The organism is Mycobacterium sp. (assembly GCF_044223235.1).
Lineage (GTDB): Bacteria > Actinomycetota > Actinomycetes > Mycobacteriales > Mycobacteriaceae > Mycobacterium.
This window is the reverse complement of the sequence record NZ_JBGAME010000004.1, coordinates 57,477-288,162: the sequence shown is the minus strand read 5'-3', so window position 1 is coordinate 288,162 and position 230,686 is coordinate 57,477. Positions and strand designations below refer to the sequence as shown.

193 protein-coding genes, 1 tRNA gene, 1 other RNA gene and 10 pseudogenes (2 of these 205 only partly in view) are annotated in these 230,686 nt (G+C 67.7%); 107 read left to right on the top strand and 98 right to left on the bottom strand.

All coding sequences use genetic code 11. The features are described from left to right. From ADBZ6K_RS08980 to ADBZ6K_RS08895, 18 genes are all read left to right on the top strand, one after another. Nucleotides 1-9 carry the 3' end of an MSMEG_0572/Sll0783 family nitrogen starvation response protein gene (locus tag ADBZ6K_RS08980; protein WP_526345634.1) on the top strand. The gene continues 513 nt to the left of window position 1, outside the view, so 9 of the gene's 522 nt are visible here — the last part of the coding sequence; the start codon falls outside the window, past its left edge; its stop codon occupies nucleotides 7-9. 46 nt (nucleotides 10-55) lie between these two features. Continuing rightward, nucleotides 56-955 (top strand): carbon-nitrogen hydrolase family protein, encoded by a 900-nt coding sequence (locus tag ADBZ6K_RS08975; RefSeq protein WP_526345632.1) that lies wholly within the window; start codon nucleotides 56-58, stop codon nucleotides 953-955. Then, nucleotides 948-1,244 carry an MSMEG_0570 family nitrogen starvation response protein gene (locus ADBZ6K_RS08970; RefSeq protein ID WP_526345630.1) on the top strand — a complete coding sequence of 99 codons (297 nt, stop codon included), beginning with the start codon at nucleotides 948-950 and terminating at the stop codon, nucleotides 1,242-1,244. The genes ADBZ6K_RS08975 and ADBZ6K_RS08970 overlap by 8 nt, the downstream gene beginning before the upstream one ends. After that, the gene (locus ADBZ6K_RS08965) at nucleotides 1,241-2,512 is read left to right on the top strand and encodes an MSMEG_0569 family flavin-dependent oxidoreductase (protein WP_526345628.1); all 1,272 of its coding nucleotides are present in this window, start codon (nucleotides 1,241-1,243) and stop codon (nucleotides 2,510-2,512) included. Before ADBZ6K_RS08970 ends, ADBZ6K_RS08965 begins: the two co-directional genes overlap by 4 nt. 8 nt (nucleotides 2,513-2,520) lie before the next feature. Beyond that, nucleotides 2,521-3,972 carry an AMP-binding protein gene (locus tag ADBZ6K_RS08960; protein ID WP_526345626.1) on the top strand — a complete coding sequence of 484 codons (1,452 nt, stop codon included), beginning with the start codon at nucleotides 2,521-2,523 and terminating at the stop codon, nucleotides 3,970-3,972. Continuing rightward, the gene (locus tag ADBZ6K_RS08955; RefSeq protein ID WP_526345624.1) at nucleotides 3,969-5,036 is read left to right on the top strand and encodes an MSMEG_0568 family radical SAM protein; all 1,068 of its coding nucleotides are present in this window, start codon (nucleotides 3,969-3,971) and stop codon (nucleotides 5,034-5,036) included. Before ADBZ6K_RS08960 ends, ADBZ6K_RS08955 begins: the two co-directional genes overlap by 4 nt. A gap of 5 nt (nucleotides 5,037-5,041) precedes the next feature. Continuing rightward, a complete protein-coding gene (locus ADBZ6K_RS08950) occupies nucleotides 5,042-6,478 on the top strand; it encodes an MSMEG_0567/sll0787 family protein (RefSeq protein ID WP_526345622.1) in 1,437 nt (478 codons plus the stop codon). A gap of 16 nt (nucleotides 6,479-6,494) precedes the next feature. Continuing rightward, nucleotides 6,495-7,325, top strand: a complete 831-nt coding sequence (locus tag ADBZ6K_RS08945) for a carbon-nitrogen hydrolase family protein (protein ID WP_526345867.1) — start codon at nucleotides 6,495-6,497, stop codon at nucleotides 7,323-7,325. Nucleotide 7,326: 1 nt separating this feature from the next. Next, nucleotides 7,327-8,502 (top strand): MSMEG_0565 family glycosyltransferase, encoded by a 1,176-nt coding sequence (locus ADBZ6K_RS08940; RefSeq protein ID WP_526345620.1) that lies wholly within the window; start codon nucleotides 7,327-7,329, stop codon nucleotides 8,500-8,502. 57 nt (nucleotides 8,503-8,559) lie between these two features. Then, nucleotides 8,560-9,300 carry a hypothetical protein gene (locus ADBZ6K_RS08935; RefSeq protein WP_526345618.1) on the top strand — a complete coding sequence of 247 codons (741 nt, stop codon included), beginning with the start codon at nucleotides 8,560-8,562 and terminating at the stop codon, nucleotides 9,298-9,300. Between the two features lie 31 nt (nucleotides 9,301-9,331). Further along, nucleotides 9,332-10,897 carry an HD domain-containing phosphohydrolase gene (locus tag ADBZ6K_RS08930; protein ID WP_526345616.1) on the top strand — a complete coding sequence of 522 codons (1,566 nt, stop codon included), beginning with the start codon at nucleotides 9,332-9,334 and terminating at the stop codon, nucleotides 10,895-10,897. A gap of 34 nt (nucleotides 10,898-10,931) precedes the next feature. After that, complete coding sequence (locus ADBZ6K_RS08925) at nucleotides 10,932-11,924, top strand: magnesium transporter CorA family protein (protein ID WP_526345614.1); 993 nt, start codon at nucleotides 10,932-10,934, stop codon at nucleotides 11,922-11,924. A 331-nt stretch (nucleotides 11,925-12,255) separates the two neighbouring features. Continuing rightward, nucleotides 12,256-13,713, top strand: a complete 1,458-nt coding sequence (locus tag ADBZ6K_RS08920; RefSeq protein ID WP_526345612.1) for an HNH endonuclease signature motif containing protein — start codon at nucleotides 12,256-12,258, stop codon at nucleotides 13,711-13,713. 409 nt (nucleotides 13,714-14,122) lie between these two features. Continuing rightward, nucleotides 14,123-15,076, top strand: coding sequence for a UDP-glucose 4-epimerase GalE (gene galE / locus ADBZ6K_RS08915; RefSeq protein WP_526345610.1), 954 nt, complete (start codon nucleotides 14,123-14,125; stop codon nucleotides 15,074-15,076). Between the two features lie 51 nt (nucleotides 15,077-15,127). Continuing rightward, nucleotides 15,128-18,427 (top strand): exodeoxyribonuclease V subunit gamma, encoded by a 3,300-nt coding sequence (gene recC / locus ADBZ6K_RS08910; protein WP_526345608.1) that lies wholly within the window; start codon nucleotides 15,128-15,130, stop codon nucleotides 18,425-18,427. Further along, entirely contained in the window at nucleotides 18,424-21,726 is a 3,303-nt protein-coding gene (gene recB, locus ADBZ6K_RS08905; RefSeq protein WP_526345606.1) for an exodeoxyribonuclease V subunit beta, read from the top strand. Before recC ends, recB begins: the two co-directional genes overlap by 4 nt. 83 nt (nucleotides 21,727-21,809) lie before the next feature. Beyond that, nucleotides 21,810-23,486 (top strand): exodeoxyribonuclease V subunit alpha, encoded by a 1,677-nt coding sequence (gene recD, locus ADBZ6K_RS08900; protein WP_526345865.1) that lies wholly within the window; start codon nucleotides 21,810-21,812, stop codon nucleotides 23,484-23,486. 142 nt (nucleotides 23,487-23,628) lie between these two features. Further along, nucleotides 23,629-24,138, top strand: coding sequence for a hypothetical protein (locus tag ADBZ6K_RS08895; protein WP_526345604.1), 510 nt, complete (start codon nucleotides 23,629-23,631; stop codon nucleotides 24,136-24,138). A 159-nt stretch (nucleotides 24,139-24,297) separates the two neighbouring features. Here the strand turns inward: ADBZ6K_RS08895 and ADBZ6K_RS08890 are convergent, their stop codons facing one another. From ADBZ6K_RS08890 to ADBZ6K_RS08875, 4 genes are all read right to left on the bottom strand, one after another. Further along, on the bottom strand, nucleotides 24,298-24,468 hold the full coding sequence (locus ADBZ6K_RS08890; RefSeq protein WP_526345602.1) for a hypothetical protein: 171 nt from the start codon (nucleotides 24,466-24,468) through the stop codon (nucleotides 24,298-24,300). Nucleotides 24,469-24,616: 148 nt separating this feature from the next. Then, nucleotides 24,617-25,270: a GNAT family N-acetyltransferase gene (locus tag ADBZ6K_RS08885; RefSeq protein WP_526345600.1), complete on the bottom strand. Its 654-nt coding sequence runs from the start codon at nucleotides 25,268-25,270 to the stop codon at nucleotides 24,617-24,619. Between the two features lie 23 nt (nucleotides 25,271-25,293). After that, on the bottom strand, nucleotides 25,294-26,562 hold the full coding sequence (gene glp / locus ADBZ6K_RS08880; RefSeq protein ID WP_526345598.1) for a molybdotransferase-like divisome protein Glp: 1,269 nt from the start codon (nucleotides 26,560-26,562) through the stop codon (nucleotides 25,294-25,296). 67 nt (nucleotides 26,563-26,629) lie between these two features. Then, nucleotides 26,630-27,541, bottom strand: a complete 912-nt coding sequence (locus ADBZ6K_RS08875; protein ID WP_526345596.1) for a UTP--glucose-1-phosphate uridylyltransferase — start codon at nucleotides 27,539-27,541, stop codon at nucleotides 26,630-26,632. 104 nt (nucleotides 27,542-27,645) lie between these two features. Here ADBZ6K_RS08875 and ADBZ6K_RS08870 point away from each other — a divergent pair, with 104 nt between their 5' ends. The 4 genes from ADBZ6K_RS08870 to mscL all read left to right on the top strand — a co-directional run bounded on the left by ADBZ6K_RS08870 (nucleotide 27,646) and on the right by mscL (nucleotide 30,076). Beyond that, the gene (locus ADBZ6K_RS08870) at nucleotides 27,646-28,239 is read left to right on the top strand and encodes a 5-formyltetrahydrofolate cyclo-ligase (protein WP_526345594.1); all 594 of its coding nucleotides are present in this window, start codon (nucleotides 27,646-27,648) and stop codon (nucleotides 28,237-28,239) included. A 70-nt stretch (nucleotides 28,240-28,309) separates the two neighbouring features. Continuing rightward, nucleotides 28,310-28,642 carry an FmdB family zinc ribbon protein gene (locus ADBZ6K_RS08865; RefSeq protein ID WP_526345592.1) on the top strand — a complete coding sequence of 111 codons (333 nt, stop codon included), beginning with the start codon at nucleotides 28,310-28,312 and terminating at the stop codon, nucleotides 28,640-28,642. Nucleotides 28,643-28,710: 68 nt separating this feature from the next. Next, nucleotides 28,711-29,370 carry an SAF domain-containing protein gene (locus ADBZ6K_RS08860; protein WP_526345590.1) on the top strand — a complete coding sequence of 220 codons (660 nt, stop codon included), beginning with the start codon at nucleotides 28,711-28,713 and terminating at the stop codon, nucleotides 29,368-29,370. Nucleotides 29,371-29,620: 250 nt separating this feature from the next. After that, on the top strand, nucleotides 29,621-30,076 hold the full coding sequence (mscL, locus tag ADBZ6K_RS08855) for a large-conductance mechanosensitive channel protein MscL (RefSeq protein ID WP_526345588.1): 456 nt from the start codon (nucleotides 29,621-29,623) through the stop codon (nucleotides 30,074-30,076). 70 nt (nucleotides 30,077-30,146) lie between these two features. Here the strand turns inward: mscL and mspA are convergent, their stop codons facing one another. The 6 genes from mspA to rpmF form a co-directional block, all read right to left on the bottom strand. Continuing rightward, a complete protein-coding gene (gene mspA, locus ADBZ6K_RS08850) occupies nucleotides 30,147-30,782 on the bottom strand; it encodes a porin MspA (RefSeq protein WP_526345586.1) in 636 nt (211 codons plus the stop codon). Between the two features lie 708 nt (nucleotides 30,783-31,490). Then, nucleotides 31,491-31,985 carry a MogA/MoaB family molybdenum cofactor biosynthesis protein gene (locus ADBZ6K_RS08845; RefSeq protein WP_526345584.1) on the bottom strand — a complete coding sequence of 165 codons (495 nt, stop codon included), beginning with the start codon at nucleotides 31,983-31,985 and terminating at the stop codon, nucleotides 31,491-31,493. A 71-nt stretch (nucleotides 31,986-32,056) separates the two neighbouring features. Beyond that, nucleotides 32,057-33,400, bottom strand: a complete 1,344-nt coding sequence (locus tag ADBZ6K_RS08840) for a S1C family serine protease (protein WP_526345582.1) — start codon at nucleotides 33,398-33,400, stop codon at nucleotides 32,057-32,059. Nucleotides 33,401-33,550: 150 nt separating this feature from the next. After that, a complete protein-coding gene (locus ADBZ6K_RS08835; RefSeq protein WP_526345580.1) occupies nucleotides 33,551-35,050 on the bottom strand; it encodes a HAMP domain-containing sensor histidine kinase in 1,500 nt (499 codons plus the stop codon). Continuing rightward, the gene (locus ADBZ6K_RS08830) at nucleotides 35,050-35,736 is read right to left on the bottom strand and encodes a response regulator transcription factor (protein WP_526345863.1); all 687 of its coding nucleotides are present in this window, start codon (nucleotides 35,734-35,736) and stop codon (nucleotides 35,050-35,052) included. The genes ADBZ6K_RS08835 and ADBZ6K_RS08830 overlap by 1 nt, the downstream gene beginning before the upstream one ends. A gap of 79 nt (nucleotides 35,737-35,815) precedes the next feature. After that, complete coding sequence (gene rpmF, locus ADBZ6K_RS08825) at nucleotides 35,816-35,989, bottom strand: 50S ribosomal protein L32 (RefSeq protein WP_526345578.1); 174 nt, start codon at nucleotides 35,987-35,989, stop codon at nucleotides 35,816-35,818. Nucleotides 35,990-36,091: 102 nt separating this feature from the next. Between rpmF and ADBZ6K_RS08820 the strand changes: the two genes are divergently transcribed. The 8 genes from ADBZ6K_RS08820 to ADBZ6K_RS08785 all read left to right on the top strand — a co-directional run bounded on the left by ADBZ6K_RS08820 (nucleotide 36,092) and on the right by ADBZ6K_RS08785 (nucleotide 45,788). After that, a complete protein-coding gene (locus ADBZ6K_RS08820) occupies nucleotides 36,092-36,553 on the top strand; it encodes a hypothetical protein (protein WP_526345576.1) in 462 nt (153 codons plus the stop codon). Nucleotides 36,554-36,634: 81 nt separating this feature from the next. Beyond that, the gene (locus tag ADBZ6K_RS08815) at nucleotides 36,635-38,341 is read left to right on the top strand and encodes an acyclic terpene utilization AtuA family protein (protein WP_526345861.1); all 1,707 of its coding nucleotides are present in this window, start codon (nucleotides 36,635-36,637) and stop codon (nucleotides 38,339-38,341) included. Beyond that, on the top strand, nucleotides 38,338-39,513 hold the full coding sequence (locus ADBZ6K_RS08810) for an acyl-CoA dehydrogenase family protein (RefSeq protein WP_526345574.1): 1,176 nt from the start codon (nucleotides 38,338-38,340) through the stop codon (nucleotides 39,511-39,513). Before ADBZ6K_RS08815 ends, ADBZ6K_RS08810 begins: the two co-directional genes overlap by 4 nt. A 26-nt stretch (nucleotides 39,514-39,539) precedes the next feature. Continuing rightward, the gene (locus ADBZ6K_RS08805; protein ID WP_526345859.1) at nucleotides 39,540-41,129 is read left to right on the top strand and encodes an acyl-CoA carboxylase subunit beta; all 1,590 of its coding nucleotides are present in this window, start codon (nucleotides 39,540-39,542) and stop codon (nucleotides 41,127-41,129) included. 38 nt (nucleotides 41,130-41,167) lie between these two features. Next, nucleotides 41,168-43,150 carry an acetyl/propionyl/methylcrotonyl-CoA carboxylase subunit alpha gene (locus ADBZ6K_RS08800; RefSeq protein WP_526345572.1) on the top strand — a complete coding sequence of 661 codons (1,983 nt, stop codon included), beginning with the start codon at nucleotides 41,168-41,170 and terminating at the stop codon, nucleotides 43,148-43,150. A 2-nt stretch (nucleotides 43,151-43,152) separates the two neighbouring features. Next, entirely contained in the window at nucleotides 43,153-44,343 is a 1,191-nt protein-coding gene (locus ADBZ6K_RS08795; RefSeq protein ID WP_526345570.1) for an acyl-CoA dehydrogenase family protein, read from the top strand. Between the two features lie 11 nt (nucleotides 44,344-44,354). Continuing rightward, nucleotides 44,355-45,122, top strand: a complete 768-nt coding sequence (locus ADBZ6K_RS08790; RefSeq protein ID WP_526345568.1) for an enoyl-CoA hydratase family protein — start codon at nucleotides 44,355-44,357, stop codon at nucleotides 45,120-45,122. 72 nt (nucleotides 45,123-45,194) lie between these two features. Further along, a complete protein-coding gene (locus ADBZ6K_RS08785; protein ID WP_526345566.1) occupies nucleotides 45,195-45,788 on the top strand; it encodes a DUF1707 domain-containing protein in 594 nt (197 codons plus the stop codon). Between the two features lie 466 nt (nucleotides 45,789-46,254). Here the strand turns inward: ADBZ6K_RS08785 and ADBZ6K_RS08780 are convergent, their stop codons facing one another. The 3 genes from ADBZ6K_RS08780 to ADBZ6K_RS08770 all read right to left on the bottom strand — a co-directional run bounded on the left by ADBZ6K_RS08780 (nucleotide 46,255) and on the right by ADBZ6K_RS08770 (nucleotide 47,989). After that, nucleotides 46,255-46,734 (bottom strand): proteasome activator, encoded by a 480-nt coding sequence (locus ADBZ6K_RS08780; RefSeq protein WP_526345564.1) that lies wholly within the window; start codon nucleotides 46,732-46,734, stop codon nucleotides 46,255-46,257. A 102-nt stretch (nucleotides 46,735-46,836) separates the two neighbouring features. Further along, nucleotides 46,837-47,205, bottom strand: coding sequence for a J domain-containing protein (locus ADBZ6K_RS08775; RefSeq protein WP_526345562.1), 369 nt, complete (start codon nucleotides 47,203-47,205; stop codon nucleotides 46,837-46,839). Nucleotides 47,206-47,569: 364 nt separating this feature from the next. Beyond that, complete coding sequence (locus ADBZ6K_RS08770) at nucleotides 47,570-47,989, bottom strand: Hsp20/alpha crystallin family protein (protein WP_526345857.1); 420 nt, start codon at nucleotides 47,987-47,989, stop codon at nucleotides 47,570-47,572. A gap of 677 nt (nucleotides 47,990-48,666) precedes the next feature. Between ADBZ6K_RS08770 and ADBZ6K_RS08765 the strand changes: the two genes are divergently transcribed. Continuing rightward, on the top strand, nucleotides 48,667-49,035 hold the full coding sequence (locus ADBZ6K_RS08765; RefSeq protein ID WP_526345560.1) for a heat shock protein transcriptional repressor HspR: 369 nt from the start codon (nucleotides 48,667-48,669) through the stop codon (nucleotides 49,033-49,035). Nucleotides 49,036-49,146: 111 nt separating this feature from the next. Here ADBZ6K_RS08765 and ADBZ6K_RS08760 read toward each other — a convergent pair whose 3' ends face one another. The 3 genes from ADBZ6K_RS08760 to ADBZ6K_RS08750 form a co-directional block, all read right to left on the bottom strand. Then, nucleotides 49,147-50,334, bottom strand: coding sequence for a hypothetical protein (locus tag ADBZ6K_RS08760; RefSeq protein WP_526345558.1), 1,188 nt, complete (start codon nucleotides 50,332-50,334; stop codon nucleotides 49,147-49,149). A 633-nt stretch (nucleotides 50,335-50,967) separates the two neighbouring features. Next, entirely contained in the window at nucleotides 50,968-52,971 is a 2,004-nt protein-coding gene (locus ADBZ6K_RS08755) for a vWA domain-containing protein (RefSeq protein WP_526345556.1), read from the bottom strand. Continuing rightward, nucleotides 52,964-54,361, bottom strand: coding sequence for a sigma 54-interacting transcriptional regulator (locus tag ADBZ6K_RS08750; protein ID WP_526345855.1), 1,398 nt, complete (start codon nucleotides 54,359-54,361; stop codon nucleotides 52,964-52,966). Before ADBZ6K_RS08750 ends, ADBZ6K_RS08755 begins: the two co-directional genes overlap by 8 nt. 291 nt (nucleotides 54,362-54,652) lie before the next feature. On the opposite strand from ADBZ6K_RS08750, the gene ADBZ6K_RS08745 reads away from it, so the two are divergent. After that, complete coding sequence (locus tag ADBZ6K_RS08745) at nucleotides 54,653-55,771, top strand: GGDEF domain-containing protein (RefSeq protein WP_526345554.1); 1,119 nt, start codon at nucleotides 54,653-54,655, stop codon at nucleotides 55,769-55,771. A 38-nt stretch (nucleotides 55,772-55,809) separates the two neighbouring features. Here the strand turns inward: ADBZ6K_RS08745 and ADBZ6K_RS08740 are convergent, their stop codons facing one another. The 8 genes and pseudogenes from ADBZ6K_RS08740 to ADBZ6K_RS08705 all read right to left on the bottom strand — a co-directional run bounded on the left by ADBZ6K_RS08740 (nucleotide 55,810) and on the right by ADBZ6K_RS08705 (nucleotide 65,346). After that, nucleotides 55,810-58,563 carry an AAA family ATPase gene (locus ADBZ6K_RS08740; RefSeq protein WP_526345552.1) on the bottom strand — a complete coding sequence of 918 codons (2,754 nt, stop codon included), beginning with the start codon at nucleotides 58,561-58,563 and terminating at the stop codon, nucleotides 55,810-55,812. A 47-nt stretch (nucleotides 58,564-58,610) separates the two neighbouring features. Beyond that, on the bottom strand, nucleotides 58,611-60,170 hold the full coding sequence (purH, locus tag ADBZ6K_RS08735; RefSeq protein WP_526345550.1) for a bifunctional phosphoribosylaminoimidazolecarboxamide formyltransferase/IMP cyclohydrolase: 1,560 nt from the start codon (nucleotides 60,168-60,170) through the stop codon (nucleotides 58,611-58,613). Between the two features lie 22 nt (nucleotides 60,171-60,192). Beyond that, nucleotides 60,193-60,825, bottom strand: coding sequence for a phosphoribosylglycinamide formyltransferase (gene purN / locus ADBZ6K_RS08730; RefSeq protein WP_526345548.1), 633 nt, complete (start codon nucleotides 60,823-60,825; stop codon nucleotides 60,193-60,195). A gap of 10 nt (nucleotides 60,826-60,835) precedes the next feature. Next, the gene (locus ADBZ6K_RS08725) at nucleotides 60,836-62,251 is read right to left on the bottom strand and encodes a cell division protein PerM (protein ID WP_526345546.1); all 1,416 of its coding nucleotides are present in this window, start codon (nucleotides 62,249-62,251) and stop codon (nucleotides 60,836-60,838) included. 57 nt (nucleotides 62,252-62,308) lie between these two features. Continuing rightward, the gene (locus ADBZ6K_RS08720) at nucleotides 62,309-63,226 is read right to left on the bottom strand and encodes a DUF5336 domain-containing protein (RefSeq protein ID WP_526345544.1); all 918 of its coding nucleotides are present in this window, start codon (nucleotides 63,224-63,226) and stop codon (nucleotides 62,309-62,311) included. A gap of 146 nt (nucleotides 63,227-63,372) precedes the next feature. Further along, nucleotides 63,373-63,667, bottom strand: a pseudogene (locus ADBZ6K_RS08715) (dimethylsulfone monooxygenase SfnG); the annotation flags it as partial. Between the two features lie 7 nt (nucleotides 63,668-63,674). Next, nucleotides 63,675-64,850 carry a type III PLP-dependent enzyme gene (locus ADBZ6K_RS08710; RefSeq protein WP_526345542.1) on the bottom strand — a complete coding sequence of 392 codons (1,176 nt, stop codon included), beginning with the start codon at nucleotides 64,848-64,850 and terminating at the stop codon, nucleotides 63,675-63,677. Then, the gene (locus ADBZ6K_RS08705) at nucleotides 64,819-65,346 is read right to left on the bottom strand and encodes a hypothetical protein (RefSeq protein ID WP_526345540.1); all 528 of its coding nucleotides are present in this window, start codon (nucleotides 65,344-65,346) and stop codon (nucleotides 64,819-64,821) included. The genes ADBZ6K_RS08710 and ADBZ6K_RS08705 overlap by 32 nt, the downstream gene beginning before the upstream one ends. A gap of 44 nt (nucleotides 65,347-65,390) precedes the next feature. Here ADBZ6K_RS08705 and ADBZ6K_RS08700 point away from each other — a divergent pair. Both ADBZ6K_RS08700 and ADBZ6K_RS08695 read left to right on the top strand, forming a co-directional pair. After that, nucleotides 65,391-65,495 (top strand): annotated as a pseudogene (locus tag ADBZ6K_RS08700) (LLM class F420-dependent oxidoreductase); the annotation flags it as partial. Between the two features lie 16 nt (nucleotides 65,496-65,511). Then, nucleotides 65,512-65,733: pseudogene (locus ADBZ6K_RS08695) on the top strand (alpha/beta hydrolase family protein); the annotation flags it as partial. A gap of 85 nt (nucleotides 65,734-65,818) precedes the next feature. Here ADBZ6K_RS08695 and sucD (ADBZ6K_RS08690) read toward each other — a convergent pair. After that, nucleotides 65,819-66,721: a succinate--CoA ligase subunit alpha gene (sucD, locus tag ADBZ6K_RS08690; protein ID WP_526345538.1), complete on the bottom strand. Its 903-nt coding sequence runs from the start codon at nucleotides 66,719-66,721 to the stop codon at nucleotides 65,819-65,821. A 20-nt stretch (nucleotides 66,722-66,741) separates the two neighbouring features. Beyond that, complete coding sequence (sucC, locus tag ADBZ6K_RS08685) at nucleotides 66,742-67,905, bottom strand: ADP-forming succinate--CoA ligase subunit beta (RefSeq protein ID WP_526345536.1); 1,164 nt, start codon at nucleotides 67,903-67,905, stop codon at nucleotides 66,742-66,744. Between the two features lie 271 nt (nucleotides 67,906-68,176). Here sucC (ADBZ6K_RS08685) and ADBZ6K_RS08680 point away from each other — a divergent pair, with 271 nt between their 5' ends. Together ADBZ6K_RS08680 and ADBZ6K_RS08675 are read left to right on the top strand one after the other, a co-directional pair. Further along, the gene (locus ADBZ6K_RS08680) at nucleotides 68,177-69,232 is read left to right on the top strand and encodes a M23 family metallopeptidase (protein WP_526345534.1); all 1,056 of its coding nucleotides are present in this window, start codon (nucleotides 68,177-68,179) and stop codon (nucleotides 69,230-69,232) included. Nucleotides 69,233-69,364: 132 nt separating this feature from the next. Further along, a complete protein-coding gene (locus ADBZ6K_RS08675) occupies nucleotides 69,365-69,997 on the top strand; it encodes a hypothetical protein (protein WP_526345853.1) in 633 nt (210 codons plus the stop codon). A 19-nt stretch (nucleotides 69,998-70,016) separates the two neighbouring features. Here the strand turns inward: ADBZ6K_RS08675 and pcrA are convergent, their stop codons facing one another. Continuing rightward, nucleotides 70,017-72,353 (bottom strand): DNA helicase PcrA, encoded by a 2,337-nt coding sequence (pcrA, locus tag ADBZ6K_RS08670; RefSeq protein ID WP_526345532.1) that lies wholly within the window; start codon nucleotides 72,351-72,353, stop codon nucleotides 70,017-70,019. Between the two features lie 307 nt (nucleotides 72,354-72,660). Between pcrA and ADBZ6K_RS08665 the strand changes: the two genes are divergently transcribed. Continuing rightward, nucleotides 72,661-72,975 (top strand): chorismate mutase, encoded by a 315-nt coding sequence (locus ADBZ6K_RS08665; protein ID WP_526345530.1) that lies wholly within the window; start codon nucleotides 72,661-72,663, stop codon nucleotides 72,973-72,975. A 61-nt stretch (nucleotides 72,976-73,036) separates the two neighbouring features. Here ADBZ6K_RS08665 and ADBZ6K_RS08660 read toward each other — a convergent pair whose 3' ends face one another. Next, entirely contained in the window at nucleotides 73,037-75,085 is a 2,049-nt protein-coding gene (locus ADBZ6K_RS08660; RefSeq protein WP_526345528.1) for an SGNH/GDSL hydrolase family protein, read from the bottom strand. A gap of 132 nt (nucleotides 75,086-75,217) precedes the next feature. Further along, nucleotides 75,218-76,666 (bottom strand): NAD-dependent succinate-semialdehyde dehydrogenase, encoded by a 1,449-nt coding sequence (locus ADBZ6K_RS08655; RefSeq protein WP_526345526.1) that lies wholly within the window; start codon nucleotides 76,664-76,666, stop codon nucleotides 75,218-75,220. A 49-nt stretch (nucleotides 76,667-76,715) separates the two neighbouring features. On the opposite strand from ADBZ6K_RS08655, the gene pgi reads away from it, so the two are divergent. Beyond that, the gene (gene pgi, locus ADBZ6K_RS08650; RefSeq protein WP_526345524.1) at nucleotides 76,716-78,386 is read left to right on the top strand and encodes a glucose-6-phosphate isomerase; all 1,671 of its coding nucleotides are present in this window, start codon (nucleotides 76,716-76,718) and stop codon (nucleotides 78,384-78,386) included. A gap of 61 nt (nucleotides 78,387-78,447) precedes the next feature. Here the strand turns inward: pgi and ADBZ6K_RS08645 are convergent, their stop codons facing one another. The 9 genes and pseudogenes from ADBZ6K_RS08645 to ADBZ6K_RS08605 form a co-directional block, all read right to left on the bottom strand. Next, nucleotides 78,448-78,771 carry a hypothetical protein gene (locus ADBZ6K_RS08645; RefSeq protein ID WP_526345522.1) on the bottom strand — a complete coding sequence of 108 codons (324 nt, stop codon included), beginning with the start codon at nucleotides 78,769-78,771 and terminating at the stop codon, nucleotides 78,448-78,450. A 40-nt stretch (nucleotides 78,772-78,811) separates the two neighbouring features. Further along, a complete protein-coding gene (locus ADBZ6K_RS08640) occupies nucleotides 78,812-79,561 on the bottom strand; it encodes an SDR family oxidoreductase (protein ID WP_526345520.1) in 750 nt (249 codons plus the stop codon). A gap of 186 nt (nucleotides 79,562-79,747) precedes the next feature. After that, nucleotides 79,748-80,215 (bottom strand): zinc finger domain-containing protein, encoded by a 468-nt coding sequence (locus ADBZ6K_RS08635; protein WP_526345851.1) that lies wholly within the window; start codon nucleotides 80,213-80,215, stop codon nucleotides 79,748-79,750. Between the two features lie 141 nt (nucleotides 80,216-80,356). Then, nucleotides 80,357-80,602, bottom strand: a pseudogene (locus ADBZ6K_RS08630) (DNA-formamidopyrimidine glycosylase family protein); the annotation flags it as partial. Nucleotides 80,603-80,635: 33 nt separating this feature from the next. Further along, on the bottom strand, nucleotides 80,636-81,868 hold the full coding sequence (locus ADBZ6K_RS08625) for an MFS transporter (RefSeq protein WP_526345518.1): 1,233 nt from the start codon (nucleotides 81,866-81,868) through the stop codon (nucleotides 80,636-80,638). A gap of 91 nt (nucleotides 81,869-81,959) precedes the next feature. Next, complete coding sequence (locus ADBZ6K_RS08620) at nucleotides 81,960-82,826, bottom strand: LysR substrate-binding domain-containing protein (protein ID WP_526345516.1); 867 nt, start codon at nucleotides 82,824-82,826, stop codon at nucleotides 81,960-81,962. Between the two features lie 63 nt (nucleotides 82,827-82,889). Beyond that, nucleotides 82,890-83,291 carry a phage holin family protein gene (locus tag ADBZ6K_RS08615; protein WP_526345514.1) on the bottom strand — a complete coding sequence of 134 codons (402 nt, stop codon included), beginning with the start codon at nucleotides 83,289-83,291 and terminating at the stop codon, nucleotides 82,890-82,892. A 39-nt stretch (nucleotides 83,292-83,330) separates the two neighbouring features. Then, nucleotides 83,331-84,065, bottom strand: coding sequence for a precorrin-6A synthase (deacetylating) (gene cobF / locus ADBZ6K_RS08610; RefSeq protein ID WP_526345512.1), 735 nt, complete (start codon nucleotides 84,063-84,065; stop codon nucleotides 83,331-83,333). Between the two features lie 25 nt (nucleotides 84,066-84,090). Then, nucleotides 84,091-85,383, bottom strand: coding sequence for an alpha-hydroxy acid oxidase (locus ADBZ6K_RS08605; protein ID WP_526345510.1), 1,293 nt, complete (start codon nucleotides 85,381-85,383; stop codon nucleotides 84,091-84,093). A gap of 173 nt (nucleotides 85,384-85,556) precedes the next feature. Here ADBZ6K_RS08605 and ADBZ6K_RS08600 point away from each other — a divergent pair, with 173 nt between their 5' ends. From ADBZ6K_RS08600 to ADBZ6K_RS08590, 3 genes are read left to right on the top strand one after another with little or no spacing between them, the layout of a single operon-like run. Beyond that, nucleotides 85,557-86,330 (top strand): SDR family oxidoreductase, encoded by a 774-nt coding sequence (locus tag ADBZ6K_RS08600; protein WP_526345508.1) that lies wholly within the window; start codon nucleotides 85,557-85,559, stop codon nucleotides 86,328-86,330. Between the two features lie 47 nt (nucleotides 86,331-86,377). Continuing rightward, the gene (locus ADBZ6K_RS08595) at nucleotides 86,378-87,727 is read left to right on the top strand and encodes an MFS transporter (RefSeq protein ID WP_526345506.1); all 1,350 of its coding nucleotides are present in this window, start codon (nucleotides 86,378-86,380) and stop codon (nucleotides 87,725-87,727) included. A gap of 34 nt (nucleotides 87,728-87,761) precedes the next feature. Continuing rightward, on the top strand, nucleotides 87,762-88,778 hold the full coding sequence (locus ADBZ6K_RS08590; protein WP_526345504.1) for an acyl-CoA thioesterase: 1,017 nt from the start codon (nucleotides 87,762-87,764) through the stop codon (nucleotides 88,776-88,778). 174 nt (nucleotides 88,779-88,952) lie between these two features. Here ADBZ6K_RS08590 and ADBZ6K_RS08585 read toward each other — a convergent pair whose 3' ends face one another. After that, nucleotides 88,953-90,425 carry an aldehyde dehydrogenase (NADP(+)) gene (locus ADBZ6K_RS08585; protein ID WP_526345502.1) on the bottom strand — a complete coding sequence of 491 codons (1,473 nt, stop codon included), beginning with the start codon at nucleotides 90,423-90,425 and terminating at the stop codon, nucleotides 88,953-88,955. A 172-nt stretch (nucleotides 90,426-90,597) separates the two neighbouring features. Between ADBZ6K_RS08585 and ADBZ6K_RS08580 the strand changes: the two genes are divergently transcribed. After that, nucleotides 90,598-91,779, top strand: coding sequence for an alcohol dehydrogenase catalytic domain-containing protein (locus tag ADBZ6K_RS08580; protein ID WP_526345500.1), 1,182 nt, complete (start codon nucleotides 90,598-90,600; stop codon nucleotides 91,777-91,779). Here the strand turns inward: ADBZ6K_RS08580 and ADBZ6K_RS08575 are convergent. Further along, on the bottom strand, nucleotides 91,710-92,537 hold the full coding sequence (locus tag ADBZ6K_RS08575; protein WP_526345498.1) for an IclR family transcriptional regulator: 828 nt from the start codon (nucleotides 92,535-92,537) through the stop codon (nucleotides 91,710-91,712). The genes ADBZ6K_RS08580 and ADBZ6K_RS08575 overlap by 70 nt on opposite strands. A 75-nt stretch (nucleotides 92,538-92,612) precedes the next feature. On the opposite strand from ADBZ6K_RS08575, the gene ADBZ6K_RS08570 reads away from it, so the two are divergent. The 5 genes from ADBZ6K_RS08570 to ADBZ6K_RS08550 all read left to right on the top strand — a co-directional run bounded on the left by ADBZ6K_RS08570 (nucleotide 92,613) and on the right by ADBZ6K_RS08550 (nucleotide 96,888). Then, nucleotides 92,613-93,380: a 2-keto-4-pentenoate hydratase gene (locus tag ADBZ6K_RS08570; RefSeq protein ID WP_526345496.1), complete on the top strand. Its 768-nt coding sequence runs from the start codon at nucleotides 92,613-92,615 to the stop codon at nucleotides 93,378-93,380. Nucleotides 93,381-93,478: 98 nt separating this feature from the next. Next, a complete protein-coding gene (locus ADBZ6K_RS08565; protein ID WP_526345494.1) occupies nucleotides 93,479-94,399 on the top strand; it encodes a diiron oxygenase in 921 nt (306 codons plus the stop codon). A 4-nt stretch (nucleotides 94,400-94,403) separates the two neighbouring features. Then, on the top strand, nucleotides 94,404-95,177 hold the full coding sequence (locus ADBZ6K_RS08560) for a DUF4873 domain-containing protein (protein WP_526345492.1): 774 nt from the start codon (nucleotides 94,404-94,406) through the stop codon (nucleotides 95,175-95,177). A 78-nt stretch (nucleotides 95,178-95,255) separates the two neighbouring features. Next, nucleotides 95,256-95,972, top strand: coding sequence for a hypothetical protein (locus tag ADBZ6K_RS08555; protein ID WP_526345490.1), 717 nt, complete (start codon nucleotides 95,256-95,258; stop codon nucleotides 95,970-95,972). Nucleotides 95,973-96,132: 160 nt separating this feature from the next. Continuing rightward, a complete protein-coding gene (locus tag ADBZ6K_RS08550; protein WP_526345488.1) occupies nucleotides 96,133-96,888 on the top strand; it encodes an STAS domain-containing protein in 756 nt (251 codons plus the stop codon). A 23-nt stretch (nucleotides 96,889-96,911) separates the two neighbouring features. Here the strand turns inward: ADBZ6K_RS08550 and ADBZ6K_RS08545 are convergent, their stop codons facing one another. Beyond that, nucleotides 96,912-98,123, bottom strand: coding sequence for an ROK family protein (locus tag ADBZ6K_RS08545; protein WP_526345849.1), 1,212 nt, complete (start codon nucleotides 98,121-98,123; stop codon nucleotides 96,912-96,914). A 186-nt stretch (nucleotides 98,124-98,309) separates the two neighbouring features. Between ADBZ6K_RS08545 and zwf the strand changes: the two genes are divergently transcribed. From zwf to ADBZ6K_RS08525, 4 genes are read left to right on the top strand one after another with little or no spacing between them, the layout of a single operon-like run. Then, nucleotides 98,310-99,785: a glucose-6-phosphate dehydrogenase gene (gene zwf, locus ADBZ6K_RS08540; protein ID WP_526345486.1), complete on the top strand. Its 1,476-nt coding sequence runs from the start codon at nucleotides 98,310-98,312 to the stop codon at nucleotides 99,783-99,785. A gap of 44 nt (nucleotides 99,786-99,829) precedes the next feature. After that, complete coding sequence (gene edd, locus ADBZ6K_RS08535) at nucleotides 99,830-101,671, top strand: phosphogluconate dehydratase (protein ID WP_526345484.1); 1,842 nt, start codon at nucleotides 99,830-99,832, stop codon at nucleotides 101,669-101,671. Beyond that, nucleotides 101,668-102,336 carry a bifunctional 4-hydroxy-2-oxoglutarate aldolase/2-dehydro-3-deoxy-phosphogluconate aldolase gene (locus ADBZ6K_RS08530; RefSeq protein WP_526345481.1) on the top strand — a complete coding sequence of 223 codons (669 nt, stop codon included), beginning with the start codon at nucleotides 101,668-101,670 and terminating at the stop codon, nucleotides 102,334-102,336. Before edd ends, ADBZ6K_RS08530 begins: the two co-directional genes overlap by 4 nt. A gap of 43 nt (nucleotides 102,337-102,379) precedes the next feature. After that, nucleotides 102,380-103,594, top strand: coding sequence for an MFS transporter (locus ADBZ6K_RS08525; RefSeq protein ID WP_526345479.1), 1,215 nt, complete (start codon nucleotides 102,380-102,382; stop codon nucleotides 103,592-103,594). A gap of 27 nt (nucleotides 103,595-103,621) precedes the next feature. Here the strand turns inward: ADBZ6K_RS08525 and ADBZ6K_RS08520 are convergent, their stop codons facing one another. The 5 genes from ADBZ6K_RS08520 to ADBZ6K_RS08500 form a co-directional block, all read right to left on the bottom strand. Then, on the bottom strand, nucleotides 103,622-104,836 hold the full coding sequence (locus tag ADBZ6K_RS08520; protein ID WP_526345477.1) for a hypothetical protein: 1,215 nt from the start codon (nucleotides 104,834-104,836) through the stop codon (nucleotides 103,622-103,624). A 128-nt stretch (nucleotides 104,837-104,964) separates the two neighbouring features. Then, entirely contained in the window at nucleotides 104,965-105,657 is a 693-nt protein-coding gene (locus ADBZ6K_RS08515; RefSeq protein ID WP_526345475.1) for a sensor domain-containing protein, read from the bottom strand. A gap of 99 nt (nucleotides 105,658-105,756) precedes the next feature. Continuing rightward, complete coding sequence (locus ADBZ6K_RS08510) at nucleotides 105,757-108,036, bottom strand: ATP-dependent DNA ligase (protein ID WP_526345473.1); 2,280 nt, start codon at nucleotides 108,034-108,036, stop codon at nucleotides 105,757-105,759. 52 nt (nucleotides 108,037-108,088) lie between these two features. Further along, nucleotides 108,089-108,847, bottom strand: a complete 759-nt coding sequence (locus tag ADBZ6K_RS08505) for a DeoR/GlpR family DNA-binding transcription regulator (protein WP_526345847.1) — start codon at nucleotides 108,845-108,847, stop codon at nucleotides 108,089-108,091. A 129-nt stretch (nucleotides 108,848-108,976) separates the two neighbouring features. Then, complete coding sequence (locus ADBZ6K_RS08500; RefSeq protein ID WP_526345471.1) at nucleotides 108,977-110,980, bottom strand: PTS mannitol transporter subunit IICBA; 2,004 nt, start codon at nucleotides 110,978-110,980, stop codon at nucleotides 108,977-108,979. 217 nt (nucleotides 110,981-111,197) lie between these two features. On the opposite strand from ADBZ6K_RS08500, the gene ADBZ6K_RS08495 reads away from it, so the two are divergent. The 10 genes from ADBZ6K_RS08495 to ADBZ6K_RS08450 all read left to right on the top strand — a co-directional run bounded on the left by ADBZ6K_RS08495 (nucleotide 111,198) and on the right by ADBZ6K_RS08450 (nucleotide 119,103). Continuing rightward, on the top strand, nucleotides 111,198-112,307 hold the full coding sequence (locus ADBZ6K_RS08495; protein ID WP_526345469.1) for a zinc-dependent dehydrogenase: 1,110 nt from the start codon (nucleotides 111,198-111,200) through the stop codon (nucleotides 112,305-112,307). Between the two features lie 112 nt (nucleotides 112,308-112,419). Beyond that, nucleotides 112,420-113,370 carry a carbohydrate kinase family protein gene (locus ADBZ6K_RS08490; RefSeq protein ID WP_526345467.1) on the top strand — a complete coding sequence of 317 codons (951 nt, stop codon included), beginning with the start codon at nucleotides 112,420-112,422 and terminating at the stop codon, nucleotides 113,368-113,370. Next, a complete protein-coding gene (gene ku / locus ADBZ6K_RS08485; RefSeq protein ID WP_526345465.1) occupies nucleotides 113,370-114,335 on the top strand; it encodes a non-homologous end joining protein Ku in 966 nt (321 codons plus the stop codon). The genes ADBZ6K_RS08490 and ku overlap by 1 nt, the downstream gene beginning before the upstream one ends. Before the next feature lie 192 nt (nucleotides 114,336-114,527). Next, nucleotides 114,528-114,800: a hypothetical protein gene (locus ADBZ6K_RS08480; RefSeq protein WP_526345463.1), complete on the top strand. Its 273-nt coding sequence runs from the start codon at nucleotides 114,528-114,530 to the stop codon at nucleotides 114,798-114,800. Between the two features lie 48 nt (nucleotides 114,801-114,848). Then, nucleotides 114,849-115,091 carry a hypothetical protein gene (locus ADBZ6K_RS08475; protein WP_526345461.1) on the top strand — a complete coding sequence of 81 codons (243 nt, stop codon included), beginning with the start codon at nucleotides 114,849-114,851 and terminating at the stop codon, nucleotides 115,089-115,091. Nucleotides 115,092-115,169: 78 nt separating this feature from the next. Beyond that, a complete protein-coding gene (locus tag ADBZ6K_RS08470; protein WP_526345459.1) occupies nucleotides 115,170-115,403 on the top strand; it encodes a hypothetical protein in 234 nt (77 codons plus the stop codon). 6 nt (nucleotides 115,404-115,409) lie between these two features. Then, nucleotides 115,410-115,655, top strand: coding sequence for a hypothetical protein (locus tag ADBZ6K_RS08465; protein WP_526345457.1), 246 nt, complete (start codon nucleotides 115,410-115,412; stop codon nucleotides 115,653-115,655). An 81-nt stretch (nucleotides 115,656-115,736) separates the two neighbouring features. Continuing rightward, nucleotides 115,737-116,966 carry an Nramp family divalent metal transporter gene (locus ADBZ6K_RS08460; protein ID WP_526345455.1) on the top strand — a complete coding sequence of 410 codons (1,230 nt, stop codon included), beginning with the start codon at nucleotides 115,737-115,739 and terminating at the stop codon, nucleotides 116,964-116,966. Nucleotides 116,967-117,017: 51 nt separating this feature from the next. Continuing rightward, nucleotides 117,018-118,184, top strand: coding sequence for a poly-gamma-glutamate hydrolase family protein (locus ADBZ6K_RS08455; RefSeq protein ID WP_526345453.1), 1,167 nt, complete (start codon nucleotides 117,018-117,020; stop codon nucleotides 118,182-118,184). Between the two features lie 82 nt (nucleotides 118,185-118,266). Beyond that, nucleotides 118,267-119,103: a type IV toxin-antitoxin system AbiEi family antitoxin gene (locus ADBZ6K_RS08450; RefSeq protein ID WP_526345451.1), complete on the top strand. Its 837-nt coding sequence runs from the start codon at nucleotides 118,267-118,269 to the stop codon at nucleotides 119,101-119,103. 97 nt (nucleotides 119,104-119,200) lie between these two features. Here the strand turns inward: ADBZ6K_RS08450 and ADBZ6K_RS08445 are convergent, their stop codons facing one another. Both ADBZ6K_RS08445 and ADBZ6K_RS08440 read right to left on the bottom strand, forming a co-directional pair. Continuing rightward, entirely contained in the window at nucleotides 119,201-120,574 is a 1,374-nt protein-coding gene (locus ADBZ6K_RS08445; protein WP_526345449.1) for an amino acid permease, read from the bottom strand. Between the two features lie 11 nt (nucleotides 120,575-120,585). Continuing rightward, nucleotides 120,586-122,238 (bottom strand): amidohydrolase, encoded by a 1,653-nt coding sequence (locus tag ADBZ6K_RS08440; RefSeq protein WP_526345447.1) that lies wholly within the window; start codon nucleotides 122,236-122,238, stop codon nucleotides 120,586-120,588. A 73-nt stretch (nucleotides 122,239-122,311) separates the two neighbouring features. On the opposite strand from ADBZ6K_RS08440, the gene ADBZ6K_RS08435 reads away from it, so the two are divergent. The 5 genes from ADBZ6K_RS08435 to ADBZ6K_RS08415 all read left to right on the top strand — a co-directional run bounded on the left by ADBZ6K_RS08435 (nucleotide 122,312) and on the right by ADBZ6K_RS08415 (nucleotide 126,935). Continuing rightward, complete coding sequence (locus ADBZ6K_RS08435) at nucleotides 122,312-123,619, top strand: NAD(P)/FAD-dependent oxidoreductase (RefSeq protein ID WP_526345445.1); 1,308 nt, start codon at nucleotides 122,312-122,314, stop codon at nucleotides 123,617-123,619. After that, entirely contained in the window at nucleotides 123,613-124,344 is a 732-nt protein-coding gene (locus ADBZ6K_RS08430; protein ID WP_526345443.1) for a DUF1365 domain-containing protein, read from the top strand. Before ADBZ6K_RS08435 ends, ADBZ6K_RS08430 begins: the two co-directional genes overlap by 7 nt. Nucleotides 124,345-124,394: 50 nt before the next feature. Further along, nucleotides 124,395-125,633, top strand: a complete 1,239-nt coding sequence (locus ADBZ6K_RS08425; protein WP_526345845.1) for an SAM-dependent methyltransferase — start codon at nucleotides 124,395-124,397, stop codon at nucleotides 125,631-125,633. A gap of 91 nt (nucleotides 125,634-125,724) precedes the next feature. Then, nucleotides 125,725-126,306, top strand: coding sequence for an RNA polymerase sigma factor (locus ADBZ6K_RS08420; protein ID WP_526345843.1), 582 nt, complete (start codon nucleotides 125,725-125,727; stop codon nucleotides 126,304-126,306). Continuing rightward, nucleotides 126,303-126,935, top strand: a complete 633-nt coding sequence (locus ADBZ6K_RS08415; protein ID WP_526345441.1) for an anti-sigma factor — start codon at nucleotides 126,303-126,305, stop codon at nucleotides 126,933-126,935. The genes ADBZ6K_RS08420 and ADBZ6K_RS08415 overlap by 4 nt, the downstream gene beginning before the upstream one ends. Nucleotides 126,936-126,938: 3 nt before the next feature. Here the strand turns inward: ADBZ6K_RS08415 and ADBZ6K_RS08410 are convergent, their stop codons facing one another. Beyond that, complete coding sequence (locus ADBZ6K_RS08410) at nucleotides 126,939-128,036, bottom strand: carboxylate-amine ligase (RefSeq protein ID WP_526345439.1); 1,098 nt, start codon at nucleotides 128,034-128,036, stop codon at nucleotides 126,939-126,941. Nucleotides 128,037-128,289: 253 nt separating this feature from the next. Here ADBZ6K_RS08410 and ADBZ6K_RS08405 point away from each other — a divergent pair, with 253 nt between their 5' ends. The 4 genes from ADBZ6K_RS08405 to ADBZ6K_RS08390 all read left to right on the top strand — a co-directional run bounded on the left by ADBZ6K_RS08405 (nucleotide 128,290) and on the right by ADBZ6K_RS08390 (nucleotide 130,483). Further along, complete coding sequence (locus ADBZ6K_RS08405) at nucleotides 128,290-128,856, top strand: hemerythrin domain-containing protein (RefSeq protein WP_526345841.1); 567 nt, start codon at nucleotides 128,290-128,292, stop codon at nucleotides 128,854-128,856. 32 nt (nucleotides 128,857-128,888) lie between these two features. After that, nucleotides 128,889-129,713 carry a manganese catalase family protein gene (locus tag ADBZ6K_RS08400; RefSeq protein ID WP_526345437.1) on the top strand — a complete coding sequence of 275 codons (825 nt, stop codon included), beginning with the start codon at nucleotides 128,889-128,891 and terminating at the stop codon, nucleotides 129,711-129,713. Nucleotides 129,714-129,933: 220 nt separating this feature from the next. After that, nucleotides 129,934-130,071 carry a hypothetical protein gene (locus ADBZ6K_RS08395; protein ID WP_526345435.1) on the top strand — a complete coding sequence of 46 codons (138 nt, stop codon included), beginning with the start codon at nucleotides 129,934-129,936 and terminating at the stop codon, nucleotides 130,069-130,071. Between the two features lie 339 nt (nucleotides 130,072-130,410). Then, nucleotides 130,411-130,483 (top strand) — tRNA-Arg (locus ADBZ6K_RS08390). A 391-nt stretch (nucleotides 130,484-130,874) separates the two neighbouring features. On the opposite strand, the gene ADBZ6K_RS08385 is transcribed toward ADBZ6K_RS08390, so the two are convergent. The 8 genes and pseudogenes from ADBZ6K_RS08385 to ADBZ6K_RS08350 all read right to left on the bottom strand — a co-directional run bounded on the left by ADBZ6K_RS08385 (nucleotide 130,875) and on the right by ADBZ6K_RS08350 (nucleotide 138,481). Further along, nucleotides 130,875-132,473 carry an IS1182 family transposase gene (locus ADBZ6K_RS08385; RefSeq protein ID WP_526345433.1) on the bottom strand — a complete coding sequence of 533 codons (1,599 nt, stop codon included), beginning with the start codon at nucleotides 132,471-132,473 and terminating at the stop codon, nucleotides 130,875-130,877. Between the two features lie 62 nt (nucleotides 132,474-132,535). Next, nucleotides 132,536-133,783, bottom strand: coding sequence for a globin domain-containing protein (locus ADBZ6K_RS08380; protein ID WP_526345431.1), 1,248 nt, complete (start codon nucleotides 133,781-133,783; stop codon nucleotides 132,536-132,538). A 164-nt stretch (nucleotides 133,784-133,947) separates the two neighbouring features. Beyond that, nucleotides 133,948-135,186: a glucose-1-phosphate adenylyltransferase gene (gene glgC, locus ADBZ6K_RS08375; protein WP_526345429.1), complete on the bottom strand. Its 1,239-nt coding sequence runs from the start codon at nucleotides 135,184-135,186 to the stop codon at nucleotides 133,948-133,950. 101 nt (nucleotides 135,187-135,287) lie between these two features. Continuing rightward, entirely contained in the window at nucleotides 135,288-137,033 is a 1,746-nt protein-coding gene (locus tag ADBZ6K_RS08370; protein WP_526345427.1) for a cytochrome c biogenesis protein DipZ, read from the bottom strand. A gap of 110 nt (nucleotides 137,034-137,143) precedes the next feature. After that, nucleotides 137,144-137,248 (bottom strand): annotated as a pseudogene (locus ADBZ6K_RS08365) (hypothetical protein); the annotation flags it as partial. 16 nt (nucleotides 137,249-137,264) lie between these two features. Then, a complete protein-coding gene (locus tag ADBZ6K_RS08360; RefSeq protein ID WP_526345425.1) occupies nucleotides 137,265-137,690 on the bottom strand; it encodes an acyl-CoA thioesterase in 426 nt (141 codons plus the stop codon). 133 nt (nucleotides 137,691-137,823) lie between these two features. Next, a complete protein-coding gene (locus ADBZ6K_RS08355) occupies nucleotides 137,824-138,210 on the bottom strand; it encodes a DUF2237 family protein (RefSeq protein WP_526345423.1) in 387 nt (128 codons plus the stop codon). A 52-nt stretch (nucleotides 138,211-138,262) separates the two neighbouring features. Beyond that, nucleotides 138,263-138,481 (bottom strand): dodecin, encoded by a 219-nt coding sequence (locus tag ADBZ6K_RS08350; RefSeq protein WP_526345421.1) that lies wholly within the window; start codon nucleotides 138,479-138,481, stop codon nucleotides 138,263-138,265. A gap of 215 nt (nucleotides 138,482-138,696) precedes the next feature. Between ADBZ6K_RS08350 and ADBZ6K_RS08345 the strand changes: the two genes are divergently transcribed. After that, a complete protein-coding gene (locus tag ADBZ6K_RS08345; RefSeq protein ID WP_526345419.1) occupies nucleotides 138,697-140,043 on the top strand; it encodes a sulfatase family protein in 1,347 nt (448 codons plus the stop codon). Nucleotides 140,044-140,090: 47 nt separating this feature from the next. On the opposite strand, the gene ADBZ6K_RS08340 is transcribed toward ADBZ6K_RS08345, so the two are convergent. The 3 genes from ADBZ6K_RS08340 to ADBZ6K_RS08330 all read right to left on the bottom strand — a co-directional run bounded on the left by ADBZ6K_RS08340 (nucleotide 140,091) and on the right by ADBZ6K_RS08330 (nucleotide 143,997). Beyond that, nucleotides 140,091-140,453, bottom strand: coding sequence for a carboxymuconolactone decarboxylase family protein (locus ADBZ6K_RS08340; RefSeq protein WP_526345417.1), 363 nt, complete (start codon nucleotides 140,451-140,453; stop codon nucleotides 140,091-140,093). A 106-nt stretch (nucleotides 140,454-140,559) separates the two neighbouring features. Continuing rightward, complete coding sequence (locus ADBZ6K_RS08335) at nucleotides 140,560-142,893, bottom strand: FdhF/YdeP family oxidoreductase (protein WP_526345415.1); 2,334 nt, start codon at nucleotides 142,891-142,893, stop codon at nucleotides 140,560-140,562. A 117-nt stretch (nucleotides 142,894-143,010) separates the two neighbouring features. Then, nucleotides 143,011-143,997, bottom strand: coding sequence for an AMP-binding protein (locus tag ADBZ6K_RS08330; RefSeq protein WP_526345413.1), 987 nt, complete (start codon nucleotides 143,995-143,997; stop codon nucleotides 143,011-143,013). A 273-nt stretch (nucleotides 143,998-144,270) separates the two neighbouring features. On the opposite strand from ADBZ6K_RS08330, the gene ADBZ6K_RS08325 reads away from it, so the two are divergent. Continuing rightward, complete coding sequence (locus ADBZ6K_RS08325; RefSeq protein WP_526345411.1) at nucleotides 144,271-145,032, top strand: SDR family oxidoreductase; 762 nt, start codon at nucleotides 144,271-144,273, stop codon at nucleotides 145,030-145,032. A gap of 95 nt (nucleotides 145,033-145,127) precedes the next feature. On the opposite strand, the gene ADBZ6K_RS08320 is transcribed toward ADBZ6K_RS08325, so the two are convergent. Beyond that, nucleotides 145,128-145,316: a hypothetical protein gene (locus ADBZ6K_RS08320; RefSeq protein WP_526345409.1), complete on the bottom strand. Its 189-nt coding sequence runs from the start codon at nucleotides 145,314-145,316 to the stop codon at nucleotides 145,128-145,130. A gap of 436 nt (nucleotides 145,317-145,752) precedes the next feature. Here ADBZ6K_RS08320 and ADBZ6K_RS08315 point away from each other — a divergent pair, with 436 nt between their 5' ends. Both ADBZ6K_RS08315 and pyk read left to right on the top strand, forming a co-directional pair. Then, complete coding sequence (locus ADBZ6K_RS08315; protein WP_526345407.1) at nucleotides 145,753-146,775, top strand: ketopantoate reductase family protein; 1,023 nt, start codon at nucleotides 145,753-145,755, stop codon at nucleotides 146,773-146,775. Between the two features lie 11 nt (nucleotides 146,776-146,786). Next, nucleotides 146,787-148,193 carry a pyruvate kinase gene (gene pyk / locus ADBZ6K_RS08310; RefSeq protein WP_526345405.1) on the top strand — a complete coding sequence of 469 codons (1,407 nt, stop codon included), beginning with the start codon at nucleotides 146,787-146,789 and terminating at the stop codon, nucleotides 148,191-148,193. Nucleotides 148,194-148,289: 96 nt separating this feature from the next. Here pyk and ADBZ6K_RS08305 read toward each other — a convergent pair whose 3' ends face one another. Next, the gene (locus ADBZ6K_RS08305; RefSeq protein WP_526345403.1) at nucleotides 148,290-148,811 is read right to left on the bottom strand and encodes a PAS domain-containing protein; all 522 of its coding nucleotides are present in this window, start codon (nucleotides 148,809-148,811) and stop codon (nucleotides 148,290-148,292) included. A 220-nt stretch (nucleotides 148,812-149,031) separates the two neighbouring features. Here ADBZ6K_RS08305 and ADBZ6K_RS08300 point away from each other — a divergent pair. The 7 genes and pseudogenes from ADBZ6K_RS08300 to ADBZ6K_RS08270 all read left to right on the top strand — a co-directional run. Continuing rightward, nucleotides 149,032-149,961: pseudogene (locus ADBZ6K_RS08300) on the top strand (LysR family transcriptional regulator); the annotation flags it as partial. Between the two features lie 301 nt (nucleotides 149,962-150,262). Then, a complete protein-coding gene (oxc, locus tag ADBZ6K_RS08295) occupies nucleotides 150,263-151,981 on the top strand; it encodes an oxalyl-CoA decarboxylase (protein ID WP_526345401.1) in 1,719 nt (572 codons plus the stop codon). 83 nt (nucleotides 151,982-152,064) lie between these two features. After that, nucleotides 152,065-153,321 (top strand): formyl-CoA transferase, encoded by a 1,257-nt coding sequence (frc, locus tag ADBZ6K_RS08290; protein ID WP_526345399.1) that lies wholly within the window; start codon nucleotides 152,065-152,067, stop codon nucleotides 153,319-153,321. Nucleotides 153,322-153,512: 191 nt separating this feature from the next. Beyond that, nucleotides 153,513-154,010, top strand: a complete 498-nt coding sequence (locus ADBZ6K_RS08285; protein WP_526345397.1) for a formate dehydrogenase subunit gamma — start codon at nucleotides 153,513-153,515, stop codon at nucleotides 154,008-154,010. Beyond that, nucleotides 154,007-155,608, top strand: a complete 1,602-nt coding sequence (locus ADBZ6K_RS08280; protein WP_526345395.1) for a formate dehydrogenase beta subunit — start codon at nucleotides 154,007-154,009, stop codon at nucleotides 155,606-155,608. Before ADBZ6K_RS08285 ends, ADBZ6K_RS08280 begins: the two co-directional genes overlap by 4 nt. Continuing rightward, nucleotides 155,605-158,418 (top strand): formate dehydrogenase subunit alpha, encoded by a 2,814-nt coding sequence (gene fdhF, locus ADBZ6K_RS08275; RefSeq protein WP_526345393.1) that lies wholly within the window; start codon nucleotides 155,605-155,607, stop codon nucleotides 158,416-158,418. The genes ADBZ6K_RS08280 and fdhF overlap by 4 nt, the downstream gene beginning before the upstream one ends. A 1-nt stretch (nucleotide 158,419) precedes the next feature. Then, nucleotides 158,420-158,632 carry a formate dehydrogenase subunit delta gene (locus ADBZ6K_RS08270; protein WP_526345392.1) on the top strand — a complete coding sequence of 71 codons (213 nt, stop codon included), beginning with the start codon at nucleotides 158,420-158,422 and terminating at the stop codon, nucleotides 158,630-158,632. 625 nt (nucleotides 158,633-159,257) lie between these two features. Here ADBZ6K_RS08270 and ADBZ6K_RS08265 read toward each other — a convergent pair. Then, the gene (locus tag ADBZ6K_RS08265) at nucleotides 159,258-160,604 is read right to left on the bottom strand and encodes an OFA family MFS transporter (RefSeq protein ID WP_526345391.1); all 1,347 of its coding nucleotides are present in this window, start codon (nucleotides 160,602-160,604) and stop codon (nucleotides 159,258-159,260) included. 198 nt (nucleotides 160,605-160,802) lie between these two features. On the opposite strand from ADBZ6K_RS08265, the gene fdhD reads away from it, so the two are divergent. From fdhD to ADBZ6K_RS08245, 4 genes are all read left to right on the top strand, one after another. Further along, nucleotides 160,803-161,651 carry a formate dehydrogenase accessory sulfurtransferase FdhD gene (gene fdhD, locus ADBZ6K_RS08260; protein WP_526345390.1) on the top strand — a complete coding sequence of 283 codons (849 nt, stop codon included), beginning with the start codon at nucleotides 160,803-160,805 and terminating at the stop codon, nucleotides 161,649-161,651. Nucleotides 161,652-162,027: 376 nt separating this feature from the next. Continuing rightward, nucleotides 162,028-163,158 carry a Re/Si-specific NAD(P)(+) transhydrogenase subunit alpha gene (locus ADBZ6K_RS08255; protein ID WP_526345389.1) on the top strand — a complete coding sequence of 377 codons (1,131 nt, stop codon included), beginning with the start codon at nucleotides 162,028-162,030 and terminating at the stop codon, nucleotides 163,156-163,158. A 3-nt stretch (nucleotides 163,159-163,161) separates the two neighbouring features. After that, nucleotides 163,162-163,485, top strand: coding sequence for a proton-translocating transhydrogenase family protein (locus tag ADBZ6K_RS08250; protein WP_526345388.1), 324 nt, complete (start codon nucleotides 163,162-163,164; stop codon nucleotides 163,483-163,485). Continuing rightward, on the top strand, nucleotides 163,482-164,921 hold the full coding sequence (locus ADBZ6K_RS08245) for an NAD(P)(+) transhydrogenase (Re/Si-specific) subunit beta (RefSeq protein WP_526345387.1): 1,440 nt from the start codon (nucleotides 163,482-163,484) through the stop codon (nucleotides 164,919-164,921). Before ADBZ6K_RS08250 ends, ADBZ6K_RS08245 begins: the two co-directional genes overlap by 4 nt. Before the next feature lie 198 nt (nucleotides 164,922-165,119). On the opposite strand, the gene sucD (ADBZ6K_RS08240) is transcribed toward ADBZ6K_RS08245, so the two are convergent. The 4 genes from sucD (ADBZ6K_RS08240) to frc (ADBZ6K_RS08225) form a co-directional block, all read right to left on the bottom strand. Then, nucleotides 165,120-166,019, bottom strand: coding sequence for a succinate--CoA ligase subunit alpha (gene sucD / locus ADBZ6K_RS08240; RefSeq protein WP_526345386.1), 900 nt, complete (start codon nucleotides 166,017-166,019; stop codon nucleotides 165,120-165,122). A gap of 3 nt (nucleotides 166,020-166,022) precedes the next feature. Beyond that, complete coding sequence (sucC, locus tag ADBZ6K_RS08235) at nucleotides 166,023-167,192, bottom strand: ADP-forming succinate--CoA ligase subunit beta (protein WP_526345385.1); 1,170 nt, start codon at nucleotides 167,190-167,192, stop codon at nucleotides 166,023-166,025. A 210-nt stretch (nucleotides 167,193-167,402) separates the two neighbouring features. After that, nucleotides 167,403-168,800: an OFA family MFS transporter gene (locus tag ADBZ6K_RS08230; RefSeq protein ID WP_526345384.1), complete on the bottom strand. Its 1,398-nt coding sequence runs from the start codon at nucleotides 168,798-168,800 to the stop codon at nucleotides 167,403-167,405. A 67-nt stretch (nucleotides 168,801-168,867) separates the two neighbouring features. Continuing rightward, a complete protein-coding gene (frc, locus tag ADBZ6K_RS08225) occupies nucleotides 168,868-170,094 on the bottom strand; it encodes a formyl-CoA transferase (RefSeq protein ID WP_526345383.1) in 1,227 nt (408 codons plus the stop codon). Between the two features lie 846 nt (nucleotides 170,095-170,940). Between frc (ADBZ6K_RS08225) and ADBZ6K_RS08220 the strand changes: the two genes are divergently transcribed. Then, the gene (locus ADBZ6K_RS08220; protein ID WP_526345382.1) at nucleotides 170,941-172,332 is read left to right on the top strand and encodes an OFA family MFS transporter; all 1,392 of its coding nucleotides are present in this window, start codon (nucleotides 170,941-170,943) and stop codon (nucleotides 172,330-172,332) included. Nucleotides 172,333-172,517: 185 nt separating this feature from the next. Here the strand turns inward: ADBZ6K_RS08220 and ADBZ6K_RS08215 are convergent, their stop codons facing one another. Further along, on the bottom strand, nucleotides 172,518-173,252 hold the full coding sequence (locus tag ADBZ6K_RS08215; RefSeq protein WP_526345381.1) for a GntR family transcriptional regulator: 735 nt from the start codon (nucleotides 173,250-173,252) through the stop codon (nucleotides 172,518-172,520). A gap of 276 nt (nucleotides 173,253-173,528) precedes the next feature. Between ADBZ6K_RS08215 and ADBZ6K_RS08210 the strand changes: the two genes are divergently transcribed. Further along, nucleotides 173,529-174,302 (top strand): IclR family transcriptional regulator, encoded by a 774-nt coding sequence (locus tag ADBZ6K_RS08210; protein WP_526345380.1) that lies wholly within the window; start codon nucleotides 173,529-173,531, stop codon nucleotides 174,300-174,302. Between the two features lie 55 nt (nucleotides 174,303-174,357). On the opposite strand, the gene gcl is transcribed toward ADBZ6K_RS08210, so the two are convergent. Genes gcl through ADBZ6K_RS08195 form a run of 3 tightly spaced genes read right to left on the bottom strand, consistent with a single transcriptional unit; the run spans nucleotide 174,358 to nucleotide 177,898 of the window. Next, nucleotides 174,358-176,154, bottom strand: a complete 1,797-nt coding sequence (gene gcl, locus ADBZ6K_RS08205; protein ID WP_526345379.1) for a glyoxylate carboligase — start codon at nucleotides 176,152-176,154, stop codon at nucleotides 174,358-174,360. Beyond that, nucleotides 176,151-177,044: a 2-hydroxy-3-oxopropionate reductase gene (locus ADBZ6K_RS08200; RefSeq protein ID WP_526345378.1), complete on the bottom strand. Its 894-nt coding sequence runs from the start codon at nucleotides 177,042-177,044 to the stop codon at nucleotides 176,151-176,153. The genes gcl and ADBZ6K_RS08200 overlap by 4 nt, the downstream gene beginning before the upstream one ends. Then, nucleotides 177,041-177,898, bottom strand: a complete 858-nt coding sequence (locus tag ADBZ6K_RS08195) for a hydroxypyruvate isomerase family protein (RefSeq protein WP_526345377.1) — start codon at nucleotides 177,896-177,898, stop codon at nucleotides 177,041-177,043. The genes ADBZ6K_RS08200 and ADBZ6K_RS08195 overlap by 4 nt, the downstream gene beginning before the upstream one ends. A 313-nt stretch (nucleotides 177,899-178,211) precedes the next feature. On the opposite strand from ADBZ6K_RS08195, the gene ADBZ6K_RS08190 reads away from it, so the two are divergent. Next, entirely contained in the window at nucleotides 178,212-179,894 is a 1,683-nt protein-coding gene (locus ADBZ6K_RS08190) for a CocE/NonD family hydrolase (RefSeq protein WP_526345376.1), read from the top strand. Here the strand turns inward: ADBZ6K_RS08190 and ADBZ6K_RS08185 are convergent. Continuing rightward, a complete protein-coding gene (locus tag ADBZ6K_RS08185; protein WP_526345375.1) occupies nucleotides 179,869-180,852 on the bottom strand; it encodes an NADPH:quinone oxidoreductase family protein in 984 nt (327 codons plus the stop codon). The two genes, ADBZ6K_RS08190 and ADBZ6K_RS08185, sit on opposite strands and share 26 nt — an antisense overlap. 254 nt (nucleotides 180,853-181,106) lie before the next feature. Here ADBZ6K_RS08185 and ADBZ6K_RS08180 point away from each other — a divergent pair, with 254 nt between their 5' ends. Beyond that, complete coding sequence (locus ADBZ6K_RS08180) at nucleotides 181,107-182,036, top strand: alpha/beta fold hydrolase (RefSeq protein ID WP_526345374.1); 930 nt, start codon at nucleotides 181,107-181,109, stop codon at nucleotides 182,034-182,036. Here the strand turns inward: ADBZ6K_RS08180 and ADBZ6K_RS08175 are convergent. Next, nucleotides 182,033-183,385: a flavin monoamine oxidase family protein gene (locus ADBZ6K_RS08175; protein ID WP_526345373.1), complete on the bottom strand. Its 1,353-nt coding sequence runs from the start codon at nucleotides 183,383-183,385 to the stop codon at nucleotides 182,033-182,035. The genes ADBZ6K_RS08180 and ADBZ6K_RS08175 overlap by 4 nt on opposite strands. A 65-nt stretch (nucleotides 183,386-183,450) precedes the next feature. Between ADBZ6K_RS08175 and ADBZ6K_RS08170 the strand changes: the two genes are divergently transcribed. Beyond that, nucleotides 183,451-184,926, top strand: coding sequence for a flavin-containing monooxygenase (locus ADBZ6K_RS08170; RefSeq protein WP_526345372.1), 1,476 nt, complete (start codon nucleotides 183,451-183,453; stop codon nucleotides 184,924-184,926). Between the two features lie 4 nt (nucleotides 184,927-184,930). Here ADBZ6K_RS08170 and ADBZ6K_RS08165 read toward each other — a convergent pair. Further along, nucleotides 184,931-185,234: pseudogene (locus ADBZ6K_RS08165) on the bottom strand (phosphotransferase family protein); the annotation flags it as partial. A gap of 44 nt (nucleotides 185,235-185,278) precedes the next feature. On the opposite strand from ADBZ6K_RS08165, the gene ADBZ6K_RS08160 reads away from it, so the two are divergent. After that, entirely contained in the window at nucleotides 185,279-185,884 is a 606-nt protein-coding gene (locus ADBZ6K_RS08160) for a TetR/AcrR family transcriptional regulator C-terminal ligand-binding domain-containing protein (RefSeq protein ID WP_526345371.1), read from the top strand. Between the two features lie 10 nt (nucleotides 185,885-185,894). Here ADBZ6K_RS08160 and nuoN read toward each other — a convergent pair whose 3' ends face one another. From nuoN to ADBZ6K_RS08085, 15 genes and pseudogenes are all read right to left on the bottom strand, one after another. Next, entirely contained in the window at nucleotides 185,895-187,481 is a 1,587-nt protein-coding gene (gene nuoN, locus ADBZ6K_RS08155; RefSeq protein ID WP_526345370.1) for an NADH-quinone oxidoreductase subunit NuoN, read from the bottom strand. Then, nucleotides 187,478-189,055: an NADH-quinone oxidoreductase subunit M gene (locus ADBZ6K_RS08150; RefSeq protein WP_526345369.1), complete on the bottom strand. Its 1,578-nt coding sequence runs from the start codon at nucleotides 189,053-189,055 to the stop codon at nucleotides 187,478-187,480. Before ADBZ6K_RS08150 ends, nuoN begins: the two co-directional genes overlap by 4 nt. After that, nucleotides 189,052-190,971 (bottom strand): NADH-quinone oxidoreductase subunit L, encoded by a 1,920-nt coding sequence (nuoL, locus tag ADBZ6K_RS08145; RefSeq protein WP_526345368.1) that lies wholly within the window; start codon nucleotides 190,969-190,971, stop codon nucleotides 189,052-189,054. The genes ADBZ6K_RS08150 and nuoL overlap by 4 nt, the downstream gene beginning before the upstream one ends. Before the next feature lie 5 nt (nucleotides 190,972-190,976). Beyond that, on the bottom strand, nucleotides 190,977-191,276 hold the full coding sequence (nuoK, locus tag ADBZ6K_RS08140) for an NADH-quinone oxidoreductase subunit NuoK (RefSeq protein ID WP_526345367.1): 300 nt from the start codon (nucleotides 191,274-191,276) through the stop codon (nucleotides 190,977-190,979). Next, nucleotides 191,266-191,988 (bottom strand): NADH-quinone oxidoreductase subunit J, encoded by a 723-nt coding sequence (locus tag ADBZ6K_RS08135; protein WP_526345366.1) that lies wholly within the window; start codon nucleotides 191,986-191,988, stop codon nucleotides 191,266-191,268. The genes nuoK and ADBZ6K_RS08135 overlap by 11 nt, the downstream gene beginning before the upstream one ends. Further along, nucleotides 191,985-192,625: pseudogene (nuoI, locus tag ADBZ6K_RS08130) on the bottom strand (NADH-quinone oxidoreductase subunit NuoI); the annotation flags it as partial. The gene ADBZ6K_RS08135 and the pseudogene nuoI, both read right to left, overlap by 4 nt. After that, nucleotides 192,601-193,746: pseudogene (gene nuoH / locus ADBZ6K_RS08125) on the bottom strand (NADH-quinone oxidoreductase subunit NuoH); the annotation flags it as partial. The pseudogenes nuoI and nuoH, both read right to left, overlap by 25 nt. Then, nucleotides 193,743-196,127 carry an NADH-quinone oxidoreductase subunit G gene (locus tag ADBZ6K_RS08120; protein WP_526345365.1) on the bottom strand — a complete coding sequence of 795 codons (2,385 nt, stop codon included), beginning with the start codon at nucleotides 196,125-196,127 and terminating at the stop codon, nucleotides 193,743-193,745. The gene ADBZ6K_RS08120 and the pseudogene nuoH, both read right to left, overlap by 4 nt. 112 nt (nucleotides 196,128-196,239) lie before the next feature. Further along, entirely contained in the window at nucleotides 196,240-197,595 is a 1,356-nt protein-coding gene (nuoF, locus tag ADBZ6K_RS08115) for an NADH-quinone oxidoreductase subunit NuoF (protein WP_526345364.1), read from the bottom strand. Beyond that, nucleotides 197,596-198,480 (bottom strand): NADH-quinone oxidoreductase subunit NuoE, encoded by an 885-nt coding sequence (gene nuoE, locus ADBZ6K_RS08110; RefSeq protein ID WP_526345363.1) that lies wholly within the window; start codon nucleotides 198,478-198,480, stop codon nucleotides 197,596-197,598. Then, the gene (gene nuoD / locus ADBZ6K_RS08105; protein ID WP_526345839.1) at nucleotides 198,477-199,802 is read right to left on the bottom strand and encodes an NADH dehydrogenase (quinone) subunit D; all 1,326 of its coding nucleotides are present in this window, start codon (nucleotides 199,800-199,802) and stop codon (nucleotides 198,477-198,479) included. Before nuoD ends, nuoE begins: the two co-directional genes overlap by 4 nt. Nucleotides 199,803-199,818: 16 nt before the next feature. After that, a pseudogene (locus ADBZ6K_RS08100) lies at nucleotides 199,819-200,484 on the bottom strand (NADH-quinone oxidoreductase subunit C); the annotation flags it as partial. A gap of 19 nt (nucleotides 200,485-200,503) precedes the next feature. Continuing rightward, complete coding sequence (locus tag ADBZ6K_RS08095; protein WP_526345362.1) at nucleotides 200,504-201,058, bottom strand: NADH-quinone oxidoreductase subunit B; 555 nt, start codon at nucleotides 201,056-201,058, stop codon at nucleotides 200,504-200,506. Then, on the bottom strand, nucleotides 201,049-201,408 hold the full coding sequence (locus ADBZ6K_RS08090) for an NADH-quinone oxidoreductase subunit A (RefSeq protein WP_526345361.1): 360 nt from the start codon (nucleotides 201,406-201,408) through the stop codon (nucleotides 201,049-201,051). Before ADBZ6K_RS08090 ends, ADBZ6K_RS08095 begins: the two co-directional genes overlap by 10 nt. 192 nt (nucleotides 201,409-201,600) lie before the next feature. Further along, the gene (locus ADBZ6K_RS08085; protein ID WP_526345360.1) at nucleotides 201,601-201,996 is read right to left on the bottom strand and encodes an Rv3143 family two-component system response regulator; all 396 of its coding nucleotides are present in this window, start codon (nucleotides 201,994-201,996) and stop codon (nucleotides 201,601-201,603) included. Between the two features lie 233 nt (nucleotides 201,997-202,229). Here ADBZ6K_RS08085 and ADBZ6K_RS08080 point away from each other — a divergent pair, with 233 nt between their 5' ends. Further along, nucleotides 202,230-202,877 (top strand): SAM-dependent methyltransferase, encoded by a 648-nt coding sequence (locus tag ADBZ6K_RS08080; RefSeq protein ID WP_526345359.1) that lies wholly within the window; start codon nucleotides 202,230-202,232, stop codon nucleotides 202,875-202,877. 7 nt (nucleotides 202,878-202,884) lie between these two features. On the opposite strand, the gene ADBZ6K_RS08075 is transcribed toward ADBZ6K_RS08080, so the two are convergent. Together ADBZ6K_RS08075 and ADBZ6K_RS08070 are read right to left on the bottom strand one after the other, a co-directional pair. After that, complete coding sequence (locus ADBZ6K_RS08075) at nucleotides 202,885-203,823, bottom strand: hydroxymethylglutaryl-CoA lyase (protein WP_526345358.1); 939 nt, start codon at nucleotides 203,821-203,823, stop codon at nucleotides 202,885-202,887. Between the two features lie 41 nt (nucleotides 203,824-203,864). Further along, entirely contained in the window at nucleotides 203,865-205,079 is a 1,215-nt protein-coding gene (locus ADBZ6K_RS08070) for a CaiB/BaiF CoA transferase family protein (RefSeq protein WP_526345357.1), read from the bottom strand. Between the two features lie 453 nt (nucleotides 205,080-205,532). Between ADBZ6K_RS08070 and ADBZ6K_RS08065 the strand changes: the two genes are divergently transcribed. Beyond that, nucleotides 205,533-206,507, top strand: coding sequence for an alpha/beta hydrolase (locus tag ADBZ6K_RS08065; RefSeq protein WP_526345356.1), 975 nt, complete (start codon nucleotides 205,533-205,535; stop codon nucleotides 206,505-206,507). 92 nt (nucleotides 206,508-206,599) lie between these two features. Here ADBZ6K_RS08065 and ADBZ6K_RS08060 read toward each other — a convergent pair whose 3' ends face one another. From ADBZ6K_RS08060 to hisN, 5 genes are all read right to left on the bottom strand, one after another. Beyond that, entirely contained in the window at nucleotides 206,600-207,601 is a 1,002-nt protein-coding gene (locus ADBZ6K_RS08060; RefSeq protein WP_526345355.1) for an oxidoreductase, read from the bottom strand. A gap of 41 nt (nucleotides 207,602-207,642) precedes the next feature. Next, on the bottom strand, nucleotides 207,643-208,509 hold the full coding sequence (locus tag ADBZ6K_RS08055; RefSeq protein WP_526345354.1) for an HpcH/HpaI aldolase/citrate lyase family protein: 867 nt from the start codon (nucleotides 208,507-208,509) through the stop codon (nucleotides 207,643-207,645). 137 nt (nucleotides 208,510-208,646) lie between these two features. After that, complete coding sequence (locus ADBZ6K_RS08050; protein WP_526345353.1) at nucleotides 208,647-209,855, bottom strand: acyl-CoA dehydrogenase family protein; 1,209 nt, start codon at nucleotides 209,853-209,855, stop codon at nucleotides 208,647-208,649. A gap of 29 nt (nucleotides 209,856-209,884) precedes the next feature. Continuing rightward, nucleotides 209,885-211,273, bottom strand: a complete 1,389-nt coding sequence (locus ADBZ6K_RS08045) for an acyl-CoA dehydrogenase family protein (RefSeq protein WP_526345352.1) — start codon at nucleotides 211,271-211,273, stop codon at nucleotides 209,885-209,887. Nucleotides 211,274-211,407: 134 nt separating this feature from the next. Further along, nucleotides 211,408-212,190, bottom strand: a complete 783-nt coding sequence (gene hisN, locus ADBZ6K_RS08040; RefSeq protein ID WP_526345351.1) for a histidinol-phosphatase — start codon at nucleotides 212,188-212,190, stop codon at nucleotides 211,408-211,410. Nucleotides 212,191-212,213: 23 nt separating this feature from the next. Between hisN and ADBZ6K_RS08035 the strand changes: the two genes are divergently transcribed. Then, the gene (locus ADBZ6K_RS08035) at nucleotides 212,214-212,570 is read left to right on the top strand and encodes a hypothetical protein (protein ID WP_526345350.1); all 357 of its coding nucleotides are present in this window, start codon (nucleotides 212,214-212,216) and stop codon (nucleotides 212,568-212,570) included. A 77-nt stretch (nucleotides 212,571-212,647) separates the two neighbouring features. On the opposite strand, the gene ADBZ6K_RS08030 is transcribed toward ADBZ6K_RS08035, so the two are convergent. Beyond that, on the bottom strand, nucleotides 212,648-214,054 hold the full coding sequence (locus ADBZ6K_RS08030) for an FAD-dependent oxidoreductase (protein WP_526345349.1): 1,407 nt from the start codon (nucleotides 214,052-214,054) through the stop codon (nucleotides 212,648-212,650). 144 nt (nucleotides 214,055-214,198) lie between these two features. On the opposite strand from ADBZ6K_RS08030, the gene prfB reads away from it, so the two are divergent. The 10 genes from prfB to ADBZ6K_RS07980 all read left to right on the top strand — a co-directional run bounded on the left by prfB (nucleotide 214,199) and on the right by ADBZ6K_RS07980 (nucleotide 226,384). After that, nucleotides 214,199-215,302 carry a peptide chain release factor 2 gene (prfB, locus tag ADBZ6K_RS08025; RefSeq protein WP_526345348.1) on the top strand — a complete coding sequence of 368 codons (1,104 nt, stop codon included), beginning with the start codon at nucleotides 214,199-214,201 and terminating at the stop codon, nucleotides 215,300-215,302. Further along, nucleotides 215,292-216,263 carry a mechanosensitive ion channel family protein gene (locus tag ADBZ6K_RS08020; protein WP_526345347.1) on the top strand — a complete coding sequence of 324 codons (972 nt, stop codon included), beginning with the start codon at nucleotides 215,292-215,294 and terminating at the stop codon, nucleotides 216,261-216,263. Before prfB ends, ADBZ6K_RS08020 begins: the two co-directional genes overlap by 11 nt. A gap of 62 nt (nucleotides 216,264-216,325) precedes the next feature. Then, complete coding sequence (locus ADBZ6K_RS08015; protein WP_526345837.1) at nucleotides 216,326-216,760, top strand: Rv3103c family proline-rich protein; 435 nt, start codon at nucleotides 216,326-216,328, stop codon at nucleotides 216,758-216,760. A 45-nt stretch (nucleotides 216,761-216,805) separates the two neighbouring features. Next, nucleotides 216,806-217,495 carry a cell division ATP-binding protein FtsE gene (gene ftsE / locus ADBZ6K_RS08010; protein ID WP_526345835.1) on the top strand — a complete coding sequence of 230 codons (690 nt, stop codon included), beginning with the start codon at nucleotides 216,806-216,808 and terminating at the stop codon, nucleotides 217,493-217,495. Continuing rightward, on the top strand, nucleotides 217,496-218,389 hold the full coding sequence (gene ftsX / locus ADBZ6K_RS08005; protein WP_526345346.1) for a permease-like cell division protein FtsX: 894 nt from the start codon (nucleotides 217,496-217,498) through the stop codon (nucleotides 218,387-218,389). Nucleotides 218,390-218,391: 2 nt separating this feature from the next. Then, nucleotides 218,392-218,886, top strand: a complete 495-nt coding sequence (smpB, locus tag ADBZ6K_RS08000) for an SsrA-binding protein SmpB (protein WP_526345345.1) — start codon at nucleotides 218,392-218,394, stop codon at nucleotides 218,884-218,886. Next, nucleotides 218,883-219,728, top strand: a complete 846-nt coding sequence (locus tag ADBZ6K_RS07995; protein ID WP_526345833.1) for an EamA family transporter — start codon at nucleotides 218,883-218,885, stop codon at nucleotides 219,726-219,728. Before smpB ends, ADBZ6K_RS07995 begins: the two co-directional genes overlap by 4 nt. A 1,045-nt stretch (nucleotides 219,729-220,773) precedes the next feature. Further along, entirely contained in the window at nucleotides 220,774-222,153 is a 1,380-nt protein-coding gene (locus ADBZ6K_RS07990; protein ID WP_526345344.1) for a glycosyltransferase, read from the top strand. After that, nucleotides 222,150-225,218 carry an ArnT family glycosyltransferase gene (locus ADBZ6K_RS07985; RefSeq protein WP_526345343.1) on the top strand — a complete coding sequence of 1,023 codons (3,069 nt, stop codon included), beginning with the start codon at nucleotides 222,150-222,152 and terminating at the stop codon, nucleotides 225,216-225,218. The genes ADBZ6K_RS07990 and ADBZ6K_RS07985 overlap by 4 nt, the downstream gene beginning before the upstream one ends. Further along, on the top strand, nucleotides 225,215-226,384 hold the full coding sequence (locus ADBZ6K_RS07980) for a glycosyl hydrolase family 8 (protein ID WP_526345342.1): 1,170 nt from the start codon (nucleotides 225,215-225,217) through the stop codon (nucleotides 226,382-226,384). The genes ADBZ6K_RS07985 and ADBZ6K_RS07980 overlap by 4 nt, the downstream gene beginning before the upstream one ends. A 99-nt stretch (nucleotides 226,385-226,483) precedes the next feature. Here the strand turns inward: ADBZ6K_RS07980 and ADBZ6K_RS07975 are convergent, their stop codons facing one another. Then, nucleotides 226,484-227,815 (bottom strand): DUF7159 family protein, encoded by a 1,332-nt coding sequence (locus tag ADBZ6K_RS07975; protein ID WP_526345341.1) that lies wholly within the window; start codon nucleotides 227,813-227,815, stop codon nucleotides 226,484-226,486. Nucleotides 227,816-228,142: 327 nt separating this feature from the next. Here ADBZ6K_RS07975 and ssrA point away from each other — a divergent pair. The 3 genes from ssrA to ADBZ6K_RS07960 all read left to right on the top strand — a co-directional run. Then, nucleotides 228,143-228,511, top strand: a transfer-messenger RNA (tmRNA) gene (ssrA, locus tag ADBZ6K_RS07970). Between the two features lie 90 nt (nucleotides 228,512-228,601). After that, nucleotides 228,602-229,261, top strand: a complete 660-nt coding sequence (locus tag ADBZ6K_RS07965) for a hypothetical protein (protein ID WP_526345340.1) — start codon at nucleotides 228,602-228,604, stop codon at nucleotides 229,259-229,261. A 551-nt stretch (nucleotides 229,262-229,812) separates the two neighbouring features. Further along, a protein-coding gene (locus ADBZ6K_RS07960) for a DUF1254 domain-containing protein (RefSeq protein WP_526345339.1) crosses the window boundary here: on the top strand, nucleotides 229,813-230,686 show its 5' portion. It continues 545 nt past the right edge of the window; 874 of the gene's 1,419 nt are visible here — the first part of the coding sequence; it begins with the start codon at nucleotides 229,813-229,815; the stop codon falls past the right edge of the window.

The window sequence follows — 230,686 nt, the reverse complement described above, 5'->3', positions numbered from 1 at the left end:
ATGGTCTAGCCGGCCTGGCTTCCGGCAGACCTGTTCTGACACTTGAGGATTGAGAATGACAACAATCGCCGCGGTCTCGGCCAACTTCACCAGGGACCTCGAACAGAACTACGCACTGATCGCCTCGCTGACCGAAGAGGCGCGCGCAAAGGGCGTTGATTTCATGGCCCTGCCGGAAGCCGCCATCGGCGGATATCTGTCCTCGTTGGGCAATCACGGCGACACCGTGAAGAATACGAAGAAATCACTGCCGCCGGCGATCAGGCTCGACGGCCCGGAGATCGCCAAGGTACAGGAGATCATCGGTGACTTGGTGATCGCCGTCGGATTCTGCGAGCTGGCCGACGACGGGGAGACGCGCTACAACACGGCGGCGGTGCTCGACGGCAGCCAGATCTACGGCACCTACCGCAAGGTGCATCAGCCGCTCGGCGAGGGGATGTCGTACTCGGCGGGGTCGTCCTACGGGGTGTTCGACACTCCCGTCGGCCGGGTGGGCCTGCAGATCTGCTATGACAAGGCGTTCCCGGAGGCGGCCCGCATCATGGCGCTGAACGGGGCGCAGATCATCGCAAGCCTGTCGGCATGGCCCGCTGCGCGCACCGCCGCCGCGGAGAATCTTCAGGACGACCGGTGGACCTACCGCTTCAATCTGTTCGACATGGCACGGGCCCTGGACAACCAGGTGTTCTGGGTCGCGTCCAACCAGAGCGGCACCTTCGGCTCGCTGCGCTACGTCGGCAACGCAAAGGTCGTCGATCCAGGCGGAAATATCTTGGCGACAACACTTCTCGGCAGCGGGATGGCCGTCGCCGAGGTCGACCTGGACGACACCTTCCGCGCCATGCGGGCCGGCATGTTCCACCTGCGCGACCGCAGGCCCGACGTCTACGGCCCGCTGACCGACGCCGACTCGGTCGAGACCGCAAAATGGCGGGATCTGGCTCATGCCTGAGATGACCTTCCACGTGCGCTGGCCCGATGGGGTCGAGCAGCGTTGCTACTCACCAAGTCTGGTGATGCACGACCACCTCAGCGCCGGGACCAGCTACACCGTCGCCGACTTCGTCGAACGATCCACCCGCGCGCTGTCCGAGGCCAGCGAGCGCGTCCGCGCCAAGTACGGGTTCGCCTGCACATCGGCCGCCGAAACCACAGAGCGGATCACCGACGCCGCCAACAGATATCCCTCGAACGCGCTGATCGAGATCACCGCGATGCACCCCGAATTGGACCGATCATGAGCACACACATCCCGGTCGCCATCATCGGCGGCGGACAGGCGGGCCATTCGGTCAGCTGGTATCTGAGCAAGGCCGGTATCGACCACGTCGTGCTGGAAGCCCGGACGCCGGTGCACGCCTGGGCCGACAGCCGGTGGGATAACTTCACGCTGGTCACCCCGAACTGGCATTGCCAATTGCCCGGGTACTCCTACGACGGTCCCGACCCGGACGGGTTCATGACCCGCGACGAGGTGGTCGAGTGGCTGTCGGGCTGGCTTGACACCTTCGACGCACCCGTTCGCACCCACACCAGGGTGACCCGGCTGCGCCCCGCCCGCGATGGCGGCTTCGAACTGACCCTGCGCACACCGGCCGGGGAGGAGAACCTGACCTGCGACCACGCCGTCGTCGCCACAGGAGGCTACCCGCTTCCCGTGCTGCCACCCTGGGCCGCGTCGCTGGATTCCTCGGTCGCCCAAGTCCATTCGGAGCAGTACCGCAACGCCGACCAGTTGCCCGAAGGTGCGGTACTGGTGGTCGGCAGCGGCCAGTCCGGCGCCCAGATCGCCGAAGATCTGCACCTCGCCGGGCGACAGGTGCACCTGGCGGTCGGTAACGCGCCGCGCGTCGCACGGTTCTACCGCGGCCGCGACTGCATGACCTGGCTGTCAGATATGGGCCTCTACGAGAAGGCGGCAGCCGAATACCCGGGCGGCAAGGCCGCCATCGAGAAGACCAACCATTACGTCACCGGGCGGGACGGCGGGCGGGACGTGGATCTGCGCCAGTTCGCGTCGGAGGGTATGCGGCTCTACGGCACGCTCGCCGACGGCAAGGACGCCACCCTGCGGTTCGAGCCGACCCTGACGGCGGCGCTGGACTTCGCCGATTCGGTCTACAACTCGATCTGCGCCGACATCGACGCGTACATCGACCGCGAGGGCGTCACCGCGCCCCCGGCGTCGCGGTATGCCCCCGTGTGGGCACCCGACGCCGACCCCACCTCGCTGGACCTGGCCGCCGAGGGCGTCACCAGCATCATCTGGGCGATCGGGTACCGGCCGGACTACCGCTGGATCGAAGCCAGCGCCTTCGACGGCGGTGGACGGCCCATGCAGAACCGGGGTATCACGGGTGTCGCCGGGCTGAGCTTCGTCGGGCTGCCGTGGATGCACACCTGGGGCTCGGGTCGGTTCCTCGGCATCGACCGCGACGCGCGCCATATCGCCGCGACGATCATCAGCAGCTACCACGATTCGGTACTGCGACTGGCAGTCGGGCACTAGGACCGGATATGACCGGGCAGCAATCGTTTTCGCGGGTGATCGGCTCGCGGGCGGCAGACACCCCCGATGAGGTCGTCGTCGTCGCCGACCACGAGGAACGGTCGATGACCGCGCGGGAACTCGATACGCGCAGCAACGCGCTCGCCCGGGAGTATCTGGCTCGAGGCGTGCACCGCGACGACCTCGTCGCGGTGTCACTGCCCAACGGCATCGAGTTCGTCGCCGCTTGTGCGGCGATCTGGAAGGCCGGCGCGACTCCGATGCCGCTGTCACCGGCAATGGCCGGCGTCGAACGGGCCGCCCTCGAACGGCTGGCCCGTCCGGCCCTGGCAATCGGCGACCGCCCGGCCGAGCCGTCCATCCCCTGGCTGCCTTCGGGATTCGAACCGCAGGCACCCGGCGCCGAGCTTCCCGACACGTGGGCCGCGAGTTGGAAGGCACCCGCGTCGTCGGGCAGCACGGGCGTACCGAAGATCGTCACCGCCATTGCCCCCGCGCTGATCGACCCGCGCCGGCCGGTGGCGCCGTTCCTGCCGCAGCGGGCGGTTCAGCTGGTGACCGCACCGCTGTGGCATTCGGCGTCGTTCACCTACGCGTTCCGCGGTCTGCTCACCGGGCACCGCCTGGTGCTCACCGATGGGTTCGACGAGCACCGGTTCGCAGGCCTGGTTGCGCACCACGAGGTGACCTGGACACTGTTGTCGCCCAGCAGTATTCGCCGGCTGCTCGGGATGCCGGAGCTGCCGCGGGTGGATTCGCTGGCGTCGGTGCTGCACCTGGGTGCGCCGTGCTCGGTGGCCGACAAACGTGCCTTGATCGACTGGCTGGGCGCAGAGCGGGTGGTCGAGGTGTACGCGGGCAGCGAATCCAACGGGCTGACGATGATCACCGGGACGGAATCGCTGGCCAAGCCCGGCAGTGTCGGGAAACCCATCGGAGACACCGAGATCCGTATCCTGCGGCCGGATGGTTTGGACGCCGACCGCAACGAGGTCGGCCAGATCTGGATGCGCCGCGGGCAGCGGCCGGCCTACCGCTACCTCGGGGCCATCAGCCGGCGCACCGACGACGGCTGGGACACCCTCGGCGACGTCGGCCTCCTGGACGAGGACGGCTACCTCACCGTCGTGGACCGCGCCGATGACGTGATCGTCACGGCTGGGCACACCGTCTATCCGTCGCGGGTCGAACACGCGCTGGAGGCGCACCCGGACGTCCGCGGCGCGGTTGTCTACGGCTGCGCCTGCGGTGAGGTCGCCGCCGTCATCGACATCGGCACGAGCTCAACAGACGCCGCCGCGGTGCGCGCGCTGGCCGCCACGTTGCTGCCGGCCACCGACCTTCCATCCCGCATCGAGACCACGCGCAGCCCGCTGCGCAACCAAGCCGGAAAGGTTCGCCGCAGCACCTTCCGATCCGCCTGTGACAACGCGAGAACGGCAGAGGAGCACTGCGCATGAACGTGACACCATCAGTTTCCACCCGCGTAGACCTTGCCCTGCTTGGCTTTCGGGGGCGTCCGCCGCTGTCCCGCACCGCGGGCGCGGGGCCGAGCGCCGACGGCCATCTGGTCATCGACGGGTTCGACGCGGCCATCCCGCGTAACCCGTTGAGCCCGTTCGAATTCGATGGCGACCGAGTGCTCTACGACGGGCACGACACCGGTCTGGACGTCGAGGTGATCAACCGGCCGAAGTTCTACGACCTGACGACGGCCGAGGGCGTGCCCTACGAGAAACTCGCCCGGCTGCACGGGCGCAGCGTGCTGGCGACAACCGTGGTGCAGACCTGTGTGCGCTACGCAGAGGATCAGCGCTGCCGGTTCTGCTCGATCGAGGAGTCGCTGCGCTCGGGTGCCACCACCGCGGTGAAACGCCCGGCAGAACTCGCCGAGGTGGCGGCGGCCGCGGTGCGCCTCGACGGGGTGACCCAGATGGTGATGACCACCGGTACCTCGGCCGGGACGGACCGCGGCGGGCGGCATCTCGCCCGGTGTGTGCGTGCCGTCAAGGCCGCCGTACCCGTGCTTCCGATTCAGGTCCAATGTGAGCCGCCCGCCGATCTGGCGGTGCTCACCGACCTGCGCGAGGCGGGTGCCGATGCGATCGGTATCCACGTCGAGTCGCTCGACGACGAGGTCCGCCGCCGGTGGATGCCCGGTAAGGCCACCGTGCCGATGGCGCATTACCGGGCGGCGTGGGCGGAGGCCGTTCGGGTGTTCGGCCGAAACCAGGTGTCGACCTATCTGTTGGTCGGACTGGGTGAGGATCCCGACGAACTGGTCACGGGCGCAGCAGAATTGATCGAGATGGGGGTATATCCGTTCGTCGTCCCGTTCCGGCCCCACCCCGGGACGCTGGCCGTCGAGGTCGACTTTGCGGCGGCACCGGATGCGGCGATCGTCGAGAAGGTGTCCCGGGAGGTGGCGATCCGGTTGCGACTTGCGGGTATGGCGGGCACCGACCAGAAGGCCGGCTGCGCGGCGTGCGGAGCGTGCGGCGTCCTGCAGAACCTGGGCGGGTGACGGCGATGCACAGAGCTGACACGATGCGCGCGGGCGAGCTGTCGATCCTGGCGGGTGGCCGGACCCACACGCGGCCCGCGGCGCCATTCCTCATCCACCCCGCGCAGACCGCAGACGAGCACCGGCAGTACCGGCGGCTGCGTCGGGAGGCCTTCGTCGTCGACCAGGGCCTGTTCCCCGACGGTGACCGGGACGACCTCGACGACGATCCGCGCACCGTCGTGCTCGTCGCCGTCGCCGCCGACGGCACCGTCCTCGGCGGGGTGCGGCTGGCGCCGTGCACCACGCCCGACATCGGCTGGTGGACCGGCAGCCGGCTGGTCGCAGACCCCGCAACGCGGATTCGCGGGATCGGGCCCGCTCTGATCCGCGCCGCCTGCGCACATGCCGAGTCCGCAGGGGTGCTGCGCTTCGAGGCGACGGTGCAGAAGCGCTACCAGGCCATGTTCACCGCGCTGGGCTGGGACGAGTTGGGTACCCGCGACGTCGCGGGCAGGCCGCACACGCTGATGGGCTGGCCGCTGGACCAGATTCAGCGGGTCGCGCAGGCCACCAAGTCCTTCCTCGGTGACACGCTGCACCCGCTGCTGGCGGTGCAAGGCGGGCTGGGACCGGCAGGCTTCGTCGGCGACGACGGCGTGCCGCTGCCCGGCAGCGACATCATCGTGGCGTGTGATGCAATCATCCCGTCCATGGTCGAACGCGATCCGGAGTGGGCGGGGTGGTGCTCGGTGCTGGTCAACATGAACGACCTGACCGCCATGGGGGCGTCCGCGATCGGAGTGCTGGACGCGGTCGGCGCGCCGTCACGCTCGCTGCTGACCCGCATCGTGCGCGGCGTCGCCCGGGCGTCGCAGGCGTGGAACGTCCCGGTGCTGGGCGGTCACACACAGCTCGGGGTGCCCGCCGCACTGTCGGTCACGGCCCTCGGACGCGCCGCCCGCCCGGTGCCCGGCGCCGCCGCCGTGGGTGACCGGGTCCGGCTCACCACCGATGTCAGCGGTGGATGGCGACCCGGCTACCACGACAGGCAGTGGGACTCCACCAGCGGCCGCAGCACCGACGAGCTGACCCGGATGGCGGGCCTGGTCGCCCGGATGCGGCCCCGCGCCGCCAAGGACGTCAGTATGGCAGGCGTGGTCGGAACGCTCGGCATGATGGCCGAAGCGAGCGGCACCGGCGCCGAACTCGACGTGGCCCGCGTTCCCCGGCCCGACGGCGCGGACATGGGTGCGTGGCTGACCTGTTTCCCGGGCTTCGGGATGCTCACCGCCGACCCCGACCCCGACGACACCGACGCTCACCCCGCGGCCCTGCCCCACGGCGTGGTCAGCGACGTCTGCGGCCGCCTGACTGCGCAACCCGGCGTGCGGCTGCGCTGGCCCGACGGTGCGGTGACGCACGCGCTCAGACCCCATGTCACCGGTCTCGGGAGGGCATGAGTTGGCGCCGATCAGCATGGCCGCGGTCGCGGCGCACTTCGGCAGGGACCTGGACCGGGGTGTCAGCAAAGTCGTCGGGATCATCGAGGCCGCCGCCCGGGAGGGTGTGCGGCTCTTGGTCTTTCCCGACGCCTGCCTCGGCGGCTACATCGGCGATCTACGGTCGCCGGACCCCGAGGATCCGCCGCCCGCGCTGGATCCCGACGGCCCCGAGATCGGTGCGGTCATCACCGCGGCCGGGCCGATGACGGTATGCGTCGGCTACGCCGAAGCCGCCGCCAGCGGCGGCCGGTACAACTCGGCGATCTGCGTATCGGGGGACGGGGTGCTCGGCACGCATCGCAAGGTGCACCAACCCGCCGGGGAGAGCCTGACCTACCTGGCGGGCAACTCGTTCACCGCATTCGACACCCCAGTCGGCCGCGTCGGAATGCTCATCGACTACGACAAGACGTTCCCCGAATCCGCCCGCGCGCTGGCGCTGGACGGCGCACAGATCATCGCGGCGTTGTCGGCGTGGCCCGCCAGCGTCACCGACCGCGCGTCGCGGCTGCCCGCCGACCGGCAGTCCCGGCTGTTCGACCTGTACGACTGCGCCCGCGCCGCGGAGAACCAGGTGGTGGTGGTGTCGTCGAACCAGACCGGCATCATGGGCTCACTCCGGTTCCTCGGCCAGGCAAAGGTGGTGGGACCCGGCGGAGAGATCCTGGCAACCACCCGATCCAAGGGCGGCCTGGCCAAGGTCGACATTGACGTCGACGCCGAGATCGCCCGAGCCAGAAGGGTTCTCAACCACCTGGCCGAACTCCGGCTGGAGGCCTATCACACCCACGCGACGGGACGTTGACGTGCGTATCGCGCTGCTCACCTACTCGACCAAACCCCGCGGCGGTGTGGTGCACACGCTGAATCTGGCTGAAGCGCTTACGGACTGCGGCGCCGACGTCACGGTCTGGTCGCTCGCGCGGCACGGCGACCGCGGCTTCTTCCGGGCGGTGGACCCGCGGGTCGCGGTGCGCCTTGTGGACTTCCCGGACCGGCCCGAGGAGTCGGTCACTGACCGCATCGTGCGGTCGATCGACATGCTGCGCCGCCATTTCACGCCGGCGGCCTACGACATCGTGCACGCCCAGGACTGCATCAGCGCCAACGCCGTCGGTACCTGCATCCGCACCATTCACCATCTCGACCAGTTCACCACCCCGATCCTGGTGGATTGTCACGAAAAGGCGGTCGTCGAACCGTACGCGCGGATCTGTGTGTCGGCGGCCGTGGCCGCCGAGGTGACCGCGGGCTGGGGCCTGCATCCCGCCGTCATCCCCAACGGGGTTCGCGCCGAACGCTTCATCGCCGCATCCTCGGATTCCGCTGCCGCCGCGCGCAAGCGCTGGCACGACCAGCTGGGCCGGTATGTACTCGCCGTAGGCGGAATCGAGCCGCGCAAGGGCACCATCGACCTCGTCGAGGCGTATCAGGTCTTCCGGCAACAGGTTCCGGACGTCAACCTGGTGATCGCCGGGGGCGAAACGCTTTTCGACTATCGCGACTACCGGGCCGAGTTCGAGCGCCGATGCGAGCGGCTCGATGTCGCGCCGGTGATCCTCGGCGCGATCGAGGACGACGAGCTGCCCAGCCTGGTGGCCGCCGCCGACGTATTCGGCTTCCCGTCGACCAAGGAGGGGTTCGGGCTGGCCGCGATGGAGGCGCTGGCCGCGGGCAGGCCCGTCGTCGCACGCGACCTTCCGGTGCTGCGGGAGGTCTTCGGCGAAACCGTGCGCTATGCGTCGGATCCGGAAGGACTCGCCGCCGCGATGGTTTCCGCTGTCGGAGACGGCAATCGGACTTCCGCTGTCGGAGACGGCAATCAGACTCCCGCTGTCGGAGACGGCAATCAGACTCCAGCTGTCGGAGACAGCAACCGCCGGGTGGACGCGGGCAGGGCACTCGCGTCGTCGATGACGTGGGAGGCCGCGGCCCGTGCGCACCTGGCGTTCTACGCGGCGCATCCGCAGCCGCCGCGCTGACTGAAATGGGGCAAATGCCCCATGCACGCCGCGTCACCGCCCACGCAGGATTACCCCATGACCACTACCACCACACCCCAAGCGGCCGCGGCCGCCACCATCCAGTCGGCACTTCCCTCAGGAGACGACGAGCGAGTCGTCGGATTCGGCGTCATGGGCCTGCCTTTCGCCAGCGGGCACTACCTCGCGTACCGCGACTTCCCGGCGAGTTCGTTCGCACCCGCCTACCGGTCGGTGTGGCACCGCGATCCCGCCGGTGTGTGGACGTTCTACGCAACCACCCCCGGCCCGCAGAGCTGCTCGCGGTACTTCAGCTCGGCCACCCCGATCGCACCGGTCCGGTGCGACATCCAGATCAGCTGGCCGACCCCCTGGTCGCTGCGGATCGGTATCGACGGGCTGCTCGACTGGCACCTCGACATCGCCTGCACCGGTGCGACACGGCTGATGACTGCCGTCGGCACGCGGCTACCCGCGGTGGCGTGGAACAGCCGCGCCACGCTGTCGATGATGAGCCGGGTCGTCGGACCCGTCCTGGGCCTGGGAAGGATGCAGCTGACCGGCCAATTGCCCAACGGGCAGGGCTACCGCGTCGCACCCAAACGGGTGTGGGCCGTGGCCCGCTCGACGGCAGTGCTGTGGGGAGAGGACCTCGGACCCGTCGGGCCGCTGGCCACCCAGGCGCAGCTTCAGGACTTCCGGCTGCCGCAGCGCGGCATCTGCGTGGTCGGGCACGGCCGCTTCGACACCTTCGTCCCCGGCAAGCACCGTGCCGATCATCTCGAGCCATCGCGCTGACTCGGCCGGTCGCACGGCGCAGAATCGGAACGTGACGTCCCAGTCGACCCCGGCGGCGCTACCGACCCGCGCGGAGATCCTCGCCGCGCTGTCGGTGGCCGTCGACCTCGGGCTGGGGCAGCCCGCCGAGCACATGCTGCGATCGGCGTTGATCGCGACACGGCTCGCCGAACGGATGGGGTTGCCCCAGGCCCAGCGCGACTGCGTCTACTACGCGACGCTGATCATGTGGATCGGCTGTCACGCGGATTCCCACGAGTACGCGCGGTGGTTCGGCGACGACATCGCGGTGCGCCGCGAGTCCTACCTCGTCGACTGGTCGGGGTTGCCGTATCAGCGCTTCCTGCTGACCAACGTGCGGCACGGCGAATCGCTGCTGCAGCGGCTGAAGGCGATGACCACCCTGTATGCCAATGCGCGAGGCCATATCTCGCAGCTCATCCATTCGCACTGCACGTCGGCCGCGCTGCTGGCCGAACGGCTCGGCCTGGCCGACGATGTGCGCACGGCGCTGCGGTTCACGTTCGAACGCTTCGACGGCGGCGGACTGCCCGCAGGCGCGAGGGGCGACGCCATCCCGATCGAGACCCGGATCGCCCAGCTGGCCGACATGGTCGAGGTCCATCAGCGGGTCTATGGCGTCGAGGGCGCGGTGGCGATGGCGCGCGGCCGGCGCGGCGGCCAGTTCGACCCCGCCGTGGTCGACGCGTTCGCCGCCGACGCCGCGACGATCCTTGCGGTGCCCTCGGCGGGTGACGTGTGGGGGGCTGCCCTGCAGCAGGCGCCCGACCGGCACACCACATTGGACGCCGCCGAACTGGACGACCTGCTCGTCGCGCTCGGCGACTTCGTCGACCTGAAATGCCCATTCACGCTCGGTCACTCACGTGCCACCGCGCAGCTGGCCGCCGACGCCGCCGCCTGCGCCGGGCTGGACGCCGACGCGGTCACGCTGACCCGCAGGGCAGCGCACATCCACGACATCGGCCGCATCGGAGTGTCCAACCAGGTGTGGTCCAAGCCGTCAGCGCTGAGCATGGCCGAGTTCGAGCGGATGCGGCTGCACCCCTACCTGACCGAACGCATCCTGCAGCAGGTCGACGTGCTCCGACCGGTCGCGGCCGTCGCCGCCAATCATCATGAGTGTCTTGACGGTTCGGGTTATCCGCGTGGGGTCTCCGCACGCGGGCTGGCCATGCCTGACCGGCTGCTGGCGGCCGCGGTCAGCTATCGGTCGGCGCTGGAACCGCGGCCCTATCGCGAGGCGATGACACCATCCGCGGCGGCACGCCGGTTGCGCGAGAGGGTCAGGGCCGACAAGGTCGATCCCGTGGCCGCGGACGCGGTGCTACAGGCGGCTGGCCAGCCGTCGGGGGCGCCCACCGCGCGGCCGGGCGGGCTGACCGCACGCGAGATCGAGGTGCTGTGCCTCGTCGCGAGGGGCGCGACCAACAAGGAGATCGCCACCAGGCTGGTGATCAGCGAGAAGACCGCGCGCAACCACGTCGAGCGGACATACGCCAAGATCGGTGTCTCCAACCGGATCGGCGCGAGCATGTACGCCCTGGAGCGGGGACTGCTGAGCCCCGGGGGCTGACGCGGCGGCGCTGCTGCGCTGACATGATGAGCCGGTGACCGCGGTGCACGGCCGGGTGTGGCGAGCCGGCAAACCCCAGGACGACTTCGAGTTCACCGCCATCTCCGAGTACCTCGCCGAACCCGACACCCTCGTCTGGGTGGATGTGTACGACCCCGACCACGCCCTGCTTACCGATCTGGCCGACGAACTCGGACTGAACTCGTGGGCGGTCGAGGACGCCATCGGGGAAGCCGAACGCACCAAGGCCGTCATCTACCACACCCATACGTTCTTCACGGTGTACGCCGTCGACATCGAGGTGCCGCCCCCCACCGACGACACCAGGCCGAACCTGTCGATCCATCGGGTCTCCGGCTTCGTGCTGCCGCGCGGCCTGATCACCGTGCGGCTGTCCCCGTGCGTCGACATCGCAACAGTCACGGAGCGTTTCGACGAGCTTGGCGGGCAGGAGTACGGCGTCGGCTCGCTGGTGCACGGCCTACTCGATGTCGTGGTGGACGGTCACTTCGAGGCGGTCCAGGCGCTCGACGACCGCATCGAGGCCATCGAGGACGACCTGTTCGGCGACGGACGCCCACGCCACGGCCTGCAGCGGCAGATGTTCACCCTGCGCAAGGACCTGGTCCAGTTGCGCCGGGTGGTGTTGCCGATGCGTGAGGTCATCAACGCCATCCAGCATCGGCGGCTGGACGCCAAGACCGCGCCGGAACTCGATCCGCTCTACGCCGACCTGTACGACCACGTGCTGCGAGCCTCAGAATGGACGGAATCGCTGCGCGACATGGTCACCACCGTGTTCGAGACCAACCTGTCGCTTCAGGACGCGCGCCTGAACAACGTGATGAAGAAGCTGAGCGGCTGGGCGGCGATCATCGCGGTGCCCACGGCGATCACCGGGTTCTACGGCCAAAACGTGCTGTACCCGGGCATCAACACGGTGGGCGGGTTCGTCGTGAGCAGCGCCGTCATCGCGGTCCTGGTGGTGCTGCTGTACCTGATGTTCCGTCGCAACGACTGGCTCTGATTTTCCTCGGGATGTGTGCACGCTGTTGCGCGCGCCGAAACCAACGTGCATGAATCGCCACCAGTCCCTGAGTCAGCGCGCCAGCGGGCTGGTCGCCCCGGACGCGGAGCGGGTGTGTCTGCTCGGGTCTACCCACCGCGGCCAGCGTCGCCCACCTACTGCACTGAGTGCGTGTCCGCGGCGGACACTCCGTCGAAATCTCAAAGTCTCCGCACGCTCGCGCGGTGACCTCTTCCGCTGGCGCGGGTGACGAATTCCGTTGGTGCGGTGTGGATCCAGTAGCTTCATCTCGTCCGGAAACTTGTCGGACCCTCACACTAGCGTTCGATGTATGGACTCGTGCAGTGTTGATACCGCGGTCGCGCACTTGCGCGCGGGTATGGACCTGCTGGCCGGACTGGACGCTGAGGCGTTGTCCGACCGCGCGGTGCTGGGAGTACTCGACGACATCGAAGTGCTGCGCCGGCGCCTACCCGCCCTGGACCACCGGCTGCTGGCCCAGCTGACCGCGCACGCCTCCCCGGTCGCGTTGGGCGCCAAGAATATGGTGCAGGTGCTGGCCGAACGGCTGCGGATCTCCACCGGTGAAGCCCGGCGCCGGTTGGCCGAGGCCGACGATCTGGGACCCCGGCGCGCGATCACCGGGGAACCCCTCACACCGCGGCTGGCGGCCACCGCCGCCGCCCAAGCCGCCGGTCAGATCAACGCCGAACACGTCACCATCATCCGACGCTTCTTCGACGACCTGCCCCACGCCGTCGACGCCCACACCCGCGAACTCGCCGAGACCAACCTGGCCAGTATCGCGACGGGACACCGCCCCGAAGGGTTACGCCAAGCCGCCACCCGCCTGGCCGCGCTGCTGAACCCCGACGGGACACTCGACGACGACCGCGACCGGGCCCGCAAACGCGGCCTCACCCTAGGCAAACAGGGCACCGACGGGATGTCACCGATCACCGGGTATCTCGACCCGCTGGCGCGGGCCACCATCGAAGCCGTGTTCGCCAAGTTGGCCGCCCCCGGGATGGCCAACCCCGACGACGACAAACCCGTGATCGACGGGCAGCCGACCGAGGAGCAGATCCGCCGCGACATCCGCACCCCGGCCCAACGCCACCACGACGCCCTGACCGCGATGGGCCGCGCCATGCTGGCCTCGGGAGCGCTCGGCCAACACCACGGGCTGCCCGCCATGATCATCATCACCACCACCCTGGCCGAGTTGGAGGCGGCCGTGCGGTTGCGGCCCGGACCCACCGGCTACGCCCTCACCGCCGCCGGCACCCTGATACCGATGCGTGACGTGGTACGCCTGGCCAGCCACTCCCACCAGTGCCTGGTGATCTTCGACAACCACCGCCAAATCCCGCTCTACCTGGGGCGCACGAAGCGGTTGGCCTCGGCCGGGCAGCGCCTCGTGTTACTGGCCCGCGACCGCGGCTGCACCAAGCCCGGCTGCACCACCGGCGGGTACTACACCCAAGCCCACCACGTCACCGGCTGGGCCAACAACGGACAAACCGACATCGACGACCTCACCCTGGCCTGCGGCCCGGACAACCGGCTCATCGAAACCACCGCATGGACCACCCACACCCGCGCCGACGGACTCATCGAATGGAACCCCCCACCCGACCTCGACACCGGCCAACACCGCATCAACCACCTCCACCACCCCGAACGCCTCCTGGCGCCCGACAACAACATCAACAACACCAACCACAACGACAACGACAACGACAACGACAACGACGGGGAGGAAGTAGACGAACACGACAGCGGATGAGGCGAAAGCCGCGGTTCCGTACCACCGTCGGCTGAAGTCGCCTCCCGGCGAGGATGTCCGCCTGCGGTCAGCTATCGGTTCGCCGACAGCTGCAGAAGGTTGCCGCGGATGTGATTGACCAACACAGCAGGCCTGCTGATCGCAGGCCGAATGCCCTACCGCGTGCGGTGGCCGTCCACCAGATTCGAACAAGTGATGACCAGGCTGAAACTGAGACACACTGCTGGTTCTGTTCATCGTCGCAGCCTGCGGCCATACGCGAACCCGGTTCGAATATGGTGCAATCTCTTCGGAACGTTGCCCTTGTAGAAATGCTGAGTCCGCCGCATTCGGCGAACCGGGGTGGCGGGGGCACTACAGGATGGCACCGTCCGCTGCCGAAGCAGGCGTATTGGGTTAGGAAGGGCACATGAAACTCCTCGTGACTGGCGGAGCGGGCTACGTCGGCAGCATCTGCGCGCAGGTCCTGCTGGAACGCGGCCATGACGTCGTGGTGGTTGATGACCTGTCCACGGGCAATGCCGACGCCGTGCCGGCGGGAGCGCGGTTCGTCGAAGCGGATATGGTCGACGCGGCGCCGTCCCTGCTCGCCGAGGGGTGCGATGGCGTCCTGCACTTCGCTGCGAAATCACTTGTCGGTGAGTCGGTTACGGCACCCGAACGATACTGGCACGGCAATGTGGTCAAGACCCTGCAGCTGCTGGAGGCGATGCGTAATGCACAGACGCCGCGACTCGTATTCTCCTCCACCGCTGCGACTTACGGCGAGCCGGAGGTCGTGCCCATCACCGAGGACGCGCCGACGCGCCCGACCAACGCCTACGGCGCAACCAAACTGGCCATCGACCTCGCGATCACGTCCTACGCGGCGGCCCACGGCCTTGCGGCGACGAGCCTGCGGTACTTCAATGTCGCCGGGGCCTATGCGGGCCTCGGGGAGCGCCACGCGACCGAAACACACCTCATCCCGCTGGTTCTGCAGGTGGCCACCGGCCAGCGCAGTGAGATCCTGGTGTTCGGCTCCGACTGGCCCACCGAGGACGGGACAGCGGTGCGCGACTACATCCACATTCGCGACCTCGCCGACGCCCACGTCCTCGCGCTCGAGACCGCGCAGCCCTCGACCCACCGCATCTACAACCTGGGCAGCGGAACGGGATTTTCGGTGCGCGAGGTCATCTCCTGCTGCGAGCGGGTGACGGGCCTCACTTTGACGTCGAAAGACGTCGACCGGCGGCCCGGCGATCCCGCGGTGCTGATCGCGTCGAGCGAGAGAGCGATGGCCGAACTCGGCTGGCGCCCGCAGCGCACCAGCCTCGACCTGATCGTCTCCGACGCGTGGGAGTTCACCCGCGCCCGCTGACGGACGACCCCGCCCCGACGATGTCGCAGTGGGCGCTTAGGGTGACTGTCGATGGCGCTTCACCTTCACCGTGCCGATCGATGCGACCTGCTCGCCGACGGGCTCGGGGCATTGCTTTCCGAGCCGCAGCCCGATCCGTTCGCCGCCGAACTGGTTCTCGTGTCCGCCCGGGGAATGGAACGCTGGCTCAGCCAACGCCTCTCCCACCGCCTCGGCGGCGGCTGCGAAGCCGACGGAGTGTGCGCAGGGGTGGACTTCCGCTCACCGACATCGCTGATCGCCGAGATCACCGGCACCTCCCACGGGGATCATTGGTCCGCGGACGCTCTGACCTGGCCGCTGCTTGAAGCGATCGACGCCAGCCTCGACGAGCCCTGGTGCAAGGTGCTCGCAAAGCACCTTGGGCACTTCGACAGCGGCGACGAGGCCGGGCAGCGGCGCGGCAGGCGGTACGCGGTGGCGCGTCGGCTGGCCGGTCTGTTCGCCTCCTACGGTCTGCAACGCCCCGCGCTGCTGGCCGACTGGCTCGACGGCGACGCCACCGACGGGGCCGGCGGGCGCCTCGATGACGACCTGACCTGGCAGCCGCACCTGTGGCGTGCTGTCGTGGGGCGAATCGATGCGCCACCACCGCACCTCCGGCACGCCGAAACCATCGCCCGGCTGCGGGAAGGCCCAAGCGACCTACCCGCCCGCCTGTCGCTGTTCGGCCACACCCGGCTGCCCGCCACCGAGCTCGAACTGCTTGCAGCGCTTGCCCTCCACCACGATCTACACCTGTGGCTGCCGCATCCCAGCGATGAGCTGTGGCGCGCATTGGGGGATAGACGCGGTCGCATCGCGCGCCGCGACGACACCGGCCACCGTATGGTCGGGCATCCGCTGCTGGCCACGCTCGGCCGCGATCTCCGCGAACTGCAGCGCACCCTCCCCCGGCCCGACTCCGACGAGTATCTCGGTGCCGCAGGCGATCCCGATACGCTGCTGGGCTGGCTGCAGTCCGATATCGCCGCGAACCGTGTTCGGCCACATGGCCGTGCACACCATCGCGGCGATCGCTCCGTACAGGTGCACAGTTGCCACGGACCCTCCCGCCAGATCGACGTGCTTCGCGAGGTCCTGCTCGGCCTGCTCGCCGACGACCCGACGCTGGAGCCGCGCGACATCCTGGTGATGTGCCCCGACATCGAGACGTACGCACCACTGGTCGTCGCTGACTTCGGCCTGGGCGACGTGCTGACCGGTGCGCACCCCGCCCACCGGCTCCGGGTCCGCCTGGCCGACCGCTCCCCGATCCAGACCAATCCGCTGCTGGGTGTGGCCGCTCAGCTGCTGGCGCTGGCCGGCGGTCGCGCCACGGCCAGCGGCGTTCTGGACTTCGCCCAGACCCCGGCCGTCCGTGCGCGGTTCGGGTTCAGCGACGACGACCTCGACGACCTCACCCGGTGGGTTCGTCAGGCCAACATCCGGTGGGGCTTCGACCAGTCGCACCGCGAGCCGTTCGGCGTCGACTTCGTCCACAACACATGGCGATTCGGCATAGACCGGGTGCTGGCAGGTGTCGCACTGTCCGACGACGCACACGCCTGGATCGGCAGCACGCTGCCGCTCGACGACGTCGGCAGCAATCGGGTCGAGCTGGCAGGTCAGCTCGCGGAGTACGTCGATCGGCTGCACCGCGCGGTCGGTTCGCTGAGCGGTGTGCGTCCGATGTGTGACTGGCTGCACGCGCTGAGCGATGGCGTGGACCTGCTGACCCGTGTCGGCGACGACGACGTCTGGCAGGCCAGTCAGCTGCGGCGGGAGTTCGCCGATGTGATCGCCGGAGCCGGCGACCGCTCGGGCACCGAGATGCGGCTCTCCGACATCAGTGCGCTACTCGACCGGCGGCTGGCCGGCCGACCGACCCGGGCGAACTTCCGCACGGGCACGCTGACCGTCTGCACTATGGTGCCGATGCGGTCCGTGCCGCACCGGGTGGTCTGCCTGGTGGGTCTGGATGACGGCGTGTTCCCACGTCTCGGTGCCGTCGACGGCGACGACGTGCTGGCGCGCAACCCGATGTCGGGTGAGCGCGACATCCGTTCCGAGGACCGGCAATTGCTGCTCGATGCGATCTGCGCGGCCACCGAGACACTCGTGATCACCTACACCGGCGCCAACGAGTTCTCCGGCCGGCCACATCCACCCGCGGTGCCACTCGTCGAACTGCTCGACACCCTCGACCGCACGACTGCTGCCGCCGTCCGTGATGCTGTCGTCACACAGCACCCGCTGCAGCCCTTCGACATTCGCAACGTCGAGCGAGGTGCCCTGGTCGCAGGCACACCGTTCACCTTCGACCCCACCGTGCTGCGGGCCGCACGCGCGGCGGGCGGGCAGCGCGCCGAACGGCCCGCGTTCGTCGGCGGGCCGCTGCCGCCCCGACCACCCGACGACGTCGGATTGGCCGACCTGGCAGGCTTTTTCAGAGATCCCGTCAAGGGATTCTTCCGCGCGCTCGACTACACGCTGCCATGGGAGGTGGACGGCGTCAGCGACAGCATGCCGGTCGAGATCGACGCACTCGAGGAGTGGACGGTCGGCGACCGGATGCTCAACGACATGCTGCGGGGGATGACAGCCGACGAGGCCAGGCAGGCCGAGTGGCGCCGCGGCACGCTGCCGCCGGGTCAGCTCGGCTGGCGAAGGGCCGCCGAGATCCGGAACCAGGCTGAACTATTGGCCGCCGCGGCCGCCCGGCTGCGGAGCACCGCGACACACGCCCACGATGTGGACATCGACCTCGGCGCGGGACGGCGTCTCACCGGAACGGTTGCCCCGGTCTTCGGTGACCGGCTGATGTCGGTCACCTACTCGAAGCTGGGCGGCAGGCATCTTCTCGAAGCGTGGATTCCGTTGCTGGCCTTGGCCGCCACCCACCCCGGCGGGCACTGGTCGGCCATCTGCATCGGCCGCCAGAAGCGTGGCACCACACCCCGCACCGTCGTGCTCGGCGCTCCTGCGGCCGATGCCGTCGCACTCCTGCGCGACCTGGTGGCGATGTACGACGCCGGACGCCGCGAACCGCTTCCCCTGCCCGTCAAGACGTCGTTCGCGTGGGCGGAGGCCAGGCACGGCGGCGGTGATCCCGAGCAGTCCGCACGATATCGATGGGAATCCAACGATCGGTACCCCGGCGAAGACCGCGAACCCGCCCACATTCGGGCATGGGGTGCCAACGCGAGATTGGCCGACCTCATGGCGCCGCTGCGGCCAGGCGAGGATCACCACGGTGAGAGGCACCGGCTGGGCGCCTACGCCGCGCGCCTGTGGCTGCCCCTGCTGCGCGCCGAACGGGGTGAGTCGTGACGGAGCGCTTCGACCTCCTGGGGCCGTTACCCGCCCCACGCTCCACCACCGTGTTGGAGGCCAGCGCAGGCACCGGCAAGACGTTCGCGCTCGCCGGCCTCGTGACGCGGTACATCGCCGAAGGCGAAGCGACACTGGACCAGATGCTGCTCATCACCTTCGGTCGAGCGGCCAGCCAGGAACTTCGTGAGCGGGTGCGTGATCAGATCGTCGACGCTCTCACGGCGTTCGACAACCCACCGACCACCCCCAACGAACTGATCGAGCATCTCCTCACCGGCACGGACCAAGAGCTCGCCACCCGTCGCGAGCGCCTGCGGGATGCGCTGGCCGGGTTCGATGCCGCGACCATCGCCACCACCCACCAGTTCTGCCAGTTGGTGCTCAAGTCGCTCGGCGTGGCAGGTGACACCGATACCGGCGTGACCCTCGTCGAGACGCTCGATGACCTGGTGACCGAGATCGTCGGCGATTTGTACCTCGCCGGGTTCGGTCGCGAACGCGACGATCCGATGCTGACCTTCGGCGACGCATTGCGCCTGGCGCGTGAGGTGGTGGCCAATCCCGGCGCGCAGCTGCGGCCCGACGATCCCGAGCCCGGCTCCCGGGCGGCGGTGTCAATCGGTTTCGCGGAAGATGTTCTTGCCGAACTAGATAGACGGAAGCGGCGGTTGGGGATACTCGGCTACGACGACCTGCTGAGCAGGCTGGCCACGGCGCTGGGCGCCGATGACTCCCCGGCCCGCACCCGGATGCGCCGCCGGTGGCCGATCGTGATGGTCGACGAATTCCAGGACACCGACCGGGTGCAGTGGCAGGTGCTCGATCGGGCCTTCACCGGTCATTCGACGCTGATCCTGATCGGCGACCCCAAACAGGCCATCTACGCCTTCCGCGGCGGGGACATCGTCACCTACCTCAAGGCGGCCGAGACCGCCGGGCACAAGAAGACACTCGGCACGAACTGGCGCAGCGACGGTGCGCTGGTCCAGCGACTGCAGGCGGTGCTGAGGGGGGCGGCCCTGGGCGCCCCGGCCATCGTCGTACACGACATTGCCGCCCACCACGAGGGCTCGCGGCTTTCCGGCGCCCCCAGGAACGACCCGTTCCGGCTGCGGGTGGTCCAGCGAAAGACGTTTGGGCGCAGAGGGGTACAGAATCTCGGCATCGCCGATCTGCGCGACCACATCGGCCGAGACCTCGCTGCCGACATCGCGGCCCTGCTGGCCGCCGATGCGACCTTCGGGGGCAGGAAGGTCCGGGCGCGCGACGTCGCGGTGATCGTCGAGACGCACAAGGACGCCCGCACCTGCTACCGGGCACTGTCCGAGGCGGGCATCCGCGCGGTGTACACCGGCGACTCCGACGTGTTCGACTCGGAGGCGGCGGACGACTGGCTGTGCCTGCTCGAGGCGTTCGATCAGCCCCACCGGGTCGGGTTGGTGCGTGCGGCCGCGGCCACCATGTTCTTCGGGGAGACAGCGGAAACTCTGGTAGCCGGCGGTGATTCGCTTACGGACAAGGTGGCCGCAACACTTCGGCAGTGGGCCGGATACGCCCGGGAACGCGGCATCGCGGCAGTCTTCGAGGCCGCCCAGCTGAGCGGCATGGCCGACCGCGTGCTGTCCTGGGAGCGCGGCGAGCGGCAGATCACGGATCTGGCGCATGTGACGCAGTTGCTCCAAGATGTCGCCCACCGCGAACGGCTCAACCTGCCCGCGCTGCGCGACTGGCTGCGTAAACAGCGCGACGACCGGAGCGGCGCAGCCGAACGCAGCCGCAGGCTGGACAGCGACGCCGCGGCCGTGCAGATCATGACCGTGTGGGTCAGCAAGGGTCTGCAGTACCCTATCGTCTACCTGCCGTTCGCCTTCAATCGCTATGTGCCCGAACGTGATCTCACGTTGTTCCACGATGAGGACGGTGTCCGCTGCCTTTACGTGGGCGACAAGGACAGCCCGGATTTCTCGGCGGTCAGCCGGCTGGGCCGCACGGAAGCCGCCTCTGATGACAGCCGCCTCACCTATGTCGCGTTGACGCGCGCGCAGGCGCAGGTGGTGGCGTGGTGGTCACCGGCGTACGACGAACCCAACGGCGGGTTGTCCCGGCTGTTGCGCGGCCGCCGCCCCGGCGAGTCGACGGTTCCCGACAAGGTCCTGCCGGCGAAGGTCGGCGACGAGGAGGCGCTCGGGAGGTTTCGGGAGTGGGAGGCGGCTGGCGGTCCGGTGATCGAGGAATCGATTGTGGCGGAGCCGGTGTCGGTGCCGACAGGGAGAACCCCGGCAGCTCTGGATGCCCGCCATTTCCATCGCAGCGTCGACACGACGTGGCGGCGAACTTCCTACTCGGCGCTGATCCGGCCCGCAGAGACCACCGGCGTCAGCAGCGAGCCCGAAGCCGCCGAGCTCGACGACGAAGCCGCCGATATCCCCGTGGCGCAACCTGCGTCCGGATCCGACATCCCCTCCCCGATGGCGCATCTCCCCACCGGCGCGAAATTCGGCAGCCTGGTGCATGCCGTGCTCGAGACGGCCGACCCGATGGCGGCGGACCTGGCCGCCGAGCTGGAATCCGAGATCATGACCCACTCCGTGTGGTGGCCGGTGGACGTGCCGGCAGCCGATCTCGCCGCGGCGTTGGTTCCCCTGCACGACACCCCGCTCGGTCCGCTCGCCGGCACGCGCACCCTGCGCCAGATTGGCAGGCGGGATCGGTTGCGCGAGTTGGACTTCGAGTTTCCCCTCGCGGGCGGCGACCTGCGGGCCACCGCCGGGGAGGTGCGGCTGCGCGACGTCGGTTCGCTGTTGGCGGCGCTGATCGCGCCCGGGGATGTGCTGGCACCCTATGCCGAGCGGCTCATGGGCACCGCGCTGGGTGGGCAGGTGTTGCGCGGGTATCTATCCGGCTCGGTGGACGCGGTGCTGCGCATTCCGCACGGCCCGGACCATCGATACCTCATCGTCGACTACAAGACGAACTGGCTCGGTGACCCCGGCGGGTCACTGACGGCCGCCGACTATGTCCGCCCGCGACTGGTCGAGGCCATGCTGCACTCCGACTATCCGCTGCAGGCCCTGCTGTACAGCGTGGTGCTGCACCGGTTCCTGCGCTGGCGGCTACCCGGCTACGATCCAAAGCGCCACCTGGGTGGCACACTGTACCTGTTCGTGCGGGGCATGTGTGGCCCACAGACCCCGGCGGTCGACGGGCACCCCGCGGGGGTGTTCAGCTGGCATCCGCCCGCTGCACTGATCACCGCACTGTCCGACCTGCTCGCAGGCGGGCGGGTGCCGTCGTGACGACCGGCGCCGATCGCGCATCGGCGGCCGGCGGGGAGCCGGTCGATCCGATCGGCTGGCGTCGCGCGCTCGGCGCCTGCGGCCTGCTGCGTACGTTCAACGACGCCGAGGTGCTCGACTCGGCGGATGTCCATGTGGCGCAAAGACTGACGACGATGACCGGCGAGACCGACGAACGCGTCGGACTGGCCGTCGCACTGGCGGTGCGGGCGCTTCGGGCCGGGTCGGTGTGCGTGGACCTGCGGGCGATCGAGCGGCAGGTCGCCGCGGACACCCTGCCCTGGCCCACCCCGGACGACTGGGTGGCCGCACTGCGGAAGAGTCCGCTGGCCGGGTCGCCGCCGGTGCTGCGACTCGAGGGTGACCTGCTGTACCTGGACCGCTACTGGCGCGAGGAACAACAGGTCGCCGACGACGTGCTGGCGATGCTGGGCGCGCGGCCGCAGGGACCGCTGCCCGACGTCGGCGAGCTCTTCCCCGCCGGCTTCGATGAACAACGCCGGGCCGCACAGATCGCGCTGACGCAGCGGCTGACGGTGCTCACCGGGGGGCCGGGCACCGGCAAGACGACGACGGTCGCGCGGCTGCTGGCACTGTTCGCCGAGCAGGCCGAGCTGACCGGCGGTCAGGTGCCGCGCATCGCCCTGGCCGCCCCGACCGGTAAGGCGGCGGCCCGCCTGCAGGAGGCGGTGCAGCGCGAAGTCGACGCCCTGGACGACCGTCACCGGCGGCGCCTGGCCGGTCTTCGCGCGACCACGCTGCACCGCTTGCTCGGCAGCGGCCGCGAGACCCTCTCGCGCTTTCGCCACCACCGTGGGAACCGGCTGCCCCACCACGTGGTCGTCGTCGACGAGACGTCGATGGTGTCACTGACGATGATGGCCCGGGTGCTGGAGGCCGTCCGCCCGGATAGCCGGCTACTGCTGGTCGGCGACGCCGACCAGCTGGCCTCCGTCGAGGCGGGCGCGGTGCTCGCCGACCTCGTCGACGGACTCGGATCCCGCGATGACACGCAGATCGCGTCGCTGCGGACGTCCCACCGATTCGGCCGGTCGATCGCCGAGGTGGCCAATGCCATCCGCATCGGCGACGCCGACCGGACCGTCGAACTGCTGGCCTCCGGCGGCGAGCACGTCGAGTGGATCCCCGACGATGGTCCGGGCGAATCGCTGCGCAGCCTCCTCGTCACGCATGCGCTCGAACTCCGCCGGGCGGCTGTCCTGGGTGACGCGGCGGCTGCGCTTGGTGCGATGGAGGCGCACCGGTTGCTGTGCGCGCACCGGCGCGGCCCGTTCGGTGTCGCCCACTGGAACCGGCAGGTTGAGCGCTGGCTCACGGAGGCGACCGGCGAGCCGATCTGGTCGGCGTGGTATCCCGGCAGGCCGATCCTGGTCACGAGGAACGACCACGGTCTTGGTCTCTACAACGGCGACACCGGCGTCACGATGCTCGACGACGGGGCGTTGCGCGCTGTCATCGCCGGAGCAGGCCGGACGTCGGAGTTCGCCACCGGCCGGCTCGCCGACGTCGACACGATGCACGCGATGACCATCCATAAGAGTCAGGGCAGCCAGTCCGACGAAGTCACCGTCCTGCTGCCGCCGGAGGATTCACGGCTGCTGACGCGGGAGCTGTTCTACACGGCAGTGACCAGGGCCAAGCGGCGGGTGCGGGTCGTCGGCCCCGAGGCATCGCTGCGGGCGGCGATCGAGCGGCGTGCCGTGCGGGCGTCAGGTCTGCGCACGCGGCTGCAGGCCTGATAGGCCTGATAGTCCCTGATAGGCCATTTCGCCTTCTCCCCGAGATCCGCGCTGCGGTCGTCGGCCCAGTTATCCACAGCCCCTGCGCACAACTGGGCACGGCCGACGGTGTTCTGTCGGTCGGCGCCGCGACCATCCCGGCATGTGGAAGGCATTCGTCGGCACCGAAGCCATCGCCGAGGGCAAACTGACGCGTGGGCAGCTGCGCTGGAACCACGTTGCGGCCCACCCCAATGTGTACGTCCCGAAGGGACTCGAGCGCACGGTGCCCGTCAACGCCTATGCGGCCTGGCTGTGGACCGGCCGCAAAGGTGTCATCGCGGGCCGGTCGGCCGCCGCACTGCACGGCGCGCAGTGGGTCGACCCGTCCATACCAGTCGAGATCATCACGGCGCACACCCGTCCCAGAGCGGGCGTCGTCGTGCGGGAGGAGAGGATCGGCGTCGACGAACCGATGGTCTGGCTCGATTATGAAGGGGCACAACATATGTCGGACCGGAAGCAATACATTCGCGACATTGGCCGGGCCGAGATGATCGAAAGTGAAGGCTGGATCGACCTGCGGGTGGTCGCCGAACACAGTCGCGCATACATCGTCCATCGGGTGCGCGAGGCGTTCGCTCGGCGAGGCTATCTCCCGAAATCCGCATGAGGGTCGCTCACGGCCGACACCTCTCGCCCAGATCGGCGCGAAGGTCGCCCGCTGACGGTATTGACGACCACTGTGCAGATGTCGACGCAAACGGGGCCGAGCCCTTGGCCAGACACGCCGATGGGCACCCTCCCTGGGTGCCCATCGGCGTGTGGGGTTTTAGCGGCCGCTGTGGCGCACGGTGTTGTCGACGTGGGGGACGGTGACGGTGGGTTGGATGTCCTGGATCCAGCCGTGGTGGTCGATGTCGGCCTGAGCGGGGGCGGCGAAGCCGAACAGGCCTGCGGCCAGGGCGCCTGCGGTCAGGGCGGAGAGGGCGAACTTCTTCATGGTGATCACTCCCGGTGATGTCGTAGCGGCGGTGAAGCGGTGGTGCTTCGTGCCGGTCTGACTGTCTAAACCAGCAGGTCAGGGGATTAATTCCGGTGGCAGGAATTGATCGCCGACTGGCAGGAAATCGCCTACCGCCCAGGGCTCGTCAGGTCCACTGGGCGCGACCGCCGCGCACCAGCGCGGAAGCGGCGGAGCCGTTGAGCTCCTCGACGGTGAGGGCGACGAGCAGGTGGTCACGCCAACCGCCGGCGACGTCCAGATACCGCTGCAGCAGACCCTCCTCGCGGAAGCCCACCTTGCGCAAAACGGCCCTGCTCGCGACATTTTCCGGGCGCACCGTGGCCTCCACCCGGTGGAGCATGACCGGCCCGAAGGCGTGGTCGACACCGAGGGCCAGGGCCGCGGTCGCCACGCCGCCGCCGGTGAAGCCCCGGGCCACCCAGTAGCCGATCCAGGCCGAGCGCAGCGCGCCGTGCGTGATGTTGCCGATCGTCAACTGACCCACAAACCGATCGTCGAGCTCGATCACGTACGGCAGCATGCGCCCCTTGCGCGCCTCCGAGCGCAGGCCCGAACACACCGCAGGCCAGGACGACACCGCGTGCCGCACCTCCCAGTCGACGCCGGTGGCCGGCTCCCACGGCTCCAGGTGAGCTCGCTCGGCCAGCCGGATGCGGCTCCACTGCGCAGCGTCGCGCAACCGCACCGGACGCAGCGCCACTACGCCGGCGGCCACCCGCAACGGCCCGACCGCCTGCGGCCAGCCCGGGTGCGCGGAAGTGGAACGCCACAGGTTCACGTCGATCGGGCCCGTCCGGACGGTCAGCCGCGCTGGGCCAGGAAGGCGACGTCGACGATCTCGCCGGTGCGGATCTCCTCGACACCAGTGGGGACGACCACAAGGCAGTTCGCCTCCGCGAGGGTGGCCAGCAGATGTGAGGAAGCGCCGGGTGCACCGCCGAGCGCCTGCACCAGATACTCGCTGCTGTCCTGATCGCGCATCAGCTGCCCGCGGAGAAAACCCTTGCGACCCGCCACGGAGCTGATCGGCGACAAAGTGCGTGCAGGCACGACGCGACGCATCGGCTGGCGCTTTCCCAGCGACATCCGGATCAGCGGGCGCACCATCACTTCGAACACCACGAGCGCGCTGACCGGGTTGGCCGGCAACAGGAACACCGGCACTCCATCGCGGCCCAGCTGTCCGAACCCCTGCACCGAGCCGGGGTGCATCGCGATGCGGGTGACCTCCATATCGCCCAGTTCACCGAGGACCGACCGGACGCTGTCGGCCGCCGTCCCGCCGACCGCGCCGGCGATCACCACAGCCTCGGCCCGGTTGAGCTGCCCTTCGACCACTTCACGCAACTTCTTGGGATCGGAATCGACGATGCCGACCCGGTTGACCTCGGCGCCGGCATCGCGACCTGCGGCCGCCAGCGCATAGGAGTTGACGTCGTAGACCTGCCCGTTACCCGGTGTCCGGGAGACGTCGACGAGCTCGCCGCCAACCGATATCACCGACAACCGCGGCCGCGGATGCACCAGGACGCGTTCCCTGCCCACCGCGGCCAGCAGTCCGACCTGCGCCGCACCGATGATCGTTCCCGCCCGCACCGCCACGTCACCGGGCTGGACGTCGTCGCCGGTGCGCCGGACGTAGGCGCCCGAACGCACCCCGCGCAGCACCCGCACCCGGTTCTCGCCGCCGTCGGTCCACCGTAGCGGCAGCACGGCGTCGGCAAGTGTCGGCATCGGTGCACCGGTCTGCACCCGGGCTGCCTGGCGCGGCTGCAGCCGGCTCGGTGTCCGCGTACCCGCCAGGATGGAACCCATGACCGGCAGGCTGACCTGGCCGTTGCCCTGCTCCTCGGTGCCGTCGTCGGCGCCTGACGACGCCGCACCGAGAACGTCGACACTGCGGACGGCGTAGCCGTCGATCGCCGCCTGGTCGAAACCGGGCATCGGACGCTCGGTGACGACTTCCTCGGCGCACATCAATCCTTGCGCTTCGGCTATGGCCACCCGCACCGGCCGGGGAGCCACTGCGGCGGCAGCTATCCGAGCCTGCTGCTCCTCCACCGAACGCACAGCACGCCTTTCTCCTGTCTAGGGCCCGAGTTCGAGGTCACCACCGGTCGCCGTCGTTCGTGTGGTTCTAGTGGTCGGCCAAGCCCAGCCGCTCCACCAACCACCGTCGCAGCTCGGGGCCGTAGTCGTCGCGTTCCAATGCAAAGTCAACCGCAGCCTTGAGGTAGCCGCCGGGATTTCCAAGGTCGTGTCGAGACCCTCGATGCACCACGACATGCACGGGATGACCGTCGTCGATCAGCAACGCGATCGCGTCGGTGAGCTGGATTTCGCCGCCCGCGCCACGCGGAACCCGGCGCAGGGCGTCGAATATAGCCCGGTCGAGCACATACCGGCCTGCCGCCGCGTACGGCGACGGGGCGTCCTCCGCCTTGGGCTTCTCCACCATGCCCTTGACCCGCAGCACATCGGGATTCGACGCGTCGGGCACGACCTCGACGTCGAACACGCCGTACGCGCTGATCTCGTCGGCCGGCACCTCGAATGCGCACAGCACCGAGCCGCCGCGCTTGGCCCTGACCTTTGACATCGTCTCCAGCACGCCGGTCGGCAGCACCAGGTCGTCGGGCAGGAGCACGGCGACGGCGTCCTCGTCATCCGACAGGCTGGCCTCGACGCAACCGACCGCATGACCGAGGCCGAGCGGTTCGGCCTGAACGACCGACTCCACCTTGATCAGCGCGGGAGCGCGGCGCACCTTCTCCAGCATCGACTGCTTCCCGCGGGCCTCCAGCGTGCCCTCCAGCACGAGGTCCTCGATGAAGTGCGCGACGACGCTGTCCTTGCCCTCCGAGGTGACGATGACGAGTCGTTCGGCGCCCGCCTCGGCCGCCTCCGCCGCGACGAGTTCGATGCCGGGCGTGTCGACGACCGGTAGCAACTCTTTGGGCACCGTCTTGGTGGCCGGAAGGAACCGCGTGCCCAATCCGGCGGCCGGTACGATCGCGGTCCGGGGAATGGGGACGTCTGGTCGTGTCATCGTTCCCACATTAACCTCCCCAATGTGTGCGGAGCCCCTGAGGTCAGCAGCGACAACGCCCCGATAATGCCCACCGTGCGGCGACGACCGGCACCCGGCCGCAGGTGACGAAGGACGAACTGCGCGCCGCGGTGCTCACAACGCGCCGCGGACTGACGGAGGACGAGCGTACGGCCGAGGCCGACGCGCTGTGCTCGCATCTGGCCGGGCTGCCCGGCGACGGCGGGACGGCCTGCGCGTATGTGCCCGTCGGGCGTGAACCGGGCTCGATCCAGCTAATCGAAACGCTGCGTAGCCAAGGGTTCCGGGTGCTGCTGCCGATCGCCCGGCACGGCGACGACGGCGCGCCGCTCCCCCTCCGGTGGGCCGAGTATCGCCCCGGCCAGGGCGTGCTGGTGGCGGCTCCTTTCGGCCTGCGCGAACCCGCGCCGCCCTGGTTGCCGCCCGAGGCGGTGTCGGCAGCGACGATCATCCTGGTGCCCGCGCTTGCGGTCGACGGCCGGGGCGCGCGGCTGGGCCGCGGGGCCGGCTTCTACGATCGCACGCTCGGACTGGCGTCCCTCGGCGCCCGGCTGGTGGCCGTGGTCAGGGACGAGGAGCTGGTCGACCGGTTACCCTCCGAACCGCACGACGTGCCGATGACGCACGCGTTGACGCCCTCGCGCGGGCTGGTCGCGCTCGGCGGCAATCCGGAATGACCCGGCCCACGTAGCGGTTCTAGCACTTGAACTTGTAGAGTGCTAAAGACTTGACCATCCGGAGGTTTTCGTGCCCACCTACTCCTATGCGTGCACCGAGTGCGACAACCGGTTCGATGCGGTGCAGGCGTTCAGCGACGATGCGCTGACCACATGCCCCGAGTGCTCGGGCCGGCTACGAAAGCTCTTCGGTTCGGTGGGCGTGGTGTTCAAGGGCAGCGGGTTCTACCGCACCGACAGCCGTGACTCGTCTTCGAAGAGTTCCTCCTCCAACGGGTCGACGACCAAGAGCTCGGAATCGTCGAGCAGTGCCTCCGAGAAGTCGTCGCAGAAACCTTCGGATAAGTCGTCCTCCAGCACGTCGAGCTCGAGCAGCTCAACGCCCACGGCCGCCGCAAGCTGAGCGAGGTTATCCACAGGCGCGGATTTCACCCGCGCCACTGACGGCCCGCGCTGCCTACCGTTGGCGCCATGGCCGAGTCGCTTGATCCTTCGCCGCTGACCCGATTGAGTTCGGCGCTGAGGCCCGACTGGGCACGCACGGTGGCCGCGCGGCGGGTGATGGCGGGCGCACTGGTGCTGCTCGCCGCTGCGGCCGCGCTCCGCGCCGATCCGCGTGGCGAGCAGGTGGAGATCATCGTCGCCGCGCGCGACCTGGCACCGGGAGTTCAGCTCACCGTCGACGATGTCCGACTCGAAACCCGTACCGCCACAACGGCTCCCGATGGATCACAGTCCGATCTGGCCGCCGTCGTCGGCGCCACCCTGGCCGGTCCGGCGCGCCGGGGCGAAGCCCTGACCGACGTCCGGGTGCTCGGCTCGCGGCTCGCCGAGGCGACCGTCGGCCCGAACGGCCGAATCGTTCCCCTGCACCTGGCCGACACGGCACTGATCGACCTGATCCGTCCGGGGGACGTGGTCGACGTGCTGGCCGCCGACGGTCCGGAGTCGGGCGACGATCACCGGCCGCGCGTGGTGGCCACCAACGCCGTCGTCGTCCTGGTGTCCGGCGCGCCGACGGGAACAGGCGCGGGCAGCGATCGGGTGGTGCTGGTGGCGCTGCCCGCCCACTCGGCCAACGACGTGGCGGGCGCGACGCTGGTGCAGGCCGTCACACTCACCTTCCACTGACGGGTTCAGCCGGATCGGCGGAGGCAGATCCCAACGACACGGTCGTCAGCACGGACAACGCGACGAGCAAACCCCTCGCGACGGTGGTTACGCGACGGTGCATTCGTCCGGTCATCGCCAATCCCTTCGTGCTCCATCCGGAGAGCCTCCGCACGAAAGCTAACACCGCAGATCGAACACCACGGGGCAGGGCCGACTAACCTTTCCTCTCTGTCAGGCCACACATAACTGCAGAGAGGGTCTTCGCACCATGTTGAAGGGTTTCAGAGAGTTCATCGCGCGGGGCAATGTCATCGATCTGGCCACTGCGGTCGTCATCGGCGCCGCATTCACCGGCTTGGTCACGGCGTTCACCGATAATGTCGTGCAGCCACTCATCAGCCGAATCGGCGCGACTCCCGATTCTGACTACGGTTTCCTGAGGATTCCGCTGGGCGACGAGATCTACATCGACCTCAACGCCGTGGTGACGTCGGCGATCAACTTCCTGATCATCGCCGCGGTCGTGTACTTCGTGATCGTGGTGCCTTACAAGAAGCTCAAGGAACTGGACAAGAAGGTGGAAGTGGAGGAGACCGAACTCACCCTGCTCACCGAGATCCGCGATCTGCTGTCGACCAACGGCTCCAGCGGCAAGCATGTCACCGGCCCGGGTACCGGACCCATCCTAGACACCGCCGAGGTGACCTCCGCCGATAGGGATTGACCACCCGCCCAAACGTCATCAGCCCCCGGATCGAGATCCGGGGGCTGATGACGTTTGGTGCCAGGGAAATCTAGTTCATGTTCCAGGGCTCGCCGTAGGTGGTGACGCTGTCACCGGTCGACGAGATCAGCCGGGCGAACGGACGCAGCAGCACACCACCGGCAGCACCGGTCACGGTGCCGTGCGCGTTGGACACCGCCACACCACCGGCGGGACCGGCGACGTCAACCGAGAAGGTCGCAACTTCCTGGATACCGGGACCATTGCCCAGGTCAGCGCTGATCGACACACCCGGGAACAGGTTCGGGGTGATGACCGAGTTCAGACCGAAGGGAGGACCGGTGAGGTCACCGTCGTCGATCAGGATGTTCGGGGTGGTGTAGCTGAAGTTGATCCCAACACCCAGCGACCAGGGGAAACCGATCTGATAGCCCAACTCCAAGGTGCCCTCGAACTCATCGGCGCCCGGGCCGGCCACGATGTACTTCGCTCGACCGGAGTGGAACCACTCACGGGTCAGCCGGTTGCGGTCAAGGGGAAACACACCGTTGAGGAAGGTGTCCCACTGCTGAATCGTCAGGGTGCGGTCCTGACCGTCAACGAGACTCAGCTCGTTGTCCAGACCTGCGTGCGAGGTGCCAGTGCTCGTGAACAGAGCCGCGATGGCCGCAACCATCGCGATCAGCACCCGACTGATTGCCTTCATGTTCTCCCTAGCTGTGTCGCCGGCAGTCCCGGGGGATCACCGGATGGTTGTGGGTGCCTGGCTGTACCGCTACACCACACACCCGGCAAGACCTCCATGTGAACGGAATTAGAAACCTCACATGTTGTTCTTACGCTTTGCTCATCGTTGACACGAGGAACATAACGGGGAGGCATCCGGGCGGCAACGTAAGCGCGTAGCTGTTGTCGCCCCCATCCGCGGCGTCAACCAGTTTGCTATACCGACCTCAACCCGGCCGGGTCCGGTGCGCGCCGCCAGCCCGACGCGGCCCGATCGCGTGGTCCCCACGGTCGCATAGCCCATGGAAGGGCGGTATCGGACGGCCCGTCAACATCACCCAGTATCCGGCGCATTACGGGAAATCACAGCTCATTGGTGGTGAGGGGGCAGGTTCTCGCGTAGCCATCGCTCGCGTTCCGCGACATCTTCCGGGGATTCGGTATCACGCTCGCCGGGGGCTATGTCCGGGAGGGTTTCACCGAAGAGCTTGTTAACTGCGTCTTTTGAATGCCCAGCGGGATCGGTCACAATGTCACCACAGTGTGATGAAGATCACATTTCATCGGGGATGACCGTTCACCGGCCCGTTACTTGGGAATCCGGTTGCCCGCGACGGGAGTATGACAAGCGGGTACCACCGCCCTGGTTCCCCAGAGCGGTGGTACCCGATGTGACGACGCTGAGTCGTTAGATCTCCAAGCTTGATAGCTGGCCGATGATCTGTACCGCGAGCGGGCTCAGCGTGGCCATCCCGTCGCGCACAGCGGCGCGGGAACCGGCCAGATTGACCACCAGGGTGCTCCCCGAGATGCCGGCGAGGCCTCGGGACACCCCCGCGTCGACTATGCCCGCCGACAGGCCGGATGCACGAAGTGCCTCGGCAATACCGAGCACCTCGCGATCCAGGAGGTCGCGGGTGGCCTCCGGCGTGACATCACGCGGCGTGACGCCAGTTCCGCCCACCGAGACGACCAGGTCGACGCCCCCGATCACCGCGGTGTTGAGCGCATTGCGGATCTCCACCTCGTCGGCGGAGACCACCACCACCCCGTCGACGACGAAGCCCGTCTCACCGAGCAGCTCGGTGACCAATGGCCCGCTGTGATCCTGTTCTCCATGAGCCGTTCGGTCGTCGACGACCACGACCAACGCCCGGCCCACCAACTCCCGTGGCTGTTCCATGAGTGCAACCGTATATCCGGGCGCGGACAGCGTCGCGGCCACACGGGGTGCGCCCGGTCCTTGACCCGAAATCACTGCTGGGCCTTGCCCAGCGTCACCTGTACGGTCTCGGGCTTGCCCGAGGCGTCCAGGTAGGTCAGCGTGACCTTGTCACCGGGCGCCCTGGACCGCACGGCCGCCACCAGGGCATCGGCGCTGCCGATCACCCGGTCGTCGAGCTTGGTGACCACCACACCGCTGGGCAGCCCGGCGGCTGCGGCCGCGCCGCCGTCGGTGATCTCGACGATCTTGGCGCCATTGGCCGACGCATCGTTGCTGACCTGCACACCCAGCGAGGCATGGCTGGCTTTTCCGCTCTGAATCAGTTCGTCGGAGATGCGCTTGGCCTGATCGATCGGGATGGCGAAGCCGAGGCCGATCGACCCGCTCTGCGAAGCGCCGCTGGCACCGCCCAGCGTGGCGATGGCCGAATTGATCCCGACGAGTTCGCCGTTCATGTTGACGAGGGCGCCACCGGAGTTGCCCGGGTTGATCGCTGCGTCGGTCTGGATGGCGTCGAGCACCGTGTTCTGGTTGTCGGCGTCGCCGCCCGCGGCAACAGGGCGGTTCAGCGCGCTGATGATGCCCGTCGTGACGGTGCCCTCCAGACCCAGCGGCGAACCGACCGCCACGACGTCCTGACCGACGCGGAGATTCGCCGAGGACCCGAGGGTGATCGGGGTCAGGTCGGAGACCCCTTGTGCGCGAACGACCGCGATGTCACTGCTGGGATCGGTGCCGACGACCGTGAACGGCGCCGTGCGGCCGTCGGCGAACGTGACGGTAGTGCGCGGGGCTCCGCCGGGGGCGTCCTCGGGCACCGCGACCACGTGATTGTTGGTCAGGATAAGGCCGTCGGAGGTGAGCACGATGCCGGAGCCCTCCTCGGACGCCCGGCCCAGGTCCGTCTGCAACTTGACCACGCTGGGCACCACCTTGGCCGCAACCTGCTCGACGGAGCCGACGGGCACACTGGCGGCGGGAACGCTAGGCGCCGCAGGCGCCGTGACCGGAGACGAACTGGCGACGGGCCGGTCCTGACCGACCAGCGTGGCCACCCCGCCGCCGACACCGGCCGAGACCAGTGCGACCGCCACCGCGCCGACCGTCAATGCCGCTGCACGCGAACGCTTTCGGGGCGGAGAGGGAAGCCGTGGCGGTTGCGGCGGCAGTTGACCCGCACCCGTCCGGTACGGATCGTAGGGAGCACGGTACTGCTGCTGCGCCCCCTGCTGAGTGGCGTAGCGCCAGTCGTAGGGATGCTGCCGGTAGCCGTCGGACTGGGGCGCACCGGGGTAGCCAGGTGCCGCGGGCTCATTGCCACTGGGACCGTGGCCCTGTTGCGGTGGCGGCGTATACCTCGGGTGGTTGGTCATCTGGCTGCGGTGCTCTTTCTTCTCATGTCGGGCGGTCTACGACTCAACAACGACGGACGCAGACCCACAGTGCCCATCCGGGCTGAGAATCCACTTAGAGAAGACTCGGGACAAACCGAGACTTCCCGGCCCCTCCAGTAATCCCTGCCATCATTGATTGTCGGCGCCGACCACCCGTCCGTCCACGCCACGGGGTTCGCGTGTCGCGAGGATGGGACGTCCGGGCAGCACCACGTGGATGGCGGTTCCGGGCGGATTCCCGCCGGGCACGGCGTCCTCCACCCTGAGCGCTCCACCGTGTTTGAGCACAACCTGTTTGACGATGGCCAGGCCAAGACCGGAGCCGGGCATGGCACGCGCAGCCGTCGACCGGTAGAACCGCTCGAACACCAGCCTGCGCTCGTGGGGCGCGATGCCGGGACCGTGATCGGCTACAACCAACTCCGCGTGTACAGCGTCGGTCTGGGCGAGCCGGACGTCGACGCGGCCGCCGGGCGGACTCCACTTCGCGGCGTTGTCAAGGAGATTCAGCACCGCGCGGGACAGGCCGGCGGCGTCGCCGTACACCTGCCACCCGACCATGTGGACGTCGAACTCAATATCGTTGCGGCGGCGGCGAACTCGCTCAAGACTGCGCTCGACGACATCGGACATGTCGACCGGTTCGTGGATCACGCCGCCGGCGTCCCCCCTGGACAGGTCGACGAGATCGCCCACCAGGGTGGACAGTTCCTCGATCTGGGCGATCACGTCGGCGCGCAGGCCCGCCATCTCGTCGTCGGGCAGCCGGGGAGCGCCGGGGGCCATCGCCGCCATCAGCAGCTCGACGTTGGTGCGCAACGACGTCAGAGGCGTGCGCAGCTCGTGCCCGGCGTCGGTGACCAGGCGAGCCTGTCTCTCGCGCGACTCGGCCAGGGCCCGCAGCATCATGTTGAACGCCTCGGTGAGGCGGGCGAGTTCGTCGCTGCCGAACACCGGGATGGGGCGCAGGTCGTCGGTCCTGGCCACCCGTTCGGCGGCCTGGGTGAGCCGGCCCACCGGACGCAGCCCGGCGCGAGCCACCATCCCGCCCGACACGGCGGCGACGGCCACACCGATACCGCCGACGATGAGCAGCACCGTGCCCAACCGCCGAAGAACCTGGCCGGTGGGTGCCAGGCTTTTGGAGATCAGCAGCGAACTGCCGTTGGCGAGGTGGATCGCCAGCACCCGCTGATGGTTGGCGGTGCGCAACGACATCAGCAGCTCGCCCGAGACCACGTCCTTCTCGGGATTGCCGAACGGCAGGGTCTGGCCCTGCTGGTTGGCGGTGTAGGTCCTGCGGTCGGGAACCACGAGCATCGCATTGACGTCCGAATACGCGGTGCCCTCGATGGCCTTGCCGGGGTCCGCGGCCAGCGAACCGCTCTCGATGAGCAGGCGTGCCCTGCTGTGCAGCTGGGTGTCGATGTCGTCGTACAGCGCCCGCGAGACCACCGCGTACACGGCGACGGCCATCAGCACGACGACCATCGCCACCATGGACATCGCCAGCATCATCACGCGCCAGCGCAGCGACAGCGAGCTGGTGTTGGGCAGGGCACTCTGCCGCCCGTTGGGAGCGGAGCGAAACGGTGTCGAAAACGCCGAGAAGCCCGAAGAAGCGACCATCAGGGCGGTGTTTCGCGAAGCACGTAACCCACGCCGCGGACGGTGTGGATCAAGCGTGGCTCGCCTTGTGCTTCGGTCTTGCGGCGCAGATATCCGATGTACACCTCGAGCGCGTTGCCGGATGTCGGGAAGTCGAAACCCCACACCTCTTCGAGGATGCGGCTGCGCGTGAGCACTCGGCGCGGGTTGGCGATCAGCATCTCCAGCAGCGCGAACTCGGTGCGGGTGAGGCTGATCTGGCGTTGCCCGCGGGTCACCTCACGGGTGACCGGATCCAGGCTGAGATCCGAGAACGTCATCGCCGGCGACTCGGCACCGTCGTCGGGTGTGGTGCGGCGCAGCAGCGCGCGCATGCGGGCGAGCAGTTCTTCCAGCGCGAAGGGCTTGGGCAGATAGTCGTCGGCGCCGGCGTCCAGACCGGCGACACGCTCGGACACCGAGTCGCGCGCCGTCAACACCAGGATGGGCAGGTCGTCGCCCGTGCTGCGCAGCTGACGGCACACTTCCAGGCCGTCCAGCCGGGGCATCATGACGTCGAGTACCACCGCATCGGGCCGGTCGCTGGCGATCAGATCGAGCGCTTCGACACCGTCCTGCGCCAACTCGACGGAGTAGCCGTTGAACGACAGTGACCGACGCAGCGACTCGCGCACCGCGCGATCGTCATCGACGACAAGTATGCGCACAGGCACAGTTTCAACCTATCGCCTGAGAGCGGCCTGAGAGACGCGCCGGGCCGACCGGCATTTGCCAGGATCGGGGCGGTCAGCGCCGGTCGAGGTCGATCAGGCCGAGACGGGCGGCCTTCAGCAGCCGCCGCGGCACCTTGTGATGCTGACCTGCGACTGTCACACCGACCAGGTCGGTACGCGAGGCCTTCCACTGCGCGCGCCGGCTACGGGTATTCGCGCGCGACATCCTGCGCTTGGGCACAGCCATGACGTGCATCTCCTTGGTATTGCGGGGTATTGCGGGGTATTGCGGGTTCGCCGCGCACAGAAAAGCACCCCGGGCGGCGACGGTTGCCCCTCAGGATAGCCGGTGACCGGCGTCGGCTCCAAAACGCGTCAGTACGGCGAAAACCACCTGGGCACCAGTGCCTGGAAGTTAAAGTTCGAGCCACCACCCGCAACGAGGGAGAACGCCATGGGGCGCCTCATCATCGCAGGCCTGCTGGTTTTGACGCTGGTCGGCTGCGGACAGAGCAAACCAGAGAACGGAAGCTCCCCCGAACCGGTGGCCGTGTCGACGGCTGCCGAGGCGTCGACGGCCGCCGAGGCATCGACCCCCGGCTGCACGGCGAGCGGGCTGGATGCCATGTCGGCCCTCTCGGAGTTCCAGCTGGAGATGGATGACGCCCAAAAGGCCGGCAAGCTGACCACCGACCGGCTGCTCGCCGCACGCGACAAGCTGTACAACCAGACGCAGGCGGCCTACGCGAACAGCGACTGGGCCACCTACTGCAAGGCGATCGACGACATGCGCGCCGAGTTGGGACTCTGACGGGCTTGACGCGCTACCGGCGGTAGCGGTTAACCTACCGGTTGGTTGGTCTGCCAACGGGAGGTCAGAGTGGACGTCAACGTGGACGTTAAAGGGGTTCCCGTCCGCATCGGCAATTGCTCGGGGTTCTACGGCGACCGCCTGACGGCCATGCGCGAGATGCTCACCGGCGGTGACCTGGACTTTCTCACCGGCGACTACCTGGCCGAGCTGACCATGCTCATCCTGGCCCGCGACCGCGCCAAGAATGCCGACCGCGGCTACGCCAAGACCTTCCTGACCCAGCTGGAGGACTGCCTGGGCCTGGCGCTGGACCGCGGCGTGCGGATCGTCGCCAACGCCGGCGGCCTCAATCCCGCCGGTCTGGCCACCGCCGTGCGCGCGCTGGCCGATCGGCTCGGCCTGCCCGCGACCGTGGCCCACGTCGAGGGCGACGACCTGCTCCCGCGGGCCGACGAACTCGGCTTCGCCGCTGCGCTGGCCGCCAACGCCTACCTCGGCGCCTGGGGCATCGTCGAGTGCCTGGACAACGGCGCCGACGTGGTCGTCACGGGCCGGGTCACCGACGCGTCGCTGGTCGTGGGCGCGGCCGCCGCGCACTTCGGCTGGGAGCGCACCGACTACGACCGGCTCGCGGGCGCGATCGCGGCCGGCCACGTCCTGGAATGCGGTGCGCAGGCCACCGGCGGCAACTACGCGTTCTTCACCGAGATCGCCGACCTGACCCATCCGGGCTTTCCGCTCGCGGAGATCCACCCCGACGGATCCTCGGTGATCACCAAACACCCCGGCACCGGCGGCGCGGTCACCGTGGGCACCGTCACCGCCCAGCTGCTCTACGAGATCGGCGGAGCACGGTACGCCAACCCGGACGCGACGCTGCGGGTCGACACCGTGGAACTGTCCGGCGACGGCCCGGACCGGGTGCGCATCAGCGGCGTGAAGGGCGAGCCCCCGCCGCCGACGCTGAAGGTCTCGCTGAACACCATCGGCGGATTCCGCAACCAGACCACCTTCGTGCTCACCGGACTGGACATCGACGCCAAGGCCGAATTGCTGCGCCGCCAGCTGGAAACCGGCCTCACTGTCAAGCCCGCCGAACTGGAGTGGACGCTGGTGCGCACCGACCGCGCCGACGCCGACACCGAGGAAGCCGCGAGCGCATTGCTGCGGTGCGTCGTGCGCGACCAGGACTCGACGCAGGTGGGTCGCGACTTCTCTTCGGCCGCAGTAGAATTGGCCCTGGCCAGCTATCCGGGATTCACCAGTACCGCCCCGCCGGGCGACGCGCAGGTGTACGGCGTGTTCACCGCCGCCTTCGTGCCGGCCGACCAGGTCGCCCACGTCGCCGTGCACGCCGACGGCACCGGCACCGTGATCCCGCCCGCCGGGCAGACACTCGCCCTGGCGCCCGTTCCACCGTTCGCGCTGCCCGAACCCCTCCCATTCGGTGAAACCCGCAGGGTGCCGCTCGGGGTCGTCGCGGGCGCGCGCAGCGGGGACAAGGGCGGCGCCGCGAATATCGGGCTGTGGGTGCGCACCGAGCAACAGTGGCGGTGGCTGGCGCACGCGCTGACCGTCGCCAAACTGCGCGAACTGCTGCCCGAGACGGCCGATCTGCCCGTCGCGCGTCATCTACTGCCGAACCTGTGGGCCGTCAACTTCGTCATCGACGGCATCCTCGGCCAGGGGGTGGCCTACCAGGCCCGGTTCGATCCACAGGCCAAGGGTCTGGGCGAGTGGCTGCGCAGCAGATACCTCGACATCCCCGAGGGCCTGCTGCCATGAGCATCTGGTCCACCCCGGAACGCGAGCAACTGCGAAAGACGGTGCGCGCGTTCACCGAACGAGAGATCCTGCCCCATGTTGCCGAATGGGAGACCGTCGGCGCGCTCCCCCGCGACCTGCACCGCGCGGCGGGTGATGCCGGTCTGCTCGGCGCCGGGCTGCCGCTGGCGGTCGGCGGGGGCGGTGGTGACGGTGCGGACTCCTTGATCATCTGCGAGGAGATGCATTACGCCGGGGCGCCCGGCGGTGTGTTCGCCTCGCTGTTCACCTGCGGGATCGCGGTGCCGCACATGATCGCCTCCGGCGACGCGCGGTTGATCGACACCTATGTGCGCCCGACACTGCGAGGAGAGCTGATCGGCAGCCTGGCCATCACGGAGCCGGATGGCGGCTCGGATGTGGGACACCTGCGCACCACCGCCAGACGCGACGGCGGCGACTACATCCTCAACGGCGCGAAGACCTACATCACCTCCGGCGTGCGGGCCGATTACGTGGTGACCGCGGCACGCACGGGCGAGCCCGGCGCCTGCGGGGTTTCGCTGATCGTCGTCGAAACGGGCACAACGGGTTTCGAGGTCACCCGTAAGCTGGACAAGATGGGCTGGCGGTCCTCGGACACCGCCGAAATCTCCTACACAGACGTGCGCGTTCCCATGGCAAACCTGATCGGCGGGGAGAACACCGGATTCGCGCAGATCGCCGCGGCGTTCGTACCCGAGCGCGTCGGACTCGCCACGCAGGCCTACGCCAGCGCCCAGCGCTGCCTCGACCTGACCGCCGAGTGGTGCCGCCGTCGGGAAACCTTTGGCAGGCCGCTGATTTCACGCCAGCAGGTACAGAACACCCTGGCCGAGATGGCCAGGCGCATCGACGTCGCGCGGGTCTACACCCGTGCGGTGGTGGAGCGCCAGCTCGCCGAGACCGTGACCGAGCCCGCGACATCGCACGGACCCGACCTGATCGCCCAGGTGTGCTTCGCCAAGAACACCGCCGTCGCCGCCGGCGAGTGGGTCGCCAACCAGGCGGTGCAGTTGTTCGGCGGGATGGGCTACATGGCCGAGTCCGAGATCGAGCGACAGTACCGCGATATGCGCATCCTCGGAATCGGCGGCGGCACAACCGAAATCCTGACCGCGTTGGCGGCGAAGGCCATGGGGTTCCGGTCATGACAGCCGTGGGCGTCGGTGAGCCCACGGTGCTGCGCTCACACCTGGACCCTGCCTCCCCCGCCTACGCGACAGCGGCGGCGGCGATGACCGCCAAACTCGCCGAGATCGACGCCGAGCACGCCAAGGCGCTCGCAGGCGGCGGTCCGAAGTACGTCGAGCGCCACCATGCCCGCGGCAAGTTCACCGCACGCGAGCGCATCGAACTGCTTATCGACCCCGACTCGCCGTTTTTGGAGCTGAGCCCACTGGCCGCGTGGGGCAGCGAGTTCCAGGTGGGCGCCAGCGTAGTGGCGGGCATCGGTGCGGTCAGCGGGGTTGAGTGCCTACTAGTCGCGAACGACCCGACCGTCAAGGGCGGCACCAGTAACCCGTGGACGCTGCGGAAGATGCTGCGCGCCAACCAGATCGCCTTGGAGAACCGCCTTCCGCTGATATCGATGGTGGAGTCGGGCGGTGCCGACCTGCCCACCCAGAAGGAAGTCTTCATCCCGGGCGGTCGGGGCTTTCGTGACCTCACCCGGCTGTCGGCTGCGGGCATCCCCACGATCGCCCTGGTATTCGGTAATTCGACGGCGGGCGGGGCCTATGTCCCGGGCATGTCCGACCACGTCGTGATGATCAAAGAACGCTCGAAGGTCTTTCTCGCGGGGCCACCGCTGGTCAAGATGGCCACCGGCGAGGATTCCGACGACGAATCGCTCGGTGGCGCCGAAATGCACTCCCGCACTTCTGGTCTGGCCGACTACTTCGCCGTAGACGAGCTCGACGCCCTCAGGATCGGCCGGCGCATCGTGGCCCGGCTCAACTGGCGCAAGCAGGGTCCGGCACCGGCTCTGGCGGTCGAACCGCGCTACGACGCAGGCGAACTCCTCGGGATCGTCCCCCCGGATCTGCGGACTCCGTTCGACCCCCGCGAGGTGATCGCGCGGATCGTGGACGGATCCGAGTTCGACGAGTTCAAGGCGCTGTACGGCTCATCGCTGGTCACGGGCTGGGCCAGGCTCTACGGCTATCCGGTGGGCATCCTGGCCAATTCCCGCGGCGTGCTGTTCAGTGAGGAGTCCCAGAAGGCCACCCAGTTCATCCAGCTCGCCAACCGGTCGGATACCCCGTTGCTGTTCCTGCACAACACGACCGGCTACATGGTCGGCAAGGACTACGAGGAACGCGGGATGATCAAACACGGTTCGATGATGATCAACGCGGTATCCAACTCCACCGTGCCGCACATCTCGCTGTTGATCGGGGCATCGTACGGTGCAGGACATTACGGCATGTGCGGGCGAGCCTACGACCCGCGATTCCTGTTCGCCTGGCCGAGCGCCAAGTCCGCGGTGATGGGCGGCGCGCAGCTGGCCGGGGTCATCTCGATCGTCGGCAGGGCGGCGGCCGCCGCGCGCGGTCAGGAGTTCGACGAGGCCGCCGACGCGGCGCTGCGCGGGGCCATCGAGGCGCAGATCGAAGCGGAGTCCTTACCGATGTTCCTGTCTGGCAGGCTCTACGACGACGGTGTCATCGATCCGCGCGATACCCGCACCGTGCTGGGAATGTGCCTGTCCGCCATCGCAAGTGGCCCGATCAAGGGGACGTCGAGCTTCGGCGTCTTCCGCATGTAGGGGCCGATGATGACGGTGCGTACGAAGAGGATCCGGCCATGATCACCAACGTCCTGGTCGCCAACCGCGGCGAGATCGCCCGCCGGGTGTTCGCGACGTGCCGTCGCCTCGGTGTCGGCACGGTCGCCGTCTACACCGACCCCGACAGCGCGTCACCGCATGTGGCGGAGGCCGACGCCCGGGTGCGCCTCGTCGGCAACGCCGGCTACCTCGATGCGGTGCAGCTCATCGCGGCCGCACGGGCTTCGGGGGCCGATGCCATCCATCCGGGCTACGGATTCCTTTCGGAGAACGCCGAATTCGCGTCGGCCGCACAACGCGCCGGGCTGACATGGATCGGCCCGCCACCGGCCGCCGTCGCGGCCATGGGGTCCAAGATCGAGGCCAAGAAGCTGATGTCGGCGGCCGGTGTACCCGTCCTCGAGGAACTCGCCCCGGGCACGGTGACGGCCGCCATGCTGCCGGTGCTGATCAAGGCGTCCGCGGGAGGTGGTGGCCGCGGCATGCGTGTGGTGCGCGACCTGTCCGCGCTGGCCGCCGAATTGCACGCGGCACGCCGCGAGGCCGAGTCGGCCTTCGGCGATCCGACGGTGTTCTGCGAGCGCTACCTCGCCGCGGGCCACCACGTCGAGGTCCAGGTGCTCGCCGACACGCACGGCACGGTGTGGGCGGTCGGCGAGCGCGAGTGCTCCATCCAGCGCCGCCACCAGAAGATCATCGAGGAGGCGCCGTCTCCGCTGGTCGAGAGGGTACCGGGGATGCGGGCCAGGCTGTTCGACGCGGCGCGGCTGGCGGCGGGTGCGATCGGGTACGCGGGCGCGGGCACCGTCGAGTTCATGGCGTCGTCGGATCCGGCGGACGCCGGCGCCTTCTACTTCCTGGAGATGAACACCCGCCTGCAGGTCGAGCACCCCGTCACCGAGGCCACCACGGGACTCGACCTCGTCGAGCGTCAGCTGTTCATCGCCGGCGGCGGCAGGATCGACGACCAGCCACCGCCGTCGCGCGGGCATTCGATAGAGGCCAGGCTGTACGCCGAGGACCCCGCCCGCGACTGGCAACCGCAAGCCGGCGTCCTGCACCGCTTCGATGTACCAGGCGCGACAACCCGATTCGGATCGACCGACGCGCCAGGTGTGCGGGTCGACGCGGGTGTGGCGGACGGCTCGGCGGTGTCGATCTTCTACGACCCGATGCTGGCAAAGGTGATCTCGTTCGCCCCGGGCCGCACCGTGGCGGCCGCGATGCTCGCCGACGCGCTGTCTCGGTCGAGGATCCACGGGATACCCACCAATCGGGACCTGCTGGTGAGGGTGCTGCGGCATCCGGCGTTCATCGACGGCCACACCGACACCGCGTTCTTCGACACCCACGGGCCGGGCGCGCTCGCCCGCCCGCTGGCGGGTGCGCGGACCGCCGCCCTGTCCGCGCTGGCCGCGGCGCTCGCCGATGCCGCGCACAATCGCCGGACCACACCGGTTTTCGCCGCTGCCCCGGCCGGGTGGCGCAACCTGGCCTCCGGCTTTCAGGTCAAGCGCTACCGTGACACCGCGGAGGTCGAGCACGAGGTCCGGTACCGGTTCACCCGCGACGGCCTACAGGCGCCCGATCACGCCGGCGTGTCGCTGTTGTCGGCCGCACCCGAGCGGGTGGTGCTGGTGGTGGAGGGGGTGGACCGCCCGTTCGACGTCGCCCGCTACGGCGCCGACGAGGTGTTCGTCGACTCCGCTCTGGGTGCCGTCCACCTGCGGGCGCTACCGCGCTTTCCCGATCCCGAAGCCGCCGTTGCCCACGGCTCGCTGCTGGCGCCGATGCCGGGTTCAGTCGTGCGCGTCGGCGCGGCTGTCGGCGAGGGGGTGCGCGCGGGCCAGCCGCTGGTGTGGCTGGAGGCGATGAAGATGGAACACACCGTCGCCGCCCCCGCCGACGGCGTCCTTACCCAGCTCAATGTCGCGCCCGGCCAACAGGTCGAGGTCGGGACCGTCCTGGCACGAGTCGACGACCAGCGAGGAGAGCAATGACGATGACGCCCGTTCCGGCCGGGTTCGTCGAAACCGACGAACAGCAGGCGCTCCGCGAAGCGGTGGCCGCCATGGCGGCGAACTACGGTCAGGACTACTACCTGGCGAAGGCGCGGGCGGGTCAGCATACCGACGAGTTATGGTCGGAGGCAGGCAAACTCGGGTTCATCGGGGTCAACCTGCCTCAGGAGTACGGCGGCGGCGGGGCGGGCATGTACGAGTTGTCGCTCGTCATGGAGGAGATGGCGGCGGCGGGCTCGGCGTTGCTGATGATGGTGGTGTCTCCCGCCATCAACGGGACGATCATCGCCAGGTTCGGCACCGAGGATCAGAAGAGGCGATGGCTGCCGGGCATCGCCGACGGTTCGGTGACCATGGCGTTCGCGATCACCGAACCCGACGCTGGCTCGAACTCGCATCGCATCACCACCACGGCCCGCCGCGACGGCAGCGACTGGATCCTCAAGGGCCAGAAGGTGTTCATCTCGGGCGTCGACCAGTCACAGGCCGTGCTGGTGGTCGGCCGCACCGCCTCTCCCGACATCGCCGCCGGCTCCACGCCCGAATCGCTGCGGCCCGCGTTGTTCATCGTCCCCACCGATTCGCCGGGGCTGTCCTGGACGAAGATCGACATGGAGCTGATCAGCCCGGAGAGCCAGTTCCAGGTGTTCATCGACGACGTCAGGTTGCCTGCGGACGCGCTGGTGGGGTCGGCCGACGCGGCAATCGCCCAGCTGTTCGCGGGCCTGAATCCCGAGCGGATCATGGGTGCCGCCAGTGCGATCGGTATGGGCCGCTTCGCCATCGGCAAGGCGGTGGACTACGTCAAGACCCGCAAGGTGTGGAAGACGCCGATCGGCGCGCATCAGGGACTGTCACATCCGCTCGCGCAGAACCACATCGAGATCGAGCTGGCCAAGCTGATGATGCAGAAGGCGGCGGCGCTGTACGACGCCGGGGACGACCGGGGTGCTGCCGAGGCGGCCAACATGGCCAAGTACGCCGCAGCCGAGGCGTCTGTGCGCGCGGTCGATCAGGCGGTGCAGTCGCTCGGCGGCAACGGCTTGACCAGGGAGTACGGCATCGCCGCGGCGGTGACAGCATCGAAACTGGCCAGGATGGCACCGGTCAGCCGCGAGATGGTCCTCAACTTCATCGCGCAGACCTCGCTGGGCCTGCCCCGGTCGTACTGATGAGCACCCTGATGAGCACCGTCGTCCACTACGCCGTCGAGGGCACCATCGCCCGGGTGACCATCGACTCGCCGCACAACCGCAACGCCCTGTCGGCGGCGCTGGTCGAGCAGCTGCACCGGCGCTTCGCCGACGCGGCCGCGGACCCGTCGGTCCGCACGGTGGTGCTGGACCATTCCGGCGGAACCTTTTGCGCAGGAGCCGATCTGGCCGAGGCGTCGGCGGCCGATCCGACGGTGGCGGCCGTCGAACGGGCGCGTGAGCTGGCCGCGCTGCTGCGTGCGATCCTGGAACTTCCCGTTCCGGTGATCGCCGCCGTCGACGGTCACGTGCGCGCGGGTGGCCTCGGCCTGATCGGCGCGTGCGACATCGTCGTCGCCGGCCCGGACAGTACATTCGCGCTGACCGAGGCCCGCATCGGGGTTGCGCCGTCGATCATCTCGCTGACGCTGCTGCCGAAGATGACGCCGCGCAGCGCGGGCCGCTACTTCCTCACTGGGGAGAGGTTCGGGGCCGCACAGGCCGCCCAGATCGGCCTCGCCACCATGGCGACGGACGACGTCGCCGGGACGGTAGCCGCGCTCGCCGCCGACATCGGCAAGGGCTCACCCCAGGGCCTGGCGGCGTCGAAGGCCCTGACCACGGCGCCGATCCTGGACGGCTTCGACCGTGGCGCCGACACATTGACCACCCAGTCGGCGCGGTTGTTCGTCTCCGAGGAGGCACGCGAGGGCATGGCGGCGTTCCTGCAGAAGCGACCACCGCGCTGGCATAGTTGACGCGATCACGCCGATGCCACAGTTTTATCAACGGTGTTGCATGTGCCACCGTTCGTCGTAGGCTCGTCATTGATGAGCACTTCATCGTCGTCTGGCGGATCGATGCGTGCCGCTGACACAGATCGGATTCAGGTGGCACAGTTGCTCACCGAGGCTGCCTCGCAGGGGCGCCTTCCGATGAGCGAGTACGAGCAACGCCTGACGCTGGCGTACGCCGCCGAGACCTATGACGATCTGGCTGTGCTCAGCGCAGACCTCCCCGGCGCGGTCACCTCACCGCGCAACGGCGGCCCGTGCCGACCCGCCCCGTCGACACTGTTGCTGGCGATCATGAGCGGCTACGAGCGCCGCGGCCGCTGGAACGTGCCGAGGCGACTGACAACGATCGCCTTCCTGGGGGGCGGGGTGGTGGACATGCGCTACGCCGACTTCACCTCACCCGAGGTCGAGGTCCGGTCGTACTCGATTTTCGGCGGGCAGACGATCGTGATCCCGCCGGAGACCAACGTCGACCTCCACGGTTTGGGGGTGATGGGTTCCTTCGACCAGACCATCGACGGCGAGGGTTCGCCGGGCGCACCCCACGTGCGGATCCGCGGCTTCTCGCTGTGGGGCAGCGTCGCGGTCAAACGAAAGAAGCGGCGCACGACACCGGACCAAACCTGAGAATCGAGTAGGGGGCCCGGGTGCGAGCAAGGTGATCATGACCCCCGGTTGTAATGGAAAAGCGGGCGCGTGGCCAAGCCGAGATGAGATCACGCAAGCCGTCAAGAATCTTTGGACCGGCGATCCGTGCCAGTACACCGAGATCACCGTCAGGGTGCTGGGTGAAGTTGAGAACGTTCGCGTGTGGAACGAAAAACGGACACGTGAGGGGAGGTCGGAGGCTCGTTGAGTTCGCGGCGGAAGCCGTTGCTGGCGTTGTTAATTCCGGCAACAAGGAACAGGCGCGACCCGCGTTCGGGCGTGCTGCGCGACTTGGTGTGCGTGTTCAATCGTGAGGGCATTCTTTGTGGCGAGAGTGCCCGATGTCGTGTGCTGGCGGGGGGAGTACTTGAATGGTGAGTTGTAGGGCGGGCAGCAGGTTGACGAGTTCGTCGAGGGTGAATTCGTCGATGTTGGTTTGCAGTAGTTAGGTGACCCTCGGGCCGGTGACGTGCAGAACGGCGGCTGCTTGAGCCGCGGTGAGGCGCCGTTGTGTGATGCGTCGGGTGATGGCGGTCAGCAGTGTTTGGCGTGCTGATCGGATCGCTGGATTGTCCACGTCGGGTGGGACGTCATCGGGCACGTCCTTCAACGGATCGAGGTGCGGTCGATCGGGGTGGTTCGGAGGAGCCCCTGAAGCCAGCCCACGAGTTGGGCGTGGGCGCAGTTCGGCGTCGGACAGTTCGGTGTGGTGGGTCAGCGGCAGGGCGAGCCGCTGCAGTTCTTCGCGCAGGTCGGGGGTGAGAACGGTGAGCAGTTCACCGATGATGTGAGTGTCGATGGCTCGCAGCCGCTTGAGGCCCGCGGTATCCAGTGGTTGGGTGCGGATTTCGTCGACGAGCTGTGTGGTCATGGTCGCGATCGGCATGACCTTGTCCCGCGGGGGTTGTGGGGTCGGCGCTGTCATGGTTGGGGGGTCGAGTGCGCTGCTGGTGTCGGTGCCCATGCGGTCCTCGCTGCGGTGGTCTAGTGATTCGGGTTATCCGCCGGGTGTTCTGCACGATCGCAGCTATCGGTGCCGGCGCACCGGGCCTGCCCGCAAGGGTGGCGCTGAGAGGTGGGCGGTGGGGGTTCGGTGGGTGATGGGGATCTGGACGTCGCTGGCGGGGGGATGGTCACCAGGCATCGGCCTGTGCGGGCTGCGGGGCGGTGGGGTGCTGGCGTGGTCGTAGTCGGCGCGGCGGGTGGGGTTACGCAGCAGGGCGTAGGCGGCCAGCACTTGCCGGAGGTCGTCGTCGGCGGTGTGCGAGGGCGGTGTGGGGCGGGTGTCGGGGTGATGGGCGCGTAACCGCGTGCGGTAGGCGTGGGTGATCTCGGCTGGGGTTGCCGTCGGGGAAACGCCCAACACCACGTAGGGATCAGGATTCTGGCGCACCATCAGTTGCTCTCTCCGCGAACAAGATGCGGTGACTCCCGGGATTGCAGCCCAACCGGGAGCCACCGCGCTGAGAGGTCCATCTGACATTGATCACGATGAGCCGTCGGGTCCTACCCGGGCGTGGCAACGACGCGGTCCACTTTCGGCATGCCACCTCGAGTGGCGGCGCGTGCCCTGACCGGCTCTGGACGCTGGAGCCGGAAGCGGTGACGCGACATCTGCATCATTGTGGGCGACACCAGAGTCGTTGCCTGCTCGTGATAATCGGCAGGGCGTCACCTCCCCTGGTCCGACAGTGCCGTTAGAGCAGGAATACTCAGGTCCGACGGAGGAGACCGCTGGGTGGCCATATCGGGGCGGACCGTTAGGCGTTGATGGCCTTCTTCTCGTCGCTGCTGGTGATCTGGATCCGGCGCGGTTTGGCTTTCTCGGCGACCGGGATGGTCAACCGCAGCACCCCACCGGCATAGCTGGCCTCGATCGCGTCGGCGTCGAGCGTTTCGCCCAAGAACAGCTGCCGGCTGAACACCCCGCGCGGCCGCTCGGCGGACACCATCTCCCGGTCGGCATCCAGATCGGGGCGCGTGGCGTGCACGGTCAGCACATTGCGCTCGACGTCCAGATCCAGGGAATCCTCGTCCACACCGGGCAGGTCGAACTCGACGATGAACCGGTCGCCCTCACGCCAGGCATCCATCGGCATCACCGCCGGGCGCGCGGCGGTGCCCAGCACCTGCTGGGCGAGGCGATCGAAGTCGCGAAACGGATCGGTGCGCATCAACATCATCTTTCCCTCCTACCCATTGGCCTGTGACAGATCATCTGCGTGTTCTGTCATAGGTTTCTAATAGCACTGGAACTAGTTTTGCGCAAGGGTAAATGTGGACGAAGTCGGTGGCGAAATGGAGCAAGTCGGTGCCTGACGATCCGGCCCCGCCGCGATCTACGCGCGGTGTGTATGGCATCTCGGTGACCGCGGAGTTTGATCCGCAGACGCTGCCGCTCGCGCACCGACGTCGGCACCCGCCGATACACCACCACCCCCACCCAATGGGGTGCGCCCGGCGGTGTCGATGATGCGGTGGCGGCTGCTGCATCCGCGCCACCGCGTCCGACCACTCCCAGCGCGCCCCGTCGAGGAAAAACCGGAACCGGCCCACGCGCTGCGGATCACCAGCGCCGATCACCTGTTCCACCGCGCTGAGCTCCTCGGCGACGTCCCCGCCGCCATCGGCCACCACCAGCGGGTCGTTGAGGTCGGTGTCGGGCGCCACCAGGTGCTTGCGGAGAGCTCGTCGCCAGCCGTGGTGAGATTTGATGACTCGTCCATCACATTTGGCTTTCCGACAGGTTTGGAAAACCTATGTCTGAGAGCATAGCCTTGCGGTAGCGGTGGGTTCCTATCTAGGCGGAGCCGGACGGTGGGTGAGGCGACGTGATGATCGGAAACGGAGACACGGTGTGACCCAGGAGGAACAGTCCCGCTCGGCGCGCGGGGTCTACGGCATCTCGGTGGCCGCCGAACTGTCCGGGATCGGGCAACAGACCCTGCGCTTGTATGAACGCTGGGGCCTGCTCACACCCTCGCGCACCGCCGGAGGCACCCGCCGCTACAGCGACGACGACATCGACCAACTGCGGCGGATCACCGAACTGGCCGACCAGGGCATCAACCTGGCCGGCATCGTGCAGATCCTGGACCTGCAGAACAGGAACCGCCAACTCGAATCCGACAACACCGAACTCGAACTGCGCAACGCCGCACTGCAAGCCGACCAACAACCGGCGCCACCCGCACACCCTTGCAGTGACGCAGTTGCCATTGACTAGGAGTTGAGTCGCCTTCACCTCCAGACGATTCGCATTTCCAAGCAAATGCCCATGCTGGGCGTACACGCAATCGGCCCCCTCCTCGCGGAGGGGGCCGATGTCGCGTACGGGTTACTTCTCGCTGCCGCCGCCGTCACTCGACGAGTCGTCGCTGCCCTTGCTGCCGCTGAAGGCTTCCTTGAGCTGGTTGACGAACCGCTTGCCGGCCCAGTCGTCGCTGCCGCCCCCTCCGGTCGCACCGAACGGCAGGATGACCTCGGGCGAGAACTTCTTGCTCTCGCGGACGAGACCCTTGTCGCCGTCGGCCTCGCCCGACTTCTCGGCGAGCTTCTTGACCGGGGTCGGGACGTCGGCGGGATCGGGCAGGTCGGCTGGGGCCGGCTCGGACGGCTCGACCGCTGCCGCGATGGCTGCCAGCGGGCTGACGACCGGCGCCGAGGGCTCGGATCCGAGCTTCGGAGCGATCAGTTTGGTCACCGGCGCGCTGCCGCCTTCGGCCGCCACCGCGGCGGCACCGCCCTCTTCCTCCTCGACCTCCGGAGCGCTCTGCGCCGCCCGCAGGGTGGCCGGCGCGAGCGTCTCCTCCACCGGCTCCGCCAGAACCGTGTCGACGATGAGCTGGGTGACGCCGATGAGCCCGTTCGGGCCGGTGGCCCCGTCCGGAGTATTGGGCTGCGGATAGCCGGCAATGTAGGCGTTTACGAGCTGCACGGGCAGCTGATCCGAACCCGCCGTCACCGTGCCCAACACATTCAATATCCCACCATTGAGCCAAGCATTGGTAAGCGGAAGCGCCGGAACTTCATCGCCGGAAGGAAGTTCGAATCCCGCCGTCAGGAAATCGGCAACACCCAGCGCCCCATTGGTCCCCCCAGGCCCACCCGCGATATAGGCGTTCAGAAGCTGCACGGGCAGCTGATCCGAACCCGCCGTCACCGTGCCCAACACATTCAATATCCCACCATTGAGCCAAGCATTGGTAAGCGGAAGCGGGGGAATGACCACCCCATCACCCACGAAACCCGCCGTCAACAGATCCGCGACACCCAGTAGCCCATTGGTCCCCCCGGGACCGCCGCCGATATATGCGTTGGCGATCGGGAGGTCGGCGAAGTCACCGCCGCCGGTCAGCACCTGGAGTACTCCGAGGAGTCCGTTCGCCGAGGTCTCGGTGTTCGCGGGGGTTTCCGGGATGATCCCGGTGAGGTAGGCGTCGATGAGCTGTTGCAGCGGCGACGCGGCCAGCGAAACCTCGGTGTCGGCAACGACCCGGATGTCCTGCTGGGTAAGGGGCGTCACGACCGCGGGAGCCGCCGCGATCAGGAGGCCAGCACTCGCAAGCGCGATGCTTGAAGTGACAAATGGGCGGACTGCCATGTGCGTGATGCCCCCTATTGAGACGAGTCCTGAGACGGGTCGATCTGGATGTGAATAAGGTACGCCGAACGGACCAAGTTCTTAGAAGAACCTGAGAAATATTAAGTCCTAGTTTGCCAAACGGCAATAGGGACCGGCAGGCGATAATTAGCTGTCCGGCGAATCCCATCTGACACATCCGCCACACTGGCCCCAGCGACGGCGGGGGGAATTCCGCTCACGGTGATCGAGATTGCAGACTACGAGACGCTGAATGGACTGGATAGTTGCCTTCACGACCACCCACGGGGGCGCGCCCGTTCACCTCACGAGGAAGAACACGCTGGTTGCACACCACGCATGCCGCTCACGGTCTAAGGATTTGCTAAATCCGCGGCGTTGCTCAACAAGCGGTCCGTCTGCGTTGGCTCGTCGCCGGCCCGTCGGGAGAATTCGGATGCTTGACTTCAGATGCTTGACGCTAGAAAATACCCGCCCGCATGCAAACGCGGGTCGCGATGGCTCCGATCGACTGCGCGTGTCGTCGTCGGCCAACAGGTCGGACCACCCCGGCGGCTATCTCCGGCGCGACCGCAGGTAGTCGCCGACCACTGCGGCACCCAGCCCGTCGAGGGCGGGCACCACCACCCTGCCTTGCACCCGCCGGGCCACCTGGTCGATGAAGCGGGCGAGACTCGGGTCGCTGCCGAGCCGGAAGATCGTCACCTGGGCACCGAGGCGCGCCACCTCGTCGAAGCCGCGGACCGTGTGCGCGATGGTCCTGGGATGTGGCGGGTAGTCGAAGAAGACCGCGGAGTCCCCATCACCATCGACGTCCTCGAGGTGTGCGGTGGGCTCGCCATCGGTCACCACCAGCACCACGGGCTGCGCGCTGGGATGCCTGCGCAGATGCCGCACGGCAAGCGCCAGCGCGTGGTGCAGGTTCGTCCCCTGCTCGTACACACCCTCCAGCCCCGTCAACTCGGCGGCCGACACCGCGCGCGCGTAGCGCCCGAACGCGATGATCTGCAGCGCATCCGAACGGAATCGCGTGCTGACCAGATGGTGCAGCGCCAGCGCCGTGCGCTTCATCGGCAGCCAGCGATTCTCCATCACCATCGAGAACGATGTGTCCACCAGCAGCGCCACCGCGGCCTGGGTGCGTGTCTCCGTCTCGGAGACCTCCACGTCGTCCACGGTGATCCGCAACCGCCCGTCGGCCAGACCGGCGTCGCCGCCCCGCCGCGGCGTGCTGGCCGCCGCACTGCGAAGCACCGCGTTCGTGACGGTGCGGGTGACGTTCCACGGCTCGGTGTCCCCGAACTGCCATGGCCGGGTGGCGCCCGTCATCTCACCGGCAGCGCCTGCTTTGCGGGTGTCGCGTTCGCCGCCGCGACCGGAAAGTTGTTGCGCGACATCCCGCAGCGCCGTCTGTCCCAGCTGCCGCATCGCCTTGGGCGACAGCCGCCATCGGCCGTCGGAGCCCCGGTCCAGGAACCCCTGGTTGAGCAGCGCGCGCTCCAGCTCGGCCAGGGTGCGCGCATCGACGGCCGCTTCGTCTCCGAGCTGGCGGGCCAGCGCATCGAGGTCGACATCGTCCATCGACGCCCCCGCGTAACTCTGCGACAGGCTGTCGGCCAGCTGCTCCAGTTCCGCGATGTCGGCCAGGGCCTGGGCCGCCTCCCCCATCCCCATCGGGTTGTCGCCGGAGAAGCGCTGCGAACCCGTCCAGTCCTCGCCTGGCCGCGCCGCCTGCAGGTGCGCGTCGAGCCGGCCCAGCGCCTGCTGCAACGCGGCCGAACCGAACGCCTGCTGCGCCAGCGCATCGAGCTCGGCCCGCTGCTCGGCCGAAAGGCTGTTGCGGAACCGCTGCGCCGCGGCCGCGCGTTGGGCCAGCGAATCGAGCAGCTCCTCGACATTGCGCGGGTTGTCGGGGAAGAACTCGCCGTGCTCGGCCATGAAGCGGTCGAAATCGTCCTGGGTGTCCTCGCCGCGGGAGTGCTTGTCCAACAGGGTGTTCAGATCTTCCAGCATGTCGGTGACCCGCTGCCGGTCCTCGTCGGTCGCCCCCTGTAGGGCCTGCTTCATCCCCGCGAACCGCTGGTCGAGCATCTCCCGGCCGAGTAGATCCTTGATCTGGTCGTACTTCTCACGCGCTTCGCCGCTACGCCAGTCATAGTCGGCGAGCTCCTGCACCGCCTTGGCCGGCGACGGGGACAGGGCTTCGAGCTGCAACTCGCCGAATCTCGCGTCGTCGTCGAGTGCGCGGGCGAGTTCCTTGCGTTCGGCCAGCACGGCCTCGTCGAGGAGTCTCTTGACCTCCTGCAGCGTTCCGTCGAGGTTGTTGCGAGTCAACAACTCCCGTCGCCTGCGGTTGGCCTCGGCGGCGAGCCGGTCGGCGCCGCGCATGTTCCTGCTGCCGCGCCGCAACAGTTCGGAGAGCGCACGACGCGGTGAGCTGCCCTCCATGACGTCCCGGCCGATCTGCTCCAGCGCTTCCCGCAGATCCACCGGCGGCGCCAGCGGGTCGGGTCCGCCGGTGTAGCGCGAGTACCGGGACGACCGCCCGTGGCTAGCCATAGATCGTTTCGCCTTCTCCGGAGACCTTGTCGATGCGCTTGGCCAAATACAGCGCCTCCAAAGCCATTTCGACCGCTGCCGCCCGCTCCCCGTCGGACTGCGCGCCGAGCCGGGTGGCGACGGAGTCGACCACGGGCAGTTCAGGCAGCGCGGCGAGCACATCCTTGGCCGATACCCGCTCACCGGTGGTCACCTGGGAGCCGTCGGCGACGGCGGCCACCAGGGGTCCGACGTCGATGCCACCGAGCAGTCGCTGCGCGGTGTCGGCCGTGGCACGTCGCAGGAGGTGCTCGAGCACCGCCTGTTCGCGGCCCTCCTCACCCGTCTCGAACTCCAGCTTGCCGCGCAGCACGTCGATCACCGTGCCCAGATCGACCACGCGGGCGACCGGGTCCTGCTCACCGAGCACCGCCGATCGGTGCCGGGCGGCGGCCGCCACGGTCTCGGCCGCCGCGATGGCGAACCTCGCCGAGACCCCGGAGCGCTGATCGATCGAATGCGATTCGCGCAGATTGCGGGCAAAGCGGGCGAGTACCTGCAACAGGTACTCGGGCACGGCGGCGGCCAGGTGTGCCTCCTGCGTGATGACACCCACCTCGGCGGCGAGTTCCCGCGGGTAGTGGGTCCTGATCTCGGCGCCGAACCGGTCCTTCAGCGGGGTGATGATGCGGCCGCGGTTGGTGTAGTCCTCGGGATTGGCGCTGGCCACGACGACCACGTCCAGTGGCAGCCGCAGCGTGTAGCCGCGTACCTGGATGTCACGCTCCTCCATCACGTTGAGCATCGACACTTGGATGCGTTCGGCCAGGTCGGGAAGTTCGTTGACGGCGACGATCCCACGGTGCGCCCGCGGGATAAGCCCGTAGGCGATGGTCTCGGGGTCACCGAGGCTGCGACCCTCGGCCACCTTGATCGGGTCGATGTCGCCGACCAGGTCGGCCACGCTGGTGTCGGGGGTCGCGAGCTTCTCGGTGTAGCGCTCGCTGCGGTGCCGCCACGCGACGGGCAGATCGTCCCCTAGCTCCGCGGCACGGCGGATGGATTCGGGCGTGATCGGGCTGAAAGGATGTTCGTTGAGCTCCGCTCCCGCTATCACCGGCGTCCACTCGTCGAGAAGCCCGGTCAGAGCCCGCAGCAGCCGCGTCTTACCCTGGCCGCGCTCACCGAGGAGCACGACGTCATGGCCGGCGATGAGTGCCCGCTCCAGCTGGGGGATCACGGTGTCTTCGAAGCCGAAGATGCCGGGCCACACGTCCTGCCCTTCGGCCAGGGCCGCCAGCAGATTGGCGCGGATCTCCTCTTTGACGCCCTGCTCGCGATGACCGGAGGCCTTCAGCTCGCCGACGGTGGCCGGCAGATCGGCTGGGCCGGTCGGCGGGTGGCCGTGAATATTGAGTTGGGTCACGACTCCACGGTACGACTGCTGTCGAACCGCGGCATTCGGTGGACACGCCGCCGGTGGGCACACCCCTTGGTGGGCATTTGGGCGCCCGGCAACCTTGGAGATCGTTGGAAGTGCAACTTCTCCCGCCCTTGCCGGGCTCCTGGCGCCTAGACTGCACAGGAACGTCCACAGCGGACGTAGTACGGGTCTGACGCCACGACCTGCCTGCGCCGACCCTCGGTGCACTCCGGCGCCGCGGTCAGGGTGTTGCAGGGCCGGCGGTGACCAGGGAGCCATATGTTTATCACGCTGCGCGATTGGTGGCGGCAGCTCGATCACTATTACTGGCTAACCGCATTCCTGGCCGCCCGGGGCGCCCAAACCCACACATGCCGGCTCATCGCCGCCGCACTTGCGAGCCTGGCCGGGGTCGTCATCGCCTCCCTGGGCAGCCCGGCGGGACCGCACGGGGATGTCGGCCGGCTGGTCGCCATCGGGGTTGCCGTCGTGTGCGTGCTGATGGCGCTGACCTGGCTTCGGCAGGGCTGGCCGAGCCGCGCCCAATCCACTGCGTTCGTCATCGTCTCCGCCCTGTGTATCGCCACCGTCTGCCTGGTCCAAGCGGACCCGGTGAACGGGATGTTCGCGGCCACCACCTTCGCCGTCCTGTCCGGGTACATCGCCTTCTTCCACACGCCGCGCCTGATGACCCTGAACTTCCTGGTCGGCGGAGCGACCGCGGCCACGCTCGCCGTACGGCTGGTCGGGTCGGGCGACACGGCGATCGCCGTGTCCGCGTTGATGTTCCTCACGGTGGTCAATTTCGCGGCGCCGCTGGCGTGCCAGGCTTTGGTGCACCTGCTCGGCGTCAACGTCGCCAACTCGGACATCGAGCCGCTGACCGGCCTGCTCAATCGGGAGGCGTTCCTGCGCGCGGTGGCGGCCTTGATCGCATCCCGCAACCGTGACGACGACCGCTTCCTCGTGGTGGCGATCATCGAGCTCGACAACTTCGGCCTGCTCACCCACACCGACGGCCGGGTGTCCGGGGCGCGGGCGCGGGTGGCGGTGGGCCAGACGATGCGGGAGACGACCAGGAGCAACGCCGTCGTCGCCCACGTGCCGGACTCGGAGTTCCTGATCGCCGACAGCTTTCCGACCTCCGACAGCTCACCCCTGGTCGAACGGGTGCTGAGCGCGATCAGGACCACACCGCCGCGGACCAGCGCCAGCATCGGCGTGGTCAGCATCCCGATGCAGGGGCTGGCGGAGCTGCCACCCGACGACCTGCTCGACGAGCTCATCGACATCGCCCGATCGGCGATGCGTTATGCCCGCAGGGCCGGCGGCGACCAGGCACACTACGTGATCTCCCCGTCGCTCAGCGCGCTCGACGGCGACGAACCGTCGCGGTGACGCGGTCTCTCGCAGGTCCGTCGCAGTCCTCTCGCCGGCTAGCGTCCGGAATCGCCCAGCCACCGGCCCAGTTCGGCGCGGGTATGGATGCCAAGTTTGCGGTACACCCGGCCGAGGTAGTGTTCGACGGTCTTGGGGCTGATGAACAGCGCGGCGGCGGCGTCCCGGTTGGTCATCCCCTTCGCCACCAGCTCGGCGATCCGCAACTCCGACGGTGTCAGCTGCGCCGTGTCGCCGGGGGCCACGTTCGTGCGCTCCAGCTCGCTGCGCGCCCGCTGCACCCATATCGGCGCCCCGACGTCCTCGAACATGCGCAACGCCTCGCACAGCACCGCGGCTGCCGCGTGCTTCTGGCGCTGCCTGCGGTACAGCTGGCCGACGAGCAGCAGCGTGCGCGCACGCTCGAAAGGCATCTCGAGCCGGTCGTGCTCGGCCATCGCTTGCTCGGCCACGGCCAGCGCCGCGTTGGTCTCGCCGCTGGCGGCCAGCCACATCGCCCGGCCACGCGCGCCGGTCGCCAGCATCCAGGCGCGGTCGAGGCGGCGGCCGTTGCGCTCGAGGAGTTCGATCGGGGGCAACGCCTCGTCGAGTCTGCCGAGTCCGACGAGCGCCTCGATGAGATCGGGCAGATACCAGCCGTCGGTGAGCTCGGTGTTGCGCAGCCGGTAACCGCCCGCGGCGATCTGCCACAGGGTGACCACCGCCGCGGCGTACTCGCCGCGGGAGACCTCCAGAAAGCCCAGGGTCGCGATCGGCCAGGAGATCATCTGCCTGGCGCCCAACCGCCTGGCGATGGTCAGCGCCTCGTTCGCGTCACGCCTGGCGTCATCCTCACGCCCCGCATAGGCGGCAACCTCGGCCCGGATGATCAGGGGGATCAGGTTGATGTGGTCCCCGCCGAGCTGCTCGCCGCGCTCCATGGCCTCCGCCGCCATCGCGGTCGCCTCGGCGACATTGCCCCGCCAAAGCTCGACCAGCGCGGTGTAGCCGGCGACGGCCATCTGCCCGCCCTCGTCGCCGCGTTCCTCGTAGCGGCGACGCGCCGCGTCCATCATCTCCCTGGCCGCACCGAGCCGGCCGGTCCAGGCCGCCACCAACGCGTTCAGCACGCTCGCGCAGAGATAGAACGGGACGTCGTCGTCGGGGTCTTCGTTCTGCACCGCCCTGCGCAGCGTGGCCTCCTCGAAGCCATCGCCGCGCGCCAGGGTGAGCGTCACCTCCAAGCTCAGCGCCTGACTCAGCAGCGAACCGTTGCCGAGGCTTTCGGCGATCGCAACGGCCCTGCGGGGGTCCTCGGCGGTGTCGGCGTTGCCCGCCAGCGCCTGCGCCAGTGACAACATCAGCAGCACCCGCACGAGGAGGGGGCCGATACCCGCGGCGTCGCCGCGCACCGCCTCCAAGCTCGCCACGGCGTCGGAGAAGTCGTTGTGGTACATCGAGATCCCGGCTCGCAACAACGCCGCGAGCGCCCGAGGTGGCCCCGCAGGCAGGTCGGTGATCGTCTGCTCAAGAAGTGCCTTGGCCTCACCGGTGTTGCCGGCCTGAAAGTGGTGCCGGGCGGCGTTGAGCCGCCGCAGCGGGGTGTTCCCGCCCAGCCGGATGGCAAGGTCGACCAGTTCGGCGGCGGCGGCGGGGGCGCCGCGCGACCCCGCGACCTCGGCGGCCGCGTCGAGGGATCGCAGCACGTCCGGATCGGCGCTGGCCGCCGCGAGTGCCATGTGACGCGCCCGCACCTCCGCGCGTGACTCGGCATCCGCCAACGCCCGATGGGTGCGACGCCGCTGCGCGGCACCCGCCCTGGTGTACACCCCGTGGGCGAGCAGCTGGTGGGTGAACCGCACACGGTTTCCGTCGATCGCAATGATGCCCGCCCGTTCTGGGCCCTCCAGCCGGGAGACGACGCGGTCGATGGGCGCCCCGGCCGCGGCCGCCACGACGTCGATGGTCGGGTCACCCATCGCCGCGACGATCAGCAGAAGATCGTTGACGTCGTCGTCGAACCCGCCGATCCGCCGCCGCGTCAGCTCCGAGAGGGTGGGCGGCAGGATGGCCGTGGGGCCCGCCCGCTGTCCGTTCACCGCACGCGCCAACTCCAATGCGTAGAACGGGTTTCCACCCGACACCTCCGCGATGCGCACGATGGTGGGCCGGGGGAACGTCCGGCCCAACCGCGCCGACACGACCGCGTGCACACCCCCCAGGCTCAACGGACTGACCCGGTACCGGACGACGTCGTCGAGCCGGGTGCGCTGCAGCCAGGACTTGGCATCCCCGCCCTGATCGATGCACTCGGTCACCAACAAGCCGACCGCACCCGAGCGCCGGCGAGCGGCGTACTCCAGGACGGCCCGGCTCGACGAATCGAGCCATTGCACATCGTCGATCGCCACCACCACCGGCGTGTCCCTGGCCAGCAGCGTCACCACCGACACGAACGCCGCCGCAGCGACCCGCTGATCCGTGGCTGGGCCGTCTTCGCCGGCCCGCAACGTCACCCGGTCCAGCGCGATGCGCTGCACGGGTGGCAATTCGCCGAACACCTCGGACTCCACGTCGGCCAGCAGGTCCGCGACGACGCCGTAGGCCAGGACCGACTCGGGCTCGAACGCCCGTGCGCCAAGCACACGGAACCCCTGCTGCTTTGCGAATTCGACACCGGAGAACCACATGGTGGTCTTCCCGATACCCGTCTCACCCTCGATTCCCAGTGCCGACGGACGTTTTCGCACCGCTGCCAGAAATTCCGCTAACACCGCGGACTCCTCCGGCCGGATCACGACGTCGTCAGACACCTGCTCATCATCGCAGTTGGCAAAGCAACCCGGCGCCGAGTTTCCAATCAGTGCGCGAAGTGTCGAGCCCCCGTGGCGTAGAGCGTCACGCCGGCCTTGGCGGCGGCCTCGATGACGAGTTCGTCACGCATCGACCCGCCGGGATGGACCACAGCGCGAATCCCCGAGCCGGTCAACGTTTCCAGCCCGTCGGGGAACGGGAAGAACGCATCGGAGGCCGCGACCGCTCCACGCACCCGGTCGCCGGCGCGATCGACGGCGAGGCGGGCCGCGTCGACCCGGTTCACCTGTCCCATCCCGACACCCACCGTTGCACCGTCCGCCGCGATCACGATGGCGTTGGACTTCACGGCGCGGCAAGTGCGCCACGCGAACACCAGATCGGCCAGCGTCGAGGAGTCCGCGGGCGATCCGGCGACCAGCGTCCAGTTCGCCGGATCGTCGCCAGGGGCGTCGATGACGTCGCGCTGCTGAAGCAGCACTCCGCCGCTGATCTGCCGCATCTCCACTCCCTCGCCCATCGGCTGGGAGGCGAGCAGGATCCGGATGTTCTTCTTGCGGGCGAGGATTTCCACCGCGCCCGGCTCGTAGGCCGGGGCGATGATCACCTCGGTGAAGATGTCCGCGACGGTCTCGGCCATCTCGACGCTGACCTCGGTGTTGGCCGCGATCACCCCGCCGAAGGCGGACAACGGGTCACACTCGTGGGCTTTGCGGTGGGCGTCGGCGACCGATTGAGACGAGATGGCGATGCCGCACGGGTTGGCGTGCTTGATGATCGCCACACACGTCTGCTCGTGGTCGAAGGCGGCCCGCCACGCGGCGTCGGCATCGGTGTAGTTGTTGTAGGACATCTCTTTGCCGTGCAACTGCTCAGCCTGCGCAAGGCCGGGCCAGGCGGAGTCGTCACTGTACAGCGCCGCGCGCTGATGCGGATTCTCGCCGTAGCGCAGCACCGCCGCGCGCCGCCAGGTGCCCGCGTACCAGGCGGGCAGGTCTCCCACTTCGCCGTCGGGGGCCTCCAGCGCCTCCCGCATCCAGGAGGCCACGGCGACGTCGTATTCGGCGGTGTGCCGAAACGCCAACGCGGCCAGCCTCTTCCGCTCGTCCAGCGTGAACCCGCCCGTACGTACCGCGACCAGCACGCCGTCGTAGCCCCGAGGGTCGACGACCACCGCGACGCTGGGATGATTCTTGGCGGCGGCACGCACCATGGTCGGTCCACCGATGTCGATCTGCTCGATGCACTCGTCGGGCGACGCACCGGAGGCCACCGTCTCGCTGAACGGGTACAGGTTCACGACCACCAGATCGAACGGCTCGATGTCCAATTGCTTTAGGGCCGCGACGTGTTCGGCGTTGCGGGTGTCGGCGAGCAGTCCGCCGTGCACGTTCGGGTGCAGTGTCTTGACCCGCCCGTCGAGGATCTCGGGAAAGCCGGTGACCTTCTCGACGGGGGTCACCGGGATACCGTTGTCGGCAATGACTTTGGCCGTCGATCCGGTGGAGACGAGCACGACCCCGGCGTTGTGCAGGCCGCGGGCGAGGTCGATCAGGCCGGTCTTGTCGTACACGCTGATCAATGCGCGACGGATCGCCTTCTTCACGTTCGGTTTCCTCCGGTGGTGCTCATCCTATGATTGCCTTTCGTCCGGTCCAGGTCACTCCGCGAGTGGCCAACGCGGCCAGGACATCCGCCAGCAGCCTCCGCTCGACGACCTTGATCCGTTCGTGTAGCGCCGCGTCGTCGTCGTCGTCGAGGACCTCGACTGCGCGCTGCGCCAGGATCGGCCCGGTGTCCATCCCCGCGTCGACCAGATGCACGGTGCATCCAGTCACCCGGACGCCGTAGGCCAACGATTCGGCAACGGCGTGCGCACCCGGAAATGCGGGCAGCAGCGCCGGATGGGTGTTGACGACCCTACCCGGGAACGCCGAAAGAAACTGCGGGCCAAGTATCTTCATGAAGCCAGCCGATACCACCAGGTCAGGCCGGTGAGCTGCGGTCGCCTCGGTCAGCGCGGCATCCCACGCCCGGCGGTCGAGATGGTCGCCGAGACGCACGGTGTAGGCCGGCACGGCAGCGTCCGTCGCGATCTGGAGCGCCCGGCAGTCGCGGTCCGTTCCGACGGCCACCACCCGGGCCGGGTAGTCGCCCGTCGCGGCGTCCAGCAGCGATGCGAGCAGCGAACCGGTACCTGACGCCAACACCACCAGCCGCGCAGGAGCGCTCGGGGGTACGTGAAGGGGGGGTTGCTGCACTCGCAGCAGCCTAGTCGGCCGTCCGGCGGCGCGGATCGCCGGATTGACCGGGCGCGGCGCCATCCCCGCCGGGGTCGTCGGGGGTATCGGGGACGTCGTCGACGAGGAAGTGCTCCTCGGGATCCAGCTCGGGCTCTGGTTCTGGTTCTGGTTCTGCCTCGACCTCCGGTTCCGGCTCGGGTTCTGGGTCGGGTTGCGCCACGGGCTCCGGGTCGGGTTGCGCCGCGGGTACCGGTTCGGGGGCGGGCGCCGTTCGGGCTTCGGGCACCGGGCGCCGCCTGGCGATGCCACCCGTCATCGCCACCGTCAGGCCCCCGATGCCGAAGAACCAGAGGAATACCCCCGGCCCGAACGTGGTCTGATCGACGCCGACGTCGCCGAAGTTGCCCAACCGTCCCCCACCGGCATAGCCGAGCAACGCCATCGCGAGCGCCGCCACCAGCGATGCGACGACGAGTTTGGCTGCGGCGCCGGCCAGCGGCAGCGGCCGGCGGGCGCACTGCTGGCCGAGGGCGACGGCGGAGGCCGCGGCGACGATCATCAGCGCCACCCACACCGGGCCGAGCGGCGGGGTCGGCACCGCCGCCAGCAGGGGCAGCGCCGGTATGTCACCGCCGAACACGGTGAACGGGCTGAAGGTCGCGAGGCCAACGTGCGCGCTCGACCCCACCACGACCGCGGAGGTTCCCACGATTACGTTCGGGGCATACAGCACCGACAGCACGGTGAGGCTGAACTGACCGAACGCGGAGTCGGTGATGGCGAACAGATCGTGCATGGTCGCCCAGTGCACGACCAGCGACCCCGCCGTCACCGCCGCGGACAACCCGAACAGCGCAAGTGTCCCGGCGGCGGCCCCTCGGAACGCCTCGGGCAGCCAGCCTGGCAGATGGGCCGCCGAGACCGCGCGGCGGCCCACACGCGACCCGACACCCAATAACGTGCCGAGAGCGTGCACGGCCAGCACGCCACCGAAGGCGCGCAGCGCGCTCGGCGTCTGCAGCTCGGTGAGCACCGACGCGGCGTCGTGGATCACGGCCAGCGCGATCGCGGCGACCAGCAGCGGACCGCCCAGCGCCGAGGCGACCACCCACCGCACCACGAACCACGACGCCCGCGGGGACGTCGCCGCGGCAGTGCTGCGCGCCGTCCCCCACACCATCGCCAGGACCGGCAGCAGCGGCATGACACCTATTTCGCTACCACCGATCGACACCGGCACCTGGTGTACGCCCAGCCACATACTCGCGATGGCCCCGAACGCGCCGGTCATATCGCTGTTGGCGATGAGCAGCTGCAGCAGCGTCACCGCGGCGATGACGACCAGCGCCACCACGGACGGTCCGAAAGCGACCCGAAGCAGCTGACGCGCCTGGTGTGTGCCGACCGGCCTGGGGGCACCTCCCGCGTGCCGGGGCTTGTTCACGTGCTGGGTCGCTCCTCGCGCAGGCACCGCGCGTCGTTCACGCACGCGCGGCCAAGCTTACGACGAGGTGGGACCGGATTGCGGTGAGGACGACGAGGACGGCGGTTGCGTCGGGACCTGGGTGGTCGGCGCCGAACTGGAGGACTGGTGTGGCTGTCCGAAGGCCGGGAAGCCCGTAGGAGGCGTCGGCGGCCCGCTCTGGGAGGACGATGGGCCGCCCTGCGACCCCGACGGGGAGTATCCGCCCGACGAGGGTGTCGAGGGACCCGACGAATATCCGCCGCCGTACTGCGGCGGGTAACCGCCCCGCTGCGGCGCGGGCGGTCCCTGGGGCGGCGGCTGATGCCCGAGCGGCGGCTGACCCCCGAGTGGGGCCTGACCGTAATAGGAGCCCGGCCCGCCGTACTGGCCGTAGTGCTGCGGCGGTTGCTGCTCATAGGCGGCACGCGGTTCGGGCGCCGTCAGCACACCCGTGTCGAACAGCAGCGCCGCGATGGCCGAACCGGCCTGCAGCACGGTGAAGGCGATCACCAGGTACAGGGCCCAACCGATGCTGACGCCGCCGGGCTTGTTGATGACCTCGGCGAGCACCAGCAGGAATGCCACCGTCGAAACCGCGGCGACGACGCCCAGGTAGCCCTTCTGCTTGGGAATCAGGCTCACCCCGGCCAACGCCCCCGCCAGGATCGAGGCGAGGACCGCCAACCCGACGCCCAACGACGTCCCGCTGGCGGTGCCCAGCTGCGGGAATTCGGAGTTGCTGATGGTGAACACCGGCCCGAAGGCCGATAGGTACACCGCCAGGCCCAGCACCACAACCACCGCGCTCAGGTACACCGGCAGCTTGCCTGCGCTCTCGGGTGCGGGCGCCGGGGCCGGCTCGGGCGCCCTGCCGAAGCGCTGGCTGGGCACCGCGAACTGGGTGGTCGGCTGCTGTCCGGGTGGGTATCCGGGGCCGCCTGACGAGTAGGTCATGACCTCTCCTGTGGTGGTCGGGCGTGGGACCGCGGGCGATGGTGCGCCTCCCGCGGGACCGCTCGAGCGATTCGACCACCCACGCTAGCGCACCCGCGGGCGGGCACGGCGAACCGCGAGGGGCCCTAGACCCGACCGTGATCTTGTCAGGCGGGCACGAGCTCCGGCGCGTTCGCCAATCCCGTTCGGAATCCTCGATTTCGCGCACCGGTGGTGACACCCTGGAGCCGAAGTACTCGATCTCCTCCTGGAAGTGCAGCAATCCGCCGGGGTTCGGGTCGACCCCCCGTTTGCGGTACGCCGCAACGCGTTCCGCGATCTGCTCGGCGGGACGGTGGCCTTCTCGACGATCTCGCGCAATGCGTCGCGGGCCTATTTTCGGGGGTCGCGGGCGTCGATGAAACCGTTGCGGCCAAAGCGGACTTCGGCCCGTTGACGGCGAACCGTGTCAGAGCACGACGATCCGCGTGGGCGGAATGCCGTTGAATCGCGAGGACGTCACCGTCGTGTAAGCGCCCATCATCGGGCTGACCAGCACGTCGCCGACCCGCAGGTCCGGCATCGGGTAACCGCGGGCCACCACGTCGGCGCTGTCGCAGGTCGGCCCACCTAGGGTGACCGGCCGCAGCGCGCCGGGGAGGTCATCGGGCTGGTCGGAGATCTCGCGTAGCGCAAGGATCGGCGGATGCACATCCTCGGTCATCACATTCGAGTAGCTGCCGTACAGCCCGTCATCGAGGTAGTGCCATACCTGACCGTCGCGCAACGCACTCCCGACGACGCTGGTCAACAGGGTCATGCAATCGGCGGCCAAGTAGCGTCCCGGTTCGGCCCACAGGGTGAACCGGGACCTCTGGGCACCCAGCTCGTCGTCGACGACGGCGGCGATCTCGCGGATGGATGGCATGGGCTCGCGGTAGGTCACCGGGAATCCCCCGCCGATGTCGATCACCCGCGTGGGCACACCGAGCACCGTCCTGATCTGCTCGGCGAGTTCTACCGTGCCGCGCACCGCGGCGCGGTAGGGCTCGACGGAGGCGCCCTGGCTGCCGACATGGAAGCTGAACCCCGCGAACCGCACCCCGGCCGCGAGCACATGCTTGACCAGCATCTCGGCATCGCTGGGCCGCACGCCGAACTTCGCGGACAGGTCCGACTTGGCCGACGGGTTGCGAAACGCCAGCCGCACCAGCACATCGATATCGGCGGGCCTACCGGCGAATTTGGCCACCTCGGCGAGGTTGTCGACGACGAAGGTGCGGATCCCGGCCCGATAGGCGTGATCGATGTCGGCGGCCTTCTTCACGGGGTGGGTATAGAGGCAGCGGTCCATCGGCAGCCCGAGCGTGCCGATCAGGTCGACCTCGGCGACGGTCGCGACGTCGAATCCCCCGCCCGCGGCCGCCACAGCCGCCAGCACGGCCGGATGCGGCAGCGCCTTGACCGCGAAGTGCAGACCGACCCCGGGTAGCCGGTCGGCCAGCGCCCGGTAGCGGGCCGTGACCCGGGTGGGGTCGAGGATCAGCAGCGGCGTTCCGTGCCTGTTCAGCAGCTCCGGCCAGTGTCCCGCGAATGTCGACGCTCGCAGCGACTCACGCAGTCGCAACCGGATCGACGTGTCCATCGGCCCTCTCCTCGACGTTGGACGGTTTGACTGCCAGGAACCGCCGGAACTTCTCGTAGCTGAAGATCGTCCACACGTAGAACAGCACGTCAGAGATGAAGCCTCCGAGCACCCAGCCGAGCACGACCTGGTCGAGCATGACCGGGGCCGCGTAGATGAGCGCCGGGCGCACAAGGAAGCTGTCGATCACCTCGGCCGGGCCGAATTCGACCGTCAGGCTGCGCAGGGCGAGCAGGTGGGCCACGCCAGTGCGCGCGAGCCAGGACCTGCCCGGGTCGGCACTGGTCGACCAGCGCACCGCGCTGATGTAGGCGGGCGTGTAGTAGCCGGCGGAGGACCCGACCGTGGCCGCCACCGCCGCGGCGGCGAGCGAGCCCGTCCACATGTAGGCCAGCGCGGCGGCGCCCAGTTCACCGATCCAGCCGGCGATCTCGAGCGGAAGGTAGCGGCGCAGCCATTCCCCTGCCCTGATGCGCCATGAACGTTCCATTCCCATGGATGGACTGTCGCCGTATCGTCGGCGCCGGTCACGCGTAGTGCAATACCCGAACCACGGCGGGGCGCTACCTCTCCGGCGGCTGGCGGCGCACACTGCTGCGCGAGTACCTCGAGGCGATGCGGGCGCTGTGGACGCCGAGGAGCGCCTATGTACAACGGCTGGCTGACCGCACCGTTGCTGGCTATCCAGGGCGCCAACGACTCTCGCGTGGTTCAGGCCGAATCGGACAACCTCGTCGCGGCACGGCGTGCGCGCGGTGTCGAGGTCGAGTACATCGTCAAGGACGACGACGGGCATGGATTCCTCAACCCGGACAACAACATCGACATGTACCGCGCCGTCGACCGGTTCCTTGCCGAACACCTGGCTGGCCCCACACAGTAGCGCGCGAGCAGACGCAGAGTGCCCCAGATCGCCGAGATCTGGGGCACTTCCTCGCGCAGAGAAAGGTTGCTCGCGCAGAGAAGGTTTACAGGCTTTCGAGGATCTCGCGGGCCAACGCGGCCGCCTCCGACGGGGTCTTGCCGACCTTCACGCCCGCCGCTTCGAGCGCTTCCTTCTTGGCGGCGGCGGTGCCCGACGAGCCGGACACGATGGCACCGGCGTGGCCCATGGTCTTACCCTCCGGCGCGGTGAAGCCCGCGACGTAGCCGACGACCGGCTTGGAGACGTTGGCCTTGATGTAGTCGGCCGCGCGCTCCTCGGCGTCGCCGCCGATCTCGCCGATCATCACGATGACCTTGGTCTCGGGATCCTTCTCGAACGCCTCGATGGCATCGATGTGCGTGGTGCCGATGACCGGGTCGCCGCCGATGCCGATGGCGGTCGAGAAGCCGAAATCGCGCAACTCGAACATCATCTGGTAGGTCAGGGTGCCGGACTTGGACACCAGCCCGACCGGACCCTTACCGGTGATGTTGGCGGGCGTGATGCCGGCCAGGGCCTCGTCCGGGGTGATGATGCCGGGACAGTTGGGTCCGATGATCCGCGTCTTGAGGCCCTTCCCGACGTTGTACGCCCACGCATAGGCGCTGTCCTGCACCGGGATTCCCTCGGTGATCACCACGAGCAGCGGGATCTCGGCGTCGATCGCCTCGATGATGGCGTCCTTGGAGAACGCGGGCGGCACGAAGGCGATCGACACGTCGGCGCCGGTCTCCTTCATCGCCTCGGCGACGCTGCCGAACACCGGCAGTTCGATGTTGTTGCCGTCCTTGTCGACGTGACTGACGGTGGTGCCCGCCTTGCGTGCGTTGACGCCGCCGACGATCTGGGTGCCGGCCTTGAGCATCGAAGCGGTGTGCTTGCTGGCCTCGCCGCCGGTGATGCCCTGGACGATGACCTTGCTGTCCTTGGTCAAGAAGATTGCCATGTGTCTAGTCCTCTCGGGTCTCAGGCGTTGGCCAGCTCGGCGGCTTTGTCGGCCCCGGCATCCATGGTGTCGGCCTGGATCACCAACGGATGGTTGGCCTCGGCCAGGATGCGTCGACCCTCTTCGACGTTGTTGCCGTCGAGGCGGACCACCAGCGGCTTGTTGGCCTCGTCGCCGAGGATCTGCAGCGCCTGGACGATGCCGTTGGCCACCGCGTCGCATGCGGTGATGCCACCGAACACGTTGACGAACACGCTCTTGACCTGGCTGTCGTTGAGGATGACGTCCAGCCCGGCGGCCATCACCGCGGCCGAGGCGCCACCGCCGATGTCGAGGAAGTTGGCCGGCTTCACGCCGCCGTGGTTCTCGCCGGCGTAGGCGACGACGTCCAGGGTGGACATCACCAGACCCGCGCCGTTGCCGATGATGCCGACCTGTCCGTCGAGCTTGACGTAGTTGAGGTCGTGCTGCTTGGCCTTGAGCTCCAGCGGATCGGTCGCGGCCTTGTCCTCGAACTCGGCATGCTCGGGGTGGCGGAAGTCGGCGTTGGCATCGAGGGTGACCTTGCCGTCCAGCGCCAGGATCTGGTCGTCAGGCGTGCGCACCAGGGGGTTCACCTCGACCAGGGTGGCGTCCTCCTTCACGAACACCTCCCACAGCTTGGCGATGGTCACCGCGGCCGCATCGAGCACCTCGGCGGGCAGGTGACCCTGCTCGGCGATGGAACGTGCGAACGCGAGGTCGACGCCGTTGACGGCGTTGACGGGCACCTTGGCGAGCCGGTCGGGCTTGGTGGCGGCCACCTCTTCGATCTCCATGCCGCCTTCGACGGAGCACATGGCGAGGTAGGTGCGGTTGGCGCGGTCGAGCAGGAAGGAGACGTAGTACTCCTCGGCGATGTCACTGGCCTCGGCGACCAGCAACTTCTTCACGATGTGGCCTTTGATGTCCAAACCGAGGATGTTCTGTGCGTGGGTGAAGGCGTCCTCGGGGGTCGGGGCGTATTTCACACCGCCGGCCTTTCCGCGGCCGCCCGTCTTGACCTGCGCCTTTACCATCACGGGCCCGCCGATCTCCTCGGCGATGGCCTTCGCGTCTTCTGCCGAGTCGGTCACCCGACCGGCGGAGGTCGGGACGTTGTGCTTGGCGAACAGTTCCTTCGCCTGGTACTCGAAAAGATCCATGGGCTCACTGTCTGTCTGCGTTGACTTTTGAGGGTTTGGGCCAAACAGGCTCGTGGGGAACCATATCCAGAGCCGTCGTTATCTGTTGCATTGCATGCCACGCATGTGGTAGATCTCACCGCCGCGCTACTGTGCCTCACCTCACACTGCTCGTGAGAAGAGTCACAATCCGCGGCGGAATACGCGTCCGAGTTGCCACCAACATTGGGATTTCGTTAACGTTTCTCTGGTCTAGATAACGTTATGGTCACGGCGCAAAGGAATTCTCAGGTTGGCGCAGCATCGTTTGCCCCGTTCCCGCCGCGGGGCAGCGGCGAATCCTCGCAGTTGGCAGCGTGAATCTGCAGCCACCGAGATCACCGACATCATCCCGTTCGCCGAGTTCGGCGACCTCGCGTCGAAGGTCCGCGAGTCGGACGTCACGCCCGGCCCGAAGCCTGGCGACGTGCGCCAGGCCGACGACGTGACGACGAGCCGGTTATCGGTACCCGAGGAATTCCGGACCGCGTCGGTCTCCCCCGGCCGGGCGCGCGAGACTTCCCACGCCTACCGCGACAGCCACACCGACGTCAGCGACGGCAGCGCCACGACCGCCATCATCGCCATACCTCGTCGAGGCGGCGCTGCGCACCGAAAGGCGACGACCGGACCGGTCAAGAGCCGCGTGATGATCGCCGCGATGGCCGCGGGTGCGACCGCTGCCGGCGCCTACACCCTGAGCACCGGCACCGAGTCCGAAGCCACCGACACCGTGCTCGCGGCCGGACAGACCGCGATGAGCGCGGGCGTTGTCACCGGCTCCGTCGAGGGCATGCAGATCGTCTCCGTGGCATCGACCGTCGATTCGTCGGTTCATGCCGAGGAGATCACCAAGGCCGCCGCGTTCGCGCAGGAGCGCGCCGAGCGGGAGGCCCGACTGTCACGTCCGCAGTTCGTCATGCCAACCCGTGGCGTGTGGACGTCCGGGTTCGGCTACCGCTGGGGTGTGCTGCACGGCGGAATCGACATCGCCAACTCGATCGGCACGCCGATCCTGGCCGCGGCCGACGGTGTGGTCATCGACGTCGGTCCGACGGCCGGCTACGGCGCCTGGGTGAAACTGCGTCACGCGGACGGGACCGTCACGCTGTACGGGCACATCAACACCTGGCTGGTCAGCGTCGGTCAGCGCGTCATGGCGGGCGACCAGATCGCCACCATGGGCAACCGGGGTAACTCCACCGGTCCGCATCTGCACTTCGAGGTGTTGCTCGACGGCACCAACCGGGTCGACCCCACCGGCTGGCTGGCGAAGCGGGGGCTTTCGCCGGGCAGCTATGTTGGCTGAGTGAGCGGAGCTTCCCAGCCCGACCCCCCTGACCGACCGCCTTCTGATCGGCAACACAGTCTCAGGCGCCCTCCGCAGCCGCCGGCCTCGACCGGTCCGCAGTCAAGCCCGGATGACGCGAGGACCAGCATCATCCGCCGTCACCCGACGGGTCCCGTATCCGCCCTCGGCGGCGACGAGCCGGCGACAAGCTACATCGCACGGCCCAGCACCGAAGAACCGCGGACCAGCTTCATCCCGCGCGCCGGCACCGACGACCCCGCGACAGGGCTGATGCCACGCCCCGGCGCCGAGGAGCCAAAGACCGGCCTCATCGCACGCCCCGCGACCGAAGAGCTTGCGACGGGTCACCTTCCGCGGGCGAAGCCGGTGACCATTCCGCGGACCGCGGCGGGCCCGAACCCCGGGACCGCGGTGGCCGCCGCCGTGCTGACGATCCTGAGCGGCTGGGCCACCGCGCTCATCGCGACGGATCTCATCACCGGCTGGTGGCGCACCGACCGGCTGTTCTGTGTGGCCATCGGCTTCCTCGCGGCGATATCGGCGGCAGCGTCGATAGGCGGGCTCATCCTGCTGCTATTGCGTCGCCGAATGGGCCGCCTGTTGATCGTCGTCGGATCGGTCGTCGGGCTGCTCATCTTCGCGAGCCTGTTCGTGGCGGGCGCCCGACTGCCCACCGCCGTGTACGCCATCCCGGTGCTGCCGCTGGCCAGCATCGCTTTGACGTTCCTTCCGTCGACCGAACGGTGGAGCCGGCGCCCCTGAGGGCTGTTTCGAGACGGCGTCAGAGCTTGTGGACCGGCGCGTGGTTGTGCATGAGCTTGACGCGCCCGGCGCTGCCGAAGTCGATGAGCGACATCGCCGACTCCCCCATGCCCGACACCTCCTCGACGCGGCCGAGCCCGTACTTGTCGTGAGTGACCCGGTCCCCAGGCTCGAGGACGACGAGGGGTCGCTTGCCTGCCGCAGACCGGCCCGGCGACGGTCTCCTCGACTCGGCAGGGCCGAACCGGCCCGCGCCGCTGACGGGCGCCGACGGGGACAGCACCGGTTCGACGCGGCGCCAGTCGATGAGTTCCTGGGGAATCTCCCGAAGGAACCGCGATTCCGGGTTCAGCATCGGCTGCCCCCACGACGACCGCACCCTGGCCCGGCTCACATAGAGCCGCTGACGAGCGCGGGTGATGCCGACGTAGGCCAGCCGCCGCTCCTCGGACAGTTCCGTGGGATCGCCGAGGGCCCGCATGTGCGGGAACATCCCGTCCTCCCAGCCGGTCACGAAGACGACGGGAAACTCCAGACCCTTGGCGGTGTGCAGCGTCATCATCGTGACCACGCCATCGCCGTGCTCGGGCAACTCGTCAGCGTCGGCGACCAGGGAGACCCGTTCCAGGAATGCCGCGAGCACACCAGTGTCGGGCACGTCCTCGTCAGCCGGCTCGTCGAGCGCCGTCGCGTTCGCCAGGTCGGTGCTGAATTCGTGTGCGACACTGACGAGTTCGTTGAGGTTGTCGAGCCTGGCCAGATCCTGCGGATCGCTGGAGGACTCCAGCTCGGTGCGATAGCCGGTGCGGTCCAGCACCGCCTCGACCAACTCGCCCAGCTCACCGTCGAGCCGGCCGCGCAGCTCATCGAGCATCTCCACGAACCCTGCGATCGCCTTCTCGGAGCGAGAGTTCAGCATCGGAACCCTGCCCTCGGCGGCGGCCTGCAGCGCGTCGTTGAAGTTCGATCCGGTGTTCTCCGCGTACACCGCGACACACGCCTCGGCCCGGTCGCCGATGCCACGCCTCGGCGTGTTGAGGATGCGTCGCATGCTCACCGAATCGCCGGGATTGTCGAGCACACGCAGATACGCGACGATGTCACGGATCTCGCGGCGCTCGTAAAAGCGAACGCCGCCAACGACTTTGTAGGGTACGCCCGCGCGGATGAACACCTCCTCCAGCGCACGTGACGAGTTGTTGGTGCGGTAGAAGACGGCGACGTCGCTGTACTTGATCCCGCCAGCCCCAATAGACCGGTCGGCCAGGGCGTCGATCTCCTCGGCAACGAAACGCGCCTCGTCGTGTTCGTTGTCGGCGACGTAGCCGACGATCAGCTCGCCCTCGCCTGCGTCGGTCCACAGCCGTTTCTCCCGCCGCCCGGAATTGCGCGCGATGACGGAGTTGGCCGCCGACAGAATGTTCTGCGTCGATCGATAGTTCTGCTCGAGCAGAATCGTTGTGGCATTGGGGAAATCGCGTTCGAAGTCCTCGATGTTGCGGATCGTCGCGCCCCGGAACGCGTAGATCGACTGATCGGCGTCGCCGACCACACACAGCTCGGCCGGCTCGACACCGTCCACGGTGTCGGTACCGACCAACTCGCGGACCAGCACGTACTGGGCGTGGTTGGTGTCCTGGTACTCGTCGACGAGGATATGCCGGAACCGGCGCCGGTAGTACTGCGCGATCTGCGGAAAGGCCTGCAGCACAGCGACTGTCTCGCCGATCAGGTCGTCGAAATCCAGTGCGTTGGCCGCCCGCAACCTGCGCTGATACTCGGCGTAGGCGCCGGCGATGATGCGGGCCAGGTCATCGGCGGCTTCCGATGCCTCGGCGTGAGCCTGCTCGGGTCCGATCAGCTCGTTCTTGAGGTTGGAGATCCCGTTGGCCAGCAGCCGCGGCGAGTACCGCTTGGTGTCCAGCCCCATGTCCTTGCCGATCATCAGCAGCAGCCGCCGTGAGTCGTCGGCGTCGTATATCGAGAAGTTGGAGTTCAGGCCGGGCAGCAGCGACGCCTGATTGCGCAGGATCCGCACACAGGTGGAGTGAAACGTCGACACCCACATGTTGCGGGCCCGCGGTCCGACCAGCTGCGCCACCCGCTCACGCATCTCGGCGGCGGCCTTGTTGGTGAAGGTGATCGCCAGGATCTGCCCGACCCCGACGTCATGCGCTGCGAGCAGGTAAGCGATGCGGCGGGTGAGCACCGCCGTCTTGCCCGACCCGGCACCCGCGACGATCAGCAGGGGCGAACCCCGGTGCTGCACGGCCTGCCGCTGTTGGGGGTTGAGGCCATCCAGCAGGTGCTCGGTTTCGGATCGGGCCGCACTCTCCGCGGTGGTGTGGACGCTCATTTCCGCCCAACTTACCGCCGACGTGCGACAGCCCGCGGCGAGCCGCTCATGTCGCCCAGCGGCGAGCCGCTCATGTCGCCCAGCGGCGAGCCGCTCATGTCGCCCAGCGGCGAGCCGCTCATGTCGCCCAGCATGCACCCTTTGCGCGCACACCACAGTTGGTGGCACACTGTCCAGCGTGCTCATCAAGCAGGGACGATTTTTTTACGGGTACCCGCCAGCGGTGCCCGTGGTCTAGCTGCTTCCCAGAGCCCCGCGGTCCGCTTCCGGATCCGGGGCTCGTCTCTTGTGTGAGGCCCGAAACCGGATGAGACCAGAACCCCCACACAACGAGTTGGAGACCGACGACATGAGTACCGAGACGATCGACACCGATCAAATTCCTGACATCGACGCGCTGCGCCAGGAGATCGACCAGCTGGATGCCACCATCTTGGAGGCAGTGAAGCGGCGCACCGAGGTGTCCAAGATCATCGGCAAGGCCCGGATGGCCTCCGGCGGCACCCGGCTGGTGCACAGCCGTGAGATGAAGGTCATCGAGCGCTACAGCGAGATCGGGCCCGAGGGCAAGGATCTCGCGATGCTGCTGCTGCGCCTCGGCCGCGGCCGGCTCGGCCACTGAGCGATTTCGGTGCGCTTTTCGTCGCCCAGCGCACGAAAGCGCGCCAAAATCCGCGCAAAAATCACTGTGTGCGCAGCGCGTCCTCGAGCCACGGCGTCAGCCACTCGACCGCCTCAGGGGTGGGATGCACTCCGTCGCTGCGCACCCGGATTCCGTCCACGCGGTTGGTGTAGTACCCGCCGGGTGACAGCTTCTTGTTCAGGTCGAGCACCGTGACGTTCGGACGTACGCCGGCGACCGCGCGCAACAACTTGTTCCAGCGGTTGACGCGCGCGGGCTGATCCTCCGGGTACAGGCCGCCGTCGGGCCGCTCGGCGCGCCGGTTGAAGGGGGCCGTCGTCACGACGACGTGCGCACCCGTCGACCCAAGGATGTCCAGCGCGCGTCCCAGCTCGCCGCTGAGATAACCGTCGTAGGCAGAGTCGCCGACATGGGTCCAGGTGCCCTCGTTGACCCGGTCGACGGTTTCCCAACGGCCGAGGATCAGCAGCACGACATCGGGCCGATCGTGGTTGATCCGCTGCGACCACCGGGCCGGCCAGTCGTCGCATTCGGGTTTCTGGTCCAGCGTCTGGCCCACCGCGCGGTACGGACCGCCCCGCGCGATGCCGCACCCGATCGTCGTGTAGTCGGAGAAGTGCAAGCCGGGCGTCGGCGGCAGATAGCGCATCAGCGTCCACGCCACGGAGTCGCCGAATACGGCGACGCGCCGAGTTCCCGGTGGCAGTCGGGTGGCATCCGGCGGCGTCCCGATCTCTACCGGCACCTCCGGCAGAGCCTGGGCGACCGACGCCATTTCGGGCACCCCGCTGTCAGCCAACGAATCGCCCGGTTCGAGCCCGACCGGCACGACCATCACGGTCAACACCGCTGCCGTGGCCACCGTCGCGGCGGCCAGCCGCAGCATGGGTACAGTCGACGGCCGCCACCGCCGGACCGGCTGCTCGACGATCCACCACGACACCGCGGCCACGGCGACCGTCACCGCGCAGCGCAGCGCGAACAGTGACCATCCGGACCAGCCGGTGCGTTCTCCGCTGAGTACGAGGAACACCGGCCAGTGCCAGAGGTAGACGCCGTAGGAGATCGCTCCGAGCCAGACCAGCGGTCGGCACGCCAGGACGCGGGCGACGGGACCGCCGCGGTCCAGCGCGACGGGCGCGACCACCATGACCGCCGCTGCCGCGGCGGCGGGCAGCAGGCCCAGCCGGAATTCGTCCGCCGCGCCCGTGGCGTAGTGGGCGATCAGCGCCAGCAGCACCAGCCCGAGCACCGATACCGTCCAGGCCGCCCAGCGCCGCCAACGCGACCGGATCAGGGTGCCGCACAACGTCAACGACGACCAGTCCCGCACCAGCAGGGCCGCCGCGGCCGCGCCGATCAACAACGCCTGCACCCTCGTGTCGGTGCCGTAGTACACGCGGTTGACCGTGTCGCCGGAGACCAACAGAACCGAGGCGGCCGCCGAGCCCGCGACACCGATCGCCGCGAGCACGACTACGACGATCCTGACGGTGCGAACGGTCGGCGCCGCCCGCAGCGCCAGGACGGCGACGACGGCCGCCAGCATCAGCGGCCAGACGAGGTAGAACTGTTCCTCGACCCCCAACGACCACGTGTGCTGCAGCGGCGACGGCGGGGCGCCCTGACTGAAGTAATCGGACCGTTGCGCCACGAACGACCAATTGGCCATCCACAGGAAGGCGGCAACGGCATCGTCGCGCAACGCGGCGATTGCCTCCGGTGCGAAGAGCTCCCGCAGCGCGAGCACCGCGGCGACCATCACCAGCAGCGCGGGCAGCAGCCGGCGCGCCCGCCGGATCCAGAATTCCTTCAGGTCGATCCGGCCGGTGCGGCCCAGCTCGTCGAGCAGCAGCGAGGTGATCAGGAATCCGCTGAGCACGAAAAAGACGTCGACGCCGATGAATCCACCGGAGACGCCGGGAACCCCGCCGTGGTGGGCGAGCACCAGCCCCACCGCCACGGCGCGAACGCCGTCGAGCGCGGCGATGCCCCGCCGGGGGCCGTGGCCGCGGCGCATGGGGTGCGGCTCAGGCACGACCCACCGGCGTCGCCCGACTACGCGGACCGGCGCCGCAGTCACTTCCATGCCCTCCCACGTCGGGGTTTGAGCATCGAAGTCTATGTGCGCGAGCAGACGGAAAACCGTCCCAACACGCGCATTTTGGGACAGTTTTACGTCAGCTCGGCGAGAGTGGGGATCGGCGCCCAGATGGACGGATTAGTTCGTCAGCGCGATGTACTTCGTCTCGAGGTACTCCTCGATGCCCTCGGTGCCGCCTTCCCGCCCGAAGCCGGATTCCTTGACACCACCGAACGGTGCCGCCGGGTCGGAGATGACGCCGCGGTTCACGCCGACCATGCCGGACTCGAGCGCCTCGGCGACCCGCAGCGCCCGGTCCAGGGACCGGGTGTAAATGTATGCGGCCAGCCCGTATTCGGTGGCGTTGGCAGCGACGACACCCTCGTCCTCGGAGTCGAATCCGATGATCGGCGCGACGGGCCCGAACACCTCCTCCTTGAGGATGCGGGCGTCGGCAGGGACGTCGGCGAGCACCGTGGCCGGGTAGAAGTTGCCGGGCCCGCCGGGGGCGACCCCGCCGACCGCGACGGTCGCGCCCCGCGAGACCGCATCGGACACCAGATCGGCGACGGTGCTGACCTGCTTGGCGTTGATCAGAGGGCCGAGAGACGACGACTCATCGAGGCCGTTGCCCAGCGTGAACTCACTCATCCGCTTGACGAGCTTGTCGGTGAACTCCTCGCGAACCGCGTTGGCGACGTGGAAGCGGTTGGCCGCGGTGCACGCCTCGCCGCCGTTGCGCATCTTGGCCAGCACCGCACCCTCGACGGCCGCATCGACGTCGGCGTCGTCGAACACGATGAACGGCGCGTTGCCGCCCAGCTCCATCGAGGTGCGCAGCAGCTTGTCCGACGACTGTTTCACCAGCGCCTTACCCACGCCGGTCGACCCGGTGAAGGTCAGCTTGCGCAGCCGGCCGTCGTCGATCAGGGCGGTGGTGACGTCGCGTGGCTTGGTGGTGGGCACCACCGACAGCACACCCTTGGGCAGGCCGGCTTCGTCCATCAGCTTGGCCAGCAGCAGCATCGTCAGCGGCGTCTCCTGCGCAGGCTTGACGATCATCGTGCAGCCCGCGGCCACCGCGGGACCGATCTTGCGGGTGCCCATGGCCAGCGGGAAGTTCCACGGCGTGATGGCATAGCACGGGCCGACGGCCTGCTTGGTGACGACGATGCGTCCGTTGCCCGCCGGGCTGTGGGTGTATCGCCCGCCGATGCGAACGGCTTCCTCGGCGAACCATCGGAAGAACTCCGCGCCGTACTTGACCTCGCCCTTGCTCTCGGCGACCACCTTGCCCATCTCCAGGGTCATCAGGGTGGCGACGTCCTCGGCGTGGGCGATGAGGTTCTCGAACACCGACCGCAGGATCTCCCCGCGTTCGCGCGGTGGGGTCGCCGCCCACTCGTCCTGCACCGCCACCGCCACGTCCAGTGCGGCGATCGCATCCGCGGCGGTGCCATCGGCGATCGACAGCACCACCTCGTCCGTCGCGGGGTTGAGCACATCGAAGGTCGACCCGCCCTGGCGCTCCTCACCCCCGATCCACAGGCCGGTGGGAACCGATGACAGCAGCTTGGCGGTGTCCATACTTCATCATGTACCCCTTGACCGCGCCCGCCGCACTAGGGTCTGGAGAATGACCAGCGACGAGAATCCCGACAGCTCGAAGATCTCCGATTCACCCGCGTGGACGGCACTTCAACGGCACTACGACCAGATCGGCCACAAACATCTGCGGGATTTCTTCGCCGAGGATCCGGCGCGCGGCACCGAGCTGACCCTCACCGTCGGCGACCTCTACATCGACTACAGCAAGCACCGCGTGACGCGGGAGACACTGCAGCTGCTCGTCGACCTCGCGAAGGCCGCCGGCCTCGAGGCCCGGCGCGAAGCCATGTACACCGGCGCGCACATCAACACCTCCGAGAACCGCGCGGTGCTGCACACCGCGCTGCGGTTGCCGTCCAACGCCGAGCTCGTCGTCGACGGGCAGAACGTCGTGGCCGACGTGCACGAGGTGCTCGACGCGATGGGTGATTTCACCGATCGGCTGCGCAACGGCGAATGGACCGGTGCGACAGGGGAACGCATCAAGACCGTCGTCAACATCGGCATCGGCGGCTCCGATCTGGGGCCCGTCATGGTCTATCAGGCGTTGCGCCATTACGCCGACGCAGGGATCTCGGCGCGGTTCGTCTCCAACGTCGACCCCGCCGACCTCGTCGCCAAGCTCGACGGACTCGATCCCGCCACAACGCTGTTCGTCGTCGCCTCGAAGACGTTCTCGACGCTGGAGACACTGACCAACGCGACGGCCGCGCGCCGCTGGCTCACCGATGCGCTCGGCAACGCCGCGGTATCCAAACACTTCGTCGCGGTGTCGACCAACAAGAAGCTCGTCGACGCGTTCGGGATCAACACCGACAACATGTTCGGCTTCTGGGACTGGGTGGGCGGCCGCTACTCGGTGGATTCGGCGATCGGTCTTTCGGTGATGGCCGTGATCGGCCGCGAGCGGTTCGCCGAGTTCCTCGCCGGAATGCACATCGTCGACGAACACTTCCGGACGGCACCGCTGGATGCCAATGCGCCTGCGCTACTGGGGCTTATCGGCCTGTGGTACGCGAACTTCTTCGGCGCCCAATCCCGCGCGGTGCTGCCCTATTCCAACGACCTTGCGCGTTTCGCCGCCTACCTGCAGCAGCTGACGATGGAGTCCAACGGCAAGTCGGTGCGTGCCGACGGCAGTCCCGTCGGCACCGACACCGGCGAAATCTTCTGGGGTGAGCCGGGAACCAACGGCCAGCACGCGTTCTACCAGTTGCTGCACCAGGGCACCCGGTTGGTGCCGGCCGACTTCATCGGGCTGAGCCAGCCCACCGATGACCTGGCGACCGCCGACGGCACCGGCAGCATGCACGACCTGCTGATGAGCAATTTCTTCGCGCAAACGCAAGTGCTGGCGTTCGGCAAGACGGCAGAGGAGATCGCCGCCGAGGGGACACCGCCAAATGTGGTGCCGCACAAGGTGATGCCGGGCAACCGGCCGACCACCTCGATCCTGGCGACCAAGCTGACGCCGTCGGTGGTGGGCCAGTTGATCGCCCTCTACGAACATCAGGTGTTCACCGAGGGCGTCATCTGGGGCATCGACTCCTTCGACCAGTGGGGTGTGGAACTCGGTAAGACGCAGGCCAATTCGCTGCTACCGGTGCTCATTGGCGACGCGTCCCCGGCCCCGCAGTCGGACAGTTCGACCGACGGGCTGGTGCGCCGCTACCGCGTTGAACGCGGCCGGGCGGGCTGAAGCCAGCGATTTCGGCGCGCTTACGTACGCTCAGCGGCGGTAAGCGCGCCGAAACCACGGCTTACGGGGCAGGGATCGTCGCACAACCCACGTTCGGGATGCAGCCCGACGCACCGCCTGGACCTGCCGAGCCACTAGGACCGTAGGGAATGCTGCCGCTGGCCCCACCAGGTCCGGCTTCGCCTCCGGGACCGTACGGAATCGCGCCGCTGGCCCCACCGGGACCTGCGGTGCCGAGGTCCACGCACGGGGTGCCGTCGACGTTGACGCACGGCGGTGGCGGCGGTGGCGGCGGCTGGGCCGTCGCGCCCGGTGCGAAGGCGACCGCGGCCGCGGCGGCGCCGGCGAACAGTGCGGGAGCCAACTTCGAGAGTTTCACCATCATGTAGATGTGGCTACCACAATCCACCGGCAGCCAAACCGCTCTACGCGAAGTACTTCATGAAACGCGTGGGCACCACCTTCATCATTGCCACCACGGGTATCCACGGCCACGCGGGCACAATCGCGCGGCCCCGCTCCCGCTCGATCGCGTCCACCATCGCCCGGACCCCGGTTTCGTTGTCGGCCATCAGCATGGTGGTGGCCGATTTCGCCGTCATCTCAGATTCGATGTATCCCGGCTCGAGCACCGTCACCGCGATGGGCCCGGTGCGATACTCGGCACGCAGCGACTGACCCAGCGAGATCACCCCCGCTTTACTTGCCGCGTAGGCGGCCTTGATGCCGGGCACCCCCCGATTCCCGACGACCGACGCCACCAGCACGAGATGTCCCGCACCCGACGTCTTGAACAGCTCCAGCGCCGCCTCGATCTGGACCAGCGCGGCGACGAGGTTGGTCTCGATGGTCGCCTTGTTGGCCCACAGCTTGCCTGAACCGAGCGGTGCGCCCTTTCCGATGCCCGCATTCACGATGACCCGGTCGATCCCACCCAGCGCGGCCGACAGCTCGCCGAACACGACCGGCACCCGCTCGTGGTCGTTGACGTCGAGTTCGGCGACGGCCACCGTGATGCCTGGGTGCCGCGCGGTGAGGTCCGCCTTGAGTCTCTCGAGCCGGTCGGTGCGACGGGCGCACAGTGCCAGATCACGCCCCTTGGCCGCGAACGCCCGAGCCATCCCTTCACCCAGGCCGGAGCTCGCACCGGTGATGAGGATCTTCTGCCGCGTCATCACCGCAGCCTAGCCGCGGGCGGGTGCGCCCCCCGCTGGCCGCCTTCGCGACCGCGCAGCAACGCGCTCCCGCCGCGCCTGACGGCCCGCCCACGGTAACGCCACGGCGAACTTTCGGCCGCGATCTCGCCCTGGCGTTACGCTCGGCGGCGTCACGGCGCGTGGGGCGCCCGACCGGCGCGGGTCTCACTTGAGCAGCTTGGACATCCGCCGGTCGGCCAACACCTTGCCGCCCGTCTGACACGTCGGGCAGTACTGAAAGGACTTGTCGGCGAACGACACCTCCCGCACGGTGTCCCCGCACACCGGACACGGCAGGCCGGTCCTGGCATGCACCCGCAGGCCCGAACGCTTCTCCCCCTTCAAGGTGGCCGCCTGCTGGCCGACCGAGCGCGTCACCGCGTCGGTGAGCACCGAGATCATGGCATCATGCAGTGCATCGAGCTGGGCGTCGGTGAGCTTGGCCGCCGTGGCGAACGGCGAAATCTTGGCCACGTGCAGGATCTCGTCGCTGTAGGCGTTGCCGATCCCGGCGATGACCTTCTGGTCGGTGACGACGGACTTGATCCTGCCGCTGTTGCCGGCCAGCACGGCAGCCAGGGCGTCGCGGTCGAGGTCAAGCGCATCCGGTCCCAGTGTGGCGATCCCGGGCACCGTGGCCGGGTCGTCGACCAGCCACACGGCCAACCGCTTCTGGGTGCCCGCTTCGGTGAGATCGAATCCGACACCGTCACCGAGGTGCACCCGCAGCGCGATCGGCCCCTTGCCAGGCTTCAGAGGTGCGGTCGCCAGCTTCTCCGACCAGCGCAGCCAGCCCGCCCGCGACAAGTGCGTGATCAGCGTCAGCCCGCCGACATCCAGGCCCAGGTACTTACCCCAGCGGCGGGCACCGGTGACGGTCTGCCCGTACAGCGCGGTCGGCGCGGGATCGAAGGTCTTCAGCACCGAGAACGCCGACACGTCGATGCGGCTCACGCTGCGTCCGACGGCATGCTGACGCAGGTAGTCGGCCAGGGCTTCGACCTCGGGCAACTCGGGCATGTCTCCAGTGTGCCGGGCGGAGCGGGCCGTCACTCAGTCGCGGGGTAACAACACCATCGCGGCTCCCGCCGCCACCGTGGCGAGAACCAGAATCGTCGCGGCCACCCCACCCCAGCCGAGTGCGTCGAAGGCGACACCGCCGAACCAGCCGATGACGCTGGAGCCGCCGTAGTACGCCAGGTTGTACAGCGAGGACGCCTGCGCCTTGCCCGCAGGGGCGAGCCTGCCGGTCCATCCCGACGCGATCGCGTGGGCGCCGAAGAATCCCGCGGTCGCGACGACCAGCCCGACCAGGACGGCGACCACGTTGTTGCTCAGGGTGGTCGCCACGCCGGCGATCATGATGGCGATCGACGCAAGCAGCACGTTCTTGCGACCGAACCGGGTGGCTTCGGCGCCGGCCCGGGCCGACGCCCAAGTGCCGGCAAGGTAGGCGACGAACACCAGGCTCACCACGGTGTCCGGCAGGGCGAATGGGGACGCGGTCAGCCGGAAACCGAGGAAGTTGTACATCGCGACGAAACCGCCCATCAGCAGGAAGGCCTGGCCGAACAGGGCCAGCTGCCGCGGCGATCGCAAGTTGGCCGCCAGCCGGTGCCACAGCCCGCCCGCACCGCCCGCACCGGAGCCGTCACGCCGGCGGGTCGGGGTGAAGCCACGCTGTTGTGGTGCGAGCTTGACGAACCCGAGGGCGGCGACGGCGCACACCACGGCGACCGTGAAGATGCCGACACGCCAGCCGGCCACCCCTGCGACCGGTCCGGCGACCAGCCGTCCCAGCAACCCGCCGATCGTCGTACCCGCCACGTAGGTCCCCGCCGCACGGGCGGCGTGGCCCGGGTCGATCTCCTCGATCAGGTAGGCGATCGCGATGGCGGGCACCCCGCCGATCATCAGGCCCTCGAGGAGTCGACCGGCCAGCAGCAGATGGAAGTCGGCCGCGAAGGGCGCCAGCAGGCCCACCGCGGTCGCCCCGACCACCGAGATCGACATCGCCTTCACCCGGCCGATCCGATCGGCGAGAACCGACCACGGGATGACGCCAGCGGCCAGGCCGATCGTCGCCGCCGAGACCATCAGCGCCGCGTCGGCCGCCCCGACGCCGAGGCCTGCCGAGATCTGCGGCAGCACCGCCTGCGCCGAGTAGAGCTGAGCGAACGTGGCGATGCCCGCGCAGAACAACGCGGCCAGCAGTCTGCGGTATTCCGACGAACCCGGCGGGTGCCCGGCCCATGCGGCGGCAGGCGGCGGAGATTCGACGGTCACCGCCGCGACGGTAGTTCCCACCCCGTCAATGTGTCCAATACATGAAACGTCACAACTCCATACGCTCATCACATGAATGCGTGGCGGGCAGTCACCGGAGGAAGTCGGCGAACCGTTTCGCCGCCGGCGGCAACTGCCTGTCCGACGCCCATGCCAGGCCGATCTGGCGCTTGGCCTGTGCATCCGACAGCGGCACGTAGACGGCGGTCGGCTCACCCCGTCCCGGCCGCGGCACCGGCACGACGGCGACGCCGAAGCCCGCCGCCACCAATCCCTCCATGGTGGGGATCTCGGCGGCCTCGAAGCGGATTTGCGGATGGATTCCGTCGCGTGCGCACAGCTCGTCGGTGAGCTGACGCAGGCCGAATCCCTCGCCCAGCGCGATGAACGGCTCGCCGGCGACCTCGGACAGCCGCAGCCGGGCCCGCCCCGCGAACCGGTGCCCGCGGGGCAGCGCCAGACACAGTTGCTCGACGTACAGGACACGCCAGCCGAACTCCGCGCCGCCCGGCCTCGGCGCCGTGATCGCGAGGTCGGCCTGCCCGTCCAGCACCCGGCGGGTGAGATCATGCCCGGCGCCCTGATAGAGGGCGAAGTCCACCTGAGGCGCTTCGAACCGGAATCGCCGCAACGCATCCGGCACGAACCAGCTGGCCAGCGAATGCAGGAACGCCAACCGCACGGTGCCCCGGTCGGGATCGCGCAGCGTCGCAATGCGTTCGTGTGCCGATCGCATCTCGGCCAGGCTGCGGCGGGCGTGTTCGAGGACCACCTCGCCGTAGGGGTTCAGGCGCAGCCGGCGGTGCACGCGATCGAACAGTGGTGCGCCGAACTCACTTTCGAGCCGGGCCAGCGCCCGCGACAGGGTCGGCTGGGTGATCCTGAGCTCGGTGGCCGCCTCGGTGACGTGCTCGGTCTCGGCGAGTACGACGAACCAGTGGAGTTCCTCGAGCTGCATGACCTGCCATGATAACCGTCACGCATGGACTGGCCGCATGTGCTGCGCGGCGCGCATCAGAGATCAGCGCCGCGTCACCCGCGCGGGGTCGCGGATCACCAGCGACAGCGCCCAACTCACGATCGACAGCACGATCGCCGCCCAGATCGCCGTCCACCAGAAGTCGTCGATCCGCAGGCCCCAGTGGGTGGTGTTGCGGGTGATCCACGCCGTGATCCACAGCATCCACGCATTGATCACGATATGGATGAGCCCGAGGGTCAGGATGTACAGCGGGATCGACAGGATCTGCACGATCGGTTTGACGATGGCGTTGACCAAACCGAAGAGGATCCCGACGACGAAGATGATGCCGATCCTCTGCAGCGTGGTCTCACCGCCGACGAAGCTCAGGCCGGGCACGACGAGGGTCACCACCCACAGGGCGAAGCCGGTTACCGCAGCGCGCAGGAGAAAGCTGCCCATGGTTCCGATCCTGCCACGGGCCGGGCGCGGCGCGTGCGCTCACGGGCGCAGCAGATAGGTGTCCATGATCCAGCCGTGCCGCGCCCGCGCCTCGGCCCGCACGGCGGCGATCCGCTCCCCCACCTCCCCGACCGTGCCCGACTCGAGCAACTCGTCCGGTGTGCCCAGGTAGGCGCCCCACCAGATGGCGGTCCCGGGTGGGCAGCGCAGGAACGAACACTCCGCGTCGAGCATGACGACGGTGCTGCCGTTCAGTCCGTCGTCCCGCAGGCGGCGCCCCGTCGTGATGAGCACGGGTTCGCCGATCCGGTTGAGCGGGATGCGGTGGCGCGCGGTCAGCGCCTGGATGGCGGTGATGCCGGGGACGACGTCGTAGTCGATGTCGACATGCTCGGCGACCAGGTCGAGTATGCGCAGGGTGCTGTCGTAGAGCGACGGGTCGCCCCAGGCCAGGAAGGCGCCGACGCCGTCGGGGGCCAGTTCGCTCTCGATCGCACCTGCCCACACCTTCGCCCGCGCGACGTGCCAGTCGGCGACGGCGCTCCGGTAGTCACCGTCCGCGTCGCGGGTCGGGTCGGGCAGTTCGACGAACCGGTAGCCGGGTTGGCGGATGAAGCGCTCGCAGATGTGCCGGCGCAGCGCCACGAGATCGTTCTTCGTCTCGCCCTTGTCCATGGCGAAGAACACCTGGGTGGCGTTGAGGGCGTCGACCGCCTGGGCGGTGACATAGCCGGGGTCGCCCGCGCCGACGCCGATGACGTGGATCAGCCGCACCCCGGAAGGGTAGCCGCCGGGCCGGTCAGCCCCGCGGCGACCGCCGCACCCGAGCGCTTTCGATGCGATTGGTGGCGTCGAGGCCGAGTAGCTGCAGACTGCGCTGGTACTCGTCGCGCAGGATCTGCACCGCTCGCTCGACGCCCCGCTCCCCGCCGGCCATCAGGCCGTACAGGTAGGCGCGTCCCACCATGACCGCGTCGGCCCCCAACGCGCGCGCGGCGATGATGTCCTGCCCGTGGCTGACGCCGCCGTCGATCAGCACCACCGCATCGGCGCCGACGGCGGCGCGCACGTCGGGGAGCACCTCCAGCGTCGCGGGTGTGCGATCGAGTTGGCGTCCACCGTGATTCGACACCACCACACCGTCGGCGCCGTACGCCACCACCTTGGCGGCGTCGGCAGGGTTGACGATGCCCTTGACGAGCAGCCGATGGGGCCAGCGTTGGCGCAACCATTCGAGGTGCAGGTAGTTCAGGCCGGGCTCGAACATGGTGCCGGGCACATCGACGGCATCCAGCGCGGCGCCCACCAGGCCGCGCAGGGAGGCGAACCCGATCGGCGGGGTTGTCAGCTTGTTGATCCACCACGAGGGGTGTCGGGACATGTCCAGGAACGTCTTCGCGGTCAAGGCGGGCGGGATCGTCAGGCCGTTGCGGATGTCCTTGAGGTGACGGCCCGCTACGGCGGTGTCCACGGTGAGCATCACCGTCGAGCAGCCGGCGGCCATCGCCCTGTCCACGAGTTCCTCGTTGATGGCCATGTTGTTGGTCAGGTACAGCTGAAACCAGTTGTCGCCGTGAGGTGCAGCGGCGTTGACCTCCTCGATGGTCGAGGTGCCCACCGTCGAGAGGGTGTAGGGAATGCCGGCGCGCGCGGCGACGCGAGCCACCGCCGCCTCGCCGTGGTGATGCATCATCCGCGTGTATCCCGTCGGCGCGAAGATCAGCGGCAACGCGATCTTCTTCCCGAACAGTTCGGTTGAGAGGTCAGGATTGGCAACGGAATTGAGCACCTCGGGGACGAACACGGTGTCCTGGAAGGCTTCCCGGTTGCGGCGCACCGTCGACTCGGTGTCCGCCCCCCCGTCCACATAGTCGAACACCGCGCGGGGGGTGGTGCGCAGCGCGATGTGCCGCAGCTCGTCGATGCTCAGTGCGGCTCCGAGCCTGCGTTCGACGGGATCGAGCGCGACGCGCCGGAACTGCACGAGTTCGCGGAGTTCGGAGGGCCGGGGCAGTCGCCTCGGGGTACGCGGGCGGCCCACTTGCCGCCCGCCGGCACGTCCAGCGGTGTCGGCATCAAGCGTAGCGGTCATCAGACATCCTCTCTCAATTCTTATATTTCAGACGTTGTCTGTAATAACGATCAGGCTACGGGCAGCGACGCGAAGAGGTCAAGGCCGCGCTCGGCATTGACTCGCGTCACAGTCGTCGGGCAGAATGATCGACACAACAGACAGCGTTCTATATTTCAGACAGGAGATGAGCCATGGACCTCGGGCTCGCCGGCCGCACCGCACTCGTGTGCGCATCCACATCCGGGCTCGGCCTGGCGACCGCGCAGGCGCTGGCCGCCGAGGGCGTCAGGGTCGTCGTCACCAGCCGCGACGCCGCCCGCGCCGACGACATCGCCGCCGCCCTGCCCGGTGCCGTCGGCATCGGCTGCGACCTGGTCAGCGACGGGGGTGCGCACCGCCTCTACGCCGAGGCGACCGACCGTCTCGGCGACATCGACATCCTGGTGCTGAACGGGCCGGGCCCCGCGCCGGGTCGCGCGGCGGACACCAAGCCCGCCGACCTCGACACGGCGGTCGGCACGCTGGTGGCGCCGCAGCTCACCCTGGTGCGCTCGGTCCTGCCTGCGATGACGACCCGCCGCTGGGGACGGATCCTGAGCATCAGCTCCACCAGTGTCGTCGCGCCGCTGGCCAATCTGGCGCTGTCCAACCTGGGCCGCGCCGCCCTGGCGGGATATCTGAAAACCCTTGCGACCGAGGTCGCGCCGCTGGGCATCACTGTCAACTCGCTGCTGCCCGGCCGCATCGCCACACCTCGCTCCCGCCAGATCGACGAGGCCGTGGCGCAACGCAGCGGACTGCCGCGCACCGAGGTGGAGAACGCCAGCGCCGGCCAGATCCCCGTCGGGCGCTACGGCGATCCCGCCGAGTTCGGCGCGGTCGCCGCCTTCCTGTGCAGTGCGCAGGCTTCCTACGTCACCGGCACCGCACTGCGCTGTGACGGCGGGCTGGTGCCGACGCTGTGACCACGCCCCACCGAACCCAATTGCACCTCACCGAAGGGACCCTCCGCATGGACGGCACACAACCACCCCACCCGAACAAGGGCACCGTGCGCGTCGGTGTCGCCGGGATGATCGGCAGCACGATCGAGTGGTACGACTTCTATATCTACGGCATGGCCGCGGCACTCGTCTTCGGCCACCTGTTCTTTCCTTCGTTCTCGCCGCTGGCGGGCACGCTGGCTGCATTCGGCACATTCGCGGTCGGCTTCGTCGCACGCCCGCTCGGCGGAATCATCTTCGGCCACTTCGGTGATCGCGTCGGGCGCAAACGCGCACTGATGATCACGCTGTTCCTGATGGGCGCCGCCACCGTCGTCATCGGCCTGCTGCCCGGGTACGACTCGATCGGGGTGTGGGCGCCCCTGTCGCTGGTCGCCCTGCGATTCCTGCAGGGCTTCGCGGTCGGCGGCGAGTGGGGCGGCGCGGTGACGATGGTCGTCGAATCGTCGCCGTCGCATCGTCGCGGGTTCTTCGGCAGTCTCCCGCAGATGGGTGTTCCACTGGGCCTGGTGCTGTCGACGTCGATCTTCTCCGTGCTGGCGCTGCTGCCTGACGAGGACTTCCAGGCCTGGGGATGGCGAATCCCGTTCCTGCTCAGCGCCTTCCTGATCGTCGTCGGCCTGTTCATCCGCGCGCGCATCAACGAGACCCCGGCGTTCACCCAGCTCAAGGAGCACGGTGCCGAACATCGGCTGCCCGCCAAGGCGGCGATCCAGGGTCACTGGCGCGCCATCGCCCTGACGGTGGGTCTGTACGTGTCGGCAGGTGTCCCGTTCTATATCGTGACGGTCTTCGTGCTGGCGTACGGATCGGGTCAACTCGGACTGCCCAAGAGTGTGCTGCTGACCGGCATGCTGGCCGCCGCGATCCTCGAGGCGATCACCGTGCCGTACTTCGGCGCGCTGTCGGACCGGTTAGGGCGGCGCCCGGTATTCATCGCCGCGGCGACTTTCGCGCTCGCCCTTGCCTTCCCGTTCTTCACCATGCTGGCGACCGGGACCAACGCGCTGGTGTGGCTCGCCATCGTCCTGGCGTTGGCCGTCGCGCATGCGGGCATGTACGGTCCGACCGCCGCGCTGTACGCCGAGTTGTTCACACCCGACGTGCGCTACACGGGGACGTCCATCGGCTATCAGCTGGGCGGCGTGGTCGCCGGCTTCGTACCCTTGACCGCGGGCGCCCTCGTCAGCTCGGCGAACGGAGCCAGCTGGCCGATCGCCACCATCTGGGCGACGGCAGCCGCGATCGGCCTCGTATCGGCGCTCATCGTCAAGGAGACCCGTGGCACCGACCTCATCGCGGGCATCGGGTCGGCGGCTGCGGCGCGGGAACGGGACGACGACAAGGCACCCGCGTGAGAGCTCACCACGCAGTCCCGAAAGGGTGCCCGCAGTGAGGCCGGGAACCGGTGGAGCGGCGGACGCGGGTCAGCGGCCCGACGCCGTCATCCACCGGTTTCTGGTGCGCACCGCCGATGCCGGCTATGTCGGATACGTCGACGGCGGCAGGCTGCTGGAATGGATCGACAAGGCCGGATACGACGCCGCCGCGCGGTGGAGCGCACGCTACTGTGTGACCGCCTACGTCGGGAACCTGCACCTGGATCGCCCGATCTCGGTCGGCGAACTCGTCGAGTTGCACGCACAGATCGTGCACACCGGTTCGTCGAGCATGCACATCCTGGTGACCGTCTATTCGTCGAATCCCGCCCGCGGCAACGCCATTCAGAGCGCGCAATGCCTGACTGTGTTCGTCGCGGTCGACGGGCGCGGCAAGCCGGTGCGGGTCCCCGACTTCGTGCCCGACTCCGTCCTAGACCTGCAGCGCAGCCGTCAGGCGCGCATGCGCATCGACCTGCGCAGGCACATCGAGGCGGAGATCGCCGCCGCCGCGTACACCACGGCGGGGACCGCACCCGATGCGACACTTCGGTTCCTCGCCTCCCCCACCGACATCAACTGGGGCGGCAAGGTGCACGGCGGCCGCATCATGCGCTGGATCGACGAAGCCGGCTATGTCTGCGGCTCACGATGGAGCGAAGGGCCGGTCATCGCGTCCTACTTCGGCGGGATCCGCTTCTACGCACCCGTTCACATCGGCCAGATCATCGAGGTGAACGCCCGCCTGCTCTACACAGGACCCTACAGTCTGCACTTCGGCATCCACGTGACGGCGATGGACACCGACGCCCACGCCCACGTACTGGCCGCACACGCCGTCGCGGTCTTTGTGGGGTTCGGGTCCGAAGGTAAACGCGCTGTGCCCGAATGGCATCCGGCCAATGACGAGGACGTCGCGCTCTGGCGCCACGCAGAGCGGCTGATCGCGCTGCGGGCCGGTGCCGAACCGTTCACATCGGGCAGCCTGCCGCCATCCGATGCAGCGCCGCAGCACCTTCGGGCCAGGTAATCCCCTGCGCTGCTCGAGCACTCTGCACTCGTGCTGTCTGCGCCGATTTCTGCGTGCGGGTCGTCCACACCGCCAAAGCACGACCCGCACGCAGATCTGGGTACCAAACCCATACACCACAACACACCGACGGCCCCGCGGTTGCGCGGGGCCGTCAGTGTGGGCTCTTGCGGATCAGGCCGGCCCGCGCCCGTCGACACGACGAGGGATACCCAACGGATTGGCCTCCTGCAGGGCGGCGGGCAGCAGATGGTCCGGGAACCCCTGATAGGCCACCGGTCTCACGAAACGGTCGATCGCGGCCGAACCCACCGACGTCGATCCCGGAGCCGTCGACGCGGGATAGGGGCCGCCGTGTTGCTGGGCATCGCTGACGGTGACACCCGTGGGCCATTGGTTCCACAGCACGCGACCGGCCCTGCCCGCCAGGCGGCGGATGAGTTCGGGTGCGATCGTGTCGGTGTCGTTGCCGTGCACGGTCGCGGTCAGCTGCCCTTCGAGCAGGTCCGCGACGTCGAGGAGTTGACGTTCGTCGTCGTACTCGACCACCAGCGCCGTCGGCCCGAAGACCTCGACGATGAGGTGCTCGGGGTCGGTCAACAGGTCGGCGATCGAGGTGCGCAGCAGCGTCGGTGCCGGCGGATCGGTGCGGGCCCCGTCACCGAGCGCCAGCGGCGTCACCGCGGCGTGGGCCGCCAGATGGTCGAAGGCCTCGACGTACCCGGCTCGTATACGTTCGTTGAGCAGCGGGGCCGAGCCGGGCAGGGCCGCAGCCGCCAGGGTGGCTGCGATACCGGATTCGGCTGGCACCAGCAGGATTCCGGGTTTGGTGCAGAACTGGCCCGCGCCGAGCGTGAAGGACCCGATGAACTCCGCGGCGATGCTGTCGGGTCGTTGCGCAGCGGCCGATGCGGTGACGAAAGTCGGGTTGACGCTGCCCAATTCGCCGTAGAACGGGATCGGCTCCGGCCGGGCGTTCGCGAGGTCGAACAGCGCGCGGCCGCCGGGGATCGATCCGGTGAACGACGCCGCCTTGATCCTCGCGTCGGCGATCGCCACCCGGCCCGCGTCGGTGCCGGTGATCACCGCGAAGATACCGTCGACGCCGACGCTCCTGCGGATCTCCTGTGCCACCAGCGCTCCGGTGTGTTCGGATAGCCGAGGGTGGCCGGAATGCGCCTTGACGATCACCGGGCAACCCGCCGCCAGCGCGGACGCGGTGTCGCCGCCCGCGATGCTGAACGCGAACGGGAAGTTGCTGGCGGCGAACACCAGCACCGGCCCGATCGGTTCGTGCATGCGGCGGATGTCGGGCCGCGGTCCCATCCCCCAGGACGGGTCGGCGTGGTCGATGCGCGCGTCGAGGTAGCGACCCTCGACGATCGTGTCGGCGAAGTATCGGAGCTGAAACGTCGTTCGCACCAGTTCGTTTCGCAGCCGCTGCTCGGTCAGGTGGGTTTCCTCCGCCGCGATGGCCACCAGCTGATCGGCGTCGTTGTCGAGGCGGTCTGCGATGGCCCTGAGCACTCTGGCCCTCGTGGACGGAGTGGTACGCATCCAGGTGCGCGCCGCATTCGCCGCCGCAGCAAGCACCGCTTCAAGCTGGGCGGGTGCCGTGACGGATGGCGGCGGGGTGGTGATCGTCATCCTGCTCCAATCTCATATTTCGGACCGTGATCTATATACAGATCATGTTGGCACGCGCGGCGATCACCGGTCAACCCTTGACGGCGCCCAAGGAGGTCGTCATACTCGATATAACAGACATTGTCTGAAATATTGAACTGCTTGATTTCCCGCAGAATCCCCGAGGAGCACCATGAAGGCCGCCGTATTACACAGGGCCCGTACCCCATTGACGATCGAAGACCTCGACCTGGCTCAGCTGCGTCCCGGCGATGTGCTGGTGCGGGTACAGGCCGCGGGCATCTGCCACAGCGATCTGCACTACATCAACGGTGACCTCACCGCGAAGCTGCCCGCCGTGCTCGGCCACGAAGGGGCCGGCGTCGTCGAGGCGGTCGGCCTCGGTGTGACCCGCGTGCGACCCGGCGACTCGGTGATCACGATGTGGCGGCCGCGGTGCGGCGAATGCGAGTTCTGCCTCACCGGGCGTCCCGCATTGTGCGGACTGGGCCGCGTGCACAGCGAAACGGGCGGGCTCATCGACGGAGAATCACGATTGAGCCTGCGCGGCAGCACTGTTCACCACCTGATGGGGGTGTCGTGCTTCGCCGAACAATGCGTGGTCTCAGAACGCTCCGTGATCCCGATCGACCCCGACGTCCCGCCGGAGATCAGCGCGGTGACCGGATGCGCCGTCGTCACCGGCGTCGGCGCGGCGCTCAACCACATGAGCGGGGCGGCGGGCGACGCCGTGGCGGTCATCGGCGCGGGCGGGGTGGGGCTGAGCGCGATCATGGGCCTGGCGCTGCTCGGGGCGTACCCGATCGTCGCGGTCGACACCGTCGAGGCCAAGCTGGAATTGGCCAGAAGCGTCGGCGCCACGCACACCGTCAACCCGACCACAGTCGCCGACACCAACGCCGAGATCGCCCGGCACTGTGGCCGGGCCCCCCGGTGGGCCCTGGACGCGGTGGGCGCCGCGGCCACTTTGCGTCAGGCCGTCGACGTGGTGGGTACGGGCGGCACCGTGGTCGCGGTGGGCCTGGGCAGGGCGGGCGCCACCGTCGAGCTGCCGATCAATTCCCTGGTGCAGCAGGAGAAGACGCTGATCGGGAGCCTGTACGGGTCGGCGAACACCCCACTGCAGATACCCGAGATCCTGCGGCTGTACCGCGCAGGCAAGCTTCCGCTGGAGCGGCTGCTGGGCCGCAGCTACGAACTCGCAGACATCAACGACGCCTACCACGCGATGGCCACCGGCGCCGTCGGCCGCGCGGTGATCCGGATGGGTGAACCGGCCGGCGCTCACGCCCTCGGCAGCGCCCCGAGGTTCGCCGACATATCCCTGGCCCCGTCGAGTACGAGCTCCACGTAGCGGGACTTGGCGGCCTTGTTCCAGCGCAGGATGGGCACCGAGATGCTCATCGCGGCCACGGTGGTGCCGGTCCGGTCGTACACCGGCGCCGCGACGCAGGCGACGTCGGTGTTGGACTCCCGGTTCTCCTCGGCCCAGCCGCGTTTACGCACGGTGGCGAGTTCGGCGAAGAGCCGCTCGCGATTGTCGATGCTGTTCGGGGTCATCGCCGGCAGGGCAGCGTCGGTCGGGAAAAGGGCGTCGATGTCGTCGTCGGGCAGGGCCGCGAGCATCGCCTTGCCCCCGGCCGTGCAGTACGCGGGCAGGCGGCTGCCGACGTGAGAAACCAGCCGGATGGTGTGGGTGCTGTCGACGCGCGCGACATAGACGACGTACGCACCTTCGCGGATGACGATCTGGACTGTCTCACCGCATTTGGCGGCGACCCGGGCCGCGCTCTCCCGTCCGATCGACACCAGGTCGAGCCCCTGCTCATAGGCCGCTCCGAGGCGAAACGCGTTGGTCGCGAGCACGTAGCGGCTGGGCGGCTCCGAAACCGCCTGCAGATAGCCACGATCGACCAGCGTGGCGACGAGTTCGTGGGCGGTGGCACGGGGCAGGCCAAGCCGCTCGGTGATCTCGGGAACCCGCAGCCCGTCGTTGGGTTCGAGGAACAGCTCCAGGATGTCCAAACCCCGCCGCAGCGCGGGAGCGGTGACACGGCTCATGGCGATCCATTCGTAGTGCGGGGGCGTGCTGGTGAACTTCTGTGCGATCACCCCATCTTATCGGACGCTGTCTGATAGACCGGACAACACCGGCCCGGCCGATCCGGCCAGAGCGAGGAGACGATCATGAACGCAGACCCGGCCGCCTGTGCCGCACGGCTCGAGGACGCCCAACGCCGAGGTGCGCCCGTCGCCCCCACCGCGGACGACGAGACGATGGACATCACCTTCGGCTACGCCGTGCAGCGCCAGCGCCTCCTATTGCGCTCCGCCTCCGGCGACGAACCGGTCGGCTTCAAGGTCGGACTGACGTCGGCCGCCGGGCGGGCGTCGTTCTCGACCGACGAACCTGTCGGCGGATTCCTCAGCGCCGCAACGGTGAGCACCGAGGGCGACGTCACCCTGGCCGGGCTGATCGCCCCGGCGCTCGAGGTCGAGGTGGCGTTCGTGCTGGGCACGGACCTTGACGGGCAGGTCACCCCGCGCGACGTCCTGGACGCAACCGCCGAACTGGCCATCGCATTCGAGATCATCGACAGCCGCTGGGACGGTGGAGCGCGCACCGCCGCGATGCTGGTGGCCGACAACTCCTACGCCGCGCGTGCCGTGCTCGGACCGCGGTTCGCACCCGGCGATGTCGACCTGACACAACTCGCCGTCACCGCGACGGTGGCCGATACGCGGCTGGACGGTCACGCGGCCAACGTGCTGGGCGATCCGGCGCGCGCGTTGGCATGGCTGGCCGGGCATCTCGCGGCCCGCGGCGAGGGGCTCGGCGCGGGCGACATCGTCCTCAGCGGCACCCTCACCGCCCCGGCCCCGCTGCGCCCCGGCGACCAGGCGGTCGCCGACTTCGGGACACTCGGGCAGTTGAAGGCGCACTTCCACGGTTGACCGGCTCGGGGATACTCTGAAGTATGCGGTACCGCGGGTATTGACCGGCGTGCATGGGCTGGCTACCTTCGGACGTACCGCGTGGGAGGAGGTCGACGATGACCGCTTCGATGAGACCGGCGCCGAAGACGGCGCCGCCGACCCGTGAGGAGTTCTCGGAGCGGTTGCTCAAGGGTTCGGTGAAGAAGTCCTACGCGCCGGTGGTCGACATCGACTGGGACGCCCCGCTGGATCCCGACAAGTTCTTCCTGCCGCCGAGGACGGTGTCGCTGTACGGCACGCCGATGTGGGATTCGATGAGCCGCGCACAGCGAATCGAGTTGTCCCGGCAGGAGTTCGTCAACACGCTCTCGGCGGGCATCTGGTTCGAGAACATGCTCAATCAGGCGCTGCTGCGCAGGATGATTCACCGGGACCCGACCACCCGCGCCACCCACTACGAGCTGACCGAACTCGGGGACGAGACCCGCCACATGATCATGTTCGGCAAGGCGATCGAGCGGGTGGGCGCAAAGCCGGTGCGGCCGCGCCGATATCAGCGGACGTTCATCAACATGCTGCCGCTGGCCTTTCAGGGTTCGCTGCTGTGGATGGCCGCGCTGATCGGGGAGGAGATCTTCGACTCGCTTCAGCGCCAGATGATGGACGACCCCGAGATTCAGCCGATGGTGCAGCGGCTCATGCGCATCCACGTCGCCGAGGAGGCGCGCCACATCCAGTTCGCCCGCGACGGGCTGCGCAGACGCGCCCCCCATATGCGCAGGCTGAACCGGATGTTCGTGGCCAACGTCAACGGGCTCGGCGGGCTGTTCTTCCGCCACTTGTTCACCAACCGCGTGCCCTACCGGCGGATGGGCCTCGATGCCGATGCCGCCCGCCGGGTGGCCCGCAGCAGCCCCCACCGCCACCAGGTCCAGGTGATCGGGTTCGCCCCGCTTGGGGCCTTCCTGGAGGAGATGGGCCTGATGGGGCCCATCGCGCGCCGGATGTGGACACGCACCGGGTTCCTACCCCGGTAACCCCGTGACGATCTGCGACGTCCTCGTCGTCGGTGCACCCGGCGCGGGCGATGCGCTGCGCGCCGATGGGGTCAGCGTCGTCATGGGTTCCGAGAATCCGCCCACCCGTTGGGCGTTCGACGAGGCCGGCCATTGCTGGGACCTGCTGGCCCACCCCGTCGAATGCCCAACGGGTCGACGATTTCGGGCCAGGATCGTCGTCACCGCGGGACCCCACCCGCCCGGCCGGGAGGCGCTGCGCCCGTATCTCGGCGTCGCGGTGCACGGCCTACCCAACTGGTTCCTGCTACCCGCGGGCGATTCCGCCGCCGCGACGCGCTACATCGGCGACTGCCTCGCCGTGATGGCGCGCACCGCGAGCACTCGCATCGAGGTGCGGCACAGCACCCAGCGGGTGTTCAACGACCGGGTGCCCGACGATCGGGCGATCGACTGGACGTTGGCCCGCCGCAAGATCGAGTCGGCCTTCGACCTGAGTTCGGTCGGCGTCGAGGACGAGGTCTACGACGGGCCGGCCACCATCGACGGCGGACACGTAGTACGGGCGCGCCTGAGCGGGCATCTGGATCCCATCGACGGCCGATACCACTGGCGGGGAATGGTTTTCGGCGACCTGCCCGATGACGCTGTCAAGGCAGCACATGTCAGCCTCGCGATCGGCGACCGCACCGCGCCGGCCAGGATCGGCGAGCGCACGCCGTGGGGTCACTCCATCACCGGCACCGGCGCGCCGCCTTTCGCCCTCGGGGAGATCCAGCTGGACGTTCCCACGGTGTAACGCCCCCGCGCAGTTGCCACACCCATCTCCGAACCCGCCGCCATGGTGGCGGACGGGTCATGAGGAGGCTGGTTCAGCATGAAGATTCGTACCGCCCTGGTGATCGCCGCAGGCGCGGTCGCCGCCGCCGGCTTGGTCACGGCATGTTCCAACGGCACCGCGCCGCATCCGGCGGAAACGGTCGCCAGCGCATCCGCGGCTGCGGCGATGCCCGCCACGGCAACGTTTATCGCCGACATTCCCGGCTCGCACGGCGAACCGATGACCTCACACGACGAACCGATGACAATGGCCATCACGGTCAATGGTGTCGACGTCGTCGCCTACGCCACCAACGGAAGCACCGACGAAGCGTATTTCTTCGGCCAACAGCGGGACGGCCGGATGGATCTCATGTCGGTCTACGGCGACGAGCTCAAGGCGGCATTCGACGGAACGACCATCAACGGTGAGCTGACCATGAACGAGGCCGACACCACCGTCATGAACTTCGCGGCATCGCGCGTGGCGGAACCCGCGGGGTTGTACACGGCCAAGCACGGCGATGCGCGCGCAACCTACGTGGTGCGACCCGACCGCAGCATCACGGGTGTGATGAACAACAGCGCACCCGGCGACCACAAGGTGACCGACGCGATCAAGGCAAAGGACAAGGCGTTCATGGACCAGGTGCGCCAGATGCGACTGAATCAGCAACTGAGCCAGGCCCCTTCGATGAGATACGGGACGTGGTCGATGGAGATGCACGGCACCGAGATGACGGCGACTCGAGTCACCGGCGACATGTCGTTCTGAGCGGCGCGGAGTGCCGGCCACCGCGATGGCTGCCCTCGCGGTGGGCGCCACCCGTGACCCCGATCGAGAACACGTTCCGGTACCGGAGGTGTCTGAGCGTGAGGACCGCACGTCTACCGGGCGATTACCCCGACGCAGCCCGGGGTACCCGGCAAACGCCATGGTAGACACCGATTGGCCGCGTGCACTCGGCATCACCTCAGCGGTGACTGCCGGCGCCGCCGTACTCAGCACCCGCGGCGTTGTGGATGATACGACCTATCTTTGGCTGCGCGACAAGATTATTCACGCCTCCCTCGAGGAGCCGAGGGCGGTCATCGTCGACGTCACCGCCCTCACCGCCCCTTCGACCCTGTCGTGGCTGGCGTTCACCAGCGCGCGCTGGCACGTCGCCCGCTGGCCGCGGGTCCCGATCATCCTGGTCTGCGGGGACACCGACGTCCGCGCGGCCATCGCACAATCCGGTATCGACGCGCGGGTCGCGGTGTACGACACGGTTGACCGCGCGCTCGGCGCGCTGCCCGCCCCGGGTGCCCGGCCGCGCCACCGGGCCAGGGCCCAGCTGACAGCCGTGCACAGCCTCGGCCGGTCGCGCGAGTTGATCGCCGGCTGGCTCACGGTATGGTCCCGGGCCGACCTGATCCCGGTGGCCACCGTCGTTGCCACCGCCTTTGTCGAGAACGTGCTGCAGCACACGGATTCCAGTCCCCGGCTGCGCCTGGAGTCCGACGGGTCGGCGATCACCGTGGTGGTGGAGGACTCCAACCGCACCCACGCCAGCCGTCACGAGGCGACGGGCCGTCGCCCGCCTTCGGGTCTCGCCGTCGTGTCGGCACTGTGCCGCGCATGGGGAAACACTCCGACGCCCACGGGAAAGGCGGTATGGGCGGTCATCGGTCCTGAGAACCGGCTCTAACCGGCCCGGACTGTGACGGCGAACTAGTCCGTGCTCGATGCCCGGCGAAACCGCTTGCCGGCCTTGGCATCCAACGATGCATCGATCGCCACCGGGCTCAGCACCTCGTCGAGCACGAGCGTGGCACTGCCGATCACGCCCGAGCGGTCGCCGTGGGTGGCGGGCACCACCTGCAGCGTCCGCGTGGCAAGCGCGGTGGCGTTGCGGTACAAGCTCTCTCGCAGACCCGCGACGAAGATGTCGTAGGCGGCGACCATGTCACCCGCGACCACCAGCACGGCGGGGTTGAGCAGATTCACGGCGGCGGCCAGCACCTCGCCGACCTGGCGCCCGCTGTCACGGATCAGCCGTCGCGCCTCCGCGTCGCCGCCGTTCGCCAGCTCGACGACGTCGCGAAGGTGGCTCACCGCGCGGCCCTGCTCGCGCAGGGCGCCGACCAGCGCCCATCCTGCCGCGACCGCCTCCAGGCACCCGGTGTCGCCGCAGCGGCAAGGCACCCCAGCGGCCGCGGACGTCTTGTTGTGGCCGACCTCGCCGGCGGCCTGGGCCACGCCACGCTGCAACGCTCCGCCCGCGATGATGCCCGCGCCGAGCCCGGTCGATGCCTTGATCACGAGAAGGTCGTCGAACGCGAGGCGCTCGCCGCGCCGTTCGGACAGGGCGATGACGTTGGCGTCGTTGTCGATGATCACCGGGGCGTCGGTCAGTTCGCCGAAGTAGGGACGCAGCGGCACCCCGTCCCAGCCCCTCATGATCGGTGAGTCGACGGTCCCGCCGAGATCCGGGTCGACGGTGCCGGGCAGGCTCACGCCGATGCCGAAGATCTGGGCGTTGCGATGGCCGGAGTCGGCGAGCAGGACGTCCAACCCCTTCGCGACATCGGGCATCAGATCATCGGGGCCCAGACCCAGCTCCTGGTCGATGTCGGTGCCCGCCAGGATCTCGCCCGCGAGGTTGCACACTGCCAGCCGGGTGCGGCTGCGGCCGATCGCCGCCGACAGCACCACTCCGGCGTCGGCGTTGAAGCTCAGGAACGTGGCGGGGCGCCCGCCGGTCGACGGCGCCTGCTCCCGCTCCACGACCAGACCGCGTTCGATCAGCGCGGCGACCCTGGCGGATACCGCCGTGCGGGACAGCCCGCTCAGCTGACCGACCTCGGCACGCGTGACGTCGCGCTTCGCCCTGATCAGCGCGTAGATCTCGCCTGCGGACGCGCCCGTGGGATTCCACGTCACGCCCGGCGGACGTGGCGACACGGAACTCTGGGAAAACACCACAACGAAGATCGTAACCCATGTTACTTTTGTATTTCTAGTGCAAAAGACTGTTTGCTTTCACGCCGAAGTATGCGCTACGGTTCTTCTGGATCGATTGAGTTTGATACCGATCACCCGCAACTACCATCCCCCGGGAGGGACCAGATGCCGACCGCAACCGCGGTTGACCCCTGTGACTTCGTGATCTTCGGAGGCACCGGCGACCTCGCCGTTCGTAAGCTGTTGCCCGCGCTTTACCTGCGCGACCGCGACGGCCAGCTCACAGACGACACCCGTGTCATCGCCGTGGCCAGGGCCGGCCTCGACGAGCCCGGCTACCGCCACAAGATCCAGTCGGAGCTGGGCCGATTCGTCGCCGCCGACCTCCTCGACAATGAGACGCTCGACCGCTTCATCAGCCGGCTGCGGTTCGTGAGCATCGACCTGACCGAACCCGCCGACTACGCGGCCGTCACCGAGACGCTGACCCATTCGCCCAACGACATCCGGGTCTTCTACCTGGCATGCGCACCCGCCCTGTTCGGCCCGATCTGTGCGGCACTCGGAGCCCAGGGTCTGGTCACCGACACCGCACGCGTCGTGCTGGAGAAGCCGATCGGACACGACCTGGCATCCGCGCAGGCCATCAACGATGCGGTGGGCGCGGTGTTCGAAGAGCGCCAGATCTTCCGGATCGACCACTATCTGGGCAAGGAGAGCGTCCAGAACCTGCTCGTCACCCGCTTCGCCAACACGCTGCTCGAACCGCTGTGGAATTCGAGCCGGATCGACCACGTGCAGATCACCGCCGCCGAATCCCTCGGCGTCGGCACCCGCGGCGGGTATTACGACAAATCCGGCGCGCTGCGAGACATGCTGCAGAACCATCTGCTGCAGGTGCTGTGCCTGGTGGCCATGGAGCCGCCGACCTACGTCCACCGCGAGACGGTGCGTGACGAGAAGCTCAAGGTGCTGCAGGCGCTGCGCCCCCTGACCAGCGAGGACATCAAGCGCAACACCGTCACGGGCCAGTACGGGCCCGGCCTCGCCGAGGGCGGCGTGGTCGCCGGCTACCGCGAGGACGCCGAGAACCCCGACAGCACCACCGAGACGTTCGTCGCGGTCAAGGCCGAGGTCAACAACTGGCGCTGGGCGGGCGTGCCCTTCTACCTGCGCACCGGCAAGCGGATGGCACACCGCTCCTCCGAGATCGTCGTCCAGTTCAAGCCCGTCCCGTTGCCGATGTTCCCCGACAGCGACCGCGGGCCCGAACCTAACCGGCTGATCATCTCGCTGCAGCCGAAGGAAGAGATGCGCCTCGAGCTGACCGCCAAGGAGCCGGGATCGGGCGGTATCCGACTGCGGCCGGTGTCGCTCAAGCTGAACTACACCGAGGCGTTCCAGCGCCGCTCCACCGACGCCTACGAGCGGCTGCTGATGGACGTCGTCCGCGGCGACCCGACCCTGTTCATGCGGCGCGACGAAGTCGAGGCGGCGTGGGCATGGGCCGAGCCGATCCTGCGCGAATGGAAGAGAACCGACCGGGTGCCGCGCAGCTACCCCGCGGGCACCGACGGCCCGATCGACGCCGCCACATTGGTCGAACGGGACGGCAGGCGCTGGCACGAAGGCGCCGTGTGACCCAACCCGAAGCTCCAGCCCAAACCGCAAACCGGAACAAGGACATGACAGACACACAGACATCGATCCATCCCGTCATCGCCGAGGTGACCGAACGGATCGTCGAGCGCAGCGCCACAGCCCGCAGCTCCTACCTGCAGCGGATCTCGGCGGCCGCCGAGCGCGGTCCGGCCCGCGGACGGCTCGCCTGCGCCAACCTGGCGCACGGCTTCGCCGCGTCGGGCAAGCAGGACAAGGAAGCGCTGCGCCGCATGGTCAAGCCCAACGTCGCGATCGTCTCCTCCTACAACGACATGCTCTCCGCGCACAAGCCGTTCGAGGATTACCCCGCCCAGCTCAAGCAGGCGGTGCTGGAGGCGGGCGGCATCGCCCAGTTCGCCGGCGGCGTGCCCGCCATGTGCGACGGCATCACCCAGGGCCGCGAGGGAATGCAGCTGTCCCTGTTCAGCCGCGACGTGATCGCCATGTCGACCGCCATCGCCCTGTCCCACGACATGTTCGACGCCGCGCTGCTGCTGGGTGTGTGCGACAAGATCGTGCCGGGGATGCTCATCGGCGCCCTCGGCTTCGGGCATCTGCCCGCGATCTTCGTGCCCGCCGGGCCGATGACATCGGGCCTGCCGAACGGCGAGAAGGCGCGCATCCGCCAGCTCTACGCCGAGGGCAAGGTCGACCGCGAGGCGCTGCTGGACGCCGAGGCCGCGTCGTACCACGGCCGCGGCACCTGCACGTTCTACGGCACCGCGAACTCCAACCAGCTGCTGATGGAGGCGATGGGCCTGCACCTGCCGGGATCGAGCCTGGTCAATCCGGACACCCCGCTGCGCGATGCGCTGACCTCCGAGGCAGGTAAGCGGGTCACCGGCCTGACCGCGCTCGGCGACGACTACACCCCCGTCGGCGAGGTCGTCGACGAGAAGGCCATTGTCAACGGCTGCGTCGTGCTGCTCTCTACGGGCGGCTCGACCAACCACACCATGCATCTCGTCGCCATCGCCCGCGCCGCTGGCATCACCCTGACGTGGGACGACATCTCCGACCTGTCGGCCGTGGTGCCGTTGCTGGCTCGGGTGTATCCGAACGGCAAGGCCGACGTCAATCACTTCCACGCCGCGGGCGGGATGGCGTGCGTCATCAACTCGCTGCTGGACGCCGGCCTCATGCACGAGGACGTGCGCACCGTGGCTGGCACCGGGCTGCGCCGCTACACCTCGGAGCCCAAGCTCGCAAGCGAAGGCCTGGACTGGGTGGACGGTCCGCGGATGAGCCTGGACACCGCCGTGCTGCGTACCGCCGACGATCCGTTTGCCCCCGACGGCGGCCTCAAGCGGCTGACCGGCAATCTTGGCACCAGTGTGATCAAAACTTCAGCCGTCGCCCCCGAACACCGTCTGGTCACCGCACCCGCCTTGGTGTTCGACAGCCAGGAGGAGTTCCTCGAGGCGTTCCAATCAGGTTCTCTCGAAAGGGATTTCGTCGCCGTCCTGCGCTATCAGGGCCCGCAGGGCCTCGGCATGCCCGAGCTGCACAAGCTCACCCCGGCGCTGGGAGTGCTGCAGGACCGCGGTCACAAAGTGGCGTTGATCACCGACGGCCGCATGTCCGGCGCATCCGGAAAGGTTCCCGCCGCAATCCATCTCACGCCTGAGGCGGCCGCGGGCGGACCGTTGACCCGGGTTGCCGACGGCGACGTCATCACGCTCGACGCCAACACAGGTACGCTCACCCTCGACGTTCCGGCCGACCAATTCAGCGCTCGAATCCCCACCGGCCGGGCGCTCTCGGCAGACGAATGGGTGGGAACCGGCCGGGAATTGTTCGCAAGCATGCGCTCGGCGGTCGGCCCCGCCGACGAGGGCGCATCTGTCTTCAGGAGTGCAGAATGACACCGAATCCCCCTTCCTCGCTGCTCGACATCGTCCCCGTCATCCCCGTCGTCGTCGTGCACGACGCAGCGGATGCGGTGCCGATCGCCCAGGCGCTCGTCGACGGCGGACTGCCGGTGATCGAACTCACGCTGCGCACCCCTGCGGCGCTGGAGGCCATCAAGCGCATCGCCAACGAGGTGCCCGACATCCTCGTCGGGGCGGGCACCATCGTCGACACCTACCAGCCCAAGCAGGCACTCGCCGCCGGTGCGCAGTTCCTCGTCTCGCCGGGCAACACCCCTTCGCTGCGAGGGTCGATGCGCGACAGCGGATTACCGCACCTGCCCGGCGTGGCCACGGTGTCGGAGGTGCTGCGGCTGCTGGAACACGGCTACAAGGAGATGAAGTTCTTCCCCGCCGAACCGGCGGGCGGCGCCCCGTTCCTGCGCTCGATCCACTCGCCGGTCCCCGCGGCCCGCTTCTGCCCGACCGGCGGGATCACCCCGGCGAAATTGGCTTCGTATCTGTCCAGCCCGAATGTAGGGTGTGTCGGTGGCAGCTGGCTGACGCCCAACGATGTCGTTGCACGCCAGGACTGGGCAGCCATCTCCCAGCTCGCACGCGCCGCACGAGAACTCGCCGACGCCGCCACCGGCGCGGCCAGTGCGGCACCCTCCAACTGAGCACGCCAACCGGCAGTTCCAACTAGCACGAAAGTTCCCGCCTGTGTCCACTTCTGTTGACCGCCCGTCGGTTCCGCTGTCGGTTGTCGCCCCGCCGCCATCGGTGCGCTGGCTGGCGGTGTTCGCCCTGGCCCTGGGCGGGTTCGGCATCGGCACCACCGAGTTCGTCGCAATGGGCCTGCTGCCGGATATCGCCGCGAGTTTGCACATCACCGAACCCGTTGCCGGACACGTTATCTCCGCCTACGCGCTGGGTGTGGTGATCGGGGCGCCGGTGATCGCGGCGGCCGCCGCCCGGATGCACAGGCGGACGCTGCTGTTGACGTTGATGGCCGTGTTCACGCTGGGCAATCTGGCCAGCGTGCTGGCACCGAGCTACGAGACGCTGATGGCGGCGCGGTTCATGGCGGGCCTGCCCCACGGGGCGTTCTTCGGTGTCGCCGCGTTGGTCGCCGCACACCTGATGGGCCCGGCCAACCGCGCCAAGGCGGTCGCCCACGTGCTGTCCGGGCTGACCATCGCGACGGTGCTCGGTGTGCCGATGGCGTCGTGGCTCGGGCAGGCACTGGGGTGGCGCAGCGCGTTCGGCCTGGTGGTCGTCATCGGGCTGATCACACTGGCTGCGCTGTGGTTCTGGCTGCCCGAACGGCTCCGCGAGATGCACGTCACCAGCCCACTTACCGAGCTCGGAGCGCTCAAGCGGGTGCAGGTGTGGCTGGCGCTCGCGGTCGGCATGATCGGCTTCGGCGGCATGTTCGCGGTCTACACCTACATCAGCACCACGATGACGGGGGTGGCCGGCTTGCCGCGCGCCATGGTCCCCGTGGCGCTGATGTTGTTCGGCCTGGGCATGGTGGTCGGCAACCTGGTCGGCGGGCGGATGGCCGACGTCTCGGTGATCCGCGCGCTGTACCTGTCGATCGGCGCGCTGGGTATCGTGCTGGCGCTGTTCGTATTCGCCGCGCACAACCCGTGGACCGCCCTGCCCGGCCTGTTCGCCATCGGTGCGGCGGGCGCGGCGGTCGGGCCTGCGCTGCAGACCCGGCTGATGGACGTCGCCCACGACGCCCAGACGCTGGCCGCCGCGCTCAACCACTCGGCGCTCAACATCGGCAACGCCACGGGTGCGTGGGTGGGCGGACTGGTGATCGCCGCCGGTTTCGGCTACACCGCGCCCGCGGCCGCCGGAGCCGCGCTCGCCGCGGCGGGCCTGCTAGTGCTGACGGTCTCGGTGGCCCTGCAACGCTGGACGGCGTAGCACGGGCGAGCGGAATGCTGGCCATCGTCATCGGGGAACGGTGTCGACCTGTTCGCCACCGAGGAGCCGCCGCAATCCGAGCGATTCGAAGGCGACGACGTAGAACAGCGTGATGAGCACCGCCCAGTCCATGAAGCCAAGTGCGTTACCGCTGATCCCGGGGGCCACCGTCGGCTCATGGAGGATCTGCTGGGCGGCAAACCGGTAGTAGAACACGAACGTCACCACGCCGAGCGCAAAGGTGATCGCGACCCGGGCGGTGTGGTTAGCCACCATTCCGAGACCAGTGGGTCGGTTGCCGAAGGCGTTGGCCCAGAAGATCATCCAGAACGCCCAGCAGACTCCGAACTGGGCGGGGAACTGATTGACGCCGGCGCCCAGCGCGCCGGCCGTCGTCGGTCCGAGGAGGGCCGTGACGAACGGCACCGCCGCGAGGTAGAAGACGGTTCCCACCGCGAGATTTCCCACTGTGGACGCCAACGCCACCCGCGCCGGGGTGCCCGCCATCCGCCACGGCCAGTTGTCCAGGGTTTGTCCGGTCAGCAGCACCGCCACGATGATGCTGTAGAACCACCCGAGCACGGTGTCCACCGACATCAGCGGGTGAGCATCGGCCAGGGAGACCGAGGGCAGCCCGAGGACGAAATACACCAGCATCGTGGGGCCGGCTACGGCGGCGATCTCCGCCAGGCCCACCGCGGGTTGTCTCAGCCCGAGCTGCGGCCACGGCCAGTGTTGCCAGTTGAGTACGGCCATCACGAAGGTGCCGAATCCGAACAGCACGAACAGGGCCCCCGCGAAGTATCCGGCACCACCCGGGCGGCCGGCCGCGAAGTCGGGATCGATGCTGCCCAGTCCCTTGGCCAGGACCGCCGTCACGGTGACCGCGAACACCACGGTTGCCGCGACGATGGCGAGGCCCCGCCACGGTTGGACCAACCGACTGAACCCGGCAAACTCGGCGTTGAAACCGATGAACACGACGAACAGGATCGCCCAGAACAACGCGGCGTTGAACGGCATCGGGTAGAAGCTCCACGGACTCGTCACGGGATCGGCCAGCAGGAACCAACCCGCGACCGACAGTGCGACGACGACCGCCAGGTTCGCAAGGCCGAAAGCAAACCAGCGGTCTCGCCGCACCCGGGGCCGCACCGTGTCATCCGCGGCTGCTGCGGAGTAAGAATGGCCGGGTTGCGGTCGGCTCTGTTCGGCGACCGGCGGGATGTGTGTGTTCGGCATCGATGGCGCTCCTCGATAGGCGGCGGGGCTATCGCGGAACTATGAGCTGCATCACAACGCCGTGCCAGAGTTGCAGGGGGTTGCGTGATTCGGGCGTCCGCCCGAACTTTTCAGGACGTATTGCTGACCTACTGCGCTGCTTCCGCCAGCGTGGCAGAGACGACCTTCTCGGCCTCGTCGTTGAAAGTGTCGTCGCACGCCAGCGATTCGACGATCAGGTTGGCCACCACCCCGAGCGCATGCTGGCACTGCGCATAGCCGACATGGTCGGCGTTCTGGGTGATGAGCGAGTCTCCGAGTTCCACCACATCCAAGGCGAGCCACGGGCTGTCGTCGACGACGATGCCGGACATCCCGGCGCACTCCTGCCACTGCAGCCGGGAGCCCTCGAAGAAAGCCCTGGCCTCCTCGGCCGTGTCGAACAGCACCAGTCCGTGTTCGACGACGTGGACGTCGTCGGGGTCGGAGGCCTCCAGGAAGATGGTGTCCCGCGCGGCAACCCAGTTCGTGGCGCTGTACACCTCCTCGTCCAAGGGGAATGCCGCTCCGACACAGTCGGGTTCGGACACCAGATCGGCGAGGTAGATCAGGTCCTCCTCGGTGGCGAACACCCGCATATCGATGCCGACGATCTCGACCATGTCGGGTTCGTAGAGCAGCAGCCGGTTCAGGTCGGACATGGTCAGCAGCGGCACCTCGGCCGCCGCCCCCTGCGCCCTGACCGCGGTGCCCGAAACCGTGCTCGTGCAACCGGTGGCGAGGGCAAGCAGTGCGAGGGACACGACCACGCCCGCCGCGATGTGCACCCCTGTCCGACGCATTCCGGTGCTTCCTCGCTTTACAGGGGCTTTACGGGGGCCGCTACGGAGGCCTCTACAGGCTCCGTGTTGTGCAGCGACTGTGTCATGAACCGCCGTTCCTCACTCCCACACCACGTCGTCGGGTGTCTTGTCGCGCCGAAGACCCCGCCAGCTGGGCTGGCGAAGCCGGTCGTCGGCCGTGCGCTCGCTGTAGCGCACCTCGCCGACGAGGCTGGGCGTCACGAAGGTCACCCCCTTGGCGTCCTGTGTGGAAAGCCGTGCGTTGAACGGTGATTCGCCGGTGTGCAGGGGCGCCAACACCTCTTTGAGGTGGGCCAGGTCCTTCTCGGTGAACCCGGTGCCGACCCGGCCGACGAACTGCAGACCGTTCGCGGCGGGGATACCGAGCATGAGTGCGCCGATGCCGCTGGTGCGGCCGCCGTTGCCTTCCCGCCAGCCGCCGATGACCACCTCCTGGGTGTTCCAGATCTTGTCCTTGACCCAGGACGCCGATCGCCTGCCCGGCTGATACGTGGAATCCCGCTTCTTGGCGACCACACCCTCCCAGCGCCGCTTACGCGCGTACTGCAGCGCCTCGGGACCGTCTCCCGGGATCTGGTCGGGGACGATCAAGCCGCCGTCCTGCGCGAGCGCCGTCAGTATTCTGCGGCGGTCGGAGTACTTGGCGCGCAACAGCGGTCGCCCGTCGAGGTAGAGGATGTCGAACGCCCAGAACTCCACCCGGGTGGACCTGGCCCGGTTCTGCATCTCGCCGAAGCTGGGCACCCCGGTCTCGTCGAGGGCCACGACTTCGCCGTCGACGACGACGTGGTGGTCGGCGAGGTCGGCGCCCAGCGCGGCCAGTTGCGGATACTCCGCCGTCACGTCGCGACCGCGCCGCGAACGCAATGTCAGGGTGCCGTGGTCGGCGTCGACGAGCAGCCGGTAGCCGTCCCACTTGCCTTCGAACGCCCACTGCCCTGCCGTCAACCTCTCCACGGATCCCTCGGTGGCCAGCATCGGCGCCAGATCGGCCGGGGTGAACTGTTTCTGGTCCTTCATCCGATGCGCCAGCCAGTTCTTCCCGTCGGTCTGGATGAGCGCATAGCGTCCGGAGATCCGGGATCCGTGCAGGGTGACGATCACCTCGCCGCCCTTGTCGGGTGCGTCGTTGAACTTCTCGGTCTCGTAGGTTCCGGTGTCCCAGACGATGACCTTGCCGCCGCCGTACTCGCCCTTGGGGATCTCGCCGTGAAAGGTGAGGTATTCCATCGGGTGGTCCTCGGTGTGTACCGCGAGGTGGTTGACGGCGGGGCTGTCCGGCAGGTTCTTCGGCACCGCCCAGCTGACCAGCACGCCGTCGCGTTCCAGCCGGAAGTCGTAGTGCAGCCGCCGCGCGTGATGCTCCTGGATGACGAACCTGTTGTCGGAGCCGGTCCGCGGTGGTTCTTCCGGTACCGGCTCGGGAGTGCGTGTCCCGTCGCGCATGCTGCGGTAGGTGGTGAGCCGGTCGGCCACCGGCGCATCGGTGTCCAATCCGTCGAGCAGATCCCCCAGCCGCTCGACCCGGTCGAGTACCTCGTCAAAACCCATGTGCCGCACCGATGCATCGTCCACCTCGTCCCACGTGACCGGGGCCGCGACGGTCGGCTGCTCCCTGCCGCGCAGCGAGTACGGCGCGATCGTCGTCTTCGACGCACTGTTCTGACTCCAGTCCAGGAACACCTTGCCGGCGCGCAGGCTCTTGGTCATGGTGGCGGTGACGAGCTTGGGCATGGCCGTTTCCAGCTGCTGCGCAACACGTTTGGCCAGGACCGATGCCCCGTGGGAGCTCACCGGCTCCGAGAGCGGCACATACAGGTGCATCCCCTTGCTGCCGCTGGTGAGCGGATAGGTGCGCAGCCCGAGATCGTCCATCAGGTCCCTGACTGCGTGGGCGACCGTGCCCAGATCGCGCATGGTGACGCCGTCGCCGGGATCCAGGTCGAAGACCAGACGTGTTGCCGGACCCGGCTTTCCGTCGACGAACCGCCACTGCGGGACGTGTACCTCCAGCGCGGCCTGCTGGGCGATCCAGGCCAGCCCGACGGTGTCGTCGATGATCGGGTAGGTGGTGGTCCCCGACCTGTGCGCAATGCTGCCGCGGGCCAGCCAGTCGGGTGCCGACGATGCGAGCTGCTTCTCGAAGAACGACGCCTCGTGCACGCCGTTCGGCCAGCGCTTACGGGTGGCGGGCCGCCCGGCGATGTGCGGGAGCATGACAGCCGCGATGGTGACGTAATACTCGAACACCTCGGCCTTGGTGGTTCCGCGCGCCGGATAGAGCACCTTGTCGGGATTGGTCAGCTTCACCCGGGGACCCGACGTCGCCCCGGGCGGCCACACCAATTCCGCCTCCATAGCCCACGTATACCCGCATGGGCGCCGATGCGGTGATCACTTCGATGGGGACCTACTTGCGGATGACGTCCGGGCCGAGCGCCTCGAAGCGGCGCGCCTCGGCCGAGCTCAGCTCGGTCCCGGTGACGATGGCCTCGAAGTCCGACACCTCGGCGAACCGGCAGAAGCTGGTCATGCCGAACTTCGAGTGCGCGGCGACCAGCACCCGCCGGCTCGCCACCTTGACCGCCGTCTGTTTCACCGCGGCCACCGCCGGGTCGGGTGTGGTGAGACCGTGCTCGAGCGTGATCCCATTGGTACCAAGGAAAGCCAAGTCGATGACCAGGCTGCGCAGCATGTCGACCGCCCAGTGGTCGACGGTCGCCAGCGTTCTGCCCCGCATCCGTCCACCTAGAAGGAGCACGGTGACGTCGGCGCTGTGCGCCAGGGCTTCCGCGACGAGCAGCGACGAGGTCACCACCGTCAGCTCCCGGTCGGCGAGGCGTTCGGCGATCAGCCTCGGCGTGAACCCTTCGTCCAGGTAAACGGTCTCGGCCCCGTGCAGCAGCTCAATGGCGCCCGCCGCCATCCGGTGCTTCTGCGCCAGGTCCACCTGGCTGCGGTACTCGACACCCGATTCGAAGGCCGCGGTCTCCAGCGGGATGGCCCCGCCGTGCACACGTTTGAGCAGCCTGCGGGTGGCCAGGACCTTCAGGTCGCGGCGGATCGTCTCGGTCGCGACGTTGAGTTCGTCGGCCAGCGCGACGACTTCGACCCGGCCCCTTGTCCGGGCGAACTCCACGATCCTGCCCTGGCGGGTGTCGGAATCCACCCGGACATTCTCATGGGACGGCGACGGCGCCGCCATCGCGACCCCGTCGGGGGATTCCATCGCCGCCATGTTGCGGGTCAACCGTCCGCACCCGAACTCGGGTGCGGACGGTCGACCAATCGATCGGTGTTACTCACGGACCCCGGCGAGGACGGCTTTCACCTCTGCAGGGGTTTGCGCCGCTCGAAGCCTTGCCACCTCGTCCTTGTCCAGGAACACGCTGGCGATCTGCGACAGCAGCGCCATGTGATCCTTGCCCGCGCCGGCGATACCGACCACGAACTCGGCCGGTTTGCCGTTCCAGTCCACCGGCTTGGGGTAGCGGACGAACGAGATCCCGGTGTGGCGGATGGCGCCCTTCGCCTCGTTGGTGCCGTGCGGAATCGCCAGTCCGTTGCCCATGTAGGTCGACACCGACTTCTCCCGTTCGTGCATCGCGTCGACATACGCCGGCTCGACCGCACCCGAAGCCACGAGCAGCCTGCCCGCCTCGTCGATGGCGTCGTCGGTGGTCGTGGCCGAACCGGCCAGCACGATCGAGTCGAGGGTGAGCACATCGTCCTGCGGCGCTGCCTCGGGTTCGTCGGCGGCAGCCGCCGGAGCTGCGGATGCCTCGGCCGGGCCGTTGGACTGACCCAACAGGTCGACGATCTCGTCGTAGCGCGGGCTGCTCATGAAATCGTCCACCGAGACATGAACCGCCGACGGTGTCCGCTGGCGTGCCCGTTCCGTCAGGTCACGGTGCGTCACGACCAGACCGAAGGTGTCGGTGAGGTTGGAGATTGCCTGGTTGACCACGGTGACGTCGCTGAACCCGGCCTTCTGCACCTTTCTGCGCAGCACCGACGCGCCCATCGCCGACGAGCCCATGCCCGCGTCGCAAGCGAACACGATACTCGTGATGGGACCGCTGGCCACGGCCGTGGCCGTACCTCCGGCACCACCGCCGAGCAGTGCGCCGGACACGCTGGACTTCTTGCCCTTCATCGCCTCCATGTCGGCGGTGGCGGCGGCCAGATCCGGCTCATCGGTGGCGCGGTCGGTCTTCAGCAGCAGCGACGCCACCGTGAAGGAGACGGCGCAGGCGGATACGACGGACAGGGTGACACCGAGGAAGCTGCCGCTGGCCGTCTGCGCGTAGACCGCGATGATCGAGCCGGGGGCGGCGGGGGCTCGCAGGCCGGAGTTGAACAGCACGTTGATGAAGATGCCGGTCATGCCGCCGAGGATGGTGGCCGCGATCAGCTTCGGCTTCATCAGCACATACGGGAAGTAGATCTCGTGGATGCCGCCGAAGAAGTGGATGATCGCCGCGCCCGGCGCGGAGGCCTTGGCGACGCCCTTGCCGAAGAACATGTAGGCCAACAGGATTCCCAGCCCCGGACCCGGATTGGCCTCGAGCAGGAACAGTATCGACTTGCCGGTCTCCAGCGCCTGGGTGGTGCCCAGCGGCGTGAGCACGCCGTGATTGATCGCGTTGTTGAGGAACAGGACCTTGGCCGGCTCGATGAAGATCGACGTCAGCGGCAGCAGGTTGTTGTCGATGAGGAAGTCCACGACGTTGCCCGCTCCGCGGCTGAACGCCGTGACGATGGGTCCGACGCCGAAGAATCCGACGATGGCAAGGAGAAGTCCGGCGATGCCGGCCGAGAAGTTGTCGACGAGCATCTCGAAGCCAGGTTTGATCTTGCCGTGCCAGAGCGCGTCGAGCTTCTTGATGACCCAGCCGCCCATCGGCCCCATGATCATGGCGCCCATGAACATGGGCACCTCTGAACCGGCGATGACCCCCATGGTGGCAATAGCCCCGACGACGCTGCCCCGCACGCCGTAGACCATCCGGCCGCCGGTGGCCCCGATGAGGATCGGCAACAGGTAGGTGATCATCGGGCCGACGATGCCGCTGCCGTCGTAGTCACCCCAGCCGCCGATCTTGGCCACCCACCCCGACGGGTCGCGCAGTCCTTCGAAGATCCCCGGCAGCCAGCCGGCCTTGATGAACAGCGCTGTGATCAGGCCCCACGCGATGAACGCGCCGATATTCGGCATCACCATGTTCGACAGCGATGTGCCGAACTTCTGGACGCGTACACGAATCCCTGACCGAGTGGGTACTTCCGTGGTGTTGGACAACTCCGTGACCTCCCGATCTCAAAGACTTGATGGTGATGTCAGTCACATCACGCTATGAGTAAACCGCACAAACGGGCATCTGCGCAAGTATCCGGGCAGAAATGGGCGAAATAGTCCTTGGTTTTATGCCCACATTGCCGCTAGAGTACAGATGCGGGGTGAACCAGATCACTCCGTAGACCCGAGAAATCCACCACCACTCGGAAGGGAATCACCTATGAAAGCCCTGCGCTTCTACGCACCCGAGGACGTCCGCTTGGAAGACGTCCCGGAGCCCACATGCGGGCCCGACGAGATCAAGCTGCGTGTCCGCAACTGCTCGACTTGCGGTACGGACGTCAAGATCTTCTACAACGGGCACCAGAACCTGACGCCGCCGCGCACCATCGGTCACGAGATCGCGGGCGAGATCGCCGAGGTCGGGGCCGATGTCAACGCGACCTACGGCACCAATTGGCAGGTCGGCGACCGGGCGCAGGTGATCGCGGCGGTGCCGTGCGGTGAGTGTCACGAATGCCGCAAGGGCTGGATGGCGGTCTGCGAGAACCAAACGTCGGTCGGATATCAATACGACGGCGGGTTCGCCGAGTACATGATCGTGCCACGGCAGGTGCTGAAGGTGGACGGTCTCAACCGGATTCCGGACAACGTCGGCTACGACGAGGCGTCCGCCGCCGAGCCGTTCGCATGCGCCATCAACGCCCAGGATCTGCTCGGCATCGAGGAGGGCGACACCGTCGTGGTTTTCGGTGCGGGCCCGATCGGTTGCATGCACATCCGCATCGCGCGCGGCGTGCACAACTGCGGACCCGTGTACCTCGTCGACGTCAACGACGGCAGGCTGCAGATGTCCGCCGATGCGGTGTCACCCGACGCGATCATCAACGCCGCCGAGGTCGACGTGGTGGAGAAGGTCATGGAGCTGACCGGCGGCCGGGGCGCCGACGTCGTCATCACCGCGACCGCCGCCAACATCACCCAGGAGCAGGCGATCGCGATGGCCGCCCGCAACGGCCGCATTTCCTTCTTCGGCGGCCTGCCCAAGACGAACCCGACCATCACCTGCGACTCCAACGTCGTGCATTACCGGCAGCTGCACATCCACGGCGCCAACGGGTCGGCACCCGAGCACAACAAGCGGGCGCTGGAATACATCTCGACCGGGCAGGTCCCCGTCAAGGACCTCATCACGAGGCACATCGCCTTGGAGAACGTGCTCGACGCCTTCCAGATCGTGAAGAACGGTGAGGCCATCAAGGTCACGGTGGAGCCCAACGCGCCCGCGGGCGCGTTGGCCGGTGCCGACGCCTCCGCCCATCGGGGTTGACGGGCCGCCTCACACCTTCGGGACGTTCGGGCGGAAACGCCCGGTGGCCGGCGGGCACCGGGTAGCGTCGATGCCGTGGTGGCGGCGTCATGACACATCGGTTGGTGAGCCGGTGACCGGCGGCAATTCCGGACGGGCGCTGGTCATCGGCGAGGCGCTGATCGACATCGTTGAGCGGGACGGACGGGTCTTCGGCGTGCACGTCGGCGGCAGCCCGCTCAACGTCGCGGTCGGGCTGGCCCGGCTCGGCCGCGGCGTTGATTTCCTCACCCACATCGGCACCGACTCGCGCGGGCACCGCATCGCCGACTACGTCAAAAGCTCTGGGGTACAACTCGTCCCGGGCAGCACCAGCGCCGACCACACGCCGACGGCGCGGGCGGCTCTCGACGCGGACGGTTCGGCGCGCTATGTGTTCGACATCGACTGGCAGCTGACGGGCACCCCCGAGGTGCCCCCGCCCGCGGTGCTGCACACCGGCTCCATCGCCACCGTGCTGGAGCCCGGCTGCCGGGCGACGGCCGCGTTGGTCGATGCCTATCACCTTTCGGCGAGCGTCACGTTCGACCCGAATGTGCGTCCGGGGCTGATCGCCGACGCCGACGCCGCCCGCGGCCGCATCGAGCGTCTGGTCGAGCGCTGCGACGTGGTGAAGGCCAGCGACGAGGACCTGCGCTGGATCGACCCGAGCCGCCCGGCCGATCAGGTGGCGCGCACCTGGCTGGCGCTCGGCCCGGCGATCGTGGCCGTCACGCTGGGAGACCGGGGTGCGTTCGCGGTCTGCCGGGCGGGTGCGGTGGAGGTACCCGCCCGGGCAGTCGGCGTCGTCGACACCGTCGGAGCCGGCGATGCATTCATGTCCGGCCTGATCGACGCCCTGTGGTCGCAGGACCTCCTGGGCGGCGAACGCCGGGCGGCGTTGTCCCGCATCGGGATCGACGCGCTGCGCGGTGCGGTCACCTCCGGGGTGCTGTCCGCGACGCTGACGGTCGCGCGGGCGGGCGCGGATCTTCCCGACCGCGCCACCCGCGATGCCGCCGCCCAGTCGGCCATACTGGGCTGATGCGTTCCATCTGGAAGGGTTCGATCGCGTTCGGCCTGGTGAACGTGCCGGTGAAGGTCTACAGCGCCACCGAGGACCACGACATCAAGTTTCATCAGGTCCACGCGAAGGACAACGGGCGAATCCGCTACAAACGGGTCTGCGAGGTCTGCGGCGAACTCGTCGAATACCGCGATATCGCCCGTGCCTACGAGTCCGACGACGGGCAGACCGTGATCATCTCCGACGAGGACATCTCGACACTGCCCGAGGAACGCAGCCGCGAGATCGAGGTACTCGAGTTCGTCCCCGCCGATCAGATCGATCCGTTGATGTACGACCGAAGTTACTTCCTGGAGCCCGATTCCAAGTCGTCGAAGTCCTATGTACTGCTGGCCAAGACGCTGGCCCAGTCCGACCGGGTGGCGATCGTGCATTTCGCGCTTCGCAACAAGACGCGCCTTGCGGCGTTGCGGGTCAAGGATTTCAGCAAGCGCGACGTCATGGTGATTCACACGTTGCTGTGGCCCGACGAGATCCGCGATCCCGATTTCCCAGTGCTGGACAACGAAGTTCAGATCAAGCCGGCGGAGCTCAAGATGGCCGGCCAGGTCGTCGAGTCGATGACCGACGACTTCGATCCCGATCAGTTCCGCGACGACTACCAGGAACAGCTGCATGAGCTGATTCAGGCGAAACTCGAAGGCGGAGAAGCTTTTACGACTGAGGAGCAGCCCGCCGAACTGGACGAGACCGAGGACGTCTCGGATCTGCTGGCCAAGTTGGAGGCCAGCGTGAAGGCGCGACGGTCGGGCGGGTCCAGCTCGGACAGCGACGGTTCGGACGCCGATGGCTCGGACGGCGAGGCTCCGGCCAAGAAAGCACCGGCAAGAAAGGCACCGGCCAAGAAGGCACCCGCGAAAAAGGCCGCAGCCAAGACGTCCGCGAAGAAGGCGCCCGCCAAGAAGGCTGCGGCCAAGAAGTAGCCCTGCGCTCCCGCCCCCGCGAGTTTCGGATTCGGCGCGCGGAGACCCGCTTCATAGCCAAACCCAGAACGTCAACGCGATCCCCGCCGTGGTGGCCGCACCGCCGGGCGTCCGCACTGCGCTCGATCTACCATTCATCAGGGGCCAGCGCCTGTACGCTGCGCTGGGAACCGGTTGAGAGGATTCGTTGACATGTACGCGCGTCTGAGCACACTCACAGGCCTGTTGATCGGCGCCGGCGCGGCGCTTGCCATTGCCGCGGCTCCGCTGGCGTCCGCCGAGCCCTACGGCGGTGGGGGCCCCGACAACCCGCTGCTGCCCGGGTGTGAGACGACCGGTGGCTCCGCCGTCATCGGCGGTCAGACCACCGACTGCGCATCGCCTGGCAACACCCAGATCGACGCAACCCCCGAGGTGCCCGAGTACGGCATGTTCCCGTGGGACGACGAATTCTTCGTACTCTGACAGCACTGTTCGGCGCGCGTAGACTCACGGCCAGCGAAGGGAGTCTGCATGCCACCGCTCAGGCGCATCTGCGCACCGCTGTTCGTAGCCGCCGGCATCGCCGTCGGCGTGGCGGCCGCTCCTCTCGCATTCGCGCAACCCGCGCCGCCGACCATCCCGCAGTGCGGGACGACACCCGGCGGTGCCACCCAGAACGACCAGATGTCCGAGTGCGCCCTCCCCGACGACTCCCAGCTGGTCACGGGGCCGGCGCCGGTGGATCAACCGGGCGTCCAGCAACCCATGGGATGACGAGATCACCGGCCCACGTTGACCTGGGTGGGCCCGGCGACCGCTGACCCCGAATCCCGGCCCGTCGAGGAGGCCATCATGGGGATCGCAATCTCTGGCCTGGCGCCAGTCCTGGCGGCGGGATGTGCCGCCGTATCAGTTGCGCTGGCGCCGGCGGCGCTTGCTACGCCGGAGTGCACCACCACCGCACCGAACACCACGCAGTGCGAAACCAACGGCAGCACACAGATCGTGACGTCGCCGCCGAACTTCAACAACTACCCGTGGTTCGGGTATCCATTCGGCGGCTTCGTCGTCGGCATCGGGATCTAGGCAGCCATGACGACGGTCAGGGTTCTGCTGACCGGGCTGGGTGTTGCATCGGCGATCGCCATGGCGCCTGCCGCCGCCGCGGCACCGGAGTGCACCGAGGTGGCACCCGGCACGCAGCGCTGCGCCAGTGCCGGCAGTGTGCAGATCCGCACGACGCCGCCGCCGATCGGCCCGTACATCCGATATGGCTGCCAGGCCGGCTACACGTCGTACTGCGGCCTGCCTTTCCCGGGGGTCATCGTCCGGCCGTAATCGCGATCGGTAGCTCGGGGCGGATTTTTCGGCTAACCTAACTTTTCTATTCGTCTTGCCGGATAGTCGTTAGGGGGCCGGGTGCTTCAGGACACCGAGGCGCGGCGCACGCGATCGAGCTTGGCGCTGCTCGGGCCGGCGTTCGTGGCCGCGATCGCCTACGTGGATCCCGGCAACGTGGCCGCGAACGTCAGCGCTGGCGCCCAGTACGGCTTCCTTCTGGTGTGGGTCATCGTGATGGCCAATGTGATGGCCGGGCTCGTGCAGTATCTGTCCGCCAAACTCGGCCTCGTGACCGGGCGGTCACTGCCGGAGGCCGTCGCCGATCACACCCGAACGAGAACCAGGATCGCGTACTGGATCCAGGCCGAATTGGTCGCGATGGCAACGGATCTGGCCGAGGTGGTGGGCGGCGCCATCGCGCTGTACCTCCTGTTCGATCTGCCGTTGCTGATCGGCGGGGTGATCACCGGCGCGGTCTCACTGCTGCTGCTGGCGATCCAGAACATCCGCGGCCAGCAGGTATTCGAGCGGGTGATCAGCGGTCTGCTGCTGGTCATCGCGATCGGGTTCCTGACGAGCCTGTTCGTCCAACCGCCGACGGCGGCGGAGGTCACGGCCGGCCTCATCCCCCGGTTCGACGGGGCCGAGAGCGTCCTGCTTGCCACCGCGATGCTGGGCGCCACCGTCATGCCGCACGCCGTTTACCTGCACTCCGGCCTGGCCCGGGATCGGCACGGCCAGCCGGAGGCCGGCCCGCAGCGCCGCGCGCTGCTGCGCATCACCCGTTACGACGTCGGCCTGGCCATGCTGGTCGCGGGCGCGGTGAATCTGGCGATGCTGCTCGTCGCCGCGACCAATCTGCAGGGCAGGGACAACACGGACTCCATCGAGGGCGCGCACGCCGCGGTCCGCGACACCCTTGGCCCGACGGTCGCGCTGCTCTTCGCGATCGGGCTGCTCGCGTCCGGGCTGGCGTCGACCTCGGTCGGCGCGTACGCCGGGGCGATGATCATGCAGGGGCTGCTGCGCCGGTCCTACCCGCTGCTGTTGCGTCGGATGGTCACGCTCATCCCGGCGCTGGCGATCCTTGCGATGGGCATCGACCCCAGCCGTGCGCTGGTGATCTCGCAGGTGGTGCTGTCGTTCGGGATCCCGTTCGCGCTGATCCCGTTGGTGCGCCTGACCAGCAGCCGGGTGTTGATGGGCGCCGACACCAACCACCGGGTGACGACGGCCCTCGGCTGGGGCGTCGCGGCGCTGATCAGCCTGCTGAACGTCGTGCTGATCTACCTGACCGTGACCGGCTGAGCGGTCGCAGCGGTGTTTTCGCAGGTCGCGAGTGGCGTATAGGCTGTTTTGGTGCAGATCTCACCCGGCGGTCGCAAGCTGATCCGCAGCCGCGATACCGCCCGGCGGCACACCTACTTCGCCTACGGCTCCAATCTGTGCGTGCGGCAGATGGCCACCCGCTGCCCCGGCGCGGCCGATCCGCGCCCGGCGATGCTGTCCGACCACAGCTGGCTGATCAACGAACGAGGGGTGGCCACCGTCGAGCCGTTCGACGGATCGCAGGTGCACGGCGTGGTGTGGCAATTGACAGATCGCGACCTGGCAACGCTGGACAGCGCGGAGGGCGTGCCGGTGCGATACCGCAGGGACCGGCTGGTGGTGCACACCGACGCTGGGCCGTCGCAAGCGTGGGTGTACATCGACCACCGCGTCGGCCCGGGCGCCCCGCGGGTCGGGTACCTCGAGCGCATCATCGACGGTGCGACGCACCACGGGCTGCCGCCGCGGTGGGTCGAGTTCCTGTGCCGCTGGGATCCCGCGCATTGGCCGATTAGGGTACTCACGACGGATCCTTCTGCGCCGCAAACGCTTTCGGAGCTCCTCGAGAATCCAGCGGTGACCGAGCACAGCATTTTGCGATCCAGGTTCGGTTTCATGGCCATTCACGGTGGCGGCCTGGAGAAGATGACGGACGTGATCGCCGAGCGGGCCGCCGAAGCGGCGGGGGCGTCGGTGTATCTGGTGCGGCATCCCGAGGGGTACCCGCACCACCTCTCGTCGGCTCGGTATCGCGCCGAGGAGTCGGCCCGGCTGGCGGAGTTCCTCGATCACGTGGACGTCGCGGTGTCGGTGCACGGCTACGGCCGGGTCGGCCGCAGTACCCAACTGCTGGCGGGTGGCGGCAACCGGACTCTCGCGCGGCATCTGGCCGCTCACGTGCAGATACCCGGTTATCAGGTGGTCACCGATCTCGACGCGATGCCGCGCGAGCTGCGAGGTCTGCATCCGCACAACCCGGTGAACCGGACCCGCGACGGGGGCACCCAACTCGAGCTGTCCCCGCGGGTCCGCGGCATCAGCCCCCGAAGCCCGCTTCCCGGTGACGACGGCCTGTCACCTGCGACGTCCGCGCTGGTGCAGGGTCTGATCGCCACGGCGCGCAGCTGGGCCAGCCGTTCTGCGCGCCGTCCTCCCCCAGCCCGCGCGCGTCGGCCCCCCGCCCCACGCCGAGGGTAACGTCACGGCGGCATCCCGCCGATTTTCCCGCCCTGGCGTTACCCTCGGGTACCTGTCGGTCGGTCACGGCACACTCCCGTGCATGGACATACCTTTCCTCGGGCACGAGGCGCTCGCGGATGGCCTAATCACGCGGCACGCCTTACGGTCTCGCTTCATCGCGGTGCATCACGACGTGTATGTGCCGGCGGGCACTCGGCTGACCCCTCACCTGCGGGCCCGGGCGGCCTGGCTACGGTCCCGGCGGCGCGGTGTCCTCGCCGGCCTGTCCGCATCGGCGCTGCACCGGGCGAAATGGATTGACGATCGGCTGCCCGCCACGATCATCGACACCAACAAGCGGCGCATACCGGGAATCGTGGTGTGGGCCGAACGGCTCGAGGACGACGAGATCTGTCACGCCGACGGGATGGCGCTCACCACGCCAGCCCGCACGGCTGTGGATCTGGCATGCCGCACGCCCCTGTTTGCTGCGGTGACCGCGATCGACGCTCTGGCCCGGGCGTCCCGGCTGAAGATGCCCGACGTCGAGCTCCTCGTCGAGCGCCACCGAGGTATGCGCGGAATCCGTGCCGCACGAACCGCATTGGACCTTGTCGACGCGGGTGCCGAGTCGCCAAGGGAGACCTGGTTACGACTGCTGTTGATCCGCAATGGATTTCCACGGCCACAGACCCAGATCGAGGTCCGCGACGAGTATGGATGGACGGTCGGATACATCGACATGGGTTGGGAGGAGATCAAGGTCGGAGTCGAATACGAGGGTGCACACCATCTCACCCGCGATCAATTCAACCGCGATGTGCGACGGCTCGAACAGCTCGAGGAACTGGGCTGGATCATCGTGCGGGTGACAGTCCTCGACACCGACGGTGCGATCGTCGGCCGGGTGCGCAGGGCGCGGGCGCGCCGACGGTAACGCCAGGGCGCGGGATCGCCCCGGAACCCGCCCCAGCGTTACCCTCGGCGAGGGGACGCGGCGGGACTTGGGAGCCCGGGCAGGTGGCGAGCCGCACCTACTCCTCGAGCTCGAGCACCGGCGTCGGGCGCTGGAAGCCGCGGGTCACCCCGGCCAGCCACGCGAATCCGACCGCCAGCCAGATCAATCCGATCACCAGCGTCAGACCGGACAGGCTGAACCACAGCCACACCGTCAGCGCGAAACCAACCAGCGGCAGCACCAGATTGTTGATCACCGCGCCACCGGCACGCTCATGTCCGTCGATGAAGTAGTGCTTGAACACCGACAGGTTCACGGCCGAGAACGCCACCAGCGCACCGAAACTCACCACCGACGCCAGTGTCGCGAGGTCGATGACCACGGCCAGCAGCGAGATCACCGACACCACGACGATCGCGTACACCGGCGTGGAGAACCGTGGTGAGACATGCCCGAACACCCGTCGCGGCAGGATCCCGTCGCGGCCCATCGCGTAGAGGATCCGGGCCACCGACGCCTGCGATGTGATCGCCGACCCCAGCGCACCGGCCACATAGGCCGCGGTAAAGAACGTGTTCAGGAATGTCCCACCCGCGGTCACCATCACGTCCAGCGCACCGGATTCGACGTCGGTGAAATTGTTGGACGGGAACACAAGCTGGGCCAGCCACGCCAGCGCGATGAAGATCAGGCCGCACAGGAGTGTGGCGATCATGATCGCGCGCGGCACCGTGCGCTTCGGATCCTTGGCCTCCTCGGACAACGTCGACACCGCGTCGAATCCGAGGAACGACAGGCACAGGATCGCCGCCCCCGCCAGCACCGGACCGAAGCCGGGCGCCGAACCGTCCCCAACGAATGGGGCGGCCACGTCGACGGTGCCCGAGCCCGACAACGTCACGACGGCCAGCACCGCGAAGACGATGATGAAGACCGTCTGCAGGGCGATGATCAGGAAGTTGGCCCTGGCCACCGAGACGATGCCGATGATGTTGAGCACCGTGACGATCGCGATGGTGACCACGATGATCGCCCAGTTGGGCAGCGAGGGTATAGCGGCGTTGAGGTAGAGCCCGATGACCAGGTAGTTCAGCATCGGCAGGAACAGGTAATCGAGCAGCAGCGACCAGCCCGCCAGGAAGCCGACGGGAGCGCCGAACGACTTCTGGGTGTACGCGTATGCGGAGCCGGCCACCGGGTACGCGGCGGCCATCCGCGCATAGGACCGCGCGGTGAACAGCATTGCCACCAGTGTCATCACATAGGCGGCGGCCACCCGGCCGCCGCTGATCTCGGTGACGATGCCGTAGGTGGTGAATACGGTGAGCGGCACCATGTACACCAGGCCGAACAGCACCAGTGACGGCACGCCGAGGACTCGGAGCAGATGGCCCTCGTGCTCGTCGGCCACGGGATGAGGCAGCGGATCAAGCGGAGACGTGGAGGACATGGGGACTCCCCTCAGCTGGCTGACGAATATCCGAGCTTGCCCCTCAGATAGGTCGCGCGCACGGATATCGACGGAATCGCCAACGCGGGCGTGTCGCGCGGGTCACGATCCAGCAAAACCAGATCAGCGCTTGCTCCCGGTGTGATCTGCCCCCAGTTGCCCTCGGCGAACGCCTGCACCGCGACGCCCGCGGTGTAGGCCGAAAGGGCCCGCTCCCCGGGAAGGATCTCCGCGGGTGTCCAGCCACCCTCCGGGTCACCGTCGACGGTCTGACGCGACACCGCCACCGAGATGCCGTCCAGGGGCGCACCGGAGGACACCGGCCAGTCCGAGCCGAAGGCCAACCGCGCCCCCGAGTCGACCAGGGTGCGCAGCCGGTACTGCTTGTCGGCGCGTTCGAGTCCCAGCCTCGGCACCGTCAGCACCGTCATCAGCGCGTCCTGCTGGGCCCAGAGCGGCTGCATGTTCGGGATGACGCCGAGCTGCGCGAACCGACCGATGTCGGCGTCGTCGACGAGCTGGGCGTGCGCGATCACCGGGCGCCGGTCACGTGGACCGTTGGTGGCGATGACGTACTCGATCGCGTCGAGCGCCTGACGCACCGCGGCGTCGCCGATGGCGTGGACGTGGATCTGCAGGCCCAGCTCGTCGACCCGTTGCGCCGCCTCGGCCAGCGACTGCCCCTCCCACACCCGCATGCCGTGCCTATCCCCCGAGTCGCTTCGCTCCTGCCCCCTGGGATGCGAGTGCAGCGCGGAGCAGTAAGGCGCCAGCAGCGCGCCGGTCTCGTTCTCCACCACGCCGTCGGCGAAGAACTTGACGGTGTTGGCGGTGAGCAACGGCGACGCCAGCTCCCTCACCCGGTCGCGGGCGCTCGCGAAATGGCCGAGCTGCGAATCGATGTGGCGCGGGTCGGCGTAGAGCCCGAGGTTGAACCGCAACCGCAGGGCATCGTCTCGCGCCGCGGCGATATAGGTGTCGACGTCGCCGGGCTCCACCCAGGCGTCCTGCACCCAGGTCACGCCGCGGGCCAGGTAATAGTCGGCGGCGGCGCCCAGCGCGGCCACCCGGACGGCCTCGTCACGGTTCGGGATCACGGCAGTCATCAGGTCGATGGCGCCCCATTCGCGCAGCGTGCCCAGCACCGATCCGTCGGCTCGGTGCGGAATCTCGCCGAGCACGGGATCGGGAGTGTCGGCGGTGATGCCGGCCCGGTCCAGCGCAACGGAGTTGCACCACATGGTGTGGTAGTCCCACGCGCGCAACGCGACCGGGCGATCGGGTACCGCCGCGTCGAGCCAGCGGGCGTCGAACAGGCCTTCGGGGGCCAGGCTGCTGTCGTAGGACGCGCCCACGATCCAGTCAAGCTCGGGGTGTTGCGCGGCGAACGTGCGCACCGACTCGACGATCTCGTCCACCGAGGAGCACGGGCGCACCGGCGGACCCGCGAATTCCAGACCGCCCAGAAGTGGATGCGCGTGCCCGTCGCCGAAGGACGGCATGAGGAAGCCGCCGTCGAGGTCCACCTCGTCGGCCGACCCCGCCGCCACCCGCGCGGCCTCGCCGACGGCGTGGACGACACCGTCGACGACCAGCAGCGCGTCGGTCGAGCCGTCGCGGGTGGCGGTCCAGATGGTCCCGTTGCGGAAGAGGGTCGCCGGCATGGACGGCACACTACGCGCCGCCCCAGACAACACAGGGTCCAATCCTGCGGCCGACCGGCTCCGAATAGGGGTTGTGGAACACAGACATCCCAACCGGCGCTCGATCGCCGTGATCGGTAGCGGTGTGGCAGGCCTGACGGCCGCCTATGCCCTCTCGGCCGACAACCTCGTGACGCTGTACGAGGCCGACACCCGGTTCGGCGGACACGCGCACACCCACTACCTGGACCGCGGCGACGGTTACGTGGTCGGCGTCGACTCGGCGTTCCTGGTGCACAACGAGCGCACCTATCCGACGCTGTGCCGGTTGTTCGACGAGCTCGGCGTCGCGACGCAACCGACCGAGATGTCGATGTCGGTGCGCGACGAGGCGAGCGGGCTCGAGTACGCGGGGGCGCGCGGCCTGTCCGGGTTGATCCCGTCCCTGTCCACGCTTGGCAGGGCGCGGTATCTCCGCATGCTGGCCGAGGTCACTCGGTTCCATCGGGCGGCGACACGCGTGCTGGCCGGTGAACCCGATGACATCGAGACCCTGGGCGCGTTTCTCGACCGGCACGGCTTCTCGCGCTACTTCGTCGAGTTGTTCATGACGCCGCTGGTGGCCGCGGTCTGGTCGTGCCCGCCCGGCGACGCGATGGCCTATCCGGCCCGCTACCTGTTCACCTTCCTGGAGCATCACGGCATGCTGTCGGTGTTCGGCTCGCCCGCGTGGCGCACCGTGGTGGGCGGTTCGGCAACCTATGTCGAGCGGATCCTCTCCCGCGTTCACGAGCTGTCCGCAGGGACGCCGGTGCGGGCGGTGCATCGAGTGGCCGAGGGGGTGCTGGTCAGCGCAGGACATTCCCGCACAAGGCTTTTCGACGCAGCCGTGATCGCGTCGCATCCCGACCAGGCGCTGCTGATGCTCGCCGAGCCGACCGCCGCCGAGCGGAGGGTGCTCGGCGCGATGCGGTATTCGACGAATCACGCTCAGCTGCACACCGATGAGTCGGTGCTGCCGCGGCACCGCCGCGCCCGGGCGTCGTGGAACTACCTGGTCACCCCCGGTGACGACGCCGTGCTGGTGACCTACGACGTCACCCGGCTGATGCGGCTCCAGGGGCCGCGCCGGTTCCTGGTCACCCTGGGCGGGCACGGCCGCGTCGACCCCTCGCGGGTGCTGGCGGAGATGACCTACCGCCATCCGGAGTACACCGTGGAGTCTGTTGCCGCCCAACGGCTTCTGCCCTCCCTTGACGACGACCGACTGGTGTTCGCAGGCGCCTACCACGGGTGGGGTTTCCACGAGGACGGCGCCGCGTCGGGCCTGCGCGCGGCGCACCGGCTGGGATCCCGCTGGCCTGAGGCCACCCGCACCAGGATGGCGGCTCTGTCATGCTGACCCCCGCGCTCTATCGCACGCGCATCACCCATCTGCGCCGCGCCCCGGTGTACCACTACTTCGAATATCGGGGCTACAGCTGGTACATCGACATCGACGAACCGCCGAACCTGCCGCCGTGGCTGCGCCCGTTCGCCCGATTCTCGCCCGACGATCACTTCTCCGCAGACCAGGGCCAGACGTTGCGTCAGCGCCTCGACGCGTTCCTTGCCGGCCGCGGTGCGGAGCTGCCTGGCGGGCGCATCACCGCGTTGCTGCAGGCCAGGGTGCTTGGGTTCGTGTTCAATCCACTGAGCCTGTATTGGTGCCACGACGCCGACGGCGTCCTTCGCCACATCGTGGCGGAGGTGCACAACACCTATGGCGAGCGGCACGCCTATTTGCTTCCGCCGGACGGCACAAGTCCCGCCCTGGTCGAAAAGCGGCTCTACGTCTCGCCGTTCAACGATGTCGAGGGCTACTACCTGGTGCGCGCGCCGCGGCCGGACGCCGCACTGGACGTGACGATCTCGCTGCACCGCGAGAATCAGCCCGCCTTCGTCGCGACATTGCGCGGAACCCGGCGCCCGGTGCGCGACCTCGCCCGCCTTCAGGTGATCGCCCCGCTGGCGCCGCTGATGGGCGCGTTGGGCATTCGTATCCAGGGAATCACGCTGTGGCTGCGCCGAGTGCCGGTGGTGCCGCGGAAGCGAACAGTCACCAGAGAAAGGATTCGTCAGTGGTGAGCATCGACCGCGCAGGTCGCCCGTGCACCGACGGAAACTATTCGGCCGCAATCGATCCCGATCGCTGGCCGGATGTGTTGCGGGTGCCGCGCGGTCCCGTCGGGGCCCTCTCGGGCCGGGTCGCGGACGGGCTGCTCCGCCGTGCCGCTGCCCGGCTGCCGCTGCGGCTCAGTTACCCCGACGGGTCGGTGATCGGCGCGGCGGATCCGACGCTGCCCACCATGGTGATCCACCGGCCCGACGCGCTCGCGCGCCGGATCGGGCGCTACGGCCTGATCGGCTTCGGCGAATCCTACATGGCAGGGGAATGGACATCCGACGATCTGGCCGGTCTGCTCACCGAGTTCGCCAAGTCTGCCCCGTCTCTGATTCCCGTTGTGCTGCAGCGATTTCGGCCGATCGCGTTGAGCAGGCGGCCACGTACCGAGCACAACAACCGTGACCACGCCCGGCGCAACATCGCCAGCCATTACGACCTGTCCAACGAGCTGTTCGGCATGTTCCTCGACGAGACGATGACGTACTCCAGTGCACTCTTCGACACGCTGCCGACCCGCACCCCGGCAGCGTTGGCCGACGCGCAGCGCCGCAAGATCGATCGGCTCCTCGACACCGCACGGGTGGGCCGCGGGAGCAGGGTGCTGGAGATCGGCACCGGCTGGGGACAGTTGTGCATCCAGGCCGCGGAACGCGGCGCGCACATCCGATCGATCACGCTGTCGTCCGAACAGCAGGCCCTGGCCCGGCAACGGGTCGCCCAGGCCGGGTTGGATGACCGGGTGATGGTCGATCTGTGCGACTACCGCGACGCCGAAGGGCAGTACGACGCCGTGGTGTCCGTGGAGATGGTGGAGGCTGTCGGCTACCGGTTCTGGCCGACGTACTTCCGGACGCTGGACCGTCTGACCGCGCCGGGCGGGCGGGTGGCGATCCAGGCCATCACGATGCCGCACGACCGGATGCTGGCCAGCCGCAACACCTATACCTGGATCCAGAAGTACATCTTCCCCGGCGGTCTGCTGCCGTCGACCGAGGCCATCCTCGGAATCACGCGGAGCCACACGGACTTACGAACGGTGGACATGTGCTCGCTGCGACCGCACTACGCGGAAACCCTGCGGCTGTGGCGAGACAGGTTCCTGTCCCGTCACCAAGAGATGGCGGCGCTGGGGTTCGACGACGTGTTCCGGCGGATGTGGGAACTGTATCTGGCCTACTCGGAGGCCGGCTTCCGGTCGGGTTACCTCGATGTGTATCAGTGGACGTTCGCGCGCGCGACCTCGGGGTGACGGCGTCCATCGCGGCAATGGCCACCGTGCTCGCCGAGTATCGTTCGTGCACTTCGCCTTTGATGCGGTGATCGCCGAACTCCCGATTAGTGTGACGACGCTGGCGCGCACCGTTAGGCTACGGCTTGTGTCCACCGAACTCGACGAGCTGCTGCGCCGGGTGGGGCGACGGGATGTCGACGCGTTTGCGACGTTCTACGATCACACGCGCGCCAGGGTGTTCGGGATGGTCTCTCGGGTGCTGCGCGACCCCGGCTACAGCGAGGAGACCACGCAGGAGGTCTACCTGCAGGTTTGGCGGACCGCGGACAGCTACGATCCCGCGGCGGGATCCCCCTTGGCGTGGCTGCTGACCCTTGCGCATCGGCGTGCGGTCGACCGGGTGCGCGCCGAGCAGGCCGCCAGTCAGCGGGAGTCCCGGTATGGCGCGACGACCGTCGACACCCCCGCCGACCATGTGGCCGATGCGGTGATCCTGCACGACGAACGGCGCCGGGTGGCCGATTGCCTCGACTCGCTCACCGACGCCCAGCGCCAGGCCATCCAGCTGGCGTACTACGACGGGCTGACCTACGCGCAGGTTTCCGAACGCTTGTCGGCAAACCTGGCGACCATCAAATCGCGGATGCGCGACGGTATCCGGGGCCTGCGGAACTGCCTGGGGTTCGCATGACAGAACCGGTGCAACCCGACATGAGAGAACTGGCGACACCGTATGCGCTGCATGCGGTCTCGGAGACCGAACGGGCTCAGATCGAGCAGTGGCTGGCCACGGCAGCACCGGATGCGGTGGCGTCGTTCCTCGACGAGGTCAGGGCCGTCAGGGAAACCATGGCGGTGGTGTCGGCGAGCACCGCCGTCGAGCCTCCCCAGCAGCTGCGGGAGCGCCTGCTGGAGGCGGTCAGTCCCGGCCCGTCCGACGCGGTCGTGCGACCGCTGCGTCCGGCGCCCACCCCGTCGACCGCCGAGCAGGTGTTCGCCGCATCCGACGTGCGGACGGTTTCCGGCGACATCCCGACCGGCGGGACGGCGACGCTGGTGTTCTCGCGGGAGCGGAACGCGGGTGTGCTCGTGATGAACAATGTCACGCCGCCCGAGCCGGGCACCGTCTACCAAATGTGGCTGATCGATTCCGCAGGGTCCCACTCCGCGGGCACGATGAATGCGCAGGCGGTCGCACCGTCGACCACCGCGGTCTTGCCCGACCTCGGAGACTCGCAGACGCTGGCGTTCACCGTCGAGCCGGGTGAGGGTTCTCAGCAACCCACGACCCCGCCCTTCGCCGCGCTGCCGTTGACCTGACACTCACGTGCGCAGGGCCGCGCTGGCGAGTTCCTCGATCACGTCCGCTACCTCGCCGCGACGCTGCCAGGCCCGTCGCTGCCGCGTCGCACCGTTGCCTTCCTCGGTGATCCGCGCGACCTCCGCGCGCACCATGTCGTAGTCGCCGAGCGCTTCCAGTGCCGGCCGGATGCGCTCGACGAACCGATCCAGCAGTTCACGGGCGGGTAGAACGGCGTGGCTGTCGACGAGATCGATCGCGTCGCCGTCCAGGCCGTCGCGCGCCGATTTCCAGTAGGCGGCTTCCAGCGCGTGCGCGGCGATGCGCGGTGTCCCCTCCCGCCGCCGCTCGTCCTCGAGGGCGGTCATGACGGCGGCCCTGACGAGCGTCGCCAGCAGCACCGTTTCGGCGATGGTGGCAGGCACGTCGGCAACCCGGACCTCGACCGTCGGGAAGTTGGCCGACGGGCGGACATCCCAATAGATCATGCCGTCGTCGAGCACCGCCCCCGCGTGCAGCAGCATCTGGAGCACCGCGTCGTACTCGTCGGCGGAGTCCAGGTGCGGCGGCGGTCCGGCGCTGGGCCAGCGCGCCCAAAGGATGCGCCGCCAGCTGGCATAGCCCGTGTCGGCGTTGCGGTAGATGGCGGAGTTCGCGGTGAGCGCCAGCAGCAGGGGAAGCCACGGGCGAAGCCGGTTGCTGACCCGGATCGCGAGCTCCCGGGTCGGCACCGCGACGTGCACATGGCACCCGCAGATTCCCTGCTCGCGGGCGATCATGCCGAACCGTTCGGCGATGGTGCGGTAGCGCGGTGTGTCGGTGATCGGGAACTCCTGCGGCACGGCCGGCGGCAGTCCGGCCGCGAGCAGCTGGGCCCCGGCGGCGTGGGCGCCGGCGGCGGCGGTGTGGCGCAGCCGGGCCAGTTCGTCGCGCAGCTGCGCGCTGCTGCTCAGCACCCCGGTGGTCGTCTCGACCTGGCAGCTGGTGAGCTCGAGTTGTAGCTCCACGCCTCGGGCGGTCGCGTGCTCGGCCACTTGCCGGTTGCGGGCAAGCGGTGCTCCGGAGTTCGGGTCGACGAGCAAGAACTCCTCCTCGACACCGATGGTGGGGTGACTGGTCATGAGACCTCGCAACATCGACCCGGCCCGTCGGAATGCTCGACGACGGGCCGGATCTGGGGGTGGCTCTCCATATCCCGCCGCGGCGTGCGGCGCGCTGCGAAGAAGTTCCCGCTGCGTCGTGGCGCCAAACGTCGGATGCGGGGTTCGTGCCCCGTCGATGAGCTCACGTTTGGTCGGCCATCTTTCGGCAATCCTGTCCGTAGCGCACAGTCCGCGCTCTTCGTTCGAGATCTTGAAATCAGAGGTATATGCCGTGGTAGAGACGTTTGTACAGTCGACCGATGACGTAGTTGAGTTCCTTCGAGGACAACACAACCAGATCAAAGACATGTTCGACGACGTGCTTCATGCGTCCGGATCGAAGGCGCGAGAGAAGGCCTTTGTTGACCTGCGGCACCTGCTAGCGGTGCACGAAACGGCCGAGGAGATGGTGGTTCATCCGCGCGCGCGGCGAGATATCCAGGGCGGTGACATCATTGTCGACGCTCGACTGCGGGAGGAGCACGAAGCCAAGGAGCAACTCGCAGCACTCGAGGACATGGACGTCGACTCGCAGGAGTTTCTCGACGAATTGGTCCTGTTCAAAGCCGCAGTTATCGACCACGCTGAGCGCGAGGAAACCGAGGAGTTCGATCGACTGCAGCGGGACGTCGAAGCGGACGATCTGAAGAAGATGGTGTCCGCCGTGCGAGCTGCCCAAGCCATCGCCCCGACCCGTCCGCACCCCGGTGTCGAGTCTGCCGCGCTCAATTTCGCCGTTGGCCCGTTCGCATCGATGCTCGATCGAGCTCGCGACGCCATCTCCGCCGCACTCAGGTAGGCCGTCACGAGCGGCGCGCCGTCTCGGCAGTTTTGAGTCAGGTAAGGAGTGAAATATACTTACACACAGCGCAATTCATCAACGAAATAGCCGTAGACCAACCGGACCCTGCCGCCGCGAACTCATTGCAGGAGGGGTTAGGAGGCCAGTTCGGTGAGATGCGCACAATGATGCAATACCTCTTTCAAAGCACAAATTGTCGCGGCGATGCGACTTCCAAGCCCTACAAGGACCTACTTCAACGCGTCGGGACCGAAGAGATCAGTCACGTCGAACTCATCGGAACGACCATCTCCCGGCTACTGGATGGATCACCCGAATACAACGGCAAGAAGACCGACCCGGTTGACGAACCGAGCGCCAGCGGCGCGACGCCGTTGAAGATCGCGTTGGATACCAGCAACATTCACCACTACCTCGTCGGGGCTCAGGGGGCGCTTCCGGTGGACGCCGCCGGCAACCCCCGGAGCGGGTCCTACGTGTACAACAGCGGGAATCTGGTCCTCAACCTGATGTACAACCTGATGCTGGAGTCGACCGGACGGCTGCAGAAGTGCCGTATCTACGAGATGACCGACAACAAGACGGCCCGCTCGACGATCGCCTACCTGATCGTTCGCGGTCAGGCCCACGAGAACGCCTTCGCGAAGGCGTTGGAGAGCCTTGGCGTCGACTGGGGCGCCGCCCTGCCGATTCCCAAGACCAACGCCGCGCAGTCTCCGGAGGTCAAAAGCTCCTCGACCTCGGGTTACAGAGCATCCAGTACACGTTCAGCGCTGAGAACCAAAGCCAGGCCGCCAAGCTGTACCGCGGCGCGTCGCCGTCCAACGACGGCACCGAACTCAGCACCGCCGTGATGCCCGACGGCTTCCCGATGACTATCGCCCCGGAACGGCGCGAGCAGTTCGCGCCCGGTCTGGACAAGGAACTGCTGGCGCTCATCCAGGCGACCGCAGAGGTCGAGATCTGCACGTAGGCACGGGCGCGGCTGGGCGGGCTTCAGACATCGGCTCGCCCGCCGCGCCGGCCGACACGCAATCCCCACGAATCAGTTGGACAAACAACGAAAGGTTTCCCATGAACCGCGAAGATCCCAAAACCGATGCTCAACACAGCGATACACGGGATGCGGGCGGTTTCGATCCACGCGACACCGATCATCCGGTCGGTTCGGCGCAGGCGGCGGAGAACGCGGAAAACGATCCCCCGGCTTGATTAGCGCAGACCGTGAATGACCCTGGGTGGCCGCATGATTGGCCGTGGCCGTCCAGTCGATGTCCGGACTTCCGGACTGGGCCGACATCGCCCTGGTGCAACGATCGCACCGTCGCGCAACCGACCCGAAGGGCGGGACGCAAGGTGACCGGAAGGCGACTGGTCGCCTCCCGTTTGAGTGTGTCGGCAGGCCGCCGAGCCGGGCCACATAACACATCGTGCGGGCCCGACGTGCCGAGCTGCGAAGATGATCGACGAGCTGCGCCGACGCGTGGTGGCGTCGACACCTCGGCCGGAGGTGCGGCGGGCCCGCCGTGGGCAGGTAAGCTCAGCGCGCCAGCCCTCGTAGCTCAGGGGATAGAGCACGGCTCTCCTAAAGCCGGTGTCGCAGGTTCGAATCCTGCCGGGGGCACTTCACACTCCACTTCCTGACCAGCGAATTTGTCGAGCGCCGACCGGACGTCAGGGCCGCGGGTCTGTCTCTGGAAGGTAGTGCCGTTCTGTCGTCGTCAACTCGGGTCTGCGACAGCTGCTGCTGGGCCAACGCCGGGCCGAAGGACACCCACCTCGACCGCGAGATCCGCGATCGTGAAGCCCAGCGGCCGTATGTGGAAGCGCTCGGCGCTCTAGGAGGGCGCTGAACAAGGCAGTTTTTGGGGCCAACAAGATCCGCTTTGCGGGGTGGCCGCCGGAGACGCCGATCGCGGGCCAAGGAAGGGGACGATCTGTCGGGTCTCGTCGCGGGCCTTGGTGATGGGCGCAGTGGGGTCGGTGACGGTCTGATGGCCCCCGGTGGGGCGGTTTCAGGCGGTCCGCGGCGTAAGTGTCCAGACTCCCGCGGTGCGGGTGAGGCCGCGGCCGACGAGATTGCGCAGGTTGAGCCCGGCGGTGCGGCGGGCGAGCCAGGCGTGGTTCTTCTCGACGCCGCGGTAGCGCAGTTTCAGGCGGCGACCGCCGCGGCTGGCGATCTGGGATACGACGCGTTCCACGTTGGGCCGGTTCATCCGGTACCTCTCCCGCACGTCGGGCTTGTCGGTCCAGTCGCGGCGAGCTTGGCGGAGCAGGTCGTCCCGCTCGTGCAGGTTGATGGTGCGGCCGATCTTGGAGGTGGTGCAGCGCACGGCGAGCGGGCAGTTGCGGCAGAGTGCGCCGAAGATCACGTTACGGGTCTTGGTGATGGGACGGGTGTTGCCGGCCGGGCAGGTCATGGCGGCGGCGGCCTCGTCGACGGTGAAGTCGTCCACGGTGAATCCACCCGCGACCGCTGCAGGGATCGGCCTGGGCTTGATCACCGCGTCGTGTCCGGCGTCGTGGATCGCCCCACGCAGATCTCCTGTGCCGTAAGCACTATCGCCGTACCACTGCGGCGCGTGGGCCTCACCATCGCCGGTGCCGCCAGCGGCGGTGACGAACTTCTCCGCCACCGCTGCATCGGAGTTCTCCGTGCCGGCAGCCTTGGTGAGCGCCTCGTCGGTGATGATCCCGGTTTGCGGCTCGGCCACCACGTGCGCCCGAAACCCGTCGCGGCGTGCCTCCGGCGACTTGCGGGTGTGGCGCGCCTCGGGGTCCACCGTCGAAATCACCCGGTCCGGTGCCACCTTGCGGGCAATACGCCAGCGCCCGTCAGTGCCGTCGGATCCCTCGGCGGGTTCGACATCCTGCCCGGCGACCAACGCCAGCAACCCCACTGCCGAAGCCACCGGCTCCTCGGCCTCGTTCGGGTCAACAGCGAGCGCCTCCAGCAGCGCATTCGCATCGTTGACCAACGCCGAGACCAGCGCGTCCTTCGCGCTCGGCTCGTCCCAGTCGATCGACGGCTTGCCGGGGCGGCTGTAATCATGCCCGGTGCACACCGCCGCGATCTGCTCGGCGGCACCAGGCACGATCCGCCCGACCCGCCGGATCGCCGAGACGAGCTGGGTGATGGTGTCCTGGGTGGCAACGGCATCAGCCAGGATGGTGGAATCCACCGCGCGTTTGCGGCGGTCACCCAGCAGTCCGGTCTCGGCGACGACCTTGCGCACCGCCTCGTTGATCCGGTGCGGCCGGTCCGATTTCGCCAGCCGCTTACGCCAGTACACCAGTGTGGTCGGGTCGAACCCATTATGGTCCAACGCCATTCCGGTAGCGACCTTCCACCGCAGATCACACCGAGCCGCCTCGGCCGTCTCCCGATCGGACAGATCGTGCAGGGTCTGCAGCACCAAGATCGACGCCATCACCGACGCTGGAATCGACGGCCGTCCCCGCCCCGAAGGGAACAGATCCTCGAACTCCTTGTCACCGAACAAGTCCTGCCGATGGGCAGCAAGAAACGCGAACATGCTGCCCACCGGCACCAGATGACCAACCAATGCCTCCGCATCCAGAAGTTCCCGATCCGCCCGCTCGACACCCTGCATGAACCGATTTTCCCAGCTCAAGCCAATATTCGGGAAAGACGCGCCGATTATTCAGCGCCCTCCTAGTCCTGGGGCTGCGGCTCGCTCTGGGCGGCCCACAGGTCGGGTCCGAACACCTCGTAGCGGATGCGGGTCGCAGGCACACCGCGGGCGAGCAACGTCGACCTGACATGCCGCATGAACGGCAGTGGACCGCATGTGAAGACCTGGATGTCATCGGGCAGCGGGATGTCCGTCAGGTCCATGTATCCGCTGCGCGAACGGGTGTCACCCTCGTCGACGGCTTCGTACCAGGCATAGGACGTGAAGTTGTCGATCTCCCGTCCGAGATGCAGAACGATCTCCCGCAGGGCGTGATCCTGTGCCCGGCGGTCCGCGTGGGCCACGATGACCGGTCGCTGGGGCTGGGTCCGCGCGATCTGTTCCACGATGGGCAACACCGTGGTGATCCCGGCTCCGGCGCTGGCGAGCAGTATCGGTGACTCGGTGGGGGTGAGCACGAAGTCGCCCGCCGGCGCGCTCACATCGAGCACATCGCCGATCTGCAGCTGGTCATGCAGATAGCTGGACACGCGGCCGTCCGGCGCCCCGTCGACGCCGCGGACCCGCCGCACGGTGATCTGCAGGCGCGTCCGCACCGCGGTGGAGGACACGGTGTACTGGCGCGGCTGCCGACCGCCATCGGGAAGGTTGACGAACACCGACACGTACTGCCCCGGCGCGACCGCAGGCAGGGGAGCACCGTCGGTGGGTTCGAGGACGAGGGTGATGACGTCGGGAGTCTCGTCGATCCGGCGTACCACCCGGTAGGGGCGCGTCGGCCGGGCCGGGTCCACATCGGCGTCCCGGTACAGACGCGCCTCCTCGGCGACGAGCTGCAGAGCGAACAGCCAGTAGACCTCGCCCCATGCCGCGGCGATCTCAGGTGTCACGGCGTCACCGAGCACCTCGGCGACCGAGGCGAGCAGGTGTTCCCCGACGATGGTGTACTGCTCGGGGCGGATCCCCAGCGAGACATGCTTGTAGGCGATGCGGCGCATCACGTGGTCGAACGGCGGCGCATCGGGATCGATGAGCTTCACGGCGTAGGCGACCACCGACCCCGCCAGCGCCTTACTCTGCTCACCGGTGGCCTGATTGCCCTGGTTGAACACTCGCAACAGCTCGGGATGGGCGGCGAACATCCGCGGATAGAAGTGGGCGGTGATCTGGTCGGCATGTGCGGCAACGACGGCGGCGGTCGCCCGGACGACTTCGAGCGCCTCGGGTGACAATGGGGATTTATTCGGGGCTTCGATCACACCGGTCATGTTTTCTCCCTTCGCAATTCGGCGTTGGCGGGCTGTGCCACAGGGGTTGCCGATGGAATGACCGTAGCGCTCGGCAAGGGAGAAAGCCACGGTCGAACTGCGGGGCCTGACCGCACGATACGTCCTCCAGTGCCCTGTAACCGATTACGCACGGAGGACGGCACTTACGCGACCACCTCCTGCCCCTTGCCCACGACGGTCACGCCCGCGTCCGACACGACGAACCCACGCTCGAGGTCGTGGTCCTTGTCCACCCCCACTACCGCACCGTCGGGCACCACGACATCCTTGTCGATGATCGCGTTCTGGACCACCGCCCCTTCGCCGATCACCGTGTTGTCCATGATCACCGCGCGCTCCACCGAGGCGTAGTCCTCCACCCGAACCCCGGGGGAGAGCACCGAGTCGCGCACGAGCGCCCCGGAGACGATGACGCCGTTGGACACCACGCTGTTGATCGCCCGGCCGACCAAGTCGCCGTCGTCGTGCACGAACTTCGCCGGCGGGTTGGCGGGGATGTGGGTGAGGATCGGCCATTCGCTGTTGTACAGGTTGAACACCGGAACCACCGCACACAGATCCATATGAGCGTCGTAGTAGGAGTCCAGCGTTCCCACGTCGCGCCAGTAACCGGCGTTGGCGGCGTCGGCGCCTGGCACCTCGTTGCTCATGAAGTCGTAGACCTGTGCCATGCCTTGCTCGACCATCATCGGCATGATGTTGCCGCCCATGTCGTGCTTGCTGGACTCGTCGGCCGCGTCCTTGCGCAGCGCCTCGACCAGCACGTCGGTCGAGAACAGATAGTTGCCCATCGACACGAACGTCTCATCGGGGCGCCCGGGCAGCCCAGGTGGGTCGGCCGGCTTCTCCAGGAACGCGTCGACCCGCAGCCCGTCGGAGGCGGTTTTGATAACGCCGAACGCACTGGCCTCGTCTCGGGGCACGGGAATGCCCGCGACGGTGGCGCCCGCGCCGTTCTCGAGGTGCTGGGCGATCATCTGCCTGGGGTCCATGCGGTACACGTGGTCCGCGCCGAACACGATGACCAGGTCAGGGCGTTCGTCACGGATCAGGTTCAGCGACTGGTAGATCGCGTCGGCCGAACCCGTGTACCAGTGCGGGCCGAGGCGCTGCTGGGCGGGAACCGGGGTGACGTAGTTTCCGAGCAGATTGCTCATCCGCCAGGTCGTGGTGATGTGGCGGTCGAGGCTGTGGCTCTTGTACTGGGTGAGCACCGCGATCCGCAGCACCCCGGCGTTGACCAGGTTCGACAATGCGAAATCGATGAGGCGATACAACCCGCCGAACGGGACCGCGGGCTTGGCCCGGTCCAGCGTCAGCGGGGAGAGGCGTTTTCCTTCACCGCCGGCCAGTACGATGCCGAGCACCCTTGGATCGCCCATCCGGTCTCCTCCTTGAGTCGCGCGCGTTGTGGACCATCGTGCCCTTCCGCGGCGATCGGTGAGGCACAGTCGTCGACATTGGCCGGGTCGCGCCGATCTTGTCAGCCGTAGGTGAACGAATACACCTGCAGTCCGGCGTCCACCCGCACCTTCAGCTCGCCGCGCCCGGTGGCGTCCTCGCCGACGATGCGGTGCAGTGTCGGTGGCCCGCTGATCGGGATCGACGTGCTCATTCCGTCGCGGGTCACCGTCAAGGTGCCCTCGCCGCCGGCGACGATGAAGACGTCTTTGGCGTGATAGTTCAGTGCGATGCTGGAATGGTCTGCCCCCGCGGTCGCGCCCTGGTAGTCCAGCGTCCACGGGCCGCGCAGCGCGAAGCTGTCCTCGGGCTGGTTGCGCGGGTAGTCGAAGTCGAAGGAACCTTCGTCGTATCGGCCCCCGCCGCCGTAGTTGGCCACCTTGCCCACGCTCAAGTACGTCTCGGGTGTCGTCGGCGACTGTGGGGTGGTGTCGACCGTGTCCACCGGATCAGGCAGTTTTACAGCGGGATTCGCCCCCGTCAGCAGCTGGCGGATCAGGGTTTCGGTGTCGCGGTAGCTACCCTCGCCGAATTTGATGTGCCGGACCGTGCCGTCGGCGTCGATGAGGTACTTGGCAGGCCAGTACCGATTGCGGTAGTTCGTCCACGTCGAGTAGTTGGGGTCGAGCGCGACCGGATAGGTGATACCGAGTCGGGCCGCTCCGCTGGCGACGTTGCCGGGGACGCGCTCGAACGCGTATTCCGGGGTGTGCACACCGATCACCTCGAACCCGCTGTCGCGGTAGGCGTCATACCACTCGACGATGTGCGGAATCGCACGCTGGCAGTTGATGCATGAGTACGCCCAGAAGTCGACGAGGACGACCTTGCCGCGCAACGATTTCAGGTCGACGGCCGCGCCACCGGGAGTGTTCAACCAGCCGGTGATGCCGGTGAGATCGGGTGCGGGACCGCAGCTTTCCAGTTCGGTCGCACCGTTGGAGCAGTTCGACAGCTCGGCGTTCTGGTCGTTGACGATGCCGCCGAGATTGAGTTTCTGGGCAAGCTGCTGGTCCCCGCCGACACTCTCCTGAAGCGTGCCGGTGTAGTCGGGAATGGCCCGCTGCAGCGCCGCGGGCAGATTGAACACGAGTGCCACGGCCAGCAGGATCGTCACCACTCCCGCGGCGATGCGGATCTCGCGCTGGCGGCGGCGGAACGTTCCCACCCGTTCGGCCACGCGTCGTCCCGCGAGTGCGAACGCCAACAGCGGCAGCGCCGCGCCGACGGCGAACGACACGGTCAGCGCGATCGTCTCGACGCCGATGGTGCCGGTTGCCCCGGCGATCACGATGGCCGCGAGCACCGGCCCCGCACACGGGACGTACAACACTCCCAACGCCACGCCGAGGCCGAATCCGTCACTGCGGGTGGCGATCTGCTTCTGTGGCAGTTTGGCGAACGGTTTCTCCAGCAGCTGTTCGAAGCGGGGGAACATCAGGCCGATCCCGATCGCCACCAATACGCACAGCGCGACCCACCGGATCGCATCCTGCGGCAGGTGTAGCAGCGACAGCAGCGCCGATCCCAGCAGGGTCGCCACGCTGAAGCTGAGCACCAGGCCTGCGATCACCCGGTAGGGGCGCAGTGCGTCGGTGATGGACCGGGCCGGCCTGGCGGCGGTGGCGACACCGCCCGCCGCCGTGGCGGAGTCGCCGCGGGCGCTCTGGGCGCCGGACAGGAAGATCACCGGAAGGACCGGGAGGATGCACGGGGAGATGCCGGTGATCAGTCCACCGACGAAGCCGATCAGTATCAGGGTGAGCATGTCAGTCGTTCGGAGCCGCAACGCATTTGGATGGGCCGACGATCTTACGTACGAACGCAGAACCCCCGGCACACGGATGCCGGGGGTTCGGGTGCGCTTCGGTGTCGGCGCTAGGCCGCGGGCGGCATCAACACCGTGTCGATCAGATACACGGTGGCGTTGGCGTTGGCGTTGGCGGTGCGGACCCCGCCACACACCACACCGGCGTCGCCGACGGCCGGCCCGGGAGCGTCAGTGGGGGGTGGGGAACAGCTCGGCGAACGCCTCGGGCAGTGTGACGGCGCGCCGCGTCTCTGCGTCGACGGTGACAAGGGTGGCCGCGCCGTCGGCGACGACGGTGCCGTCACCCCTCTCGATCCGCTGGGCCAGCACGAAGCTGCGCCGCCCGCGCGACCGCGGCGTCGTGACGATGCGCAGTCGCTCGCCCTGATGGCAGGCCTGGCGGTAGTCGAGGCTGATGTTCACCACCACCGTGATCACACCGAGTTCCTCGAGCCTGGCGTAGTCGAAGCCGTTGCGCTCGTACCACTCCTCGCGGCCCCACTCCAGGTACTCGACGAACTTTGCGTTGTTGACGTGGCCGTTCACGTCGATCTCGGTGCAGCGTACGACGGTGTCTACCACCACGGCATCGTCGGCCGGTTCGTTGTTGTCCACGCAGACCATCGTCTCAGCGCGGCCCGCGACCGGTGATGCACACCCGTGAATGTCAGGAGCCGACGGCGACTGCGGGCGGCCGGGTGGCGGGCCTCAGCAGCGAAAACCGTTCTCGCTCAACACTGCAGAGCCCCTACAGATCACCGGGGTCGTCGGGGACGTCGACCGCGTACTGCCGCAGCGTCGTCAGCGGAACCACATCGAGGGTGCGCTCGTGGGTGCAGGCCAGCAGGACCGGCGCCGCACAGCCGTCGCCGTGTGCCCGCAGCCAGTTGGCGGCCGTGACGCACCAGCGGTCGCCGGGCACCAGGCCGGGAAAACGGTAGGCGGGCACCGGTGTCGACAGGTCGTTGCCGATGGAACGCTGATGGTTGAGGAACTCTGTCGTGACGACTGCGCAGATGGTGTGCATGCCGAGATCCTCGGATCCGGTCGAGCAGCAGCCGTCACGGTAGAAGCCGGTGACGGGGTCGGTGCCGCACGGTTCGAGCGGTTCGCCGAGCACGTTGCGATCGGGCACCGACCCAGTATCCCCCGTACCCGGCATCGTCGCCGAGCCTGTGTTGGACGTTTCAGCCCTGAGAGTCCTCGAGTCGGAAGCCCACCCTGAGGGTCACCTGAAAGTGTCCCACTGCGCCATCCTGCAGGTGCCCGCGGACCGACTGCACCTCGAACCAGTCCAGGCCGCGCATCGTCTCCGCCGCCCGGGCGATGCCGTTCCGGATCGCCGCGTCGATGCTCTCGGGGGAACTTCCGACGATCTCGATCACGCGGTATGTGTGGTCGCTCATGGCGCAAGTGTGCCTCCATCAACGCCGGGGGACTGCCGAATCCGCCACATACCCGGTCCCGATCGGATCGCGGCCCAGGCTGGACATGGGCGGTGGGATACGTCACACTGGAGCTATCGCATACTGTATGCAATAGCGGTCGGCGGTCCTCAATCAATGGGTTTGAGTGGCCGGGCGCCCGAGGTGCCGGATCGACAACCGGGAGGAAACAAGCCATGCCTGAACGCCGAGACAACGTCCTGATCGTCCATTGCCACGACCTGGGACGGTTCTTGGGGGCCTACGGGCCCAACGGCGTACACAGTCCCCGGCTGGATGCGCTGGCAGCGGAGGGGATCCTGTTCTCGCGGGCGCACGCCACGGCACCATTGTGCTCGCCGGCGCTGGGGTCGTTGTACACCGGCCGGTATCCACACAACCACGGCCTGATCAACCTGGTGCAGCGCGGCTGGGAGTACCGGCGAGGGGTGCGCACCCTGCCCAGGATCATGTCCGACGCAGGTTGGTATCCGGCGCTATTCGGTATGCAGCACGAAACGACGTTCCCGTCTCGGCTGGGATTCTTCGAGTTCGACGTGACGAACGGCCACGGTGAATATGTCGTCGCACAGGCCGCCGATTGGGTGCGCCACCGCGCGGCCGCCTCGGAGCCCTTCCTGCTCACCGCGGGTCTGTTCGAGGCGCACCGGCCCTATCCGCGGCATCGGTACACACCCGCCGCGCTCAGCGACGTCGTCGTGCCCAGCTACCTGCCCGACACCGAAGACGTCCGCCGCGACCTCGCGGACTTCTACGGCGCGATCGCGCACGCCGACGCCGCCGTCGGACAGTTGCTCGATGTCCTCGCCGAGACCGGGCTGGACAACAACACCTGGGTCGTCTTCATGACCGATCACGGACCGGCGTTCCCGCGGGCCATGTCCACGCTTTACGACGCCGGAACGGGGACCGCCCTCATCGTGCGGCCACCACGGTCCGCCGGGCTGACGCCCCGTGTCTACGACGAGCTGTTCAGCGGCGTCGACCTGGTGCCGACGCTGCTCGATCTGCTCGGAATCACCTGCCGTGCCGACGTCGACGGGGTCTCCCACGCGGACAACCTCCGATCGGCGACCCACGAGGTCGCAACGGTGCGCGACCACGTGTTCAGCGCAAGAACCTGCCACGATTCGTTCGACCGGATTCGCGCGGTGCGCACCAAGGAGTACAGCTACATCGAGAACTACGACAAGCTCCCGTCGACGAAAGTCCTGTGGGGCGCCGAGAACGGTTCACCCGTGACGGTGACCGTCCCCGACCTCGACTCGGCACGACCGGACCGGGAACTCTACGATCTGCTCGACGACCCGGGCGAAACGCGCAATCTGCTTGCCGGACGGCCTGACGACCGGGTGCACGCGGTGGCGGACCGCTTCTCGGCGACGCTGCGTGACTGGCGGCAAAACGGCGAGGGCGTCGTCCCACCCGAGCGCACCGGGTCCGCCGAGATGGTCGAACACTATGCCGGGCTGTATTGGCAGATGCGCAACGAGGGAAGGGGTTTCGTCCGCGTCAGGCGGTGAGACCACCCGCCCGCGGGCGCACATGTGCCCGCGGGCGACCAGGTGCTTTACCCGTCTGACTGCGACCGGGTCACGTCCTTGATCAATGACAGCCCACGGGCCGCCTGGGGCCACCCGAGCGTGGTACCCGCCAGCAACGCGACGTGTTCGAGTTCGGCCGCCGAGAGGCCTTCGTCCAGGCCGCGTCTGGCGTGCGAGTGGACCGCGCCGCGCGAGTTGGCCCCTATCGCCAGCGCCAGATGGACAAGCCTCTTGGTTCGCCCGTCGAGCGGTCCCGCCTGGCTGAGGGCCGCTCCGAGCTGCTGCAGGGCGGCCCACACATCGGGGTGCTCATCGGCGATGTTCTGCGGCACACGGGGCAGGGCGACCGCCGGGTTCTCGGAGAGGCTGGTGGGCGAGGATTCTTCCATCTGGGTCTCCTTGTCTGACTGCATCGTCTGACAGCATCTCAACAGGTCGGCTTCCTGCCCGGCGCGGTTTGGGTGTGATTCCCATGTCGGCGCGGCGGGCACGGATTCAGTCGGCCTGCTGATGGGCCTGCCCGGTGCCGACCAGCGTCCGCTGCTCGGCGATCGGCTCGAACCGAACGAACACACCCTTCGACGTGGGGGTGTTGCTCGCCTCGGCCACGCTGTCCAGCGGAACCAGGACGTTGGTCTCGGGGTAGTAGGACGCGGCCGAACCACGCGCGGCAGGATAGGCGATCAGCCGGAAGGACGGGGCGCGGCGTTCCGTTCCGTCCTCCCATGTGCTGACCAGATCGACGAGCTGCCGATCGGCCAGTCCGAGGGCGTCGAGGTCGGCGGGGTTGACCAGTACGATGCGCCTGCCGTTCTTGATCCCTCGATACCGGTCATTGCCCGTGTAGGGGATGGTGTTCCACTGATCGTGGGATCGCATGGTCTGCAGGACCAGGTGGCCGTCGGGCGCGTTGATCCGGTCGAAGGTGTTGTTGGTGAACTCCGCCTTGCCCGACTTGGTGTCGAACCGATACTCGTTGACGGGGTTGATCAACTGGAACCCGCCGGCCACCCGTACCCGCCGATTGAAATCGTCGAAGCCGGGCACGACCCGTGAGATCGCATCGCGGATCAGGTCATAGTCGGCTTCGAAGTCCTCCCAAGGGATTTCGGGGGTATCGCCAAGGGTGCGGCGCGCGAGCCTGCAGACGATCGCCACCTCACTGAGCAACTGCTCGGAGGCCGGGGCAAGGCGCCCGTGGGATTGATGCACGATGCTCATCGAGTCCTCGACGGTGATGAACTGCTCGCCGGTGGCCTGGATGTCGCGGTCGCTGCGCCCGAGCGTCGGCAGGATCAGCGCGGTGTCGCCGCAGACGACATGGGACTGGTTGAGCTTCGTCGAGATGTGCGCGGTGAGGCGACAGTTGCGCATGGCCCGCTCGGTGACCTCGCTGTCCGGGGTGGCCCGCACGAAGTTGCCCGCGAATCCCATGAAGACTCTGGCGCGTCCGTCGCGCATCGCCCGGATGGAGTCGACCGCGTCCAGGCCGTGCGCAGCGGGCGGGGTGAAGCGGAATTCCCGCTCGAGGGCATCGAGGAACGGCTGCGGCATCTTTTCCCAGATGCCCATGGTGCGGTCACCCTGTACGTTGCTGTGGCCGCGGACGGGGCAGACACCGGTGCCCGGCCGCGCCAGATTGCCGCGCAGCATGAGGAAGTTCACGATCTCGCGGACCGTCGGCACACCGAATTTCTGCTGGGTCACGCCCATCGCCCAGCACACGACGATCTTCTTGCTCACCAGCACTCGCTCGACGACCCGGTCGATCTCCGCACGCGAAAGGCCGGTCGTCTCAAGCACATCGGGCCACGAGACCTGCCGTGCGTGATCGGCGAACTCGGCGAACCCGTTGGTGTGGGCGTCGATGAACCCCCGGTCGAGCACGGTGCCGGGTGCGGCATCCTCGGCCTGCAGCAGCAAGGCATTGACCGCCTGGAAGAAAGCCAGATCGCCGCACGGTTTGACGAGCAGGAACTGGTCTGCGAGCGCGGTGCCGCGCCCGAGCACGCCGTTGACCTTCTGTGGGTTCTTGAAGCGTTTGAGCCCGGCCTCGGGCAGGGTGTTGACGGCGACGATGTGCCCGCCATTGCGCTTGTTCTTTTCCAGCGACGACAGCATCCGCGGCATGTTGGTGCCGGGGTTGATGCCGACCACGAAGACAAGGTCGGCAGATTCGAGGTCGTGCAGGCTGACGCTGCCCTTGCCGACACCCAGCGTCTCGTTGAGCCCCGTTCCGCTTGATTCGTGGCACATATTGCTGCAGTCGGGCAGGTTGTTGGTGCCGTACGCGCGGGCGAACAGCTGCAACAGGAAGGCCGCCTCGTTACTTACTCGCCCCGACGTGTAGAACAGCGCCTCGTCAGGGGAGTCCAGTGCGCGCAACTCGGCAGCCAGGACCTCGAAGGTCTCATCCCAGCCGATCGGTTCGTAGTGGTCGCAACCCGGCCGCTTGATCATCGGCTCGGTCAGGCGGCCCTGGTCGTTGAGCCATGTGTCGGACTTGCCCGCCAGCTCGGAGATGGAGTGCGTACGGAAGAACTCCCGCGTGATCCGGCGGGTGGTCGCCTCGTCGTTGATGTGCTTGGCGCCGTTCTCGCAGTACTCGTTGCGGGTCCGCTTGCCCGGCTCATGCTCGGGCCACGCACATCCCGGGCAGTCGATCCCGTTGGCCTGGTTGATGTTCAGCAGCGTGAGCGCGGTGCGGCGCAATGAGGTCTGATGCAGCGAGTACTCCAGCGCGTGCACGACGGCCGGTACGCCCGCCGCCCACTGCTTGGGTGGGGTGACCGTGAGGTTCTCGTCGCTGGTGACCTCTCCTGCAGTCATGTTTTGCTGCCTCTCTCATCGTCCGGGCGGTCCGATCGCCGCCGCGCCTATCGCCCTGTTCCGATGGGTGGCGCGAGCCGGCACGCCACCCAACTGTCCATCACCCGAACCGTTCGGTCACCTTGGCCCGTCCACCGAGCCCTTGGCGGTGAGCGGCAACTCCGCTGTGAAGGTGACGCGTTCGGGTATCTCGAACTCGGCGAGTCTGCCGTGACAGTAGGCGGCCAGGTCGGGCCGGCTACCGTCGCGGGTGACGACAGCCGCGGCGACGCGCTCACCGTACAGCGCATCTGCGAGGCCGAACACCACGGCCTGGGTGACGCCGGGGTGGGAGGTGAGGACGTCCTCGACCCGTTCGGGGGAGATCTTCTCACCGCCCCGGTTGATCAGTTCCTTGATCCGGCCCTGGATGGTCAGCGCGCCGTCGACGCCGATCGAGCCAAGGTCGCCGGTGTGCAGCCAACCGTCGGTGAAACTATCTGCCGTGCCCGTGGGGTCGTTCAGGTAGCCGCGCACGACGGTCGGACCCGACAGGCAGATTTCGCCGACGGTCCCTGGCGCGCAGGTCCTGCCCTGCGCGTCGACGATGCGCGCCGACAGCACGCCCGGTACCCCCACCGTGCCGAAGCGGATCGCGTCATCGTCGTTCGGCCGAACGGTGCTTGCCTGGTGAGTGGTTTCCGTCATGCCGTAGGCAGCCCCCGCGGGCGCACCGGACCGGATGTCGGTGAGAGTTACGTGGGCACCGCACATCTCGATCCGCGCACGAGTATCGGCCGCGGGCAGCGCGGGATCGAGCGGGGCTACCGTCGCCCCGGTGTGCGATGCGGCGAGCAACGAGACGACGAATTCGACGCTGTTGGTCGCCTGCACCGTCACGACGTCTCCGGCGGCGATGCCTCTACCGCGCAGCCGAGCGGTCAGGGTGCGGACGAGGTCGGCCAGCGCGGCATAGGTGAGAGCGGTGCGTCCCGCCCCCGCAGCGATCGCGGGGCACCCCGCCGTGGCACCGTCGGCGTCCTCGAATATTCGTCCCAACCGCCGACCAGGCGCGTTCACATCGGCGCCGCTCTCCGTGTCGCCTAGGGGCACAACGGTTTTCATCGGTGCGCGGTGGTCATCGGTACGGGTCTCCGGTTGGGGCTGCAACTCTTGTGGTCCATCGTGTGTAGTCCATCGTGGCCTCCGGGGCCTGGCAGCGTCCAACAGCAGTCGTTTACCGCTTGATAGATGTTAGTTATCACGCCTGCGCACCCGGTCTGATCAGCGCGGGATTAGCAAGCGGTGGGTGATCGTTGACACGTTCGTTGGCATGACGATGTGCAGGACCACCAGAGCCCGCCTGCCACCGATGATCGACGAGAGGAATTGACAACCATGAGGATCAGCGGCAACACCATCTTCATCCCCGGCTCCACCAGCGGCATCGGGCTTGCGCTGGCGCTGGCGCTGAAGGCCAAGGGCAACACGATCATTGTCGGCGGTCGCCGCCGACAACTGCTCGACGAGATCGCCGCCGAACACGACGTGGACACCGTCGTCATCGACACCACCGACGCGGCTAGCATCGCCGCGGCAGCGACCGACGTCATCGCCAAACATCCCGACCTCAACGTGATCGTCGCGATGGCAGGCGTCATGAGAGTCGAGGACTGGCACCGGCCTGAAGGTTTCCTTTCCTCCGCGGAGTCGGTGATCACCACGAACCTGCTGGGTCCCATCCGGTTGATGGCGAACTTCATCGAACACCTCCAGAACCAGCCTGAAGCCACCATCATCACCGTGTCGTCAGGTCTGGCGTTCGCCCCGCTGAAGGTCACCCCGAGCTACAATGCGTCGAAGGCGGCGATCCACATGCTCACCGAATCGCTGCGGCTGCAGTTGGCCGACACCAACGTGCGGTTCATGGAACTCGAGCCGCCGTCGGTGGCCACCGATCTGATGCCCGGACAACGGGAGAGTTCGTTCGCGATGCCGCTCGACGAGTTCGTCGAGCAGGTCGTCGACATTCTCGAGACGCAGCCCGACGTCACGGAGATCCAGGTGGAACGGGTGAAGTTCCTGAGGTACGGCGAGGCCCGCGGCGACTACGACAAAGTCGTCGCCACCCTCAACCAGGCCGACCCACACAGCAATTGATCGCACCCAGTCCAGGTGCGGCTGGTGGCCGAGTCATCACTGCTATGAGAAGTGTTGTCCTCGTGTGATATTGGTGTACCGCGGGGCGATCGCTGTCAGCGGGGGAGGGGGGTCGGGAAACCGGCGGCGACCGCGTCCACCCAGGCGTGGACCTTGGCGGCGGTTCCGTGCACCTGTGTCCTGACGTGCATGTCGGGGGTGTAGAGCGTCCCGACGAATCGGCCGAGTTCGACGTCGACCCTCAGCAGGTGTCCGTCGGCGAGGCGGTGATGGCCGGTGCTCATGGAGATGACACGATGGGGCAGGCCAACCGGAAGCGGTTCGGGAATCGGAATCTGTCGCATCCTGATCACCACCTGGGAAAGATCTATTGCCTGTAGATAGTATACAGAATCCTGGATGCAGTACAAGGTGCTTCTCAATTGTTTTGCGCCGTATCCGGCCGGAAACGTGCGTCGCGTTGCGATTACTGCGAGCGGACCCTGGAGTCCGCCGAGCCGGCATGGCGTCGGCGGGGATCCGGGTCGGCGTCCCGCAGGGAATCTCATGAGGTTCGGATACCCGTTTACGAGACCATATTTATCGCATACTGTATGCACCACGGGCTCGCCCCAATGCGGTCGCTATTCGGTGGGCCCCCGCTGTGGCATGCGCATGCGCAAGGCAGTGGAGGCAGAAGCACATTCAGTCGTGCGGTGAACGCACGCGGAAGGAGTCACCGTGAAAATTGCAGTCGTCGGCGCCGGAGCGATCGGTGCCTACTGGGGTGCCGCACTACAACGTGGCGGCGCCGAAGTCCATCTGATCGCGCGCAACGCGCATCTGCGGGCCATGAGGGAGAACGGTGTTCGGGTGCTCAGCCCGCGTGGCGACTTCGTCGCCTATCCGCATGCGACGGACGATCCGAATGAGATCGGGCCGGTCGACTATGTCTTTCTCGGACTGAAGGCGCACAGCTACCCGACCTGCGGCCCGCTGGTGGAGCCGTTGCTCGGCGAGCACACCGCGGTGCTGCCCGCGCAGAACGGGATCCCGTGGTGGTACTTCCACGAACTGCAGGGTCCGTACCGCGGGCACCGCATCGAGGCCGTCGATCCCGGCGGTGCCACGAGCGCCGTGCTGTCCCCGGAGCGCGCGATCGGCTGCGTTGTCTACCCGGCGACCACCATCGAGGCGCCCGGCGTGATCCGGCACCTGGAGGGAACCCGATTCTCCATCGGCGAGCCGTCGGGCGAGATCTCCGCCCGCTGCACGGCGCTGAGCGACGCGATGGTCGCCGGCGGGTTGAAGGCCCCCGTCGAGGCCAACCTGCGCGACGACATCTGGATCAAGCTGATGGGCAACGTCGCGTTCAATCCGCTGAGCGCGCTCACCCGGGCGACCATGGTGGAGATCTGCCAGCATCCGCAAACCCGTCAGGTGGTCACCCAGCTGATGGAGGAGACCCTCGACATCGCCTCCAGGGTGGGCAGCCACCCCGACATCTCCATCGAGAAGCGGCTGCGCGGCGCCGAGGGTGTGGGACACCACAAGACGTCGATGCTGCAGGACCTCGAGGCGGGCAAGGAGCTGGAGCTCGGTCCCATCGTCACCGCTGTGGTGGAGATGGCCGATCTGACCGGGGCTCCCGCGCCGACGCTTCGCACCATTCACGCGGCAACCGACCTGCTGGCGCGCACGGTGGTGCCCGCGACGCCGGCGGTTGCCGCCCCGCAGCAGGAACCCGAACCCGCCCTGCGATGAAAGGGGACACCGTGAACCGACGCGCGAAGATCGTCTGCACCCTGGGGCCCGCTACCAACACCGCGCCGCGGCTGGAGGAGCTCGTCGACGCCGGAATGGACGTGGCACGCCTCAACTTCAGCCACAGCACTCAGGCCGAGCATTCGACCGTCTACGACACCGTCCGGCAGATCGCCGCCGAGCGCGGTCGGGTGGTGGGCGTGCTCGCCGATCTGCAGGGCCCCAAGATCCGCCTCGGGCGCTTCGCGAACGGTCCGGTGGAGTGGGCCACCGGTGAGCAGATCGTCATCACCACCGACGCCTGCGACGGCGACCACGACCGCGTGTCGACGACGTATGAGGGTCTGGCCTCCGACGTACGTCCAGGTGACCGGCTGCTCGTCGATGACGGCAAGATCGAGCTGCGGGTCGTAGAGGTCGAGGGTCACGACATCACCTGCCGGGTACTCGACGGCGGTCCGGTCAGCAACCACAAGGGCATCTCGCTTCCCGGTGTGGACGTCAGCGTTCCGCCTTTGTCCGACAAGGACATCGAGGATCTGCGCTTTGCGCTCGAACTCGGTGTCGACATGGTCGCCATGTCGTTCGTCCGGTCTCCCGAGGAGGTCAAGCTCGCGCACGCGATCATGGACGAAGTCGGCAGGCGCGTGCCCATCATCGCGAAACTCGAGAAACCCGAGGCGGTTTCGGATCTGCGCGCGATCGTCGACGCGTTCGACGGCCTGATGGTGGCTCGCGGCGACCTCGGCGTTGAGATGCCGTTGGAGCAGATTCCACTGGTCCAGAAGCGTGCGATCCAGCTGTGCCGGGAGGCCGCGAAGCCGGTGATCGTGGCGACCCAGATGCTCGATTCGATGGTCAGCGACCGCAGGCCCACCCGGGCTGAGGTGTCCGATGTCGCCAACGCCGTTCTCGACGGAGCCGACGCGGTGATGCTCTCCGCCGAGACGAGCGTGGGTGCCCATCCGTCGCACACGGTGGCCACGATGGCGCGCATCGTCGCGGAGGCCGAGGCGGGCGTCGCCGAGTGGACGGTCGGTCCCGACATCGCCGACAGCGCGACCGGGGATGCCATCGCGGCGGCGGCCTGCGAGGTGGGCAGGCGGATCGGGGCGGTTGCGCTGTGCTGCTTCACCCGAACCGGTGACACGGCGCTGCGCCTGGCGCGTGAGCGTTCCGCACTGCCGCTGCTGGCCTTCGCGCACGATGAATCGGTGTGCTCCCGGCTCGCGTTCTCCTGGGGCATCGAGTCGACCGTGCTGGCTCCGGCCACCACGGCGGAGACGCTGCCCGCCGAAGTTCGCCGCGGCCTGGAGGCCATGGGGATGTGCACCCCAGGCAATGTGGTGGTGGTGTCCGGCAGCCGCAGCGGCGTCCCGGGCTCGACGGATTCGGTGCGCGTGGTGCGCATCGATTGATCCCGGACTGATCCCGGCGAACCGCGCGGGTGGGGCGGGCGAGATGAGCCCCCCGCCCGCGTCGGGTTCCCGCGGGCGGGGCAGGGGATCGAGCGCTCAGTGCGCCCCAGCCCGAGTCGAGTTCTCGAGTTCGGCGATCCTGCCGCGCAGCTCCCGTTCGGCGTTGCGGCGCTCGGTCACCTCGCGCATGATCGCCGAGATGCCGGCGATCGCACCGGCGTCGTCGCGCAGCAGCGCCACGCTGAACTCGATCGAGAGCCGGTGGCCGTCGCGATGCAACGCGGGCACGCTGAGCAGTTTGTCCCCGTAGCGGGTCTGCCCGGTGGCCATCGTCTGGTCGTAGCCTTTCCAGTGCCGAGCCTGCTGCTTCTCCGGGATGATCAGATCGAGGTTCCGGCCGAGCGCTTCATCGGCGGAGAATCCGAATATCCTTGTCGCGCCGGCGTTCCAGAGGCGGATGATGCCCTGCGGATCGGCCACCACGATGGCTTCGGGGGATTCCTTGACGACGGCCTGGGCGAGCCAGGCCGTCGTCAAGGAATCCGTCACAGACCCCGTCACGCCGGCGTCGCCGGTCTCGGTTCCTGTGCCCTTATTGGTTTCCTCGACGTTCCCCATGGGGAGCCCCCTTCTGCTGCGTTGCGTGCGGAGTCGTCCCTGGGTGTTTCCTATGCGTCGCCTGCGAGCGCTCTGAAATCCGTACTGGACATCCCCGCGGGATGACGTTAGCCTACGGGATAACGGATACTGAATACAATGTCCGAAGCCGAGACCGGGCAAGAACCCGGGATTGGCCGCCAGGCCCGGCAGAGCCGCCTGAGGGCGAGGAGGAGACGCGATGCTGTTACGTCAGCTGGAGTACTTCGTCGCGGTGTCGCGCGAGCGCCATTTCGCCCGCGCGGCCGAGAGTTGTTATGTATCGCAGCCGGCCCTGTCCACCTCGATCGCCAAGCTGGAACGCGAGCTGAACGTCACCCTCATCAACCGGGGGCAGAATTTCGAGGGTCTGACCCCCGAGGGTGAGCGGCTCGTCGTATGGGCCAAGCGGGTGCTGGCCGAGCACGACGCGCTGAAGGCCGAGGCGGCCGCCATGCGGTCGGGGATCTCCGGGGTGCTGCGGCTGGGCACCGGCCCGACCGTATCGACGACGGCGGCGCTGCCGGTCGCGGCATTCTGTGCGCTACATCCTCTCGCCAGGGTGAAGGTCTGTTCGCGGCTGTCGTCCACCGAACTGCTCCGTCAGTTGCGGGACTTCGAGTTGGACGCCGCCATCGCACATTTCGGTCCCGACGATCGGTCCGGACTGGAGGTCGTGCCGCTCTACGAGGAGAAGTACGTACTGCTGGTATCCGGCGAACAGCTGGTGCCTGCCGCCCGCACCATCACCTGGTCGGAGGCCGCCCAGTTGCCGTTGGCGCTGCTGACACCGGATATGAGATTCCGCCAGTTCATCGACAAGGCATTCGCCAGCTGTGGCGCGGTCGCCGCGCCGCAGATCGAAACAGATTCCGTCGCTTCGCTATACGCTCACGTCGCCACCGGCGCATGGGCCAGCGTGGTACCGCACACCTGGCTGCGTGACATGCCGGTGACCGGGGCGGCTCGCGCCATCCGTCTCGTCGAGCCGGACACCAGGGCGCAGATCTCGATGGCGATCCACGCGGCCGGGCCCGGATCTGTCGCGGCACGGGCATTTCTGAACGTGGCCATGAGCTCGCCGATGAATGAGGTCTTCGAACTGAAAACCCAAGGCCCCGTTGCCAACCGGTCGGGTTCCGCAAAGGCGATCACTGGGGAGGATGCCGTGGATGCGATGTGCATCGAGTGACGGCGCATGCCAGTGCGGTGGTCGTCCCGGGACTTGGCAAGGCCCCCCACCTGCGCGAAAGACTTGGGACACGAACGACTTGGGACGCCGAAAAGACTTGGGACACAGTGATAACCGTTGGTTATCGGCTCATTGTTGACAGGTCTTGGACGCGGGTAGCCGCCACCCGCAAGAGTTAGAAGCATCAAGTACAGGACAAGCGTCAACATCCAGGAAGGCCCACATCATGACCATTGCTTCCATGCCGGAGACGGAGGCAGGACGCACCGACGAACCGCGTGCCCTCACCGATGGGATTCATCTGGTTGTCGACGCGCTGAAGCTCAACGACGTCACCAACATCTACGGTGTGGTCGGTATTCCCATCACTGACCTGGCGCGGGTCGCCCAGGCTTCGGGCATCCGCTACATCGGCTTCCGTCACGAGAGCGACGCGGCGCATGCCGCCGCGGCGGCCGGCTTCCTCACCAAGAAGCCCGGCATCTGCCTGACGGTATCGGCGCCCGGCTTCCTCAACGGGCTGGTCGGGCTGGCCAACGCCACCACCAACTGCTTCCCGATGATCCAGATCTCCGGATCCAGTGAGCGCCACATCGTCGACCTCCAGCGCGGCGACTACGAAGAGATGGACCAGCTGGCGGCGGCCAAGCCGTTCTGCAAGGCGGCCTACCGCATCTCGCGCGCCGAGGACATCGGGCGCGGCATCGCGCGCGCCATCCGCACAGCGGTGTCGGGCCGCCCGGGTGGCGTGTACCTCGACATCCCGGCCGCGGTGCTCGGTGAGGTCGTCGACGCCGCCGAGATGGCCAAGACCCTGTGGAAGGTCGTCGACGCCGCACCCAAGCAACTGCCCGACCTCGAGTCGGTCGATCGGGCCATCGATCTGCTGGCCGGAGCCGAGCGACCCCTGATCGTGCTGGGCAAGGGCGCGGCCTACGCGCAGGTCGACGACGCCATCCGCGAACTCGTCGAGTCCACCGGTGTGCCCTACGTGCCGATGTCGATGGCCAAGGGGCTGCTGCCCGACAACCATCCGCAGTCCGCTGCTACCGCCCGATCGCTGGCCTTGAAGAAGGCCGATGTCGTGATGCTGATCGGCGCGCGGCTGAACTGGCTGCTCGGCCACGGCGATGCGCCGCAATGGAACCCGGACGCGAAGTTCATCCAGGTCGATATCGCCGCCAACGAGATGGACAGCAACCAGCCCATCGCGGCCCCGCTCGTGGGCGACATCGGCTCGGTGGTGGAGTCCCTCAACGACCGGATCAAGCCCGGCCAGATCGTCGCGCCGGCCGCGTGGCGGGAGGAGATCGCGAGCCGTTCGGCGCAGAACGTCGGCAAGATGGCGGGTCGGCTGGAAGCGGCCCGAACCGCGCACCCGATGAAGTTCCTCGGCGCGCTGCAGGCGATCCGCGACGTCCTCCGGGACAATCCGCAGGCTTACGTCGTCAACGAGGGCGCCAACGCACTCGACCTGGCGCGCAACACGATTCCGATGTCGGTGCCGCGGCACCGCCTGGACAGCGGGACCTGGGGCGTCATGGGCATCGGCATGGGGTACGCCATCGCCACCGCGGTGGAAAGCGGTGCCCCGGTGGTCGCCATCGAGGGTGACAGCGCATTCGGGTTCAGCGGCATGGAGCTCGAAGCGGTCTGCCGCTACAACCTGCCGATCGTGACGGTCATCCTCAACAACAGCGGTGTCTACCGCGGTGACGACGCCTCCGCGTCGACGGATCCGGCGCCGACGGCGCTGCGGGCCCGGCACGAATACATGATCAAGGCGTTCGGCGGCAAGGGTTATCAGGCCACCACGCCGCAGGAGGTGGCCGAGGCCCTCCGGGAGGCGCTGGCGTCGGGCCGGCCGGCGCTCATCGACTGCGTGATCGATCCCTCGGACGGCACCGAGAGCGGCAACATCGCCCATCTCAACCCCAAGGGCATCACCGTCCAGCACTGAACGGCCCGGCATTGGGCGCCCAGGCGTTCACCTCCATCGAAAACAACTGACAAGACTGAAAAATGAGAAAGGAAAAGGGGAATATGACTCAACTACCGCTCTCCGGGATCAAGGTGATCGACTTCACCGGCGTCCAGGCGGGCCCGGCGTGCACCCAGATGCTCGCCTGGTTCGGAGCCGACGTACTGAAGGTGGAGCGCACGAGCGGGGGTGACGTCACGCGGAATCAGCTGCGCGACATCCCCGAACTCGACGCCCTGTACTTCACGATGCTCAACAGCAACAAGCGGTCGCTGGCCATCGACACCAAGTCCCCCGAGGGCCTCGAGGTGATGCAGAAGCTGGTCCGCGAGGCCGACATCCTGGTGGAAAACTTCGCCCCCGGTGCCCTGGACCGCATGGGCCTGTCGTGGGACAAGCTGCACGAGTGGAACCCGCGTCTGATCTTCGGTTCGGTCAAGGGCTTCAACGACGACTCGTCGTGGAATGACCTCAAGGTTTACGAGAACGTCGCCCAGTGCGCCGGCGGTGCCGCGTCGACGACCGGTTTCTGGGACGGCCCGCCGACCGTCAGCGGGGCCGCCCTCGGCGACAGCAACACCGGCATGCACCTGCTGATCGGGCTGCTCGCCGCGATCATCCATCGCGACAAGACCGGCGAGGGCCAGCGCGTGTCGGTGTCCATGCAGGACGCGGTGCTCAACCTGTGCCGCGTGAAGCTGCGTGACCAGCAGCGTCTGGACAAGATCGGCTACCTGGAGGAGTACCCGCAGTACCCCAACGGGGAGTTCACCGATGTGGTGCCCCGCGGCGGCAACGCCGGCGGTGGCGGCCAGCCGGGCTGGGTGCTCAAGTGCAAGGGCTGGGAGTCCGACCCCAACGCCTATATCTACTTCACCGTCCAGGAGCAGAACTGGAAGCGGACCGCCGAAGCCATCGGCCGGCCGGAGTGGGTGGACGACCCCGGCTACAACACGGCTCGCGCCCGCCAGGACAAGATCTTCGACATCTTCGCCGAGATCGAGAAGTGGCTGGCCGACAAGACCAAGTACGAGGCCGTCGACATCCTGCGCAAGTGGGAGGTGCCGTGTGCTCCGGTCATGTCGATGAAGGAGATCGCCGAGGATCCCGATCTACGTAAGTCGGGCTCCGTCGTCGAGGTGGAGCAGCAGGGCCGTGGCACCTTCCTCACCGTGGGCAGCCCGGTCAAGTTCTCCTCGTTCAAGCCGGAGATCACGGGTGCGCCGCTGCTCGGCGAGCACACCGACGAGGTGCTGGCCGAACTCGGCTACGACGCCGAGGCCATCGCTAAGTTCCACGAGAGCAAAATCGTCGTCTAACCACGACACGGTGGGTCCGCCGTCCGGCAGGACTTCCGGAGGGGGATGGGTGCCGGCGGAGTCGTCAGCCGGCATCCGGTGAGAACCGCCCCAGGCCACGGCCTGGGGCGGTTTTCGATTTCCGCTCGCACACCTCTATCAATTGCATACTGAATGCAGTATTCTCACATGATGTATCGCTGGAGGTGCTCATGAATTCCAGATCGACACGCCAAGCTCCCCCGGCCACGACCACCGAGGCCGTGGTCCGGGAGATCGCCGCCGCACACCGCGGCGAGCGCGGCGCCTTGATTCCCATCCTGCACGCCGTTCAGGAAGCCCTGGATTGCGTTCCGCCGGAAGCGATTCCCGTGCTGGCCGACGAACTCAACCTGTCCAGGGCCGACGTGCACGGTGTGGTGACCTTCTATCACGACTTCCGGTCTGCGCCCGCCGGGCGCACCACCGTGCGCGTCTGCCGGGCTGAGGCCTGTCAGTCGCTCGGCGCCGGACGGCTGCTGTCCTTCCTCAGCGACAGGTACGGGATGTCGCTGGGGGACACCAGCCGCGACGGAGCGGTGACGGTCGAGCAGGTGTTCTGCCTGGGCAACTGTGCGCTCGGGCCGGCCGCCCAGGTCAACGGCCGTCTCCACGGCCGGGTGGACGAGGCTCGCCTGTCGGCGATCATGGACGAGGCGGTGACACGATGAGCGCGACTCCGGTGACCGTGTTCGTGCCGCGCGATTCCGCGGCCAGATCAGTTGGTGCCGACGACGTCGCCGACGCGCTCGAGCGTGCGGCCGCGCGCGAAGGTGTGGCGATTCGGTTGGTGCGCAACGGTTCGCGAGGCATGCTCTGGCTCGAGCCGCTGGTCGAGGTCGAGACGCCGGATGGCCGGGTCGGCTACGGACCGGTTGCCGCGCTCGACGTCGACGAGTTGGTGGACGGTGGCCTGTTCGAGGGGGCGCGCCACCCGCTGCGGGTCGGTCTGGTCGAGGAATTGCCGTGGCTGGCTTCGCAGACCCGGGTCACGTTCGCCCGCGTGGGCGTCACCGACCCGCTGTCACCGGATGACTACGTGCGTCACGGCGGTGTTGCCGGGCTGAGCCGCGCACTGGAGCTCGCCCCGCAGGAGGTCGTCGCGGAGGTCACCGAATCAGGACTACGTGGCCGAGGCGGCGCGGGATTTCCCGCGGGCATCAAGTGGAAGACGGTGCTCGATTGCGTCGACGAACTGAAGTTCGTGTGCTGCAACGCCGATGAGGGCGACAGCGGAACCTTCGCCGACCGGATGGTGATGGAGGGCGACCCGTTCATGCTCATCGAGGGCATGACGATCGCGGCCCATGCCGTCGGGGCGACCGAGGGCTATATCTACATCAGGTCCGAGTATCCCGATGCGGTGGCCACCATGCGTTCGGCGATCGAGATCGCGCGGCTGAAGGGATGGCTGGGCGAGGGCATCCTCGGGTCGTCGCTGAACTTCGACATGCACGTGCGGGTGGGCGGCGGCGCCTACATCTGCGGTGAGGAAACCTCCATGCTGGAAAGCCTGGAGGGTAAGCGCGGCATGGTCCGGGCCAAGCCGCCGATTCCGGCCATTCACGGGCTTTTCGGCAAGCCCACGGTGGTGAACAATGTGCTGACCCTGGCCAGCGTCCCGACCATCATGGCCGACGGCGCCCGCGCCTACCACGACTACGGGTATGAGCGGTCGCGCGGCACCCAGGTGTTCCAGCTCGGCGGCAACATCGCCCATGGCGGCATCGTGGAAACCGCCTTCGGTGTGTCGCTGGGCGAGCTGGTCGACGGATACGGCGGCGGCACCCACTCCGGGCGGCCCGTGCGCGCGGTGCAGGTGGGCGGACCTCTCGGGGCGTATCTGCCCAGCTCGCAATTCGACTTGCCCATGGACTACGAGTCTTTCGTGGCCGCGGGCGCGATGGTAGGCCACGGCGGCATCGTGGTGTTCGACGACACCGTCGACATGGCCGCGCAGGCCCGGTTCGCCATGGAGTTCTGCGCCGCGGAGTCGTGCGGAAAGTGCACACCGTGCCGGGTCGGTTCGGTGCGCGGCGTCGAGGTGATCGACAGGATCGTCGCGGGGGAGAACCGCGACGAGAACCTCGCGGTGCTGGAGGACCTCTGCGACGTGATGACCGAGGGATCGCTGTGCGCGATGGGCGGGCTCACCCCGATGCCGGTGCGCAGCGCCATCACACACTTCCCCGACGACTTCTTCGCCCGCCCAGCCGGCGGAAAAACCATCCCGCTGCACATCAGCACGAGGACGGAAGGTAAGCCATGACGCTTGTTCACGAACCCGACTACGGAACCCCGGCCAAGGACGGCCCCGCGACGGTCTCTCTCGAGGTGGACGGACTGAAAGTCGCGGTGCCAGAGGGCACGTCGGTGATGCGCGCGGCCGCCCTCGCCGGTATCGACGTCCCCAAGCTGTGCGCCACCGACAGCCTCGAGGCATTCGGCTCCTGCCGGCTGTGTCTGGTGGAGATCGACGGACGGCGCGGCACCCCTGCGTCGTGCACCACACCCGTCGCCGACGGCATGGTGGTGCGCACCCAGACGCCCAAGGTCGCCAAACTCCGTGAGAACGTCATGGAGCTCTATATCTCCGACCATCCGTTGGACTGCCTGACCTGCTCGGCCAACGGCGATTGCGAACTGCAGGACATGGCAGGCGCCGTGGGCCTGCGTCAGGTGCGCTACGGCTACGAAGGCGAGAACCACCTCGACTCGGTCAAGGACCAGAGCAACCCCTACTTCGATTTCGATCCGTCCAAGTGCATCGTGTGCTCGCGCTGCGTGCGTGCCTGCGACGAGGTGCAGGGCACCTTCGCGCTGACCATCGAGGGCCGCGGCTTCGACTCGAAAGTCTCACCGGGGGCCGGCGAGTCGTTCATGGACTCGGAATGCGTGTCGTGCGGCGCGTGCGTGCAGGCCTGCCCGACCGCCACGCTGCAGGAGAAGTCCGTCATCCAGCTCGGCATGCCGTCCCGCTCGGTCGTCACCACCTGCGCCTACTGCGGGGTGGGCTGCTCGTTCAAGGCGGAGCTGCGCGGTGACGAGCTGGTTCGCATGGTGCCCCACAAGGACGGCGGCGCCAACGAGGGCCATTCATGCGTGAAGGGCCGGTTCGCCTTCGGCTATGCGACCCATCCCGACCGCGTGCTCAGCCCGATGGTTCGCGACAAGATCACCGACCCGTGGCGTGAGGTCAGCTGGGAAGAGGCGATCGGCACCGTCGCGCGCAGAATGCTCGAGATCAGGGCAGAGCACGGCGCGGAGGCAATCGGCGCCATCACCTCTTCGCGCTGCACCAACGAAGAGGTCTACGTAGTTCAGAAGATGGTGCGCGCCGCGTTCGGCAGTAACAACGTGGATACCTGCGCGCGGGTGTGCCACTCGCCCACCGGTTATGGCCTCAAGCAGACCTTTGGCGAGTCGGCGGGCACCCAGGATTTCCGGTCGGTGGACAAGGCCGACGTGATCATGGTGATCGGAGCCAACCCGACCGACGGACACCCGGTCTTCGGGTCGCGGATGAAGCAGCGTCTGCGCCAGGGAGCCAAGCTCATCGTGGTTGACCCGCGGCGCATCGACCTGGTGCGCTCGCCGCGAATCGAAGCCGCGCACCACCTGCCGTTGCGGCCGGGAACCAACGTGGCCATTGTCAACGCCATGGCGCACGTGGTGGCCTCCGAGGGTCTGTTCGACGCCGACTTCGTCGCCGCGAGGTGCGAGGGATTCGAGGAGTGGGTGGAGTTCATCTCCCGCCCGGAGAACAGCCCCGAAGCGGTCGAACCGATCACCGGGGTGCCCGCCGAGCAGGTGCGCGCCGCCGCCCGGTTGTACGCGACGGCGGGAAACGGCGCCATCTACTACGGCCTGGGTGTCACCGAGCACAGCCAGGGCTCGACCATGGTCATGGGTATGGCCAACCTGGCCATGGCGTGCGGCAACATCGGCCGCGACGGCGTCGGGGTCAACCCGCTGCGTGGGCAGAACAACGTCCAGGGCAGCTGCGACATGGGTTCGTTCCCGCACGAACTGCCCGGATATCGGCACATCTCCGACGACGCGGTGCGTCAGGTCTTCGAGAATCTTTGGGGCACAACTCTGTTCCCCGACCCGGGGTTGCGGATCCCGAATATGTTCGACGCCGCGATCGAAGGCACCTTCCGTGGCCTGTTCGTGCACGGGGAGGACATCGCGCAGTCGGATCCCAACGTCCAGCATGTGCTGGCCGCGCTGAGGTCAATGGATCTCGTGGTGGTGCAGGACCTGTTCCTCAACGAGACCGCCCAGTTCGCGCACGTGTTCCTGCCTGGCGCGTCGTTCCTGGAGAAGGACGGCACCTTCACCAATGCCGAGCGCCGGATCAACCGGGTGCGTGCGGTGATGAAGCCCAAGAGCGGCATGCACGAGTGGGACATCGTCTGCCAGATCGCCACGGCGATGGGGTATCCCATGCAGTACGACCACCCGAGCCAGATCATGGACGAGATCGCCTCGGTCACGCCCACGTTCGCGGGGGTGTCGTTCGAGCGCCTTGACCAGCTCGGCAGCATTCAGTGGCCGTGTGACGAGAATGCCCCGGAGGGCACTCCGATCATGCACGTGGAGGATTTCACCAGGGGCAAGGGGCGGTTCATGCCGACCCCGTTCGTGCCGACCGACGAGCGCAGCACCCGCCGGTTCCCGCTGATCCTCACCACTGGCCGCATCCTGAGCCAGTACAACGTCGGCGCCCAGACCCGTCGCACGGCCAACGTCGCCTGGCATCGCGAAGATGTGCTGGAGATCCATCCGCACGACGCCGAGGACCGCGGCATCACCGACGGCGACGAGGTGACGCTGGCCAGTCGGGTGGGCGAAACTCGCCTGCGCGCACAGATATCCGACCGGATGCCCACCGGGGTCGTGTACACCACGTTCCACTACCCGGGCACCGGTGCCAACGTGGTGACCACCGACAACTCCGACTGGGCGACCAACTGCCCGGAGTACAAGGTGACCGCCGTTCAGGTCGCGTTGGCTCACCCGATGTCGCTGCACGCCGAACGGGCCGGCGCCATGGCGTCGGAATTGGTGGATTGACATGGCGCACCACGACCCCACCGAGATCCGGCTGGTCAACAAGATCGCCGTGCACTTCGGCTATCTGCCCGCCGACCAGGCGGCCGAAGCCGTGGCCGATCACGTGGCCAAATTCTGGAATCCACGGATGAAGCGGCGGCTGTTCGAACTGGCCGCCGCCGACCCGCAGGGCCTGGAACCCAGCGCCGCGGCGGCGACGGCGCTGTTGCGATAGTCGCCGGGCCCGGCCCTACGCGCGCCCTAGCCGGAGCTCCGCCTGGCGTCTGCGCCGGGCGCGTCTGCGCCGAATTCTGTGCGTTGGCGAGTGTTGACGACCTCGGCGCAGATCTCGGCGTAGGTCTCGGCGCAGACGGGGGTGCGGAGAAACGCCGACGGGCACCCCGCGTTGGGGTGCCCGTTGAGCGTGGGTGGGGTTTAGCGGCCGCTGTGGCGCACGGTGGTGTCGACGTGGGGGACGGTGACGGTGGGTTGGATGTCCTGGATCCAGCCGTGGTGGTCGATGTCGGCCTGGGCTGGGGGCGGCGAAGCCGAACAGGCCTGCGGCCAGGGCGCCTGCGGTCAGGGCGGAGAGGGTGAACTTCTTCATGGTGATCACTCCCGGTGATGTCGTAGCGGCGGTGAAGCGGTGGTGCTTCGTGCCGGTCTGACTGTCTAAACCAGCAGGTCAGGGGATTAATTCCGGTGGCAGGAATTGATCGCCGACTGGCAGAAACCGATACGTCGGGATCGCGCCGAGCGTCCCCACGCCGCCCCTCGATGCGCCGAGATCTGCGCTGTGGTCGTGAAACCGTTGGCGCAGCCCTCAGGCAGGTCTCGGCGAGTGGCGCTGGCGGTCGCTGTCAGGGCAGCCGAATGACCGGATAGCCGGGCCGATGTAGCAGCCTCGTCATGACGGCGGCGCTCAGGCTGAGCACGGCGGCCGCGACGAACACGACCAGGAGCCCGTGCGATGCCATCAGCGCTGCGGGGAATCCGACTCCGATGATGCCTCCGAACAGTTTGGCGCTGTAGACGAGTCCGAAGTTCCGCACCGCGTTGCGCTCGCCGAAGTAGTCGGCGACCAGGCTCGCGAACAGCGGGTAGAACGCGCCGCCCGTCAGACCGCTGAGGCCGGCGAACACCATGAACGCGCCGGACAGCCCGTTGGCAGCCGAAAACACCAGCCCCAGCTGGGCGCAGCCCTGAAGCAGTAGGCCTGCGCTGAGGGTCGCACGCCGGCCGTATCGGTCGGAGATCCGGCTCGCCACGCTGCGGCCCGCGCCGTTGACCAGGGCCAGCAGGGCCACGGCCGCCGCGGCGACGCCGAGGCTGAAGTCGTTGCCGACGGCGACGATCGGGATGTATACGGCGGCCAACAGGGATGCCGCGGCTGCGAACACCAGAATGAGGTACATGACCACGAAGGCCGAGGTTCGCACGGCCTGCGCGGGCGCGTACTGCCGCACCGCGGGGACGTTGTTGGCCAGACTGCGGTTCACCCGCCTGTCGACCGCCCAGACCTTGGGGTCGATGTCGGCGGGCCACCAGCCGGCCGGCGGATCGCGGAACAGGCTGCCGCACAATGCCACCACTGCGGTGACGCAGGCACCCACCGCGATGAAGATCGTCGCGCGGGTCTCGGGTTCCAGCGCGACGGCGAACAGTGCGATGAACGGGATGGCCCCGTAGCCGAACGCTCCGGTGGCGAGCCCGATCCGGGCGCCGCGCTGCTCGGGGTACCACTTCGCGACGGTCGACGAGCAGGTGGCGTAGACGATGCCCGCGCCGGTACCGCACAACACCGAGTAGCCGAGCACCGAGAGCGCGAAGCTGTCGGTGTAGGCCAGCGTCAGCGGACCCGCCCCGCACAGCAGTGCCCCGAGGAGCATGGTGCGCGAGGGGGACAGGGCGAAGCAGTGACGCAGGGCGGCCGTTGGCGCGGCCGCAGCGGCCTGGAACACCACCCACAGGGCGAGCACCCACAACGCGCCGACGGTTCCGGGGCCCTCGGTGTCCTGCAGCGCCGCCACCGCAACGCCGTAGCCGTATTGGAGCACGCTGATGCCGGCCAGGGCCGTCCAGGAGAGCCAGAGCATCCATCGCCGGGAGTGCCCCATGATGTCCTGTGGCCGTTCCCCGACCCGGTATGAGCGTCCGTGCAGGTCGCGCACCTCAGCGACCGCGACACCACTTCTCGTGTTGGACATATTCCACCTCCACAAGACTGCATACAGTATGCGATCAATTTAACTATGACGTGAGTCACATGTCCAGGGGTGGGAACGAACTATCTGCTAGTGAATCTTGCAGACAGTATGCAAACTGCAGTAGGGTCGGGTTTCAATTCAACCGGACGTACACGTGTCAACCGACGTGCACGTGCACACGGAAACCGAGGTGCCGAAATGGGGCGTGTCACAAGCAGGCGTCGGGTGACTCGGGTTACGGGCGCCGAGGTCACCGTGCGGCCCGACACCCTGGCTGCCGAGGAGCCGCTCGAAATCCGGGTTGCGGGTAAGCCGTTGACGATCACCATGCGCACCCCCGGGCATGACTTCGACCTCGCCGCCGGATTCCTCGTAAGCGAAGGTGTCGTTCGGCAATCCGCGGACATCGCGGGGATCCGGTACTGCGCGGGCGCCACCGACGACGGTGCCAACACGTACAACATCGTCGATGTCGTGCTGTCCGCCGGTGTGCCCGCTCCCGATCCGTCGCTCGAGCGCAATTTCTACACGACGTCCTCCTGTGGTCTGTGCGGTAAGGCCAGCCTGGATGCGGTGCGCACCACCGCGCCCTGGCCGGTCCACGACGACCCGCTGCGCGTCGACGCCGCCGTCGTGGCCGAATTGCCGAATCGGCTCAGGGCCGCGCAGCAGATCTTCTCCAAGACCGGGGGCCTGCATGCGGCGGGACTGTTCTCGGCGGATGGTGAATTGCTCTGTCTGCGTGAGGATGTCGGGCGGCACAATGCGGTCGACAAGGTGATCGGCTGGGCGGTTCGCGAGGGGAGGCTGCCACTTCGCGGCGCCCAGCTGCTCGTCAGCGGCCGGGCGTCGTTTGAACTCGTCCAGAAGGCCGTGATGGCGGGCATACCGCTGCTGGCGGCGGTGTCGGCGCCGTCTTCGCTGGCCGCCGACCTCGCCGCCGACTCGGGTCTCACCTTGATCGGGTTCCTGCGCGGCTCGTCGATGAACGTCTACACCGGCAAACACCGGCTTGGACTCGAGGACGCGACGCTCGTCGGTGCGTGAGTAGTCCTTGCCGGCAACAGGATTGGTGATGTCGGCGGTCCCGGCCATACCGCGGCATGCTCGGCGTTGTCCGATCAGCACCAAACCATTGCGCTATTGCATACAGTATGCGATTCGCCTATCCTTCTGAAAGACCGAGTGCTAGAGCCAAGGTGATGCGCGGCTGCCACGGCTAGGGCAGGACGGGCCGGGCGGACCTTGGCGGTCGGCCCCTTGATCAGGATCACGCGGGACAGCGCCAGTCCAGCGCCCAGCCGGGAAGGGGAACACATGACGTTGATCGCGGTAGCCCGGAAGAGACCAGAACTCCCGACAGGCGGTAGACCCGAGCGGCCCGGCGACACGGCCCTGCCGAGAAAGTAGAGGCGAACGAACGATGACTGAAACGAAGACGGAGACCAGCCCCCACGCTGCGGTGTCGGTGGGTGTTGTTGCCGAGTCGCTGGCCGACGAACGCCGAGTTGGCCTGGTGCCCAAGGCGGTTGCGTCGTTGGTGAACAACGGTGTCGCGGTGGTCGTTGAGTCCGGTGCGGGGGAGCGGGCACTGCTGCCCGACGAGCTCTACATCGAGGCCGGCGCCACCGTCGGTGATGCGTGGTCGGTGGACGTGGTGGTGAAGGTGGCCCCGCCGACGTCCGCCGAGGTGACTCGGCTGCGCTCCGGGCAGACGTTGGTGGGGTTCCTTGCTCCGCGTAACGCCGACAATCAGATCGGGGCGCTTCGCGCGGCCGGTGTGACGGCGTTTGCGGTGGAGGCGATTCCGCGGATCAGCCGGGCGCAGGTGATGGACGCGTTGTCGTCACAGGCCAACGTGGCCGGGTACAAGGCCGTGCTGTTGGCGGCCTCGGAATCCACACGGTTCTTCCCCATGTTGACCACGGCGGCGGGCACTGTCAAACCGGCCACCGTGCTGGTGCTGGGTGTGGGTGTTGCCGGACTGCAGGCGCTGGCAACGGCGAAGCGGTTGGGGGCGCGCACGACGGGCTACGACGTGCGCCCCGAGGTGGCCGACCAGGTGCGGTCGGTTGGTGCGCAGTGGTTGAACTTGGGCGTAAATGAGGTGGTCGCGGCCGGTGAGGGCGGATACGCGCGGGAGCTGACGGACGAGGAACGCGCCCTGCAGCAGAAGGCCCTCGAGGAGGCCATCAAGGGGTTCGACGTGGTGATCACCACCGCGTTGGTACCGGGCCGTCCGGCGCCCAGGCTGGTCACCGCCGCGGCGGTGGAGGGGATGAAGCCCGGAAGCGTGATCGTGGACATGGCGGGCGAGACCGGCGGCAACTGCGAGCTGACCGAGCCGGGCGAGACCGTCGTCAAGCACGGGGTGAGCATCGCCTCGCCGCTGAACCTGCCCGCCACGATGCCCGAGCACGCCAGCGAGCTGTACTCCAAGAACATCACCGCGCTGCTGGACCTGTTGATCAAGGACGGGGCGCTCGCCCCGGATTACGACGATGAAGTGATCGCGGCGTCGTGCGTGACCCGCACTGTCGGAGAGGGTGCATGACCCATGTATGACCAGTTATTGGCCAATCTGGCGATCCTGGTGTTGGCCGGGTTCGTCGGATTCGCCGTGATTTCCAAGGTGCCCAACACCTTGCACACGCCCCTGATGTCGGGCACCAACGCGATCCACGGCATCGTGGTCCTTGGTGCGCTCATCGTGTTGGGCAACCTGCCGGCAGACGCGGGCTGGGGGGTGCGGGTCATCGCGTTCGTGGCGCTGATCTTCGGCACGCTCAACGTGATCGGCGGCTTCCTGGTGACCGACCGGATGCTGGGCATGTTCAAGAGCAAGCCCAAGGTGCTCGAGAGTGCAGGGGCGAAGAAATGAACTATCTGGTCAATTCGCTCTACATCGGCGCGTTCGCACTGTTCATCTATGGTCTGATGGGCCTGACCGGCCCCAAGACCGCGGTGCGCGGCAACTGGATCGCCGCGATCGGTATGGGCACCGCGGTGCTGGCCACCCTGATCAAGGTCCGCGACACCGCCGCAGTCAACTGGATTCTGATCATCGCCGGTCTGGCGATCGGTGTCATCCTCGGTGTGCCACCGGCCAAGAAGACCAAGATGACGGCGATGCCGCAGCTGGTTGCCCTGTTCAACGGTGTCGGCGGCGGTACCGTCGCGCTCATCGCGTGGGCGGAATTCATCGAGACGCATGGCTTCTCGCACTTCAAGCCGGACCAGCACCCGACGGTGGCGCTGGTGGTGGGGTCGCTGTTCGCCGCGATCATCGGGTCGGTGTCGTTCTGGGGTTCGCTGGTGGCGTTCGCCAAGCTGCAGGAGCTGATTCCCAAGAACGTCGAGAAGGCACTGGTCAAGTCCGCCAAGGTGTTCCAGGCCTCCAACATCGTGCTGCTGATCGGGGCGGTCGCGGCGGCGGTGTACATCGGCATCAGCGCGGGGCCGGATGGCGGCACCAGCGTGTGGTGGATCGTCGGGGTGCTGGTCGCTGCCGGGATCATGGGCCTGTTCGTGGTGTTCCCCATCGGCGGCGCCGATATGCCGGTGGTGATCTCGCTGCTCAACGCCCTGACCGGATTGTCCGCGGCGGCAGCGGGTTTGGCGCTGAACAACACCGCGATGATCGTGGCGGGCATGATCGTTGGCGCCTCCGGTTCGATCCTGACCAACTTGATGGCGGTGGCGATGAACCGGTCGATCCCGGCGATCGTCTTCGGATCCTTCGGCAGCTCTAACACCGGCGGCGGACCCGCCGGCGGGGAGCAGGGCACCGTGAAGGCAACCAGCGCCGCGGATGCCGCGATTCAGATGGCCTACGCCAACCAGGTGATCGTGGTGCCCGGATACGGTCTCGCCGTGGCGCAGGCCCAGCACGCGGTCAAGGAGATGGCCGAGCTGTTGGAGAACAAGGGCGTCGAGGTCAAGTACGCCATCCATCCGGTGGCGGGCCGGATGCCCGGTCACATGAATGTGCTTCTCGCCGAGGCGGATGTCGCCTACGACGCGATGAAGGAAATGGACGACATCAACGGCGAATTCGGCCGTACCGATGTCACGATCGTCATCGGGGCCAACGACGTCACCAACCCGGCGGCGCGCAATGACCCGAGTTCACCCATTCACGGCATGCCGATCCTGAACGTCGATCAGTCCCGCTCGGTCATCGTCCTCAAACGGTCGATGTCCTCGGGCTACGCCGGCATCGACAACCCGCTGTTCGGCGCTACACAGACGTCCATGCTGTTCGGCGATGCCAAGAAATCCGTGTCCGCGGTCACCGAAGAGCTCAAAGCTCTCTGAGGCCAGTCCGCCCGGCCCGAGCGCACGGTCGTTGCGACGCTTCCCGTCAGGGAGGCCGCCAATGACCGTGCGCTCGTCGCTGTTTCGATGTCGTTCAGTCATTGTTGGCTGCATGCATCATGCGGTTCACAGGAATTCGCCCGGTGAGTACGGGACTCACCGGGCGAATCGGCTGTGGGGGCGTGCGATCTGCGATTGTCAGACCTTCAGGGCCGGTTCCAGGATGTCGGCGCGGACCAGTGCGGCACTCTCCGACGGTGTCCTGCCGACGCGGACACCAGCGGCTTCAAGCGCTTCCTTCTTGGCCTGGGCGGTGCCCACAGAGCCGGACACGATGGCGCCGGCATGGCCCATCGTCTTTCCCGGGGGAGCGGTGAACCCGGCGACATAGCCGATGACGGGTTTGGTGACATGCTGCTGGATGTAGGCGGCGGCTCGTTCTTCGGCGTCGCCGCCGATCTCACCGATCATCACGATGACCTCGGTCTCGGGGTCGTTCTGGAACGCTTCGAGCGCGTCGATGTGCGTCGTCCCGACGATGGGATCCCCGCCGATGCCGACGGCGGTGGAGAAACCGATGTCGCGCAGCTCGTACATCATCTGGTAGGTCAGGGTGCCGGACTTCGACACCAGCCCGATCGGACCGGAGCCGCTGATATCCGCCGGGATGATGCCGGCATTGGATTTACCGGGTGAGATCACCCCGGGGCAGTTCGGGCCGATGATGCGGGTCTTATTGCCGGTGGCGACAGCGTGGGCCCAGAAGTAGGCGGAATCGTGGACCGGAATCCCCTCGGTGATCACGACGGCGAGCGGGATCTCGGCGTCAATCGCTTCGAGCACAGCGGCTTTGGAGAACCGCGGTGGCACGAAGATGACGCTGACGTCGGCTCCGGTCTCCTTGATGGCCTCTGCGACGGTGCCGAAGACGGTCAGTTCGGAGCCGGCGATCGTAACCGTCTGCCCGGCCTTGCGGGCATTCACGCCGCCCACCACCTGGGCGCCGGCCTGCAGCATCTTGGTCGCGTGCTTGGTGGCCTCGGAGCCGGTGATGCCCTGAACGATGATCTTGCTGGTGGAATCGAGGAAAATTGACATGAATCAGGCTCCTGCCGCTGCGAGTTCGGCCGCCTTGTCGGCGGCGCTGTCCATGGTGTCCACCTGGGTGACCAGGGGGTGATTGGCGTTGTCGAGGATCGCGCGGCCCTGTTCGACGTTGTTGCCGTCCAGCCGGACCACCAGCGGTTTGGTGGCCTCGTCGCCGAGGATCTCGAGGGCTTCCACGATGCCGGTCGCCACCGCGTCGCAGGCGGTGATGCCGCCGAAGACGTTGACGAACACCGATTTCACGTCCGGGTCGTTCAGGATGACGTCCAGGCCGGCGGCCATCACCTCGGCCGAGGCGCCACCGCCGATGTCGAGGAAGTTGGCGGGTTTGACACCACCGTGCTTCTCGCCGGCGTAGGCCACCACGTCGAGGGTCGACATGACCAGTCCCGCCCCGTTGCCGATGATGCCGACCTCACCGTCGAGCTTCACATAGTTGAGGTTCTTGGCCTTGGCTTTGGCCTCCAGTGGGTCCTCGGTCTGCCTGTCCACCAGATCGGCGTGCTTAGGCTGGCGGAACGCGGCGTTCTCGTCCAGGGTGACCTTGCCGTCGAGCGCGACGATCGCGCCGTGCGGGTCGCGTACCAGCGGATTGACCTCGACCAGCGTTGCGTCCTCAGCGACGAACGTGTTCCAGAGTTTCACGAGGACCTCGGCCGCCTGGGGCCGAATGGCCTCGGGAAACCGTGCGGCGGTGACGATCTCGATGGCTTTGGCCTCGTCGACCCCGGTTACCGCGTCGACGGGAATCTTCGCCAGCGCTTCGGGGCGCTCGACGGCCAGTTGTTCGATCTCCATCCCGCCCTCGGCCGATGCCATCGCCAGGAAGGTCCGATTGGTCCGGTCGAGCAGGAACGAGACGTAGTACTCCTCGGCGATCTCCGAGGCGGCCGTCACCAGTACCCGGTGGGTGATGTGGCCCTTGATGTCCATGCCGAGGATGGATTGGGCCCGTTCCCTGGCCTCGGCGGGGTCGGCGGCCAGCTTGACACCGCCGGCCTTTCCGCGACCGCCCGTCTTGACCTGGGCCTTGATCACGACCCGGCCGCCGATCTTCTCGGCGGCGGTCTGCGCCTCGGCGGGCGTGCTCGCCACCGAGCCGGGAAGTACCGGTACGTCGTGGCCGGCAAAGAGGTCTCTCGCTTGATACTCAAATAAGTCCATGGTTAATTGTAGACTGTATGCACTGTTGCGGAAAGGGTGAATTCCGTTCTGGCGCCACCACTTTCGGGTGTGCTCGCCGCACGGAGCCGGCCGCCCGGGCTGACATGTCCGGCGGTCCGGCCGCGCTTGTGCGGCCTGCCCCGGATACGGGAAAGCCCCGGGTGAGGTTGTCCTCACCCGGGGCCGACCCGCTGTGCGTTGAGCCGAACGCTAGTCCTTGACCAGCGTCCTCTCCTCGTCGCGAGTCACCTTCGGAAAGGGCGGCTCCGTCGGCGCCCCGTGCTTCAGCTTGGGCTGCTTGAGGAAGATCGAGATGAACGCGCACACCACGCCCACCGAACCGGCGATCATGAACGCCGCTCCGTAGCCCCAGTTGGCGACAACCATCGAGCCCAGGCCGGCGCCGACCAGGCCGGAGATGACCTTCGAGCTGTAGACCAGGCCGTAGTTGGTTGCGTTGTTGTTCTCACCGAAGTAGTCAGCCGTCATCGCCGCGAACAGCGGGAAGATCGCGCCACCGCCGAAGCCGGAGACCATCGATGCCAGCAGGAACAGCGGCATACTGCCGATGGAGCCCGACAGATAGACGGCATACTGCGACAGCCCCAGGACCACGCAGACCAGGATCAGCGTCTCGCGGCGTCCGTAGCGGTCGGAGATCCAGCCGATCACGCCGCGGCCGGTGCCGTTGATGATGGCCTTGAGGCTCATGGCCAGGGCGACGATGCCTCCGGCGAAGCCCATTTCCTTGCCGAACGGAACCTGCATGGCGATACCGAAGATGTTGATGCCTGCTGTGCAGAGCAGGACAAACCACATCAGCGGCAGGATGCCGGTCTTGATGGCTTCCATCGGGGTGTACTGCTTGGGGGCAGGCGGGTTCTTCTTCAATGCGCGAGCGATCCGCGGGTCGGCGCTGGCCTTCAACGGGTCGACGTTCGCGGGCCACCAGTTCTTCGGCGGATCCTTGAAGAAGAAGCCGCTGATGGCGACCAGCCCGGCGAGCAAGAAGCCGACGGCCGTCAGCAGCCAGGAGTAGTTGGAGACATCCAGGTAGGACGTGAACAGGAAGATGAAGGGCACCGAGCCGTAGGCGAAGCCGCCGTTGACGAAGCCGGTCTTGCCGCCTTTACGTTCCGGATACCACTTGCCCACCATGTTGACGCAGGTGGCGTAGACCAGTCCGGCCGCGGTGCCGCCGAAGAAGCCGAAGCCCACGTAGGCGATGAACACGTTGGGCGCGAAGGCCAGTGACAGGTAGCCCAGAAGGGACCCGACGGCGCCGAGCATCATCGCGCCCTTGGCCGAAAGGGTGCCATTCTCCCGCATCTTGCCGGCCGGGAAGGCGATCGCCGCCTGGAAGAACACCCATAGGCCCAGCAGCCAGAAGATATGGCCGCTCTCCCATCCGTGGGCCCCTACGAGCGTGTCCTCGGCGGAGGTGAACGCGTACTCCGACGAGCTGATCGCCATCATGGAGATCCACGGCAGCCACACCATCCATACCCGGGACCTGCCCAGGATGTCGCGGTCTGTCTCGCCGACGCGGTAGACCCTGCCGTTGTCGTCGACTATTTCTCGGTACGTTGGTTGAGCTGTAGTACTCATGATGGTCGAATGTCCTCCTGCTTCCCCGTTTGATAGTGCGCTGTTGTTAGTTGGTGTGTAAATCCATTCAGATGACCCCCTTCGCCTTGAGGGTCACGAGTTGGTCGTGGAGGCCGAGCTCCTCTCCGTAGACGTCCGCGTTGTGCTCGCCCAGAAGGGGCGAAGTCCGGACGTCGACGGGCGAGTCGGACAGTTTGAGGGGGCACCCGACGGTGGTGAATTCGCCGCGTTCGGGGTGGTCAACCCGGACGACCATGTCGTTGGCCAGCAGCGATTCGTCCTCGATGATCTCCTTGGTGGAGAGGATCGGGCCGCACGGGATGTTGTACTGGTTGAGGGTCTCGAGCACCTGCCACTTGCCGAGCCCCATGCTCCATTCCTCGATCAGCTGGAACATCTTGTCGAGCTTGTTGAGGCGTGCCTCCGGTGTGCTCCACTCCGGATCGGTCACCAGCTCCGGCCTGCCGATCAGATTGGCGATCGGCTCCCAGCCAACTGGCTGCACCACGACGTACACGTAGTCGTTGGGTCCGCCGGGCGCGCACTTCACGGCCCAGCCCGGCTGTCCTCCGCCGGAGGCATTGCCCGAACGCGGGACCTCGTCGCCGAACTCGTTGTTGGGGTATTCGTTGAGCGGGCCGCGCTGTAGGCGCTGGTGGTCGCGCAACTTGACCCGGCACAGGTTGAGCACGGAATCCTGCATCGCAACGGTCACCCGCTGTCCGCGGCCGGTGTGCTCGCGCTGGTAGAGCGCCGCCAGGATGCCGGCCACCGCGTGGATGCCGGTGCCCGAGTCACCGATCTGTGCGCCGGTGGCCATGGGCGGGCCGTCGATGAATCCGGTGGTGCTCATCGAACCGCCCATCGCCTGCGCGATGACCTCGTAGGCCTTGTAATGGGTGTAGCGACCCTCGCCGAAGCCCTTGATCGACGCGAAGATCAGCCTGGGGTTGATCTCCTGCAGGACGTCCCATCCGAAACCCATCCGGTCGATCGCGCCCGGCCCGAAGTTCTCGGCGAGGATGTCGAACCGGGGCAGCAGCTCGGTGAAGATGCGCTTGCCTTCGGGGGACTTCATATTCAGGGTGATGCTGCGCTTGTTGCAGTTGAGCATCGTGAAATACAGGCTGTCGACGTTGGGGATGTCGCGCAGTTGCTTGCGCGTGACGTCGCCGCCCGGTGCCTCGAGTTTGACCACATCCGCGCCGAGCCAGGCGAGGAGCTGTGTACACGATGGTCCCGACTGGACATGTGTCATGTCGAGGACTCGCACGCCTTCGAGTGCCTTTCGCAAGACATTCTCCTTCTTGTGAATGTGCTGATCCACGGACCGCGGCGCTTGCAGGGCCCTGCCCCCCGCGGGGAGCCGCCATGCGTACTGCCTACCGAATATTGCATACAGTTGATGTTCTTGTGAAGCCGCTCACTCGGTTTCTTCGAAAGTAACCGTCGTCACAATGCGTACGGTATACCGCATACAATGCGAAGCGCAAGATGAATCTACAGGTTTGTTATGTAAGGCGTCCTCCTCGGCGTGTCGGGCTGGACGGATCGCCATATGACGGACCCCCCGAGAGGGCCCGCCGCCTGCTGCGGGCACACCCGTGAATCGAGCCCCCGAGGTGGTCGCGTCGCTCCGCACCCCCTTATGGACTCCGGACTCCCGGTAGCTTTGTGGACTCCCGGTGTCCGAAGAGTGCGTATCGCAGATGGTCCGTGCGGGGCTGCGACGCTCGCGCCGTTCGAAGGTGGGCGGCCGACCTCGCAACGTGACCACAGGCGCCGTGCTCGGCCGGTCCCTTACCCTTGGTGGCGTACGGACTCAATTACGTTGTACGTCAACGATATTGGCGTTGTCAGTGGATAACGCCACGGCCGGTTACCTGTCGGCACGCCATTCTGTGAGAACGCTTGGAGCTTTGCTGTGAAAACGCTTGAGGCAGTGGACGACTGAGCGTTAGCTGAGTCACACTCGGACTACCGCATACGGTATGCAGTCCACCGCTATGCGGAAAGGCGGTCCGGATCAGCACAGCTGTCCCGTCGTGGTAAGTCCGCAGCCTCGACGTCCCCAACGGAACGACCCTCCCGCCGGGTCGTCGAGCACAGCCCTCTATCGTCCTTGGAGTTGAGAAGAACCATGTCCACAACGGTCGCGAGCTATCGCGAGATCACTGATGCGAACAACCGCGTCTACCGCGTCGGGGAGACCGACCGCCAGCTGCTCGGCAGATCCAGGGCCTGGATGGTCTGGCTGCCCTGGATCGCCATGATGGCGGTCAGCGTGTACGAGTACGGCTACGGCGCCGCCGAGGCGTCGCTGCGCGAGGCGCACGGCTGGAGCATGGGCGAGACGTTCTGGCTGCTGTCCATCTGGGCGTTCTTCCAGGCGGGCATCGCGTTTCCCGCGGGCAAACTCCGCGAGAAGGGGATCGTATCGCCGCGAGCCGCCATGCTCGCCGGGGCGGTCCTGTCCTCGGTAGGTTTCTTCAGCATCACGCAAAGCAACCTGATCGTCGCCTACCTCGGGTTTGCCGTGTGCGGCGGCATCGGCGCCGGCCTTGTCTACGCGACGTGCATCAACATCGTCGGCAAGTGGTATCCCGAGCGCCGCGGCGGCAAGACCGGGTTCGTCAACGGCGGGTTCGCCTACGGGGCCGTGCCGTTCATCTTCATCTTCAGCTACGCGCTGCACCCCAACACCTATGTCTGGGTCCTCGACCTGGTCGGCGTGTACATGCTTGTCGTTATTGCTTTGTGCGGCTGGCTTTTCCGTGATCCGCCGAAGAACTGGTGGCCCGCTGACATCGATCCGCTGAAGTGGGGGTCGAGCAGTAAGGGCGCGATCGCCGTGAGCAAGAACCCGCCGGCGGTGCGTCAGTTCACGCCCATGCAGGCCATCAAGACCGGCATGCTGCCCCTGATGTGGCTGTCGCTCGGCATCAGCGCCGGTGTCTCACTGTTCGGTATCAGCTACATGGTCCCGTTTGCCAAGGACCTTGGGTTCGGGCCGCTGATCGTGGCGTCGTCGGCCGGTGTGCTGTCGATCATCAACGGCACCGGGCGTACCGTCACCGGCTTCGTGTCGGACCGGATCGGCCGCAAGCAGACCCTGCTCATCGTCCTGCTGGTCTCGGCCGTGTCGCTGGTCGGCCTGTTGTACGCGGGTAAGGCGGAGAATGAGGTCGGCTTCCTGTTCTTCGCGTTCCTGGTGGGATTCGGCGGTGGCGCCTTCTATCCGATGTTCGCGGCGCTGACCCCGGACTACTTCGGTGAGAACTACAACGCGAGCAACTACGGCCTCATCTACAGTTCGAAGCTCCTCGGCTCCATCGTGGGCATCGGCGTGGGTGCCAACGTGATCGACAGTTGGGGCTACACCGGCGCGTATTGGCTCGCCGCCGCGAGCGCGCTGGTTTCGGCCCTGATCGCCGGCCTGTTCCGCCAGCCCGGCAGGGACAACGTCGCGGTCGAGTCGCGGGTGGTCAAATCGACGAGCGCGATGACGCCCGCGCCGACGCTGGCGGACTGAGCACGACCCGCCGGACCGGCCCGGCGGGGACACAGGCCGAGGGGAAAGTCACCTGACTTTCCCCTCGGCCGCGTACTGGGGCCAAATGTTCGGGTGCTGCGAGTTTGCGCCGAACCCGCACAAATAAGCCCCGGCCGGACCGAGCCGGCAAGTGGGCCAGGCCTTCGGAGGGCGCTCCGAAGGGGTCAGGCCTTCCCTTCGGCCGCCAGCAGGGCCTCGTGATAGAACTGCCGCGTCCGCTCGGTGTGTCCGCGCATGAGGTCGCCGGCCTTGGACCCGTCGCCTTTGGCGATCGCCCCGATCAGTTCGGCGTGCTCATCCCAGGCATCCTTGCCACGGGCGCGGGCGATGGGCAGGTAGTACCACCGCACCCGCCGGCCGACGGAATCGATCAAATCGGCCAGGACGCTGTTGCCGGACATCGACACGATCTCGGCGTGCAGGGCGGCGTTGGCGGCGACAAGCCCCTCCTGGTCCTCGGCCGCGAGGGCGTCGAGGCCGGTGCGCTGGATCTCCCACAGCCGCTCGACCTCGTCAGGGGTGGCGGCGTGGGCGGCCAATCTGGCTGACTCCGCCTCGAGAAGGGTGCGTACCGCAAGCAGCTGCCCAGCCTCCTCGTCGGTGGGCACGTGGACGAACGCGCCGAGCGCCGGACGAAGGTCCACCCACCCCTCACTTTGCAAGCGCTGCAACGCTTCACGCACAGGCTGGCGGCTGACGCCGAGCTGCGCCGCTAGTTCGTTCTCGACAAGATGCTGGCCGGGTTGCAGCTCGCGGGTGATGATCATCTCGGCGAGGGCGTCATATACCGCCTGTCGCAGCGGCGCCGGACGCGTCAGCGGTGGCCGCACGCCGCGCGCGGCTGTGGCTGAGGGACCCGCGGCGGCCGGGCGGGATGACGCAAGGGTGGGTTGGCTCATGGGAAACCTCCCGCTCGATATCACGGAGCCATTGCTCACGTGTTCACTTGGCCGGGCCGTGGGGCCCCTTGGTACTTAGCATACAGTCGTCAAGATCCAATCCACAGCACCGAAATTCTGCGCGCGATGTGTCGGATTGGTACCCGTGCGGGTGTAGCGGCTGGGAGTAGTTCGCGCGGTGGGCGCCGAGAAGCCTTGCTCCATCCAAAATTTCGTGATACGAAATTTATAACTCGCATCGCGGGCCATTCATTTGTGCTCATTCGGGGGGAAGCCATGGCAGCCGAGCAGGCCGGCAAGGGCGGTGTCCAATCGGTCGAGCGGGTCTTCGAGCTGCTGGAGATCATGGCGGCCGCGGGCGGCACGCTGGCGTTGGGTGAACTGGCGGCGCGTGCGGACCTGCCGCAGCCGACCATTCACCGCCTGGTCCGCACGTTGTTGACGATGGGCTACGTCCGGCAGCTGCCCAACCGGCATTACGCGCTGGGGCCCAAGCTCATTCGTCTTGGTGAGAGCGCGGCAAAGCTGATCGGGGCGTGGTCGCGGCCCCATCTGGCCGAACTTGTCGACCGCATCGGGGAGACCGCGAACATGGCGGTCCTCGACAACGACATGGCGGTCTATGTCGCCCAGGTGCCGTCGCCGCACTCGATGAGGATGTTCACCGAGGTCGGCCGCCGCGTCTACCCGCATTGCACCGGGGTGGGCAAGGCGCTGCTCATGCAGCTTTCCGACGAGGCCATCGCTGCGCTGGTGCGACGAACCGGCATGCCTGCGTCGACCGAAAATTCGCTGACCACCGTCGAGGCGCTGCTGCGTGACATCGAGCTGTGCCGGGCGCGGGGTTACGCCGTGGACGAGGGGGAGCAGGAGGTCGGCGTGCGATGCTTCGCCGTTCCGGTACCCGACGCACCGACCCTGGCGGCGATCTCCGTATCGGGCCCGGCGGTGCGTGTCACGTTGAAGTCGGCGACGAACGTCACGCCGCTGCTCAAGCGGGTGGCGCGGGATCTCGCCTCCGAATTCGACACGTCGGCAGCGGCCCTTTGACGACGCATAAGAGGCAGCCGTCTGACGACGGCTGCCTCTTTGCGGTGTGGCGAAACTAGTCGAGCAGCAGTGCGGCCGCCGTCGGAGCATCGTCGAGCGTCTCGGCGAGGTCGTTGAATTCGACGATATTGTCGATCTCCGTGCCCATGGCGATATTGGTGATCCTCTCCAGGAAGATCTCCACCACGACCGGCACCTTGTGCTCCTGGGCCAGCTGCTGGGCCCGGCTCAGGGCGGGCGCGATCTGGTTGGGTTCGGTGACCTGAATCGCCTTGCAGCCCAGCCCCTCGGCGACCCGCAGGTGATCGACGCCGTATCCCTTCGGGATCTGGGTATCGGCGTCCTCCTGCGAGTTGATGTTGTCGAAGCCGAGCGACACGTGGTAATTCATGTCGAATCCGCGCTGTGCCTGACGGATCAGGCCCAGGTAGGAGTTGTTCACCACGACGTGCACGTACGGCAGGTTGAACTGCGCGCCGACCGCGAGTTCTTCGATGAGGAACTCGAAGTCGTAGTCACCGGACAGGCCGACCACGTTGGCCGTGGGATCGGCGGCGACAACACCGAGCGCCGCGGGCACCGTCCAGCCCAGCGGGCCGGCCTGCCCGCAGTTGATCCAGTTTCGTGGCTTGAACACGTGCAGGAACTGTCCGCCCGCGATCTGCGACAGCCCGATCGCCGTCACGTAGCGGGTGTCGCGCCCGAAAACGTGGTTCATCTCCTCGTAGACGCGCTGCGGCTTGATCGGCACATCGTCGAAGTGCGTCTTTCGGTGCATGGTGCGCTTGCGCTCCTGACAGTCGGCCACCCAGCCGGTCCAGTCCGGCACGGTGCCCGCGGTGCGCCGCTCCTTGGCGATCGACACCAGCTGTTCCAGCGCCGCCTTCGCATCCGAGACGATGCCGTAGTCGGGGGCGAACACGCGCCCGATCTGCGTCGGCTCGATGTCGATGTGCACGAAGCGCCGGCCCCGGGTGTAGGTGTCCAGCCCGCCGGTGTGGCGGTTGGCCCATCGGTTGCCGATGCCGATGACGAAGTCGGACTCCAACATGGTTGCGTTGCCGTAGCGCTGGGAGGTCTGTAGTCCCACCATGCCCGCGGCGAGTCGATGGTCGTCGGGGATGATGCCCCACCCCATCAGCGTCGGGACCACGGGCACATCGAGCAGCTCCGCGAGCTCCACGAGCAGCTCGGACGCGTCGGCGTTGATGATCCCGCCGCCGGCCACGATCAACGGGCGCTCCGCGGTGAGCAGCATGTCCAGCGCCTTGGCGGCCTGCGCACGCGTCGCGGCGGGTTTGTACACAGGCAGCGGCTGGTAGGTGTCCGGGTCGAAATCGATCTCGGCCAGCTGGACGTCGATCGGCAAGTCGATCAGCACCGGACCCGGCCGCCCCGAGCGCATCAGATGAAACGCCTTGGCGAACGCGCCGGGCACCTGCCCCGGCTCGAGCACCGTCATCGCCATCTTGGTCACCGGTGCGGCGATGGCGGCGATGTCGACGGCCTGGAAGTCCTCCTTGTGCAGCTTGGCCACCGGGGCCTGCCCCGTGATCGCCAGGATCGGGATGGAATCCGCTGACGCCGAGTACAGCCCGGTGATCATGTCCGTGCCCGCCGGACCGGAGGTGCCGATGCAGACGCCGATGTTGCCCGGCGCCGCGCGGGTGAAGCCTTCGGCCATGTGGCTGGCCGCCTCCACGTGGCGGGCGAGGATGTGCTTGATGCCGCCGTGGGCGCGCATCGCCGAGTAGAACGGATTGATCGCGGCGCCGGGCAAACCGAATGCCTGTGTGGCGCCCTCGATCTCGAGGATTCTGACGGCCGCGTCGGCCGCGCGCATCCGGGTCATTTCGCCGTACCTCCGTCACGTCCCGAGAGCCGCTCGACACCCAGCAGCAGTCCGCTGTGGTCGAGTCCGCCGTCCCCGTTGGCCAGGGCCGATGCCATCAGCTGGGCCACGACGGCACCCAGGGGGATGACGACACCGGCCTCCCGCGCCGCGGCGGTGACGATGCCCATGTCCTTGTGGTGCAGTGCGATGCGGAAACCCGGCTCGAAGTCGCGGCCCAGCATCTTGCCGGCCTTCTGGTTCAGCACGGCCGAACCGGCCAGCCCGCCGCCGAGCACCTTGACCGCGGCTTCGATGTCCACGCCGTAGGCCTGCAGGAACGTGATCGCCTCGGCGAGCAGTTCGATGTTGCCCGCGACGATCAGCTGGTTGGCGGCCTTGACGGTCTGGCCGGCGCCGTTGGGTCCGACGTGGGCGATGGTCTTGCCGACGGTGTCGAAGATCGGCTTGGCCTCGGCGAAATCCTCCGGGCTGCCCCCGACCATGATCGACAGCGTCGCGCTCTTGGCGCCCGGCTCACCGCCGGAGACGGGCGCATCGAGGATGCGCAGGCCCCGCTCGGCAGCGATCTTGGCCAGTTCGGCGGTCACATCCGGCCGGATCGAGGAGAAATCGATGATCAGGGTTCCCGGTTGCGCGTGCGCGAACACACCGCCTTCCGAGAGCAGCACGTCCTGGACATCCGGGGAATCGGGGACCATGACGGCGACGACTTCGGCGTCCTTGACGGCCTGTTCGACGGAATCCGCGGACGATCCTCCGGCCTCGACCAGGGCGGCGGTCCGCTCCGCGGACCGGTCGAATCCGATCACGGTGTGACCCGCCCGGACCAGGTGGCCGGCCATGGGTCCGCCCATGATGCCCAGCCCGATGAATGCGACGGTGCTCATGAAGTCCTCGTTTCTTCGGTCTTGCGAAGGGTTGCGGCGCTGACGCCGTTGGCTGCGCGGTCGGACTGGGGAAGCCAGTCGAACGTGTCCGCGCGGGTGGCCTTGTACTCGAGGCCGATGTAGCCCGAGTAGCCGTAGGCCAGCAGCTGGCCCAGGTAGGCGTCCAGTCGCAGATCGCCGGTGCCGGGTTCACCACGGCCTGGCGAGTCGGCGATCTGGACGTGGCCGATCCGCACGCTGTAGTCACTGATCGCGGCCGTGACGTCGTCGCCGTTGACGGAGAGGTGGTAGAGGTCGGCGAGCAGTCGCACGTTGTTCTGCCCGTGTTCGGTCTGTACCCGGTCGATGACGCGAACCGCATCGGCAGCGGTCTTCAGCGGGTAGCGTGGCGCCCCGCTCACCGGCTCGACCAGGACCGTCGCGCCGATCCGGCTTGCCGCCTGCGCGGCGTGGGCGAGGTTGGCGGCGGCCACGTCGTCCTGGACCTGGGGAGTCACGTCCTCGGCGCGGTTTCCGTAGAGCGCGTTGAACGCCCGGGTACCGAGCTGTTCGGCAATGCCGACGGCGATCTCGACGTTGTCACGAAACGCAGTGGTCAGCTCGGGATGGGACAGGATCCCGCGGTCGCCCGCCGGCATATCCCCGGCGGCGAAGTTGAGCCCGGTCAACTGCACACCAGCGTCCTCGATGGCGGCCACGAATGCGGCTACCTCGCTGTCTGCCGGCGTCGGGGTGGCGAACGGCCACCAGTATTCGACGGCTGTGAAGCCCGCTTCCCTGGCCGCGCGGGGTCGGTCGAGCAGCGGTAGGTCGGTCAGCAGTATCGAGCAGTTCACGGTGTAGGTGGCGGTCACCGCTCCAGTCCTTCCTGTGGTGGTCCGGCCGCGCTCGTCGCGGGCCGTCGGACAGCAGGCGGAAGACCGAACGGCGATCACCGTACTGGCGACCACGCTGCTGATTCCATAATGCGGAATAACAATTTTGTTTTACGGAATGAAGTGAACCTTGTCTACAGGATCCTGTCAAGGACGCATCTGTGAGCTGGGGTAGTGTCGGCGATCCGGCCGCATCGGCAGCCGCATGGGATATGGCCAACCGGTCGAATGGACAGCCAGCGTGACGATGGGAGCGTGACGGAGCGCAGATGCGCACGCGACGTGAATGCCCATGACGCTCATGACACGGTTGGTCACCAACCTGATCCCGCGCTGGCTGGGCATGGGCCCGGCGACCACCGAATACACGGTCACCCGGGCCGTCCCGGTGCCCATGCGCGACGGGGTGGCGCTGCTGACCGATCACTACGCCCCGATGTCGGCGCCAGTGACGGCAGCATTGTCGACCCGAATGTCAGCCAAGCCCGAGGGCACCCTGCTGATGCGGAGTCCCTATGGACGTGACGGGCTCGCGGTAGCCCTCACGGCCGGGGCGTACGCGGCGCGGGGACACCACGTCGTCGTGCAGAGCGCGCGCGGCACATTCGGTTCGGGTGGTGAGTTCGTGCCGGGCAGGAGCGAGGTGGACGACGGCGCCGACACAGTGGCCTGGCTGCGCCGCCAGCCCTGGTTCACCGGGCGGTTCGCCACCGTCGGCGCATCTTATCTCGGCTTCACGCAGTGGGCGCTGCTGATGGACCCGGCACCCGAACTGGCCACCGCCGTGATCACCGTCGGCCCCCATGACTTCGGCGAAGTTCCTTGGGGGAGTGGCTCTTTCGCGTTGAGTGATCTGCTGGGCTGGAGCTTCATGGTGGCCCACCAGGAGGATCCGGGCAGGATCAGGTCGCTCATCAGGTCGGTGGCCTCACGGCGGCGCGTCGCGTCGGCGATTGACGCGTTGCCGCTCGCCGCGGCAGGCCGGGCGCTGCTCGGCGGGCGCGCCACCTGGTACGAGAGCTGGCTCGAGCACCCCGACGTGGACGACGAGTTCTGGGCGCCGCTGCGATTGCACGCGGCCCTGGACCGGGTTCAGGTCCCGGTGCTGTTGATCGCCGGCTGGCAGGATGTCTTCCTGACCCAGACCGTCGCGCAGTACCGGAGGCTGCACGAGCGGGGAGTCGACGTCGCCCTGACGATCGGGCCGTGGACGCACATGCAGGCGGGCCTGCACGGCGCGCGTCGGATCACCCGTGAGCGCCACGACTGGCTCGCCGAACACCTCTCGGAGCGTCCGTCGCGACGGTTCAGCCCGGTCCGGGTGTATGTCACCGGCGGCGGCGGGTGGCGCGATATGTCGAGCTGGCCACCGCCCGCACAGGACAGGACGCTCTATCTCGGGGCGGGCGCGCGTTTGTCGTACGACGACGCGACGTCCGCGCCGAGATCGTCGTCGTTCGTCTACGACCCCGCCGACCCGACACCGACCGTCGGCGGACGGCTGTTGTCCTCCGACGGCGGATACCGCAACGACCAGCGCCTTGCCCGCCGCGCTGACGTGCTCACCTTCACCGGCCCTGCGCTGTCCGCCGATGTCGAGGTCATGGGCTCACCGGTCGTGGAGCTGTTCCACACCACCGACGTAGCGCACGCCGACGTGTTCGTGCGGCTCAGCGAGGTCGACGACGCGGGGCGCTCGCGCAACGTCAGCGATGGCTATGTCCGGCTCGACGCCGATCGCCCGTCACCGCTGCGCATCGAATTCGACCCGGTCGCACATCGGTTCCGGGCGGGCCGTCGCATCCGGCTGATGATTGCCGGAGGATCGCACCCTCGCTTCGCCCGCAACCCCGGAACCGGTGATCCGCCATCGACCGCGACGCGCCTGACGCGCTGTGTGCACACCGTCGATCACGGCGGCCACAAACGGTCACGGCTGGTGTTGCCGGTCAGTGTCCCGCCGGACGCACGGTGAGGACGACCTTGCCCTTCGCCGTGCGGTTCTCCAGGCTCGCGATGGCCTCGTTGGCGCGCTCGAGCGGATAGAGGACCGGGTCGGGTGCGGGCACCGTGCCCGCGGCCAGCAGTGGCTCCAACTCGGCCCACTGTTCGGCGAGGTAGCTGGGGTGACTGAGCACCCACGCACCCCATCCGACACCGACGACGTCGATGTTGTTGAGCAGCAAGCGATTTACCCTGACCGTGGGGATTTCGCCGCCGGTGAACCCGAGCACCAGCAGCCGGCCCGCGGGTGCCAGGCAGCGCAGCGAATCGGTGAACCGATCCCCGCCGACCGGGTCGACGACGATGTCGACGCCGCGGCCTTCGGTCAGCGACATGACCGCATCCTTGAACCCGTCGGCGAGCACCACATCCGAGGCGCCCGCGGCCTCAGCGACGGCGACCTTCGCCGCGCTGCCGACCACCGCGATCGTCCGGGCGGCACCGAAAGCCGGCGCCAGCCGCAGCGTCGCCGTTCCGATGCCGCCCGCGCCACCGTGCACCAGGACGGTCTCGCCCGGTGCGAGTCTGCCGCGGCTGCGCAGCGCCGCGTGCACCGTCAGGTCGTTGAACAACAGTCCGGCGCCGGCTTCGAAGGACACCGGATCCGGCAGTTTGAACACCTGATCCGGGGGCAGCGCGGCGACCTCCGCCATGCCGCCGCACAGCATCGTCAGGCCCGCGACGCGGTCACCCGCGACGACGTGGGCGCCGGGGGGAGCGCTGCGCACGACACCGGCCACCTCACCGCCGGGGATGAATGGCAGCGGTGGTTTGTACTGGTAGAGCCCGCGGGACTGAAGCGCGTCGGGAAACGACACGCCTGCGGCGTGCACGTCGATGACGACCAGTCCGGCGCCGTCCGGTTCGTCGACCTCCACGACCGCAGCCGCGGCCGGGCCGTCGAGTCGGGCTATCTGGATCGCTCGCATCGCACTCCTCTCGCCACCGGGCCCCGTCTGAAAGCCGGGGCACCATTTAACAACGGCGCCCGGCATGCGAACAGACTCGACCCACCGGTAGGTAGACTTGTGGGCCACGGCAAGGTTGCCGCACCTGATCGGAGCTGCTCATGAGACGTGGCCAACGGGTCCGCAGTACGACGTCGCACCAGCCGGCCCGCCTCACCTTGGCCACCGGCCGGCGGCCACGTTCCGCACGACCCAGGTTTGCCGCCGTCGACGACATGCCGCCAGGGCGGCCCGTGCGCGTCCATTCGAAGGATGGGGTGTTCCTGCACGCCGAGGTGTTCGGCCCCGAGGACGGCTACCCGATCGTCCTCGCGCACGGCATCACCTGCGCGCTCGAGATGTGGGCCTACCAGATCGCCGACCTGGCCTCCGACTATCGCGTCATCGCCTACGACCTCCGCGGCCACGGGCGCAGCGGGGTTCCGCCGGCGCGCGGCAACCGCGGCGACCGCGGCAACTACAGCCTCGACCATCTCGCGGGCGACCTCGACGCCGTGCTGGAGGCGACGCTGGCACCGGGTGAGCGGGCGGTGATCGCCGGGCATTCGATGGGAGGAATGGCCATCACGGCCTGGGCCGAGCGCTACCCCGACCGCGTGCACCGACGCGCGGATGCCGTGGCGCTCATCAACACCAGCACCGGGGACGTCATACAGAACGTGAGATTTCTGCCGATGCCGCCGCCCCTGGCAGGCGCCCGCCTCGTCGCCGCGGGCACGCTGCTGCGGATGTTCGGAGCGACCCCGCTGGTGCGGATGGCCGAGCTGCCCAGCCGGCGGTTCGTGTCGACGCTTGCCGTTGGACGCGATGCGGATCCCGCGGTCATCGATTTCGTCTACGACCTCTTCGAGTCGACACCCGCCGCGGGCCGCGGCGGGTGGGTCAGGACGATGGTCGACGCGATGGGGTCCCAGCACATCGACCTGAGGCATCTGACCGTGCCGACGCTGGTGATCGGCAGTGACCGCGACCGCATCCTGCCGATCGGCTCGTCGCGCCGAATCGCCGACGCCGCACCGAATCTCACGGGTTTCGTCGAGCTGGCCAGTGGCCACTGCACGATCGTCGAGCGGCCCGACGAGGTCAACAAGCATCTGCGGGCACTTGCCGAATCGGTGACCGAGCAGCGGCGGGCCACGTCCTAACCGTCCAGTTCGCGGTGCACCTCGGCGGCGGCCCGCAGTCCCGACCGTACCGCTCCGTCGAGGAAACCCGTCCATCTGTCGGCGGTCTCGGTGCCGGCCCAGTGGATTCCGCGCACCGGCGTGCGCAGCCAGCGTCCGTACCGGGTCCACGCCCCGGGCGGCGGTGCCGCGGTCGGTCCACCCGGCGCGAATTCCTCTGTGTCCCAGCAGTGGTCGACGTAGTCGATCGGATTAAGTGCTGGGATACCGAACAGTGACGCGAAGCCGGCCAGCGCCCGCTCGCGGCGCTGGGCGGCAGGCATCGAGTCGAACGTTCTCGCATCGGCGAAGCCAAGCAGGATCCCGGGTCCCCCGTCGGGACTGACGTCGAACGTGACGAACACCGGTCCCTCATCCGACAGTGCCTGACCCGAACAGCCGTGGGCGCGCCAGAACGGCGTGTCGTAGGCGGCGTAGGCCTTGCTGAGTTTCCCTTGCGGCCAGTGACGGGCGAGTTCGCCGCACTCGTCGGGCAGCGGCGGTGAGAATGCGATGTCCGCGCGATGCGCCGGCGGCACCGCGACGATCACGGCTCTGGAGTTGATCCGCGTCGATCCGCACTCCGCGGTCAGCGTGCCTGCGTCGTGTCTGCCGACTGCCCGGACCGGTGAGTGCAGCACCACCCGATCGCCGAGTTCGGCGGCCATCCGCACCGCTATCTGCTGGGTGCCGCCGGGTAAGTGCTGTTGCTGCGCACCACCTTTCACGTCGAGCAGCGGGCCTAGACCACCGGCGGCCCGCACGTAGCGCGCCGCATGCAGCATCGAGACCGCATCCGGTTCACACCCCCACGTCACCCGCGCCATGATCGCCATCAGGTCGCGAGTCGACCCGCTTGCGTATTCCGAACGTAGCCAACCGTCGAGGGTCTGACCATCGAGCCGGCGCGCGGCGGGCGCGGTCCACGGCTCGGCCTGCGGCACTGCGCCGCAGATCCGTCCGAACCGCCACCGGATGCGTGCGACGTCCAGCAGTTGCGGGACCGACAACCTGGGGATGGTGCTCTGGTAGGCCCGCACGCGGCCTCGCCACCGGATCAGGTTCAGGCCCTGGTCGTAGGTCGGCGTTGTCTGGCAACCGAATTCGGCGGCCAACGCCAGCACCGCGTCCTGGGTCGGGCCGACGAACGTGGCCCCGAGATCGACGGGGGTGCCTGCGATCGTCGCGGTGGCCGAGCGGCCGCCGACCCGGTCCCTGCCCTCCAGGACCACCACGTCCCGATGCCCGAGCCGGACGAGTTCGCGTGCGGCCGACAGGCCGGCAAACCCGCCGCCGACCACGACGACCTCGGCATCGGCACGGATGCTCACCCGATCAGGCTCTCATGTCACGGCGCGGATCACTATCGTGGGACGGCGGACCACAGGAGGTACCGATGACCGATGCCGAGTACTTCGACGTGGTGATCATCGGAGCCGGCATCTCCGGTATCGGGGCCGCCTACCGCATCCACGAACGCAATCCGAATCTGACCTACACCGTGCTCGAACGGCGTGAGCGCATCGGCGGCACCTGGGATCTGTTCCGGTACCCGGGCGTCCGATCCGACAGCGACATCTTCACGCTCAGTTACCCGTTCGAGCCGTGGACCCGGGCCGAGCTGATCGCCGACGGCGCCGACATCCGCAACTACCTCGTCGGCACGGCCGACAAGTACGGCATCGGCGAGCGCATTCGCTTCGACACCGCGGTGACCGCCGCCGACTGGGATCCCTGCACCGACCGCTGGACGATCCACATGACCCAGGCCGGTGCGGCCAGAACGTATCGAGCGCGGTTCCTGTACTTCGGTACCGGTTATTACAACTATGACCAGCCGTACACGCCGGATTTCCCGGGGGCCGACCGGTTCACCGGTGCGGTGGTCCATCCGCAGCACTGGCCCGACGGGCTGGACTGCGCAGGCAAGCGGGTTGTGGTGATCGGTAGCGGCGCCACCGCGGTGAGCATGGTACCTGCGCTGGCCCAAGTGGCAGCCACGGTAACGATGCTGCAGCGTTCACCCGGCTACCTGGCATCCATCCCGCGAATCGACCCGCTCGCCCAGCGGATCCGGGACAGGCTGCCGCTCAAGGGGGCCAACGCAACGGTGCGTGCTTACCGAACGTCGGTGATGCTGGGCAGCTATTGGGTATTCCGGCGCGCACCTCGGTACACCCGGCGGCTGATCCGCCGCGCTGCCGTGCGGAGCCTGCCCGCCGGCTATGCAGTGGACACCCATTTCAACCCGCGCTACAAGCCGTGGGACCAACGGCTGTGCTTTCAAGTCGAGAACGACCTGTACCGGCGGATCGGCGACGGCAGCGTCGAGATGGTGACCGACCATATCGATCACTTCGACGCCGACGGCATCGTGCTCACGTCTGGCGCACGTATCGACGCCGACGTGATCGTGACCGCGACGGGTCTACAGCTGCAGGCGCTCGGTGGCGTCGCGCTGAGCGTCGACGGTGCCGAGGTCGAACCGCAGGACCGGTTCGTCTACAAGGAGTATCTGCTCGAGGATGTGCCGAACCTCGCTTGGTCCGTCGGCTATATCAACGTGTCGTGGACGCTGAGGTCGGACCTGACGGCGCGGTCGGTGGCAAAGTTGTTGGCCTACATGGTCTCTCACGGCTATACCCACGCCTACCCGCATCTCGGCGATGTTTCGATGCCCGACAAACCGGTGTGGGACCTGGACGCGGGCTACGTCCGGCGGGCAGCGCATGTGCTGCCGAAGTCGGGAACCCGCCGGCCGTGGACCGTCCGGCACAACTACGTGTTGGATGCCATCGAGCACCGGTTCGATCGCATCGAGGAGTCGATGGTGTTCGGCCGGTGCGCCACCGGGGCAGCCCGGAGAGACTGAGTCCGTACTCCGTCAGGAAGAACGGCTGGCCGACGATCTCGCCGGTGTCCTCCAGTCAGCGCACGCGGGGCGCCGGCACGTCGGTCAGTTCGGCGGTCAGACGTCGTTCGTCCCACCGTCCGGTGAGCAGAATGGTCACCGACGACATACCGTTGGCATTGACACCGCCTTGGGCGGTGATATCGGGGGCAACGCCGCCGGGCAGCACCGTGGACAGCCACCGTGAAACCGCCGCGGGGACGTCGGCAATATCTCGGCTGCAGCGTCGGGAGCCGATCGACGTCTATGACGGCCGGTTCACCGGTCACGAACCTGTCCTTCCCGCAGCGATTACGAGACGGTGGGTAGCGATATGAAAGCAGACGGGTCCGCGGTTGACAAGGGCACCGGATCCGGGCGACCCCGCGATCGTCGCATCGATGAGGCCATCCTGCACGCAGCCGCGGATCTGCTTGTGCAGTCCGGCTATTCGAACCTGACCATGGTGGCGGTGGCCGAGCGCGCGGGGACCACGAAGACGGCGCTGTACCGCCGATGGTCCAGCAAAGCCGAGCTGGTCCATGAGGCGGCGTTCCCGGCGGTGCCGTCCGCGTTGGAAGGTCCGCCGGGTGACATCGCCGCCGACATCCGCGCGATGATCGTCGCGGCCCGTGACGTCTTCACCAGCCCGGTGGTGCGCGCCGCGCTGCCGGGCCTGATCACCGACATGGCCTCGGACCCCGGGCTCAGCAGTCGGGTGATGGACCGGTTCGCCGGGTTGTTCGGCGCAGTGCGGTCGCGCGTCGCCGACGCCGTCGAACGCGGGGAAGTGCACGCCGATGTCGATCCCGACCGGCTGGTGGAGATCATCGGCGGAGCGACGATGCTGCGGCTGCTGCTGGCGGCCCGGCAGCCGCTCGACGAGCAATGGGTCGACCAGACCACCGCGATCGTCACCCACGGCGTCGTCCCGCGTTGAATCTGGCGCTTCAGCGCAAAAAGTGCGCCGAGTCGTTGGCCAGGTCCAGCAGCGGCTGCGGCAGCGCACCCAACGCAAAGGTGATCGCCGCGGTCAGCGCCACCGTGGCCGACGTCGTCCATCTCGGCGTGATCACCACCGGGGCGTCCTCCGGAGGGTTGGTGAAGAACATCAACACGATGACACGCACGTAGAAATAGGCGGCGATAGCGCTGGCGAACACGCCCACGACGACCAACGGGATGGCCCCGCCCTCGCCCGCAGCCTTGAATACGGCGAACTTGCTGACGAAGCCACTGGTCAACGGAATGCCCGCGAACGCCAGAAGGAACAGCGAGAACACCGAACCGACAACGGGATACCGGCGGCCCAGACCCGCCCACTGCGCCATCGTGGTGTCCTCGTGTCCGTCCCTGCCCCGCACGAGGCTCACCACGGCGAAGGCGCCGAGCGTCGAGAAGCCGTAGGCGAACAGGTAGAACAGCGTTCCCGACAGGCCGCTGTCGTTGAGGGCGATGACGCCGACCAGGATGAATCCGGCATGCGCCACCGCCGAATACGCGAGCATGCGCTTGACGTCGGACTGGGTCACGGCGGTGATCGTGCCTATCACCATCGTCAGAATGGCGATCGCCCACAGCACCGGGCGCCAGTCGGCCCGCAGGTCGGGCACCGCGACGTAGAAGATCCGCAGCATCGCGCCGAACGCCGCGACCTTGGTGGCGGCGGCCATGAACGCGGTGATCGGGGTGGGTGCACCCTGGTAGACATCAGGAATCCACGAATGGAACGGCACCGCACCCACTTTGAACAACACGCCGACCGACACCAGGCCGATACCGATCAGGGCCAGGGTGTTGTCCCGCGACGGGTCCGACACCGCCGCCCCGATGCCGGTCAGGGAGAAGGTCCCCGCGTCGCCGTATAGCAGCGCCACGCCGTAGAGGAAGAACGCCGACGAGAACGCGCCGAGCAGAAAGTATTTCAGTGCCGCTTCCTGAGACAGCAGCCTGTGGCGCCGTGCCAGCCCGCACAGCAGATACAGCGGCAGCGAAAGCACCTCGAGGGCGATGAACATCGTCAACATGTCGTCTGCGGCGGGGAACAGCAGCATCCCGGTCACGGCGAACAGCGTCAGCGGGAACACCTCGGTCTGCACGACACCCGCCTTGGTGGCGAGCTTTTCGGCCACGCTGCCGGGAACGGCCGCGGCCTGCGGGGTAAACGCGTCCAACCCGCCGGCGGTGTCCTCCGGGTCGGTACCCGGCGCGCGTCGTTCGGCGATGAGCAACACCCCGAGGATGCCGATCAGCAGGATGGTGCCCTGCAGGAAAAGGGCGGGTGCGTCGATCGCGATGGCGCCCATGACCGCAAGCCGCCCTGTGCCGCCGTGCAATTCGCGGATCAGCATGATCACCGAGACCAACGCCGCCGTCATGCCGCCGATCGCCAGCACCAACTGCGCGCCGAACCGGCTGCGACGCGGAAGGAACGCCTCGACGAGCATTCCGGCGACGGCCGCCCCGAACACGATCAGCATGGGGGACACCAGGCCGTACTCGACGGTGGGTGTCGGGATGTCCGCGGCCAGGATCATTCGCCCGGTCCTTCCGCCGTCGCGGGGAGTGGGTCGGTCTGGTTGATGATCGTCAGAGTGTGGCCGACCGACGGATTGATGACGTCCAGGGCGGGTTTGGGGTAGACGCCCAGGACGAGCAGCAGTGCGATCAGCGGTGCGACGACGGCCAGTTCACGGGGGATCAGGTCGCGGACCTTCTCGCTGCCGTCCTTGACCGGGCCGGTCATGATGCGCTGGTAGAGCCACAGGATGTAGATCGCGGAGAGGACCAGCGCGCTGGAGGCCAGCACCGCGAACACCGGGTAGCGGGTGAAGGTGCCGATCAGGACCAGGAATTCGCTGATGAACGGCGCCAGCCCGGGCAGCGACAGCGTGGCCAGCCCCGACACCAGGAAGGTGCCGGCCAGCACAGGGGCGACCTGTTGGACACCGCCGTAGTCGGCGATGAGCCGCGATCCGCGGCGTGACACCAGGAACCCGGCGATGAGGAACAGTGCGGCGGTGGAGATGCCGTGGTTGACCATGTAGAGGGCCGAGCCGGACTGGCCCTGGCTGGTCATGACGAAGATGCCCAGGATGATGAAGCCGAAGTGCGAGATCGAGGTGTAGGCGATCAGCCGCATGACGTCGGTCTGGCCGATGGCCACGATGGCGCCGTAGACGATGCCGATGACGGCCAGGGTGATGATGAACGGGCGGAATAGTGTTGCGCTGTCGGGGAACAGCTGCAAGCAGTAGCGCAGCATGCCGAACGTGCCGACCTTGTCCACCACGGCCATCATCAGCACCGCCGTCGCCGGCGTGGCCTCCACGGCCGCGTCGGGCAACCAACGGTGGAACGGCCACAGCGGAGCCTTGACCGCGAACGCGAACATGAACCCGAGGAACAGGGCGTTCATGATGGCCGGGTTGACCACGAGCTCGCCGGACGACGCCGCGGCCACGATCGCCCGAAGGTCGAAGGTGCCCGCCGCGAACGCGTCGCTGCGCGCGGTCACCACGTACAGCCCGACCACCGCGGCAAGCATGATCAGACCGCCGAACAGGTTGTAGAGCAGGAACTTCACGGCCGCCGCTGAACGAGCGGCGCCGCCCGCCCCGCCGAATCCGCCGATGAGGAAGTACATCGGAATGAGCATCGCCTCGAAGAACACGTAGAACAGCAACACGTCCAGCGCGACGAGGGAGATCAGCACCATGCCCTCGACGGCGAGCGTCAGCGCGACGTACGCATGCGCCGAACGTCCGGACAGGATCGAATCATCGGCGGCGTCGTTCCAGCCGGCCAGCAACAGCAGGGGCACCAGAACCGCTGTCAGCACCACCAACACCAGCGCGATCCCGTCGAGTCCCAGGATGTAGCCCGTGCCGAACGACGGGATCCACTCGTAGTCCTCGACGAACTGGTACTGCGCCCCAGTGGGGTCGAACTGCACCGAGAGGACGACGGCGACGGCCAGGACCGCCAGCGCCACCACGATGCCTGCGTACTTCGCGAATTGCCGTGCCGCCGAAGGTAACAGGATGATGACAGCGGCGCCGAGAAGCGGCACAGCCCACAACACGGTCAGCAGGGGGAAGCCGGCGGTCATCGCCACACCCCCGCGGCCACGATGGCGGCGACCACGAGAGCCGCACCCGCCAGCATCGACAATGCGTACGACCGCGCGAAGCCCGTCTGGATCCGCCGTAGTCCGTCGGAGGTGCGGCCCACCAGCGTCGCCAGCGCGCTGGTGACGCCGTCGACACCGACGTCGTCGATACGCACGAAGTCCCTGGTGAGACCCAAGCCGGGTCGCATGAGTGCGGTTTCGTTGAGGGTGTCGCTGTAGAGGTCGTGGCGGGCGGCGACGGTCAGTGCTGATACGTCGTCGGGTGCGGTGTTGGGGACCGGTCGGGTGGCGTAGAGGCGGTAAGCGACGGCGACGCCGGCGGCGACGACGGTCAGGGTGAGGGTGGTCATGGCCCAGATCGGGATGACGTGGTGGGGTTCGTGGACGCCGACCACGGGTTCCAGCCAGTGGGTCAGGGTGCCCCCGACGGCCAGCAACGCACCGGCGCCGACCGATCCCAGCGCGAGGATGATCATGGGTGCGGTCATGATCGCCGGGGATTCGTGGGGGTGGGCGTGGGGGGCCCAGCGTTTGTCGCCGAAGAAGGTCATGAGCATGACGCGGGTCATGTAGAACGCGGTGATCCCCGCCCCGAGCAGCGCCGCCCCGCCGAGCAGCAGCCCGCGTAGTCCGCCTGCGGCGAAGGCGGTTTCGATGATGGCGTCTTTGGAGTAGAACCCGGCGAACGGGGGGATCCCGATGATCGCGAGGTAGCCCAGCCCGAAGGTGGCGAAGGTGACCGGCAGGGCGCGTCGTAGTGCGCCGTAGCGGCGCATGTTGACTTCGTCGCCCATGGCGTGCATGACCGACCCGGCGCCCAGGAAGAGGCCGGCTTTGAAAAACCCGTGGGTGAGCAGGTGCATGATGGCCACCGCGTAGCCGGCTGGGCCGAGTCCGGCGGCCAGCACCATGTAGCCGATCTGGGACATAGTGGAGGCAGCGAGGGCTTTCTTGATGTCGTCTTTGGCGCAGCCGATCACCGCCCCGAACAGCAGCGTCACCGCACCGACGATCACGACGGCGGTCTGCGCCGTGGGGGCGAGGTTGAACACCGGCCCGGAGCGCACGATCAGATAGACGCCGGCGGTGACCATGGTGGCGGCGTGGATGAGCGCGGAGACCGGGGTGGGGCCTTCCATGGCGTCGCCGAGCCAGGATTGCAGCGGGACTTGGGCGGATTTGCCGCAGGCGGCCAGCAGCAGCAACAACCCGATCGCCGTCAAGCTGCCTTGGCCTAGGTCGGGGGCGGCGTCGAACAGGCCGGTATAGGACAGGGTGCCGGCGGTGGTGAACATGACGGCCAGCGCCAGGGCCAGGCCGACGTCGCCGACCCGGTTGACGATGAACGCTTTCTTGGCGGCGGTGGCGGCGCTGGGTTTGTGCGACCAGAACCCGATCAGCAGGTAGGAGGCCAGCCCGACGCCTTCCCAGCCGACGTAGAGGCCCAGGTAGTTGTCGGCCAGCACCAGCAGCAGCATGGCGGCGACGAACAGATTGAGGTAGCCGAAAAAAAGGCGTCGACTCGGGCCTGGACTGTGGGGTCGCTCCGCGAGCGTCGATCCCGGTGCCATGTAGCCGACCGAGTAGAGGTGGATCAGGGAGCCGACCCCGGTGATCAACAGGACGAAGCACACCGACAACGCATCGAGCTGCAGCCCGAAATCCACCCGCAGGTGCCCGACGGGGACCCAGGTGAACAAGGTCTGCCCGATCACGCGGTCCTCAGGCATCCGGCCGAGCAGATCGAGGAACAATTTCACGCCCCAGGCGAAGGACGCCAGCACGGTGGCGCAGCCGAGTAGGTGGCCCCACCGGTTGGTGCGTTTACCCCCGAGCAGCAGGACCGCGGCCCCGGCCAGGGGCAGCGTGATCAGCGGCCACAGCGTCGATGTCATCGGTGTCAGTGCCGCAGCAGGTGGGCGTCGTCGACGTTGGCTGATTGTCGGGTGCGGTAGATCGACATGATGATCGCCAGGCCGATCACGACCTCGCAGGCCGCGACCACCATGGTGAAGAAGGCGACGACCTGACCGTCGAGATGTCCGTGCATCCGGGAGAACGCGACGAACGCCAGATTGCACGCGTTGAGCATCAACTCCACACACATGAACATCACAATCGCGTTGCGGCGCAACAACACCCCCGCCGCACCGATGGTGAACAGCAATGCCGACAGGTACAGGTAGTTGTCAGGATTCACCCGGTTTCCCCTCGTCTGTCCCGTTCACGCTGCGCCGCACCAGGATGCTGCTCACCGAGATTGCGGCCTCGGAGCCGTCGGGTAGCCGGGCGGGCACGTCGACGGCGTTATGCCTGGCGTACACACCGGAACTCGGCAGGGTCGTCGGATATCCCAGACCCCGGAACCGTTCCTGCGCCAATTCCCGTTGGGTCTTCCGGTGTTCGAAGCGTTCCCGGTGCGTCAGGACCATCGCCCCGAGTGCCGCGGTGATCAGCAGCGCGCTGGTCAACTCGAAGGCCCACAGGTAGCGGGTGAAGATGAGCGCCGCCAAGCCCTCCACGTTTCCGCCGGCGTTCGCCTCTGCCAGGCCCACGAACCCGGTCGTCGTCGCCGAGCCGATGCCTGCGATCAGCAGGATCCCAAAGCCGAGCCCGGAGACGATTGCCGCAATGCGTTGTCCGCGAATCGTTTCCACGAGTGACTCCGACGAGTCGACGCCGATGAGCATGAGCACGAACAGGAACAGCATCATCACCGCACCGGTATAGACCACCACCTGCACCACACCGAGGAACAACGCGTCCTGAGCAACGTACAGAATCGCGAGGCTGATCATCGTCGTGGCCAGGAAGATCGCGGAGTACACGGCCTTCGGGGCGGCGACGACGCCGATCGCCCCGGCCACCGCCACCACGGCCAGCACCCAGAATGCGACCGCCTCGGGGTTCATGACTCCACCTGTGTCGTAACCTGCGTGGCGGGTTGGGTGGGTGCGGTGATCTTGCCGAGGTAGTAGTCGTCGTCGGTGGTGCCGGGGGCCATGGGGTGTGGTGGTGGTTGCATGCCGGGCTGCAGTGGGGCCAGGAGTTTGTCTTTGCCGTAGATGAGGTCGGCCCGGTTGTCGTCGGCCATTTCGTAGTCGTTGGTCATGGTCAGCGCGCGAGTGGGGCAGGCTTCTATGCAGAGTCCGCAGCCGATACAGCGCAGGTAGTTGATTTGGTAGACGCGGCCGTAGCGTTCGCCGGGCGAGAAGCGTTGGCCCTCGGTGTTGTCGGCACCTTCGACGTAGATGGCGTCGGCGGGACACGCCCAGGCGCACAGTTCGCAGCCGATGCATTTCTCCAGCCCGTCGGCGTAGCGGTTGAGCTGGTGGCGGCCGTGGTAGCGCGGTTGGGTGGGTTGCTTGTGTTCGGGGTATTGCTCGGTGATCGGTTTGGTGAACATCGATTTGAACGTCACGCCGAATCCGGCGAGGGCGTCGAGGAATTTAGGCACGAACGTTCTCCTTGTTCGGCAGGGGCGGCACCGGGAACCCGTTTGCGAGCGCGGCGGGTGGTGGTGCGGTGAGTGTGCGGCGACGCCGGGCGTTGTAGCCGATGCCCACCAGCGCCACCGCGGCGAAGAACGCGCCGTAGACGACGACGGTGGTCCACGGCGGGGACCCGTTCATCCGTAGGGTTTTGGCCACCGCGACGGCCATGATCCAGGTCAGGGAGGTGGGGATGAGCAGTTTCCAGCCCAGTGCCATGAATTGGTCGTAGCGCAGGCGGGGCAGGGTGGCGCGTAGCCACATGTAGAAGAACAGGAAGCCCCAGACTTTGGCGGTGAACCATAGCAGCGGCCACCATCCGGTGTTGGCGCCGTCGATGAGGCTGATGGGCCAGGGGGCATGCCAGCCGCCGAGGAACATGGTCATGGCCAGTGCGGAGACGGTGGTCATGTTGACGTATTCGGCCAGCATGAACATGGCGAATTTCAGTGAGGAGTATTCGGTGTGGAAGCCGCCGACCAACTCGCCTTCGGCTTCTGGCAGGTCGAAGGGCGCGCGGTTGGTTTCCCCGACCATCGCGGTCACATAGACCAGGAAGGACGGCAGTAGCAGGAAGATGAACCAGGTGTGGGTTTGGGCGGCCACGATGCCTGAGGTGGACATGGTGCCGGCGTAGAGGAATACCGACGCGAAGGTCAGGGCCATGGCGATTTCGTAGGACACCACTTGGGCGCTGGAGCGCAGTCCGCCCAGCAGGGGGTAGGTGGAGCCCGACGCCCAGCCGGCCAGCACGATGCCGTAGACCCCGATGGAGGTGACTGCCAGCACGTAGAGCACCGCCACGGGCATATCGGTCAGTTGCAGGGGGGTGTGGTGGCCGAACACCGAGACGACGGGGCCAAGGGGGATCACGGCGAAGGCGAGGATGGCGGGGATGACCGCGATGACCGGTGCCAGCAGGTAGATGGGTTTGTCCACCCCGGCCGGGGTCAGGCCTTCTTTGAGGGCGAGTTTGACTCCGTCGGCCAGTGATTGCAGCAGCCCGAACGGCCCCACCCGGTTCGGGCCGTAGCGCATCTGCATGCGGCCCAACACCTTACGCTCCGCCAGGATCGCCACCAACACCGTCAACAACAGGAACACGAAGACCGCGACCGACTTGACGAGGATCAGCCAAAACGGGTCATGCCCGAAAACCGTCGGATCGGGATGTGTCACCGGACCGCCTCCCGCTCGACACGCACGACCGCGCCGGCACCGACACCCAGCTGGGCGTAGGCAGCGCTTCCGGGCGAGTTCATCGGCACCCAGACCACCCGATCGGCCATCTCGGTGACAGACAGGGGCAGGCTGATCTCCCCGCGATCCGTGCGCAGCGTGACCAGATCACCGTCGGCTGCGCCGATCTCGGCGGCGGTGGCCGGTGACAGCCGCGCGACGCTGGGTCGGGCGGTGCCGGCCAGATACGGTTCGCCCTCCTGTAATCGCCCGGCGTCCAACAACATCCGCCAAGTCGCCAGCACCGCTTCGCCGGGACCCGGTGACGTCGATGCGGGGGCGGTGATCTCGGGTCGTAGAGGCGGTGCGCCATCCCAGGCGGTCGCGCGCACGCCTGAGCTGAGGCCGAGGTCCACACCCATCTCGTCGGCCAGGGTCTGCAGTACCCGTGAATCCGATGCGGCGTTGCTGGCCATCGCGGGACCGAACGGACGGATACGACCCTCCCAATTCATGAATGACCCCGACTTCTCGACAACGGGTGCGATCGGGAACACCACATCGGCCAGTTTGGTGACCGCGCTCTCCCGTAGTTCGAGACTCACTACGAACGGCGCCGCTTCGACGGCGGACAATGCGAGGAACGGGTCGGGCAGATCGCCGAGTTCGACGCCCCCAATCAGCAGTGCGCCGAGCTCGCCTGTATCCGCCGCGGCCAGGATCGCCGTGGTGTCGCGCCCGGGTGCGGAGGGCAGTTCGTCGACATGCCACTGCGCAGCGGTCCGCTCTCGGGCCGTGTCGTCGGATACTGGGGCCCCGCCGGGCAAAACGTTGGGTAGGCATCCGGTTTCGAGTGCGCCGCGTTCGCCGGCGCGGCGGGGTATCCAGGCCAGGCGTGCCCCGGTGGTGTCGGCCAGGCGGGCCGCGGCGGTCAGGGCGCCGGGGCTGGTGGCCAGCCGTTCCCCGACCAGGATGATGGTGTCGGCGGGTAGGTCGGTGGCCAGGGCGTGCAGGGCGGCGGCTTCGGCACCGGGGGTGGTCATGACCAGCCGCCCGCTCATCTTGGTCAGGCCGCGGGTGGCGAAGGGTGCGATCGCGACGACCTTCAGGCCGCGTTTGCGGGCGGCCTTGCGCAGCCGAAGGTAGACGATCGGGGATTCCTCTTCGGGCTCGATACCGGCCAGCACGACGGTGGACGCCGTTTCGAGGTCGCCGTAGGTGACCGACCCCGCCCGCCCGGCCACCCGGGTGGCCAAGAACCATTCCTCTTCGGCGCTGTGGGCGCGGGCCCGGAAGTCGATGTCGTTGCTGCCCAGCACCATCCGGGTGAATTTGGCGTAGGCGTAGGCATCCTCGACCGTGACCCGTCCGCCGACGAGCACCCCGGCGCTTCCCGCCGCGGCGGCCAGGCCGGAGGCGGCCACCGCGATGGCCTCCGACCAGGACGCGGTGCGGTGTTTCCCGTCCTCGTCGCGGATCAACGGGGTCGTGATGCGGTCGCCCAGGGTGGGGTAGGTGAAGGCCCAGCGGCCTTTGTCGCAGTTCCATTCCTCGTTGACTTCGGGGTCGTCTCCGGCCAGGCGGCGCAGTACGACGCCGCGGCGGTGATCGGTGCGCTGCGCGCAACCGGCGGCGCAGTGTTCGCAGACGCTGGGGCTGGAGATCAGGTCGAAGGGTCGGGCGCGGAACCGGTAGGCCTGTCCGGTCAGCGCGCCGACCGGGCAGATCTGCACGGTGTTGCCCGAGAAGTAGGAGTCGAACGCGGCCTGCGGCCCGATGCCGACTTGTTGCAGCGCGCCGCGCTCGAGCAACTCGATGAACGGGTCACCGGCGATCTGGGTGGAGAACCGGGTACACCGCGCGCACAGCACGCAGCGTTCTCGATCCAGCAGCACCTGGGCGGAGAGATTGATGGGTTTGGGGAAGGTGCGTTTGACGCCCTCGAATCGGGTCTCGGCGCGTCCGTTGGACATGGCCTGGTTCTGCAGGGGGCATTCGCCGCCCTTGTCGCAGACCGGGCAGTCCAGCGGATGGTTGATCAGCAGCAGTTCCATCACGCCCTGCTGGGCCTTGTCGGCGGCCGCGCTGCTGTGCTGGGTGCGCACGACCATGCCGGGGGTGGCGGTGATGGTGCACGACGCCATGGGTTTGCGTTGGCCTTCGACCTCGACCAGGCATTGGCGGCAGGCGCCGACCGGGTCGAGCAGCGGGTGGTCACAGAACCGGGGGATCTGCACGCCGATGAGTTCGGCCGCGCGGATCACCAACGTGCCCTTGGGCACCGACACCGCGACATCGTCGATGGTCAGATTCACCATCTCCACCGCAGGCACCTGCGCGGCGTGCTCTGCGGTGCGGTGGGTGGGTTCGGCCCGGGTCACAGCGCACCCCGTTTCCTGGGCGAGCAGACGCACGTTGACCCCGAAACCGCCCAGAAGGGGTGCTTATGCGTCTGCTCGGCGGAAGTCAGGCGCGTGGGTTGGGCGGAGAAGCTCACGCGCGCACCTCCTGGGGTGCGGCCAGCATCGAGGCATACGGGTCGAACGGACAACCCCCACCGAGGTGCGCCTCGTACTCGGCGCGGAACCACTTGATCGAGCTGATGATCGGACTGGCCGCACCATCACCCAACGCGCAGAACGACTTTCCGAAGATGGTGTCGGAGATGTCCAGCAGCTTGCCGATGTCTTCCTCAGTGCCGCGGCCGGTTTCGAGACGTTGGTAGATCTGCGCCAGCCAGTAGGTGCCTTCGCGGCAGGGGGTGCATTTGCCGCAGGATTCGTGGGCGTAGAACTGGGTCCAGCGCCGTACCGCGCGGACCACGCAGGTGGTTTCGTCGAAGATCTGCAGGGCTTTGGTGCCCAGCATGGAGCCGACCGAGGCCATGCCCTCGTAATCCAGGGGGACGTCGAGGTGTTCATCGGTCAGCAGCGGGGTCGAGGATCCGCCGGGGGTCCAGAACTTCAGTTGATGGCCGGGGCGCATCCCGCCGGCGTAGTCGAGCAACTCGCGCAGCGTGATACCCAGCGGTGCTTCGTATTGTCCGGGCCGGCTGACATGACCCGACAGCGAGTACAGCGTGAACCCCGGCGATTTCTCCGACCCCATCGACTTGAACCAATCGACCCCGCCGAGGATCACCGGCGGCACCGAGGCAATGGATTCCACGTTGTTGACCACCGTCGGGCACGCATACAGGCCGGCGACGGCGGGGAAGGGTGGGCGCAGTCGGGGTTGGCCGCGGCGGCCTTCCAGGGAGTCCAGCAGGGCGGTTTCCTCGCCGCAGATGTAGGCGCCGGCCCCGGCGTGCACGATGAGGTCCAGGTCGAAACCGCTGCCGGCGATGTCTTTGCCGAGGTAGCCCGCTGCGTAGGCTTCGGCGACGGCGGTGTGCAGGCGGCGCAGCACCGGGACCACTTCCCCGCGTAGGTAGATGAAGGCGTGGTGGGCGCCGATGGCGTAGGCGGCGATGATGGCGCCCTCGATGAGGAAGTGCGGGGTCATCAACAGCAGCGGAATGTCTTTGCAGGTGCCCGGTTCGGACTCATCGGCATTGATCACCAGATAGTGCGGCTTAACCCCGGCAGGTCCCGACGAAGTCTGATGGTCGCTCGGTAAGCCTCGCTCGCGTGGGATGAACGACCATTTGGTGCCGGTGGGGAAACCCGCCCCGCCCCGGCCGCGCAGCCCCGAATCCTTCACCAGCGCAATCACATCCTCGGGCGCCATCGCCAACGCCTTGGCCAACGCCCGATACCCGTCATGACGCCGATACGTATCCAACGTCCACGGCTCGTCGTCATCCCAGAACCGGCTCAGCACCGGGGTCAGCGGGGTCGAAGGTGGCATTCAGTCTCCCGATTCCGTTGTGGCCGGGTCGGTTTCCGGGGTATCGGGTTTGGGCGGCACCGTCGCCGACGGGCTAGGCGCGGGCTGGTCGCGGACCGACTCGGCGGCTTGGGCCTGTTCGTACTCGTTGTCGGACAGCGTTACTGCGGCATCGCCGCCCGAACCATACGGTGGCGCCGTCATATCCAGCGCGCGCGCGACCCTGACCCCGGCCAGGGTCGCCCCGGCGGTGCCTTTGGGGTCGGGTGTGTGGTCAGCGTCTGGCAACCCGGCGAGGGTGCGGGCGGTGGTGGTGAAGGGGGGGATGGTTCCGCCGCGGGTGGCGGTGATGGGTTGGTTGGTTTGGAGTTTGGTGATGAGTTGTTGTGCGGTGGTTGGTGTTTGGTTGTCGAAGAATTCCCAGTTGATCATGATTACGGGGGCGTAGTCGCAGGCGGCGTTGCATTCGAGGTGTTCCAGGGTGATCTGGCCGTCGTCGGTGGTGTGTCCGGCGGTGATCCCGAGGTGGTCTTGCAGGGTGTGCAGGATGGCGTCGCCGCCCATGATGGCGCACAGTGTGTTGGTGCAGACCCCGACGAGGTAGCGCCCGGTGGGGGTGCGCCGGTACATGCTGTAGAAGGTGGCCACGGCGGTGACTTCGGCGCTGGTCAGGTCGAGCTGCTCGGCGCAGAACCGGATCCCGGCGGTGGTGAGGTAGCCGTCTTCGGATTGGGTCAGGTGCAGCAGGGCCAGCAGCGCCGAGCGGGGCTGGGGGTAGCGGGCGATGATGGCCGCGGCGTCGCCGGCCAACCGGTCTGCGACCTCGGGCGGGTAGGCGGTGGGGCCGGCGATGGGGGGGCCGGGTTCCTGCGGGCGCGGCCCGAGCCGCAACTCCACCGGGCTCATCGGTCGACTCCGCCCATGACGGGGTCGATGGAGGCGACCGCGGAGATGACGTCGGCGATCATGGCGCCTTCGCACATGGCGGCCACGGCTTGCAGGTTGGTGAAGGAGGGGTCGCGGTAGTGCACACGGTAGGGGCGGGTGCCGCCGTCGGAGACGATGTGTACGCCGAGTTCGCCGCGGGGGGATTCGATGGCGGTGTAGCACTGTCCGGGTGGGACGCGGAGGCCTTCGGTGACGAGTTTGAAGTGGTGGATGAGGCCTTCCATGGAGTGGCCCATGATGTGGGCGATGTGGTCGGGGGAGTTGCCCAGTCCGTCGGGGCCCAGGCTCAGGTGGGCGGGCCAGGCCAGTTTCTTGTCCTCGATCATGACCGGGCCCGGCGCCAGCCGGTGCAGGGCCTGGTCGACGATGCGCAGGGATTGGGTCATTTCGTCGACGCGGATCAGGTAGCGGTCGTAGCAGTCGGCGTTGGTGCCGGTCGGGATATCGAAGTCGTAGGTGTCGTAGCCGCAGTAGGGGTGGGCTTTGCGCAGGTCGTGGGGTAGGCCGGTGGCGCGCAGTACGGGGCCGGTGACGCCTAGGGCCATGCAGCCGGTCAGATCCAGGTAGCCGATGTGTTGGGTGCGGGCTTTCCAGATGGTGTTCTCGCGTAGCAGCGCGGAGAGTTCGGCCAGCCGGGCGGGCAGGATGTCGAGCAGGCGGGCGATCATGGCCGGGGCTTCGTCCGGCAGGTCGGCGGCCAGCCCGCCGGGGCGGATGTAGGCGTGGTTCATCCGTAGTCCGGTGATGGCTTCGAAGACGGTCAGGATTTCTTCGCGTTCACGAAAGCCGTAGAACATGGCCGACATGGCTCCCAGTTCCATGCCGCCGGTGGCCAGGGCGACCAGATGGGAGGAGATGCGGTTGAGTTCCATCAGCAGCACCCGGATGACCGTGGCGCGCTCGGGGATCCGCTCGGTGATCCCCAACAGGTTTTCCACGCCGAGGCAGTAGGCGGTTTCGTTGAAGAACGGGGACAGGTAGTCCATGCGGGTGACGAAGGTGACGCCCTGGGTCCAGGTGCGGTATTCCAGGTTTTTCTCGATGCCGGTGTGTAGGTAGCCGATGCCGCAGCGGGCGTCGGTGACGGTTTCGCCTTCGATCTCCAGAATCAGCCGCAACACCCCATGGGTGGACGGATGCTGCGGACCCATATTGACCACGATCCGCTCGGAAGCCGAGGCGGCCGCGGTGGCGCGGGCGTGGGCGATGATCTCGTCCCAGTCCTGACCGCCCAGGGTGATCACCGTCTCGGCCGTCACTGCAGCGTCTCCGTCCTCGATGTGGGGGGTGTGGTCATCAGTGGTAGGTGCGTCGTTCGTCGGGGGGTGCGATGGTGGCGCCGTGGTATTCCACCGGGACCCCGCCCAGCGGGTAGTCCTTGCGCTGGGGGTGCCCGATCCAGTCATCGGGCATCTCGATGCGGGTCAGCGCGGGATGGCCGTCGAAGAGGATCCCGAAGAAGTCGTAGGTTTCACGTTCGTGCCAGTCCACCGTGGGATAGATCGAGAACAGCGACGGCACATGCGGGTCGGCATCGGGGCAGGACACTTCCAGACCGATGCGCCTCCGGTGGGTGATGGAGGCCAGCGGATAGACCGCATGCAGCTCCGCGCCGGCCTGATCGGGGTAGTGCACCCCGCAGACGCCCAGGCACAGTTCGAAGCGCAACCCCGGGTCGTCGCGCAGCGCCCGCGCCACCGCCGGCAGATACTCCCGGGCGATGTGCACGGTCATCTGGTCGCAATGCACCACCACCCGGGCCACCGCGGCGTCGAACACCTCGGCGCCCAGCACCTCGGCCAAACGGTCGATCACCTCATCGAAGAACCCGCCATAGGGGCGCGGACTGCCCGCCGGCGCGGTGACCGCGCGCACCAGCCGGCCATACCCCGAGGTGTCCCCGCTGCCCGACACCCCGAACATCCCCCGCCCGCCACCACCGCCGGCGTTCATCGGGGTCCTCGGCTCTTCGCGCGAGCGCTCATCGCAGGAGTCCTTTGAGTTCCAGGGTGGGGGTGGCGGCCAGGGCGGCGGTTTCGGCGGCGGCGACGACCTCGTCGCGGTGGACCCCCAGGGGCATCTCGGCGATCTTGGCGTGCAGGGTCAAGATGGCGTGCAGGAGCATTTCCGGGCGGGGCGGGCAGCCGGGCAGATAGATGTCCACCGGCACCACGTGATCGACGCCTTGGACGATGGCATAGTTGTTGAACATTCCTCCGCTGGAGGCGCAGACCCCCATGGCCAGCACCCATTTGGGTTCGGCCATCTGGTCATACACCTGCCGCAGGACCGGCGCCATCTTCTGGCTCACCCGGCCGGCCACGATCATCAGATCGGCCTGACGTGGGGTGGCGGAGAAGCGTTCCATGCCGAATCGGGCGATGTCGAACCGGGGTCCGGCGGTGGCCATCATCTCGATGGCACAACAGGCCAGCCCGAAGGTGGCCGGCCACAGCGAGCCTTTGCGGACATACCCGGCGATCTTCTCCACCGTGGTCAACAGGATCCCGCCGGGCAGTTGTTCTTCTAGTCCCAATTCAACCCACCCCGCCGCCACACATAGGCATAGGCCACGAACACCGCGGCCATGAACAACGCCATCTCCACCAGCGCGAACGTGCCCAACGCGTCAAAGGCCACCGCCCACGGATACAAGAACACGATCTCGATGTCGAACACGATGAACAACATCGCGGTCAGATAGAACTTGATCGGGAACCGCCCACCACCCAGACGGCTCGCCGCCGGCTCAATCCCACACTCATACGCCGCCAACTTCGCCCGGTTGAATCGCCGCGGCCCCACCACCAACGCAATACCCACCGAACCCACCGCAAACAACGCCGCAATCACACCAAGAACCAGAATCGGGGTATAGACATCCATACCGATAAGGTGCTCCTTCGTGGGCCGCCGATGTGAGCTACCCCATAGCCTAGCGGTCATTGCGACCGGGGCCACATATTTTGGTTAGTATCGGTTACTAACCGGACGTCCCTTCCGGGCGGGGGTATCCGCCACGTCAAAAGTCAACGGCCGCATGGCAATTTGCGTAGCCGGGTGCTGGAATCCTCCGGGTTACTCGGGGGTAGCGCGCAACAGCGACACGACCGCATCGCCGAGACGAATCGGGTCGATCGGGTGCGGTACTGCGGCTTCCGCACGCGACCAGTTGGCCAGCCACGCATCGTCGGGCCTACCCGTCAGCACCAGGATCGGCGGGCATTGGACTAGCTCGTCTTTGAGTTGCTTGGCGATTCCCATACCGCCCGCGGGGGTTGCCTCGCCGTCGAGGATCGCCAGGTCGATGCCACCGGCGTCCATCTGCTTGATCACCATCGGCGCGGTTGCTACCTCGGTGTATGTCAGTTCGGGCAACTCGGGATGAACCCGCTTGCCGAGTGCCAATTGCACGGTTTCCCGCGTCCTTGGGTTGCTGCTGTACACCAGGACCCGCAGTGCCCGCTCGGCCATGGGACGAATGCTATGCCATCGGCGCGGCGGGCCGTCCACACCACAGCCGTGCGGAATGGCCGTCGTTTGCTGAAACGTCCGGTGCCGCAGTGCGTCGCGGTGCGCGGGGTGCGCGTATCCCGGGGATCGTGACTCGCCCCCGGCGCGAGCGAAAGTTGTTTCGGGGCCTGCCCATTCGGACCCGACCGTGAGACCCTTGACCTGAAGTGCCGTTGACGTATCACACTGTGGCCATGGCAACCACACCATCCACACCGTCCCGGTCGCGGTTCGACAACGCATATCGGTCGCGGACCGCGCCATGGGTGATCGGCGAGCCGCAGCCTGCGATCATCGAGGTGGAACGTGCGGGCTTGATCGCAGGCAAGGTCCTCGACGTCGGCTGCGGCACGGGGGAACACACTATATTGCTCACCCGACTCGGGTACGACGTGCTGGGGATCGACTTTGCTCCTCACGCCATCGAACAGGCCAGGCAGGCGGCCGCCGACCGAGGCGTCGACGCCCGGTTCGAGGTCGCGGATGCAATGGACCTCGGCGCCGAACCCCGGTATGACACCGTCGTGGACAGCGCGCTGTTCCACATCTTCGGGGCCTTCGGAGACCACGACCGATCCCGCTATGTTGCCAGCCTGCGCGGCGCCACCCGTCCGGGAGCGCGCGTACACGTGCTCGCACTGTCCGACGCAGGGCGCGGATTCGGACCCGAGGTCAGCGACGACACGATCAGAGACGCGTTTGCCGACGGCTGGGAACTCGAGGCGTTGAGCGCCACGGTCTATCGGGGCATTGTCTTTGCGGCGCAGGCCGACGCGATCGGGCTGCCGGTGGGGAGCCGGGTTGAGGAGCCGGCCTGGCTAGCGCGTATGCGACGGATCTGATTCTCCGTCAGATTCCTTGTGTTCGTTGGCTATTCGACGGCTTCTCGATCTCAGCCGCGATCCTGTCGCCGGCTCGCAGCAGTGCGCTCGGTAGATCGTGGCCGACGACGGACCGGGCGACGCCCGCGGCGGCGATAGCCGCCTCCAGGTCGACGTCGACGTCGATGTCGCTGTCCCGCAGCAGATACACCAGGTCCTCGGTCGCGATGTTGCCGCTTGCGCCCGGCGCGAACGGGCAGCCGCCCAGGCCGCCAACCGACGCGTCGAGCCTGGTGACCCCGCTCGTGACGGCGGCGTAGGCGCTGGCGAGCCCGGCGCCACGGGTGTTGTGGAAATGCGCACCCAGCGGCAGGTCGCCGGTCAACGGCGTGAGCCGATCGATGAGATCGGTTACCCGTTTTGGCGTGGCGGTTCCGATGGTGTCGGCGATCGCCAGCCGGTCGGCGCCGAAATCTGTTGCACGCGAAACGATGTCGAGTACACGCTGAGTGGGTGTCGGGCCGTCGAACGGGCAATCCCATGCGGTGGCGATGATCACCTCGACCGTGACGCCACTGCCGTGGGCGATCGCCACGATCTCGCGGATGAGGGCGGTCGCTTCCGCCGACGAGCGGCCCACGTTGGCGTTGCTGTGGCCGTCAGCGGCCGAAACCACGTACTCGATCGCTCGCAAACCCGCCGCCACCGCGCGCTTTGCGCCCCCGGCACCCGCCACCAGCGCGGAGAACTCGATATGGGGGAACCGCCACAGCTCGGAGGCAAGGTCAGCGGCGTCGGCCAGCGCGGGCACTTTCGACGGGGAGACGAACGCGGTGACCTCGACTTCGCGAACGCCGGTGGCCGAGACGGCCTCCAGCAACTCGAGTTTCGCCGATAGCGGGACGGGCGTCTCGATCTGCAGGCCGTCGCGCAGCGAAACTTCTCTGATGTCAACATGTGTCGGCATGCGTCTCGGCTCGTGTGTCGGCTCGTGTGTCGAGGTGGTCATCACACCACTCCCTCCTCGCGCAGCCGCTCGAGCTCGGCGCTGCTCTTCCCGAGCAGTTCGAGGTAGATCTCGTCGTTGTGCCGGCCGGGCGTGGCAGGGCCCGCGTTGCGTACCGCACCAGGCGTGGCCGACAGGACCGGCACGATCCCTGGGCCCAGCACCGAGCGGCCGATGCGTTCGTCCCAATGCTCGACGAGCATCCCGCGGGCGCGTAGCTGAGCGTCGCCGACGACGTCGGCCACCGTATTGATCGGGCCTGCGATCACACCCGCCGCGCTGAGTGTGTCGATGATGTCACCGGGCTGGCGTTCGGCCGCCCAGTCGCCGATGATCTTGTCCAGCTCGTCCTGGTTACGGCCCCGTGCGCCGTGGTGGGCGAACCGGTCGTCGGTGGCCAGCTCGGGCCTGCCCATCGCCCGGCACAGCCGGCGGAAGACGGTGTCCTGGTTTGCCGCGATCACCACCCAGCTGCCGTCGGCGCTACGGTAGATGTTCGACGGGGCAATACCGTCGAGCCGGGTGCCCGACGGGCCGCGGACCACCCCGCCCACGTCATAGTCGGGAATGGTGGACTCCTGCACCGCCAGGCACGACTCCGTCAGCGCCGCGTCGACCACCTGGCCCTCGCCGGTCACCGAGCGCCGATAGAGCGCCGCCAGCGCACCCTGCGCGGCGAACATGCCGGCCAGGGTGTCGCCGATCGACAGGGCCATCCGGGGCGGGGGACCGCCGGGGAAGCCGTTGAGGTGGCGCAGCCCGCTGGCCGCTTCGGCCACCGATGCGTATCCCGCCTTGTGCGCGTCCGGTCCTGTCTGCCCGTAGCCCGAGACGCGCACGAGGATCAGTCCCTTGTTGCGGCCCCGGAGCGTCTCGTAGCCGAGGTCCCACTTCTCCAATGTGCCCGGGCGGAAGTTCTCCACCACGATGTCGGATCGCTCCGCCAGTTCCAGGAACAGGTCGCGGCCCGCCGGCTCGCGCAGGTTCAGGGTGACGGCCTTCTTGTTGCGCGCGTGCACGGTCCAGAAGACGTGGTGCCCGTCCAGTTCGGCCTGCCCCCACGTGCGCAGCGGATCGGGCGCCCCGGGCGGCTCGATCTTGATCACCTCGGCGCCCATGTCGCCGAGTAATCGGCCCGCGAAAGGGCCCGCGATGAGAGTGCCGAGCTCGAGCACCCGCACGCCGTCGAGTGCACCGGTCGGCGTGGTGTTGATCACGTCAGCAGGATCCTCCAGAAGGTGGGTGGACGGAAGCGGGCGTGCGGACGGTCATTCCTCATTACTGATTAGTGACTTTTCGGCTCCGATATCGAATCCGGGTTCGATCGAGGCGAACAGCCGGAATGAGCCCGTGGCTCCTCGATATGACCGTCACCACATCGCCAAGCCTATCCGTCTGCGCAGGTGACAGCTCTGACGGGCGTGTGAGCGGCGCCGTTGCCGATTTCGGCCCGTGCGTCGGGCGACGCGCGCGAGCTCTGCTTGAGTTTTCTCTTAATGCGGGCACATGTTTTACTCATGTCGCGACAACTGAAACTCTTCACGCTCGGCTCCATGAGCTGAGCGGTCTGGGCACCTGATGCGTGAAACGCTGAAGGGCCGAGGAGCGATCTCCGATCATGGCCTTGGATGGCGTGTTTACCCGGTAACGAAAGATGGATGGATTGGCGTATGACGTTCGTTGAGAAAATGCGTGGCCAGTGGGTCCGCCGGTTCTCGATCGCCGCGCTGGCGGCGATCCTGCTGCCGGGCCTGATCGGTCTGGCTGGTGGGTCCGCGACTGCCGGGGCGTTCTCGCGGCCCGGCCTGCCGGTCGAGTACCTGATGGTTCCCTCGCCGTCGATGGGTCGGGATATCAAGATCCAGTTCCAGAGTGGCGGTCCGAATTCCCCCGCGGTGTACCTGCTGGACGGTCTGCGGGCGCAGGAAGACTTCAACGGCTGGGATATCAACACCCAGGCGTTCGAGTGGTACCTCGACTCGGGTCTGTCGATTGTGATGCCCGTCGGCGGTCAGTCCAGCTTCTACGCGGACTGGTACGCGCCTGCGCGCAACAACGCGGGTCCGCCGCTGACCTACAAGTGGGAGACCTTCCTGTCCTCCGAGCTGCCGGGGTGGTTGCAGGCCAACCGCGACGTGCGGCCCACCGGTAACGCGGCGATCGGCCTGTCGATGGCCGGATCCGCCTCGCTGATCCTCTCGGTGTATCACCCGCAGCAGTTCGTCTATGCCGGTTCGATGTCGGGCTTCCTGAACCCGTCCGAGGGCTGGTGGCCGATGCTCATCGGTGTCTCGATGGGTGACGCCGGTGGCTTCAAGGCCGAGGACATGTGGGGCCCGTCCAGCGACCCGGCGTGGAAGCGCAACGACCCGATGGTGCAGATCCCCCAGATCGTCGCCAACGGCACCCGAATCTGGATCTACTGCGGCAACGGCCAGCCCAATGAGCTCGGCGGCGGCGATCTGCCTGCCACCTTCCTGGAGGGCCTGACCATCCGCACCAACATCACGTTCCGCGACAACTACCTGGCCGCGGGTGGCACCAACGGTGTCTTCAACTTCCCGGACAACGGCACCCACAACTGGGCGTACTGGGGCCGGGAGCTGCAGGCCATGAAGCCGGATCTGCAGGCTCACCTGCTCTGATACCGGGTCCTGAACCCCGATCGAGACACGAAGTCCCCCAACTCAGGTTGGGGGACTTCGCGTCTGTGCAGGCGTCTGTGCAGGTGCCCGGACTAGAAGCCGCCGGAGACGCGGACGACCGCGCGGCCCGAGTAGCGGCCGGCCAGGATCTCCTCGAACACCGCGACGACGTCTTTGACATCGACATCACGGGATACCGAGTCGAGGTGCCGAGGCTTCAGCGGTCCCCCCAGCCGCTCCCACAGCGCTCTGCGGGGCCCGATCGGCACGTTGACCGAGTCGATGCCCAACAGCGCGACACCGCGCAGGATGAAGGGCATCACGGTGGTGTGCAGGGCGGCCCCGCCCGTCAAGCCGCTGGCGGCGACCGCGCCGCCGTAGTTCAGCGCGCTGATCACATCGGCCAGGGCGGCACCGCCGACGCAGTCGACTGCGCCCGCCCATCGGGCCTTCGCCAGCGGGCGGGGCTTGGCCTCGGGATCCTCGGGAAGTCTGGAGATCACCTCGGCGGCCCCGAGCTGCTTCAGCGTCGCCTCCGATTCGACTTTGCCCGTCGAGGCGACGACGTGATAGCCGGCGCCGGCGAGCAGGTCGATGCTCACCGAACCGACACCGCCGGTGGCGCCGGTGACGACGACGGGGCCGTCGTCGGGCGTGATGCCACGGTCCATGAGGGCCTGGACGCTCATCGCCGCGGTGAATCCCGCGGTGCCGATCGCCGCACCTTCCCGCGGCGTCAGCGCTCCCAGCTTGACCACCCAGTCCGCGGGTAGCCGGGCGTACTCGGAGTAGCCGCCGTGGCGGGCGGTGCCGACTTCGTAGCCGTGCGCCAACACCAGGTCGCCGGGTGCGAAGTCGTCCGACGAGGATTCGACGACCTCACCCGTCAGGTCGATGCCCGGCACGATCGGGTAGTTGCGCACCACCCCGCCCTTGGGGGTGACGGCGAGGCCGTCCTTGAAGTTGACGCTGGAATAGAGGACACGGACGATGACATCACCGGGCGGCAGATCGTCTGCCGTGAGCGTCTCGACCGCGGTCGTGATCGCGCCGGAGTCGTCCTGCCGTGCCATGAATGCCTGAAATGTCTGCACGGCATGACGCTATACCCGGTCATGACGGCAGCGGCATGGCCCTACTCGGTCGTCGTCAGCCCCAGTTTGCCGGCCAGCGCGAGCGTGGCTTCGGCGCGGGCGAGGGTGGGCTTGGCGCTTCCGTCGTAGACGTTTGCCGCGTCGGAGAGCCGCGCCACCGTCTCGCGGGCCGCCGCGATCTCGGCCGGCGACGGGCTGAGCAGCGTGTTGATGGCTTGGGCGTGCTCGGCGGCCAGGCACAACCGGCCCGACATGCCGGTCGACCTCGCGATCTGACTGTCGCGGTCGAGGTCCGCGGCGTTGACGCGCAGTGTGGGTCCGTCGATGGGGGCGGGCAGGCCGGTGGCGCGGCTGGCGATGACGAGGCGGCCCCGTGGGTAGGCGAGCGTGGTCGGATCGGCCGACATTCCGGTGTCCATCCGGAAGTCGCCGATGCCGAAGGCCAGCCGGGCGCATGAGCTGTGGCGGGCGATATCGAAGGCCGATTCGATGCCGAGCGCCGACTCGATGAGCGCGACGACCGGTGTGCCCGGCGGCAGGTGGGCGGCGGTGGCGGCGACGTCGGCGGGGGACTCGGTCTTGGCCAGCACCACTCCGTCGAGGCCGGGCGCGAAGCCGACGGCTTCCAGGTCGGCGGCCCAGGTGTCCGACGTGATGCCGCCGATGCGCACCCACGCACGATTGCCTGCCCCCAGCCAGGAGGCGACGCACCGCCGGCCGTCGTTTTTCAGCGGCGCAGGCAGGCCGTCCTCGATATCGAGGACGAGGACGTCGACGGCAGAGTTGCGTGCCGCGTTGAACTCGTCGAAGCTGTCCGGCCTACCGGGGAGCAGAAGCCAACTGCGGGCCACCGACCAGTGCGGTCTGGTGAGTGATGTAGCTCCATTGGCGGTCCCGCTTTGGGCCATGTTCACACCTTTCGTCACTTGTGAGCTTGATCATCCAGTGTGTGCCGCGGCATGGCCAACATTGTTCTCATTTAGTTCGTGATGGACATTGAGGTCGTGTGGGGAGGTCGTGTGGGGAGGTCACGGGGAGGGCCGCACTACTTCAACTGCGCCGACGACAGACCCAATAGCCGGCGGGCGATCACCAGCTGCTGGATCTGCTGGGTGCCTTCGAAGATGTCGAGAATCTTGCTGTCGCGGGCCCACTTCTCCAGCAGCGTCTCCTCGGAGTAGCCTGCAGTGCCTGCCAATTCGACGGCCTTGAGGGTGACGTCGCTGGCTACCCTGGCCGCCTTCGCCTTACCCATCGAGGCTTCCTTGGAGTTGGGAATATTGTTGTCGGCCTGCCATGCCGAGCGGACCGTGAGCAGGTAGCCCGCCTCCCAGTCGGCTTCCATCCGCAGGAATTCGGCCGCCGCGGCGCTCTGCACATGGGCGGGTCTGTCGTAGGAGATCTCGACACCGGCCTCGGTGAGGATGGTGCGTAGCTCCTCCAGCGCGGCGCGGGCCACACCGACGGCCATCGCCGCCACGATGGGCCTGGTGTTGTCGAAGGTCTCCATGACGCCGGCAAATCCCTTGTCCACGTGGATCTGCGGGTCGCCGAGGAGGTTGTCCTTCGGTATCCGGACATTGTCGAACCGGATGACGGCGGTATCGGAGGCCTTGATGCCCAGCTTGTGTTCGAGGCGTTCCACGGCCACGCCGGGGTGTTCACGCGGCACGATGAACGACTTGATGGCTGCGCGACCCAACGTCTTGTCCAGCGTCGCCCACACGACGATGTGGCTGGCGCGGGACCCTGCGGTGACGAAGATCTTCTCGCCGTTGATGACGTACTCATCGCCGTCGAGCGCCGCGGTGGTGGACACCGCCGCCGAGTCGGACCCGAAGCTGGGTTCGGTGATCGCCATTGCCGCCCACACTTTGCCGAGCCGGGCCAGCTGTTCGTCGGTGGCGACACCGGAGATGGCGGCGTTGCCCAGGCCCTGGTAGGGCACCGACAACAGCAGTGCGACGTCGCCCCAGCTGATCTCGATCGCATTGAGCAGCGCGGACATATTGGCGCCGTTGTGATTTTCGTCCTTACCCTCGCCGTCGCGGAAAGCCTCGGCGCCGGCGAACGAGATGGTCTTGGCCTCCGAGATCCCCTCGAACAGGCTGGCCAGGGTGTCCAGCTCGACAGGATAGGCATGCTCGGCGAGGTCGTACTTGCGTGAGATCGGGCGCAGCATCTCGGCGGCGCCCTGATGGCCCTTTTCGATGACCGCCCGCAGCTTGCGCGGCATTTCCAGGTTGATAGCCATGACGGGAACCCTTCGCTCTGGATGACGGCCTAGATGACCACAACGCCCTCGGCGACGCCGATCGCGCGCAGGTCGCGATACCAGCGTTCGACGGGATGTTCCTTGGTGTAGCCGTGGCCGCCGAGCAGCTGCACACCGTCGAGGCCGATCTGCATGCCCTTGTCGGTGCCCAGTCGTTTGGCCAGCGCCGCCTCGCGGGCGAACGGCAGGCCCCTCTCGGCGCGGGCGGCCCCGCGCCAGGTGATCAGCCGCAGGCCGTCGAGCTCGATGGCGATGTTGGCGCACATGAAGGCCACCGCCTGCCGGTGGGCGATCGGCTCCCCGAAAGCCTGCCGCTCCTTGACATAGGGCACCACGTGGTCGAGCACCGCGTGGGCGGTGCCGACTGCCAGCGCGGCCCAGCCCAGCCGGGACAGCGCGATCGCCTCGGAGTAGTCCCGATCGGTCGCGTCGTCCTCGCCGAGCCGCGCGCTGACCGGCACGGTGACCTTGTCGAGTTCGATCCGGCCCAGGCCTGCCGCGCGGATTCCCATGCTGGGGTCGGCTGTCACGGTCAGACCGCTGGTAGCCGACTCGACGACGAACAACGCCGGCTTGCCGTTCAGTTGCGCGGCGATGACGAACAGCTCGGCGTCGGCGGCGGCGGGAACCAGGGACTTCACGCCGTCCAGCCGGTAGCCGCTCGGTGTGCGCACGGCGGTGGTCTTGAGCATCGTGGGGTCGAAAAGGGCGTGTGGTTCGACGATGGCGACGCACGCCTGGGGCACGGAGTCGCCGGCGAACTCGGCCAGGTAGGTGGCCTGCTGGTCGGCGCTGCCCCAGTGGGTCAGGGCGGAGGCGACCCCGCCGGGCGCCAGGATCGGCAGCGCCAGGCCCATGTCGCCATACGCCAGCGCCTCGGCGACCAGCGCGTTGGTCACGGTGGACCGGTGTGCGGCGATCCCGTCGAAATCCTCGGGGACGTTGATGGCGGTGATACCCAGTTCCGCCGCCTTGGCGATGAGGTCGGGTGGGTAGGCAGCCGCGTCGTCGGCATCGCGGGCGGCCGGGCGCAGAATCTCGGCCGCGAACTCGCCCACGGTCGCAACGATCAGCTTCTGATCCTCGTCGGCAGTGAGGTCGAAATAGTCGGCCCCGCTCGTCTTCAGGCGGGTCGGCGGCTTGCCGAGTCCCTGGATCCGCTTGAACTGGCGGGTGGATGCGCCAGCGGCGGAGAAGACCTGCTTGACGCCGTATTTGAGCGTCCGGTTGAGCGGATCGCGCAGGTGGTAGCGGTCGAGGAATTCCTGGCCGACGATCGGCGTGATCAGCGCCAGCCCGATGTCGGTCGCCGTGCGTTTATGCCTTTGCAGACCCACCCCGGTCTCCCGGCCCGCGCGCGGCTCGTCGGCTTTCTTCGACGGCAGCGTATTGGTCATGTCGGCAGCCTCACTTCGTTGGTTGACATGCGCCTACAAACTGACTCCAGAGTAAGGTACTGGAACTGACTCATGAGTAAGTTCCGCTGATTGTTGTGCATGTCACAGTTGCGGGTGGTGTGGCGCCGCGGCAGCTACGACAGCGAGAGCCTCGCCAACACCGCGTCGTGCAGCAGCCCGTTGGTGGCAAGCGCGCTGCCTCCATGTGGTCCAACCGCTCCGTCGATGCTGGTGAACGTGCCGCCCGCCTCACGGACGATCAGGTCCAGCGGGGCGATGTCCCACACCTTCACCTCGGGTTCGACGGCGATGTCCACCGCGCCCTCGGCGACCATGCAGTACGACCAGAAGTCGCCATAGGCTCGGACCCGCCAGACGTCGTCGGTCAGGGCCACGAACTGTTCGCGGCGGTCGTCCCAACCGGTGGTGAAATCAGAGAAGGACAGGCTCGCAGACTCAAGCTCCGATACGCCCGACACCGAAATCCGCCGGGTCCTTCCAGCGAATGAGCTGAACGCGCCGGTGCCTTGCCCGGCCCACCATCGCCGCCCGAGCGCGGGCGCGCTCACGACCCCGACCACCGGCACGCCGTCATCGAGCAGCGCGATCAGCGTGCACCACACTGGGACCCCGCGGACGAAGTTCTTGGTGCCGTCGATCGGATCGATCACCCATTGGCGACCACTGAAAGTCTTTGTGCCGCCGAACTCCTCGCCGAACACCAGGTCGTCGGGAAATTCCCGGCTGACCATCTCGCGTAGTTCGCGCTCGACGGACTCGTCGGCGTCGGTGACCGGGGTCAGGTCGGGCTTCGTCTCGATCCGCAGATCGAGCGCGCCGAAACGGTCCATCGTCATGGTGTCGGCGGTTCCCGCCAACCCGAGGGCGAACGCTACGTCGTTGTCGACTGGACTCATGGCTGCAGTCCTACCATGGCGGTGTGGGCGAATTGGTGCTGCTGCTGGTGTTGATCGGTGCGCTCGCTCTGTTCGCGGCGCCGTGGATCAGGCGCAGGCGGGGAGCCGGCAGTGACTGGGCCCAGGGCACGCTGCTCGTCACCGGCGTAAGCCCGCGTCCCGACGTACCGGGGGAACAGTTCGTCACGATCACCGGCGTGATCAACGGTCCGACCGTCAACGAGCACGTGGTTTATCAGCGGATGGTCGTCGACGCGGACCAATGGCCCAGCATGGGTGCCCTGTTCCCGGTGATGTACTCGTCGAAGAACCCGGACAACTGGGCCTTCGCTCCGTCGGGCCCGCCACCTGGGCAGCCGGCACCGCCGACCGGTGCCTAGGTCTCGCCGAAAGTACGGAAGTTGTACGCGTTGTCCGAGTGAGTCCGCAAACAACCGTACATTCGGCGAGGACCTGTCTAGCCGTGCCCGATGCGCAGAAGGTCCGCGACGGTGGTCAGTTTGACCCGTGGCCGCCCGTTGGCCTCCCCGGCGGCGCGTTCATGCGCGTCGATCAGCTTCCAGTGCACTGCCGTGACGAGCGCCGGCTGACGTCCGCGCAACCACTCCTCGAGCCGGTCCGCGTGGTCGGGGCCGAACTCCGTGAGCCGTGCGCCGGCCAGGTCATGCAGCAGCGTGTCGACGGTGTCGGCAGAGTCCTTCTTGTTGCTGCCGATGACACCCGAGGGTCCGCGCTTGATCCAGCCCACGACGTATTCGTTGCGGCTGCCCTCGACCCGGCCGTCGGTGTGCGGGATGGTCGCCGTCTTCTCGTCGAACGGGAGCCCGGGGGCGGGCACACCCCGGTACCCGACCGCCCTGATGACCAGCTGCGCGGCGATCTCCTCGCGGGCGCCGGTGTCCTTCGCGACGATCCGCCCGTTCGCGTCGCTGACCAGCTCATTGCGGCCCAGCACGATCGACTCGACCCGGTCGGAACCTGTGATCGCGATCGGGGAGGTGCGGAACCGGAACACGATCCGCCGCGCGGCGCCCCGGGGACCGCGTTCGGCGTATCCACGCAGCACCTTGACGTTCTGCTTGACCGTCTTGCCTGCGGCCTCGAGCTCCTCATCGGAGATGTCGGCGAAGTCGGCGGGGTCGACGATCACATCGACATCCGCCATCGCCTGCAGATCGCCCAGCTCACGCAATTCCAGGGTGGTGAACGTGGCTTGCAGCGGACCGCGTCTGCCGATGACGATCACCTCCTCGACACCCTTCGGGTGCAGCGCCGTCAGTGCGTGATCGGCGATGTCGGTGATCCCGAGCAACGTCGGGTCGGACACGAGGATGCGGGCGACGTCGAGCGCGACGTTGCCGTTGCCGATGACGACGGCGCGCTGACCCGACAGATCCGGCGCCATCTCGGTGAAGTGCGGATGTGCGTTGTACCAGCCGACGAAATCGACGGCGGCGACACTTCCGGGCAGGTCCTCGCCCGGGATGCCCAGCGGCCGGTCGGCCTGCGCGCCGACCGCATAGATCACCGCGTCGTAGCGTTCGGCGAGTTCGCCGGGCTGCACGTGCTCACCGACGCTGACATTGCCGAAGAACCGGAACCGCGGATCGTTGGCAACCTTTTCGAACTGGGCACTGATGGATTTGATCTTGGGATGGTCGGGGGCCACCCCGGAGCGGACCAGACCCCATGGTGTCGGCAGCATTTCGTATACGTCGATGTGTACGTCCCGTGCGGCCTGGGTGACGTCGCCGGAGGCAGCGGCCTGCGTGGCGTCGGCGGATTTTAGCAGCGCGGCCGCGGCAAAGAATCCCGACGGACCGGAACCGACAATCGCCACGTGGTATGGGCGCATAACGGGCATATGGCGTGCCTTCTGTCGCTGCCCGCACGCGCGCATGGGCTGTCGCGACGTGCCCGGGCGGGTTACAGACCGATGCTAGACAAGCACCCGGCCATTCGCCGCCAGGTAGGGACACCGCGCCGCGGGTGAGTAACCTTGACATCCGTGGATCCCGACCTCCAAGCCGACATCGCCGCCCTCGACGCCACTCTCACCACAGTGGAGCGGGTGCTCGATGTCGACGGGCTCCGCAGTCGCATCGAGAAGCTCGAACACGAGGCCTCCGACCCGAACCTGTGGAACGACCAGGCCAACGCCCAGAAGGTCACCAGCGAGCTGTCCCACGCGCAGGGGGAGCTACGCCGGGTCGAGGCTCTGCGCAGCCGACTCGACGATCTGCCCGTGCTCTATGAGCTGGCCGCCGAGGAAGGGGGCGACGAGCTCGCGGAGGCCGACGCCGAGCTCAAGACGCTGCGCGAAGACATCGAGGCGATGGAAGTGCGCACCCTGCTGTCGGGCGAGTACGACGAACGCGAGGCCGTCGTCACCATCCGCTCGGGCGCCGGTGGCGTCGACGCCGCGGACTGGGCCGAGATGCTGATGAGGATGTACATCCGCTGGGCCGAGCAGCACAAATACCCGGTCGAGCTGTTCGACACCTCCTACGCCGAAGAGGCGGGCATCAAGAGCGCGACCTTCGCGGTGCACGCGCCGTTCGCCTACGGCACGCTGTCGGTGGAGCAGGGCACCCACAGGTTGGTGCGGATCAGCCCGTTCGACAACCAGAGCCGGCGCCAGACGTCGTTCGCCGACGTCGAGGTGCTGCCGGTGGTGGAAACCACGGACCACATCGACATCCCCGAAGGCGACATCCGTGTCGACGTCTACCGCTCCAGCGGTCCCGGCGGGCAGTCGGTCAACACGACCGACTCCGCGGTGCGCCTCACCCACATCCCCACCGGGATCGTCGTCACCTGCCAGAACGAGAAGTCGCAGCTGCAGAACAAGATCTCGGCGATGCGGGTGCTGCAGGCCAAGTTGCTGGAACGTAAGCGATTGGAGGAGCGCGCCGAGCTCGATGCCCTCAAGGGCGACGGCGGGAGTTCCTGGGGCAACCAGATGCGCTCCTATGTGCTGCACCCATACCAGATGGTGAAGGATCTGCGGACCGACCACGAGGTCGGGAATCCGACCGCGGTTCTGGATGGAGACATCGACGGATTCCTCGAGGCCGGCATCCGGTGGCGCAATAGACGTGATGACGACTAGCGCCTACCTGGCTTTCCCGCTTGCCGACCGGTGGTTCAGCTTCTGGCAGGGCAACATGGGCGAGTGGATCCTCACCCGCGGCGTCCGGATCGCGCTGCTGCTCGTCGGCGCGCTGCTCGCGGCCCGGTTCATCAGCTGGGCGGCGCAGCGGGTGGTGCGGCGTATCGACGCCGAGTTCGACGAGAGCACTGAGCTGGTGCGCCCGGAGAGTGCCAAACACCGCCAGGCCGTGGCCTCGGTGGCCTCGTGGGTTCTGATCGCGATCTTGTTCGTCGTGGTGGGCGTCGAGATCACCGACATCCTGTCGATTCCGGTCGGGTCGCTGGTCGCGCCGGCGGCGGTGGTGGGTGCGGCGCTCGGTTTCGGCGCCCAGCGCATCGTGCAGGATCTGCTGAGCGGGTTTTTCATCATCACCGAGAAGCAGTACGGGTTCGGCGATCTGGTTCAGCTGACCCTGGGATCAGCCAATGACGCGATGGGCACCGTGGAGGATGTCACTCTGAGGGTCACCAAATTGCGCACGGCCGAGGGCGAGATGTACACCATCCCCAACGGCCAGATCATGAAGTCGCTCAACCTGTCCAAGGACTGGGCCCGCGCCGTCATCGACATCCCGGTGCCCGCGACCGCCGACCTCAACAAGGTCAACGACGTCCTGCACGACGTGGCCGACCGGGCCACCGACGACACCCTGCTCAGCAGGCTGCTGCTGGACGCACCCCAACTCATGGGTGTCGAGAGCATCGAGCTGGACACCGTCAACCTGCGCATGGTGGCCCGCACATTGCCGGGTAAGCAGTTCGAGGTGGGCCGCCGGCTGCGGGTGCTCGTCGTGCGGGCGCTCGCCCGCGCCGGGATCGTCACCAGCGCCGACCCCAAACCGATGGTCGGCTCCATAGTGCATCCGGCGACCTCCACCGGCGCCGAGCAGGGGCAGGGTCCAGCGGGTCCGAGATCGTGAAGCTGAAACCGAACGACGGAGACACCCAGCGTGGGTGGCCCGGTCACATCCTGTGGGGGCGGATGCGGACGTCGACCGCGGCGCTCATCATCGCGTTCATCGCGCTCGTGTGGGTGTACGAAAACTTCACGCCGCAGTCGTCGCCGGAGCCGGTCGCGCCTCAGATCGTGCCGCCCGGCTTCGTCCCCGACCCGGATTACACGTGGGTCCCTCGCACTCAGGTCGCGCCACGAACCACCACGACGACTACGACTACCACGACGACGACCACGCCGACGACGCCGACGGAGACCCCCACGCAGACCGAGGTGCCGAACCCGTTCTGGCCCTTCCCGCCGGCCACGACGACGTCGCCCACGTCACCCGGCATGGTGGATCCGGACGGTCCGGGACCGTTGTCGCCGCGGCCGGCGACCACGACTCCGACCAGCCCCGCCAACTCGACACCCACCACCGCGACGGCACCGACGGTGCCCGGGATCTTCCAGCAGCGTTAGCGTGCGCTGGGCCGACTGCCCGCCCCGCTAGACTGGCGTGCCGTGATGATCACCCTTGACCACGTGACCAAGCAGTACAAGTCCTCGGCCCGTCCGGCCCTGGACGACGTCTCGGTCAAGATTGACAAGGGTGAGTTCGTCTTCCTTATCGGGCCGTCGGGGTCTGGCAAATCCACCTTCATGCGCCTGCTGCTGGCCGAGGACAACCCCACCCAGGGTGACATCCGCGTGTCGAAGTTCCATGTCAACAAGCTGTCGGGGCGGCATATCCCGAGCCTGCGCCAGGTGATGGGCTGTGTTTTCCAGGACTTCAGGCTGCTGCAGCAGAAAACGGTCTTCGAGAATGTGGCATTCGCGCTCGAGGTCATCGGCAAGCGGGCCGACGTGATCAACCGCGTCGTACCCGATGTCCTGGAGATGGTGGGGTTGTCGGGGAAGGCGAGCCGCCTGCCCGCCGAGCTGTCGGGAGGTGAACAGCAGCGGGTCGCGATAGCGCGCGCGTTCGTCAACCGGCCGCTGGTGCTGCTGGCCGACGAGCCCACGGGCAACCTCGACCCCGAAACCAGCAAGGACATCATGGACCTGCTCGAGCGCATCAACCGCACCGGGACGACGGTGCTGATGGCCACCCACGACCACCACATCGTCGACTCGATGCGCCAGCGGGTCGTCGAACTCGAACTCGGCCGGCTGATTCGCGATGAGCAGCGCGGCGTATACGGAATGGATCGCTAAGTGCGCTTCGGTTTTCTCGTCAACGAGGTCCTGACGGGGCTTCGCCGCAACGTGACCATGACGGTCGCGATGATCCTCACCACCGCGATCTCGATCGGCTTGTTCGGCGGCGGTCTGCTCGTGGTGCGTCTTGCCGACAACTCGCGGGCAATCTATCTGGACCGGGTCGAGAGCCAGGTCTTCCTCACCAACGAGATTTCGGCCAACGACCCGACCTGCGATGCCGACCCCTGCAAGGCGCTGCGGACCCAGATCGAGAACCGCGACGACGTGCGGTCGGTGCGATTCCTCAACCGCGAAGACGCATACGGCGATGCCATCCGCAAGTTCCCGCAGTACAAGGACGTGGCAGGCAAGGACGCGTTCCCGGCGTCGTTCATCGTCAAACTCGAGAACCCAGAAGAGCACAAGGACTTCGACGAGGCGATGATCGGCCAGGCCGGCGTGCAGGGCGTGCTCAACCAGAAGGATCTGATCGACCGGCTCTTCGCGGTCCTCGACGGTTTGAGTAACGCGGCCTTCGCGGTCGCGCTGGTGCAGGCGATCGGTGCCGTGCTCCTGATAGCCAACATGGTCCAAGTCGCCGCATATACCCGGCGCACCGAGATCGGGATCATGCGACTGGTCGGCGCGAGTCGCTGGTACACGCAGCTGCCGTTCCTTCTGGAGGCGATGCTGGCTGCGCTGATCGGTGTGATCATCGCGATCGCCGGGCTGATCGTGGTGCGGGCGGCGTTCCTGGAGAACGCGCTCAACCAGTTCTACGAAGCCAATCTGATCGCGAGGATCGACTACGCCGACATTCTCTACATCTCACCGATCCTGCTGTTCCTCGGCGTGGCGATGGCCGGCGCCACCGCGTACGTGACGCTGCGCCTGTACGTGCGCAGGTAGCCATGGCCAAGAAACCCAGCCCGGGTGGATCCGGCAAGACCCAGGTCATCGCGACCAACCGTAAAGCGCGGCACAACTACGCGATCATCGACACCTACGAGGCCGGGATCGCGTTGATGGGCACCGAGGTGAAGAGCCTCCGCGAGGGGCGCGCGTCGCTGGCCGACGCGTTCGCGACGGTCGACGACGGCGAGGTGTGGCTGCGCAACGTGCACATACCGGAGTACGACCACGGTTCGTGGACCAACCACGCGCCGCGGCGCAACCGCAAACTGCTGCTGCACCGGCGGCAGATCGACTCGCTGGTCGGCAAGATCCGGGACGGCAACCTGACGCTGGTTCCGCTGTCGATGTACTTCACCGAAGGCAAGGTGAAGGTGGAGTTGGCTCTGGCTCGCGGCAAGCAGGCCCACGACAAGCGGCAGGATATGGCGCGCCGCGACGCCCAGCGTGAGGTCACGCGCGAGCTGGGCCGCCGCGCCAAGGGCATGAGCTGATCGGGATAGCCCTGGCGCTGGCCGCCGCGGTGGGCTACGGCATCAGCGATTTCGTCGGAGGTATCGCATCGCGCCGCGTCGCGGCGCTGCGGGTGGTGCTGGTGTCCTACCCGATCGCGCTGGTGCTTCTTGCGGTGGCCGCGACGGTGGTGGGCGGGCATATCAGCGATCGTGCGGTGATCCTCGGCGCGCTGTGCGGTGTCGCGCAGGCGTTCGGCATCTGGTGGTTCTACGCGGCGCTGGGCTCCGGCCCCATCTCGGTGGTCTCCCCGCTGACCGCTGTTCTTGTCGCGGGCATCCCGGTCGCCGCGGGGCTGGCCTTGGGGGAGCGGCCGGGCCTCGTTGCGGGGATCGGCGTAGTCCTGGCGCTGATCGCGGTCGCACTGGTGTCCCGGGAGGCGACCGACGAGGATGTGCGGCCGCACCGGTTCACCGCGAAGGTGGCGCTGTTGACCGTTGGTTCCGGGGTGGCGTTCGGGCTGAACTTCGTGCTGATCCACCAGCTGCCGCACGACGCCAAACTGTGGCCGCTGGTGATCTCCCGGATCTGTGCGGGGCTGTTGGTGATCCTCATCGCCGCGCTGAGCGGCAACCTGCGAATTCCGAGAGGGACGCCGCTGAAGCTGGCGGTGCTGGCCGCGGTGCTCGATGCCTGCGCAAACGTCGCGACACTGCTGGCCCTGCAGGCCTCGATGTTGTCGCTGGCGGGTGTGCTGATGTCGCTTTATCCGGCTGCGACGGTGCTGTTGGCGATCGTCGTGCTGCGCGAACGGGTCACGCGGTGGCAGGCCGTCGGCATGGCGATGGCCCTGGCGGCGGTCGCGATGATCGCCGCGGGCTGATCCGCCCGCGACGTGGGGCCCGCAGCGGTACCGTCGCCATTCGGCTCGACGGATTGCTTTTCACGCAACTCGCCGGCGGGTGGGCGATCCCGGCTCGTCATGTCGAGGATGCGCAGTTCGAGGGGGACCACGGCGTTGGCCGCCCGCGCCGTCGAACACCTCACCTACGTGATCTGAGCGGCCCCGGGTACCCGTCAAACCTGGGGACTTGCGTAGCGGTTGCAAATAGGATGGCGACGTGCGACCAAGCGCCGCCGGCGCGGGCGGGCGCGGCGGTGAGCTGGTTCGCCGCGCAGGACCAGTCGAGAACGCTGGGCAATTCGATGTGGCCAGCGGAAGTGTCAGGCGGCCGTCACGCCACATCGATTCGCCGCTGCGGGATGCCGGGGCCGCGCGCGGCCGCGACGGTGTCGTGGTAGGCCGCGCAGGGCCGGTTGACAATACGGTGCGGCTGGATCTCGGTGTCGACGGCACTGCGCGACTAGATCCGGACGTCGACCGCACCTCCCGCCTGCAACTGGATGTTGGTGAGACGGCGAGGCTGGGTCTGGGAGCGATGGCCGGTCGGCCGTTGGCTCACGTGCGGCGGCCGGGACCGTGGACCGATGTTTCACTTCGCGACGCGCTGCGGGCCGGCGGGTCGAGTGGCCGAGTGGTTGGCCGCGCAGGACCGGTTCGTATCACTGCGCGACGAGACGCTGACAGGACTTCGCGGCTGCATCTCGCTGGGGCGTCGGTCGGGGTGCTGCGGCAGTCGCGGCCGCAGGATACCTCGCGGCGCGAAACAGCGATGGGCAGCCGCGCTAATCCTTCGCAGCGCCGGGTCAAACGTACTGCGGTGGCGTTCGGCGCCGTTCTGCTCTTCGTCGCTTTAGTGGTCTTCAGTGGACGGCTCTTCGGGGGCGACACGCACACGCAGACGACGTCGGTCCCGTCAACGAGCCAGGGGTCCTCTGCCGAGCGCGAATCCGGAGCGGTTCCACCCAATCGCCGGGGTGCGCCTCCCGACGGTTCATCCGGTGGCGCGCTGCCACCGGCCCAAGGCGTGCAAGCGATTTCGGGCGATACCGGTCAGCAGGGACAGCAAGGACAGCAGGGACAGCAAGGACAGCCAAAGCCGCAGGAGCACGCCGAGAATCGGCCGCCGTCGGGGTGGCGGCTCCTGCTCAACATCGGGCTGGTGGTCCTGTCGCTGGGCCTGTTCACGGTCTCCGGCACCACCCTGTGGTGGATGCTGCACGCGTGGCGCAGTCCGGACACGTTGGCAGCGACGGGTTTTCGGCGTCGGGCAGCGCGTACATGTCGGTCGTTCTCACTGCTTTTGCCGGCTCGCCACGAACAGGATGTGCTCGCCGACACGATCGACGCGCTGGCTCGGCTGGACCACCCCGATTACGAGGTGATCGTGATCATCGGTCATGACGACCCGGAGACCGAATTCGTCGCGCGTCAGGCGGCCGCGCGGCACCGCCGGATCGTCACAGTGGTCATGGACCACAACATGCCGAAGAACAAGCCGAAGGCGCTCAACACCGCGCTGCCCAGATGTCGCGGCGACATCGTCGGAGTGTTCGACGCCGAGGACGAGGTGCATCCCGGGCTGCTGCGTCTGGTCGAAGCGCGCTTCGAAGAATCTGGCGCCGATGTCGTTCAAGCGGGCGTGCAGTTGATGAACGTCCACACAAGTTGGTGGTCGCTGCGCAACTGCCTCGAATATTACTTCTGGTTCCGTTCCCGCCTCCATTTCCACGCGGAGAAACGGTTCATACCACTCGGTGGCAACACGGTGTTCACCCGGACCGAGCTGCTGCGGGCGGTGAACGGATGGGATCCCAACTGTCTGGCTGAGGACTGCGAGTTGGGTGTCCGCTTGTCCAGCCGGGGAGCGGTCGTGGCCGTCGCCTACGACCCGCAGGTGGTGACCCGCGAGGAAACGCCCGGATCGATCCGTGCCCTCGTGAAGCAGCGCACCCGCTGGGATCAGGGTTTTCTGCAGGTGCTCCGCAAGGGTGAATGGCGAAAGCTGGCCAGCCGCAGACAACGCTGGTTGGCTCGCTACACCTTGGCCATGCCCTTCCTGCAGGCCGCAACGGGCGTGTTACTGCCGCTGTCGCTGGCGTCGATGCTGCTGTTGAAGGTTCCGGTGTCGACGGCGTTGCTGACGTTCCTGCCGCTGGCGCCGACGCTTGTCACGATGGCGGTCGAGTCTGCCGCCCTTGGTGAGTTCGGACGGGAATTCGGCATCCGCATCCGTTTCCGTGACCAGGCGCGACTGGTGCTCGGCCTCTTTCCGTACCAGGTGTTGCTTGCGGCCGCCGCGGTGCGGTCGGTGTGGCGTGAGAGCCGCGGTGACGGCGGCTGGGAGAAGACCACCCATGCCAACGTTCACCGCACCACCAAACCCAAGCGGCCGATCCCGGCATGACTACGCGCCTCGACCCGGAGTTTGTCCGCACCGCGCCGCTGGACCGCAGTGCAGTCAACACCGCGCCGCTGGACCGCAGTGCAGTCAACACCGCGCCGCTGGATCCGGCTCGCGGGGGCGTTCGGCCTTGGGTCGTGACGCGGCGGCCGGGACGGCAGATCGATGTTTCACTGGGCGACGCGCTTCGGGCGTGGGGGCGCGGCCCTGCGGTGGTCGATCGTGCACGTCCGGTTGACGCCACTGTGCGCCTCGATCCGGGTGTCGGGCTTGTCGAGCCTTTCCTCGTGCCGCTGCGGCCCGGACGGCGCAACGCTGCTTCATTGCTTGAACTGCCGCGGGCGGGCGGGCGCAGCAATGAGGTGCCTTATCGCGCGCGACCAGCCGGCAACGGTCGGTTGTCCCGTCTGAATCCGTCGATCCCGATACTCGGTTTGCTGTTGATCCTCACGGCGACAATGCGGTTGATCAACCTCATGGGGTCGCCGGCTCGGCTTGACGACGAGGGCACCTACGTGGCCCAGGCCTACGCCGTCACCCAGTTCGGCGAACTCGCCCACTACACCTACTGGTACGACCATCCGCCGGCCGGATGGCTGCAGCTGGCACTGTGGATCGCGATCTCAGGACCTGATTTCGGCGGCAACGCGATCGCGGCGGGTAGATACCTGATGGTCATCGTCGCCGTCATCACCGCCGCACTGCTTTGGGGCCTTGCGCGCCGAATTCAGATGTCGCGGTGGGCAAGCGCGGCCGCAGTCGCCATCTTCGCGCTGTCTCCGCTGTCAATCTCGTTGAGCCGCACAGTGTATCTGGATAATCTCGCGGTCGCCTGGATGCTGGGCGCGCTTGTGCTTCTGTGCTCTCCCCGGTGTCGGCTGTCGGCAATGTTCGGCGCTGCCGCATGTTTCGGCATAGGCGTGTTGACCAAAGAGACCATGCTGCTGCTGCTGCCGATGTTCGCATGGCTGGTCTGGACGAGGACCGCACCGGCGACCCGGCGCTATGCACTCGCCGTCTTCGTCGCGGTGTTCGGCGTTGTGGTGGGCACCTATGTCTTGATGGCCGTGCTGCGTGGCGAACTGTTCCCCGGGCCAGGCCACGTCAGTCTGTGGGACGGCATCGGCTTTCAGTTGTGGGAGCGCATGCCCGGCGGCGCGCTCGACGATCCCGATTCGCTCAACCGCCGCACCGTTGACGCATGGATACGACTCGATCCGGCCCTGCCGTTCCTGGCCGCCCCGATCGCCCTGGCCGCACTGTTGGTCAAGCGGCTCAGGCCGTTCGCGGTCGGTTTGGTGATACTCATCGTGACGGTGTTCCGTCCCGGATACCTCCCGGCGCCGTTCATCCTGTCGGCGCTTCCGCTGATGGCGCTTCTGTCCGCGGGCGTCGGCGAGGTGGTGCTGCGCCATCTGTTCGGCACTGAACAGCGGCGATGGACAGGTTTGCGGAGCTTGCGTCTTCCGGTGCTGGCTGCGGGGGCGCTGATCGTGTCCATCGCCGTGTCGCTCTGGGTGCCCACCTATCACCGCGTGATCCAGGCCGACGATGACGCGTCGATGCGGCAAGCACTTGCGTGGATCCAGCAGAACGTACCAAAGACCGATCGTCTGATCGTCGACGATGCGCTGTGGGTGGACCTGATCCGGGACGGCCGCGACCGGCGCAATGTCGTGTGGGCCTACAAGGTGGACACCGACGAGCAGGTGCAGGGCTGGGCGCCCAACGGCTGGACCGATTACGAGTGGGTCGTGTTGACGGCATCGATACGTGACAGCATGCCCCGGACTGGGGTATTCGCTGACGTGGTCGGGCACTCGCAACCGGCGGCGACATTCGGCTCGGGCCCTGCGCGAGTCGACGTGCTCCGTGTCGACAACGGCGCACCGACCTCGAAGCCTCCGTCGCCGGCGGCGCCCGCATACGGAGGGCAACTGGCGGCCCGGCTTGTCGGTTCCACCGATCCGGAAGTGCTCGCGATTCTGCAGTCGCCGACCGTGGATCAACGTGCTGTGGCGTCGCTGGCGGTCATCGCCGCGACGCAACCCGTTCGGGTCGAAGACATTTCGACGATCGAAGGAGAGGACAACGTCGGAATGCCCCGACGCGTCCTCACTCTGGGAGGGCCGCGCCACCTGCTACAAGGCCTCGCGGCATTCTTCGAACGTCAGGTGGGTCCGTTCGCTGTCTCGTCGGTAGATCTGACCGCCAACGGTCTGAAGGTTCGATTTCCGTTGCGTACCAGGGATATCGGTCTCGGCACAGGTCGGGGGCCGCTGCAGGGCGAACCGGCGGCGCTGCGAGTGGCGGACCTGCGCCGCGGCCAACCGGCCGAAGAACTCACCCTGATCCGCATCGACGGCGCCGCGGTCGGTTCGCTTGACATGAGCGATGACGCGACTTCGTCGAACTACCGGTCGGTGCCCGCCGGGACCTACGTGGTGACGACAAACACCATCGGCGGCACCCCGATTATCCGGCAGGTGCTCACGCTCCAGCCAGGGGTGAACTACACCCTCGCACTGTTCTCAGCGGCGCAGTCCGGCGAGGTCGCGGCGCAACTCGCGCCGGACGCGCCGCCCGGCGGGCCCGACCCCACGGTACGGGTGTTGGACGCAGCCAGTGCGGTGGGATCCATCTACCTCGCGCTCGTCGGACCCGGCATGGTCGAGCCGATGGTGCTGTCGAACCAGGCCGGATACGGGCTGATCACCGGGTATGCCCCGGTGCCCGCGGGGCGGTACGAAGCGGTGATGTCGGCAAACGGCCGGGAATGGCGCCAACCTGTCGAATTTTCCGGTGGCGAGCCGACGAGCCTCCTGCTCACCGACGGCCCCGACGGACCCGTGTTGCGGACGCTGCGCGATGTTCCCGATGCCCCCGCCGCGCTGAATCCTCCGACGTTGACGATGCCGGTACGCGGTGGCGAGGTGGACGCACACAAGGCGAAGCCGCCTGCTGCGGACCTCTCGGGCGGACGGCGCATCAGTCTTGCATTGTGCGTCGCCACCATCGTGGGTGCAGCGATCGTGCTCGTCCGGGCGCGTACGAGGGAGCGCGGTTGAAGAGGAAACACACTGCCGCGCCGGCAGTTGCCCTCGTGCTCGTGTTGATGGTCGGTGCGGGCTGGTGGATCGCGAGTTCCGTCGATCCGCGGCGGGCTGCCGCGGACAGCGCCCGCTTGCGGGAGGACACGGCGCGGATCACGGGGCAGGGGTTCCTCGATGAGTACGTCGAAGCCGACGGGCGGGTCGTGCGACGTGACGAGGGCGGTGACGTCATAAGCGAAGGGCAGGCGTACGGGATGCTCATCGCCGTTGCGGTCGGTGACGAGGCTCGGTTCCGGTCGATATGGCGATGGACCCAGACCCATCTGCTCCGGGCCGACGGCGTGCTGGCCTGGCGATGGGCCGACAACAAGGTCACCGACGACAACAGCGCCGCCGACGCCGATCTCGATGCCGCGCGGTCGTTGGTGTTGGCCGGCCGACGGTTCAATGCGCCGGAGTTCACCAGGGATGGCAGACGGTTGGCTGTGGCGATCCTCGAGAACGAGACCGTCGCAGTCGGTACCGGGGTGGCCCCTCCTGGCGATGTGAATCCGCCGGGCTTGTGGGTGGCCGGATCGGGGCGCCTGCTCGTCGGTGGCAACTGGGCCGCGACGCCGCCATACGTTGTCAACCCGGGTTACTTCAGTCCGCGCGCCGAATGGGAGCTCTTCGAATCGTCGGGAGACCGACGGTGGGCGGACATCACCCGCACCCAGCGGGTACTGGGCTGGCAGCTCATGGGCAGCGGGATGCTGCCGCCCGACTGGGCCACCGTCAGCGAAGTCGGCCACGCGGTGCCCTCTGAACCCGTCACGGGCGGAGTGCCCGTACGCTTCGGTCTCGACGCTGCACGGCTTCCCATCCGGTTCGCGGAGTCCTGCGATAAACAGGACCGGGCTCTCGCGGGTGTCATGCGCCCCGTCCTCACCGCGTCGGGGGACGTTCCGGCGTTGCGCAATCTGGATGGATCGGCGGCCAGCGATTGGCAGCATCCTGTCGCCCTGGTCGCCGCCGCGGCCACCGAAAAGGGCGGCGGCGATACCGATGGCGCCGTCGAGCGCCTCGACGCGGCGGCGCAACTGGAGCAGCGGCTACCGAGTTATTACGGGGCCGCCTGGGTGGCGCTGGGCCGCATCATGCTGACCACATCCCTGCTCGGTCAATGCCCGGCCGCCGCCTGAGCCGGCGCCGACGATTCAGCGAGACACAGCCGGGCACATCGGTGACTCAGCTGACGCATCGTTGTGGACGAATTCGACTGATGCGCCCAGCATTTCAACCTAATCGCCGCCGTGGCCCCGGGGACCACCACGACCGCCGTGGCCCGGCGGAATCTTCGGGAACGGGTTCCACCGCGGTCCCTGCACGGGTGGGAGCCACGGCGCCAGCCACGGGGGGACCGGAACCGGTTGTATCAGCGGGGGAGGAGGCGCGGCGGGCGGCGGGGGAGCTGGTGGCGGCGGCGCCGCGGGGGCGGGCGCAGCTTCGCGCACAATCACTACCTGCGAAGGCGGCGGAGCGGGCGGAATCATTCGCTGTGCGGTGACAGCGGCGGCGGACGGCGGCGCCGCCGGGGCGGGTTGGGCGACCGGCGGCGGCGCGACGGGGTGCGCACTCGGCAGCGCCGATGGCGCCAGTGCGTTCGTCGGCGTCGTGACTTGACGGGGGATCTGATCGACGGTTGATTCCATGTTGACCGCCAACGTGACGGTCAAGGTGATGAGTCCCGCCGCGAAGACGGCGGCCAACGTGCTGCCCACCAGCAGGAACGGCTTGCGGTCCTGCTGTGTGTCGTCGCTGCGTGAACCGATGTCCCCGGTGGTGGCGGTGTCGCCGCGGTCAAGAATGTCGGTGGCCCCACCGGTTACGGCCATCGAGTGGGCCACCGTTTCGCCCGAATATTGCGAGTAGGCCAGGCCGATGGTGGACGTGTCGAAGCGCGGTGCATTCGCCGAGGCCAGCGCGGCACCGCGGGCCAACGCCAGCTGGGGCTCTTCCGGGGCGATGACCGGGATGGACACCAGATCCTGCAGGTGTGCCTTGACGGCGGTGACCTCTGCACCGGAACCGACGATGAACATGCCCTGGGCCAGCGATTGTTCGGCCTCCAGGCTGATGACCGCCTCGGCGAGCACAGCGATCGCGTCCGGGCTGCGCAGGTCGTGGCTGACGATCTTCACGACCGAGCCGTCGGCGGTCTCGACGATCGCCAGTGTCGCGGTGTCACGCTCGACCAGCATCAGCGCGATCTTGCCGAAGCTCATAGCCCGGCCGATCGCCTGGGCGAGGGCCGCCGCGGCGTGTAATTCCGAAACCAACAGCACATCGTCGATGCCGCGGTTCTCCAACTCCGCCCGCAGCGCGGCCGCTTCGGCATGGTTACTCCACGTCACCCCGATCGACATCAGGCGGTGGCCCGCCACGAGCGCGCCCTCCTGGGTACCCAGGATCGCACCGATGACCTGATCGGATGCGCTCGAGGTTGCCGCCCCGTCAAGGGCTGTCACGTCGAAGACATCCTGCTCGATGAGGACGCCATCGGCCTTCGTGCCCTCAACCAGCGTCATGCGGACCGTGGTGGGTGTCATGGACACGCCGAGAACGATCTCCACCGTCCCTCCAAGCCATTTGCTGCGTAGCTTCGTCCAGTGGTTGGGCACGCGTCCCCGCGCAAGCCGCCAACACATCTCCGCGACTCGATCACCGACCGTCGCGGTGAGCAGCATCGGCGTGGACCCGCGCTTGCCCTTCGAGGAACGCTACTCGCTCCGTGCAACTCTGGCCCGTGTTGAAGTGAGTTTGTCGAGGAACTCCGACAGCCGGAACGAACGAATGGTCGGGACGGTCGAGCGGACCGAAATTCACCTCGTCGGCCTGTTGCGTGTTCGCGTACCATGAAGGGTCCTGCCGGTGATCGGCGGAATTGCGCAACAAGACAGGGGGCTGAACGGTTTCGACTTCGCGCATCGAATCAAGGGAAGCGTGCCGGTGCAGGCAAATGACCACCGTAAGCGTCGTTGCAACCAATTAAGCGCCGATTCCAATCAGCGCGACTACGCCCTCGCTGCCTAAGCGACGGCTGGTCTGTCAGACCGGGAGAGCCCTCGGCCCGGACCCTGGCATCAGCTAGAGGGATCCACCGGTGAGTTCGGTCGCGGGACTCGCCGGAAAACCAAACAGCGACTGGGATCGCCATCCTGACTTGTTCGCGTGATCAGGAGATCCGAGTAGAGGCATAGCGAACTGCGCACGGAGAAGCCTCGAGGACATGCCGTAGGACCCGGGTTCAATTCCCGGCAGCTCCACCCGTAGCAGGAAAAGGCCCCCAGGAGTGGGGGCCTTTTCCTGTGTCGGAGAGTTGTCACCTGTTCTTGTTCAAGCTTTGACACCCTGTGCGGGTGGACCTGATGTGGGGTGTCGTCGCGCTGACCGTCGCGACGTTGACGGTGCTGCTGGCTGTGCGCCGGTTCGTCATCGTGGGAAGCCAGTTGGTGTTCTCCCGCTATGTTGCCGTCGGAGGGTTGGTGGCGTTTTCCACGCACCGCGACGACTCCATCGACCCCCACGATCGGATCGACCCCCACGGCGGTGGTGTCTACCACGTGCGGTTCGAGGTGGGCGGTTCTGGGGTCTTTCACAACGTGACGGTGCAACTGTTCGGTGTGCCGGAAACGGGACAGGGTGCCGAGCTGGAACGGCCCGCTTTGCGGCACACCATGGCCGCCGGTGACAGTCCGATCGAGTGGACCTTCCGGCTTCCTGGCGAAGCGGCAGAGCGGGCATGGGTAATGGTGACGTGGGTCCGGCCGTATCTGCAGGGCGTCGAGTCCGAGGCGCTCGCGCAATGGTTGCTGACCGGTCGCCTCTACGAATGGCGGTGGTACTCCGAGACGACCCGTTACGTGCGGACCGTGATTCGGTTCGTTGCCCGACGATGGTCGGTGCCGGCCGGCGAGTCGATGCGCGAATTGCCGCTGTACGGGCGGTGGCGGCGCACCTCGTCGAACACCAGCGCCGATCTGTTGGGCCCGGCCGCCAGCCCGCCGCCGATGGCCTAAGCCTAAGCCGTCCTCCACCGCGAGGACGGTTGGTGCGGGCAACGGCTGTTGGATCGAGCACTACGCGAACGGGTCCGCGACCATCCCAACGGCCAGCCGCAGTTCCACCCGCGCACTCTTCATCCAGTCGGCCCGATACGGTCTGCGCCGATCGTAGGAAGACACACCTCCCGCGGTGCGGATGCGACGGCCTACATCTGACACAGGAGCGCCCCCGGCCGAGCAGTTCGAGTCGTTGAACACACCACGAACGAACCCGACGCCTCGGCGCGAAACGCGGTCAAGGAACAACTCGGCAAACTCGCCGACTTTGACGCACTGACCATTTTCGACGATCATCAACGACTCAGGCCGCGATAGTGTGCCGGCGCGCGATGGGCTGTGGCGACGGTTGTGTGCGTGACACCGGCCTCCGCCCGGCGGACCCGCTGAGGAGCGGCGGCTGACACACCGCGGCGTGCGGCGACCGAGTGCCGCGCCGGACATGTACACAGTTGGTAAGCCGTGTTCGCGGCGATACGCCCCGCGACAGCCCACATGAAGGGAAACGAATGAAGCTCTGGTTTTCGGGACTTGCTGTGCTGCTGATGGCCGCCACGACGGGCTGCGGCAAATCCGGTGAACCGCCGACTGGTTCGAGTTCGCCGCTGACGCCGGAGCAGGTGCGCGAGATCGCCAAGGAGGCCTACGTGTATGGCTTCCCGATGGTGGACATGTACCGCATCGAGTACGCGTACGCGGTGAACAAGAACAGCGGCCAGTATCTCGGTGACTGGAACCAGATCCACAGCATCGCCCGGGTCTTCACCCCGGAGGACACCACGGTGCAGACACCCAACTCGGATACGCCTTACGCGTTCCTCGCGGTCGATCTGCGGACCGAGCCGCTGGTGCTCACGGTGCCGCCGATCGAGGCGAATCGGTACTTCTCGTTGCAGTTCATCGACAACTACACCTACGTCTACGACCTGATCGGCAGTCGCGCCACCGGCAACGGCGGTGGCACCTACTTGCTCGCCGGCCCGGGCTGGCAGGGCGAGAAGCCCCCGGGTATCGACAAGGTGATCCGGTCCGACACCGAATTCGGCATGGTCTTGTACCGCACGCAATTGTTCGACCCTGCCGACCTCGACAACGTCAAGAAGATCCAGGGCCAGTACAAGGCCGAGCCGCTGTCGACGTTCGAGAGGAAGCCGGCCCCGGTCACCGCGCCCGCGGTCGTCTTCATCATGCCGCTGACGCCGGACGAGGAGAGGACCTCGCTGGACTTCTTCAAGGTTCTCAACTTCACGTTGAAGTACGCGCCGGTCAAGCCCGAGGAGAAACAGCTGCGCGAGCGGTTCGCCAAGATTGGGATCGCGCCGGACTCTGACTTCGATCCCGCGACGCTGAGCGATGAGCAGCGCACGGCCGTTGAGGACGGCA

Coding starts and splice junctions, on each gene's coding strand:
- ADBZ6K_RS08280 (WP_526345395.1), top strand. CDS start 154,007: ATGAGCGCGACTCCGGTGACCGTGTTCGTGCCGCGCGATTCCGCGGCC.
- ADBZ6K_RS08445 (WP_526345449.1), bottom strand. CDS start 120,574: ATGTCCTCCACGTCTCCGCTTGATCCGCTGCCTCATCCCGTGGCCGAC.
- ADBZ6K_RS08710 (WP_526345542.1), bottom strand. CDS start 64,850: ATGGACACGTCGATCCGGTTGCGACTGCGTGAGTCGCTGCGAGCGTCG.
- ADBZ6K_RS08415 (WP_526345441.1), top strand. CDS start 126,303: ATGACAGAACCGGTGCAACCCGACATGAGAGAACTGGCGACACCGTAT.
- ADBZ6K_RS08190 (WP_526345376.1), top strand. CDS start 178,212: ATGACGCTCATGACACGGTTGGTCACCAACCTGATCCCGCGCTGGCTG.
- ADBZ6K_RS08430 (WP_526345443.1), top strand. CDS start 123,613: ATGCTGACCCCCGCGCTCTATCGCACGCGCATCACCCATCTGCGCCGC.
- mspA (WP_526345586.1), bottom strand. CDS start 30,782: ATGAAGGCAATCAGTCGGGTGCTGATCGCGATGGTTGCGGCCATCGCG.
- sucD (WP_526345538.1), bottom strand. CDS start 66,721: ATGGCAATCTTCTTGACCAAGGACAGCAAGGTCATCGTCCAGGGCATC.
- ADBZ6K_RS08255 (WP_526345389.1), top strand. CDS start 162,028: ATGACTGAAACGAAGACGGAGACCAGCCCCCACGCTGCGGTGTCGGTG.
- ADBZ6K_RS08520 (WP_526345477.1), bottom strand. CDS start 104,836: ATGCCGAACACACACATCCCGCCGGTCGCCGAACAGAGCCGACCGCAA.
- ADBZ6K_RS08955 (WP_526345624.1), top strand. CDS start 3,969: ATGAACGTGACACCATCAGTTTCCACCCGCGTAGACCTTGCCCTGCTT.
- ADBZ6K_RS08770 (WP_526345857.1), bottom strand. CDS start 47,989: ATGTTGATGCGCACCGATCCGTTTCGCGACTTCGATCGCCTCGCCCAG.
- nuoF (WP_526345364.1), bottom strand. CDS start 197,595: ATGCCACCTTCGACCCCGCTGACCCCGGTGCTGAGCCGGTTCTGGGAT.
- ADBZ6K_RS08265 (WP_526345391.1), bottom strand. CDS start 160,604: ATGTCCAACACGAGAAGTGGTGTCGCGGTCGCTGAGGTGCGCGACCTG.
- ADBZ6K_RS08250 (WP_526345388.1), top strand. CDS start 163,162: ATGTATGACCAGTTATTGGCCAATCTGGCGATCCTGGTGTTGGCCGGG.
- ADBZ6K_RS08965 (WP_526345628.1), top strand. CDS start 1,241: ATGAGCACACACATCCCGGTCGCCATCATCGGCGGCGGACAGGCGGGC.
- ADBZ6K_RS08465 (WP_526345457.1), top strand. CDS start 115,410: ATGACGACGGTCAGGGTTCTGCTGACCGGGCTGGGTGTTGCATCGGCG.
- fdhD (WP_526345390.1), top strand. CDS start 160,803: ATGGGGCGTGTCACAAGCAGGCGTCGGGTGACTCGGGTTACGGGCGCC.
- ADBZ6K_RS08305 (WP_526345403.1), bottom strand. CDS start 148,811: ATGGGGAACGTCGAGGAAACCAATAAGGGCACAGGAACCGAGACCGGC.
- ADBZ6K_RS08200 (WP_526345378.1), bottom strand. CDS start 177,044: ATGAGCACCGTCGCATTCATCGGGCTGGGCATCATGGGCGGACCCATG.
- ADBZ6K_RS08975 (WP_526345632.1), top strand. CDS start 56: ATGACAACAATCGCCGCGGTCTCGGCCAACTTCACCAGGGACCTCGAA.
- oxc (WP_526345401.1), top strand. CDS start 150,263: ATGCCGGAGACGGAGGCAGGACGCACCGACGAACCGCGTGCCCTCACC.
- ADBZ6K_RS08030 (WP_526345349.1), bottom strand. CDS start 214,054: ATGCCCGTTATGCGCCCATACCACGTGGCGATTGTCGGTTCCGGTCCG.
- ADBZ6K_RS08470 (WP_526345459.1), top strand. CDS start 115,170: ATGGGGATCGCAATCTCTGGCCTGGCGCCAGTCCTGGCGGCGGGATGT.
- ADBZ6K_RS08170 (WP_526345372.1), top strand. CDS start 183,451: ATGACCGATGCCGAGTACTTCGACGTGGTGATCATCGGAGCCGGCATC.
- sucD (WP_526345386.1), bottom strand. CDS start 166,019: ATGTCAATTTTCCTCGATTCCACCAGCAAGATCATCGTTCAGGGCATC.
- ADBZ6K_RS08385 (WP_526345433.1), bottom strand. CDS start 132,473: ATGCAGGGTGTCGAGCGGGCGGATCGGGAACTTCTGGATGCGGAGGCA.
- zwf (WP_526345486.1), top strand. CDS start 98,310: ATGCCGACCGCAACCGCGGTTGACCCCTGTGACTTCGTGATCTTCGGA.
- ADBZ6K_RS08380 (WP_526345431.1), bottom strand. CDS start 133,783: ATGACCGGTGTGATCGAAGCCCCGAATAAATCCCCATTGTCACCCGAG.
- ADBZ6K_RS08530 (WP_526345481.1), top strand. CDS start 101,668: ATGACACCGAATCCCCCTTCCTCGCTGCTCGACATCGTCCCCGTCATC.
- ADBZ6K_RS08935 (WP_526345618.1), top strand. CDS start 8,560: ATGACCACTACCACCACACCCCAAGCGGCCGCGGCCGCCACCATCCAG.
- ADBZ6K_RS08325 (WP_526345411.1), top strand. CDS start 144,271: ATGAGGATCAGCGGCAACACCATCTTCATCCCCGGCTCCACCAGCGGC.
- nuoE (WP_526345363.1), bottom strand. CDS start 198,480: ATGAGCCCGGTGGAGTTGCGGCTCGGGCCGCGCCCGCAGGAACCCGGC.
- ADBZ6K_RS08090 (WP_526345361.1), bottom strand. CDS start 201,408: ATGGATGTCTATACCCCGATTCTGGTTCTTGGTGTGATTGCGGCGTTG.
- ADBZ6K_RS08920 (WP_526345612.1), top strand. CDS start 12,256: ATGGACTCGTGCAGTGTTGATACCGCGGTCGCGCACTTGCGCGCGGGT.
- ADBZ6K_RS08510 (WP_526345473.1), bottom strand. CDS start 108,036: ATGGAGGCGGAATTGGTGTGGCCGCCCGGGGCGACGTCGGGTCCCCGG.
- nuoN (WP_526345370.1), bottom strand. CDS start 187,481: ATGATCCTGGCCGCGGACATCCCGACACCCACCGTCGAGTACGGCCTG.
- ADBZ6K_RS08210 (WP_526345380.1), top strand. CDS start 173,529: ATGGCAGCCGAGCAGGCCGGCAAGGGCGGTGTCCAATCGGTCGAGCGG.
- rpmF (WP_526345578.1), bottom strand. CDS start 35,989: ATGGCTGTGCCCAAGCGCAGGATGTCGCGCGCGAATACCCGTAGCCGG.
- ADBZ6K_RS08800 (WP_526345572.1), top strand. CDS start 41,168: ATGATCACCAACGTCCTGGTCGCCAACCGCGGCGAGATCGCCCGCCGG.
- ADBZ6K_RS08345 (WP_526345419.1), top strand. CDS start 138,697: ATGCCTGAACGCCGAGACAACGTCCTGATCGTCCATTGCCACGACCTG.
- ADBZ6K_RS07985 (WP_526345343.1), top strand. CDS start 222,150: ATGACTACGCGCCTCGACCCGGAGTTTGTCCGCACCGCGCCGCTGGAC.
- pgi (WP_526345524.1), top strand. CDS start 76,716: ATGACCAGCGACGAGAATCCCGACAGCTCGAAGATCTCCGATTCACCC.
- ADBZ6K_RS08845 (WP_526345584.1), bottom strand. CDS start 31,985: ATGGAACAGCCACGGGAGTTGGTGGGCCGGGCGTTGGTCGTGGTCGTC.
- ADBZ6K_RS08065 (WP_526345356.1), top strand. CDS start 205,533: ATGACGTTCGTTGAGAAAATGCGTGGCCAGTGGGTCCGCCGGTTCTCG.
- ADBZ6K_RS08450 (WP_526345451.1), top strand. CDS start 118,267: ATGGACATACCTTTCCTCGGGCACGAGGCGCTCGCGGATGGCCTAATC.
- ADBZ6K_RS08185 (WP_526345375.1), bottom strand. CDS start 180,852: ATGCGAGCGATCCAGATAGCCCGACTCGACGGCCCGGCCGCGGCTGCG.
- sucC (WP_526345385.1), bottom strand. CDS start 167,192: ATGGACTTATTTGAGTATCAAGCGAGAGACCTCTTTGCCGGCCACGAC.
- ADBZ6K_RS08785 (WP_526345566.1), top strand. CDS start 45,195: ATGAGCACTTCATCGTCGTCTGGCGGATCGATGCGTGCCGCTGACACA.
- glgC (WP_526345429.1), bottom strand. CDS start 135,186: ATGGGCGATCCAAGGGTGCTCGGCATCGTACTGGCCGGCGGTGAAGGA.
- ADBZ6K_RS08050 (WP_526345353.1), bottom strand. CDS start 209,855: ATGGCTATCAACCTGGAAATGCCGCGCAAGCTGCGGGCGGTCATCGAA.
- ADBZ6K_RS08285 (WP_526345397.1), top strand. CDS start 153,513: ATGAATTCCAGATCGACACGCCAAGCTCCCCCGGCCACGACCACCGAG.
- ADBZ6K_RS08790 (WP_526345568.1), top strand. CDS start 44,355: ATGAGCACCGTCGTCCACTACGCCGTCGAGGGCACCATCGCCCGGGTG.
- pcrA (WP_526345532.1), bottom strand. CDS start 72,353: ATGAGCGTCCACACCACCGCGGAGAGTGCGGCCCGATCCGAAACCGAG.
- ADBZ6K_RS08550 (WP_526345488.1), top strand. CDS start 96,133: ATGGTAGACACCGATTGGCCGCGTGCACTCGGCATCACCTCAGCGGTG.
- ADBZ6K_RS08020 (WP_526345347.1), top strand. CDS start 215,292: ATGACGACTAGCGCCTACCTGGCTTTCCCGCTTGCCGACCGGTGGTTC.
- ADBZ6K_RS08230 (WP_526345384.1), bottom strand. CDS start 168,800: ATGAGTACTACAGCTCAACCAACGTACCGAGAAATAGTCGACGACAAC.
- ADBZ6K_RS08600 (WP_526345508.1), top strand. CDS start 85,557: ATGGACCTCGGGCTCGCCGGCCGCACCGCACTCGTGTGCGCATCCACA.
- frc (WP_526345399.1), top strand. CDS start 152,065: ATGACTCAACTACCGCTCTCCGGGATCAAGGTGATCGACTTCACCGGC.
- ADBZ6K_RS08570 (WP_526345496.1), top strand. CDS start 92,613: ATGAACGCAGACCCGGCCGCCTGTGCCGCACGGCTCGAGGACGCCCAA.
- ADBZ6K_RS08780 (WP_526345564.1), bottom strand. CDS start 46,734: ATGACAGCGCCGACCCCACAACCCCCGCGGGACAAGGTCATGCCGATC.
- ADBZ6K_RS08045 (WP_526345352.1), bottom strand. CDS start 211,273: ATGACCAATACGCTGCCGTCGAAGAAAGCCGACGAGCCGCGCGCGGGC.
- smpB (WP_526345345.1), top strand. CDS start 218,392: ATGGCCAAGAAACCCAGCCCGGGTGGATCCGGCAAGACCCAGGTCATC.
- ADBZ6K_RS08015 (WP_526345837.1), top strand. CDS start 216,326: ATGCGGACGTCGACCGCGGCGCTCATCATCGCGTTCATCGCGCTCGTG.
- ADBZ6K_RS08580 (WP_526345500.1), top strand. CDS start 90,598: ATGAAGGCCGCCGTATTACACAGGGCCCGTACCCCATTGACGATCGAA.
- ADBZ6K_RS08330 (WP_526345413.1), bottom strand. CDS start 143,997: ATGAAAACCGTTGTGCCCCTAGGCGACACGGAGAGCGGCGCCGATGTG.
- ADBZ6K_RS08835 (WP_526345580.1), bottom strand. CDS start 35,050: ATGGTCGCTTCTTCGGGCTTCTCGGCGTTTTCGACACCGTTTCGCTCC.
- ADBZ6K_RS08640 (WP_526345520.1), bottom strand. CDS start 79,561: ATGACGCGGCAGAAGATCCTCATCACCGGTGCGAGCTCCGGCCTGGGT.
- ADBZ6K_RS08810 (WP_526345574.1), top strand. CDS start 38,338: ATGAGCATCTGGTCCACCCCGGAACGCGAGCAACTGCGAAAGACGGTG.
- galE (WP_526345610.1), top strand. CDS start 14,123: ATGAAACTCCTCGTGACTGGCGGAGCGGGCTACGTCGGCAGCATCTGC.
- ADBZ6K_RS08945 (WP_526345867.1), top strand. CDS start 6,495: ATGGCCGCGGTCGCGGCGCACTTCGGCAGGGACCTGGACCGGGGTGTC.
- ADBZ6K_RS08705 (WP_526345540.1), bottom strand. CDS start 65,346: ATGGGAATGGAACGTTCATGGCGCATCAGGGCAGGGGAATGGCTGCGC.
- ADBZ6K_RS08150 (WP_526345369.1), bottom strand. CDS start 189,055: ATGACCGCCGGCTTCCCCCTGCTGACCGTGTTGTGGGCTGTGCCGCTT.
- ADBZ6K_RS08960 (WP_526345626.1), top strand. CDS start 2,521: ATGACCGGGCAGCAATCGTTTTCGCGGGTGATCGGCTCGCGGGCGGCA.
- ADBZ6K_RS08220 (WP_526345382.1), top strand. CDS start 170,941: ATGTCCACAACGGTCGCGAGCTATCGCGAGATCACTGATGCGAACAAC.
- ADBZ6K_RS08495 (WP_526345469.1), top strand. CDS start 111,198: ATGAAAGCCCTGCGCTTCTACGCACCCGAGGACGTCCGCTTGGAAGAC.
- ADBZ6K_RS08480 (WP_526345463.1), top strand. CDS start 114,528: ATGTACGCGCGTCTGAGCACACTCACAGGCCTGTTGATCGGCGCCGGC.
- fdhF (WP_526345393.1), top strand. CDS start 155,605: ATGACGCTTGTTCACGAACCCGACTACGGAACCCCGGCCAAGGACGGC.
- nuoL (WP_526345368.1), bottom strand. CDS start 190,971: ATGACATCGACGCTGTGGCCGCTGATCACGCTGCCCCTGGCCGGGGCC.
- ADBZ6K_RS08270 (WP_526345392.1), top strand. CDS start 158,420: ATGGCGCACCACGACCCCACCGAGATCCGGCTGGTCAACAAGATCGCC.
- hisN (WP_526345351.1), bottom strand. CDS start 212,190: ATGAGTCCAGTCGACAACGACGTAGCGTTCGCCCTCGGGTTGGCGGGA.
- ADBZ6K_RS08340 (WP_526345417.1), bottom strand. CDS start 140,453: ATGGAAGAATCCTCGCCCACCAGCCTCTCCGAGAACCCGGCGGTCGCC.
- ADBZ6K_RS08565 (WP_526345494.1), top strand. CDS start 93,479: ATGACCGCTTCGATGAGACCGGCGCCGAAGACGGCGCCGCCGACCCGT.
- ADBZ6K_RS08895 (WP_526345604.1), top strand. CDS start 23,629: ATGTGGAAGGCATTCGTCGGCACCGAAGCCATCGCCGAGGGCAAACTG.
- ADBZ6K_RS08875 (WP_526345596.1), bottom strand. CDS start 27,541: ATGACACGACCAGACGTCCCCATTCCCCGGACCGCGATCGTACCGGCC.
- ADBZ6K_RS08180 (WP_526345374.1), top strand. CDS start 181,107: ATGCCGCCAGGGCGGCCCGTGCGCGTCCATTCGAAGGATGGGGTGTTC.
- ADBZ6K_RS08775 (WP_526345562.1), bottom strand. CDS start 47,205: ATGGTGCGCCAGAATCCTGATCCCTACGTGGTGTTGGGCGTTTCCCCG.
- ADBZ6K_RS08515 (WP_526345475.1), bottom strand. CDS start 105,657: ATGCGTCGGACAGGGGTGCACATCGCGGCGGGCGTGGTCGTGTCCCTC.
- ADBZ6K_RS08605 (WP_526345510.1), bottom strand. CDS start 85,383: ATGACCGCTACGCTTGATGCCGACACCGCTGGACGTGCCGGCGGGCGG.
- ADBZ6K_RS08890 (WP_526345602.1), bottom strand. CDS start 24,468: ATGAAGAAGTTCGCCCTCTCCGCCCTGACCGCAGGCGCCCTGGCCGCA.
- ADBZ6K_RS08080 (WP_526345359.1), top strand. CDS start 202,230: ATGGCAACCACACCATCCACACCGTCCCGGTCGCGGTTCGACAACGCA.
- ADBZ6K_RS08595 (WP_526345506.1), top strand. CDS start 86,378: ATGGACGGCACACAACCACCCCACCCGAACAAGGGCACCGTGCGCGTC.
- ADBZ6K_RS08585 (WP_526345502.1), bottom strand. CDS start 90,425: ATGACGATCACCACCCCGCCGCCATCCGTCACGGCACCCGCCCAGCTT.
- gcl (WP_526345379.1), bottom strand. CDS start 176,154: ATGACCCGGATGCGCGCGGCCGACGCGGCCGTCAGAATCCTCGAGATC.
- ku (WP_526345465.1), top strand. CDS start 113,370: ATGCGTTCCATCTGGAAGGGTTCGATCGCGTTCGGCCTGGTGAACGTG.
- ADBZ6K_RS08860 (WP_526345590.1), top strand. CDS start 28,711: ATGGCCGAGTCGCTTGATCCTTCGCCGCTGACCCGATTGAGTTCGGCG.
- ADBZ6K_RS08350 (WP_526345421.1), bottom strand. CDS start 138,481: ATGAGCGACCACACATACCGCGTGATCGAGATCGTCGGAAGTTCCCCC.
- ADBZ6K_RS08160 (WP_526345371.1), top strand. CDS start 185,279: ATGAAAGCAGACGGGTCCGCGGTTGACAAGGGCACCGGATCCGGGCGA.
- ADBZ6K_RS08245 (WP_526345387.1), top strand. CDS start 163,482: ATGAACTATCTGGTCAATTCGCTCTACATCGGCGCGTTCGCACTGTTC.
- ADBZ6K_RS08135 (WP_526345366.1), bottom strand. CDS start 191,988: ATGAACCCCGAGGCGGTCGCATTCTGGGTGCTGGCCGTGGTGGCGGTG.
- mscL (WP_526345588.1), top strand. CDS start 29,621: ATGTTGAAGGGTTTCAGAGAGTTCATCGCGCGGGGCAATGTCATCGAT.
- sucC (WP_526345536.1), bottom strand. CDS start 67,905: ATGGATCTTTTCGAGTACCAGGCGAAGGAACTGTTCGCCAAGCACAAC.
- ADBZ6K_RS08335 (WP_526345415.1), bottom strand. CDS start 142,893: ATGACTGCAGGAGAGGTCACCAGCGACGAGAACCTCACGGTCACCCCA.
- ADBZ6K_RS08075 (WP_526345358.1), bottom strand. CDS start 203,823: ATGCCGACACATGTTGACATCAGAGAAGTTTCGCTGCGCGACGGCCTG.
- ADBZ6K_RS08970 (WP_526345630.1), top strand. CDS start 948: ATGCCTGAGATGACCTTCCACGTGCGCTGGCCCGATGGGGTCGAGCAG.
- ADBZ6K_RS08720 (WP_526345544.1), bottom strand. CDS start 63,226: ATGACCTACTCGTCAGGCGGCCCCGGATACCCACCCGGACAGCAGCCG.
- ADBZ6K_RS08320 (WP_526345409.1), bottom strand. CDS start 145,316: ATGAGCACCGGCCATCACCGCCTCGCCGACGGACACCTGCTGAGGGTC.
- ADBZ6K_RS08440 (WP_526345447.1), bottom strand. CDS start 122,238: ATGCCGGCGACCCTCTTCCGCAACGGGACCATCTGGACCGCCACCCGC.
- ADBZ6K_RS08055 (WP_526345354.1), bottom strand. CDS start 208,509: ATGGCCCAAAGCGGGACCGCCAATGGAGCTACATCACTCACCAGACCG.
- ADBZ6K_RS08620 (WP_526345516.1), bottom strand. CDS start 82,826: ATGCAGCTCGAGGAACTCCACTGGTTCGTCGTACTCGCCGAGACCGAG.
- ADBZ6K_RS08745 (WP_526345554.1), top strand. CDS start 54,653: ATGTTTATCACGCTGCGCGATTGGTGGCGGCAGCTCGATCACTATTAC.
- ADBZ6K_RS08645 (WP_526345522.1), bottom strand. CDS start 78,771: ATGATGGTGAAACTCTCGAAGTTGGCTCCCGCACTGTTCGCCGGCGCC.
- ADBZ6K_RS08410 (WP_526345439.1), bottom strand. CDS start 128,036: ATGACCAGTCACCCCACCATCGGTGTCGAGGAGGAGTTCTTGCTCGTC.
- edd (WP_526345484.1), top strand. CDS start 99,830: ATGACAGACACACAGACATCGATCCATCCCGTCATCGCCGAGGTGACC.
- ADBZ6K_RS08795 (WP_526345570.1), top strand. CDS start 43,153: ATGACGCCCGTTCCGGCCGGGTTCGTCGAAACCGACGAACAGCAGGCG.
- ADBZ6K_RS08395 (WP_526345435.1), top strand. CDS start 129,934: ATGAACCGCGAAGATCCCAAAACCGATGCTCAACACAGCGATACACGG.
- ADBZ6K_RS08215 (WP_526345381.1), bottom strand. CDS start 173,252: ATGAGCCAACCCACCCTTGCGTCATCCCGCCCGGCCGCCGCGGGTCCC.
- ADBZ6K_RS08655 (WP_526345526.1), bottom strand. CDS start 76,666: ATGGACACCGCCAAGCTGCTGTCATCGGTTCCCACCGGCCTGTGGATC.
- ADBZ6K_RS08665 (WP_526345530.1), top strand. CDS start 72,661: ATGAGACCAGAACCCCCACACAACGAGTTGGAGACCGACGACATGAGT.
- recC (WP_526345608.1), top strand. CDS start 15,128: ATGGCGCTTCACCTTCACCGTGCCGATCGATGCGACCTGCTCGCCGAC.
- ADBZ6K_RS08950 (WP_526345622.1), top strand. CDS start 5,042: ATGCACAGAGCTGACACGATGCGCGCGGGCGAGCTGTCGATCCTGGCG.
- ADBZ6K_RS08755 (WP_526345556.1), bottom strand. CDS start 52,971: ATGGCTAGCCACGGGCGGTCGTCCCGGTACTCGCGCTACACCGGCGGA.
- ADBZ6K_RS08660 (WP_526345528.1), bottom strand. CDS start 75,085: ATGGAAGTGACTGCGGCGCCGGTCCGCGTAGTCGGGCGACGCCGGTGG.
- ADBZ6K_RS08085 (WP_526345360.1), bottom strand. CDS start 201,996: ATGGCCGAGCGGGCACTGCGGGTCCTGGTGTACAGCAGCAACCCAAGG.
- ADBZ6K_RS08615 (WP_526345514.1), bottom strand. CDS start 83,291: ATGGGCAGCTTTCTCCTGCGCGCTGCGGTAACCGGCTTCGCCCTGTGG.
- ADBZ6K_RS08555 (WP_526345490.1), top strand. CDS start 95,256: ATGAAGATTCGTACCGCCCTGGTGATCGCCGCAGGCGCGGTCGCCGCC.
- ADBZ6K_RS08840 (WP_526345582.1), bottom strand. CDS start 33,400: ATGACCAACCACCCGAGGTATACGCCGCCACCGCAACAGGGCCACGGT.
- ftsE (WP_526345835.1), top strand. CDS start 216,806: ATGATCACCCTTGACCACGTGACCAAGCAGTACAAGTCCTCGGCCCGT.
- ADBZ6K_RS08370 (WP_526345427.1), bottom strand. CDS start 137,033: ATGCTCACCCTGATACTGATCGGCTTCGTCGGTGGACTGATCACCGGC.
- ADBZ6K_RS08475 (WP_526345461.1), top strand. CDS start 114,849: ATGCCACCGCTCAGGCGCATCTGCGCACCGCTGTTCGTAGCCGCCGGC.